At 74.7% G+C, this 228,476-nt stretch carries 205 protein-coding genes and 2 riboswitches (1 of these 207 running past the window's edge); of the genes, 102 read left to right on the top strand and 103 right to left on the bottom strand.

All coding sequences use genetic code 11. The annotated features are described in order from the left end of the window. A protein-coding gene (locus tag O2W14_RS18085; protein ID WP_269177513.1) for a DUF5925 domain-containing protein crosses the window boundary here: on the bottom strand, positions 1 to 562 show its 5' portion. 512 nt of this gene lie to the left of the window's left edge; 562 of the gene's 1,074 nt are visible here — the first part of the coding sequence; its start codon is at positions 560 to 562; the stop codon falls past the left edge of the window. An 84-nt stretch (positions 563 to 646) separates the two neighbouring features. Then, the gene (locus O2W14_RS18080; protein ID WP_269177512.1) at positions 647 to 5,929 is read right to left on the bottom strand and encodes a DUF4011 domain-containing protein; all 5,283 of its coding nucleotides are present in this window, start codon (positions 5,927 to 5,929) and stop codon (positions 647 to 649) included. A gap of 286 nt (positions 5,930 to 6,215) precedes the next feature. On the opposite strand from O2W14_RS18080, the gene O2W14_RS18075 reads away from it, so the two are divergent. Continuing rightward, entirely contained in the window at positions 6,216 to 7,946 is a 1,731-nt protein-coding gene (locus tag O2W14_RS18075) for a putative bifunctional diguanylate cyclase/phosphodiesterase (protein ID WP_269177511.1), read from the top strand. Between the two features lie 63 nt (positions 7,947 to 8,009). Then, positions 8,010 to 10,739 (top strand): MGH1-like glycoside hydrolase domain-containing protein, encoded by a 2,730-nt coding sequence (locus tag O2W14_RS18070; RefSeq protein ID WP_269177510.1) that lies wholly within the window; start codon positions 8,010 to 8,012, stop codon positions 10,737 to 10,739. A gap of 45 nt (positions 10,740 to 10,784) precedes the next feature. Here the strand turns inward: O2W14_RS18070 and O2W14_RS18065 are convergent, their stop codons facing one another. After that, positions 10,785 to 11,576: a MerR family transcriptional regulator gene (locus O2W14_RS18065; protein WP_269177509.1), complete on the bottom strand. Its 792-nt coding sequence runs from the start codon at positions 11,574 to 11,576 to the stop codon at positions 10,785 to 10,787. Between the two features lie 79 nt (positions 11,577 to 11,655). Here O2W14_RS18065 and O2W14_RS18060 point away from each other — a divergent pair, with 79 nt between their 5' ends. Then, complete coding sequence (locus O2W14_RS18060) at positions 11,656 to 12,000, top strand: nuclear transport factor 2 family protein (protein WP_269177508.1); 345 nt, start codon at positions 11,656 to 11,658, stop codon at positions 11,998 to 12,000. A 58-nt stretch (positions 12,001 to 12,058) separates the two neighbouring features. Here O2W14_RS18060 and O2W14_RS18055 read toward each other — a convergent pair whose 3' ends face one another. Then, the gene (locus tag O2W14_RS18055) at positions 12,059 to 12,562 is read right to left on the bottom strand and encodes a C40 family peptidase (protein ID WP_269177507.1); all 504 of its coding nucleotides are present in this window, start codon (positions 12,560 to 12,562) and stop codon (positions 12,059 to 12,061) included. A gap of 24 nt (positions 12,563 to 12,586) precedes the next feature. Beyond that, positions 12,587 to 12,736: riboswitch (cyclic di-AMP (ydaO/yuaA leader) on the bottom strand. A gap of 432 nt (positions 12,737 to 13,168) precedes the next feature. Between O2W14_RS18055 and O2W14_RS18050 the strand changes: the two genes are divergently transcribed. From O2W14_RS18050 to O2W14_RS17990, 13 genes are all read left to right on the top strand, one after another. Continuing rightward, positions 13,169 to 13,744, top strand: coding sequence for a TerD family protein (locus O2W14_RS18050; protein WP_269177506.1), 576 nt, complete (start codon positions 13,169 to 13,171; stop codon positions 13,742 to 13,744). Between the two features lie 94 nt (positions 13,745 to 13,838). Beyond that, positions 13,839 to 14,417, top strand: coding sequence for a TerD family protein (locus O2W14_RS18045; protein ID WP_269177505.1), 579 nt, complete (start codon positions 13,839 to 13,841; stop codon positions 14,415 to 14,417). 112 nt (positions 14,418 to 14,529) lie between these two features. Further along, a complete protein-coding gene (locus tag O2W14_RS18040; protein ID WP_269177504.1) occupies positions 14,530 to 15,195 on the top strand; it encodes a TerD family protein in 666 nt (221 codons plus the stop codon). Between the two features lie 90 nt (positions 15,196 to 15,285). After that, positions 15,286 to 15,864 carry a TerD family protein gene (locus O2W14_RS18035; RefSeq protein WP_269177503.1) on the top strand — a complete coding sequence of 193 codons (579 nt, stop codon included), beginning with the start codon at positions 15,286 to 15,288 and terminating at the stop codon, positions 15,862 to 15,864. A gap of 54 nt (positions 15,865 to 15,918) precedes the next feature. Continuing rightward, complete coding sequence (locus tag O2W14_RS18030) at positions 15,919 to 17,151, top strand: toxic anion resistance protein (protein ID WP_269177502.1); 1,233 nt, start codon at positions 15,919 to 15,921, stop codon at positions 17,149 to 17,151. A gap of 39 nt (positions 17,152 to 17,190) precedes the next feature. After that, positions 17,191 to 17,679 (top strand): hypothetical protein, encoded by a 489-nt coding sequence (locus O2W14_RS18025; protein ID WP_269177501.1) that lies wholly within the window; start codon positions 17,191 to 17,193, stop codon positions 17,677 to 17,679. 24 nt (positions 17,680 to 17,703) lie between these two features. Continuing rightward, positions 17,704 to 18,267 carry a TerD family protein gene (locus tag O2W14_RS18020; RefSeq protein ID WP_269177500.1) on the top strand — a complete coding sequence of 188 codons (564 nt, stop codon included), beginning with the start codon at positions 17,704 to 17,706 and terminating at the stop codon, positions 18,265 to 18,267. A gap of 214 nt (positions 18,268 to 18,481) precedes the next feature. After that, positions 18,482 to 19,453 carry a hypothetical protein gene (locus O2W14_RS18015; RefSeq protein ID WP_269177499.1) on the top strand — a complete coding sequence of 324 codons (972 nt, stop codon included), beginning with the start codon at positions 18,482 to 18,484 and terminating at the stop codon, positions 19,451 to 19,453. A 98-nt stretch (positions 19,454 to 19,551) separates the two neighbouring features. After that, a complete protein-coding gene (locus tag O2W14_RS18010; protein ID WP_269177498.1) occupies positions 19,552 to 20,706 on the top strand; it encodes an HpcH/HpaI aldolase/citrate lyase family protein in 1,155 nt (384 codons plus the stop codon). Continuing rightward, positions 20,703 to 22,088 (top strand): phosphoribosyltransferase domain-containing protein, encoded by a 1,386-nt coding sequence (locus O2W14_RS18005; RefSeq protein ID WP_269177497.1) that lies wholly within the window; start codon positions 20,703 to 20,705, stop codon positions 22,086 to 22,088. The genes O2W14_RS18010 and O2W14_RS18005 overlap by 4 nt, the downstream gene beginning before the upstream one ends. Beyond that, entirely contained in the window at positions 22,085 to 23,221 is a 1,137-nt protein-coding gene (locus O2W14_RS18000; protein ID WP_269177496.1) for a cysteine protease StiP family protein, read from the top strand. Before O2W14_RS18005 ends, O2W14_RS18000 begins: the two co-directional genes overlap by 4 nt. Then, positions 23,218 to 24,069 (top strand): HAD family hydrolase, encoded by an 852-nt coding sequence (locus O2W14_RS17995; RefSeq protein ID WP_269177495.1) that lies wholly within the window; start codon positions 23,218 to 23,220, stop codon positions 24,067 to 24,069. The genes O2W14_RS18000 and O2W14_RS17995 overlap by 4 nt, the downstream gene beginning before the upstream one ends. A gap of 216 nt (positions 24,070 to 24,285) precedes the next feature. Beyond that, complete coding sequence (locus tag O2W14_RS17990) at positions 24,286 to 24,771, top strand: hypothetical protein (protein ID WP_269177494.1); 486 nt, start codon at positions 24,286 to 24,288, stop codon at positions 24,769 to 24,771. Between the two features lie 70 nt (positions 24,772 to 24,841). Here O2W14_RS17990 and O2W14_RS17985 read toward each other — a convergent pair whose 3' ends face one another. Continuing rightward, positions 24,842 to 25,678 carry a hypothetical protein gene (locus O2W14_RS17985; RefSeq protein WP_269177493.1) on the bottom strand — a complete coding sequence of 279 codons (837 nt, stop codon included), beginning with the start codon at positions 25,676 to 25,678 and terminating at the stop codon, positions 24,842 to 24,844. A gap of 196 nt (positions 25,679 to 25,874) precedes the next feature. Here O2W14_RS17985 and O2W14_RS17980 point away from each other — a divergent pair, with 196 nt between their 5' ends. Together O2W14_RS17980 and O2W14_RS17975 are read left to right on the top strand one after the other, a co-directional pair. Beyond that, positions 25,875 to 27,689 (top strand): metallophosphoesterase family protein, encoded by a 1,815-nt coding sequence (locus tag O2W14_RS17980; protein ID WP_269177492.1) that lies wholly within the window; start codon positions 25,875 to 25,877, stop codon positions 27,687 to 27,689. Positions 27,690 to 27,845: 156 nt separating this feature from the next. Then, positions 27,846 to 28,595, top strand: a complete 750-nt coding sequence (locus tag O2W14_RS17975) for a biosynthetic peptidoglycan transglycosylase (RefSeq protein WP_269177491.1) — start codon at positions 27,846 to 27,848, stop codon at positions 28,593 to 28,595. A 79-nt stretch (positions 28,596 to 28,674) separates the two neighbouring features. Here O2W14_RS17975 and O2W14_RS17970 read toward each other — a convergent pair whose 3' ends face one another. Beyond that, positions 28,675 to 29,838: an RtcB family protein gene (locus O2W14_RS17970; RefSeq protein ID WP_269177490.1), complete on the bottom strand. Its 1,164-nt coding sequence runs from the start codon at positions 29,836 to 29,838 to the stop codon at positions 28,675 to 28,677. A gap of 152 nt (positions 29,839 to 29,990) precedes the next feature. Between O2W14_RS17970 and O2W14_RS17965 the strand changes: the two genes are divergently transcribed. The 4 genes from O2W14_RS17965 to O2W14_RS17950 all read left to right on the top strand — a co-directional run bounded on the left by O2W14_RS17965 (position 29,991) and on the right by O2W14_RS17950 (position 32,352). Beyond that, entirely contained in the window at positions 29,991 to 30,470 is a 480-nt protein-coding gene (locus O2W14_RS17965) for an NUDIX domain-containing protein (RefSeq protein ID WP_269177489.1), read from the top strand. After that, entirely contained in the window at positions 30,467 to 31,069 is a 603-nt protein-coding gene (locus O2W14_RS17960) for a L,D-transpeptidase family protein (protein ID WP_269177488.1), read from the top strand. Before O2W14_RS17965 ends, O2W14_RS17960 begins: the two co-directional genes overlap by 4 nt. Positions 31,070 to 31,152: 83 nt before the next feature. Continuing rightward, positions 31,153 to 32,121, top strand: a complete 969-nt coding sequence (locus tag O2W14_RS17955) for a TIGR03557 family F420-dependent LLM class oxidoreductase (RefSeq protein WP_269177487.1) — start codon at positions 31,153 to 31,155, stop codon at positions 32,119 to 32,121. Positions 32,122 to 32,205: 84 nt separating this feature from the next. Continuing rightward, entirely contained in the window at positions 32,206 to 32,352 is a 147-nt protein-coding gene (locus O2W14_RS17950; RefSeq protein WP_269177486.1) for a hypothetical protein, read from the top strand. A 60-nt stretch (positions 32,353 to 32,412) separates the two neighbouring features. Here the strand turns inward: O2W14_RS17950 and O2W14_RS17945 are convergent, their stop codons facing one another. The 5 genes from O2W14_RS17945 to O2W14_RS17925 all read right to left on the bottom strand — a co-directional run bounded on the left by O2W14_RS17945 (position 32,413) and on the right by O2W14_RS17925 (position 44,099). Then, positions 32,413 to 33,417, bottom strand: a complete 1,005-nt coding sequence (locus O2W14_RS17945) for a zinc-binding alcohol dehydrogenase family protein (RefSeq protein ID WP_269177485.1) — start codon at positions 33,415 to 33,417, stop codon at positions 32,413 to 32,415. Between the two features lie 228 nt (positions 33,418 to 33,645). Further along, positions 33,646 to 40,647 carry a DUF4011 domain-containing protein gene (locus O2W14_RS17940; RefSeq protein ID WP_269177484.1) on the bottom strand — a complete coding sequence of 2,334 codons (7,002 nt, stop codon included), beginning with the start codon at positions 40,645 to 40,647 and terminating at the stop codon, positions 33,646 to 33,648. Between the two features lie 379 nt (positions 40,648 to 41,026). Continuing rightward, complete coding sequence (locus O2W14_RS17935) at positions 41,027 to 41,698, bottom strand: hypothetical protein (protein WP_269177483.1); 672 nt, start codon at positions 41,696 to 41,698, stop codon at positions 41,027 to 41,029. A gap of 451 nt (positions 41,699 to 42,149) precedes the next feature. After that, a complete protein-coding gene (locus tag O2W14_RS17930; RefSeq protein WP_269177482.1) occupies positions 42,150 to 43,091 on the bottom strand; it encodes a PRC and DUF2382 domain-containing protein in 942 nt (313 codons plus the stop codon). 207 nt (positions 43,092 to 43,298) lie between these two features. Further along, the gene (locus O2W14_RS17925; protein WP_269177481.1) at positions 43,299 to 44,099 is read right to left on the bottom strand and encodes a TetR/AcrR family transcriptional regulator C-terminal domain-containing protein; all 801 of its coding nucleotides are present in this window, start codon (positions 44,097 to 44,099) and stop codon (positions 43,299 to 43,301) included. Positions 44,100 to 44,305: 206 nt separating this feature from the next. On the opposite strand from O2W14_RS17925, the gene O2W14_RS17920 reads away from it, so the two are divergent. Further along, a complete protein-coding gene (locus O2W14_RS17920) occupies positions 44,306 to 45,304 on the top strand; it encodes a ferritin-like domain-containing protein (RefSeq protein ID WP_269177480.1) in 999 nt (332 codons plus the stop codon). Between the two features lie 126 nt (positions 45,305 to 45,430). After that, positions 45,431 to 45,892 (top strand): hypothetical protein, encoded by a 462-nt coding sequence (locus O2W14_RS17915; RefSeq protein WP_269177479.1) that lies wholly within the window; start codon positions 45,431 to 45,433, stop codon positions 45,890 to 45,892. A gap of 73 nt (positions 45,893 to 45,965) precedes the next feature. Here the strand turns inward: O2W14_RS17915 and O2W14_RS17910 are convergent, their stop codons facing one another. Genes O2W14_RS17910 through O2W14_RS17895 form a run of 4 tightly spaced genes read right to left on the bottom strand, consistent with a single transcriptional unit; the run spans position 45,966 to position 49,778 of the window. Beyond that, a complete protein-coding gene (locus O2W14_RS17910) occupies positions 45,966 to 46,334 on the bottom strand; it encodes a PaaI family thioesterase (protein WP_269177478.1) in 369 nt (122 codons plus the stop codon). A gap of 45 nt (positions 46,335 to 46,379) precedes the next feature. Continuing rightward, positions 46,380 to 46,670: a UBP-type zinc finger domain-containing protein gene (locus O2W14_RS17905; RefSeq protein WP_269177477.1), complete on the bottom strand. Its 291-nt coding sequence runs from the start codon at positions 46,668 to 46,670 to the stop codon at positions 46,380 to 46,382. 1 nt (position 46,671) lies between these two features. After that, positions 46,672 to 48,117 carry a sensor histidine kinase gene (locus tag O2W14_RS17900; protein WP_269177476.1) on the bottom strand — a complete coding sequence of 482 codons (1,446 nt, stop codon included), beginning with the start codon at positions 48,115 to 48,117 and terminating at the stop codon, positions 46,672 to 46,674. Further along, positions 48,114 to 49,778, bottom strand: coding sequence for an FAD-dependent oxidoreductase (locus O2W14_RS17895; protein WP_269177475.1), 1,665 nt, complete (start codon positions 49,776 to 49,778; stop codon positions 48,114 to 48,116). Before O2W14_RS17895 ends, O2W14_RS17900 begins: the two co-directional genes overlap by 4 nt. A 175-nt stretch (positions 49,779 to 49,953) precedes the next feature. Between O2W14_RS17895 and O2W14_RS17890 the strand changes: the two genes are divergently transcribed. Next, a complete protein-coding gene (locus O2W14_RS17890) occupies positions 49,954 to 50,646 on the top strand; it encodes a maleylpyruvate isomerase family mycothiol-dependent enzyme (RefSeq protein ID WP_269177474.1) in 693 nt (230 codons plus the stop codon). A 9-nt stretch (positions 50,647 to 50,655) separates the two neighbouring features. On the opposite strand, the gene O2W14_RS17885 is transcribed toward O2W14_RS17890, so the two are convergent. The 3 genes from O2W14_RS17885 to O2W14_RS17875 all read right to left on the bottom strand — a co-directional run bounded on the left by O2W14_RS17885 (position 50,656) and on the right by O2W14_RS17875 (position 53,256). Continuing rightward, positions 50,656 to 51,906 carry an MFS transporter gene (locus O2W14_RS17885; RefSeq protein ID WP_269177473.1) on the bottom strand — a complete coding sequence of 417 codons (1,251 nt, stop codon included), beginning with the start codon at positions 51,904 to 51,906 and terminating at the stop codon, positions 50,656 to 50,658. Between the two features lie 31 nt (positions 51,907 to 51,937). Beyond that, a complete protein-coding gene (locus O2W14_RS17880) occupies positions 51,938 to 52,948 on the bottom strand; it encodes an alcohol dehydrogenase catalytic domain-containing protein (RefSeq protein WP_269177472.1) in 1,011 nt (336 codons plus the stop codon). A 104-nt stretch (positions 52,949 to 53,052) separates the two neighbouring features. Next, positions 53,053 to 53,256 (bottom strand): hypothetical protein, encoded by a 204-nt coding sequence (locus tag O2W14_RS17875; protein ID WP_269177471.1) that lies wholly within the window; start codon positions 53,254 to 53,256, stop codon positions 53,053 to 53,055. 314 nt (positions 53,257 to 53,570) lie between these two features. Between O2W14_RS17875 and O2W14_RS17870 the strand changes: the two genes are divergently transcribed. After that, positions 53,571 to 54,938 (top strand): HNH endonuclease, encoded by a 1,368-nt coding sequence (locus O2W14_RS17870; protein WP_331253608.1) that lies wholly within the window; start codon positions 53,571 to 53,573, stop codon positions 54,936 to 54,938. A gap of 54 nt (positions 54,939 to 54,992) precedes the next feature. Here O2W14_RS17870 and O2W14_RS17865 read toward each other — a convergent pair whose 3' ends face one another. After that, complete coding sequence (locus O2W14_RS17865; protein WP_269177470.1) at positions 54,993 to 56,204, bottom strand: metal-dependent hydrolase family protein; 1,212 nt, start codon at positions 56,202 to 56,204, stop codon at positions 54,993 to 54,995. Between the two features lie 13 nt (positions 56,205 to 56,217). Then, positions 56,218 to 57,138, bottom strand: a complete 921-nt coding sequence (locus O2W14_RS17860; protein ID WP_269177469.1) for a succinylglutamate desuccinylase/aspartoacylase family protein — start codon at positions 57,136 to 57,138, stop codon at positions 56,218 to 56,220. A 259-nt stretch (positions 57,139 to 57,397) separates the two neighbouring features. Between O2W14_RS17860 and O2W14_RS17855 the strand changes: the two genes are divergently transcribed. From O2W14_RS17855 to O2W14_RS17790, 14 genes are all read left to right on the top strand, one after another. Beyond that, positions 57,398 to 58,969: an ABC transporter substrate-binding protein gene (locus O2W14_RS17855; protein WP_269177468.1), complete on the top strand. Its 1,572-nt coding sequence runs from the start codon at positions 57,398 to 57,400 to the stop codon at positions 58,967 to 58,969. 84 nt (positions 58,970 to 59,053) lie between these two features. Beyond that, positions 59,054 to 60,013, top strand: a complete 960-nt coding sequence (locus O2W14_RS17850) for an ABC transporter permease (RefSeq protein WP_269177467.1) — start codon at positions 59,054 to 59,056, stop codon at positions 60,011 to 60,013. After that, entirely contained in the window at positions 60,010 to 60,891 is an 882-nt protein-coding gene (locus O2W14_RS17845; RefSeq protein ID WP_269177466.1) for an ABC transporter permease, read from the top strand. Before O2W14_RS17850 ends, O2W14_RS17845 begins: the two co-directional genes overlap by 4 nt. Positions 60,892 to 60,893: 2 nt before the next feature. Beyond that, positions 60,894 to 61,931 carry an ABC transporter ATP-binding protein gene (locus O2W14_RS17840; protein ID WP_269177465.1) on the top strand — a complete coding sequence of 346 codons (1,038 nt, stop codon included), beginning with the start codon at positions 60,894 to 60,896 and terminating at the stop codon, positions 61,929 to 61,931. Next, positions 61,928 to 62,971, top strand: a complete 1,044-nt coding sequence (locus O2W14_RS17835) for an ABC transporter ATP-binding protein (RefSeq protein WP_269177464.1) — start codon at positions 61,928 to 61,930, stop codon at positions 62,969 to 62,971. Before O2W14_RS17840 ends, O2W14_RS17835 begins: the two co-directional genes overlap by 4 nt. Then, on the top strand, positions 62,968 to 63,804 hold the full coding sequence (locus O2W14_RS17830; RefSeq protein WP_269177463.1) for a M55 family metallopeptidase: 837 nt from the start codon (positions 62,968 to 62,970) through the stop codon (positions 63,802 to 63,804). Before O2W14_RS17835 ends, O2W14_RS17830 begins: the two co-directional genes overlap by 4 nt. Continuing rightward, on the top strand, positions 63,801 to 64,724 hold the full coding sequence (locus O2W14_RS17825) for an isoaspartyl peptidase/L-asparaginase family protein (RefSeq protein ID WP_269177462.1): 924 nt from the start codon (positions 63,801 to 63,803) through the stop codon (positions 64,722 to 64,724). Before O2W14_RS17830 ends, O2W14_RS17825 begins: the two co-directional genes overlap by 4 nt. Positions 64,725 to 64,755: 31 nt before the next feature. Next, positions 64,756 to 65,658 (top strand): MurR/RpiR family transcriptional regulator, encoded by a 903-nt coding sequence (locus O2W14_RS17820; RefSeq protein WP_269177461.1) that lies wholly within the window; start codon positions 64,756 to 64,758, stop codon positions 65,656 to 65,658. Continuing rightward, positions 65,651 to 66,364 carry an SDR family NAD(P)-dependent oxidoreductase gene (locus O2W14_RS17815; protein WP_269177460.1) on the top strand — a complete coding sequence of 238 codons (714 nt, stop codon included), beginning with the start codon at positions 65,651 to 65,653 and terminating at the stop codon, positions 66,362 to 66,364. Before O2W14_RS17820 ends, O2W14_RS17815 begins: the two co-directional genes overlap by 8 nt. A 19-nt stretch (positions 66,365 to 66,383) precedes the next feature. Further along, the gene (locus tag O2W14_RS17810) at positions 66,384 to 68,087 is read left to right on the top strand and encodes a DUF885 domain-containing protein (RefSeq protein ID WP_269177459.1); all 1,704 of its coding nucleotides are present in this window, start codon (positions 66,384 to 66,386) and stop codon (positions 68,085 to 68,087) included. Continuing rightward, positions 68,078 to 68,917, top strand: a complete 840-nt coding sequence (locus tag O2W14_RS17805; RefSeq protein WP_269177458.1) for an alpha/beta fold hydrolase — start codon at positions 68,078 to 68,080, stop codon at positions 68,915 to 68,917. The genes O2W14_RS17810 and O2W14_RS17805 overlap by 10 nt, the downstream gene beginning before the upstream one ends. Next, complete coding sequence (locus O2W14_RS17800; RefSeq protein ID WP_269177457.1) at positions 68,914 to 69,867, top strand: ketopantoate reductase family protein; 954 nt, start codon at positions 68,914 to 68,916, stop codon at positions 69,865 to 69,867. Before O2W14_RS17805 ends, O2W14_RS17800 begins: the two co-directional genes overlap by 4 nt. A gap of 21 nt (positions 69,868 to 69,888) precedes the next feature. Further along, the gene (locus tag O2W14_RS17795) at positions 69,889 to 70,935 is read left to right on the top strand and encodes a zinc-binding dehydrogenase (RefSeq protein WP_269177456.1); all 1,047 of its coding nucleotides are present in this window, start codon (positions 69,889 to 69,891) and stop codon (positions 70,933 to 70,935) included. A gap of 31 nt (positions 70,936 to 70,966) precedes the next feature. Further along, the gene (locus tag O2W14_RS17790) at positions 70,967 to 71,776 is read left to right on the top strand and encodes an SDR family NAD(P)-dependent oxidoreductase (protein ID WP_269177455.1); all 810 of its coding nucleotides are present in this window, start codon (positions 70,967 to 70,969) and stop codon (positions 71,774 to 71,776) included. A 43-nt stretch (positions 71,777 to 71,819) separates the two neighbouring features. Here the strand turns inward: O2W14_RS17790 and O2W14_RS17785 are convergent, their stop codons facing one another. Further along, positions 71,820 to 72,833 carry a LacI family DNA-binding transcriptional regulator gene (locus O2W14_RS17785; RefSeq protein ID WP_269177454.1) on the bottom strand — a complete coding sequence of 338 codons (1,014 nt, stop codon included), beginning with the start codon at positions 72,831 to 72,833 and terminating at the stop codon, positions 71,820 to 71,822. Positions 72,834 to 73,094: 261 nt separating this feature from the next. On the opposite strand from O2W14_RS17785, the gene O2W14_RS17780 reads away from it, so the two are divergent. Genes O2W14_RS17780 through O2W14_RS17745 form a run of 8 tightly spaced genes read left to right on the top strand, consistent with a single transcriptional unit; the run spans position 73,095 to position 80,818 of the window. After that, positions 73,095 to 76,532: a TM0106 family RecB-like putative nuclease gene (locus tag O2W14_RS17780; protein ID WP_269177453.1), complete on the top strand. Its 3,438-nt coding sequence runs from the start codon at positions 73,095 to 73,097 to the stop codon at positions 76,530 to 76,532. Between the two features lie 25 nt (positions 76,533 to 76,557). Further along, on the top strand, positions 76,558 to 77,019 hold the full coding sequence (locus O2W14_RS17775) for a very short patch repair endonuclease (protein ID WP_269177452.1): 462 nt from the start codon (positions 76,558 to 76,560) through the stop codon (positions 77,017 to 77,019). A 60-nt stretch (positions 77,020 to 77,079) separates the two neighbouring features. After that, on the top strand, positions 77,080 to 78,069 hold the full coding sequence (locus O2W14_RS17770; RefSeq protein ID WP_269177451.1) for a siderophore-interacting protein: 990 nt from the start codon (positions 77,080 to 77,082) through the stop codon (positions 78,067 to 78,069). An 18-nt stretch (positions 78,070 to 78,087) separates the two neighbouring features. Further along, positions 78,088 to 78,243, top strand: a complete 156-nt coding sequence (locus O2W14_RS17765; RefSeq protein WP_269177450.1) for a hypothetical protein — start codon at positions 78,088 to 78,090, stop codon at positions 78,241 to 78,243. Continuing rightward, positions 78,240 to 78,683 carry a hypothetical protein gene (locus O2W14_RS17760; protein WP_269177449.1) on the top strand — a complete coding sequence of 148 codons (444 nt, stop codon included), beginning with the start codon at positions 78,240 to 78,242 and terminating at the stop codon, positions 78,681 to 78,683. The genes O2W14_RS17765 and O2W14_RS17760 overlap by 4 nt, the downstream gene beginning before the upstream one ends. After that, positions 78,680 to 79,687 carry a dihydroxyacetone kinase subunit DhaK gene (locus O2W14_RS17755; protein WP_269177448.1) on the top strand — a complete coding sequence of 336 codons (1,008 nt, stop codon included), beginning with the start codon at positions 78,680 to 78,682 and terminating at the stop codon, positions 79,685 to 79,687. The genes O2W14_RS17760 and O2W14_RS17755 overlap by 4 nt, the downstream gene beginning before the upstream one ends. Then, entirely contained in the window at positions 79,684 to 80,310 is a 627-nt protein-coding gene (gene dhaL, locus O2W14_RS17750) for a dihydroxyacetone kinase subunit DhaL (protein WP_269177447.1), read from the top strand. Before O2W14_RS17755 ends, dhaL begins: the two co-directional genes overlap by 4 nt. Before the next feature lie 22 nt (positions 80,311 to 80,332). Next, positions 80,333 to 80,818 carry a TIGR03086 family metal-binding protein gene (locus tag O2W14_RS17745; RefSeq protein ID WP_269177446.1) on the top strand — a complete coding sequence of 162 codons (486 nt, stop codon included), beginning with the start codon at positions 80,333 to 80,335 and terminating at the stop codon, positions 80,816 to 80,818. A 114-nt stretch (positions 80,819 to 80,932) separates the two neighbouring features. On the opposite strand, the gene O2W14_RS17740 is transcribed toward O2W14_RS17745, so the two are convergent. Next, positions 80,933 to 81,892: a hypothetical protein gene (locus O2W14_RS17740; protein ID WP_269177445.1), complete on the bottom strand. Its 960-nt coding sequence runs from the start codon at positions 81,890 to 81,892 to the stop codon at positions 80,933 to 80,935. Between the two features lie 232 nt (positions 81,893 to 82,124). On the opposite strand from O2W14_RS17740, the gene O2W14_RS17735 reads away from it, so the two are divergent. The 4 genes from O2W14_RS17735 to eutC all read left to right on the top strand — a co-directional run bounded on the left by O2W14_RS17735 (position 82,125) and on the right by eutC (position 86,757). Continuing rightward, positions 82,125 to 83,516 (top strand): MFS transporter, encoded by a 1,392-nt coding sequence (locus tag O2W14_RS17735; protein ID WP_269177444.1) that lies wholly within the window; start codon positions 82,125 to 82,127, stop codon positions 83,514 to 83,516. A 46-nt stretch (positions 83,517 to 83,562) separates the two neighbouring features. Then, positions 83,563 to 84,513, top strand: a complete 951-nt coding sequence (locus O2W14_RS17730) for a D-cysteine desulfhydrase family protein (RefSeq protein ID WP_269177443.1) — start codon at positions 83,563 to 83,565, stop codon at positions 84,511 to 84,513. A 64-nt stretch (positions 84,514 to 84,577) separates the two neighbouring features. Continuing rightward, entirely contained in the window at positions 84,578 to 85,993 is a 1,416-nt protein-coding gene (locus O2W14_RS17725) for an ethanolamine ammonia-lyase subunit EutB (RefSeq protein WP_269177442.1), read from the top strand. 20 nt (positions 85,994 to 86,013) lie between these two features. After that, a complete protein-coding gene (gene eutC, locus O2W14_RS17720; protein ID WP_269177441.1) occupies positions 86,014 to 86,757 on the top strand; it encodes an ethanolamine ammonia-lyase subunit EutC in 744 nt (247 codons plus the stop codon). Between the two features lie 48 nt (positions 86,758 to 86,805). Here the strand turns inward: eutC and O2W14_RS17715 are convergent, their stop codons facing one another. Next, positions 86,806 to 87,687 (bottom strand): NAD-dependent epimerase/dehydratase family protein, encoded by an 882-nt coding sequence (locus tag O2W14_RS17715; protein ID WP_269177440.1) that lies wholly within the window; start codon positions 87,685 to 87,687, stop codon positions 86,806 to 86,808. Positions 87,688 to 87,723: 36 nt separating this feature from the next. Then, positions 87,724 to 87,993, bottom strand: coding sequence for a hypothetical protein (locus O2W14_RS17710; protein ID WP_269177439.1), 270 nt, complete (start codon positions 87,991 to 87,993; stop codon positions 87,724 to 87,726). A 19-nt stretch (positions 87,994 to 88,012) separates the two neighbouring features. On the opposite strand from O2W14_RS17710, the gene O2W14_RS17705 reads away from it, so the two are divergent. After that, positions 88,013 to 88,684, top strand: coding sequence for a hypothetical protein (locus O2W14_RS17705; RefSeq protein WP_269177438.1), 672 nt, complete (start codon positions 88,013 to 88,015; stop codon positions 88,682 to 88,684). On the opposite strand, the gene O2W14_RS17700 is transcribed toward O2W14_RS17705, so the two are convergent. After that, positions 88,579 to 90,216 (bottom strand): MFS transporter, encoded by a 1,638-nt coding sequence (locus tag O2W14_RS17700; RefSeq protein WP_269177437.1) that lies wholly within the window; start codon positions 90,214 to 90,216, stop codon positions 88,579 to 88,581. The genes O2W14_RS17705 and O2W14_RS17700 overlap by 106 nt on opposite strands. A gap of 108 nt (positions 90,217 to 90,324) precedes the next feature. Here O2W14_RS17700 and O2W14_RS17695 point away from each other — a divergent pair, with 108 nt between their 5' ends. Beyond that, positions 90,325 to 90,918 carry a TetR/AcrR family transcriptional regulator gene (locus O2W14_RS17695; RefSeq protein WP_269177436.1) on the top strand — a complete coding sequence of 198 codons (594 nt, stop codon included), beginning with the start codon at positions 90,325 to 90,327 and terminating at the stop codon, positions 90,916 to 90,918. A gap of 12 nt (positions 90,919 to 90,930) precedes the next feature. Here O2W14_RS17695 and O2W14_RS17690 read toward each other — a convergent pair whose 3' ends face one another. The 4 genes from O2W14_RS17690 to O2W14_RS17675 are packed head-to-tail and all read right to left on the bottom strand — an operon-like array spanning position 90,931 to position 97,327. Next, complete coding sequence (locus O2W14_RS17690; RefSeq protein ID WP_269177435.1) at positions 90,931 to 91,305, bottom strand: DUF1801 domain-containing protein; 375 nt, start codon at positions 91,303 to 91,305, stop codon at positions 90,931 to 90,933. Between the two features lie 20 nt (positions 91,306 to 91,325). Then, a complete protein-coding gene (gene cydC / locus O2W14_RS17685) occupies positions 91,326 to 94,748 on the bottom strand; it encodes a thiol reductant ABC exporter subunit CydC (protein ID WP_269177434.1) in 3,423 nt (1,140 codons plus the stop codon). Further along, positions 94,745 to 95,761 carry a cytochrome d ubiquinol oxidase subunit II gene (gene cydB / locus O2W14_RS17680; protein ID WP_269177433.1) on the bottom strand — a complete coding sequence of 339 codons (1,017 nt, stop codon included), beginning with the start codon at positions 95,759 to 95,761 and terminating at the stop codon, positions 94,745 to 94,747. Before cydB ends, cydC begins: the two co-directional genes overlap by 4 nt. Before the next feature lie 12 nt (positions 95,762 to 95,773). Further along, positions 95,774 to 97,327 carry a cytochrome ubiquinol oxidase subunit I gene (locus O2W14_RS17675; RefSeq protein WP_269177432.1) on the bottom strand — a complete coding sequence of 518 codons (1,554 nt, stop codon included), beginning with the start codon at positions 97,325 to 97,327 and terminating at the stop codon, positions 95,774 to 95,776. 113 nt (positions 97,328 to 97,440) lie between these two features. Between O2W14_RS17675 and O2W14_RS17670 the strand changes: the two genes are divergently transcribed. Together O2W14_RS17670 and O2W14_RS17665 are read left to right on the top strand one after the other, a co-directional pair. After that, entirely contained in the window at positions 97,441 to 97,803 is a 363-nt protein-coding gene (locus O2W14_RS17670) for a BlaI/MecI/CopY family transcriptional regulator (protein ID WP_269177431.1), read from the top strand. Positions 97,804 to 97,805: 2 nt separating this feature from the next. After that, positions 97,806 to 98,735, top strand: coding sequence for a M56 family metallopeptidase (locus O2W14_RS17665; protein ID WP_269177430.1), 930 nt, complete (start codon positions 97,806 to 97,808; stop codon positions 98,733 to 98,735). A gap of 158 nt (positions 98,736 to 98,893) precedes the next feature. On the opposite strand, the gene O2W14_RS17660 is transcribed toward O2W14_RS17665, so the two are convergent. The 9 genes from O2W14_RS17660 to O2W14_RS17620 form a co-directional block, all read right to left on the bottom strand. After that, positions 98,894 to 99,241, bottom strand: a complete 348-nt coding sequence (locus tag O2W14_RS17660; protein WP_269177429.1) for a helix-turn-helix domain-containing protein — start codon at positions 99,239 to 99,241, stop codon at positions 98,894 to 98,896. A gap of 73 nt (positions 99,242 to 99,314) precedes the next feature. After that, positions 99,315 to 99,800, bottom strand: a complete 486-nt coding sequence (locus O2W14_RS17655; protein WP_269177428.1) for an Hsp20/alpha crystallin family protein — start codon at positions 99,798 to 99,800, stop codon at positions 99,315 to 99,317. Between the two features lie 120 nt (positions 99,801 to 99,920). Beyond that, a complete protein-coding gene (locus O2W14_RS17650) occupies positions 99,921 to 101,024 on the bottom strand; it encodes a YihY/virulence factor BrkB family protein (RefSeq protein WP_269177427.1) in 1,104 nt (367 codons plus the stop codon). Between the two features lie 54 nt (positions 101,025 to 101,078). Then, positions 101,079 to 101,957, bottom strand: coding sequence for an oxidoreductase (locus O2W14_RS17645; RefSeq protein ID WP_269177426.1), 879 nt, complete (start codon positions 101,955 to 101,957; stop codon positions 101,079 to 101,081). Positions 101,958 to 101,968: 11 nt separating this feature from the next. Next, positions 101,969 to 102,727: a methyltransferase gene (locus tag O2W14_RS17640; protein WP_269177425.1), complete on the bottom strand. Its 759-nt coding sequence runs from the start codon at positions 102,725 to 102,727 to the stop codon at positions 101,969 to 101,971. A gap of 448 nt (positions 102,728 to 103,175) precedes the next feature. Then, entirely contained in the window at positions 103,176 to 103,865 is a 690-nt protein-coding gene (locus O2W14_RS17635; protein WP_269177424.1) for an alpha/beta fold hydrolase, read from the bottom strand. Between the two features lie 192 nt (positions 103,866 to 104,057). After that, positions 104,058 to 105,077 (bottom strand): aldo/keto reductase, encoded by a 1,020-nt coding sequence (locus O2W14_RS17630; protein WP_269177423.1) that lies wholly within the window; start codon positions 105,075 to 105,077, stop codon positions 104,058 to 104,060. Between the two features lie 113 nt (positions 105,078 to 105,190). Next, positions 105,191 to 106,105, bottom strand: coding sequence for an NAD-dependent epimerase/dehydratase family protein (locus O2W14_RS17625; protein WP_269177422.1), 915 nt, complete (start codon positions 106,103 to 106,105; stop codon positions 105,191 to 105,193). Positions 106,106 to 106,217: 112 nt separating this feature from the next. Next, positions 106,218 to 107,069 (bottom strand): patatin-like phospholipase family protein, encoded by an 852-nt coding sequence (locus O2W14_RS17620; protein ID WP_269177421.1) that lies wholly within the window; start codon positions 107,067 to 107,069, stop codon positions 106,218 to 106,220. Between the two features lie 138 nt (positions 107,070 to 107,207). On the opposite strand from O2W14_RS17620, the gene O2W14_RS17615 reads away from it, so the two are divergent. The 3 genes from O2W14_RS17615 to O2W14_RS17605 all read left to right on the top strand — a co-directional run bounded on the left by O2W14_RS17615 (position 107,208) and on the right by O2W14_RS17605 (position 109,812). Beyond that, positions 107,208 to 107,828, top strand: a complete 621-nt coding sequence (locus O2W14_RS17615; RefSeq protein WP_269177420.1) for a TetR/AcrR family transcriptional regulator — start codon at positions 107,208 to 107,210, stop codon at positions 107,826 to 107,828. A gap of 9 nt (positions 107,829 to 107,837) precedes the next feature. Then, the gene (locus tag O2W14_RS17610; RefSeq protein ID WP_269177419.1) at positions 107,838 to 108,644 is read left to right on the top strand and encodes a phosphotransferase; all 807 of its coding nucleotides are present in this window, start codon (positions 107,838 to 107,840) and stop codon (positions 108,642 to 108,644) included. 139 nt (positions 108,645 to 108,783) lie between these two features. Continuing rightward, positions 108,784 to 109,812 (top strand): aldo/keto reductase, encoded by a 1,029-nt coding sequence (locus tag O2W14_RS17605; protein WP_331253607.1) that lies wholly within the window; start codon positions 108,784 to 108,786, stop codon positions 109,810 to 109,812. A gap of 44 nt (positions 109,813 to 109,856) precedes the next feature. Here the strand turns inward: O2W14_RS17605 and O2W14_RS17600 are convergent, their stop codons facing one another. Beyond that, positions 109,857 to 110,474, bottom strand: coding sequence for a class I SAM-dependent DNA methyltransferase (locus O2W14_RS17600; protein WP_269177418.1), 618 nt, complete (start codon positions 110,472 to 110,474; stop codon positions 109,857 to 109,859). A 67-nt stretch (positions 110,475 to 110,541) separates the two neighbouring features. On the opposite strand from O2W14_RS17600, the gene O2W14_RS17595 reads away from it, so the two are divergent. The 4 genes from O2W14_RS17595 to O2W14_RS17580 all read left to right on the top strand — a co-directional run bounded on the left by O2W14_RS17595 (position 110,542) and on the right by O2W14_RS17580 (position 114,301). Beyond that, complete coding sequence (locus O2W14_RS17595) at positions 110,542 to 111,804, top strand: M20 metallopeptidase family protein (RefSeq protein ID WP_269177417.1); 1,263 nt, start codon at positions 110,542 to 110,544, stop codon at positions 111,802 to 111,804. Positions 111,805 to 111,850: 46 nt separating this feature from the next. Further along, positions 111,851 to 113,272, top strand: coding sequence for a YibE/F family protein (locus O2W14_RS17590; RefSeq protein ID WP_269177416.1), 1,422 nt, complete (start codon positions 111,851 to 111,853; stop codon positions 113,270 to 113,272). Then, positions 113,269 to 113,892: a class I SAM-dependent methyltransferase gene (locus tag O2W14_RS17585; RefSeq protein ID WP_269177415.1), complete on the top strand. Its 624-nt coding sequence runs from the start codon at positions 113,269 to 113,271 to the stop codon at positions 113,890 to 113,892. The genes O2W14_RS17590 and O2W14_RS17585 overlap by 4 nt, the downstream gene beginning before the upstream one ends. 61 nt (positions 113,893 to 113,953) lie before the next feature. Further along, positions 113,954 to 114,301, top strand: coding sequence for a TraR/DksA family transcriptional regulator (locus O2W14_RS17580; protein WP_269177414.1), 348 nt, complete (start codon positions 113,954 to 113,956; stop codon positions 114,299 to 114,301). Positions 114,302 to 114,313: 12 nt separating this feature from the next. On the opposite strand, the gene O2W14_RS17575 is transcribed toward O2W14_RS17580, so the two are convergent. From O2W14_RS17575 to O2W14_RS17555, 5 genes are read right to left on the bottom strand one after another with little or no spacing between them, the layout of a single operon-like run. Then, positions 114,314 to 115,222 carry a glycosyltransferase family 2 protein gene (locus tag O2W14_RS17575; RefSeq protein WP_269177413.1) on the bottom strand — a complete coding sequence of 303 codons (909 nt, stop codon included), beginning with the start codon at positions 115,220 to 115,222 and terminating at the stop codon, positions 114,314 to 114,316. Beyond that, complete coding sequence (locus O2W14_RS17570) at positions 115,219 to 116,034, bottom strand: glycosyltransferase family 2 protein (protein WP_269177412.1); 816 nt, start codon at positions 116,032 to 116,034, stop codon at positions 115,219 to 115,221. The genes O2W14_RS17575 and O2W14_RS17570 overlap by 4 nt, the downstream gene beginning before the upstream one ends. A 32-nt stretch (positions 116,035 to 116,066) precedes the next feature. Beyond that, entirely contained in the window at positions 116,067 to 117,134 is a 1,068-nt protein-coding gene (locus tag O2W14_RS17565; protein ID WP_269177411.1) for a prenyltransferase, read from the bottom strand. Next, positions 117,131 to 117,841 carry a class I SAM-dependent methyltransferase gene (locus O2W14_RS17560; protein ID WP_269177410.1) on the bottom strand — a complete coding sequence of 237 codons (711 nt, stop codon included), beginning with the start codon at positions 117,839 to 117,841 and terminating at the stop codon, positions 117,131 to 117,133. Before O2W14_RS17560 ends, O2W14_RS17565 begins: the two co-directional genes overlap by 4 nt. Continuing rightward, complete coding sequence (locus O2W14_RS17555) at positions 117,841 to 119,085, bottom strand: glycosyltransferase family 4 protein (RefSeq protein WP_269177409.1); 1,245 nt, start codon at positions 119,083 to 119,085, stop codon at positions 117,841 to 117,843. Before O2W14_RS17555 ends, O2W14_RS17560 begins: the two co-directional genes overlap by 1 nt. Before the next feature lie 216 nt (positions 119,086 to 119,301). Between O2W14_RS17555 and O2W14_RS17550 the strand changes: the two genes are divergently transcribed. The 3 genes from O2W14_RS17550 to O2W14_RS17540 all read left to right on the top strand — a co-directional run bounded on the left by O2W14_RS17550 (position 119,302) and on the right by O2W14_RS17540 (position 121,655). Next, on the top strand, positions 119,302 to 119,706 hold the full coding sequence (locus O2W14_RS17550; RefSeq protein WP_269177408.1) for a DoxX family protein: 405 nt from the start codon (positions 119,302 to 119,304) through the stop codon (positions 119,704 to 119,706). Positions 119,707 to 119,762: 56 nt separating this feature from the next. Next, positions 119,763 to 120,536: a hypothetical protein gene (locus O2W14_RS17545; RefSeq protein ID WP_269177407.1), complete on the top strand. Its 774-nt coding sequence runs from the start codon at positions 119,763 to 119,765 to the stop codon at positions 120,534 to 120,536. Between the two features lie 87 nt (positions 120,537 to 120,623). After that, positions 120,624 to 121,655, top strand: a complete 1,032-nt coding sequence (locus O2W14_RS17540) for a DUF4192 domain-containing protein (RefSeq protein ID WP_269177406.1) — start codon at positions 120,624 to 120,626, stop codon at positions 121,653 to 121,655. Positions 121,656 to 121,695: 40 nt separating this feature from the next. On the opposite strand, the gene O2W14_RS17535 is transcribed toward O2W14_RS17540, so the two are convergent. Continuing rightward, on the bottom strand, positions 121,696 to 123,759 hold the full coding sequence (locus O2W14_RS17535; RefSeq protein ID WP_269177405.1) for a S9 family peptidase: 2,064 nt from the start codon (positions 123,757 to 123,759) through the stop codon (positions 121,696 to 121,698). 169 nt (positions 123,760 to 123,928) lie between these two features. Beyond that, positions 123,929 to 124,648 carry a metal-dependent transcriptional regulator gene (locus O2W14_RS17530; protein ID WP_269177404.1) on the bottom strand — a complete coding sequence of 240 codons (720 nt, stop codon included), beginning with the start codon at positions 124,646 to 124,648 and terminating at the stop codon, positions 123,929 to 123,931. A 186-nt stretch (positions 124,649 to 124,834) separates the two neighbouring features. Between O2W14_RS17530 and O2W14_RS17525 the strand changes: the two genes are divergently transcribed. Next, positions 124,835 to 126,019 carry an acetoin utilization protein AcuC gene (locus O2W14_RS17525; RefSeq protein ID WP_269177403.1) on the top strand — a complete coding sequence of 395 codons (1,185 nt, stop codon included), beginning with the start codon at positions 124,835 to 124,837 and terminating at the stop codon, positions 126,017 to 126,019. Between the two features lie 71 nt (positions 126,020 to 126,090). Then, positions 126,091 to 128,787 (top strand): bifunctional acetate--CoA ligase family protein/GNAT family N-acetyltransferase, encoded by a 2,697-nt coding sequence (locus tag O2W14_RS17520; protein ID WP_269177402.1) that lies wholly within the window; start codon positions 126,091 to 126,093, stop codon positions 128,785 to 128,787. Positions 128,788 to 128,977: 190 nt separating this feature from the next. Here O2W14_RS17520 and sigB read toward each other — a convergent pair whose 3' ends face one another. Continuing rightward, positions 128,978 to 129,961, bottom strand: a complete 984-nt coding sequence (gene sigB / locus O2W14_RS17515; RefSeq protein ID WP_269177401.1) for an RNA polymerase sigma factor SigB — start codon at positions 129,959 to 129,961, stop codon at positions 128,978 to 128,980. Positions 129,962 to 130,262: 301 nt separating this feature from the next. Further along, on the bottom strand, positions 130,263 to 130,694 hold the full coding sequence (gene dtd, locus O2W14_RS17510) for a D-aminoacyl-tRNA deacylase (RefSeq protein ID WP_269177400.1): 432 nt from the start codon (positions 130,692 to 130,694) through the stop codon (positions 130,263 to 130,265). 95 nt (positions 130,695 to 130,789) lie between these two features. Between dtd and O2W14_RS17505 the strand changes: the two genes are divergently transcribed. Then, complete coding sequence (locus O2W14_RS17505) at positions 130,790 to 131,350, top strand: dihydrofolate reductase family protein (RefSeq protein WP_269177399.1); 561 nt, start codon at positions 130,790 to 130,792, stop codon at positions 131,348 to 131,350. A 1-nt stretch (position 131,351) separates the two neighbouring features. On the opposite strand, the gene O2W14_RS17500 is transcribed toward O2W14_RS17505, so the two are convergent. Beyond that, entirely contained in the window at positions 131,352 to 132,743 is a 1,392-nt protein-coding gene (locus O2W14_RS17500; protein WP_269177398.1) for an RNB domain-containing ribonuclease, read from the bottom strand. 376 nt (positions 132,744 to 133,119) lie between these two features. Here O2W14_RS17500 and O2W14_RS17495 point away from each other — a divergent pair, with 376 nt between their 5' ends. Both O2W14_RS17495 and O2W14_RS17490 read left to right on the top strand, forming a co-directional pair. Continuing rightward, positions 133,120 to 133,464, top strand: a complete 345-nt coding sequence (locus tag O2W14_RS17495; protein WP_269177397.1) for a DUF3099 domain-containing protein — start codon at positions 133,120 to 133,122, stop codon at positions 133,462 to 133,464. 120 nt (positions 133,465 to 133,584) lie between these two features. Then, a complete protein-coding gene (locus tag O2W14_RS17490; RefSeq protein WP_269177396.1) occupies positions 133,585 to 133,812 on the top strand; it encodes a DUF3039 domain-containing protein in 228 nt (75 codons plus the stop codon). 93 nt (positions 133,813 to 133,905) lie between these two features. On the opposite strand, the gene O2W14_RS17485 is transcribed toward O2W14_RS17490, so the two are convergent. From O2W14_RS17485 to ppgK, 5 genes are all read right to left on the bottom strand, one after another. Further along, on the bottom strand, positions 133,906 to 134,955 hold the full coding sequence (locus tag O2W14_RS17485; RefSeq protein WP_269177395.1) for a YihY/virulence factor BrkB family protein: 1,050 nt from the start codon (positions 134,953 to 134,955) through the stop codon (positions 133,906 to 133,908). Between the two features lie 74 nt (positions 134,956 to 135,029). Further along, positions 135,030 to 137,252 carry a VanW family protein gene (locus O2W14_RS17480; RefSeq protein ID WP_269177394.1) on the bottom strand — a complete coding sequence of 741 codons (2,223 nt, stop codon included), beginning with the start codon at positions 137,250 to 137,252 and terminating at the stop codon, positions 135,030 to 135,032. Positions 137,253 to 137,398: 146 nt separating this feature from the next. Beyond that, positions 137,399 to 137,617, bottom strand: a complete 219-nt coding sequence (locus O2W14_RS20015; RefSeq protein WP_442928842.1) for a DUF7455 domain-containing protein — start codon at positions 137,615 to 137,617, stop codon at positions 137,399 to 137,401. Between the two features lie 471 nt (positions 137,618 to 138,088). Further along, complete coding sequence (locus tag O2W14_RS17470) at positions 138,089 to 139,423, bottom strand: RNA polymerase sigma factor (RefSeq protein ID WP_331253606.1); 1,335 nt, start codon at positions 139,421 to 139,423, stop codon at positions 138,089 to 138,091. Positions 139,424 to 139,771: 348 nt separating this feature from the next. After that, positions 139,772 to 140,515 carry a polyphosphate--glucose phosphotransferase gene (gene ppgK / locus O2W14_RS17465; RefSeq protein ID WP_269177391.1) on the bottom strand — a complete coding sequence of 248 codons (744 nt, stop codon included), beginning with the start codon at positions 140,513 to 140,515 and terminating at the stop codon, positions 139,772 to 139,774. A 62-nt stretch (positions 140,516 to 140,577) separates the two neighbouring features. Between ppgK and O2W14_RS17460 the strand changes: the two genes are divergently transcribed. Further along, positions 140,578 to 141,405: an inositol monophosphatase family protein gene (locus O2W14_RS17460; protein ID WP_269177390.1), complete on the top strand. Its 828-nt coding sequence runs from the start codon at positions 140,578 to 140,580 to the stop codon at positions 141,403 to 141,405. Between the two features lie 28 nt (positions 141,406 to 141,433). On the opposite strand, the gene O2W14_RS17455 is transcribed toward O2W14_RS17460, so the two are convergent. Continuing rightward, positions 141,434 to 141,988, bottom strand: a complete 555-nt coding sequence (locus tag O2W14_RS17455) for a LytR C-terminal domain-containing protein (protein WP_269177389.1) — start codon at positions 141,986 to 141,988, stop codon at positions 141,434 to 141,436. 569 nt (positions 141,989 to 142,557) lie between these two features. Here O2W14_RS17455 and O2W14_RS17450 point away from each other — a divergent pair. The 7 genes from O2W14_RS17450 (at position 142,558) to O2W14_RS17420 (ending at position 147,407) form a co-directional block, all read left to right on the top strand. Continuing rightward, on the top strand, positions 142,558 to 142,857 hold the full coding sequence (locus tag O2W14_RS17450) for a DUF4193 domain-containing protein (RefSeq protein ID WP_163609328.1): 300 nt from the start codon (positions 142,558 to 142,560) through the stop codon (positions 142,855 to 142,857). A gap of 294 nt (positions 142,858 to 143,151) precedes the next feature. Beyond that, positions 143,152 to 144,045: a hypothetical protein gene (locus O2W14_RS17445; protein ID WP_269177388.1), complete on the top strand. Its 894-nt coding sequence runs from the start codon at positions 143,152 to 143,154 to the stop codon at positions 144,043 to 144,045. A gap of 68 nt (positions 144,046 to 144,113) precedes the next feature. Continuing rightward, positions 144,114 to 144,638, top strand: coding sequence for a dUTP diphosphatase (gene dut, locus O2W14_RS17440; RefSeq protein WP_269177387.1), 525 nt, complete (start codon positions 144,114 to 144,116; stop codon positions 144,636 to 144,638). A gap of 2 nt (positions 144,639 to 144,640) precedes the next feature. Next, entirely contained in the window at positions 144,641 to 145,366 is a 726-nt protein-coding gene (locus O2W14_RS17435) for a DUF3710 domain-containing protein (protein ID WP_269177386.1), read from the top strand. Further along, positions 145,363 to 146,169 carry an alpha/beta hydrolase family protein gene (locus O2W14_RS17430; RefSeq protein ID WP_269177385.1) on the top strand — a complete coding sequence of 269 codons (807 nt, stop codon included), beginning with the start codon at positions 145,363 to 145,365 and terminating at the stop codon, positions 146,167 to 146,169. The genes O2W14_RS17435 and O2W14_RS17430 overlap by 4 nt, the downstream gene beginning before the upstream one ends. Next, positions 146,166 to 146,567 carry an OB-fold nucleic acid binding domain-containing protein gene (locus O2W14_RS17425; protein WP_269177384.1) on the top strand — a complete coding sequence of 134 codons (402 nt, stop codon included), beginning with the start codon at positions 146,166 to 146,168 and terminating at the stop codon, positions 146,565 to 146,567. Before O2W14_RS17430 ends, O2W14_RS17425 begins: the two co-directional genes overlap by 4 nt. Before the next feature lie 48 nt (positions 146,568 to 146,615). Then, on the top strand, positions 146,616 to 147,407 hold the full coding sequence (locus O2W14_RS17420) for a DUF3159 domain-containing protein (RefSeq protein WP_269177383.1): 792 nt from the start codon (positions 146,616 to 146,618) through the stop codon (positions 147,405 to 147,407). Positions 147,408 to 147,526: 119 nt separating this feature from the next. Here the strand turns inward: O2W14_RS17420 and O2W14_RS17415 are convergent, their stop codons facing one another. Both O2W14_RS17415 and O2W14_RS17410 read right to left on the bottom strand, forming a co-directional pair. Then, positions 147,527 to 148,195: a potassium channel family protein gene (locus tag O2W14_RS17415; protein WP_269177382.1), complete on the bottom strand. Its 669-nt coding sequence runs from the start codon at positions 148,193 to 148,195 to the stop codon at positions 147,527 to 147,529. Further along, positions 148,195 to 148,863: a potassium channel family protein gene (locus O2W14_RS17410; RefSeq protein ID WP_269177381.1), complete on the bottom strand. Its 669-nt coding sequence runs from the start codon at positions 148,861 to 148,863 to the stop codon at positions 148,195 to 148,197. Before O2W14_RS17410 ends, O2W14_RS17415 begins: the two co-directional genes overlap by 1 nt. Before the next feature lie 189 nt (positions 148,864 to 149,052). Between O2W14_RS17410 and O2W14_RS17405 the strand changes: the two genes are divergently transcribed. After that, the gene (locus O2W14_RS17405; RefSeq protein ID WP_269177380.1) at positions 149,053 to 151,083 is read left to right on the top strand and encodes an APC family permease; all 2,031 of its coding nucleotides are present in this window, start codon (positions 149,053 to 149,055) and stop codon (positions 151,081 to 151,083) included. Between the two features lie 82 nt (positions 151,084 to 151,165). Next, entirely contained in the window at positions 151,166 to 152,413 is a 1,248-nt protein-coding gene (locus tag O2W14_RS17400) for a class I SAM-dependent RNA methyltransferase (protein ID WP_269177379.1), read from the top strand. A 10-nt stretch (positions 152,414 to 152,423) separates the two neighbouring features. Here the strand turns inward: O2W14_RS17400 and O2W14_RS17395 are convergent, their stop codons facing one another. Next, complete coding sequence (locus tag O2W14_RS17395) at positions 152,424 to 152,660, bottom strand: hypothetical protein (protein ID WP_269177378.1); 237 nt, start codon at positions 152,658 to 152,660, stop codon at positions 152,424 to 152,426. Between the two features lie 117 nt (positions 152,661 to 152,777). On the opposite strand from O2W14_RS17395, the gene O2W14_RS17390 reads away from it, so the two are divergent. From O2W14_RS17390 to O2W14_RS17380, 3 genes are all read left to right on the top strand, one after another. Further along, the gene (locus tag O2W14_RS17390) at positions 152,778 to 153,146 is read left to right on the top strand and encodes a hypothetical protein (RefSeq protein WP_269177377.1); all 369 of its coding nucleotides are present in this window, start codon (positions 152,778 to 152,780) and stop codon (positions 153,144 to 153,146) included. Positions 153,147 to 153,246: 100 nt separating this feature from the next. Further along, positions 153,247 to 155,160, top strand: coding sequence for a 1-deoxy-D-xylulose-5-phosphate synthase (dxs, locus tag O2W14_RS17385; RefSeq protein ID WP_269177376.1), 1,914 nt, complete (start codon positions 153,247 to 153,249; stop codon positions 155,158 to 155,160). A gap of 83 nt (positions 155,161 to 155,243) precedes the next feature. Further along, entirely contained in the window at positions 155,244 to 155,525 is a 282-nt protein-coding gene (locus O2W14_RS17380; protein WP_269177375.1) for a thiamine-binding protein, read from the top strand. A 141-nt stretch (positions 155,526 to 155,666) separates the two neighbouring features. Here the strand turns inward: O2W14_RS17380 and O2W14_RS17375 are convergent, their stop codons facing one another. Continuing rightward, positions 155,667 to 157,727: a 3-hydroxyacyl-CoA dehydrogenase NAD-binding domain-containing protein gene (locus O2W14_RS17375; RefSeq protein ID WP_269177374.1), complete on the bottom strand. Its 2,061-nt coding sequence runs from the start codon at positions 157,725 to 157,727 to the stop codon at positions 155,667 to 155,669. Next, positions 157,724 to 158,929 (bottom strand): thiolase family protein, encoded by a 1,206-nt coding sequence (locus O2W14_RS17370; RefSeq protein WP_269177373.1) that lies wholly within the window; start codon positions 158,927 to 158,929, stop codon positions 157,724 to 157,726. The genes O2W14_RS17375 and O2W14_RS17370 overlap by 4 nt, the downstream gene beginning before the upstream one ends. Before the next feature lie 227 nt (positions 158,930 to 159,156). On the opposite strand from O2W14_RS17370, the gene O2W14_RS17365 reads away from it, so the two are divergent. The 3 genes from O2W14_RS17365 (at position 159,157) to O2W14_RS17355 (ending at position 162,409) form a co-directional block, all read left to right on the top strand. Further along, positions 159,157 to 160,254, top strand: a complete 1,098-nt coding sequence (locus tag O2W14_RS17365; RefSeq protein ID WP_269177372.1) for a sugar ABC transporter substrate-binding protein — start codon at positions 159,157 to 159,159, stop codon at positions 160,252 to 160,254. 70 nt (positions 160,255 to 160,324) lie between these two features. Then, positions 160,325 to 161,119 (top strand): ATP-binding cassette domain-containing protein, encoded by a 795-nt coding sequence (locus tag O2W14_RS17360; RefSeq protein WP_269177371.1) that lies wholly within the window; start codon positions 160,325 to 160,327, stop codon positions 161,117 to 161,119. Positions 161,120 to 161,122: 3 nt separating this feature from the next. After that, positions 161,123 to 162,409, top strand: a complete 1,287-nt coding sequence (locus O2W14_RS17355) for a sugar ABC transporter permease (RefSeq protein ID WP_269177370.1) — start codon at positions 161,123 to 161,125, stop codon at positions 162,407 to 162,409. 269 nt (positions 162,410 to 162,678) lie between these two features. Here O2W14_RS17355 and O2W14_RS17350 read toward each other — a convergent pair whose 3' ends face one another. From O2W14_RS17350 to O2W14_RS17340, 3 genes are all read right to left on the bottom strand, one after another. Next, positions 162,679 to 163,941: a ribonuclease D gene (locus tag O2W14_RS17350; RefSeq protein WP_269177369.1), complete on the bottom strand. Its 1,263-nt coding sequence runs from the start codon at positions 163,939 to 163,941 to the stop codon at positions 162,679 to 162,681. Between the two features lie 20 nt (positions 163,942 to 163,961). Then, positions 163,962 to 164,672, bottom strand: coding sequence for a LuxR C-terminal-related transcriptional regulator (locus tag O2W14_RS17345; protein ID WP_269177368.1), 711 nt, complete (start codon positions 164,670 to 164,672; stop codon positions 163,962 to 163,964). Between the two features lie 125 nt (positions 164,673 to 164,797). Further along, on the bottom strand, positions 164,798 to 165,418 hold the full coding sequence (locus O2W14_RS17340) for a DUF3000 domain-containing protein (protein ID WP_269177367.1): 621 nt from the start codon (positions 165,416 to 165,418) through the stop codon (positions 164,798 to 164,800). 132 nt (positions 165,419 to 165,550) lie between these two features. Here O2W14_RS17340 and hemE point away from each other — a divergent pair, with 132 nt between their 5' ends. Together hemE and hemG are read left to right on the top strand one after the other, a co-directional pair. Next, positions 165,551 to 166,597: a uroporphyrinogen decarboxylase gene (hemE, locus tag O2W14_RS17335; protein WP_269177366.1), complete on the top strand. Its 1,047-nt coding sequence runs from the start codon at positions 165,551 to 165,553 to the stop codon at positions 166,595 to 166,597. Then, positions 166,594 to 167,976, top strand: a complete 1,383-nt coding sequence (gene hemG, locus O2W14_RS17330; RefSeq protein WP_269177365.1) for a protoporphyrinogen oxidase — start codon at positions 166,594 to 166,596, stop codon at positions 167,974 to 167,976. Before hemE ends, hemG begins: the two co-directional genes overlap by 4 nt. A gap of 1 nt (position 167,977) precedes the next feature. Here the strand turns inward: hemG and O2W14_RS17325 are convergent, their stop codons facing one another. After that, positions 167,978 to 168,361, bottom strand: a complete 384-nt coding sequence (locus O2W14_RS17325) for a hypothetical protein (RefSeq protein ID WP_269177364.1) — start codon at positions 168,359 to 168,361, stop codon at positions 167,978 to 167,980. A 104-nt stretch (positions 168,362 to 168,465) separates the two neighbouring features. On the opposite strand from O2W14_RS17325, the gene hemQ reads away from it, so the two are divergent. Continuing rightward, positions 168,466 to 169,182 (top strand): hydrogen peroxide-dependent heme synthase, encoded by a 717-nt coding sequence (gene hemQ, locus O2W14_RS17320; protein ID WP_269177363.1) that lies wholly within the window; start codon positions 168,466 to 168,468, stop codon positions 169,180 to 169,182. A gap of 59 nt (positions 169,183 to 169,241) precedes the next feature. Here the strand turns inward: hemQ and msrB are convergent, their stop codons facing one another. Further along, on the bottom strand, positions 169,242 to 169,655 hold the full coding sequence (gene msrB / locus O2W14_RS17315; protein ID WP_269177362.1) for a peptide-methionine (R)-S-oxide reductase MsrB: 414 nt from the start codon (positions 169,653 to 169,655) through the stop codon (positions 169,242 to 169,244). A gap of 199 nt (positions 169,656 to 169,854) precedes the next feature. Here msrB and O2W14_RS17310 point away from each other — a divergent pair, with 199 nt between their 5' ends. After that, positions 169,855 to 170,313 (top strand): hypothetical protein, encoded by a 459-nt coding sequence (locus O2W14_RS17310; protein ID WP_269177361.1) that lies wholly within the window; start codon positions 169,855 to 169,857, stop codon positions 170,311 to 170,313. Positions 170,314 to 170,395: 82 nt separating this feature from the next. Here the strand turns inward: O2W14_RS17310 and O2W14_RS17305 are convergent, their stop codons facing one another. The 4 genes from O2W14_RS17305 to O2W14_RS17290 form a co-directional block, all read right to left on the bottom strand. Then, a complete protein-coding gene (locus O2W14_RS17305; RefSeq protein WP_014741881.1) occupies positions 170,396 to 170,599 on the bottom strand; it encodes a cold-shock protein in 204 nt (67 codons plus the stop codon). A gap of 158 nt (positions 170,600 to 170,757) precedes the next feature. Then, entirely contained in the window at positions 170,758 to 171,168 is a 411-nt protein-coding gene (locus O2W14_RS17300; RefSeq protein WP_269177360.1) for a hypothetical protein, read from the bottom strand. A 121-nt stretch (positions 171,169 to 171,289) separates the two neighbouring features. Beyond that, positions 171,290 to 172,504, bottom strand: coding sequence for an MFS transporter (locus O2W14_RS17295; RefSeq protein ID WP_269177359.1), 1,215 nt, complete (start codon positions 172,502 to 172,504; stop codon positions 171,290 to 171,292). A 54-nt stretch (positions 172,505 to 172,558) separates the two neighbouring features. Next, a complete protein-coding gene (locus O2W14_RS17290; protein WP_269177358.1) occupies positions 172,559 to 173,413 on the bottom strand; it encodes a LysR family transcriptional regulator in 855 nt (284 codons plus the stop codon). Between the two features lie 69 nt (positions 173,414 to 173,482). Between O2W14_RS17290 and O2W14_RS17285 the strand changes: the two genes are divergently transcribed. The 3 genes from O2W14_RS17285 (at position 173,483) to O2W14_RS17275 (ending at position 176,186) form a co-directional block, all read left to right on the top strand. Next, a complete protein-coding gene (locus O2W14_RS17285) occupies positions 173,483 to 174,409 on the top strand; it encodes an EamA family transporter (protein WP_269177357.1) in 927 nt (308 codons plus the stop codon). Between the two features lie 102 nt (positions 174,410 to 174,511). Further along, the gene (locus tag O2W14_RS17280) at positions 174,512 to 174,766 is read left to right on the top strand and encodes a hypothetical protein (RefSeq protein WP_269177356.1); all 255 of its coding nucleotides are present in this window, start codon (positions 174,512 to 174,514) and stop codon (positions 174,764 to 174,766) included. 7 nt (positions 174,767 to 174,773) lie between these two features. Continuing rightward, entirely contained in the window at positions 174,774 to 176,186 is a 1,413-nt protein-coding gene (locus O2W14_RS17275; protein WP_269177355.1) for an amidase, read from the top strand. A 42-nt stretch (positions 176,187 to 176,228) separates the two neighbouring features. Here O2W14_RS17275 and nagB read toward each other — a convergent pair whose 3' ends face one another. The 8 genes from nagB to O2W14_RS17235 all read right to left on the bottom strand — a co-directional run bounded on the left by nagB (position 176,229) and on the right by O2W14_RS17235 (position 183,112). Then, a complete protein-coding gene (nagB, locus tag O2W14_RS17270; protein ID WP_269177354.1) occupies positions 176,229 to 177,026 on the bottom strand; it encodes a glucosamine-6-phosphate deaminase in 798 nt (265 codons plus the stop codon). Positions 177,027 to 177,028: 2 nt separating this feature from the next. After that, positions 177,029 to 178,066, bottom strand: a complete 1,038-nt coding sequence (locus O2W14_RS17265; RefSeq protein ID WP_269177353.1) for an ROK family protein — start codon at positions 178,064 to 178,066, stop codon at positions 177,029 to 177,031. After that, entirely contained in the window at positions 178,063 to 178,767 is a 705-nt protein-coding gene (locus O2W14_RS17260) for a copper homeostasis protein CutC (protein WP_269177352.1), read from the bottom strand. Before O2W14_RS17260 ends, O2W14_RS17265 begins: the two co-directional genes overlap by 4 nt. Continuing rightward, on the bottom strand, positions 178,764 to 179,747 hold the full coding sequence (locus tag O2W14_RS17255) for an asparaginase (protein ID WP_269177351.1): 984 nt from the start codon (positions 179,745 to 179,747) through the stop codon (positions 178,764 to 178,766). The genes O2W14_RS17260 and O2W14_RS17255 overlap by 4 nt, the downstream gene beginning before the upstream one ends. Further along, a complete protein-coding gene (locus tag O2W14_RS17250) occupies positions 179,740 to 180,606 on the bottom strand; it encodes an amino acid ABC transporter permease (protein WP_269177350.1) in 867 nt (288 codons plus the stop codon). Before O2W14_RS17250 ends, O2W14_RS17255 begins: the two co-directional genes overlap by 8 nt. Further along, positions 180,603 to 181,247 carry an amino acid ABC transporter permease gene (locus O2W14_RS17245; protein WP_269177349.1) on the bottom strand — a complete coding sequence of 215 codons (645 nt, stop codon included), beginning with the start codon at positions 181,245 to 181,247 and terminating at the stop codon, positions 180,603 to 180,605. The genes O2W14_RS17250 and O2W14_RS17245 overlap by 4 nt, the downstream gene beginning before the upstream one ends. An 84-nt stretch (positions 181,248 to 181,331) precedes the next feature. Continuing rightward, positions 181,332 to 182,294 (bottom strand): glutamate ABC transporter substrate-binding protein, encoded by a 963-nt coding sequence (locus O2W14_RS17240; RefSeq protein ID WP_269177348.1) that lies wholly within the window; start codon positions 182,292 to 182,294, stop codon positions 181,332 to 181,334. 80 nt (positions 182,295 to 182,374) lie between these two features. Next, a complete protein-coding gene (locus O2W14_RS17235; protein WP_269177347.1) occupies positions 182,375 to 183,112 on the bottom strand; it encodes an amino acid ABC transporter ATP-binding protein in 738 nt (245 codons plus the stop codon). A gap of 112 nt (positions 183,113 to 183,224) precedes the next feature. On the opposite strand from O2W14_RS17235, the gene O2W14_RS17230 reads away from it, so the two are divergent. Further along, complete coding sequence (locus O2W14_RS17230) at positions 183,225 to 184,442, top strand: ROK family transcriptional regulator (RefSeq protein ID WP_269177346.1); 1,218 nt, start codon at positions 183,225 to 183,227, stop codon at positions 184,440 to 184,442. 29 nt (positions 184,443 to 184,471) lie between these two features. After that, positions 184,472 to 185,260: an SDR family NAD(P)-dependent oxidoreductase gene (locus O2W14_RS17225; protein ID WP_269177345.1), complete on the top strand. Its 789-nt coding sequence runs from the start codon at positions 184,472 to 184,474 to the stop codon at positions 185,258 to 185,260. 10 nt (positions 185,261 to 185,270) lie between these two features. On the opposite strand, the gene O2W14_RS17220 is transcribed toward O2W14_RS17225, so the two are convergent. From O2W14_RS17220 to glgX, 23 genes are all read right to left on the bottom strand, one after another. Beyond that, entirely contained in the window at positions 185,271 to 186,695 is a 1,425-nt protein-coding gene (locus O2W14_RS17220) for an amidase (RefSeq protein ID WP_269177344.1), read from the bottom strand. 101 nt (positions 186,696 to 186,796) lie between these two features. After that, on the bottom strand, positions 186,797 to 187,312 hold the full coding sequence (locus tag O2W14_RS17215; protein WP_269177343.1) for a MarR family winged helix-turn-helix transcriptional regulator: 516 nt from the start codon (positions 187,310 to 187,312) through the stop codon (positions 186,797 to 186,799). A gap of 53 nt (positions 187,313 to 187,365) precedes the next feature. Then, positions 187,366 to 188,205, bottom strand: coding sequence for an SDR family oxidoreductase (locus tag O2W14_RS17210; protein ID WP_269177342.1), 840 nt, complete (start codon positions 188,203 to 188,205; stop codon positions 187,366 to 187,368). Between the two features lie 4 nt (positions 188,206 to 188,209). Continuing rightward, entirely contained in the window at positions 188,210 to 190,081 is a 1,872-nt protein-coding gene (locus O2W14_RS17205; RefSeq protein WP_269177341.1) for a hydantoinase B/oxoprolinase family protein, read from the bottom strand. After that, positions 190,078 to 192,162 carry a hydantoinase/oxoprolinase family protein gene (locus tag O2W14_RS17200; RefSeq protein ID WP_269177340.1) on the bottom strand — a complete coding sequence of 695 codons (2,085 nt, stop codon included), beginning with the start codon at positions 192,160 to 192,162 and terminating at the stop codon, positions 190,078 to 190,080. Before O2W14_RS17200 ends, O2W14_RS17205 begins: the two co-directional genes overlap by 4 nt. Before the next feature lie 93 nt (positions 192,163 to 192,255). Further along, the gene (locus O2W14_RS17195; RefSeq protein WP_269177339.1) at positions 192,256 to 192,978 is read right to left on the bottom strand and encodes an SRPBCC family protein; all 723 of its coding nucleotides are present in this window, start codon (positions 192,976 to 192,978) and stop codon (positions 192,256 to 192,258) included. Beyond that, positions 192,975 to 195,389 carry an aerobic carbon-monoxide dehydrogenase large subunit gene (gene cutA / locus O2W14_RS17190; RefSeq protein WP_269177338.1) on the bottom strand — a complete coding sequence of 805 codons (2,415 nt, stop codon included), beginning with the start codon at positions 195,387 to 195,389 and terminating at the stop codon, positions 192,975 to 192,977. The genes O2W14_RS17195 and cutA overlap by 4 nt, the downstream gene beginning before the upstream one ends. Continuing rightward, positions 195,386 to 195,910, bottom strand: a complete 525-nt coding sequence (locus tag O2W14_RS17185) for a (2Fe-2S)-binding protein (protein WP_269177337.1) — start codon at positions 195,908 to 195,910, stop codon at positions 195,386 to 195,388. The genes cutA and O2W14_RS17185 overlap by 4 nt, the downstream gene beginning before the upstream one ends. A gap of 61 nt (positions 195,911 to 195,971) precedes the next feature. Further along, entirely contained in the window at positions 195,972 to 196,847 is an 876-nt protein-coding gene (locus O2W14_RS17180; RefSeq protein WP_269177336.1) for an FAD binding domain-containing protein, read from the bottom strand. After that, positions 196,844 to 198,316 (bottom strand): uracil-xanthine permease family protein, encoded by a 1,473-nt coding sequence (locus tag O2W14_RS17175; RefSeq protein WP_269177335.1) that lies wholly within the window; start codon positions 198,314 to 198,316, stop codon positions 196,844 to 196,846. The genes O2W14_RS17180 and O2W14_RS17175 overlap by 4 nt, the downstream gene beginning before the upstream one ends. Positions 198,317 to 198,619: 303 nt before the next feature. Next, positions 198,620 to 199,723: a ring-opening amidohydrolase gene (locus O2W14_RS17170; RefSeq protein WP_269177334.1), complete on the bottom strand. Its 1,104-nt coding sequence runs from the start codon at positions 199,721 to 199,723 to the stop codon at positions 198,620 to 198,622. Positions 199,724 to 199,885: 162 nt separating this feature from the next. Next, positions 199,886 to 201,007, bottom strand: coding sequence for an XdhC family protein (locus O2W14_RS17165; protein ID WP_269177333.1), 1,122 nt, complete (start codon positions 201,005 to 201,007; stop codon positions 199,886 to 199,888). Positions 201,008 to 201,079: 72 nt separating this feature from the next. Next, positions 201,080 to 202,264: a vWA domain-containing protein gene (locus O2W14_RS17160; RefSeq protein ID WP_269177332.1), complete on the bottom strand. Its 1,185-nt coding sequence runs from the start codon at positions 202,262 to 202,264 to the stop codon at positions 201,080 to 201,082. Positions 202,265 to 202,325: 61 nt separating this feature from the next. After that, the gene (locus tag O2W14_RS17155; RefSeq protein WP_269177331.1) at positions 202,326 to 203,207 is read right to left on the bottom strand and encodes an AAA family ATPase; all 882 of its coding nucleotides are present in this window, start codon (positions 203,205 to 203,207) and stop codon (positions 202,326 to 202,328) included. A 249-nt stretch (positions 203,208 to 203,456) separates the two neighbouring features. Beyond that, entirely contained in the window at positions 203,457 to 203,762 is a 306-nt protein-coding gene (locus O2W14_RS17150) for a cupin domain-containing protein (protein ID WP_269177330.1), read from the bottom strand. Between the two features lie 132 nt (positions 203,763 to 203,894). Next, positions 203,895 to 204,962 carry a DNA polymerase domain-containing protein gene (locus O2W14_RS17145; RefSeq protein WP_269177329.1) on the bottom strand — a complete coding sequence of 356 codons (1,068 nt, stop codon included), beginning with the start codon at positions 204,960 to 204,962 and terminating at the stop codon, positions 203,895 to 203,897. 25 nt (positions 204,963 to 204,987) lie between these two features. Continuing rightward, on the bottom strand, positions 204,988 to 206,535 hold the full coding sequence (locus O2W14_RS17140) for an alpha/beta hydrolase (RefSeq protein WP_269177328.1): 1,548 nt from the start codon (positions 206,533 to 206,535) through the stop codon (positions 204,988 to 204,990). A 52-nt stretch (positions 206,536 to 206,587) separates the two neighbouring features. Continuing rightward, positions 206,588 to 207,661, bottom strand: a complete 1,074-nt coding sequence (locus O2W14_RS17135) for an ATP-dependent DNA ligase (RefSeq protein ID WP_269177327.1) — start codon at positions 207,659 to 207,661, stop codon at positions 206,588 to 206,590. A 67-nt stretch (positions 207,662 to 207,728) separates the two neighbouring features. After that, positions 207,729 to 208,457: a dihydrofolate reductase family protein gene (locus O2W14_RS17130; protein ID WP_269177326.1), complete on the bottom strand. Its 729-nt coding sequence runs from the start codon at positions 208,455 to 208,457 to the stop codon at positions 207,729 to 207,731. Between the two features lie 3 nt (positions 208,458 to 208,460). Further along, the gene (treZ, locus tag O2W14_RS17125; RefSeq protein ID WP_269177325.1) at positions 208,461 to 210,218 is read right to left on the bottom strand and encodes a malto-oligosyltrehalose trehalohydrolase; all 1,758 of its coding nucleotides are present in this window, start codon (positions 210,216 to 210,218) and stop codon (positions 208,461 to 208,463) included. 181 nt (positions 210,219 to 210,399) lie between these two features. Continuing rightward, on the bottom strand, positions 210,400 to 211,086 hold the full coding sequence (locus O2W14_RS17120) for a LysM peptidoglycan-binding domain-containing protein (RefSeq protein WP_269177324.1): 687 nt from the start codon (positions 211,084 to 211,086) through the stop codon (positions 210,400 to 210,402). 3 nt (positions 211,087 to 211,089) lie between these two features. Continuing rightward, a riboswitch (cyclic di-AMP (ydaO/yuaA leader) is annotated at positions 211,090 to 211,251 on the bottom strand. Positions 211,252 to 211,576: 325 nt separating this feature from the next. Further along, positions 211,577 to 213,904: a malto-oligosyltrehalose synthase gene (gene treY, locus O2W14_RS17115; RefSeq protein ID WP_269177322.1), complete on the bottom strand. Its 2,328-nt coding sequence runs from the start codon at positions 213,902 to 213,904 to the stop codon at positions 211,577 to 211,579. Beyond that, positions 213,901 to 216,009, bottom strand: a complete 2,109-nt coding sequence (glgX, locus tag O2W14_RS17110) for a glycogen debranching protein GlgX (RefSeq protein WP_269177321.1) — start codon at positions 216,007 to 216,009, stop codon at positions 213,901 to 213,903. The genes treY and glgX overlap by 4 nt, the downstream gene beginning before the upstream one ends. A gap of 458 nt (positions 216,010 to 216,467) precedes the next feature. Here glgX and uvrB point away from each other — a divergent pair, with 458 nt between their 5' ends. From uvrB to O2W14_RS17090, 4 genes are all read left to right on the top strand, one after another. Next, positions 216,468 to 218,585, top strand: coding sequence for an excinuclease ABC subunit UvrB (gene uvrB / locus O2W14_RS17105; protein WP_269177320.1), 2,118 nt, complete (start codon positions 216,468 to 216,470; stop codon positions 218,583 to 218,585). 269 nt (positions 218,586 to 218,854) lie between these two features. Continuing rightward, positions 218,855 to 219,979, top strand: coding sequence for a TerC family protein (locus O2W14_RS17100; RefSeq protein WP_269177319.1), 1,125 nt, complete (start codon positions 218,855 to 218,857; stop codon positions 219,977 to 219,979). A 123-nt stretch (positions 219,980 to 220,102) separates the two neighbouring features. Then, the gene (locus O2W14_RS17095) at positions 220,103 to 221,194 is read left to right on the top strand and encodes a TerC family protein (RefSeq protein ID WP_269177317.1); all 1,092 of its coding nucleotides are present in this window, start codon (positions 220,103 to 220,105) and stop codon (positions 221,192 to 221,194) included. Between the two features lie 55 nt (positions 221,195 to 221,249). Beyond that, on the top strand, positions 221,250 to 222,008 hold the full coding sequence (locus O2W14_RS17090; RefSeq protein WP_269177316.1) for an MIP/aquaporin family protein: 759 nt from the start codon (positions 221,250 to 221,252) through the stop codon (positions 222,006 to 222,008). A gap of 18 nt (positions 222,009 to 222,026) precedes the next feature. Here O2W14_RS17090 and O2W14_RS17085 read toward each other — a convergent pair whose 3' ends face one another. Then, on the bottom strand, positions 222,027 to 223,271 hold the full coding sequence (locus tag O2W14_RS17085; protein ID WP_269177315.1) for a metal-dependent hydrolase family protein: 1,245 nt from the start codon (positions 223,269 to 223,271) through the stop codon (positions 222,027 to 222,029). Between the two features lie 74 nt (positions 223,272 to 223,345). On the opposite strand from O2W14_RS17085, the gene O2W14_RS17080 reads away from it, so the two are divergent. Next, complete coding sequence (locus O2W14_RS17080) at positions 223,346 to 225,376, top strand: S9 family peptidase (protein WP_269177314.1); 2,031 nt, start codon at positions 223,346 to 223,348, stop codon at positions 225,374 to 225,376. Between the two features lie 158 nt (positions 225,377 to 225,534). Next, positions 225,535 to 225,822: a hypothetical protein gene (locus tag O2W14_RS17075; protein WP_163609393.1), complete on the top strand. Its 288-nt coding sequence runs from the start codon at positions 225,535 to 225,537 to the stop codon at positions 225,820 to 225,822. Positions 225,823 to 225,840: 18 nt separating this feature from the next. Here O2W14_RS17075 and O2W14_RS17070 read toward each other — a convergent pair whose 3' ends face one another. Both O2W14_RS17070 and O2W14_RS17065 read right to left on the bottom strand, forming a co-directional pair. Continuing rightward, positions 225,841 to 227,295 carry a LamG domain-containing protein gene (locus tag O2W14_RS17070; protein ID WP_269177313.1) on the bottom strand — a complete coding sequence of 485 codons (1,455 nt, stop codon included), beginning with the start codon at positions 227,293 to 227,295 and terminating at the stop codon, positions 225,841 to 225,843. Between the two features lie 53 nt (positions 227,296 to 227,348). Further along, the gene (locus O2W14_RS17065) at positions 227,349 to 227,951 is read right to left on the bottom strand and encodes a hypothetical protein (RefSeq protein ID WP_269177312.1); all 603 of its coding nucleotides are present in this window, start codon (positions 227,949 to 227,951) and stop codon (positions 227,349 to 227,351) included. Positions 227,952 to 228,476 lie beyond the last annotated feature (525 nt).

The raw sequence follows: 228,476 nt of genomic DNA, 5'->3' as shown, positions 1-228,476 counted from the left end.
TCTTCCCCGTCCCGGGCTCGCCGTGCCACAGCACCAGCCGCCCGGCCCGGCTCTCGACGTCCGGCATGGCCATCAGCGCGCCCAGCGGCGCCGCGGTGCGCGCGGCGTAGTTGCCGGCCACCTCCGACCAGCCCGGTGCGCTCACCTCGCGGGAGGACATCGAGCCGTCGCCGTCCTTGGACGCCGACCAGAACCGCATCCGCACCGTGCCCTCGGGCACCGCCACCGCCGCCCGCGCCGCGGCGACCACCCCGGCGACGACGGCCTCCACCCCGGCGGCCGTCGCACCGGCCGCCCGCACCCGGGTGACCGCCCGCCGCCGCTCCAGCTCCAGAAGCACGCCGGGCAGCTCCACGCACAGCGTCGCGTGGTGGTCGAACCGCTGGTCGACCCGCAGCTCCGCGCCCTCGGGCACCAGCGCCGCCAGGTCCTCGACCCCACCGGGCACCGACTCCGAGCGGTAGTGCGGCAGCGCCCCGCTCCACTGCACCTGCACCATCAGCGCGGTCGCGACGTCCTCCACGAAGTCCAGGGACAGCCGGGGCACGACGGGCAGCGTCACGGGAGGTCTCCTGAGCAGGTCGGGTGGACGAGGCCGGTGGACCGTACGTCGGGCCACCGACAGGAACCAGCGAGATACGCAGCGTCAGGCGGCGATGATGAGCGGGCCCGCGGGCTCGCGGGTCACCCGGCTGGCGCGCACGGCCGTGGCCAGGGCGCGCTCCAGGTGCGGCACCAGCACCGGGTGCCGGCGCGGGTGGCCGAACACCGCCAGCGTGCGGGCGAACAGCTCGTCGCGGGTCATCCCCGCACTCGCCCGGCACAGCGCCACCATCGCGTTGCCCAGCTCCTCGGGCGCCACGTGCTCCAGCGGGCGCTCGTCGAAACCGGCCTGCCGGCGGAAGCCCGTCCACGTCGCCGGGTCCACGCCCTCGGGCCAGCGGAACTCCGCCTCGGGATCGGGCAGCAGCGCCAGCACCTCCGCCGTCCGGGCCGCGTTGACCCGGGCCACCCCGAACGCGGCGGCGGTCAGCTGCACCAGCCGGTCGCGGTGCACCGGGCCCTCGGCCGCGATCCCCGCCACCAGCACCCGCCGCACCTGCGCGGCCACCTCCGGGTCGGCCAGCTCGCGGAACGCCCGCGGGTCCCCCGACGACGACGGCGTCCACGGCACGAACGGCCGCTCGCCGGGCAGCACGGCCGGGCCCACCGACGGGCGCGCCGTCGTCCGCACCGGCTCGGCCGGGGCCGGAGCCTGGGCCGGGACGCGGGCGGGCGGCGGGACGGGCACGTGCGGGGCCTCCGGCCGGGGGGTCTCCTCGACCGGTGCGGGGACGGCCGGGGGCACCGCCTCGACCGCCGCGACCAGCCGGTCGAGCACGGCCTCGCGGTCGGCCAGCCACGCCGGCAGCCACACCCGCGCCACCGCCGGCCACCCCAGCCGCTCGCGCAGCGCCTCGTCGGGCAGCCCGTCGGCGACCGTCGGCTGCGCCGCCCACGCGGGGCCGTCCAGCAGCACGGCCAGCACCGGGCGCTCCGGGGCATCCGCCGCGGCCACGATCAGGTCCAGCCGGGACGACGACAGCCCCACGTCGGTGCGCACCACCAGCCCGCGCGCCCGCAGGCCGGCGGCGACGTCCTCGCGGTGCGGGTCCGGTGCGGCCAGCCCCCGGGGCAGCGCCGCGGCCCCGGTCAGCACGTCCAGCCAGGCGCGCAGGTGCCGCACGCCGGTCAGCGCCGTCGCGTCGTCCCGCAGCTGGACCGGGTCGAAGGAGGCGAAGACGACGACCTCGCGGCTCGCGCGGGCCACCGCCCCGGCCAGCACCCGCTCGCCGCCGGGCCGGCTCAGCGGGCCGAACTCCGCGGGCAGGTGCCCGTCCGCGTCGGGGGCGCAGCCGAGGGAGAACAGCACGACCTCGGCCGCCGGGACGTCGGTGACCGGGGCGACGGTGACCTGCCCGGGCTCGACGTGGTCGCGCAGCAGCTGCTCGACCAGCGCGCGCTGCGGCTCGGTGAGGGTCACCACGGTGACCGACCGGCCCGACTGCCGGCGCACCTCGGCGACCACGGCGTGCGCCTCGGCCGGGTTGGTGCCCTGCAGCTCGCCGGCCGCGCGCAGCACCGCACCGGGCACCCGGCGCAGCGACACGGCCGGGCCGGTGGGGGAGGGGAGCGTGGCCAGCAGCCCGGACAGGTACGTGCGGTTCGCGAAGGCGACCAGCGACTCGTCCCGGCTCGCGTGCTGCACGGTCAGGTCGCGGCGGGGCACACCCGCCGCCAGGCACGCGGTGGTCAGGTCGCCGGGCGATGCGGCCAGCGGGTCGCCGACCACCACCGCCGTCCGGGCGCGGCTGAGCGCACCCAGGCCGGCCACGACCGGGAGCCCGCCGTCGACGACGACCAGGTCGAAGCCGTCCGCACCGGGCGGGAGCAGCCGGGCGACGGCGTCCGGCGAAGCCAGCACCACCTGGCCGTCCCCGGGGACGACGGCGGCGCGCCGGGCGGAGGCAGCGGCGAGGTGGTCGCGCACCGCGGCGTCGAGGTCGGCGCCGGCGTCCGGGCCGGCCGCCGCGGAGCGCTCGGCCAGCGAGGTCACCGCCAGCCCCCGGTCGAAGGCCGCCGCCGCGTCGGCCGCGGCGATCTGGCCGGTGAGCAGGGCGGCGCGCAGCTCACCGAGCCCGGCGGCGTCCAGCAGCCGCAGCTGCTGCAGCAGGTCGCGCCAGCGCCCCAGCGACGGCAGCCCGAACTCCTCCATCGCGCGCTCGTCCCGGGTGGTCTCCCAGCGCGGCACGAACCCGGTGCCGCACCACTGCGCCCACCGCTCCGGCGTGGGGCGCACCACGGCGAGCAGCCCGGCCAGCGCGTCGCGCAGCGCCGCCACCGCCGCGGCCGACGCCGGGTCGTGCGGCGGGTCGGTGTCCAGGTAGCGGCGCAGCGCCGGGGTGAAGGGCCGCGACCGGTCCATCGCCGCCCGCAGCTCCCGCAGCCGGGCCACCTGCCGGTCCACCAGCCCGGGGTCCAGCAGCGGGTTCCACGACCACGGCACGCGCAGTCCGGCGACGTCCCCGGCGTAGGTGGCCAGCTCGCGCATCGCCGTCTGCACCTCCAGCAGCGACGCCGTGAGCTCGGGCAGTTCCGCCGGGTCGACGACCGCGTCCGGCACCAGCACGGGGGCGATCAGCTCGCGGACCGCCGCCAGCCGCTTGGCCCGCCCCATCCGGCCGGACGACGCCGCGGCGCGAGCGGACTCGGCGAGCTCCACCAGCGGCTGGTCCAGCGCCTCGGGCAGGGCGACGTCCAGGCCGGGATGGGGGAGCGCGACGAACGCGGCGACCTCGGCGACCAGCTGCTCGACCGTCTCCGCCCAGTCCGGGAGCCCCGTGCGGTCCAGCTCGACCAGCGGCACCGGGACGCCGGAGAGCACGGTGACCACCGCGTCGAGGTCCTCGGGCTGCACCGCGGCGGCGACGACCCGGGCCAGCGGTCCGGCCGGGGGCAGCAGCGCGAGTGCTGCGTCGACGGCGACGACCGCGTCGGCCAGCACCACCGGGTCCAGCTCCGGGTCGTCGAGGAAGCCCCACGGGTGCCCCGGGCGCGGCCGGGTCGGGTCGGCCACCGCGGGCAGGCCGGCCAGCACCCGGCGGACGGCGGCGGTGGTCCGCACCGACGCGGTGGCCACGAACGTCTCCGGCACCGGCAGCACCGGGGCGTCCGGCGCGCCGTGCAGCAGGGCGCCGTGCGCGCGGTACAGCGACAGCCCGGCGGAGTTCGGCGTGTGCAGCCGGGCGGCGTGCGCGGCCAGGGCGCGGCGGGCGGCACCCAGGTCGGCGGCGCTGGCGGCGGCCGGCCGGGACGGGCCGAGGGGAGCCGCGCCGGAGAGGTCCTGCACCCGCCCGGCCAGGCCGGCGGTCCCGAGCCGGTCGGCGAGGGCGGCCAGCGCAGCCGGGCGTGCGGCGACGACCAGCACCCGCCGGCTCCCGGCGACGGCGGCCGCGGCCAGCGCGGCGACCGTCTGGACCGCACCGGTGCCCGGGGCGGCGGACAGCACGGTCGTCTCCCCGGCCAGCGCCGCGGCGACAGTCCGCAGCTGCGAGCCGTCGGCCGGCAGCGGGAGGGAGTCCGCCAGCGCCTCGAGGTCGGGTGTCCCGGCGGTCGGCGGCTCGGTGTCGCGCGCCCACCCCGGCGCCGGGTGCAGCAACGTGGAGACCAGCGGCGGGCGGCCCGGCCCGGCCACCGCCCGGACGGCGTCCTCCCGGGTGCGCAGCGCCGCGGCGGGCACCAGGGCCAGGTCGGCGGTCGGCTCGACCCGGTGCGGGAGACCCGCCGACGCCAGGGCCGAGCGCAGCGCGCCGAGGTCGGCGGCCAGGTCGGGCACCGCGCCGTCGGCGGGCACGTCGACGCCGAACCGGTCGTGCAGCTCGGCGAGCAGGCAGTCGTTCCAGGCCGGCGCGCTCCCGGGTGCTGCGGACACCCGGTGCGCGTCGCTGCCGGGCACCGGCGTGAGGACGACGGGCACCAGCAGCAGCGGGGACCGCACCGCCCGGCCCTCCCGCTCCCACGCCACCGACCCCAGGGCCAGGTGCAGCTCGGCGGCGCCGGTGCGCGCCACGGCGTCGCGGGCCCGGGCGGTGAGCTCCCGCAGCCGCGGCAGGTAGGCCACCTGCGGCAGGTCGGTGTAGACGCCGGCGTGCCGCTCCAGCAGCTCGGCCAGCTGGTAGGGCGGCAGGTCGCTGCCGGCGCGGATGCCCCGGGCGCGCTGGGCGGCGCCGAGCTGGTCGGCGGGCAGCAGGGTGAGCGCGGTCCCGGCGGCCAGCAGGTCGGCCAGCGCGGGCAGCCGCAGCGACCGCACGCCCAGGGACACGGTCCCGGGGCCGAGCTCCAGCAGTGCGTCGCGGACGCCGTCGGGCAGGGCGAGCGGGTCGGCCGGCGGCGATGGCGTGGTCGGCCGCCGGTCCGGGCCGGGGGTGGGCAGCGGGTGCACGCCGTCGGCGCGGGCGCGGTGCACGTCGGTGACCCCGAGGACCCCGTGCCGGTCCCCGGTCAGCCAGGTGGTGGCCGGGATGCGGTGCAGGTCCCCGAAGGTGGCCGACGCCGAGCGGCTGGTGAGCATCGTGGTCTCGACCAGCTGCACCTCGCCGCGGTGCACCTGGTCGGCCAGCCCGGTCACCTCGGTGGTGGCGGTCGTGTCCGCGTCGCGGTCGGTGCGCCGGTAGCCGAGGAAGGCGTGGTCGGCGCACACCCACAGCAGCGGCCGCAGGCCGGCGTGCTCCAGGGCGGCGGCCAGCACGACGACGGTGTCCAGGCTGCTGCCGATCCGGTCCTCGAGCACCTGCGTCGGCGTGCGCACCGGCTGGGCGAGGGTGGTCCAGTCGGGGGAGGGGGCGGCGGCCCGGATGCCGCGCCGGCGCATCGCCTCCACGATCGCGGCCGCCGTCTGGTCGACCCGCTCCGCGCTGGCCGCGCCGGCGACCGAGGCGTCGCCGGTGCGCCAGTACAGGGTGTCGGTGGCCGCACCGACCAGCGCGGCGACGGCCGGGTCGTCGGGCAGCACGTGCGCGGCCAGCGTCTCCAGCGCCAGCGGGAGGGGGGCGGCCAGCCAGGAACCGGCGGCCAGCACGGTCACCGGGCTGCCCGCCCGGCCGACCAGCTCGCCGTCGCACTCGGCGACCACCTCGACGCTGCCGATCCCGGGGGCGGTGCGCGCGGCGAGCACCCCGGCGTCCAGCAGCAGCGGGACGTCGGTCAGCGCGACCGTGCGGCCCGGCTCCAGGTCGCAGCGCAGCTCGACCGGGGCGCCCAGCGGACCGTCGTCGGTGGTGACCGCGACGGTGACGCGGACGTCGCGCAGCGGACGGTCCCCGCCGGTGAGCGTCAGCCGGGTGACCACCGGGGCACCGAGCCGGGCCAGCGCCTCCCCGACGACGGGCACGGCGGAGACCGTGACGGCCGTGCGGCCGGCTGCCCCGTGCGGGACCGGCGGGGGGCCGGGGTGCGCGCCCATGGTGCCTGTCTACCCGCACCCCGCCGCGCGGACCCGGACCCGGGGGTGCTCCTGTGACCGGTGGGACGGGTGGTCCGCAGCCGCCGTTCCAGGCACTCTGTGTCACGAACCCACCACTCAGGGGGGTGAGCCGGGGAGGCCGTCGGTGACGCGCGATCAAGCTGTCGTCGGGCAGGACGATGATCGGGGGGTGAGCTGGTCGACGGCACCTGCGGTGGCGACTCCCCGCATGATGACGCGCACCCTGGCGACGTTCTACGTCTTCGCCGCGGTCGCGGGCCTGCTGGCCGCCCTCGACCCGGGGTTCCCCGAGCGGTTCCGCTGGGCCATGGTGGCCCTGTCGGCCAGCGTGCTGACCTGCGCCGGCATCGCCGTCCGGTGGGGCCCGCGCTGGCCCCGCAACGCCTTCCACCTGGCCGTCGGCTCGGCGTCGGCGCTGATCGTCGTCGCCATCCTGGTCAGCCCCGACCCGGCCACCGCCGTGGGCGCGGCGACCCTGATGTCGTTCATCGCCGTCGACGCGTGCTTCTTCTTCAGCCTCCCGCTCGCCTGGGCGCACATGGTCTTCGCCGTGGGCGGGATGGTCACCGCGCTGGTGCTGCAGGGCGACGTGCCCACGTTCATCGCCGTGGCCCTGGCCCCGATCATCATCGCGCTGGGCACGGTCACCCGCGGCCTGGTCATCCGCGCCTCCAGCGCCAGCCGCGACCCCCTCACCGGCCTGGCCAACCGGCGCGGGTTCGACGACTCGCTGCAGGAGCTGCTCACCACCACCGCGCGCACCGGCGAGCGGCTGTCGGCGGTGCTGCTCGACCTCGACCACTTCAAGCAGGTCAACGACGCGCGCGGGCACGAGGCCGGGGACCAGGTGCTGTGCCGGGTCGCCGACGTGTGGCAGCACGAGCTCCCGGCCGGTGCGGTCTTCGCCCGGCAGGGCGGGGACGAGTTCGCGCTGCTGCTGCCCGGTCTCCGCGGGGCCGAGGGGCTGGCCCTGGTGCGGCGGATCGTCGCCCTGCACCCGGAGATCTCCATGTCCTGCGGGGTCGCCGAGCACCAGGCCGGCGAGACCGCCGCCCAGCTGATGCGCCGCGCGGACCGCGCGCTCTACGACGCCAAGGCCGCCGGGCGCGGCCGGTGCGAGCTCGACGGCGGCGTCGCCTGCCAGCTGGCCCTCGACCTCGTCGCCGCCCTGACCGCCGGCGACGTCCACGTGCACGTGCAGCCCATCGCCGACACCGCCGACGGCACGGTCGTCGGCGTCGAGGCCCTCGCGCGGTGGACCCACCCCGAGCTGGGCGCGGTGCCGCCCGAGGAGTTCATCGCCGTCGCCGAGCAGAACGGGCTGGTCGCCGCGCTCGACGCCCACGTCGTCCGGACGGCGTGCGCGCAGCTGGCCGGCGTGCGCACCGCCCGGGGCGAGCAGCTCACCGTCGGCGTCAACGTCTCCGGCCGCGAGCTGACCGACCCCCACTACCCGGCCCGGCTGCAGGCGCTGCTGCGCGAGACCGGCTTCCCGGCCGAGCACCTGGTCCTGGAGGTCACCGAGACGCTGGTGGAGGCCGACTCGTCCACCGCGGTCGAGGCGCTGCACCTGCTGCGCGCCACCGGCCTCAAGGTCGCCATCGACGACTTCGGCACCGGCTACTCCTCGCTCAGCCGGCTCGACACCCTGCCCGCCGACGTCATCAAGCTCGACCGCTCGCTGGTGGCCACGATCGACTCCTCGCCGCGCCGCCGGCAGATGGTCGGCAGCCTGGCCGCGATGTGCCGCGCGCTGGGCCTGGACGTCACCGCCGAGGGCGTCGAGACCGCCGGGCAGGCGCAGGTGCTGGCCGCCATCGGCTGCACCTTCTCCCAGGGCTGGTTCCACGGCCGTCCCGTGCCGATCGCCGAGCTGCTCGCCTCGTCCGCCGTCCTCCCCGCCACCGGGGCGCCCGCGCGGTGATGCTCGTCTCCGCCCGCCCGGTCCACCCGGGGGCGGAGGCCGCGCCATGGCAGGCTGGAGGTCGTGTCTGCCGCCACCTACGGGTACGACGAGTCCACGAGCCCTCCCGGTCCGCAGGACGCCGACACCCCTCGCTCCGCCGAGCACGCCCGTCTCGCCGAGTCCTCCGACATGTCCGCGCCCTGGCGCATGTGGGGTCCCTACCTGGCCGGGCGCCAGTGGGGGACCGTCCGCGAGGACTACTCCGCCGACGGTGACGCCTGGGCGTCCTTCCCCTTCGACCACGCCGTGGCCCGCGCCTACCGCTGGGGCGAGGACGGGCTGGGCGGCATCTGCGACCGCTACGGGTTCCTCAACTTCTCCGTCGCGATGTGGAACGGCAAGGACCCCGTCCTCAAGGAGCGGCTCTTCGGGCTGACCAACGCCGAGGGCAACCACGGCGAGGACGCCAAGGAGCACTGGTGGGCCGTCGACGGCACCCCGACGCACTCCTGGATGCAGTGGCTCTACCGCTACCCGCAGGCCGAGTACCCCTACGCGGAGCTGCGCCGGGAGAACGCCGAGCGCACCCGCCTGGAGCGGGAGTACGAGCTCTCCGACACCGGCGTCCTGGACGAGGACCGGTTCTTCGACGTCCAGGTCACCTACGCCAAGAACGCCCCGGACGACGTGTGCATCGTCGTCAGCGCCACCAACCACGGCCCGGACGCCGCCCCGCTGCACCTGCTGCCGCAGGTCTGGTTCCGCAACACCTGGTCCTGGGGCCACGACAAGCGCCAGGGCACGCTGACCCAGCTGCTCGCGCCCACGCTCACGGTCAACGGCGTGGAGGCCGTCGAGGCCGAGCACGGCTACCTGGGCCGGTACGTGCTGACCGCCGAGGGCACCCCCGAGGTGCTGTTCTGCGACAACGAGACCAACGCCGTCTCGCTGTTCGGCGCGCGGCGCAACGCCTCCCGGTACCCCAAGGACGGCATCAACCGCCGCGTCGTCAACGGCGAGAAGTCCGCGGTCAACCCGGCCGACACCGGCACCAAGGCCGCGTTCTGGTACTCCTGGGACGCCGTCGCGCCGGGGGAGACCGTGACGGTGAAGCTGCGGCTGCGCACGGCCGAGCCCGATGCGGAGATGTTCGGCGCCGAGTTCAACCGGGTGCTGCGGGCGCGGTCCTGCGAAGCCGACGACTTCTACGCCAACGTCATCCACCCCGGCCTGTCCGCCGACGACCGGCACGTCGCCCGCCGCGCCTACGCCGGGCTGCTGTGGACCAAGCAGCTGTACCGCTTCGACGTAGCGCAGTGGCTGGACGGCGACCCCGACGTCCCGGCGCCGGAGTCCCGGCGCGGGAAGGGCGGGCGGAACACCACCTGGCGGCACCTGGCGCTGGCCGACGTCATCTCCATGCCCGACGAGTGGGAGTACCCGTGGTTCGCCGCGTGGGACACCGCCTTCCACACCCTGCCGCTGGCGCACGTCGACCCCGACTTCGCCAAGGAACAGCTCGTGCTGATGTGCCGCGAGTGGGCGATGCACCCCAACGGCCAGCTGCCGGCCTACGAGTGGGCCTTCGGTGACGTCAACCCGCCGGTGCACGCCTGGGCCGCCTGGCACGTCTACCGGATCGACGGCTACCGCGACCGCGCGTTCCTCATCCGGGTGTTCACCAAGCTGCTGCTGAACTTCTCCTGGTGGGTCAACCGCAAGGACGCCGACGGGTCCAACGTGTTCGAGGGCGGCTTCCTCGGCATGGACAACATCGCGCTGTTCGACCGGTCCGCGCCGCTGCCGCCGGGCTACCGGCTGGAGCAGTCCGACGCGACGAGCTGGATGGCGTTCTACTGCCAGCAGATGCTCAAGATCGCCCTCGAGCTGTCCCGCGGCAACCAGGCCTGGGACGGCGTCGCCACCAAGTTCTTCGAGCACTTCCTGGCCATCGCCGAGGCGATGAACGCCTTCGGGTCGCAGGAGGTCAAGCTCTGGCACGAGGACGACGGCTTCTTCTACGACGTGCTGGTCGCCCCGGACGGGACGGCGGAGCCGCTGCGGGTGCGCTCGATGGTCGGGCTGCTGCCGATCCTGGGCGCCACCGACGTCCCGGCCTGGGTGAGCACCCAGGTGCCCGACGTCGCCGAGCGGGTGCGGTGGCTGCAGAAGCGCCGTCCGCAGCTGATGGGCCCGCTGCGCAGCCGGTCGGCGGTCGAGGGCCGCAAGATCCTGCTGTCCCTGGTGGACAAGGACCGGCTCGCCCGGATCCTGCAGCGGATGTTCGACACCGAGGAGTTCCTCTCCCCGTTTGGCATCCGCTCGCTGTCGAAGTCCACCGGGCAGGTGATCGCCAAGGTCGGCGGCCGCGACGCCTCCATCGAGTACGAGCCGGGGGAGTCGCGCACCGGCCTGTTCGGCGGCAACTCCAACTGGCGCGGGCCGGTGTGGTTCCCGGTCAACGTGCTGCTGGCCGACAAGCTGCGCACGCTGGGCCGGCACTACGGCGACACGTTCACCATCGAGATCCCCACCGGGTCGGGCAACCACTGCACGCTGGTCGACGCCGCCGACCTCATCGACTCCAGCCTCACCCGGCTGTTCCGCCCCGTCGACGGCAAGCGGCCGGCCGACGGCGACCGGATCGAGGCCAGCGACTCACCGCTGTGGCGCGAGCACCCGACGTTCAGCGAGTTCTTCGACGGCGACACCGGCGAGGGCCTGGGTGCGACCCACCAGACCGGCTGGACGGCGCTGGTCGCCCACCTGCTCAACCCCCGGCTCCCACCCGACCCCCGCTGGGCCGGCTGAGCTGATGGAGTCCCAGCGGTGCGTTCCTGGCGCGCTGGGACTCCGTCAGCCCACGCGGAAGACCGGCCAGCCGATCTCGGTGCGCCAGGCGGCCGGGTCGGGGGTGTCGCGCGGGCCGACCAGGTAGGTCTCGCGCACCGGGCCGGCGACGGCGAGGGTCTGCCCGACCACCCAGGTGCCCAGCTCGCCGTAGGTGACGTCGATGTCGTCGTGGGCGCCGACGTGCGTGGCCACCGCCAGCTCGACCGCGGGCAGGGTCATCGGGCGCACCCGGCCCGCGCGCACCGGCTCCGCCGTCGGGCGGTGCACCACGACGTGCCCGCGGCCGGCGGTGAACAGCGCGTCGTCGTACAGCCCGCCGGGCGGCCCGGTCGGCTCGGGCACGGCGGCGTCCAGTTCGGCCACGGCGCCGGCGTACCAGCTCAGGACGTCGGTCAGCGCGACCTCGGCCGCGACCGCGGCCACCTCGGTCGCCGGCACCCGGCGCAGCTCGACGTCCAGGGCGGCCGGGGCGGGGTCCAGCAGTCGGCGCAGCGAGGCCACCGCCGCCCGGGTGCGGTCCAGCTCGGCCTCCAGCCGGCGCAGGTGCTCGGCGACGAGCCTGCCGCGGGCCTGCGGGTCGGGGGAGTCGAGGATGCGCCGGACGTCGGCGAGCGGGACGTCGAGCTCCCGCAGCCGGTGGATCACCTGCGCGGTCGGGATCTGCTCAACGGTGTAGTACCGGTAGCCGCTGGCGGGGTCGACGCGCGCCGGCTCCAGCAGCCCGGCGTCGTGGTAGCGCCGCAGCGTGCGGACGCTGAGGTGGGTCAGCCGGGCGAACTCGCCGATCGTGAGCACCCCGGCACTGTGCACCCTCTCCCCCGGGGAAGGTCGAGGGCTTGACCTGCTCCCGGCGGGACGGCGCACGGTGCAGGACATGACCGACACCGAGCTCACCGACCTGCCCACGACCGTGCGCACCTACCTGACCGCGCACGAGGCCCGGGACACCGGCGCCGCCCTCGCGGCCTTCACCGCAGACGCGGAGGTGACCGACGAGGGGCTGACCCACCGCGGCACCGACGAGGTCCGCCGCTGGCTGGGGACGTCGTCCGCCGAGTACACCTTCACCACCGAGTTGACCGGCGCCGAGCGTCTGGACGACGAGCACTGGGTGGTCACCAGCCACCTGGAGGGCGACTTCCCCGGCGGCGTCGTCGACCTGCGGTACCGCTTCACGCTGCGGGGCGACCGCATCGCCGTCCTGACCATCGCCCCCTGAGGCGCCGGTGGAGTCCCAGCGCGCCACTCCTGGCGCGCTGGGACCCCGTCAGCGGAGGTCAGGCGATGCGGCGGGCGGTGTTGTAGCCCGACATGCGGTCGACGTCGGCGATCCGCACGACGTCACCGCGCGTCGGGGCGTGCACCATCTTGCCGCCGCCGAGGTAGATGCCCACGTGGCTGACCGGGCTGTAGAAGAACACCAGGTCACCGGGGCGCAGGTCGGCCCGGGAGACGTAGGTGCCCGCGGTCGACTGTGCCCGCGAGGTGCGCGGCACCGAGATGCCGGCGGACGCCGCGGCGTACTTGACGAGCCCGGAGCAGTCGAAGCCCTGCGGGGTGGCGCCGCCCCAGACGTAGGGGGTGCCCTGCATCGACAGGGCGGTGTCGACGATCCGCTGGGCGGCACCGTTGGGCGCGACGACCTGGCTGGGGGCCGACACCACGGGTGCGCCGGGGGGAGCAGCCGCCTGGGCGGCGACGGGGGCGAGCAGGACGCCCGCGCCGGTGAGCAGGGCGAGAGCCGCCCCGCGGGTGGAACGACGGGACGAGGCAGTGCGCATGGTCGTCACGGACGACGTTTCTCCTGGTTCTCCGCAACCGCCTACCGAGTTAGCTGACGGGTTCGGGCGGGGAACTCGCCCGGCGCTGCGGCACCTGCGTGCCGGTCGCGCTTCACCCCAGAACTGCGATGGGTCCCCGGCCCGGGAGGACGCCGACTCAGGCGACCGCCCGGTTCGGCGGTGCCCGCCGGCTCGTCGCCGGGGTCGGCGACAGGTGGAACCGAGCGGGTGCGGCGAACCTAAGTCGCTCCTGCGGTGCTCGCACAGCCGCGGACGGCGGCTGTGGACGGCCGCCGGACGACCACGCCACGCCATGGGCGCACGACTCGCCGTGACTGACCTGGGCCGCTCTCCGCCGGGTTGCCGGCAACCCGGCGGCGCGGCGCCCACACGGGTCGAGAACACACTTTTCTGGTCATCGCGTGCCGGAAACGTACAGTCACCGGTCGTTCACGCTGCTGTGGGTGGTCTGCCCGTGCGCTGTGCGTGTCACCCGGAGCGGGTGAACGCCCAGCTCCCGTACAGCTGGGCTGCCTAGTATCGGGGCGGAGACAGCCGGGTCGGCAGGTGTCGGAGCGGCCCGCGAACCGATCAGAGGAGATCCAGGTGGCAGTCAGCCTCAGCAAGGGCGGGAACGTCTCACTCACCAAGGAGGCCCCCGGGTTGAAGACGGTGATCGTCGGCCTGGGCTGGGACGCCCGGACGACCGACGGCAAGCCCTTCGACCTCGACGCCTCCGCGATCGGCCTGGGCGCCGACGGCAAGGCCCCGGCCGACGAGTACTTCGTCTTCTTCAACAACCTGCGCAGCCCCGACGGCGCCATCGAGCACACCGGCGACAACCTCACCGGTGAGGGCGGCGGCGACGACGAGCAGATCAAGGTCGACCTCGCCGGCGCCCCGGCCACCCTGGACCGGGTCGTCTTCCCGGTCTCGGTCTACGAGGCCGACGAGCGCGGGCAGAGCTTCGGGCAGGTGCGCAACGCCTTCATCCGCGTCATCAACGCCGCCGACAACCGCGAGATCGCCCGCTACGACCTCTCCGAGGACGCCTCCACCGAGACCGCGATGGTCTTCGGCGAGCTCTACCGCAACGGCAGCGACTGGAAGTTCCGCGCCGTGGGCCAGGGCTACTCGGCCGGCCTCGGCGGGATCGCCCGCGACTTCGGCATCAACGTCTGACCTCCCCGGCCGCGCCCGGTGGGGCGTGGGCGGCAGCACGGGCCGGCGGCGGGCACCCGCCGCCGGCTCCCTCCGGCCTGTTAGGAGCCCCGTCATGGGCGTCAGCCTCGCCAAGGGCGGCAACGTCTCGCTGACCAAGGAGGCCCCCGGTCTCACCGCTGTCGTGGTGGGCTTGGGCTGGGACGCCCGGACGACGTCCGGCTCGGCGTTCGACCTGGACGCCTCGGCGCTGCTGGTCACCAGCGTGGGCCGGGTGCTGTCCGACGAGCACTTCGTGTTCTTCAACAACCTGGTCTCGCCCGACGGCTCGGTCGAGCACACCGGGGACAACACCACCGGCCTCGGCGACGGCGACGACGAGGTGATCCGGGTCGGGCTGGCCCAGGTGCCTGCCGAGGTCGACAAGATCGTCTTCGCGGTGTCCGTCTACGAGGCCGACGCCCGGCGGCAGTCCTTCGGTCAGGTGCGCAACGCCTTCATCCGGGTGGTCAACGCCGACGACGGGGTCGAGCTCGCCCGCTACGACCTGTCCGAGGACGCCTCCACCGAGACGGCGATGATCTTCGGCGAGGTGTACCGGCGCGGTGCCGAGTGGAAGTTCCGGGCGGTGGGGCAGGGCTACCAGTCCGGTCTGGCCGGCATCGCCACGGAGTTCGGCGTCAACGTCGGGTGAGCCCCGGCGCCGCACCCGCACAGCGGGGCGCGGTGGTTGGTTGGATGGGCCGCGCGCGCACCGCGCCTGCGGGGAGCGGCGCACCAGCGCCTGGACGGCGGAGGGACACCGAGTGCCGATCGACTACACCAAGCGACCGCAGCAGCAGGCCGCACCCGAGGCGGCGGCACCGCGGAAGGTGACGCTGACCAAGGCCTCACCCACCGTGTCGCTGACCAAGTCCGGCGGTGGCGGCGGGGTGCTGCGGGTCAACCTGAACTGGACGTCGCGGCCGGCGGGCGGCGGGTTCCTGCGCAAGCGCGAGCCGGACGTCGACCTGGACCTGGGCTGCCTGTACGAGCTCACCGACGGGCGCAAGGGCGTCGTCCAGGCGCTGGGCAACGCCTTCTCGGTCACCGCGCCGGGGGCCGGCTCGCCGACCATCTGGCTCGACGGCGACGACCGGTCCGGCGGCAACGCGGCGGGGGAGAACCTGCACGTCGACCTGGCCCAGTCCGCCGCCATCCGGCGGGTGCTCGTGTTCGCCTACATCTACAAGGGCTCGGCCAACTGGGCCGCGGCCGACGGCCTGGTCACCCTCACGCCGGTGTCCGGCCCCTCGATCGAGGTGCACCTCGACGAGCCCCGCGACGGCGCCCGCACCTGCGCCATCGCCCTGCTCACCCCCAGCGGCGGTGACCTCGCCGTCCGCCGCGAGGTCCGCTACGTCGACGGCACCCAGGCCCAGCTCGACGCGGCCTACGACTGGGGCATCCGCTGGGGCGTGGGCCGCAAGTGAGCGGGCCCCGGGAACCCCGGGCGCCCCTCCGTACGTCTGACCGGCCGGACCCCGACCTGCACCGCACACCACCACGAAGGAGTGGCACAGATGAGCGTCAACCTGAGCAAGGGCCAGAAGGTCTCCCTGTCCAAGCGGGACGGCGGCTCGCTGACCCGCGTCCGCATGGGCCTGGGCTGGGACGCGGTCAAGAAGAAGGGCTTCTTCGGCGGCGGGAAGGCCCAGAGCGTCGACCTCGACGCCTCCGCCCTGCTGCTGGACGCCGGCGGCAACCTCGTCGACCAGGTCTGGTTCCGGCAGCTGCGCAGCTCCGACGGCTCGGTCCTGCACACCGGGGACAACCGCACCGGCGCCGGCGACGGTGACGACGAGGCGATCCAGGTCGACCTGTCCCGCGTGCCCGCCTCGGTCACCAACGTCGTGTTCACGGTGAACTCCTTCACCGGGCAGGACTTCTCCTCCATCGCCAACGCCTTCTGCCGGCTGATCGACGAGACCACGGAGACCGAGATCGCCCGCTTCGAGCTCACCGGCTCCGGCTCGCACAACGCGCAGATCATGGCCCGGGTGACCCGTGACGGCGCCGGTTGGTCGATGACCGCGCTCGGTGTGCCGGCGTCCGGGCGCACGTTCCGGGACCTCATGCCCGCCGTGTCCAGCGCGCTCTGACCCGCCCACCCGACCCACCGTTGTAGCCCCCGACCGATCCGCAGGAGGAACCCCGTGTCCGAACTGGACCTCAGCGCGTCGTCGGGCACCCCGACGACCACCCCGGCGGCCGCCCCGGCCGCGGGCGCGCTGGTGCTCGCCCCGCCGGCCCCGGTCGTCGTCGTCGCCCCCGAGGCGGCCGCCGGTGCCGTCCCGATCGAGGACGAAAAGGCGGTCGCGCTGCGCAGCCGGGCCGAGGCCTTCGTCGCCGACCTGGTGTCGCTGGACTCCAGGTCGCCGGCGTTCGCCGAGAAGGTCGCGTCCATCACGAACATGGGCGACAAGGAGATGCGCTCCTCGGCGGCGGTGTCCAACCGCATGCTGGAGCGCCCCGCCGCGGCGATGGGCAAGGGCGCCGTCAAGGGCGCCGACGCCCAGACCCGGGTCTCCAACACCCTGGTCGACCTGCGCACCACGGTCACCGACCTGGACCCCAACCGGGCCGACCTGACCGGGGTCAAGAAGGTGCTCAAGTGGATCCCGGGCGGTGACAAGGTCGACCGGTACTTCGCCAAGTACCAGTCGGCGCAGTCGCACCTGGACTCGATCATCAAGGCGCTGGACAGCGGTCAGGACGAGCTGCGCAAGGACAACGCGGCCATCGAGACCGAGAAGGCCAACATGTGGGCGCTGATGGGCAAGCTGCGGGAGTACAACGAGCTCGCCGCCGCCCTCGACGCCGCCCTCGAGCAGCGGGTCGCCGAGCTCGAGGTCGCCGGCCGCACCGAGGACGCGAACACGGTGCGGTCCGACGCGCTGTTCCCGGTGCGCCAGCGCCGGCAGGACATCCAGACCCAGATGGCGGTCGCGGTGCAGGGGTACATGGCCCTGGACCTCATCCGGCGCAACAACCTGGAGCTCATCCGCGGCGTCGACCGGGCGCAGACCACCACGATCGCCGCACTCCGCACGGCGGTCATCGTGTCCCAGGCGCTGAGCCGGCAGAAGCTGGTGCTCGACCAGATCAACGCGCTGAACACCGTGACGGGGAACCTGATCGAGTCCACGTCGGAACAGCTGCGCATCCAGGGCGGGGCGATCAACCAGCAGGCGGCGTCGTCGACCATCGACGTGGCCAAGCTGCAGGCCGCCTTCGACAACGTCTTCGCCACCATGGACGCCGTGGACACCTTCCGCGCGCAGGCCGTGGACTCGATGGCGGCGACCGTGCAGGCGCTCGAGGGCCAGATCCAGCGGGCGCAGCCCTACCTGGAGCGCACCCGCCGGAACGAGATCACCGGCGGGTGAGCACGGTGTCGGGCGCGGTGACCGGGGGGAGGGGTGGCGGTGGCGTGGTTCAAGCGGCCTGAGGCCGCAGCCCGCGTCGTCGCCGCCCTCGACCCCGAGCCCGAGGACGGCCCAGCGGCGCTGCGGGCGGCGCTCACCACGGTCGACCGGCTGGTCAACTCCTCCGCCGGCCGGCTGCCGCTGTCTGCGGTGGTCACCGCGCGGCGGGTCACCGACGCCCTCCGTGATGTCGTCGACGGCGCCGACGTGCGGCCCCTGGACGTCTACGCGGCGATCTCGGTGAAGGCGACGGCGACGGACTACCTGCCCACCACGGTGCGCAGCTACCTGGCTGTCGACCCCGACCTCGTCGACACCCCGCGGGCCAGCGGCCGCACCCCGGCGGAGTCGCTGCTGGAGCAGCTAGAGGCACTGGAGAGCTCCGCGCTGGCCGTGCGCGACGCCGCCCAGCACTCCGACGTCGACGCGCTGATGACCCAGGGCAGCTTCCTGCGCACCAAGTTCTCCCGATCCGACCTCGACCTGTGAACACCGACCTGTGAAGGACTCCTGATGCCGGCGATGAGCCGCGGCGCCAACGTGGCGCTGACCCGCGAGATCCCGGGGCTGACCCGGATCCTCGTCGGCGTCTCCTGGAACGCCGGGGCCGAGCGGCTGCTGCAGGACAACCTGGTGCTGGCCACCGTGCTCTGCGACGCCGACAGCAAGGCGCTGTCCCCGGAGCACGTCGTGTTCTTCAACCAGCTCGCATCCCCGGAGGAGTCGGTCGCCCAGCTGGAGACCGCCCTGGCCGGCGACGACGAGCAGGTGGAGATCGACCTGGCGGGCGTCCCGGCCGAGGTCAACCGACTGGTCGTGGTGCTGTACCTCAACGACGGGACGGCGCAGCGGCGCACGCTCGGGCAGCTGCGCGAGCTCACCGTCGTGGTGCGCGAGGCGGCAGGCAGCCGGGAGCTGGTGCGCTCGGAGAACCTGGCCGGCGTGCTGTCGGGGGAGACCGCGCTGGTGCTCGGTGAGGTCTACCGGCACCAGCGGGACTGGAAGTTCCGGGTGCTGGGCGCGGGCTACACCAGTGGGATCGCCGGGATCGCCGCCGACTACGGGCTGCCGCTGTGACCGGGGGCCGGCCGTGATCGGCCAGCCGCCGGCGTCCGCCCCGCCGCGGCCGGACCTGGGCTGGCTGCGGCACCGCACCCTGCGTCCGGTCCCGGGGACCGCCGCCGCACCCGAGCCGCCGCGGCCTGCAGCCACCCCCGCTCGGCCACCCGCCCGGTCGAGTGGGCTGGACCTCTCCGAGCCGTCGTCGCCGTCCCGGTCGAGCGGGCTGGACGTGTCCGAGCCGTCGCCGCCCGCGCGGTCGTCGGCGGCAGGGCTGGACCTGTCGGAGCCGTCGTCCGGGCTGGACCTGTCCACGCCCGCCCCTGCCCGCCGCGCCCCGGCACCGTCGCTGGACCTGTCCTCGCCGCTGGACCTCTCCGGCCCGCCGGCCGCAGCCCCGCCGGCGGCAGCCGCGACCCCCGCAGCGCCGCCGGCCGCGGCTCGCCGTCCGTCGTCCTCGCTCGACCTCGGGGACCCGCTGGACCTCTCCGGCCCGGCTGCCGCTCCCGCGCCGGTCGCCGGCCCGCGCGCGTCCGACCCGCTGGACCTCGGCCCCACGCCGGTGAGCCCGCCGGCCGCAGCCCCGGCGCCGGTGCGCACGCCCGCCGCGGCCGCGCCGCCGGCCCGCCGCGCGGTGCCCCGGCTGGCCCCGGGCGGCCGGGTCATCCTCACCCGCCGGGACCCGACGGTGACCCTGAGCCGGGTGCAGTCCGGCATCGGCACGCTGACGGTCGAGGCGATCGTGTCCGCGGCGGTCGGCGACGTCCGGGTCGGGGCGCTGTACGCCCTCGCCGACGGCACCTCCGGCGTCGTCCAGCTGGCCACCGGCCTCGGCACCGCACCGCCACACTCCCGCCGGCCGGTCGTCACCGGGGCCCGCGGCGCCCACGAGAAGCTGACGGTCGACCTCCGCCAGACACGGGTGCTGCGCCGGCTGCTGGTGTACGTCTTCTCCGAGTCCGGCCGCGAGCTCGACTGGGGCGGCACGCTGCGGGTCACCACCTTCGGCGGCGCGCGGGTCGAGGTGCCGCTGGACCTCGGGCGGCACGCCGGGCCGGTCGCGGCGCTGTCGCTGTACGCGATCGACGGCGAGTTCGTGCTGCGCGCCGAGGGCGAGCTGGTGACCGGCGCCGTCCGGGAGGTGGCCGCCGCCTACGGCTACGACCGGATCACCTGGGCCGACGGCGCCACCCCGGTGCTGTGACCCCGCCGGGGGCAGCCTGCTGAGCTCGCGCTGCACCGACGTCCGCTGGCCCGTCCCGTCCGCCACCCAGCAACGGTGGTCTCCCTCCCGAGGTCCTCATGCGCCACTTCGACAACCTGACCGGCGCGGACGAGGCGCGGCTGTTCGCCCTGCCGCCCCAGCCCTTCACCGCCGACGACGACGCGGCCGTGCTGGGCACGGCCCTCGGCGCCACCCTCTACAGCCCGGCCACCCGGCCCGCGCTGGCCAAGGACGTCGCCCGCAACCGGGCCGCCGGTGTGCTCAGCGCCGTGCTGTGCCTGGAGGACGCGATCGCCGACGCCGACGTCCCCGTGGCCGAGCGGAACGTCGTCGCCCAGCTGCACGAGCTCGCCGCCACCGCACCCGACGGGCCGCTGCTGTTCATCCGGGTGCGGTCCCCGGAGCAGGTGCCGGCGATCGTGGCCGGGCTGGGCAGTGACCTCGGCGTCCTCACCGGCTTCGTGCTGCCCAAGTTCACCGCGACCACCGGCCCGGCGTTCCTGGCCGAGGTGGTCGCGGCCAGCGAGCGCACCGGCCGGCTGCTGCGGGTGATGCCGGTGGTGGAGTCACCGGAGGTCGCCCACCTGGAGACCCGGGCGGCGGCGCTGCTGGGCATCCGCGACCTGCTCGCCGCCCACCGGGAGCACGTGCTCGCGGTGCGCATCGGCGCCACCGACCTGTCGGCGACCTACGGCCTGCGGCGCAGCCGCGAGCTCACCGTCTACGACGTCCGGGTGCTGGCCGACACCATCGCCGACATCGTCAACGTCCTCGGCCGGGCCGACGGCACCGGCCACGTGATCACCGGGGCGGTGTGGGAGTACTTCTCCAGCCCCGAGCGGCTGTTCAAGCCCCAGCTCCGGCAGACCCCGTTCGACGAGCACCAGGAGCGCGCGCTGCGCACCGAGATCCTCCGCCGCGACCTCGACGGCCTGATCCGCGAGGTGGTCCTGGACCGGGCCAACGGGCTCAGCGGCAAGACCGTCATCCACCCCTCGCACGTCGCCGCCGTCCACGCGCTGTCGGTGGTCACGCACGAGGAGCACAGCGACGCCGTCGCGGTCCTGGGCACCGGCGCCGCCGGCGGGGTGGCCGCCTCGGCGTTCCGCAACAAGATGAACGAGTCCAAGCCGCACACCGCCTGGGCACAGCGGACCCTGCGGCGGGCCCAGGTCTTCGGCGTCGCGCACCCGACGACCTCCTTCGTCGACCTGCTGGGCGCCGCCCTGTGACGGTCTGGAGCGGGCAGTGGACCGCCGACCGGCTCGGCGCCCGGCTCCGCACCACCGCCGGCGTCGGTGGCCTGGTCGCCGAGGACCTCGTCGGCATGGCGCTGCGCCGCAACCCGCGGCGGGCGCACCTGCTGGTCAGCCGGGTGCTGGGCAAGCACGTGCCGACCGACCCGCGGCTCGTCCACGGCGCCGGCCGGCTGCTCGGCGCCCTCGTCGCCGACCGGCTCACCGGCGTGCCCACCGGCCTCGCCGAGGACGGCGGCGCGCTGGTCGCCGCGGCACTGCGCGGTGACGGCACGGCGTCGTCCCGGCTGCTGGCCGCCCTCGACGTGCACCTGCCCGGCGCGGAAGACGACGCGCTGGTGCTCGGCTACGCCGAGACCGCCACCGGCCTGGGGCACTCGGTGGCCGACCAGCTCCGCGCCCCGTACCTGCACTCCACCCGGCGGCCGGTGCCCGGGGTGACCCCGGTGGGGGCGTTCGAGGAGTCGCACTCCCACGCCACCAGCCACCTGCTGCTGCCCGAGGACGCCGCGCTGCTGGCCGGCCCCCGCCCGCTGGTGCTGGTCGACGACGAGCTGTCCACCGGCGCCACGGTCATGGACACGGTCCGCGCCCTCCAGGCGGTCGCCCCGCGGCAGCGGTACCTCGTCGCCGCGCTCGTCGACCTCCGCACGGCGGCCGACCGTGCCGCGCTGGCCGCCTTCGCCGACCGCACCGGCGTGCAGGTCGAGGTGGTCGCGCTGGTCACCGGGGAGGTCGCGCTGCCCGCCGACGCGCTGGCCCGCGGCGGCGCCCTGGTGGCGCAGCACGGCCGGCCACCGGTGACCGCCGCGACCCGCCCGGTCGAGGGACGGGCGGCGACCGGCTGGCCCGACGGTGTCCGCGACGGCGGGCGGCACGGCTTCACCGACGCCGAGCGCCCCGCCTTCGACGCCGCGGTGGCCGCCGTGGCTCGGCAGCTCCGGCCCGGCCTGCCCCGGACGGCGGGGGAGCGGCTGCTGGTGCTCGGCACCGAGGAGCTCATGTACCTGCCCACCCGGCTGGCCGCCGAGCTCGCCACGCTGCTGGCCGACGACGGCGTGGAGGTGTTGTTCTCCAGCACCACGCGCTCCCCGGTGGTCCCGGTCGACGAGCCCGGCTGCGCGATCCGCACCGCGCTCACCTTCCCCGCGCACGACGCCCCGGCCGACGGGCCGGGGCCGCGGTTCGCCTACAACGTCGCACCGCCCGCCGGCGGCACCCCGTTCGACGCGGCCCTGCTGGTCGTCGACGACGCCAGCACCGGCCGGGACGCCGCGCTGCGGGCCCGGCTGGCCGCGGTCGTCGCGGGGCCGGTCACCGTGTTCACCGTGCCCAGCGCCCGCCCGGGCACCCGGTGACCGCCCCGCTGCCCTCGCCGCTGCACGGGCCGGCGTTCGGCTCCTACCGCGCCGAGGAGGTCAGCTGGCTGCTGACCGACCTCTCCGGGGCCGACCTGGAGGCGCCGGTCGAGGAGCGCGAGGAGGCCGTGCAGTCCGGGGCGGCGCACTACTCGGAGTCGCTGCCGGTCGAGTACCAGCCGGGGCCGGACTACCAGCAGCTGTTCGACCGGGCGCTCACCGCCTCCGCCGGGACCCTCGCGCACGCCGTCGGGCTGGTCACCGAGCTGGTGCTCAGCGAGCGGGCGCGACCGCCGGTGCTGGTGTCGCTGGCCCGGGCCGGCACCCCGGTGGGCATCCTGATGCGCCGCTGGGCCCGGGCCGCCCACGGCCTGGACCTGCCGCACGCGGCGCTCTCGATCCTGCGCGGGCGCGGCATCGACCAGGTCGCGCTGGCCTGGCTGGCCGCCACCCACGACCCGCGGGACGTGGTGTTCGTCGACGGCTGGACCGGCAAGGGCGCGATCACCCGCGAGCTCACCGCCTCGGTGGCCCGGGCCAACGCCGCGCTGCCGGCCGGGCGGGGCTTCCCGGCCGACCTCGCGGTGCTCGCCGACCCCGGGTCCTGCACGCCGCTGTTCGGCACCCGACGGGACTTCCTCATCGCCTCGGCGTGCCTGAACTCCACGGTCTCCGGCCTGGTCTCGCGCACCGTGCTCACCGACCGGCTGATCGCACCCGGCCAGTTCCACGGCGCGAAGTCCTACGCCGACCTCGCCCCGGCCGACGTCTCCGCGCGGTTCCTGGACACCGTCAGCGGCTCCTTCGCCGCGGTCGCGGACCAGGTGGCCGCCGACCTGCCGGGCCTGCGGGCCGCCGACCGCACGCCGACCTGGTCGGGCTGGGCGACCGTGCAGCGCCTGGCCGCCGAGCACGGCGTCCCGGACCTGAACCTGGTCAAGCCGGGCGTGGGGGAGACCACCCGGGTGCTGCTGCGCCGGGTGCCGGAGAAGGTGCTGGTCCGCCGGGACGCCGTGCCCGACCTGGGCCACGTGCTGCTGCTGGCCGAGCAGCGCGGGGCCGCGGTGGAGCTGGTCGAGGACATGGCCTACGCCTGCGTCGGCCTCATCCGCCCCCTCGGGAGGGACACGTGACCGGCACGCTCGTCGCCAGCGACCTGGACCGCACGCTCATCTACTCCGCCGCCGCCGCGCCGTCCGGGGGCCTGGTCGTCGACCCCGACGGGCCGGGCACCGCCGGGTTGGTCGCCGTCGAGCGCCATCGGGACCGGGACATCTCCTTCATGACCCGCCCCGCCGCCGCCGCGCTGGCCGAGCTCGCCCGGGCGCAGGTCGTCGTCCCGGTCACCACCCGCACCCCGGAGCAGCTGGCCCGGGTGCGGCTGCCCGGCCCGCCACCCCGGTACGCGGTCGCCGCGAACGGCGGCGTCCTGCTGGTCGACGGTGTCCCGGACCCCGCCTGGGACCGCCGGGTCGCGCGCGAGGTGGCCGGGGTCGCGCCGCTGGCCGCGGCGCTGGCCGAGCTGACCGACCTCTGCCGCCCGGAGTGGGCCGGGCAGCCCCGGGTCGCGGCCGACCTGTTCTGCTACGTGGTCGTCGACCGGCCGGCCGTCCCCGCCGGCGCCGTCGAGCGGCTCACCGCCTGGGCGGAGGCCGGCGGCTGGTCGGTGTCGCTGCAGGGCCGCAAGGTCTACCTGGTGCCCCAGCCGCTGCGGAAGTCCGCGGCGGCCCTGGAGGTGGCCCGCCGGGTCGACGCCGACGTCGTCCTGGCCGCCGGTGACTCCCTGCTGGACGTCGACCTGCTCGCCGCCGCCGACCGCGGCGTGCACCCCGGGCACGGCGAGATCGCCGCCAGCGGCTGGTCCGCGCCGTGGGTCGAGCCGCTGACCAGCACCGGAGCGGCCGCCGGGGAGGAGATCGTGGCCTGGTTCGCCGCGCACACCGAGGGCGTGGCGCCCCGCGCTCGCACGGCCACCGGGTAGCCCGCGGCCCGGTGCACCGGGCCGCGGACCGCAGAGCCCGGCCGGGACGTGGCACCGTTGTGGCAGTGTCGTGGCCGCCGGTGCCCGCGCCCGCTGCCCGCGGCGCGCCCCGCCGGGCCGGCTCCGGCACGCAGACCCAGCCCCCACGCCACCCAGCACACAGCCCTGCCGCGGACCACGCGGCGTCCGACCACTCCCGAGCGAGGCACGCACCCGATGAGCACCGACGGCAGCACCCACCCCACCGAGCACGGCTCGGCCGGACCCCTCCCGCAGACCCCCGGCGGCGCCACGTCCGTGGGCACCCCGGACGGCACCCAGGCCACCGGCACCACGTTCCCCGACGCGACCGGCCCCGGCACGACCCAGGGCAGCATCGGTGACGGCACCCCCGACGCCGGCGAGCCCGGCTGGGTCGCCCGCAACACCAACGCGCTGATCTCGGCGCTGCTGGTGGTCATCGTGGCCGCCCTGGCCATCGCCGCGGTCGTGCTCTACCGCGACCAGCGGGACGAGGCGAACGCCGACACCGAGGCCGCCGTGACGAGCTTCCTGTCCGGGCAGGACCTGCAGGTCGAGACGATCGACTGCACCGGTGACACCTGCGCGGTCATCGTGGGCGGCCAGGCCGCCACCGTGCTCGTCCAGGAGGACGACAACGGCGACCAGCACTTCGGCGTCAGCGCCTACAGCGGCGACTGACCCACCCGCACCACGACGAACGCCCCGCTCCCGGGTGACCGGGGCGGGGCGTTCGTCGTCGTGCCGGGGATCAGCTGCGGGACAGCACCGGCTGTGTCTTCGCCCACTGCAGGAAGCGGGCGGCCTCCTGCAGGTCGGGCAGCTCGTTGCCGACCAGCGACCGCAGCAGGTCGTTGCTCCAGACCGCCAGCCGCCCGACCGTCCACGCCGACTTCTCCACCGGCGGCAGGTCCAGCTCGAAGACGGCCTTGACCAGCTCCTTCTTGCCACCGGCTGCAGCGGTGTACTTCACGATCGGCAGGAAGCGCTCGGGCTCGACGACGCACAGCACCTTGGTCAGCAGCGACTCCTTGAAGGAGGGGAAGCCCAGCCCCTTCTTGGTGCCGTCGACCAGGTGGGTCATCCGGTCCTCGAGCTTGAGGCTCTCCGGGCCGAACAGCAGGTACTCGATGGTGGCGCGCACCTGGGTCGCGGCCTTGTCCGGGCCGGCGGTCTTCCACGCCCGGTTGAACCCGGAGATGTTGCCCGGGTCGGCCACGGTCGTGGAGTTCGCGAAGTGCAGCAGCTGCTCGGAGGTGGCCGACGACAGGCCCTCACGGGTGAACAGCGCGGCGTAGCGCTCCCGGTAGGGGGCCACGTCGGGGTCGGGCTCGGGCCGCTCCATCAGGAACTCCGACGTCAGCAGCATCACCCGCTCCCGGACCTCGGGGCGCACGTCGGCGGCGGTGGGGAACGTCGCGTGCAGGGACTCCGACGTCTGGACGGCGGGGCGGGCCGGGTCGCGCCGGGCCTCACCGCGCAGCCACTCGTTGCCGCAGTCGTTGCAGTGGATCAGCAGCCGGCTGTCCGGCTGCGGCGTGCCGTTGATGTCCTCGGAATCGCAGGTGGGGCAGGTGATCAGTGCCAAGGGAGACCCGTTCGTCGGCGACGAGTCGGCGAGTGCGTCGTCGTCGGTCACCTCACAGCGTCCCACGGATCGTCACCGGGCCCGAGAGGGCGGACCCACGATCCACCCGGAGGGGCTGCCGCCGGCGGGCGGGTGTCGCCGGGACCACTCCCGTGCCCGGTCCGGCCGGGCGGTCCCGCACGGGATGATGGAGGCGATGGCGCACACCCGGCACGACGCCCCGCAGCTGCCGCTGCCGTTCCCGGCGACCCGCCGGCAGCGGCTGGAGCACGGCGCCCGCCGGGCCGGTGACCTGGCCGCCGCGGCGCTGCACCTGCTGGTGCGCTGGGTGCTGCGGATCGCGCTGCCGCTGGTCTGCGCGGCGGCGGTGCTGCAGGCCTTCCCGTACCACGCGACCGTGCAGGGCGTGCCGTTCGAGGTGCAGGGCTCGCTGTTCTCCCGGCCCGGGTTGAGCGCGGACACGACGCTGGGCAGCTGGGAGTTCCCCACGGTCAGCGGCGTGCCCTTCGGGGTGCACATCAGCCCCGAGGACGTCGACGTCCTGGCGCTGACCAAGCTGGCCGGCGGCGACGTCCCCAGCTTCGTGCAGCGGCTGCAGGCCGACCTGACCGATCAGGCGCCGACGATCATCGGCTGGCTGGTGGCGGAGTTCCTGCTCGGCCTGGCCGTCGGTCTGGCCATCGCGGCAGCGGTGAACATGTCGGTGCGGTACCTGCGCGGGTGGCCGCGCCGGGCCGGCGAGCTGCGGCGGCGGTTCCGCCAGGCCGCCACGGCCGCCCTGGTCGTGCTGGCCGTGGCCGCCTACGGGGCGCTGAGCTACAACCCGAACTGGGTCCGGGAGTCCCGGCTCACCGGCACGCTGGCCGCCGCGCAGCTGTTCCCCAGCGAGCTGAGCGCCTACTACTCCCAGCAGTCCAAGGCCTTCGACGTGCTCGGCTCGGTCGTGGGCATCCAGGCCGCCCTGCAGGCGCAGATCGAGGACGCCCAGACGCCGGAGACGGCGCTGCAGATCATGGTCATCTCCGACATGCACCTGGCCGCGAACTACCCGCTGGTGGCCCGGTACGCGGCCAACTACGGCGTCGACCTGATCGTCAACGCCGGGGACGAGAGCGCGTTCGGCACCGCCGCCGAGCTCACCTCGGCCTACCTGGACGCCGTCGAGGCGCTGACCTCCACCACCCCGATGCTGTGGATCGCCGGCAACCACGACTCGCCGGCGACCGCGCAGGTGATGTCGGGCATCCCCGGGGTCACCGTGCTGGGCACCAAGACGACGCTGGGCGGGGGCGGCTACCAGGTCACCGCCGGGGTGGTCGACGCCTTCGGGCTGACCATCGCCGGGCTGTCCGACCCCCGGGTCTACGGCGCGGCCGGGCCGTGGGGCGCCGACGACGCCTCGGTGGTCGAGCCGCTGCAACGGGAGACGGTGCGCACCGCGGTCGGCCCGCCGGAGGAGGACGCCGCGGCCACGTCGTCCACCCGGTCGTCGGCCGCCTCGGCTGCCCCCTCGTCCTCGGCCGCCGCGCCGACCGGCGACGTGCCGGCCGAGGCGCCCCCGATCGACCTGTTCGCCATCCACGAGCCGGTCGCCGCCGAGGAGCTGCGCGAGGTGCTGCCCGACCGCGTCCGGCAGACCGTCTCCGGCCACGTGCACGCCCAGAACGACAGCGCCGACGTGCAGGCCGGCGACGCCACGATCGACCTGGTCGAGGGGTCCACCGGCGCCGGCGGGCTGGACAACCTCGTGCGCGGCACCGAGCGGCCGCCGATCGAGTTCAGCATCGAGTCGGTGGCGGCGGACTGCCAGTTCACCCGGGTGGTGCGCTTCTCCATCGCGTCGGCCGCACCCACCCTCGGCGGCGCCCCCGAGGACGTGACCACCCCGCAGGCGTTCGGCGACGACGTCACCGCCTCGACGCTGTACTTCCGGCCGCAGGACGTCGCCCCGGACCGGGTGTGCGGCCCGGAGCTCGGGGTCGGCCCCGAGGAGCCCTGGCCGGGCAGCTGACCTGCCTCCCGCCGCGGGATGACCGGCACCCCTCCCCGGGGTGGACCCGCAGCCGCCCCGAAGTCACTCCCCAGGGCGATCACACGATCGACTGCTGCCCTGATCCTGGACGTGTGCCCCGGTCCGGGGCGGTGCGGGACCGGGAAGAGGACGTCGATGGCGCTGGACCTGCTGGACAGCCCGGAGGTGAGCCAGCCGGTGCCGCGCCGGCGCCTGGGGAGGGCGCTCCGCCGGGTGCTCGTCGCCGTGCTCACCCTGCTGGCGCTGGCGCTCGGGGTGGGCTGGGTGACCACCCCCTCGGTCGACGACGCCCAGGAGCGGGTCACCGCCTTCCTCATGGAGCACCAGTCGCCGGCGCTGACCGTCGCGCCGGCGCCGGAGCTGCTCCAGGCGCTGGTCGCCACCGAGGACAGCAGCTTCCACACCAACCCCGGCATCAGCCCGACCGGCGTCGTCCGTTCCTTCCGCGGGCTGGTCACCGGCACCGACGAGGGCGGGTCGACGCTGTCCCAGCAGCTGGCCAAGAACCTCTACCTCGAGGGGCGCAACGGCCCGGCGCAGAAGGCCGAGGCCGTCGTCCTGGCCCTCAAGCTCGACGGGGCGTACAGCAAGACCGAACTGCTCGAGATGTACCTGGACGACGGCTACTACGGTCACGGGTTCCACGGCCTGACCGCCGCCACCCAGGGCTACTTCGGGGTCGACCCCGACGAGCTGACCTGGGCGCAGGCCTCGCTGCTGGCCGGGCTGTTCCAGGCCCCGACCGCCTACGACCCGCTGGTGCACCCCGAGCGCGCCCGCGCGCGCCAGGCGCACGTGCTGGACCGGCTCGTCGACGTCGGCGACCTGACGCGGGGCCAGGCCGACGACGTCGCCGACGACGACTGGGGCCTGGTCGCCGGCTGAGCGCCGGCGGCCTCGTCGCCTGGCCCCGTCGCAGGGGCCCGCCGCGAGCTCGCGAGCGGTGGGGGGCGACGGGGTCCTTTCAGTCGCCCTTGACGTTGACCACCTGGCGCAGGGTGTGCCGGACCTCGACCAGGTCTGCGGCGTCGGCCATGACCTGGTCGATCGGTTTGTACGCGTCGGGGTGCTCGTCGAGGAACGCGTCGGAGTGCCCCCAGGCGATGCCGGTCATCCGCTGCTCCAGGTCGGCCCGGGTGAACAGCCGCCGGGCCGCGTTGCGCGAGTGGTTGCGGCCCGCGCCGTGCGGCGCCGACATCAGCGCCGGGACGTTGCCCCGGCCGGCCACCACGTAGGACGCGGTCCCCATCGAGCCGGGGATGAGCCCGAGCTGCCCGGGCCGGGCGGAGATGGCGCCCTTGCGGGTCAGCCACACCTGCCGCCCGAAGTGCCGCTCCCGCTCGGTGTAGTTGTGGTGGGAGTTGACCGTCTCCAGCCGCTGGACGTCGGCGTGCAGGAACCGCCCGGTCTGCTCGACGACGCGGTCCATCATCTCCTCGCGGTTGAGGAAGGCGAACCGCTGCGCCCAGTTCAGCGCCTCGATGTAGGCGTCGAACTCCGGGTCGCCCTCGACGAGGTAGGCGAGGTCGGGGTCGGAGAGCTCGATGAACCGCTGGCGGCACAGCTCCTGGGCCCGCCGGATGTGCCGCTGGGCCAGCTTGTTGCCCACGCCCCGGGAGCCGGAGTGCAGGAACAGCCACACCTGGTCGGTCTCGTCCAGCGACACCTCGATGAAGTGGTTGCCCGAGCCCAGCGAGCCCAGCTGCTGCGGCCAGTGGCCCACCGCCGAGTCGGCCTGCTCGACCCCGGGCAGGGCGCGCAGCTCCTCGACCCGCGCCGCGGCGGTGTCCCGGACGTGGGAGTTGCGGCCCCCGGCCGACAGCGGGATCGAGCGGGAGATCTGCCCGTGCAGCACGTCGAGCGGGCGGCCGGCGAGGTCGTCTGCGGTGAACTGGGTGCGCACGGCCATCATCCCGCAGCCGATGTCCACCCCGACGGCGGCCGGGATGATCGCGCCCTCGGTCGGGATCACCGACCCGACGGTCGCGCCCTTGCCCAGGTGCGCGTCGGGCATCAGCGCCAGGTGCGGGTACACGAACGGCATCGCCGCCGTGCGCTCGGCCTGCTCCCGGGTGTTCGGCTCGAGGATGGACGCCCAGTTCAGCAGGCGTCCGTTGATCTTCTCCATGGTCCCTTCTCTCGTCGTCCTGACCGGCCGGGACGACGTGCGGACGTCGTCCCGGCCGGTCGGTGCTGGCGCCGCGCGGCCGGTGCAGTCAACGCGCCGCCGTCCGGGACCGCACGTGCATTACCCGGCGGCCGTCGTGGCACGCTGACGGGATGCCGACCAGGAAGGCCGCCGGGATCCTGCTCTACCGGTTCACCGGCGGGGTCCTGGAGGTGCTGGTCGGGCACATGGGCGGGCCGTTCTGGGCCCGCCGGGACGCCGGGGCCTGGTCGATCCCCAAGGGCGAGTCGCTGCCGGGGGAGGAGCTGCTGGACGTCGCCCGGCGCGAGTTCGCCGAGGAGATGGGCTCGCCGGTGCCGGCCGGGGAGCTCCTTGAGCTGGGGGAGTTGCGCACCTCCAGCAGCAAGCTGGTCACCATCTGGGCCGTGCAGGGCGACCTGGACGCCACCGCGACCCGCAGCAACACCTTCCAGCTGGAGTGGCCGCCGCGGTCGGGGCGGGTGCAGGAGTACCCGGAGATCGACCGCTCGGCCTGGCTGCCGGTCGAGCAGGCCCGGGAGAAGCTGGTCAAGGGCCAGGCGCCGTTCCTCGACCGGCTGCTCGCCGCGCTGGCCGCACACCCCGGCAGGTGACCGGGGACGCGGGCCTGCCGTCCGGGGTCGGGACCGCGGGTTCCACGCAGCTGGTCACGGTGGTGGCCCCCGCGGCCACGGCCACCACGGGCCGGCTGACCGCCTGGGAGCGGGGCGACACCGGGTGGACCCCGGTGCTGGGCCCGGTGCCGGCCCGGCTGGGCTCGGCCGGCGTCGGGGCGGTCGTGGAGGGCTCCCGGCGCACGCCGGCGGGCACGTACACCCTCACCGAGGCCTTCGGCCGGCTGCCCGACCCTGGCACCGCGCTGCCCTACCGCGTGCTCGACGACCACGACTGGTGGGTGTCGGACCCCGCCAGCCGGCTGTACAACCGGCACACCCGGTGCGCGCCGGGCACCTGCTCCTTCCGGGAGTCCGCGGGGGAGCACCTGGCGGCCCACGGGGCGGTGTACGACCTCGCCGTCGTCATCGACCACAACCGCGAGGGCGTGCCGGGTGCCGGGTCGGCCTTCTTCCTGCACGTCACGGACGGGGCGCCCACCGCCGGGTGCGTGGCCGTCGACCGGGCCAGCCTGACGGCGCTGCTGCGGTGGCTGCGGCCCGACGCCCGGCCGCTGGTCTTCATCGGGGTCGGCTGACCGTCGGCGGCACCGGACGGTTTCTGCGTGCGACCGGTCGGGCACCGGCCGGGGAGACGCACCGGACGACGAGGGGACCCACCATGCAGGTCGGCTACAAGATCGCCACCGAGGCCTTCGGGCCCAAGGAGGTCGTCGCGCAGGCGGTCGCCGCGGAGGAGGCCGGGTTCGACTTCATCGAGCTGTCCGACCACTTCCACCCGTGGCTGGAGGAGCAGGGCCACAGCGGCTTCACCTGGACCATGCTCGGCGCGATGGCGGCGCAGACCTCGCGCATCGGGCTGGCCACCGGCGTGACCGCGCCGATCATCCGGTACCACCCGGCGGTCATCGCCCAGGCGGCGGCGACCACCCAGATCCTGTCCGACAACCGCTTCACCCTGGGCATCGGCTCGGGTGAGCGGCTCAACGAGCACGTCGTGGGCGCCGCCTGGCCGGCCGTGCGCATCCGGCACCACATGCTCCGCGAGGCGCTGGAGATCATCAACCTGCTCTGGCAGGGCGGCTACCAGTCCTACGAGGGGAAGTACCTCACCCTGGAGGACGCCCGCATCTGGGACCTCCCCGAGCAGCTGCCGGTGATCGCGGTCGCCAGCGGTGGGCCGGGCGCCTCCAAGCTCGCCGCCAAGTACGGCAGCGGGCTGTTCGCCACCGAGCCGAAGAAGGAGCTCGTCGACGCCTTCGCCGAGCACGGCGGCACCGGCCCGAAGTACGCCGAGGTGCCGATGAGCTGGGCGCAGACCGAGGACGCCGCCGTCCAGGCCGCGCTGGAGACCAGCCGCTGGGCGCTCACCGGCTGGCCGGTGATGAGCGAGCTGCCCAACCCGGTGAACTTCGACGCCGCCAGCAGCTCGGTGGACGCCGACGACATCCGCGGCCAGTTCTCGGTGGGCCCGGACCTCGACGTGCACGTGCAGCAGGCACAGCCCTACGTCGACGCCGGCTTCGACCACATCGTCCTGCAGAACACCGGCCCGGACCCCGACGGCTTCCTGGCCGTCTGCCAGAGCGAGCTCATCGAGCGGGTGCGCGGACTGACGCCGTCGTCCTGACCTGAGCCGGTTCACGACCGGTCCGGCTGGGCACTGGTCCGGGAACGGGCCCGGGCCCGGGTCCTCCGAGTGAAGGAGACCACCGTGGGACTGTTCAGCGCGATCACCAAGGGCGCCCTGGCCAAGAAGGCCATCGACGAGGCGCGCAAGCCGCAGAACCAGGCGAAGATCAAGGCCGCCATCGCCTCGATGCGCAACAAGGGCGGAACGGGCACCACCGGCCGCCGCTGATGCGCCGGGGACGCTCGTGCTCTGCCCACCACGGTGGGCAGAGCACGAGCGCGGACCGGGTCAGCCGGCCGCGAGGACGACCTTGCCGATGGTGGCCGAGGACTCCAGCAGCCGGTGCGCCTGCTGGAGGTTCGCGGCGTCGACCGGCGAGAGCCGGGTGGTCAGCGTCGTGCGCAGCGTGCCGGCGTCGACCAGCCGGGCCACCTCGTCGAGCAGCTCCCGGTGCGCGGTGCTCTCCGGGTCGTGGAGGACCCGGGTGAACATGAACTCCCAGTGCCAGCCCTGGCTCTTCCACTTCAGCGGCAGCGTGTCGACGCCCTCGGGCTCGTCGATCGCCACGACAGAGCCGCCCACCGCCATCACCTGCGTGTAGGTCTCGACCATGCCGGCGGAGAACGGGCTGAAGACGTACTCGACCCCACGCGGGGCCAGCGCCGCGACCTCCTCGACCAGTGCGGTGCGGTCGACGACGTGGTGGGCGCCGAGCTCCCGCACCCAGTCACCGGACTCCGGACGGCCGACCGCGGCGATGACGGTGAGGCCGGTGAGCTGCCGGGCGAGCTGCACCAGGATCGATCCGACGCCGCCGGCCGCGCCCATGATCAGCAGGGTGCCCGTGCTGTCGGCGGTCAGCCGCCAGCGTTCGAACAGGGTCTCCCAGGCGGTGATGGTGGTCAGCGGCAGCGCAGCGGCCTCTGCGAAGTCCAGCGAGGACGGCTTGCGCCCGGCGACCCGCTCGTCGACCAACTGGAACTGCTGGTCGGAACCAGGGCGGGAGATGGAGCCGGCGTAGTAGACCTCGTCGCCGACGGCGTACGCGCTCACCTCGTCGCCGACCGCGCGCACGACGCCGGCGCCGTCGTAGCCGAGCACCTGCGGGCCGTCGCCGCCGGGGAGGGCACCGCCGCGCAGCTTCACGTCGACGGGGTTCACCGAGACGGCGCGGACCTCGACCAGGAGGTCACGCGGCCCCGGGGTGGGGACGTCGAGCTCGACGTCGGTGAGGACGTCGACGGGGCCGCTCGCGGTCGCGACGACGGCCCGGTTCGTGGTGGGGATGTCCATGCCCTCGACGGTAGATCGCGGCCTCCGGTGACCCGCGGCACGCCCGGGAGCGGCGCAGGTCAGCAGCGCAGCACGAGCCCGGCGACCTCGGCCGCGCGAGGTGTTGCCACCGGCAGGTCGCGGGCCTCTCGGCGGAGCGGCCGTGCGGCTCCCGGGCCAGCTCGACCGGCACCTCCCATGCGCCGTACCACTCGCCGCCGACCTCGACCCGGGCGCTCGCCGGCCGGCTCAGACGGTGAGGACGCCGTCGGGCTGCTCGGTCAGCCGGCCGCCGGCGAGGCAGCGCGTGAGCGCGACCTCCAGCAGCGGCGTCAGCGCCGAGGGGCGGCGGCGGTACCCGAAGACCTCAGCGGTGCTGGCGAACAGCTCCTCGCGCGGCAGGCCGCCGCCGGCCCGGCACAGGGCCACCATCGCGTTGCCGATCTCCCGCGGGGCGACCTGGTCGAGGGGCCGCTCGGCGCTGGAGGACTGACGGCGGAACCAGGCCCAGGCCTCCCGGTCGGCGCCGGCCGGCCACAGGAAGTCGCCGTCCTGCACGCCGGCCGGCAGCAGGGCCAGCAGCGCGTCCCGCCGGGCCTCGGTGACCCGGGTCAGCCCGAAGGCGTTGGCGGCGATCCGGGCGAGCCGGTCGCGGTGCACCGGGCCCTCGGCCTTGAGCCCGGCGGTGAGCACCCGGCGCACCGTGCGGGCCACGGCCGGGTCGGTGAGCCGGTCGAGCTGGCGCTTCTGGCCGGCGGGCCGCGGCGCCCACGCGATGAACGGCTGCTCCTCGTCCAGCGGCGCCGGCCGCGGGACGCGCGCCCCGGACCGCGTGGGCCGCGGCCGGACGACGGGTGCCGGCGCCACGTCGGGTGCAGACGGCTCAGCGGGTGCAGACGGCTCAGCGGGTGCAGACGGCTCGGTCGCCGCCGACGGGACGTCGGGTGCGGACGGGACGGCGGCCGAGGACGGGACGGCGGCCGAGGACGGGACCGTGGTGGGCTCGGGCTCGCGGGCCGGGTGTGCGGTGGCCCGGGGTGCGTCGACGGCGGACGGCGCCTCCGCGACCGGGGCTGTCCCGGTGACCGGCGAGGTCGGCCGGGGTGCCTCGGCGACGGTCCCAGCTCCGACGGCCGGCTCGGCTCCGGCGAGGGGCTCGGCTCCGACGGCCGGCTCGGCCTCGACGGCGGGTTCGGCCTCGGTGACCGGTTCGGCCGCGACGGCGGACGGGGCCTCGGCAGGAGACGGGACCTCGACGGAGGACGGGGTGTCGACGGGCGACGGGGTCTCGACGGGCGACAAGGTCTCGACGGGCACCGGGATCCCGACGGGCACCGGGATCCCGACGGGCGACGGGACCTCGAGGGGCGACGGGACCTCGAGGGGGGACGGGACCTCGAGGGGGGACGCGGTCTCGACGGGCGACGGGACCTCGGCGGAGGACGCGGTCTCGACGGGGGAGTCGGCGACCGGCTCGGTCCCGGCAGTGGGCTCGGCCTGCTGGGGCGCCGGGGCTCCCGGCTCGACCTCGGCGGCGGCCGGCGGGTCTCCCGCGCCCGGCCCGGCGGTCGGCTCGACGTCGGCGGTCGTGGGTGCCTCGACGGGCTCGGGTGCCGCAGCCGGCTCGACGGCGCGTGTCACCGCGGGCTCGGCGTGGCGCGCCTCGGCGGAGTGCCGCCCCCGGGTGACGGGAGATGCCCCGACGACCGTCCCCGTCCCGACGACGGCCTCAGGCCGGACGGACTCGGGCTCGACGGACCTGGAGACGACGGCCGGGCCGGGCTCCGGGGCGGCCGGGGGCTCGACGACGGGCGCGGGCTCGAAGGCGGGCTCGACGACCGGTTCGGGGGTGGCCCGGCGCAGCTGGATGACCTCGGCGAGCGACCCGTCCCAGGGGCGGTCCTCCGCGACGGACGGCGTCACCCGTGGCAGGACGTGCGCCGGCCACGCCCCACCCACCGGCTGCGGGTCGGGCTGCGGGTCGGGCTCGACGGCAGCGACCTCCGGCTCGGGCTCGGGCTCGGGCTCGGGCTCGGGCAGCGGCTCCGGCTCCGGCTCCGGGGCGGGCGGGGTGGCGGCCTCGACGGCGGCGGCCAGCCGGTCGAGCACGCCGGCGCGGTCGGCCAGCCAGGTGGGCAGCCAGACCCGCTCGACGGCCGGCCAGCCCATCAGCTCGCCGAGCACCTCGACCGGCAGGCCGTCCCGGTCACCGACGGTCGGGCGCCGGGCCCAGCTCGGGCCGTCGAGCAGCACGGCCAGCACCGGGGAGTCCGGGGCGTCGGCCGGTGCGACGGTGAGGTCGATGCGGAAGTCCGAGAGCCCGACGTCGGTCTGCACGGCCAGCCCGCGGGCGCGCAGCTCGGCGGCGACGTCGTCCCGGTGCCGGTCCTCGACCGCGACCCGGTGGGCCGTCCCGGGCAGCGCGGCGGGGCCGTGGGCGGCGAGGTCGAGGTAGGCGCGCAGGTGCTTGACCCCCAGCGAGGGGGTCTCCTCGGCGCGCAGCTGCTCGGGGGTGAAGGAGCTGAACACCACCACCTGGTGCCGGGCCCGGGTGACCGCGACGTTGAGCCGGCGCTCCCCGCCGCGGCGGTTGAGCGGGCCGAAGTTCAGCGGCAGCCGGCCGGCGGCGTCCGGGCTGAAGCCGGTGGAGAACAGCACGACGTCCCGCTCGTCGCCCTGCACGTTCTCCAGGTTCTTCACGAACAGGCCCTCGCCGTCGGTGCGGTCGAGCGCGCCGACGACCCGCTCGTCGCCGGAGTCGCGCAGCAGCTCCTCGATCAGGGTGCGCTGCGCGGCGTTGAAGGTGACCACCCCGATCGAGGGCACCACCGGCAGGCCGATCGAGGGCACCGGCGGGCGGGCGAGGGCGAACCGGCGCAGCACCTCGTCGACCACCGCCTGCGCCTCGACCGGGTTGGTGCGCAGGCCCGGGCCCGAGCGCAGGAACGTGCCCGGCACCCGGACCAGGGAGATGCCGCGCCCGCCGGCGGCCGCCGACCCGCGGCCGTGCGCCGGGGTGGGGAAGGTCGACAGCCGGCCGTCGTAGTACTGGGCGTTGCTGAAGGCGATCAGCGTCTCGTCCTGGCTGCGGTAGTGCCACGACAGCCATCGCCGGGGCACCCCGGCCCGCACGCAGGCGGCCAGGATGCTCTCCTCGTCGGCGTCGCCGGCCCCGTCGGTGTCCGCGCCGCCGGTGTCGCCGATCGAGCTCGGCGGCAGCTGCCGGCTGTCACCGACCACGACCGCGGCCCGCGCCCGGCCCAGCGCGCCGATCGCGTCGGCGACCCGGATCTGGCCGGCCTCGTCGAACACGACCAGGTCGAACAGGTCCGCGGTGGCGGGCAGGAATCGGGCCACGGTGTCCGGGCTGACCAGCACGCACGGCATCAGCGCGGTGATCAGCTCGCCGTGGGTGGCCAGCAGGTCGCGCACGCCCAGGCCGCGGCGCCGCTGGGCCAGCTCCCGCCGGAGCGCGCCGACCGGACCGTCCTCGGCGGTGACGTCGACGGGCCGGGAGGCCAGCAGCCGGGCGGGCACCGCGGCGGTCAGGTGCGACCGGACGGCGCGCGAGGCGGTGGCGAACCGGTCGATGGTCTGCTCGTGCCGGCCGGCCTCGGACTCGTCCAGCCCGGTCGACGCGCGCCGCTCGGCGACCGTGGCCTCGGCCAGCCCGCGGTCGAAGGCGTGCACGGCGTCCTCGGCCCGCACCAGCCCGTGCCGCAGCAGCGTGCGCGCCTCGGTGAGCCCGGCCAGCCGGAGGGGCTCGAGGGTGTCGAGCAGGCTGACCCACCGCCGCAGCGACAGCGGGTGCACGTACTCCACACCGCGTTCGGGGCGGGTCATCGCCCAGCGCAGCACCAGGCCCTCGTCGCCGGTCCAGGTGGCGAGCAGCGCAGGGGTGCTGGAGCAGACCGCCAGCAGGTGGGTGACGGCGTCGCGCAGCCGGGCCACCGGGCCGGCGGCAGCGGCGTCGGCGACCGGGCCGGCGGCCAGGGAGCGGCGCAGCGCACGGGCCAGCCCGGAGTCCCCGGCGACGGCTGCCGCGGCTCGGCGCAGCCAGCGCACCTCGGCGTCGACCAGGAACCGCCCGGAGTCCAGGAACGGGTTCCAGTCGACGGGCACCTGCAGGCCCGGGATGCCCGCGGCGCGGGTCCCGAGGGACCGCACCGCGGCCTGCACCCGCTGCAGCTCGCCGAGCAGGTCGACGACGTCACCGGTCCGCACCGAGGCGCCGGGCTGCAGCACCGGGGTGAGCCGGTCGCGCACCGAGGTCAGCTTGCCGCGCCGGGCCAGCCAGCCGGTGTCGGCGGCGGCACCGGCCTGCTCGGCCAGCTCGGCCAGCGGCAGCGCCAGGGCCTCGGGGGTGACGACGTCCCACGCCGGGTGCGGCGCGGCGACCAGGGCGGCGATCTGGGTGGCGACGTCCGTGGTGGCGGCGTGCCAGCGGGCCGTGCGCACCTCGTCGAGCACCTCGAGCCCGATCCGCGGGCCGGTGAGCAGGTGCACCAGGGTGTCGAGGTCCTCCGTCGTCCCGGCGGCGCGCACGGCGCCGGCCAGGACACCGTCGGCGGGCAGTTCCCGGACGGCGGCGTCGACGGCGGCCGCGGCCTGCTGGACGGCGGTGATGTCCAGCTCGATCGTGTCGATGAAGCCCCAGGCGTGCGTCGACGACGGGCGGGCCAGGCCGGCGATCTCGGGCAGCAGCGCCAGCGCCCGGCGCACGGCCGTCACGACGTCGGCGTCGGCGCGGGCGGCGAAGGACCCGGTCACCGGCAGCGGCGGGGTGCGGGGGTCGGCGGCGAGGGCATCGGTGTGCGCCGAGTACAGCGACGTCCCGGCCGGGTTGGGCGCGTGCAGCAGCTCGGCGTAGTGCTCCAGGCTCGCGGTGGCCGACCGTAGCTCCTCGGCGTCGCGCGCCAGGCCCGGCTCGTCGAGGGAGACGGCGTGCTCGAGCGCGGCCCGCACCTGCGCCCGGACGACGGCCGGGCGGGCGCCCCGGTCGTGCAGGTCGAGGGTGAACTGGCCCATCCCCACGGCGTCCAGCCGGCGGGACACGACGTCCAGGGCGGCCCGCTTCTCGGCCACGAACAGCACGCGCCGCCCCTCGGCCGCGGCCCGGGTCAGCAGGTTGGCGATGGTCTGGGACTTGCCGGTGCCCGGGGCGCCCTCGAGGACGAAGGTGCGCCCGGCCAGGGCCTCGGCCACGGCCCGCAGCTGCGAGGCGTCGGCCGGCAGCGGGCACCGGGCGGCGAGCTCGTCGAGGTCGACGCCGTCCGCGGTGTCGGGGGCCGGGTCGGCGAAGGGGGTGTCGGGACGCTCGACCAGGTGGGCGACCAGCGGGCTGGCGGCCAGCGCGGGCCAGTGCCGGCGCAGGTCCTGCCACATCCGCGTCGTGGAGAACGGGAGGACGGCGAGGTCGGCGGTGGCCTCGACGCGCCAGGGGAGCCCGGCGGCGGTGACCGCCTCCTGCACCGCCCGCAGGGCCGTGGCCAGCTCCAGGCCGCGGCCGTCGCCGGGCGTGGTCATGCCGGGGACGGTCAGGCCGCGGGTCCGGAGGAGCTTCTCCAGCAGGACGGCGTTGGGGGTGCCGGTGCCTGACTCGTCGAGGGTGAGCCGGAAGACCCCGCCAGGGGCGGGGGTCAGCTCGACCGGGACGAGGACGAGCGGCGAGCGCAGCGGGCGGCCCTCGGACTCCCAGTGCAGGCTGCCCAGCGCCAGGTGCAGGGTGTTCGCGCCGGTCTCCTCCACACCGGTGCGTGCCCGGTGGGCCAGGGCGCGCAGCCGGGACAGGTAGGCCGCGCGCGGCACCTCGACGTGCACCGACCGCTGACGGGTGAGCAGCTCGGTGAGCACCTGCGGGGGCAGCTCGGTGGCCAGCCGGAGCCCGCGCTCGCGGTCGGCGTCGTCGAGCTGGTCGCCGGGCAGCAGGGTCAGCGTGGACCCGGTGGCGACGATGTCCTCGAGCACGGTCAGCGCGTCGCCGGGGACCGTGAGCGGCACGCCCGCCCGCTCGACGTTGTTGACCAGGCGGTTGCGGGCGCTGAGGTCCAGCAGCGCGTTGCACCACTGCTGCACCCGGGCCGGCGGCGGCGGGGTGGTGACCGGGGCCGGGGGCGCGGGCAGCACCTCGACGGCGACCGGCTCGGGCTCGGGGACGGCCTCCGGCTCGGGCTCGACCGGCGCGGGCTCCTCCACGGCCGGGGGCAGCAGCACCAGCGGCGCCACGCCCTGCTCGCGGGCACCGATCAGGTCGGTGACCCCCAGGACGCGGGCCCGGTCGCCGGTCAGCCAGGCGCGGTAGGCCGGCCCGTGCAGGTCGGCGCTGGTGTTGCCGCGGTCGGTGAGCAGCCGGGTCTCGACCAGGCCGATCGACCCGGCGTCGACCTCGGCCACCAGCGCGGTGACGTCGGTGGTGGCGGCGTCCTCGGCGCTGCGGTCCTCGCGCCAGTAGCCGAGGAACGCGTGCCCCTCGACGACCCACAGCAGCGGCCGCAGACCGGCCCGCTCGCAGGCGGCCGCCAGGGTGACGACGGTGTCGAGGCCGGTGCCGACCTGACCGTCGAGGACCTCGCCGGGGGTGCGCACCAGCTGTCCGGCGTCCACCCGGCCCTCGGGGGGCTCCTCGGCCCGGATGCCGCGGCGGCGCATCGCCCAGGTCAGCGCCTCGACCACCTCGTCGACCCGCTCGGGGCCCTCGGCGTAGCCGGGCATGCTCGCGCTGTCGGTGCCCTCGAGCAGCAGCTGGGCGGCCTCGGTGAGCAGCGCGGTGACCGCCGGGTCCTCGGGCTGGACGTGCGCGGCCAGCAGCGAGAGGGCCAGCGGCAGGGGAGTGGGAGCCCACTGCGCAGCAGGGAGCACGTGCACCGGCACGCGGCGCTCGGCCAGCAGCGTCCCCCCGGCGTCCAGCTGGACCCGCACCCAGGCCAGCGAGGGCGCCGCGGTGGCCCGCATGACCGCGGGGTCCAGCGCCAGGCGCACGTCCCGGACGACGGTCTCGGCACCGGCCTGCAGGTCCACCACCAGCTCGGCCGGGGACCCGACGGGCCCGTCGGCGTCCTGGACGGCGATCCGGAGCCGCGCGCCGGGGAGGTCGGCGGTGCTGGTCAGCACGAGCCGGGACACGACCGGGGCGCCGGAGGCGGCGAGGGCGGCGGTGAGCGCGGGGGCGACGGTGAGGTCCAGACCGACCGTCACCGACGGCGAGGGCACGGCGCCCCCGGAGCTCGGCTGGCGGTCCGCGACGTTCCCCATGCGTTCTGTCTACCCGCTCGAGCGGGACGTCCCCATACCGGCGGGCAGTCGGATGGGACGGATGTGCCCGGTGGTGCGGGTGTGGTGGCCCGAGCCGGCCCGGGGACGTGCTCCCGGTACCGGTGGGCGCTGGGCCGGCCGAGAGGTGACCGCCCAGGTCAGCGGCCCGTTCGTCACCCGCAGTGACCTCGTCGGGGTGTCCTCTGGGGGCGGGACGTGCGCCGGACGCAGGACGGGGCGGTGAGCGCTGGTGCGCTCACCGCCCCGTCCGGGCGTCCCAGGTGCGCCGGGCCCGCCAGGGGCGGGCCGGGCTCACAGCTGCACCGCCGTCGCCGTCCTTCCCCCTGGTCGACGACGACGGTGCAGGTCTGTGGGGTGATCAGGCGGCGTTGAAGCCGGCCCGGTCCACCTTGCGGTGGAAGCGCTCGCCGAGCTTGCCGCCGAGGATGGCGCCGAGCAGGGTGACCAGCAGGACGGCGACCAGGGCGATGATGCCGGCGGTGGTGGCCGTGCCCTCGTCGATCGGGATGCGGGGGAGGTTCAGCTGCGAGAGCACGTTGTACTGCGCGCCGGCCACGGCGGCCACGATCGCCAGGACGACGACCACGAGCAGGCCGATCACCCACACGGCGACCCCCTGACGGAGACCGTCGAAGCGGGACATGCGGCCGGCGACGTAACCGCCGGCGAGGTAGGCGAGGAAGAGCACGACCAGCAGCGCGATGCCGCCGCCGATGCCGATGCCGCTGGCGTTGGAGGTGGCCTCCTCGGTCGAGGGCACGCCCTGGGTGAGGCCGATGGCCATGCCGGCGGCGGAGATGAGGGCGATGAGGATGACGGCGAGGCCGTTGGCGGACAGCCAGCCGAAGAAGGCCGCCCCCCACTTGATGCCGCCGAAGCGCTCGTGCTGGGCGTCCACGGCGTCGCGGGCGGCGCCCTTGCTGGCGCGGGCGCCGTTGCCGGCCTTGGCTGCCGCGTTGTTGCGGAAGCTCGTCGCCCGCTCGCTGGTCGAGGTGGTCGCGTCGTTCGGGTCGTGCGCGGCGGTGCTCATGCTGTCCTCCTGGGATGGTCGTCGCGATCGGCGGGCGAGCAGCCGCTCGCCGATCGCGACGAGTTCGGGGTGCGGTCGGACGGCGCGGTGGGCCGGCCGACGGCGGGGTGGGCTGAGGTGTGGGGGAGGCCGTCCGGCCTCGGTGCGGACGGTGGCCACCGGGTCGGTGCCCGTGGCCTGACGGTCCGCGCGGGCTCGGCGGAGGGGAGCGCCTGCTCGCGGCGCCCAGATACCGGGAGGGTCGCGGCCGTGGAGGGCGACGAGCCCGGGACCGGTGATCGCGGCGAGTGCTCCCCGGCGAGCGGCGGCAGGGGCTGTGCCGAGCGGGTGGTCGAGGAGGTGGGGCAGGTCGTACGTGTCGTGCCTGTCGTGCGTGCGCCGGCCGGCTGAGCGACTGGGTGGGTCAGCGGGACGGTGACCCGGGGGTCACCGGAGGGGTGACCCGGGAAGATCAGCGACGGTCGTTGTCGCGACCGAGGGCGTCCTTGGCCTTCTCGGTCAGGCTGCGGTCGTCGTTCGAGTGACCGGTGGTGCCGCGGCCGGTGACGCCGTCACCGTCGACCTCGATCTGCTCCTTGCGGACCGTGTCGGTGACCGTCTGCTGCTCGACGACCGTGTCGACGTCGAGGCGGACGCGCTCGACCGGCACGGCCTCCTTGGCGACCACGGGGCGCTCGGCGTGCAGGACGACCTCGTGCTCCTCCTCGGAGATGGCCGGGCCGTCGTAGGCGTCGCCGCGGTTGGCGTCGGTGATCGGCTCGCGCTCGATCCGGACCTCCTCGTGGGAGACCGGCACGGTGGTCGTGACGTTCTCGGTCACGACGTACTTGCGGAGGCGGGCGCGGCCGGCCTCGACGGTCTGCGTGCCGACGCGGAGCTGCTCCTCGGAGCGGGTCATCGCGTCGTCGGTGGTCGGGCCGGAGGTGTCGTGGCCGACGGTGCCGTGGCGGTTGGTGTCGGTGCCGACGCCCGCGGTGCGGTCGCGGTCGGTGTCGATGCCCGCGGTCCCGGCGGCGGCGTAGCCGGCGGTCTCGGTGCCGGTGGTGCGGGTGGTGTCGGTGTCGTAGCCCGCGGTGCCGGTGCCCACGCCGTAGTAGCGGTAGAGCTCAGCCTCCTCCTCGGGGGAGAGGTGGCCCTGGTCGGCGTCGACGCGGGGGGCGTCCTTGATCTTGGCCTTCTGGTACGGCACGGCGAGGGTGCCGCCGGAGACGCTGGCGTCGGTCAGCGGCACGAAGTGCTCCTGGCTGCCGAACAGGCCCATGCTGATGGTGGCCCACTCCGGGCTGCCGGTCTGGTCGTCCAGGTAGACCTGGCCGACCTTGCCCAGCTTGTCGCCGTCGCTGTCGACCGCGTTGCCGCCGATGATGGTGTTGATGTCCTGCTGGGTGATCACAGTGCTCCTCCAGGGGGGATCTGGGTGGTCTGTGGACGGCAGCTGGTCGCTCACCGTCCGACGGACAGCACTGTGCCCGACCGTTTACGGCGTAAACGATCTAGAGGTCACGAATTGTCACGACCGGGCGGGGGCGACTGACCTGGGCCTTCGACCGTGCGGCCGACGGCGTTGGGTCACCGTCGACTCACAGGCAGTGACCGCGGCTCAGGCCAGGTCGCTGACGTCCCCGTCGGAGTTCTTGGCCTCGTGCAGCACACGCTCGAGGCGGTCCAGCAGGTTCTCCAGCGCCTCCTCGAACTCCGCCGCGGACTTGTCCAGCGACAGCAGCGCCTCGGTGCGCAGCAGCGCCGGGAACTGCGTCAGGTCGGTGTTCGCCTGCGCCTCCGGGTCGCCCTCGGGCTGGTCGAGCAGGCTGACCTGTGCGCCGATCTGGGTGACCTCCAGCAGCAGGTGACCCAGCAGGAAGCTGGAGTAGGCGCGGTAGGCGGCGACCGCGGCCTGGTCGGGGAACCCGGCCTCGGTCAGCGTGCCGAGGAAGGACTCGACCATCCGCAGGCTCCGCAGCGGCGGGCGCACCCAGGGGGCGGCCGGCGGGCGGCTGGCGACCAGGGGGAAGACGGAGGGGTGGGCGAGGGCGATCCGGCGCACGCCGTGGGCCAGCCGCATCAGGTAGTCCTGCCACCCGTTGTGGTCCTCGACGTAGATGTCGTCGCCGTCGTCCTTGTCGAACAGGGTCTCCACGACCCGGTCGACGACGCCGTCGAGCAGGTCCTCACGGCCGGGGACGTAGCGGTAGAGCGCCATCGCCTCCACCCCGAGGGTGGCCCCGAGCCGGCGCATGGTGAGCGCGGACAGCCCGTTCTCGTCGATGAACCCGATGGCCGCGGTCAGGATGCGGTCCCGGTCCAGCCCGGCCGGACGGGTCAGCTCGCTGGCGGCCGCATGGCCCTCCTGGACCGCCACCAGGTCCGGGTCCCGGTGGTCGTCGCTCGTCGTCTTGGCCACGATGGCCCTCCTCTGTGTCGACACCACTGTCCTCGCCTGTGCGGGCGTGGGCCGACCTGGTCGGTCGTCCTACCCCGCTGGAGGGTCGCCTGCCCCTCCGCCCGTGACGACCCTCACTGCTAGCCGCGTGCTTGCTCTTGTTAGCACTCGCTCTCCGGTGGGCATGGAGGAGGTGCACCGGTCGCACCCCACCCTTGGAGCCCCCCATGGCCGTCACCACCACCGTCCAGACCGCCACGCTCATCTCCCAGCTCCGTGCCCTGCTGCAGCTCACCCAGACCGAGCAGCAGATCGCCCGGATCCGGATGGGCCAGGCCCGCACCGACGCCGTCCGCCGCGAGCTCGCCGAGAACGCCGAGCACGCGCAGGAGCGCAGCGCCGCCATCGCCGAGCAGCTGCGGGAGCTCGGCGGCATGACCGACGTCGTCACCCCCGTGCTCGGCCGGCTGGCCGCGCTGGTCAAGGGCACCCTGGAGCAGGCCGAGCCCATCGACGAGGCGCTGCTGGGCGACCTCCAGCTCGAGCACCAGCTGCTGGACCGGGCGACCTACCTCAAGGTGCTGGCCCAGGCCGCCGACCAGCCGCAGGTGCACGCGCTGGCCGAGCGGCTGATCACCGCGCACGCCGCGACCGTCGAGTGGCTGACCGTCGTGCTGGCCGAGGAGGCGCTCGGCGGCCCGGCGGCGCTGCGGGCCACCCCGCTGCAGCGGGTCGCAGGTGGCGCGACCCGGCTGGCCAACCTGCCGGTGCGCTTCGCGGCGAACACCGTCAACCGTGCCGTGGACTCCGCCCAGCACGCCGGCGGCCAGGCCGGGGGAGCGGTGACCGGGGTCGTCGACGACGTCACCGGCCGGGCCGGCGCCCTCACCGACGCCGTCCGGGAGACCCTCACCGTCGGCCGGGTCGCCTCGCTGCGTCGCGCCGAGCGGATCGCCCAGCGGCAGGGCGACACGGCGGTGGCCGAGACCGTGGCCGCCACCCGGCGCGAGCTGGGCGACGTGTCCGCCGACGAGCTGCCCATCCCGGGCTACGACTCGATGACCACCGCGCAGATCGCCCGCGCGGTGCGCGCCCTGACCGACCCCCAGGACGTGCGCACGGTCATCCGCTACGAGGAGGCGCACAAGGCCCGGGCGAGCGTCGTCAGCGCCGTCCAGACCCGGCTCGCAGCGCTCGCGAAGCAGGCCGTCGGCGTCCAGGAGTGACCCGGTCGGAGCCGGGTCGGCACGCACCGTCCCGACCCGGCTCCGCAGCGCCAGCACCGGGCCCACCTCCGAGATGAATGTCACGAGGGGGTCACACCCCGTGTGGTCGGGCGCAATACTGTGGTCATGACGACGATTCCTGAGGTCGCCACCACCCCTGAGGTGATGGAGCGCGAGTTCTCCCTCATGACGGCGGTGAGCCGGCTGGACTTCCTCAGCCGGCGCGACAACGTGGTCGTCGACGCGCCGAACGACAGCGCGGACGACGACGACGACTGGGCCAGCTTCAAGGCCGGCACCAACACCCAGCTGGACACCGAGGAGGCGCTCGAGCTGCTCGCCCTCGGCGAGGTCGTGGCCCGCAAGGCCCACGAGAACCGCCAGCTCGGCATCGCCGCCGCCCTGCGCGGTGGCGCCGACTGGACGCAGATCGCCCGCGCCCTGGCGGTCTCCCCGCGGGCCGCGTGGGAGCGGCACGTCTCCTGGCTGGACGCGCAGGCCGCAGCCCGCCGCAACGGCGCTGCCGACGCCCTCACGCCCGACGAGGTCGCCGTGGCCCGCGAGCGCGCCGGGCGCCGCCCGGCCTGACGAAGGACCCCACTGCCCCCCACCACTCGCGAGCTCGCGACGGGCCCCTGCAGCGGGGACGGGGCCGGTGCGGTCAGCGGTGGAGGACGGCGAAGGTCGCCACCGCGTGCACGAGGGTGCGGCCGTCCTGCTCGACGTCGGCCTCGCAGACCGTGAGGTGCTCACCCTGGGTCACCACGCGCCCGGTCACCGCCAGGTGGCCGGGCGCGCCTGCGTGCAGGTAGGTGACGGTGAGCTGGCTGGTCGCCGGGACGTCGTCCTCGCCGGTGCTGCTGCGCACGGCCGCGGCCATCGCGGTGTCGACCAGGGTGGCCAGCACGCCGCCGTGCAGGGTGCCGGCGGCGTTGAGGTGTTCCTCCGTCGCGTCCAGGTGCAGCCGCGCGGTGCCGTCCTCGGCCGTCGTCCCGTGCACGCCGAGGGAGTCCACGAAGGGCTGCGTCATGCCCGGCCCGCTACCCGGCGCGGCCCGGCGCACACCGCCGGCGGGTCAGGTGCGGGGCAGGAGCAGTGCGCGGTCGGGGTGGCACCAGGCCCAGTGCTCGCCCGGCTCGGCCGACGCCATCACCGGGTGCTGCGTCGCGGTGGCGTGCGCGGTCGCGTGCCGGTGCGGCGAGGAGTCGCAGCACCCGACGTGGTCGCAGGTCAGGCAGCGGCGCAGGTGCACCCACTGCCCACCGGTGCGCAGGCAGTCCTCGCAGGCCTCCGCCGGCCCGGGCGCGGGCGGCAGCCCGTCGGCGTGACCGCAGACCGCGCCCCGCTCCACCTGCCAGCCGGTCACGTCACCGCGACCGGTGCAGCGGCAGCCGCACGCAGAACGTCGTCCCCTCCGGGCCGGTCGTGTAGCTGAGCGACCCGCCGTGTCGCCGCTCGACGATCCGCCGGGCGTTCTCCAGGCCCAGGCCGCTGCCCTCGCCGGCGGGCTTGGTGGTCACGAACGGGTCGAACAGCCGGCTGCGCACCTCCTCGGGCACGCCCGGTCCGTCGTCGGCGATCTCGACGAAGACCGCGTCGGCGTCGGCCCGGGTGCGCAGGGTCAGCACGCCCCGGGCGACGCCGTCGCGGGTCATGGCGTCGGCGGCGTTGTCGATGAGGTTCGTCCAGACCTGGTTCAGCTCGGCCGGGTAGCCGGGGACCGCGGGCAGGGCGGCGGTGTACTCGCGCTGCACCCGGATGCCGGTCAGCTTGCGGGCCAGCATCACCAGCGTGCTCTCCAGGCCGGGCTTGACGTCGAGGTCCTGGTGCTGGGCCTGGTCCAGGTGCGAGTACTGCTTCACCGCGCCGACCAGCGAGGAGATCCGGGTCGCGGCCTCCTCGATCTCGCTCATCAGCGTCTCGGTCTCCAGCGTGTAGCGCAGCCAGCCGAACGCCGCCGACCACTCCAGCCCCGAGTCGACCTGCTCGACGACGTCGTCGACCCAGTGCGCGTCCATCCCGGCCGCGGCGAACACCGGCGCGAGGTCGTAGGCCTGGGACTCGTCGACGCCGACCTCGGCCAGCCGCTCGGCGATCGCGTCCTCCAGGTCGCTCTCCTCCAGCGCGGTCAACTCCGGGCGGGGCTTGAGCGAGCGCTCCACCGCGGCGTCCTGGGTGCGGACCAGCCGGGACACCAGCTCCGGGGACAGCCCGCTGTCGGCCAGCAGCGCGAGCTTGTGCCGCATGGCGCTGGTGCGCCCGCGCAGCTGCTCGGTGGCCCGCACCGCCGCGGCCGCGGGGTTGTTCAGCTCGTGCGCCAGGTTCGCCGACAGGTGCCCGAGCTGCACCAGGTGCTCCCGCTGGCGCAGCGCGGACTCCGTCGCCCGCACGCCCTCGTACAGCCCGTCGAGCAGGTGCACGGCCATCGGGCACTGCTCCCGCACCAGGGTGGTGAAGTCGTCGGCGGCGAGCCGGAGGAACCGGCTGGGCCGCGTCGTGCGCATCGTCGTCGGGTACTCCTCCGGGGCGCCGGTGGCGTAGGCCCGGGTCGCGCCGGAGTACGACCCGCGGTGGGTCGTGTCGTTGATGACGACGTCCTCGCCGTCGGCGTGCTTGGTGAGCAGCAGGCCGCCCTCCAGCAGCACGTACAGCGACTCGGCCGGCTGTCCCTCGGAGAAGACGACGACGTCGGCGTCGAACACCCGGATGTCGGCGCGCTCGGCGGTCCACGCCAGCTCCGCCTCGCCCAGGGACTCGAACAGGAACAGCGTGCGCAGCTCGGCGGTGCTGATCTGCGGGGTGGACGTGGTCATCCGATGGCCTCCAGGTAGCGGTGCACGAGCGTGACGGCCATGGCGCCCTCGCCGACGGCGGAGGCGACGCGCTTGACCGACTCGGCGCGGACGTCGCCGGCGACGAACACCCCGGGCACCGAGCACTCCAGGTGGTAGGGCGCGCGGGTCAGCGGCCAGCCCTGCGGCGGGCGGCCCTCGGCGTCCAGCAGCGACGGCCCGGTGCGCAGGAACCCGCGCTCGTCCCGGGCGAAGGCCTCGCCCAGCCAGGCCGTCGGCGGCTGCGCGCCGATGAAGACGAACAGCCGGGACGCCGGGACGGTGGTGGTCTGTCCGTTCGCGGAGTTCGCCAGCACCAGCTGCTCGACGTGGTCGCTGCCCTCGACGGCGACCACCTGCGTGCAGGTGAGCACCTCGATGGCGGAGTTGGCCAGGATCCGGGCGACCAGGTACTCGGACATGCTGGCCCGGATGTCGGTGCCGCGGCACAGCAGCACCACCCGGCTGGCGAACTTGGCGAAGTGCAGCGCGGCCTGCCCGGCGGAGTTGGCCGCGCCGACGACGTACACCTCCTCGCCCTGGCAGTCGGCCGCCTCGTGCGCGGCGGCGCCGTAGTAGACGCCGCGGCCGGCGAAGTCCTCGGCACCCCGGGCAGGCAGCCTGGTCCAGCTCACCCCGGTGGCCAGGACGACGGCGTGTGCGGTGACCTGGCTGCCGTCGGCGAAGCTCAGCGCCCGGCCGTCGCCGTTGGGGGTGATCGCGGTGACCTCGCTGGCGGTGAGCACCTCGACGCCGAAGCGCACCGCCTGGTCCCGGGCCCGCTGCGCGAGCTCGGCGCCGGAGACGCCGTGGGGGAAGCCGAGGTAGTTCTCGATCCGGCTGGACTGCCCGGCCTGCCCGCCGGTGGCGGTGCGCTCGACCAGCAGCGTGCGCAAGCCCTCGCTGGCCGCGTACACCGCCGACCCGAGCCCGGCGGGGCCGGCGCCGACGACCACCACGTCGTAGAACGGGCTGCCGGCGGTGGTGGCCAGCCCGCACCGGGTCGCCACCTCGCGCAGCGACGGGCGGCTGAGCACCGTGCCGTCGGAGAGCACGGTGGCCGGCAGGGCGGCGTCGTCGTCCAGGCCGGCGGCGGTGCGGATCGCCGCGGCGTCCTCGCCCTGCAGGTGCCGGTAGGGCACCTGGTTGCGGGCCAGGAACTCCTTGAGCTCCTGGGTCTCCGGCGACCACTGGTGCCCGAGCAGGGTCAGCCCCTCGAAGGGCGCGGGGGTGGTGCGCGACCAGTCCTCCAGCAGCTCGTCGAGGACCGGGTAGAGCAGCTCCTCCGGCGGGTCCCAGGGCTTGAGCAGGTAGTGGTCGAGGTCGACGTCGTTGATCGCCCTGATGGCGGCGTCGGTGTCGGCGTAGGCGGTGAGCAGCACCCGCTTCGCGCCGGGCACCAGGTCCATCGCCTGCTCGAGGAACTCCACGCCGGTCATGCCGGGCATCCGGTGGTCGGCCAGCAGCAGCGCGGTGAGCTCGCCGCGGGCGGTGAGCTCGCGCAACGCCGCCAGGGCGTCGGCGCCGCTCTCGGCGCGCACCACGCGGTAGCGGTCGCCGTAGTGGCGGCGCAGGTCGCGGGCGACGGCGCGGCTGACCGTGCGGTCGTCGTCGACGGTGAGCAGGACAGGGCGAGCGGGCACGACACCTCCGGGCTGGGGCCGCCGGGACGGGTCGCCCCGGTGGGGGCCGCTCCCGGTGGCACCCACCATCCAACCCCTTCCGCCCGCCCATCGGAAGCCGCACGGACTCCGCTCGCCACGACCGGTCCGACACGGCAGGGTGGGGCGTCCGCGACCCGTGACCCGAGGAGATCCCATGACCGCGCCGACCGAGTACCTGGACTGGTGGCGGCAGGGGGAGGAGCACCTGGGCACGGCGCTGGGCCGGCTCACCGACGAGGAGCTGACCGGCCCGTCGCTGCTGTCCGGCTGGACCCGCGCGCACGTGCTCGCCCACCTGGCCGGCAACGCCGACGCCATGGTCAACCTGCTGACCTGGGCCCGTACCGGGGTCGAGACGCCGGCCTACTCCTCCGACGAGGCCCGTGACGCGCACATCGCGGAGACCGCCGCGTTGTCGCCGCTCGAGCTGCGCGCCGCCGTCCTGGCGGCCACCCAGCGGCTGGCCGGGGCCGTCCGGGACCTGCCCGAGCACGCGTGGGCCGCGCAGGTGCGGACCCGCCAGGGGCACGTGCTGCCGGCCGCGGAGCTGTCGTGGCTGCGGGCCCGCGAGGTGTGGGTGCACACGGTCGACCTCGACGCCGGGATCGGTTTCGCCGACGTCCCGGACGACGTGCTGGCCGCGGTCGTCGACGACGTGTTCCGGCAGTGGGACGCCCGCGACGCCGTCCCGGACGTGGCGCTGTTCGCCGGCGACCGCGAGTGGGGGACCGGCGCACTGGCCGTGGCGGGCACCCTGCCGGAGGTGGCGGCCTGGATCACCGGCCGCAGCGACGGCGCCGGGCTGCAGGCCGACGGCCCGCTGCCCACCCTGGCCCCCTGGGCCTGACGCCGGGGGTCAGGTGGCGGGCGTGATGGTGCGGGGCATCGCCAGCGCGGCGAGGACCCCGAGGCCCAGCACGCCCGCGCTGACGGCGAAGGCCACCTGGAACGAATAGGTGTCGGTGAGCCAGCCGGCGGCCAGCGGGCCCGCGACGGCGCCCAGGTCGGCGACCATCTGGAACACCGCGACCGCCTTGCCGCCCTTGGCCGGGCTCACGTCGCCGACGATCGCGGCGGGCACGCTGGCCAGGAACGAGGCGCCCAGCCCGAACGCGGCCATCGCGAGCAGGAAGGCGGCGGTGGTCGGCGGCAGCACCAGGACGGCGATCGAGGTGGTCGCGAGCCCGCTGCCCACCAGCAGCGAGGGGCGGCGGCCCCAGTTGTCCGACAGCCGCCCGGCGCGCAGCAGCCCGAGCGCCTGGGCCACCGACCCGGCCAGCAGGCCCGCGCCGGCCCAGGCGACCGTCTTGCCCAGCTCCTCGGTCACGTACAGCGGCACCAGGGAGTTGCGCACCCCGAACAGCACCCAGCCCACGCCGAGGTTGGCCACGAGCGCGGCCAGGTAGGCCCGCGACCGCAGCGCCGCGCGCAGCCCGCCGCCGTCCGTGCCGGGTGGCGGCACCGCAGCGGTGGAGGGCTCGCCGCCACCGCCCTGGTCGACGCCCGGGGTCACCGGCGGGTCGACCGGCGGCAGGGCCGCAGGCCGCAGCAGCACCAGCGCGACGCTGCCGGCGACCAGCAGGAACGCCGCGTAGACGAAGAACGGAACCCGCGGGGAGATCTCGGCGAGGAAGCCGCCGGCGGCCGGGCCGGCGATGCCGCCGAGGATGAAGCCGCCCTGGTAGGTCGCCGCGGCCCGGCCGCGGTGGGCCGCCGGGGCGGTGCGCAGCAGCAGCGACAGCGCGGCCACGGTGAACATCGCGCTGCCGATGCCGCCGGCCGCCCGCAGGGCCACGAACAGCGGGAAGTTGCCGGCGAACCCCGCCGCCCCGCTGGTCACCGCGACGATCGCGAGCCCGGCGGCGAGCACCACCCGTTCCCCGAGCCGCTCGACCAGCGCCCCGCCGCCGAAGGCCGACAGGAAGCGGAAGAAGGCGAAGGCGCTGATCGCAAAGCCGACCGCCGTCGTCCCGACGCCGTAGTCGCGGACGAACAGCGGGATGGCCGGGGCCACGACACCGAAGCCGAGGGCGACGACGAAGGCCACGATCGCCAGGACGCCGACCTCGCGGGGGAGGGGGTCGGCCTTGCTGTTGCGTCTGGCCACGGGGGTCGATCCTGGCACGACCCCCGCGGCGTCAGGGGTGCAGGACCAGGCGCCCGGTCACCTCGCCGGCCCGCAGCCGGTCGAGCGCATCGTTGACCTGGGACAACGGCATCGTGGCGGCCACCGGCGGGGTCAGCTGGCCGCTCGCGGCGAGGGAGACGGCGGTCTCCAGCTCGGCCAGCGTATTTCCGACGCTGGCGATCACCCGCTGTTCGGCGACCACCATGCCCAGCGGGCTGACGGTCAGGGAGTCGGCGCTGTAGCCGACCAGCACCAGCCGCCCGCGCCGGCCCAGCACGCTGGTGGCCAGCTCCAGCGTCGCCGTCACCCCGGCCAGCTCGACCACGACGTCGGCGCCCTGGCCACCGGACAGCCGGGTCACCGCCGCGGCGGCGTCGGCGGGGGCGACCGCGGCGGTGGCGCCGGAGCGCAGCGCGGCCTCCCGGCGGGCGGCGTCCCGGCTGACCGCGATCACGGTCGCCCCGCGCCGGTGCGCGTCCTGGACGACGGCCAGCCCGACGCCACCGCTGCCGAGCACCACGACCACCTCACCGGGCTCGACGTCGGCCTCGGTGAGCGCGTGCACCGCGGTCGTCCCGGCACAGCACAGCGGGGCGGCGGCGTCGAAGGACACCTCCTCGGGCAGCCGGACCAGGCAGTGCGCCGGGACGACGAGTTGCTCGGCGAACGCGCCGTCGGCGGCGAAGGCGAGCACGCCGCGCGGGGTCAGGCACAGGTTCTGCCGGCCGCGCAGGCACCAGCGGCAGCTGCCGCAGAACAGGTAGTAGTAGACGGCGACCCGGTCGCCGGGCGCCCAGCCGGTGACAGCCGACCCGACGGCGTCGACCACGCCGGCGGCCTCGTGGCCCAGCGTCATCGGCGTCCTCGCCGGTTCGTACAGGCCGTCGGTGAAGTGCAGCTCGGTGCCGCAGACGCCGGCGGCGTGCACCCGCACGCGCACCTCGTCCGGGGCGGGCTCGGGCACCGGGACGTCGTCCAGGGCGAGCGGCTGGTGGGCTCCGTGAAAGCGCGCCGCGAGCATCGGGCAGCTCCCTCCGCCGGTACTGACCGGATCAGGTGTGGACGGTCGGCGGGGGTCGTCCGCCTTCTCAGCCCGCGCCCGGGCTCCCGTGTGCTCGGGCGAACCTACTCGGGCTGCACCAGGGGGTCGACGCGACGGAGGAAGCCGCGCACGGACAGGTGGTCGGAGAGGGAGTCGCGGTGTTCGGCGCAGGCGGCCCAGACCTTCTCCCGGTCGGGGGTGTGCAGCTTGGGGTTGTTCCAGATCAGCCGGTAGTCCGCCGGTTCGCGGCAGCCCTTCGCCGAGCAGATCACCGGGTCGGTCGTCACCGGGCGATTGTGCCGGGCGGGCTCGGGACGCCGTGGCCGGTCGGGTCGGCGAGCGGCTGTGCAGCACGTCGGACGCCGCCCCGCGTTGGGATCCCTGATCGTGCACCCCTTCGGACGTCGCTCCGCGTGGGGGCTGCCCACGAGGACGGACTCCGGCCCGCGCCTGGGGGCGGCTGGCTGCAGTCCTCTCGGGCACCGGGGGCGGCTGCGCAGCATGTCGGAACAGGTCGCGAGGACGGCTGCTGGCTGCGCGCGCTGATCCGCTGCCGCCCTGCGCCACGGGAGCTGGTGAGTTCGGCACTCGCGTCCACGAGGTGCCGCTGCTGGCCGTCGGGCGGCAGTCGCTGCCAGCTCGCCGTCAAGGCTCTGTCGACATCTGTGGAAAGTCCTCTGACCTGCGCTTTCGTCTTGAGCAGCCTCCCTCCGGCGGTAGGATCCGTACAGGTGTTCGAACGGCGAACGGGGTGTCTGTGAGCGAGTTGCGGTCGGCTCTGGACGCCCTCGGCGCCGAGGACTTGAAGGCGTTGTTCGGCGGTCAGCTGCTGGATCGGCTGGTCCCGTTGCTGCAGGCCCACAACCAGCTGTCGGCGGAGATCGCCCGGACGGTGCGCGAGTGCGAGTTGACCCAAGCGCCGGAACGCGACGGGCTGAAGTCGATGCAGTCCTGGCTCATCGGGCACGGGCTGTTGTCGAAGGGCGACGCGGAGCGGTTCGTGCGGGCCGGCCGGGTGGGGGAGCGCATGCCCCAGGTGGCGGCCGCCGCATCCGAGGGGTCGGTGACGTCGGCGAAGGTGGTCGAGATCGGCCGCAAGCTCACGCCGGCACGGCTGGCAACGGCAGTGGCGCTGGGCCATGACATGGCCGAGGTCGACGGGGCGATGGCGCTGGTGGCAGCGACCCAGACGCACGAGAAGCTGGCCGAGTTCGTTGCCACCTACGCCGCCGGTGTCGACCCTGACGGGCCCGAACCTGATCCGACTGAGGGCCGCCGGTTCTGGATGTCCAAGGGTGAGCACGGCTGGGACTTCGGCGGTCACCTGGACCCAGTGGCTGGGGAGAAGGTCGCGACGGCGGTGGAGTCGATCGTGCAGGCCGACCGGCCGAAGGGTGACGACCGCACCCGCTCGCAGCAGAACGCCGATGCGCTGGTGCAGCTGGCCGACAACCAGCTCGCCTCCGGGAACCTGCCGGTGCTGCGGACGGTCAAGCCGCACGTCGTGGTGACGATCGACGTCGAGGACCTCGTGGACCCGGCGACCGGCCCGGAGGCTGCGCACACCGGGTTCGGCGCGACACTGTCGGCGGCCCGCGCCCGCTGGATCGCGTGTGACTCGACGGTCACCCGGATCGTGCTGGGTCCCGACGGGCTCCCGCTGGACGTCGGGCGGACGCACCGGGTGGTGCCACCGCACCTGCGGAAGGCGGTGGAGAACCGGGACGGGCACTGCGTGTTCGCCGGTTGCGGGGCACCGACGCACTGGTGCGACGTCCACCACCTCGTGGAGTGGATCAACGACGGCGAGACGTCGCTGGACAACTCCGCGCTGCTCTGCGAACGCCACCACACCAAGGTCCACCACGGGTTCCGGGTCGCCCGCGACGACGGTGCGCCACCGGGGCATCGATGGCGCACCTGGAGACCCGACGGCACCGAGATCCTCATCGGACCGCTGCTGGCCTGAGGCTGGGCCACGTGCCCGCACGTCGTCGTGCCGCTGTGTCCGTGGTGCCGTCGGTCAGCCGACGACCACCTGGCCGCGGCTCACGACCATCGCCAGCGTCTCCGCCGGCCGCGACAGCGTCCGCACGTCCAGCGACGGGTCGGTGCGGCAGAGCAGGACGTCGGCGGCCGCACCCGGTGCCAGCACGCCCAGCCGGCCGGTCGCGTCGAGCATCTCGGCGCCCACCAGCGTCGCGCTCTCCAGCACGTCCCACGAGTCCTGCACCGCGGCCCGCAGGGTGAACTCGCGGTTCTGCTCGGCGGCCATCGGGCCGAGCAGGTCGGTGCCCAGGGCTATCCGCACCCCGGCCGCGGCGGCGGTCTCCACCGCCTGAGCTCCCCGGTCGGCGACCGTGGCCAGCTTGGCCGTGCTGTCGGCCGGGAGGCCGAACTCCGGCCCGCGCTCGGCCAGCACCGCGTAGGTGCTCAGGGTCGGCACCAGGAAGGTCCCCGCCTCGGCCATCAGCTCGGCGTCGGCGGCCTCGATCAGGTTGCCGTGCTCGATGGTGCGCACCCCCAGCCGCACCGCCCGCTGCACCGCGGCGCCGGAGTAGGCGTGCCCGGCGCAGTACACGCCCAGCCGGCCGGCCTCCTCGACCGCGGCCCGGACCTCGGCGTCGGAGAACTGCACGCCGTCCACCGAGTCGGTCGGGCTGGTCACCCCGCCGGACAGCATCAGCTTCACGAAGCTCGCCCCACGCCGGACCTGCTCCCGCACCGCCCGCGCCACGTCGTCGGCGCCGTCGACGATGCGGCCGATGCCCGGGACGTCGGGGTGCGGGTCCCACAGCTCACGGCCGCGCGGGCGCAGGTCGGCGTGTCCGCCGGTCTGCGACAGCGCCTTGCCGCAGGTGTACAGCCGCGGACCGGTCAGCACGCCCTCGTCCAGCGCGCGGGCCAGCCCGGCGTCGGCCCCACCGGCGTCCCGGGCGGTGGTGAAGCCCCGTCGCACCATCGCCGCCAGTGCCCGGGTCGCGTGCGCGGCCACGTAGCTGGCCGGGTGCCCGGAGTCGGCCCACTCGTCGGCCGACAGCGACGTCACGTGCACGTGGCAGTCGATGAGCCCGGGCAGCGCGAACAGCCCGCGGCCGTCGACGTCCCCGGCCTCCAGCGGGGCGTCGTCGTCGGGTGCCACGGTGGTGAGCACGTCGCCGTCCCAGGCGATCAGCTGGTCGGGCACCGTCCGGCGGGCGGCGACGTCGACGAGGGACACGTGGCGGATGCGCATGACCGGCACCCTCTCAGGCCCGGGCGAGGCCGAGCAGCAGCCCGTCGGCGTCCACCGCCGGGCTGGAGGTGAGGAACAGCGGGACCCCGTCGGCCGGGGCCACCACCCGGTGCACCTCGGCGCCCCAGGGGTCCAGCAGCACGCCGAGCACGTCGCCGGTGCGCACGGCCCAACCCACCGCCACCGACGCCTGCCAGAAGCCGCGCACCGGGGTGCGCACCCACACCCACCCCTCGTGCTCGACCGGTGCGGGAACGGGGACGGCGACGTCCGCGGGCAGCATCTCCAGCGACGCCAGCACGTTGAGCACGCCCTGCCGGTGGCCGGCGACCGACGCCGCGTCGCAGATGCCGTTCGACCCGATCTCGGCGGTGATCGCCGGGACGCCGATGTCGGCCGCCGCCGCGCTGGTGCTGCCGCCCACGGTGCGTGCGGCCCGGGTCTGCCGGACCACGTGGCCGGTGCCGTAGACGAGCGCGAGCTCGCGAGCCCGCTCCTGCACCGCCGACTCCTCGTACAAGCAGAACGGCTCGAGGGCCTCAGGCAGGTCGCCGGCGTGCAGGTCGACCAGCACGTCGGTGGGCCGGATGAACGCCTCGAACAGTCCGTGCGCCAGCGCGGCCGTGTACTCCCCGGCCGGGTCGCCGGGGAAGCTGCGGTTGAGGTTGACCCCGTCGGCCGGGACGACGAACGGCGTCCGGCTCCAGAACGCGGGCTGGTTGAGCACCGGCACCACGGTGAGCCGGCCCCTCAGCCGCGTGGTGTCCAGTGTGCTGATCAGCCGCAGCAGCGCGGCCATCCCGGTGTACTCCGCGCCGTGCACGCCCGCGACGAGGGTCAGGTGCGGCCCCTCCTCGTGCCCGGTGGCCGCGGCGTACGGCACCTCGACGGGAGGTCCGGGCAGGTCGTCCAGCGTGAGGCTCATCCGCTCCATGACCGCATCGTGCAGGTTGCGATACGGCAACGAAAGCGTGCGCCAGGTCACTTTCCAAACGTAACGACGGGGTAATGTTCGGCTCCTACTGTAACGATCACTACAGCCGAGGGACGCCGCTCGCGACGGCTCCCGCGGCACCTCCCAGCGCCGTCCCGACCGGTCCCGAGCACGCCCGGCCGGACGGCGGAGCGGTGCTCCGCTGTCCCGGAAGTCCCCACCCCACCCCGCTGCGGCGGTCCGAACGATGAGGCAGTCCATGACACGTGCAACCCGATTGAGGTCCGCAGGGATCGCGGTGGCCGCCGCGGTCGCACTCACCGCCTGTGGCGGCGGCAGCACCAGCACCAGCGGCGGCGCAGCGGCCGGCTCCGGACCCGTGGAGGGCGGTGACCTCACGATCGCCCGCGCCGCGGACATCCTGGCGATGGACAAGACCACGACGTTCGACAACAACTCGATCTACGTGATGCAGCAGATCATGGAGCCGCTGTTCACGGTCAGCGCGGACGGCAGCGAGGTGACGCCGCTGCTGGCCACCGACTACACCGTCTCCGACGACAAGCTGACGTACACGATCAAGCTGCGTCAGGGCGTGACGTTCTCCACCGGCGCCCCGATGACCGCTGCGGACGTGAAGTTCTCGATCGACGAGAACACCAAGACCGGCGCCGACGGCTGGGGCTTCGTCAACGCCGCCATCGACACCGTCGAAGCCACCGACGACTCCACCGTCACGATCACGCTCAAGTACGCCTGGGCCCCGCTGCTGGCCGACCTCGCGCTCTTCAGCAACGGCGTCATCCCGGCCGACTACGGCGGCAAGACCGTCGAGGAGTTCTACGAGGCCCCCGTCGGCACCGGCCCCTTCCTGTGGAACGAGTGGAAGAAGGGCCAGTACCTCAAGCTGACCAAGAACCCCGACTACTGGGGCGAGGACGGCCCGTACCTCGACAGCGTCACCTGGACCGTCGTCCCCGACGCCAACACCCGCAAGCTGCAAGTGCAGGGTGGCCAGGTCGACGTCGACGAGTTCCCGGACTGGTCCAGCTTCGAGTCGCTGAAGACCGCCCCCGGCGTCACGGCCACGGCGTTCCCCTCCACGCGCATCGACTACATCGCCTTCAACCAGCAGAAGACGCCCTTCGAGGACGTCCACGTGCGCCGGGCGATCAGCTACGCGATCGACCGCGAGTCCATGGTCAAGACCGTGCTGTACGGCAACGGCCAGGCCGCGGACTCCCTGCTCTCGCCCGGGACGCCGTTCTACGCGGCCAACCCCGACGCCCCGCAGCTGGACCTGGAGAAGGCCAAGGCCGAGCTCGCGGAGTCCTCGCAGCCCAACGGGTTCGCCACCAGCATCCTGATCAACGCCGGTGACCCGAACCAGGCCTCGGTCTCCCAGATCATGCAGGCGCAGCTGAAGGAGATCGGGATCGACCTGGAGATCAAGACCCTCGACCCGACCGCGGTCAAGCAGGCCCGCAACGCCGGTGACTTCGACATGATCATCAGCGGCTGGACGATGGACATCCCGGACCCCGACCAGTGGACGTCGTTCGCGGTGGACCCCGAGGGCGGCTCGCACTCGGCCTACACCTACTACGACAACCCCGACGTCGTGGCGCTGAACAAGCAGGCGCAGGCCGAGACCGACGACGCCAAGCGCGCCGACCTGTACGAGCAGCTGCAGGCGCAGGTCGCGGAGGACAGCTTCGCGGCCTACCTCTACTACTCGCCGTACGCCTACGCCATGAGCACCAAGGTGCAGGGCTTCGCCGTCACGCCGCTCGGCAACTACCCGCTCGCCGGGGTCTACAAGACCTCGTGATCCCCGCCGGGGGTGGCGCCGTCGACCGGCGGCGCCACCCCCGGTCCCGTCCTGAGCGAGATCTCGCAGTGAGGAGGTGCGCGCGTGCTCGACCGGTTCCGGTTCGTCCCGGCCAGGTTGCTCCAGTCGGTCCCGGTGGTCTTCGGGGTGACGCTCCTGGTCTTCTTCATGGTCCACCTGCTGCCCGGCAACCCGGCGCTGACCATCCTCGGCCAGTCGGCGACCCCCGAGCGCGTCGCGGCGCTCAACACCCAGCTCGGCCTGGACGAGCCGCTGTGGGACCAGTACTTCCTGTTCCTGGAGCGCCTGCTCAGCGGTGACCTGGGGACGAGCCTGACCTACCAGGCGCCGGTGTCCGGGCTGGTGCTCGACGCCATCCCGATCACCCTGTCGCTGCTGGCCTTCGCGCTGGTGCTGTCGCTGGTGATCAGCGTGCCGCTCGCGGCGCTGGCGGCCTCGGCCCCCGGCCGGCTGCCGGACATGGTCGTGCGGGTGTTCACCCTGCTCGGCCAGGGGATGCCCCAGTTCTGGGTCGGCATCATGCTCATCCTGCTGCTGGGGGTGAAGGCCCGCGCCTTCCCGGTCGGTGGCTACGGGATGACCGCCGCCGAGCACCCCTACTACTTGTTCCTGCCGGCGCTGACGATGGCCATCGCCATGTGCCCGACCACGATCCGCAGCCTGCGCGCCTCGACGATCAACGTCCTGGGCTCGGACTACGTGGGGACGGCGCGGTCCAAGGGCGCCGCCGGGATCTCCCTCTTCCGCGGCCACGTGCTGCGCAACGCCGCCATCCCGACCGTGTCGATCATCGGCGTGAACCTCGGCTACCTCGTCGGTGGCTCGCTGGTCATCGAGAAGGTGTTCGCCATCCCGGGCCTCGGCTCGCTGATGATCAACGCGATCTTCACCCGCGACTTCCCGACCATCCAGGCGGTGGCCCTCTTCGTGGCCCTGTTCGTCATCGTCGTCGGGATCCTCACCGACGTCGTCTACACCGCCATCGACCCGCGGGTCGACCTCTCCAGCAAGGAGCGCGCATGACCACCGTCGCGGTCGCGACCGCGACCAGGGCGATGCGCCGGCCGGCCCGGTCGCGCTCGCTGCGCGCCTGGTACCGCAACGGCACGCTGATGGCCGGGCTGGTCATCGTGGGCCTGCTGGTCCTGGCGGCCGTGCTCGCGCCCTGGCTGACGCCCTACGACCCGATCCAGCAGGACCTGGCGCACGCGCTGGAGTCACCGAGCTCCGCGCACTGGCTGGGCACCGACAAGTACGGCCGCGACATCCTCACCCGGCTGCTGTACGGCGCCCGCGTCGACCTGCGGATCGGCTTCCTCGCCGTCCTCATCCCGTTCGTCATCGGGTCGGTCCTCGGCGCGCTGGCCGGCTACTTCGGCGGCTGGTTCGACACCCTCGTGATGCGGGTCGTCGACGTCTTCTTCGCCTTCCCGTTCTACGTGCTGGTCATCGCGCTGGTCTTCATCCTGGGCGCCGGCGAGAGCAGCATCTACCTGGCGATCGCCGCGGTCTCCTGGGTCTCCTACGCCAAGATCATGCGCGGCGAGCTGCTGGTGGCGAAGAAGCAGGACTACGTGGTCGCCGCGCGCCTCGGCGGGATGTCGCACACCCGGATCCTGGTCAGGCACATCGGCCCGAACGTGCTCAGCCAGGCCCTCATCTACGCGATGAGCGACATCGTCATGGACATCCTGGCGATCGTCACCCTGGGCTACCTGGGCCTGGGCATCGCCCCGCCGACCGCCGAGTGGGGCTCGATGATCCTCGACGGCCAGGAGTTCATCACCACCCAGTGGCTGCAGGCCACCATCCCGGGTCTCGCCGTCGTGGTCACCAGCCTGGGGCTCTCCCTGCTGGGCGACGGGCTGTCGGACCAGCTGTCCCCGGAGCGGAGGAAGTGACCATGTCGACCGTCCAGACCGGTGCCACCGCCAGCGGGCACCAACCGCTGGCCACCGGCGTCCCGCTGCTACGGGTGCACGACCTGTCCGTCGGTGTCCGCTCCACCGGCCGGCCGGTACGGATCGTCGAGGACGTGTCCTTCGACGTCGACCCCGGGCAGCGAATGGGAATCGTCGGGGAGTCCGGGTCGGGCAAGTCGCTGACCCTGCGCGCCATCGCCGGGCTGCTGCCCAAGCCGGTCGAGGTCTTGTCCGGTGCCGTCGAGTACAACGGCGCCGACCTGCTCGGGATGCCGGCGAAGAAGCGGCGGGCGCTGATGGGCCCGGAGATCGCGATGATCTTCCAGGAGCCGATGACGGCGCTGAACCCGGTGATGCGGGTCGGTGACCAGATCGCCGAGGGGCCGCGCCGGCACCTGGGCCTGTCGGCGAAGGCCGCCGGGGACCTGGCCGTGCAGATGATGGCCCGCACCGGCATCCCGGACCCGGCCCGCCGGGCCCGGGCCTACCCGCACGAGCTCTCCGGCGGGCTGCGGCAGCGGATCATGATCGCGATGGCCGTCTCCTGCGGCCCGCGGCTGCTGCTGTGCGACGAGCCGACCACCGCTCTGGACGTCACTGTCCAGCTGCAGGTGCTCCGGCTGCTGGAGCGGCTGTGCGAGGACACCGGCACCTCGCTGGTCTTCGTCACCCACGACCTGGCCGTGGTGAACCAGACCTGCTCGGAGCTGGCCGTCATGTACGCCGGGCACATCGTGGAGTCCGGCCGGGTCAAGGACACCTTCCGCCAGCCGCGGCACCCCTACACCCGTGGCCTGCTGGAGTCCGCCCCCGACTTCGACCGGCCCGACCGCGCGCTGGTGCCGATCCCCGGCTTCCCGCCCAACGTCTCCGACCGGCCTGCGGGGTGCCCGTTCGCCCCGCGCTGCGGCTACGTCCGCGCCCACTGCACCGAAGCCGTGCCCCCGCTGGCCGAGGTGGCCCCCGGGCGGCTCGCCGCCTGCTTCGAGAGCGACCGGCTGGACGAGGTGCTGGCATGAGCACCGCCGTGCAGGAGCCCACCCTGGAGCCCTCGGTGCTGCGGGTCAGCGCGCTGACCAAGCGCTACGGCGGGCACAGCTCGTGGCTGTCCCGGCTCACGTCGGGGCCGTCGGTGGCGCTCAAGGCCCTGGACGGCATCGACCTGCACCTGCGCCCGGGGGAGGTCCTCGCGCTGGTGGGGGAGTCTGGGTCGGGCAAGTCGACGCTGGCCAAGATCCTGGTCGGCAGCGCCACCCCGACCAGCGGTGAGGTCTCCGTCGCCGGGCAGCCCGCGCCGGCCCGGCGGGACAAGGAGTCCTCCCGGCGGGTGCAGATGGTGTTCCAGGACCCCTACTCCTCGCTCAACCCGCGGATCACCGTCGGGAAGATGCTCAGCGAGCTGCTGCTGCTGCACAGGATCGTGCCCCGGTCGGAGGTGCGGGCGGAGAGCGTGCGGCTGCTGAACCTGGTCGGCCTGGAGGAGGACGTGCTGGGCGCCTACCCCAGCCAGTTCTCCGGCGGCCAGCGGCAGCGGCTGGCCATCGCCCGCGCGCTCGCCGTCCGGCCCGACGTGCTCATCGCCGACGAGCCGGTGTCGGCGCTGGACGTCAGCGTGCAGGCCACCATCCTCGAGCTGTTCGCCACGCTGCGCTCCGAGCTGGGCCTGAGCATCCTGTTCATCGCCCACAACCTGGCCGTCGTGCAGCACCTGGCGGACCGGGTGGCGGTCATGTACCTGGGCCGCATCGTCGAGGTCGCCGAGACCAGTGCGCTGTTCTCCGCGCCGCGGCACCCCTACACCCGGGCGCTGATCGACTCCATCCCGCGGATGACCGAGACCAGCGTCAACGACGGCTTCGAGCTCGACGGCGAGCCGCCGAGCCCTTACGACGTCCCGGCCGGCTGCCGGTTCCACCCTCGCTGCCCGCTGGCCAGCGAGGTCTGCCGTGAGAACGACCCGCCGCTGCTCACCGTCGGCCGCGCGCACGAGAGCGCCTGCCTCAAGGCCGACGAGCTGGCGGACATCCCCGTCCCCAACGCCCCGCAGGAGCACGCATGAAGATCTGGATCAGCTTCGACATGGAGGGCGTCGCCGGCGTCGTCGACTGGGACCAGTGCCGCCCCAGCGGCGGGGCGCGCTACGACCTCGGCTGCCAGCTGATGCTCGCCGAGGTCAACGCCGCCATCGAGGGCGCGATCGCCGGCGGTGCGACCGAGGTCGTGCTCAACGACTCGCACGGCACGATGGCCAATCTCGACCCGCGGGCGGTGGCCGGCAACGCCAGCTACATCGCCGGCCGGCACAAGCCGCTGTACATGATGCAGGGGCTGGACGAGACCGTGGACGCGGCGTTCCTCGTCGGCTACCACGGCTCGATCTCCGGGCAACCCTCCACGCTGAGCCACACCTACAACCCCGAGGTGTTCGCCGCGGCGCGCGTCAACGGCGTCGAGGTGGGCGAGAGCGGGATCAACGCCCTGGTCGCCGAGCACTTCGGCGTGCCGATCGCCTTCCTGTCCGGGGACGCGGTGACCTGGGAGCAGACCGCGGCCTTCGCCCCCGGCGGCGTGCACGTGGTGACCAAGGAGTCGCTGACCCGGTTCAGCTCCGCGAACCTGCATCCCGACGAGTCCTGCCGGCTGATCCGGGAGGGCGCCGAGGAGGCTGCCCGTCGGGTGGCCGGGGGAGCGGTGGGCACACCGGGGATCACCCGGCCGGCGACGTTGGAGCTGGACGTGCAGACCGGCGACATGGCCGAGGTGGCCACCTGGGCCCGCGGCGTCGAGCGCATCGCCGAGCGGACCGTGGCGATGTCCGGGGAGGACCTGCTCGCGGTCTTCCGCTCCTTCGTGGCGGTCAACTACATCACCCGTCAGGCCGGTGGCCGGTGAGCGACGTGCAGCTGTTCGAGGTCGCCCCCGCCGCCAGCGGCTGGGCGCTGGCCCTGCACGGTGGCGCCGGCGGCCGCGTCGAGGAGCTCTCCCTGGAGGAGGCCGGCACCTACACCGAGGGGCTGACCGCCGCGTACCAGGCCGGTGCCGCGGTGCTCGCCGCCGGCGGGAGCGCGCTGGACGCCGTCTGCGCGACCGTCGAGTGCCTGGAGGACGACCCGCTGTTCAACGCCGGCCGCGGCGCCGCCCTCACCTCCGAGGGCACCGCCGAGCTCGACGCCTGCGTGATGACCGGTGAGGGCAGGGCCGGAGCGGTGGCGGCCTCGCAGTTCGCCCGCAACCCCGTCCACGCCGCCCGCAAGGTGCTCGAGGAGACCCCGGCGGTGCTGCTGATGGCGCCCACCGCCGAGCGGATCGCCGGCTGGGACCTACAGACGGTGACCCCCGACCACTTCACGACGCCGGCCCGCCAGCAGCAGCTGCGCCGGGTGCAGGAGGGGCTGCTCGCCGGCTCCCGGCACGGCACCGTGGGCGCGGTCGCCGTCGACGTCCACGGCCGGGTCGCGGCCGCGACCTCCACCGGCGGCATGGTCAACCAGAGCGAGGGCCGGATCGGGGACACCCCGGTCGTCGGGGCCGGCACCTACGCCCGCGACGGGGTGGGTGCGATCTCCTGCACCGGTGAGGGCGAGGCGTTCATCCAGGGCGTGGTCGCCCATGACGTCGCCGCCCGGGTGCGCTACCTCGGTGTGGGCCTGGCCGAGGCGATCACCGGCACGGTGGCCGCCGAGCTCGCCCCGCGGGGGGCGACCGGCGGGCTGATCGTAGTGGGCGCCGACGGCTCGATCGTGGTCGCGCACAACTCCCCGGCGATGTTCGCTGCCTATCACGACGGCGACCGCCTCGTGGTCCGCACCTGAGCGGGCCGGGCGTGCACACGGGGGAGCGGGCATGACACCCATCAGGGACGAGGTCTTCGACCGGATGGACGAGCTGACGCCGGCGGAGAAGAAGGTGGCCCGCTCGCTGCTGGCCAACTACCCGAGCGCCGGGCTGGCCAGCGCGGCGACGCTGGCCCGCACGGCGGGCACCAGCACGCCCACGGTGCTGCGGCTGGTGGCCCGGATCGGCATCGGCAGCTACCCGGAGTTCCAGGAGCGGCTGCGCGAGGAGGTCACCCAGCGGCTGAACTCACCGGTCAGCCGGGCCGCCGACCGGCTCAGCGCCGACGGCGACGGAACGCTGTTCACCCGCTCGGTCACCCAGCGGCTGGGCCTGGTGGAACGGCTGACGACGACCGTCCCGCCGAGCGAGTTCGACGCGGCGGTGGCGCTGCTCGCGGGCCCGGCCCGCAGCATCGTGGTCAGCGGCGGCTACTTCTCCCGCTTCGTCGGGCAGGTCCTGGCCCTGCAGCTGGACCAACTGGTGCCCGGCGTGGAGCTGGCCCACGAGCCGCTGGGTGCTGACATCGGCCGGTACCTGTCGATGGGCCGGGACTCCGTCGCCGTCATCTTCGACCTGCGCCGGCACGAGCTGCCGGCCAAGCGGCTGGCGGCGCTGGCCAAGCAGCAGGGTGCCTCGGTCCTGGTCATCACCGACGAGGAGCTGTCCCCGGCCGCGGACGACGCCGACGTCGTCCTGCCGGTCCCGGTCGACGGCGTGCCCTTCGACTCCTTCGCCGCCCTCGTCGTGCTGGTCGAGGCGCTGGTCGAGGGGGTCTTCCAGAAGGTCGGCACCGCGGGGCTGGACCGCATGCGGCAGTGGGAGGAGTCGGTGGTCATCCACCGCGCCTTCCGGGCCGGACCCGAACCCGACGACGAGGACGACGAGGACGAGGAGGATCGCGATGAGTGAGCTCGACGGGAGGGTCGCCGTGGTCACCGGCACCGCGCAGGGCATCGGGCAGGCCATCGCCCGCACGCTGCGCGACGCCGGGGCCACCGTGCACGAGGTCGACCGGGCTGCGCCAGCTGAGAACAACGTGGACCTGTCGGTGACCGCCGAGGTCGAGGACTTCTTCGCCTCCGTGGGCGACGTCGACGTGCTGGTCAACAACGCCGGCGGCGTGACCGGGCAGACCCACGTGCCGATCGACGAGCTCACCGACGCCGCGTGGGACGCCGTCGTCGACGCCAACCTGCGGACGACGATGAACTGCACCCGCGCCGCGGCCCGCTCGATGAAGCGCCGCGGGTACGGCCGGATCGTGGTCATCTCCTCCGGCGCCGGCCGCAGCGTGAGCCTGACCGGCATCCAGGCCTACGCCTCGGCCAAGGCTGCGCAGATCGGCTTCACCCGGCAGATGGCCCACGAGCTGGGCCCGCACGGCATCACCGTCAACTGCATCGCGCCGGGTTTCGTGCTGTCCAACCCCACCACCCAGGCGCAGTGGGAGAGCTACGGCCCCGACGGGCAGGCCGCGCTGCTGGAGCGGATCGCCGTCCGGGCCACCGGCACGCCGGACGACATCGCCCGCGGGGTGCTGTTCTTCGCCGTCCCCGCGGCCGGGTGGGTCAGCGGCCAGACGCTGTCCATCGACGGCGGCCACTCACTCTTCTAGACCGATCGGGACAGGGACCATGACGCAGGCAGCAGCGAGGCTCGTCGAGCTCGGCGAGCGGTACTTCCGGATCCAGCACACCTACGACCCCTACAACGCCACCCTGCTCGGCATCGCCGAGTTCGACGGCCTGGCCGGCGACCCCAGCCGGGCGGCCAGCGAGGCCGCGGCGGTGGCGTTCGCCGCCCTCGACGCGGAGATCGCCGCGATCGACGCGGGCGAGCTCGACGACGCCGGCCGGGTCGACCTCGGGGTGCTCACCGTGCTCTCCCGCGGCGCCGGCCGGGACGCCCACCACGCGCTGTGGGCGGCCAACGCCTCGGCCAAGGGCTACGTCAGCCGGCAGGGCCTGGTGTTCCAGGCGGTCCCGGCGATGACGATCACCGACGCCGGGTCCGCCGCCCGGTACGAGTCGCGGCTGGCCGGGCTGGGTGCGTTCTTCACCGCGCTGGCCCAGCGGTACGCCGAGGAGGCGGCCGCCGGCCGGGTCTCGACCCGGCTGGGCATCGAGCACGCGATCGGCCAGCTCACCGGCCACCTCGCCCGCGACCTGGACGATGACGCGCTACTCGCCCCCACCGCCGAGGCCGACCCGGCACTGCGCGAGCGCGCCCGGGAGACGATCCGCACGGACGTGCGCCCGGCGATGACGGTGCTGGTCGAGCAGTTGCGCGCGCTGCTGCCCGGCGCCCGGCCCGACGACGACGTCGGGATCAGCCACGTCCCCGGCGGCGAGGCGGCCTACGTCGACGCGGTCGCCCGGCACACCACCACCGACCTGACCCCGGCGCAGGTGCACCAGATCGGCCTGGACACCCTCGCCGAGCTGCGCCCGCGCTGGCTGGAGATCGGCGCCCGGGCGCTGGGCGTGGGCACCTTCGCCGAGATCGCCGAGCGGCTGCGCACCGACCCTGCACTGCGGTTCGAGACCAGCGCGCAGATCGTCCAGGTCGCCGAGCAGGCGCTGCAGCGCGCCCAGGCGGTGCAGGACGACTGGTTCCCGCACTTCGAGATCCCCCCGTGCGTGATCGAGCAGATCGACCCGGTCGACGCGGCGGGCGCGGCGATGGCCTACTACCGGCCGCCCGCCGTCGACGGCAGCCGCCCCGGCGCGCACGTGCTGCTGGCCACCCACCCCACCGAGCGCTTCCGGTTCGAGTACGAGGCGCTGGCCTTTCACGAGTCGGTGCCCGGCCACCACCTGCAGCTGGCCACCGCCCAGACCCTCGACCTGCCCCGCTACCGCCAGCACCTCGACGTCGAGGCGTGCAGCTTCAACGAGGGCTGGGGGCTGTACGCGGAGTCCCTGGCCGAGGAGATGGGGCTCTACAGCGGCGACGTCGCGCTGCTGGGCATGCTGTCGTTCGCCTCGCTGCGGGCCTGCCGGCTGGTCGTCGACACCGGGGTGCACGCCTTCGGCTGGTCCCGCGAGCAGGCCGTGCAGTTCATGCTCGACAACACCGCGACCACCCGCGAGCACGTGGTCAGCGAGGTCGACCGCTACATCTGCTGGCCGGGCCAGGCGCTGGCCTACGTGATCGGCAAGCGCGAGATCGTCCGGCTCCGCGAGCGCGCCACCGCCGCCCTCGGCGACCGCTTCGACCTCGTCGGCTTCCACGGCGCCGTCCTCGGCGGCGGCGCGCTGCCGCTGCCGGTGCTCGACGACGTCATCACCCGCTGGACCGCCGGTCTGGCACCTGCAGAGGAGCACGCATGGACCTGACCGTCAACGGCGCCCGGCTGACCGTCGAGGTGACCGGCCCCGAGGACGGGCCGGTGCTCATCGCCCACCACGGTGGCGGCGGCATCGGCTCCCTCGCCGAGCCCCGGTCCACCTTCGGCACCCTGGCCGACCGGTTCCGGGTCGTCGTCTTCGACGCCCGCGGCTGCGGCACGAGCGAGGGCGTGGAGCCCTACTCCCACGAGCAGTGGGCCGCCGACGTCGAGGGCCTGCGCGAGTGGACGGGTGCCGAGCAGATCGTGGTGGCCGGGGGCTCCTACGGCGGCTTCATCGCCCTCGAGTACGCCGTCCGGTACCCCGGCCGGGTGCAGGCGATGGTCCTGCGCGACACCTCCGCCGACGGCAGCAACCTCGAGCTGGCCTTCGAGAACGCCCGCAACCAGGACCGGGTGGAGATCGACTGGGAGCGGTTCAACCGCTACTGGCACGGCGAGACCCGGGACGACGCCGACCTCAAGCAGCTGTGGAGCGAGCTCATCCCGCTGTACGACAAGGACTACGACGCCGAGAAGTCGGCCGCCGCGGTGGAGGCCGGGTACTACCGGCACGAGGCGCACAACTGGTGCTTCCAGCACAACTGGGGCTCCTACGACGTGAAGGCCGACCTCCCCGCGGTGACCGCGCCGACCCTGGTCACCGTCGGCCGCTACGACTGGGTGACCCCGGTCAGCTCCTCGGAGACCATCGCGTCGCTGCTGCCCAACGCCGAGCTGGTGGTGTTCGAGGAGTCCGGGCACTCGCCGCAGAACGAGGAGCGCGAGCTGTTCCAGTCGACGATGCGCAGCTTCCTCGACCGGGTCGTCCTCGCGTGAGCGGGCCCCTGGTCGTCATCGGCGCCGGCGCCATCGGCGGGACCCTGGGCGCGCACGTGGCGCGGGCCGGCGGCGACGTCCTGCTCTGCGACGTCGACGCGGAGCACGTGGCGGCGATCAACGCCCACGGGCTGTCGATCGAGGGCCCGGTCGCCGAGTTCACGGTGCGGGTCCCGGCCGTGACGCCCGACGGCCTGCCCGACGTCATCGAGCGGGCGGTCGTGGCGGTCAAGAGCCACCACACGCCGGCCGCCGCCGAGCTGCTGCGCGACCGGCTGGCGCCGGACGGGTTCGTGCTCACCGTGCAGAACGGGCTCACCGCCGACGTCCTGGTCGACGTGCTCGGCGCCGAGCGCGTCATCTCCAGCTTCATCAACGTGGGTGCCGACTACCTCGGCCCGGGCCGGATCGTGCAGGGCAACGTCGCCGCGTTCCACGTCGGCGAGCTGGCCGGCGGGGAGATCACCCCACGGGTGCGCGAGCTGGCGGCGCTGCTGCCCTACGCCCAGCCGACCGCCAACGTGCTCGGCTACCTGTGGGGCAAGGAGGCCTACGGCGCGATGCTGTGGGCCGGCGCGGTCTCCGACCTGACCATCGCCGAGAGCCTGGAACGGCCCGCGTACCAGCCGCTTATGGTCGCCCTGGCCCGCGAGGTGCTCGCCCAGGCGCCGGTGCCGGTGGAGAGCTTCGACGGCTTCGACCCCGCCGACCTGGAGGGCTCGCTGGACCGGCTGGCCGCCTTCAACCGGCGCAGCGCCAAGCAGTACAGCGGCATCCACCGCGACCTCGTCGTCCGGAAGCGGAAGACCGAGATCGACAGCATGCTGCGCGACCTGGACGGCCCGATCTTCTCCAAGATCGGCGAGATCGTGCACGACATCGAGCAGGGTCGCCGGGTCAACGAGGTGGCCAACCTCGACGAGCTCGCCGCCTACGCCGCCTCGCTCTGACCCACTCCCGAGAGGAACCCCATGCGTGCTGCCCTCTACCAGGGCGCCGGCGTCGTCGTCGTGGACGACGTCCCCGACGCCAGCATCGCCGAGCCCACGGACGCCGTCGTGCAGGTGCTGCGCTCCTGCATCTGCGGGTCGGACCTGTGGTCCTACCGCGGCATCGTGACCCGCGCCGCCGGTGGCCGGCAGGGCCACGAGTTCCTCGGCGTCGTCACCGACGTGGGCGGGGCGGTGACCACGGTGCGCCCCGGTGACCTGGTGGTCGCCCCGTTCACCTGGTCGGACAACACCTGCCCGGCCTGCGCCGACGGGCTGCAGAGCAAGTGCGACAACGGCGGCACCTTCGGCGCACCCGGCACTGACGGGGGCCAGGGCGAGGCGGTGCGCGTGCCGCAGGCCGACGGCACGCTCGTCGCCGTCCCGGGCGGGGTGGAGGGTGTGGACGACGCCCGGCTGACCGCGCTGCTCACGCTGACCGACGTGATGGCCACCGGCCTGCACGGCGCCGTGCTCGCCGGGGTGACCGAGGGCTCGACCGTCGCGGTCATCGGCGACGGCGCCGTCGGGCTGTGCGCGGTGCTCGGCGCCACGCAGGTGCTGGGTGCGGAGCGGGTGATCTTGATGAGCCGGCACGCCGACCGCACCGCGCTCGGGCGCACGTTCGGCGCCACCGACATCGTCCCCGAGCGCGGCGAGGCCGGCATCGCCGCCGTCCGCGCGCTCACCGGCGGACGCGGCGTGCCCTTCGTCGTCGAGGCCGTGGGCACCCCGGAGTCGTGGGAGATGGCGCTGGGCATGGCCCGGGCCGGCGGACACGTCGGCGCGGTCGGCATCCCGCACACCATGCCGGAGCTGCCGCTCTTCCCGATCGTCCGCTCGCACCTCACCGTGGGGGCCGGCATCGCCCCGGTGCGCAGCTACCTGCCCGACCTGATCGACCGGGTGACCAGCGGCCGGCTCGACCCGGGCGCGGTGTTCGACCTGACCCTGCCGCTGGCCCGGGTCGCCGAGGGCTACGCCGCGATGGACGAGCGCCGCTCCATCAAGACGATGCTGGCCGGGTGACAGACGCGGGGCCGGTGGGTAGGGGACGGTCATGACCCAGAACGTCACCGAGCCCCAGATCAAGCCCCTCGCGCTCGTGACCGGTGCCTCCAGCGGCATCGGCTTCGAGCTGGCCAAGCAGTTCGCCGAGCACGGCTACGACGTCGTGGTCAACGCCGAGGACGCCGGCATCCAGAAGGCCGCGATGCTCATCCAGGCCTCCGGTGCCCAGGTGGTCCCCGTCCAGGCGGACCTGCGCACCGAGCAGGGCGTCGCGCAGCTGTGGGAGGCGGTGCAGGCGCTCGGCCGGCCGCTGGAGGCCGCTGCGCTCAACGCCGGCGTAGGCCAGAGCGGTGCCTTCGTCGACACCGACTGGGCCGACGACCTGTCGATCATGCAGCTCAACATCGTCTCCACCGCCGCGCTGCTCAAGCTCGCCCTGGTCGAGATGACCGCCCGCAACTCCGGGCGCATCCTGGTCACCTCCTCGATCGCCTCGACGATGCCCGGCGCCTACCAGCCGGTCTACAACGCCTCGAAGTCCTTCGTCCAGTCGCTCACCGAGGCCGTGCAGGCCGAGCTGGCGGACAAGGACTCCGCGGTCACCGTCACCTCGCTGATGCCCGGCCCGGTGGACACCGACTTCTTCGACCGGGCCGGCCTCGAGGACACGTCCATGGGCCAGGGCCCCAAGGACGGCGCGGACGCCGTCGCCGCGCAGGGCTTCGAGGCGCTGATGGGCGGCGAGCGCAAGGTCGTCGCCGCGTCCCTGGCGACCAAGGCGCAGGCCGCGGCAGCCGGCGTGCTGCCCGACTCGGTCAAGGCCGCCGTGCACAAGGTGATGGCCAAGCCGCAGGACTGACCGGCCGGACGGCGGCCCGCGTGGCCGCCGTCCCGACCGCAGGTCAGCGCACGGGCGCGGTGGAGGCCCGTTCGACCAGCACCGGGTCGACCAGCTCGGCCCGCTGGACCGGGTGGTCGACGACCATCCCGCTGAGCTGCTCCACCAGCAGCTCGGCGGCCCGCCGGGCCAGCAGCTCGGCGCGGTTGTCGACGGTGGTCAGCGGCGGGGACCACCAGGCGTAGAACGGCTCGTCCTCGGTGCAGATCACCGAGAGCTGAGTGGGCACCTGCAGCGGGCCGTCGCCGATCACCGGCAGCGCGCCGAACGAGGCCTCGTGGTTGCTGATCAGCAGCGCGGTCGGCGGGTCGGGCAGCGCCAGCAGCTCGGTGGCCGCCTGCCGCCCGAAGTCGGGCGTGAAGTCCCCGCGGCGCACCAGGTCCTCGTGCAGCGGCACACCCGCGTCGGCCAGTGCCCCGGCGAACCCGGCGTGGTGCAGCCGGCCGGAGGTGATGTCCGGCGGGCCCTCGATCGCGGCGATCCGCACGTGCCCGAGCTCCAGCAGGTGCCCGGTGGCGACCCGGGCAGCGGTCTCGTAGGCCGACATCACCGACGGCGCCAGCGACCCGGGCACCTCGCGGTTCATGGTGACGACCGCCTGCCCCTCCTGGACCAGGGTGTTCACCAGCTCGCTGTTGGCCCCGCTGCCCGCCACGACCACGCCGTCGAAGCGGTGCTGGCGCACCGTCTGCAGGAACGCCGCCTCGCGGGCCGGGTCGCCACCGGTGGTGCAGACGAGGACCTCGTACTCCTCCTCGGCCGCCCATGCCTGCAGCGTCTCGGCGATCGTGTGGAAGGTGGCCGTGCGCAGGTTGTTGACCACCAGCCCGATCAGGCCGGTGCGCCGGGTGCGCAGGGCGCTGGCCATCCGGTTGGGCTGGTACCGCAGCGCCACCGCGGCGGCCTCGACCCGGGCGCGGGTCGAGGGCAGCACCGCCGGGTGGCCGGACAGGGCCCGGCTCGCCGTGCTGGTGCTCACCCCGGCGGCGACGGCCACGGAGTTCAGGGTCGCCGGCACAGCTCGTTCCTACCTGTGCCCGGCTCGTCCCGCACGGTCACCCCCCTGCGCGGGCCGACGGTGTAGGTGTGCCGTCGGCGAGGACACATGCCGCGATGGGCTGAAGGACACATGCTGCCGTGATCTTGCAGGTGAGGCGGCCGGGAGCCCGGTCCCCGACCCCTCGGCCGAGGGCCCGGGCGGGGGGCCACAGGGACTGTCGTACCCCCGTCGTACGGTCGCCCGAGCTCCTCCACCGGAGGGTCGGCGAGAGGGGGAGACGTGTACGAGGTCGAGGGCGGGCTGGTGGTCAGCGCCAGCGACCTGACCGGCTTCCTGGAGTGCGAGCACCTCACCCGGCTGTCGGTGGAGGTGGCCCGCGGTGAGCGCGGCCGGCCACCGGCGGTCGACCCGATGACCGCGCTGGTCGCCGAGCACGGCATCGCCCACGAGGCCCGGCACGTGCAGCGGCTGCGCGACCGCGGCCTGAGAGTGGTCGAGATCGCCGGTCCGGCCGGGAAGGACGCCGCGGGGCTGCTGCGGGCCCAGGCCGAGACGCTGGCCGCCATGCGCGCCGGCGCCGACGTCGTCTACCAGGCGACCTTCTTCGACGGCACCTGGCGGGGGCACGCCGACTTCCTGCTCAAGCGCACCGACCGGGTCAGCGACCTGGGCCCGTGGGCCTACGACGTCGCCGACACCAAGCTCGCCCGGCGGATCAAGGTGCCCGCCCTGCTGCAGATGGCGCTCTACGGCGACCTCCTCGCCGGCCTGCAGGGCGTGCCGCCCGAGCTGCTGACCGTGGTCACCGGCGACCAGCAGGAGCTGGTCTTCCGGTACTCCGACGCCGAGGCCTACACCCGGGCGGCCCGGACGCGCTTCCTGGCGCGGCTGGCCGACGGCGACCTCGCAGCGCCCTACCCGAACGCGCACTGCGGGGTCTGCCCGTGGCGGGAGACGTGCACCGAGCGGTGGCGGGCGGAGGACTCGCTGTCGCTGGTGGCCACCATGCGCCGCGACCACGCCACCGCACTGGCCGAGGCCGGCATCACCACGGTCGCCGCGCTGGGTGTCCGCCGGGCCGAGGAGCTGCCGGAGTCGATCGGCCGCACGTCGGCGCAGCGGCTGGCCCAGCAGGCCCGCCTCCAGCTCGACGAGCGGACGACCGGCGTGCCCTCCTACGAGTTCCTGCCGCGCGAGCCCGACCGCGGTTTCCAGCTGCTGCCCCCGCCCAGCTCCGGGGACCTCTTCTTCGACATCGAGGGCGACCCGTTCGCCGGTGACGCGGGCCTGGAGTACCTGTGGGGCGTGCTGGACACGGCAGGGGAGTTCACCGCCCACTGGGGCTGCGACCCGGCTGCCGACGACCAGTCCGCCGCCGAGCGGGCCGCCTTCGAGGCCGTCGTCGACCAGCTCACCGCGGCGTACGCCGCCGACCCGACCATGCACGTCTACCACTACGCGCCCTACGAGCCGACCCGGCTCAAGACCCTGTCCGCCCGGCTGGGCACGCGGGAGGCCGAGGTCGACCGGCTGCTGCGGGCCGACGTCCTGGTCGACCTCTACGCCGTCGTCCGGCAGGGGCTGCGGCTGAGCAAGGAGTCCTACTCGATCAAGCAGGTCGAGGACTACTACCGCGGCCACACCCGCGCCCACGGCGAGACGGTGTCCGACGCCGGGGAGAGCATCGTCGCCTTCGAGCGCTGGCTGGCCACCCGCGACCAGCAGCTGCTGGACCAGATCGAGGCCTACAACCGCGACGACTGCGTCTCCACCCACGAGCTGCGCGACTGGCTGGAGGAGCGGCGCACCGAGCTGCTGGCCACCGGCGCGGGGCTCGGCCGGCCCGAGGACGGCGACCCCGAGGGCTCGGCGGAGAACGCCGCCGCCCAGGGCCTGCGCGAGGCCCTGGAGGACCGGCTGCTCGCACGCCTGCCCGAGGTCGGCCGCACCCCCGAGCAGGAGGCGACCTGGCTGCTGGCCCAGCAGCTGGGCTGGGACGCCCGCGAGGCCCGGTCCGCGTGGTGGGAGTACTTCCGGCTGCGGGACTCCGCCGCCGAGGACCTCGAGCGGGAGACCGCGGCGCTGGGCCCGCTGGAGGGCGCGGAGCTGCTCGGGGTGACCGGGCGGTCGGAGCACTGGCGGTACACCTTCCCGCCGCAGGAGACGAAGGTGTCGGCCGGCAACCGCTACGAGCACCTGCTCGCCGCCGCCGACGGCAGCCGTCCGACCAGCTCGGTCGTGGAGATCGACCCGACGGCCGGCTGGGTGGTGGTGGCCCGCCGCGCCGGGCTGGGGGCCGAGCACCCGACCGGGCTGCTGCCCACCTCCCCGCCCAGCGACCGGCTGTTCCGCGCCGCGCTGCACGACCTGGGCGAGCAGGTCGCCGGCAGCGGCATCGACGGTCCCGGTCCCGCCCGGGCCGCCCGCGACCTGCTGCTGCGCCGGCCGCCGCGGCTGCTGCCCGGCACGCCGCAGCGCGAGCCGGGGGAGGGGTCGGCGGCCGCGGTGCAACGGCTGGCCGGCCGGCTCGACGGCGGGGTGCTCGCCGTCCAGGGCCCCCCTGGTGCGGGCAAGACGTACACCGGCGCCCGGGCGGTCGTCGAGCTGGTCCGCGCCGGCCGGCGGGTCGGACTGACCGCGTCCAGCCACAAGGTGATCGGCAACCTGCTCGACGCGGTGATGGTCGCCGCGCGGGAGGCCGGCGTGCCGGTGCGGGCGCTGCAGAAGGCCGACGACGTGCAGCGGTGCAGCGACGCCGACGTGCGCTGCGTGACCAGCAACAACCAGGTGGTCGACGCCCTCGACTCCGGTGACGTCGACCTGGTCGCCGGCACCTCGTGGCTGTTCGTCCGGCCCGAGCTCGCCGGCCGGCTCGACGTGCTCGTGGTCGACGAGGCCGGGCAACTGGCCCTGGCCCGCACCCTGGCGGTGAGCCGCGCCGCGACCAACCTGGTCCTGCTCGGCGACCCGCAGCAGCTGCGCCAGCCCGGCCAGGGCATCCACCCCGAGGGCGCCGACGTGTCCGCGCTGCAGCACGTGCTGGGCGAGGACCCGGTGCTCCCCGCCGAGCGCGGGGTCTTCCTCGACCGCAGCTGGCGGATGGCCCCGGCGCTGTGCCGGGTGGTGTCCGACCTGTCCTACCGCGGGGAGCTGCAGCCGGCGCCGGTCACCGCCGACCACGCCCTCGACGCACCGGCGCGGTGGGCGGCGCCGGCCGGCATCGGCTGGGTCCCCGTGGTGCACGAGGGCAACGGGTCCGCCTCGCCCGAGGAGGCCGCGGTCGTCGCCGCGCTGGTCGGTGACCTGATGGGCCGGCGCTGGCACAGCGGCGGGGTCGACCGGGTGATGGGGCCCGCCGACGTCCTGGTGGTCACGCCGTACAACGCGCAGGTCAACCAGGTCCGCAGCGCGCTGGCCGCAGCTGGCCTCGGCGGGGTGGAGGTGGGCACGGTCGACAAGTTCCAGGGGCGGGAGGCGGCGGTCGCGGTGTTCTCGCTGGCCGCCTCCAGCGGCGCGCACGTGCCGCGCCGGCTGGACTTCCTGCTCGACCGGCACCGGCTCAACGTGGCCCTGTCCCGCGCCAAGACCGTCGCCTACCTGGTCGGCAGCCCGGCGCTGCTCACCTCGCCGGTGCAGACCCCCGACCAGCTGCGGCTGGTCAACGGGCTCTGCCGGCTGGTGGAGGTGGCGACCGGGCGGTCCCCGGCCGGCGCGTGAGCGCCCCGCCGGTCGACCTGCCCACGTGAGCGGCCCGCCGGTCGACCTGCGCCGCGCACCGCCGCCCACCTCCGCGGCGGTGCGCGACCGGTTCCGCCGGCAGGGCCGCCGGGACACGGTTCCGGAGCTCGCAGTGCGCCGGCGTCTGCATGCCCGCGGGGTCCGGTACCGGGTCGACGTCCGGCCCTGCCGTGAGACGCGTGCCCGTGGCGACCTCGTGTGGAAGGGCCGCAAGCTGGTCGTCTTCGTCGACGGGTGCTTCTGGCACGCCTGCCCGAGTTGCGGTCACCTGCCCACCGCCAACGGCGGCTGGTGGGCCGAGAAGCTCGCCGCGAACACCGCGCGCGACCGGCGCACCGATGCCGTCCTCACCGGGCTGGGCTGGCGCGTGCTGCGCTTCTGGGAGCACGAGGACCCCGACGCGGTGGTCGACCGGATCTGCGCGGAACTGGGTCGGGACCAGCCCTCGACCGCGGATGCTGGTTAGGCTAACCTCACCAACATCCGGTGGCGCCGTTGCCGGGACGACGACGTTCGGGAGACAGCGATGACCACCGCGTTGCGCGAGGCCACCGGGACGGCGGTCGCCGAGCCGGCACTGCGCGTGGTCCCCGAGCCCGTCGCCGCCCCCGGGTACCGCTTCTTCGACGTCACCGTCGCCCGCGTGCAGCGGCTGAGCCCGAGCTTCCTGCGGCTCACCCTCGCCGGTCCCGAGCTGGCCCGCTTCGGCGCCGGCCGCGACGACCAGCGGATCAAGCTGGTGCTCTCCCGCGACGGCTCCCCGGTCACCGACCTGCTCACCGACGGCCCGAACTGGTACGCCGAGTACTGCGCGCTGCCCGACGACCGCCGCCCGCACCTGCGCACCTACACCGTGCGCGCCGCCCGCCCCGACCTCGCCGAGCTCGACGTCGACGTCGTCCTGCACGGCGTCGACGGTGGCAACGCGGGCCCGGCCGCCAGCTGGGCGGCCGCCGCCCGGGTCGGCGACCCGATCGTGCTGCTCGGCCCCGACCGGCCCCGTCCGCGCAGCGCCGCCAGCGGCCGCGCCTGGGGCGTCGAGTGGGCCCCGCCGGCCGACGGCACCCTCGTCCTCGCCGGCGACGAGACTGCGGTCCCGGCGATCAGCGCCATCCTCGAGGCGCTGCCCGGCGGCCGCCGCACGGTCGCCGTGCTCGAGGTCCCCGAGGTTGGCGACGTCCTCTCCCTCGACCTCGCCCCGGGCATCGAGGTCCACTGGCTGGTCCGCGGCACGCGTGGGCACGGCGCGGCCCTCGGCCCGGCCGTGCACGCCGCGCTGTGCAGCCTCGGGCTCGCCCGGGCCGGTGCCGGGCAGGAGCCCGAGGACGTCGACCTCGACGGCGGCATGCTGTGGGAGGTGCCCGACGTCCGGCCGACCGGCTGCTACGCCTGGCTGGCCGGGGAGGCGGGCATGGTCAAGGCGCTGCGCCGCCGGCTGGTGCGCGACCTGGGCATCCCGCGCACCTCGGTGGCCTTCATGGGCTACTGGCGCCGGGGCGCCGCCGAGGGCGCCTGAGCTCGTACCGTCGGCCGGGTGCGTCCCTTCCTGCTCGTCCTGCTGGTCCTGTTCGCGGTCTGGGTCGCCCTCACCGTCATCGGTTTCATCGTCAAGGGCCTGCTGTGGCTGGCCGTGATCGGCGTCGTCTGTCTGGTCGTCACCGCCTACGCCGGGGGCTCGCGCCGCCGGTGACGGTGCTGCTGGTCGACGTGGCGAACACCGTCGGCGCCCGGCCCGACGGCTGGTGGCGGGACCGCGCCGGCGCGACCGCCCGGCTGCTCGACCGGCTGGCGCTGCTGCCCGGCTCCGACGTCGTCGGCCCCGACGGGGCGCCGGTACCGGTGACCGCGCTGGTCGCCGTGGTCGAGGGCCGTGCGCGGGACGTCGCCGCCCCGCCCGGGCTGCGGCTGGTGCGTGCCCCCGGCAGCGGGGACGACGCCCTCGCCGCGGTGGCCGCCGACCTGGTCGAGGGCGACGACGACCTCCTGGTGGTCACCGCCGACCGGGAGCTGCGCTCCCGGCTGCCCGCGGCCGCCCGCACCGCCGGCCCGGGCTGGCTGCTCGGGGTGGCCGACGCTGCGGCCGCTGACCGGGCGGCCGACGCCGACGAGGTGCAGGATCGGTCCCCGTGAGCGTCAAGAAGTTCCTCAACGACCCTGACGACCTGGTGGTCGAGGCGCTGGAGGGCCTGGTCACCGCCTCGGCCGGCCGTCTCCGCCTGCACCGCGACCCGCTGTGGCTGGAGTCCGCGGCCGGGGGGACCGACCGCCGGGTCGCGCTGGTGTCCGGTGGCGGGTCGGGGCACGAGCCGCTGCACAGCGGGTTCGTCGGCCCCGGGATGCTCGACGCCGCCGTCCCGGGTGCGGTGTTCGCCAGCCCGACCGCGCTGCAGGTGGTCGCCGCCGTCCGCGGGGTCGACCGGGGTGCCGGCGTGCTGCTGGTCGTGAAGAACTACACCGGCGACGTGCTCAACTTCCGGATCGCGGCCGAGATCGCCGCCGAGGAGGGCATCGAGGTCGAGACCGTGCTGGTCGACGACGACCTGGCCAGCGAGTCCGACGACGGGCCGGGCCGCCGGGGCACCGCGGCCACGGTCGTGGTGGAGAAGGTGTGCGGCGCCGCCGCGGCGCGCGGGCTGCCGCTGGCCGAGGTGGCCGAGCTGGGCCGCCGGGTCGTCGCCGGCGCCCGCAGCATGGCCGTCGCGCTGGAGGGCGCGGTGCACCCGGGCGAGGACGTGCGCTCCTTCGACCTGGCCGCCGACGAGGTCGAGCACGGCGTCGGCATCCACGGCGAGCGCGGCATCGACCGGCGCCCCATGGCCTCGGCGCACGAGCTGGTCGGCGCGCTCACCGAGCCGCTGGTCGCCGCACTCGGGCTGGCCGACGGCGACCGGGCGGTCGTCGTCGTCAACGGCCTGGGTTCCACCCACCTGCTCGAGCTCTACGTCGTCTTCCGTGAGGTCGCCGCGCTGCTGGAGGCCCGCGGCGTCGCCGTCGCGCGCAGCCTGGTCGGCCCCTACGTCACCGCCCTGGACATGGCCGGCGCCTCGGTCACCCTCGTGCGCGCCGACGACGAGCTGCTCGGGCTCTGGGACGACGCCGTCACCACCACCGCGCTGACCTGGGAGACCCGATGACCGCCACGCTGGACCGTGCCTTCGCCCGCCGCTGGGTCGACGCCTTCGCCACCGACTTCGAGCGGGAGCGCGCCCGGCTGACCGAGCTGGACCGTGCCGCCGGGGACGGCGACTTCGGCGCCAACCTGCGCTCGGCGCTGGGCAAGGTGCAGCAGCGGCTGGCCGCCGACCCCCAGACCGCCCGCGCCGTGTTCGCCGCGGTGTCCGACGCGTTCCTGGACACCGGCGGCACCAGCGGCCCGCTGTTCGGCATGTGGTTCCGGGCGCTGTCCCGGGCGCTGCCGGAGACCGACCCGGCCGACGTCACCCAGCTGGCCGAGGGGGTGCGGGAGGGCACGGCCACCGTGCAGCGGCTGGGCGGTGCCGAGGTGGGCGACAAGACGATGGTCGACGCGATGGTCCCCGCCGTCGCGGCGCTCACCGACGCCACGGGCACCGGGCCGCAGCAGGCGCTCACCGCCGCGGCCGAGGCCGCCGAGGCAGGAGCCGCCTCGACCGAGGACCTCGTCGCCCGACGGGGGCGGGCCAGCTACGTCGGTGAGGTCGCCCGCGGGGTCCTCGACCCCGGTGCGCTCGCGGTCGCGCTGTTCTTCCGGGCCGGCGCCCGCGCGCTCGACGGCTGAGGCCGTCGGGCAGGGTGGCGGCATGACCGCGATCCCACCGTCCGCGGTGCGCGCCGCCGCCGACCTCGCCTCGACCGCGCTGGCGGCGGTGACCCCCGAGCTGCTCACCGCACCGACGCCGTGCCGCGACTTCGACGTCCGTGCGCTGCTGGACCACCTGGCGTGGGCCGCGGTGCTGTCCCAGCGGGCCGCGGTGCGGATGCCGCTGGAGCACGACCCGGACAGCCTCACCCCCGCGCCGTTCCTGGACGGGCTGCCGGTGGAGCAGTGGGCGGCCGCGGTGCCCGCCGAGCTCGACACCGCCGCCGACGCGTGGGCCGACCCGGCCGCCTGGGAGGGCGAGACGCTGATGGGCGCCACGCCCATGCCGGCCGCCGTCGTCGGACCGCTGATGCTGGCCGAGTTCGTGCTGCACGGCTGGGACCTCGCCCGCGCGGTCGGGGCGCCCTACGACGTCCCGGCCGCGCTGGGCGAGGCCACGCTGGCCGCGGTGGAGCCGATCGCGTAGCTGGGCCGCGACGGCGGCTGGTACGGCCCCGCGGTGCCCGTGCCGGACGCCGCGCCCGCGGCCGACCGGGCGCTCGGGCTCACCGGCCGCGACCCGCGCTGGACGCCCTGACGCTCAGTCCAGCGGCTTGACCAGGGTGAGCCGGGTCGAGCGGCGACGGCCGGGCAGACAGGCGGCCGCGGCCAGGGCGAGGGCGACGCCGTCCTCGATCAGCCCGGCCCGCAGGTCGGGCATCCGGGTGCTCGCCCACTGCCGCCAGGCCAGCCCGCCGAACGAGCCGGCCGCCGAACCGACCATGCCGGCGACCACCGGCCAGGCGGCGTTCGCGCCCTGCCGCCGGGCCAGGAGCCCCGCCCCGGTGGCGCCGCTGGCCAGCCGGGGCGGCAGGCCGGCACCGCTGGTGCGGTCGGGGGTGCTGGGCTGCTTGTCGCCGTACAGCTCACCGGCCAGCGAGGCGAACGAGGCGACCTTCTTCAGCGCCCCGGTGTCGGCCGCGGTGAGCGTCGGGGCAGCCAGACCCAGCGAGCTGCGGCTGCCGGTGGCGATGCCCAGCAGCAGCGAGCGGCGCACCAGGTCGGCGGAGGCCCCCTGCCGGGGCAGCACCCGCTCCTTCGGCGTCGGCAGGCTCTGCACGACCGCCTGCACGGCCGCGCCGTAGGCCAGGTGCGGCAGGGCGTCGGCGACCCAGTCCTCGCGCGACCAGGTGCGCGGGTCGCTCACGCCGAGCAGGGCGACGGGGACGTCGGTGGTGGCCATCGACGCCGCGCCCTTGACCACCGAGCCCACCGGGAAGGGCATCCGCACGCCGGCGGAGCGGACCAGGCTGGACACCACCCCGACGGTGAGCCCGTTGGCGATGCCCAGCAGCGCACCGAGGCCGGTGGCCCGGCTGGCCCGCTCACCCCCGGACCCGGTCAGCCGCTGGCCGGTGGCCGCGAGCAGGGCCTGGACGGTCTGCTCGGGCACGGTGCTGGCCGGGCGACCGCGCAGGGTCATGTCGAGGTAGGTGGCAGCGGTGAGGGCGGTGGTGCCGGCGGCGCCGGCCAGCAGCCCCCGGGTCAGGGTCCCGGTCATCACCGGAGCCTGTACGTCGCGGGCCCGCCCGGCAACCGCAGTGGACCGGTGGACCGGCTGAGCAGGGTGGGGCGACGGCGTGGTGACACTCACGCCTCCGCGACACGCATCGGTCGCACCCGGCTGGCACGGTGGAAGTCAGCGCCCGAGGTCGTGTGCTCTCCGACCCCCGCCCGCCGCACCCCGGTGCCGCGCGTGCTCCTGCGCCGCGCGTTCTCCCGTGAAGGTCCTCATGTCCGTTCCCGGTCCCTCCCCGTCCCGTACCCGGACCCCGTCCCGACTCCGCGCACCCGGGGTCCGGACGGCACCACCCTCGCTGTCCCGGCTGCGCGTCGCCGTCGCCGTCCTGTTCGGTCTCGACGGCTTCGTCTTCGGCAGCTGGGCGGCCCGCGTCCCCGACGTCAGCGCCGCGACCGGCGCCGGCCACACCGCGCTCGGCGTGGCCCTGCTCTGCCTGTCACTCGGCGCGCTGGCGTGCATGCAGCTCAGTGCCGCGGTGTGCCGCCGGTTCGGCACCGGCAGGACCAGCGCGCTGGCCGGGATCGGCGCGAGTGCCTGTGCAGCCCTCCCCGGCTTCGCCACCTCGGTGCCGGCACTGTGCGCGACCCTGCTCGTCTTCGGCGCCACCACCGGCGCGGTCAACGTGGCCGCCAACAGCGTCGGCGTCCGGGTCGAGGCACGGGCCGGACGGCCGCAGCTCTCCGGCCTGCACGCCGCCTTCAGCGCCGGCGGACTGCTCGGCGCGCTGATCGGCGGGTTGGCCTCCGCCGTCGTCGGCGTCGCGCCGCACCTGGTCGGAGTGGCCCTGGTGGGCCTGGCCGCGATGACCTGGGTGGGGCCGGTCCTCGTCGCCTCCGACGCCGGCCGGCCGGGAGCCGAGCCGCTCGTCGTCCCCGGCGGTGCCGCGCCGGGACGGCGGCCGACCGGTGTCCTGGTGCTGCTGGGTTCCGTGGCCGGGGCGACCGCCTACGGGGAGGGCGCCCTCAGCGACTGGGGTGCCCTGCACCTGCGTGAACAGGTGCACGCTGCCCCGGCGCTCGCCGCGGCGGGCTACGCCGGGTTCTCCTCGGCGATGGCCGTGGGCCGGCTGGCCGGTGGCCGCCTGGTGGTCGCGGTCGGTGAGCGGCGGCTGTTGGTCGGCGGCGCGCTCCTGGCCGCGGCCGGGGCCCTGGCCGCGGTCACGACGTCGTCCCTGCCGGTGGCGCTGGCCGGGTTCGTCCTCGTCGGGCTCGGCCTGGCGAACGTGTTCCCGCTGGCCATCGCCCGGGCCGGTGCGCTCGGCGGCCCCTCCGGCGTGGCCCTGGCCACCACGGTGGGCTACACCGGCCTGCTCGGCGGACCGCCGGTGATCGGTCTCCTCGCCGAGCGTGCCGGGCTGCCCACCGCGCTCGGCACGGTCGCGGTGATGGCCGTGCTCGCCGCTGTCCTGGTGCTGGGCATCGAGGGCTCCGCAGTCCGGCGTCCGGTGCTGCCCGCGATCCCGGGCTGGGCGCAGCCGGTGCTCTTCGGGCGACGCCCGGTCGCGGTCCAGCTCCGCCCGGGCGGTGAAACCGCCCTGGCGTCTCGGGTGCGCAGCGGGGCGGGCAACTACATCCGCGACCTCGAGCTGCTCGAGGTGGGCTGACCCCGCCGCTGGCCGGCGGGTCGTGCAGGGGCGAAGCTGAGTCCCCATGACCACCCCTCCCGTGCACCTGTCGACCTGGCCGACGCCGCTGGACCCCGCGCCCCGGTTGGCCGTCGCCCTCGGGCTGGAGCCCGGCGACCTGTGGCTCAAGCGTGACGACCTGACCTCCTTCGCCGGGGGCAACAAGGTGCGCAAGCTCGAGCACCTGGTCGGCGAGGCGGAGGCGGCCGGGGCCACGGTGCTGGTCACCACCGGGGGCGTGCAGTCCAACCACGCCCGGATGACCGCGGCCGCCGCGGCCGTGCGCGGGCTGTCGTCGGTCCTCGTGCTCACCGGCGCCGCCGACGCCGCCCGGCCGGGCAACCTGGCGCTGGAGGAGCTGTTCGGCGCCCGGGTGGTGCTGGTGCCCCCGGGCGAGGACGCGCAGGCACGGATCGCCGCCGTCACCGTCGAGCTCCGGGACGCCGGCGAGGTGCCCGCCGTCCTGCCGCTGGGCGGCTCCACGCCGACGGGTGCCCGCGGCTACCTGGCCTGCGCCGGGGAGCTGGCCGAGCAGGCGCCGGACCTGGACACCGTCGTCGTCGCCGTCGGCTCCGGCGGCACGATGGCCGGCCTGGTCGCCGGGCTCGGCGCGGAGCGGGTGCTGGGCGTCGACACGGGTGCGGTGCCCGACCCCGCGGAGCGGGTCACCGAGCTGGCCACCGCGCTGGGCGCGACCGTCGGCGGGCTGCGGCTGCGGCGGGACCAGGTGGGGGAGGGCTACGGCGCGCTCACCGAGGCCGGTGCGACCGCGATGCGGACCGCGGCGCGCACCGAGGGCCTGGTGCTGGAGCCGGTCTACACGGGCAAGGCGATGGCCGGGCTGACGGCCGCGGTCGCCGACGGCAGCGTGCGGCCCGGGCGGCGCACGGTGTTCCTGCACAGCGGCGGGCTGCCGGGGCTGTTCGGCCACCCGTACGCCGCCGAGCTGGCGTCCCGGGCGCTGGGGAGTGCGTGAACGCCGTGTTCCGTTCCGTCGCACCCCGTTGACTCCTCGCCCGCGGAGGCGGTGAGGTGGGCCGGTGACCATCCGCCGGACGACGCTGGGCGGGCACACCCACGAGTTCGCCTCGCTGTCGGACCTGCTGGCGAAGGCCACACCCGCCCGCTCCGGTGACGTCCTCGCCGGGATCGCCGCGGAGTCGCAGGCCCAGCGGGTCGCCGCACAGCTGGTGCTCGCCGACGTCCCGCTGGCCACGTTCCTGACCGAGCAGGTGGTCGGCTACGACGAGGACGACGTCACCCGGCTGGTCCTCGACACCCACGACCCGCTGGCCTTCGCCCCGGTCGCCGCGCTGACCGTGGGGGAGTTCCGCGACTGGCTGCTGGCCCGCGCCGCCGAACGTGACGAGACCGCGATCAGCTCGCTGGCCCGCGGCCTCACCCCGGAGATGGTGGCCGCGGTGTCCAAGCTGATGCGCACCGCCGACCTGGTCGCCGTGGCTCGTCGCACCCGCGTCGTCACCGGCTTTCGCAGCACGCTCGGCCTGCCTGGGCGGATGGCGTCGCGGCTGCAGCCCAACCACCCCACCGACGACCCGGTCGGGGTGACCGCCTCGATCCTGGACGGGCTGCTGCACGGCAGCGGGGACGCCGTCATCGGGATCAACCCGGCCACCGACTCCCCGGCGCAGACGGTCGCGCTGCTGGAGCTGGTCGACGCGGTGATCGGCCGCTACGAGATCCCCACCCAGTCCTGCGTGCTGGCCCACGTGACCACCACGCTGCGGGCGCTGGAGGCCGGCGCCCCGGTCGACCTGGTGTTCGCCTCGATCGCCGGCACCCAGGCGGGCAACCGCGGCTTCGGGATCACCCTGGACCAGCTGGCCGAGGCCCGTGCCGGCGCGCTGGCGCTGGGCCGCGGCACGGTGGGGCGGCAGGTCACCTACTTCGAGACCGGGCAGGGCTCGGCGCTGTCGGCCGACGCGCACCGTGGCGTCGACGGCCGGGCGGTCGACCAGCAGACCCTGGAGTGCCGCGCCTACGCCGTCGCCCGGCACTTCGACCCGCTGCTGGTCAACACCGTGGTCGGCTTCATCGGCCCGGAGTACCTCTACGACGGCAAGCAGGTGGTGCGGGCCGGGCTGGAGGACCACTTCTGCGGCAAGCTGCTCGGCCTGCCGATGGGCGTGGACGTCTGCTACACCAACCACACCGACGTCGACGGCGACGACACCGACGCCCTGCTGCTCCTGCTCGGCGCCGCGGGCTGCGCGTTCGTCATCGCCGTCCCCGGCTCGGACGACGTGATGCTGCACTACCAGTCGCTGTCGTTCACCGACGTGCTCACCGCCCGGTCGGTGCTGGACCTGCGCCCCGCCCCGGAGTTCGAGGCGTGGCTGGCGCGGATGGACCTGCTCGACGACACCGGCCGCGTCCGCGACCTGGCGCCGGACTCCGTGCCCGCCCGCGCCCTCCTCGCCGCCGCCCGCCCGTGACCGACCACGACAGGGAGGAAGTGGCCACTTCCGCCCCTGAGGGCGACCCGTGGGCGGTGCTGCGGAGGGCGACGCGGGCGCGGGTGGCGCTGGGGCGGGCCGGGGACGGGCTGCCGACGGCGCGGGAGCTGGAGTTCCGGGCCGCGCACGCCGCCGCCCGGGACGCCGTGCACACCGCCCTGGACGCCGACCGGGTGCGCGCTGCACTGACCGCGGCGGGCGTCGGGCTGGACGTGCTCGAGGTGCACAGCGCGGCACCGGACCGCACCACCTACCTGCAGCGCCCGGACCTGGGACGACGGCTGGCGCCGGGCACGGAACTGCCCGCCGGGGAGCACGACCTGGCGCTGGTGGTCGCTGACGGGCTCTCGCCCCGGGCGGTGCACGAGCACGCCGCGGGCACGGTCGCGGCGGTGCTCGAGCGGCTGCCCGGGTGGTCGGTGGCGCCGGTGGTGCTGGCGCACCAGGGGCGGGTGGCCCTCGGTGACCCGGTCGGGCAGGCGCTGGGCGCGGCGATCGTCGTCGTCCTCGTGGGGGAGCGGCCCGGGCTGAGCTCGGCGGACAGCCTCGGGCTGTACCTGACGCACGGGCCGCGGCCGGGCCGGGCGGACTCCGAGCGCAACTGCATCTCCAACGTCCGGCCGCCGCACGGGCTCGGGTACGCGCAGGCCGCGGACACCCTGGTGGCGCTGCTGCAGGCGTCCCGGCAGCTGGGCGCCTCGGGCGTGGTGCTCAAGGACGAGGGGACGGCGCTCGGGAGCTGAGCCGTCCCCTCGTCCAGGCGTGATCCGGCCCCGCGAAGGGGCCCTGAGTCAGCTGGCGTACGAGCCGGAGCTGAGGTCCTCCAGCAGCGACGGGCCGGTCGGGGCCCAGCCGAGCTCGGCGCGGGCCTTGGCGCCGGTGGCCTGCTGGGAGATGTCCAGCGCGCCGGCCAGCGGACCCAGGCGGGCCTCGGTCTCGGCCTCGGTGGAGGGCACCGTGCGCTCGTCGAGCCCGGCGCCGCGGGACGCCGCCGCACCGATCTCGGCCACCGTCGGGTTCACACCGCTCACGCCCAGGTAGTACGCGCCGGGCGCGGCCTCGGTGAGCGCGGCGACGTAGAGCCGGGCGAGGTCCTCGGTGTGCACCGTGGTCCAGGTCTGCTCGCCGCTGCCGGGCAGCACCAGGGCGCCGTCGTCGGTGCGCGGGCCGTCCTTGACGACGTTCGGCAGGCCGAGGCCCCGGCCGTACACGATGCCGGGGGCGATGACGACCGAGCGCACGCCGTCGTCGGCCGCGGCCCGCACCCGGGCGTCCAGCGGCAGCCGCCAGGCGGTCAGCGCCGGCGGGGCGAGGGGGGTGTCCTCGTCGATCGTGCCCGCGCCGTGCACCCACACACCGCTGGTGTGCACGTAGGGCTTGTTGCTGCCGGACAGCGCGGGCAGGACGGCGTCGAGGAGGGCGGCGTCCCGGTCGGCGTCCTTGCCGTCGGCGGTGGCCGCGGTGTGGACGAAGCCGTCGGCGGCGCGGGCGGCCTCGGCGAGCAGCGCGGTGTCCTCGACCGACCCGCGGACGACGGTCGCGCCCGCGGCCTGCAGTGCCCGCGCGGAGGCGTCGCTGCGGGCCAGCGCGTGCACGTCGTGGCCGTCGGCCAGCAGGGCGGTGAGGAGGGCGGAACCGACGAGCCCGGTGCCACCGGTGAGGAAGACGTCCATGTCCGGTCCAAGAGCGGCGCGGGCGCGCCGATTCCCTCAGTACCGGCGCAGCGGGCCGATCCGCATCACCGCGCTGAGCGCGGCCTCCAGCGGGTGGCGGCGCGGGGGCTCCACCTCGGCCGGCCAGTCCGGTGCCAGGTCCGGGTCGAGGGAGGCGCTGGCCGTCTCGGCCACCCGGCCCTGCAGCCGGGCCCGCACCTCCTCGGCCGAGTAGGCCCGCCGCGACCTCTCGTGGCGGGCCAGCACCGCACCGGTCGCGGCGACTCCGACGATCCCGGCGACTCCGAACAGCTTCGACAGGCGCATGAGGCGGTAGCGTAGTGACGTGGCTCACTCCCGTGTGGTCTCCCGTGCGTCCGTGCCGGCCCTGTCGCTCGCCGAGGCCGTCGACCTGACCCGCACCGGCGACATCTGGGTCTTCCGCGGGGCGTCGCTGGCCGACCGGGCGATCCAGACGGTCACCAACGCCCCGGTCAACCACGTCGGCATGGCCGTCGTCCTCGAGGACCTGCCGCCGCTGCTGTGGCACGCCGAGCTCGGGCACTCGCTGGTCGACGTGTGGTCGGGCCGGCACCAGCGCGGCGTGCAGCTGCACGACCTGTCCGACGCCGTCTGCGTGTGGGCCAAGCGCTACGGCCAGCAGGGCTGGCTGCGCCAGCTGGTCGGCCCGGCCGACGACGGCGGGGTGACCCGGGAGATGGAGGACGGCGCCCTGCGCACCATCGCCCGGCTCGACGGCAAGCCGTTCCCGACCACGCGGCACCTGGCCCGCGGCTGGGTCAACGGCAGGCTGCGCCGGCACCAGAGCAACGACACCGTCTTCTGCGCCGAGCTGGTGGCCGCCACCTACACCGCGATGGGCCTGCTGGCCGCCGGCCGGCCGCTGGCCGCCTACGACCCGGGGAGCTTCTGGTCCGGCGACGACCTGCCGCTGGTGGGTGCGCAGCTGGGCACCGAGATCCGGGTCGACGTCCCGTCCGGCCCGGTCTGCGGCTGAGCGGTCCGGTCGCCTGTGCCGCGGGGTGAGGGCACGAGTCGCCAGGCGACGACGGCCGCAACGACCAGCAGCACGGCGGCGATCGCCGACGTCACCTGCATGGCGGAGCCGAACGCCGTGCGGGCGGCGGTGAGCAGCTCGTCGTCCAGGGCCGCGGCGGAGGCGGTGGCGAGCGACTCCCGCGCGGCGCCGGCCTCGGCCGGCGGCAGGGCGGTGAGGTCGGGCAGGGCTGCCCGGTACACCAGGGTGTGCAGCGTGCCGAGCAGGGCGATGCCCAGCGCGATCCCGAGCTCGTAGGACATCTCCGACAGCGCCGACGCAGCACCGGCCCGGCGCGGCGGCACGGCACCCAGGACGGCGTCCGTGGCGGTGGTGAACGTGACGCCGATGCCCAGGCCGACGATCACCAGGCCGACGGCCAGCCACGCATACCCTGCCGCCCCCTCCGCGACCGCGAGGACCGCCATCCCTGCGGCGGCGACGAGGAGCGCGAGACCGAGGGTGCGGCCCAGGCCGAGCCGGGCGACGAGCGGGGCCACGATGGCGACCACCGCGACCGCGGCGATGGTCAGCGGCAGCTCGCGCAGCCCGGCATGCAGCGGTGACCAGCCCTGCACCAGCTGCAGGTACTGGGAGAAGAAGAACAGCAGCCCGCTGAAGGCGAAGACCGCGATCAGGCTGGCCAGCAGCGTCCCGCTGAACGCCGGCCGAGCGAACAGGGTGACGTCGACCAGGGGGCTGGTGAGCCGGCGCTGCCGGCGCACGAACGTCAGCCCGCTGGCCAACCCCAGGACGACGGTGGCCAGCCCCGCGAGGTCGGCGCCGGACTGCGCGGTGTGCTTCACCGCCCACACCAGCGGGACGATCGACAGCACCGACAGTGCAGCGCTGGGCAGGTCGAACCGCCCGGGCCGGGGGTCGCGGGACTCGGGCACCAGGAGCGCGACGGCCACCAGGACCCCGGCCATGACCGGGAGGTTGATCAGGAACACCGACCCCCACCAGAAGTGCTCGAGCAGCGCGCCGCCGATCAGGGGTCCCAGTGCGGCGCCGCCCGAGCTCCCGGCGGCCCAGACGGCGATGGCCCGGGTCCGCTGCCGGGCGTCGGGGAACAGGTTGCGGATGATCGACAGCGTCGAGGGCATCAACGTCGCGCCGGCCACGCCCAGCAGCACGCGGGCGGCGATGAGCCAGCCGGCGGTGGGGGCGAACGCAGCGAGCAGCGACGCCAGGCCGAAGCCGGTGACCCCGATCAACAGCAGCCGGCGGCGCCCGAGCCGGTCGGCGAGCGTGCCCATGCTGATCAGCAGGCCGGCCAGGGCGAAGGAGTACGCGTCGCCGATCCACAACAGCTGGGTGGCCGACGGTGCGAGGTCGGCGGTGAGGGCGGGGGCGGCCAGGGCCAGGACGGTGCCGTCCACCGCCAGCAGGGTCACCGCGAGCGTGAGCGCACCCACCGCGGCCCACGTCCGGGCGCGCACCGGAGGTGTGCCGGCCGCTGTCTGGTCGGTGCCTGGGATGGAGGACGACATGACGCCACTCTACCGACCATCTGGTCGGTTGTACCGACCAGATGGTCGGGAGGATGATGTGACGTCCACCGCTGCCCGTCCCGGGTGGCGCAGGACGACGGAGAGCCGATGTCAGCTCCTGTGCGGGACACCGCCCGGACCCGTCGCGTCGTGCTCGACGCGGCCGCCGCGGTGGTCACCGAGCACGGCGCCGGGGTCAGCCTCGACGCCATCGCCCGCCGGGCCGGGATCTCCAAGGGCGGGCTGCTGCACCACTTCCGCTCCCGGGAGCAGCTGCTGGTGGCCGTCGCCGAGGACCTGCTGGAGCACTTCGCCGTCGCCGTGCGCGAGGCCACCGAGCCGACCGACCACGCACCGGGCCGGCTGGTCCGCGGCTACGTCCGCGCGTGCTTCGATGAGCTGCGCACCGACCAGCCGGTGCCCGAGCACCTCCTGCTCGGCGCCGCGCTCGTCGGGGTGCCCGGGGTGCGCGAGCTGCTGCGCGCCGACGCGCGCCGCTGGCGTGCGGCGTTCGCCGCCGACGGGCTGGACCCGCAGCGTGTCCTGCTGCTCACCGCCGCCGCCGACGGCGCCGGGCTGGCCGGGGTCTTCGAGGGTGACCTGGACCCCGAGCGACTGCAGCGCGTGCGGGACCTCCTGCTCGCCCTCAGCCGGGAGGACGGGCCACTGGTGGCCGGCGACGTCCCGCCGGACGGGAACTGAGCCCGGAAGGGGTCAGACCCGCACCCAGCGCTCCACCAGCTCGACGATCGCCGCCTCCTTCGCCGCGACGTCCGCGCTGTCGCCGAGGGTGAGCACGGCCCGGTCGGTGTCGGCCCAGCGCAACAACCCCGTGTCGTCGGGGAAGGTGAAGCCCGCGGTGTCCTGCGGCCGGGCGCCGCGGTGGAACACCAGCTGCAGGTGGTCGACGGGGAAGAGCCGGAAGGTCACCCGGTCGACACCGGCGGCGCAGAAGCTGGGCGCCCGCCACTTCACGTGCTCGGTGAGGTCGGCGGCCGAGGCCATGATCGCCGCGCGGAGCCGGCGGACGTCGTCGGCGCGGGGGTGGTCGAGCTCGGCGAGGAACTCCTCGACCGTCTGCTGTGCCATGCACCCAGGGTCCTCTCCGCCTACGCCCGGTGGTGCACCGCGGTCGCTGCGTCACCGCCCAGCACCAGCTCGCCGTCCCGCTCGCCGGCCAGCGCCGGGTCGTGGGTCACGCAGACGACCAGCCGGTCGGCCAGCGCCCGGCGCAGGTCGGCCACCAGGGCGGCGGCCGTCGGCGGGTCCAGGTGCGCGGTCGGCTCGTCGAGCAGGACGACGTCCCGGTCGGCCAGCAGCGCCCGGGCCACGGCGAGCCGGCGGCGCTCCCCGCCGGACAGCGAGGTGCCGCCGGCTCCGACCGGGGTGTCCAGGCCCGCGGGCAGCTCGGCCAGCAGGCCGCCGAGACCGGCGTCGGTCAGCGCCCGGCGCATCGCCTGCTCGCCGTCGGCGCCGGCGAGCTCTCCGCGCGGGCGGGCCAGCGCCAGGTTGGCCCGCAGCGTCGCGTCGAACACGTGCGCGTCCTGCGGGCACCAGGCGACGGCGCCCTGCACGTCGGCGCGGGCCAGCCGGTCGACCGGCACCGGACGGCGGCCGTCGCCCAGCACGTACTCGCCCGACGTGGGCCGCAACGAGGCCATCAGCACCGACAGCAGCGTCGACTTGCCCGACCCCGATGGGCCGGTGACCACCAGCCAGCCGCTGCCCGCGGTGGCCACCAGGTCCAGGTCGGTGAGCACGGCGGGGCGGCCGGGCCAGCCGGCGGTGAGGTGCTCGGTGGCCAGCTCGCGCACCGGCCGCGGGACGGCGAGCCGGTCGGCCGGCGCGGGGTCGGTGGCGACCGGCTCGGCCAGCACGGCCTCCACCCGGGCGCGGGCGTCGCGCCAGGCGAGCCGGTACCGGGCGGCGGCGCCGATCGCGGTCAGCGGCTCCAGCATCGCCAGCGGCGCCAGGGTCAGGACGGCGGCGACCGGGGCGGACAGCTCGCCGGCGCGCACCGCGGCCCCGGCCACGCCGAGCGCCAGGACGGCGGCGGCGCCGGTGGCCAGCACCGCGACCGCGTCGGCGGCGGCGGCCGCGGCGGCACCGGCCTGCGCGGCCCGGCCCTGCCGGCGGCCCAGCGCGTCGAGCCGGTCGACCTCACCGGGGACCAGGCCGTGCACCCGCAGGTCGGCGGCGGCCTCGAGGGTGGCGCTGGTCTCGCGCAGAGTCACCGTCTGCAGCTCCGCGGCGGTGTGGGCGACGCCGCGGTCGGCCCACCGGTGCACCGCGAGGACGGCCAGCACCGCGGCGGCCACGACCGCGCCGACCAGCAGCCCGGCCCGGGCGTCGAGCGCGGTCAGCGCCGCCGTCGCCCCGGTGAGCACCACGGCCGACACCAGCGGCGGGGTGACCACCCGCACCGACAGGTCCTGCAGCAGGCCGACGTCGCCGACCACCCGGGCCAGCGCTCGGCCCGGCGTCCGGTCGGCGGCCGGGCCCTGCGCGATGAGCGCACTCCACAGCCGCAGCCGGGTGCGCGACGCCAGCTGGAACGCCGCGTCGTGGCTGGCCAGCCGCTCCAGCCAGCGCAACACCGCTCGTCCGAGGCCCGAGCCCCGGACGGCGACGATGGCGATCATCAGGGTGAGGATCTGCGGCTGCTCGGCGGCCCGGACGATCAGCCAGCCCGACACCGCGGTCAGCGCGATGCCGAAGCCCGAGGACGCCGCCCCGGCGGCGACCGCCCGCGCCACGGCCCGCCGCGGCCAGGCGAGCCCCGCCGTCCCGACCGCCGTCCCGGCCGTCGTCCCGGCCGTCGCCCCCGGCTCGGCGGCGTCCGGCTCGGTCCCGACGGGGGCGAACGTGGCCACTTTCGCCCCCGGCGTGGTCGCGGCCGGGACGGTGGTGAGGGCCGGGACGCCGGGGCGCGCGGGCAGCTCGACGGTGCGGTCGGCGAGCGCGGCCAGCGCGGGCTCGTGGGTGACCAGGACGGTGCACAGCGAGCCGCGCAGCCCGTGCAGCAGCTCGGCGACCCGGGCGGTGGCGGCGGCGTCGAGGGCCGCGGTGGGCTCGTCGAGCAGCAGCACCCGGGCGCCGCGCTGCACCCGCACCAGCGCACGGGCCAGCGCGACCCGCTGCAGCTCACCGGGGGACAGCGTGCGGCAGGCCCGGTCGCGCAGGTGTGCAGCCCCCACCCAGGCCAGGGCGGTGGCGGCGAGCTCGGGAGCGCGGTCGGCCGGGCCGGCATGCCGGAGCAGCTCCTCGAGCACGGTGTCGGCGACGGTCACCGGGAACTGCGGGACGACGGCGACGTCGGCCGGCCGCAGCACGGTGCCGGTGACCTGCGCGGTGCCGCCGTCGGCCAGCTGACCGGCGAGGACGGCGAGCACCGTGGACTTGCCCGAGCCGCTGGGGCCGCGCAGCGCGACCAGCTCACCGGGGGCGACGGCGAGGTCGACGTCGTCCAGGGCGGGGGTGCCGCGGCCGGGGAAGGTGACGGTGAGGCCGGTGACGGTGACCCCGCGCAGACCACCCTCGGGCAGCGCGCCGACGACCGGCCGGGGCGCGGGGGTGGCCAGGACGGCGCGGGCGGCGGCGGCGGCCTCGGCGGCGTCCTCGGAGGCGTGGTGCGCCGAGCCGAGCGCGCGCAGCGGGGCGAAGGCCTCCGGCGCCAGCAGCAGGGCGAGCAGCCCGACGGAGAGGTCGAGGGTGCCGTGGGTCAGCCGCAGGCCGACGGTGACGGCGACCAGCGCGACGGACAGGGTGGCCAGCACCTCGAGCACCAGCGCGGACAGGAAGGCCACGCGCAGGGTGGCCAGGGTCCGGCGGCGGTGGTCCTCGCCCAGGTCGGCGAGCGCGCCCAGCTGGTCGGCGGCGCGGCCGAGGCCGACCAGCACCGGCAGGCCGCGGACCAGCTCGGCGACGTGCCCGGCGATCCGGTCGAGTGCGCGGGCGGCCTGGGCGGTCTCGTCGCGGGTGTGCAGCCCGACCAGCGCCATGAACAGCGGCACCAGCGGCAGGGTGACCGCGACCAGCACCGCCGACAACCAGTCGGTGATCCCGAGGACGAGCAGCAGCACCGGCGGGACGACGACGGTCTGCGCCAGCGCCGGCAGGTAGGTGGCCAGCGCGGGCCCGAGGTCGTGCAGCCGGGTGGTGGCCAGCACTGCGGCCGGGCCGGTGCCGCCGGCGGTGGTCACCGCCTCGCCCTCGCCGTCCAGCAGCCGGGTGAGCAGCTGCCGGCGCAGGGCGTCCTCGGCGCGGCGGGCGTCGCGGGTGGCGAGCACGGCGCCCAGCCCACCGGCCGCGGCCCGCAGCACGACCCCGCCGAGTGCCACCGCCAGCGCCGTCCCGGGCACCACGCCGTCGAACACGTCGGCGATCGCGCGGGCCAGGCCGGCGGCGAGCAGGACCACGCCGACGGTCTGCACCAGTGCGACCAGTGCGGCCCGGACCAGCGCGCCGGTCAGGCCCGGCACCCCGGCCAGCGCCCCCAGCGGGCCGCGTCCCGCCCCCGGCCGCGCGCTCATGCGTCGATCTTCTCCGCGTGCGGGGTCTCCGGCTCGGCGGACAGGCGCGTGCGGAACACCCAGTAGGTCCACGCCTGGTAGCCGAGCACGACCGGGAGCCCGAAGCCGGCGGCCCAGGTCATGATCGTGAGTGTGTAGTCGCTGACCGAGGCGCCGGTGACGGTGACGTCGAAGGCGCTGCTGATCGTGGAGGGGAGGACGACGGGGAACGCGGCGCCGAAGATCGTCGCGGTCGAGGCCAGGAGCACCACCGACCAGGCGGCGAAGGCCTGGCCCTCGCGGTCGACCCGGATCCGGGCCCAGGTGACCAGCACGGCCAGCGCGGCGACCAGCCAGACGAACGCGGTGATCGCGGTGCCGCCGCGCAGGTGCACCAGACCGGCCCAGGCCAGCAGCGGCAGGGCCGCGACCAGTGCCCAGCGCTGGGCGAAGGCCCGGGCGGCCAGCCGCAGCGGGCCGTCGGTCTTCAGCGCCAGGAACACCGCGCCGTGCACCAGGGAGAACCCGAGGACGGCGACCGCCCCGAGCACCGCCGGCCAGCCGAGCCCGGAGAAGGCCCCGCCGACCCGGGTGCCGTCGGCGTCCAGCGGCAGGCCCAGCGTCGTCGCCCCCAGAGCCGCACCGATGCCCAGCGCGGCGATCAGCGAGCCGGTGGTGATGACCCGGGTCCAGGTGGCGTCCCACTGCTCGGTGTGGTGGCTGTGCCGCCACTCGAAGGCGACCGCGCGGATGATCAGGCCGACCAGCACCAGCACGAAGGGCAGGTACAGCGCCGGCAGCCAGCTGGCGTACCAGCCGGGGAAGGCGGCGAAGACCGCACCGACCGCGGTGACCAGCCAGACCTCGTTGCCGTCCCAGAGCGGGCCGATCGAGCGCAGCATCAGGTGCCGGTCGGCCTTGCTGCGCCCCAGCACCGGCAGCAGGGCGGCGACGCCGAAGTCGAAGCCCTCCAGCAGCAGGAAGCCGGTCCAGAGCACCGCGACGGCGACGAACCAGACGGTCTGCAGGTCCATGGTCAGCACTCCCTAGTACGCGAAGGACAGGACGTCGTCGTCGGTGCGGTCCCGGCCGCCGGGCTGGTCGTCGTCCGGCGTCCCCTCGGGGGTGTGCCCCGGGGTGGGGGCGCCGTCGCCGGTGGTGATGCCGCCGCGGACGAACCGGACCAGCAGCCAGGCCTCGACGACGGCCAGGGCGCCGTAGAGGACGGTCAGCGTGCTCAGCGAGGTGAGCACCTCCGCGGCGCTGACGCCGGGGGAGACGGCCTGGGCGGTGAAGAAGTACACCTGCTCGGCGCGGGGGACGTCGGGGTTGGGGTAGACGACGAAGGGCTGGCGGCCCATCTCGGTGAAGACCCACCCGGCCGCGTTGGCCACGAAGGGCGCGGCGACGGCGGCGAGCGAGCCGTAGACGGCGATCGGGTTGGTGGGCACCCGGCCCTTGCGGGTCGCCCACAGGGCGTAGGCGCCGACGGCCGCGGACACCATGCCCATGCTGATCATCAGCCGGAAGTTCCAGTAGGTGACCGCCAGCAGCGGGGTGTAGTCGATCTCCTCGCCGGCCTTGTCGCCGAAGCTCGGGTCGTCGGGGTAGGTGGCGCCGTAGGCGGCGGCGTACTCCTGCTGCAGCTCGTTGACGCCGGGGACAGCGGTGGAGAAGTCACCGTGCGCCAGGTAGGAGAGCAGGTAGGGGACGGTCCAGGAGTGGACGTCGTCGCACTCGTTGGAGCCGATCTTGCCGATGGCGAAGATCGAGAACGGTGCCGGCGCCTCGGTGGTGCACAGCGCCTCGGCGGAGCTCATCTTCAGCGGCTGCTGCTGGTACATCAGCTTGGCCTGGTAGTCGCCGGTGACCGCGGTGAGGATGAACGCCGCGACGGAGACGTAGCCGCCCAGGCGCACCGAACGGCGCCACACGGAGTGGTCGACGTCGGTGCTGGGGGCGCCGGCGAGCGTCCGCTTGCGCAGGTGCCACAGGCCCACGCCGACCAGCGCGGCGCCGGCGACCATGAGCGCGGCGACGAGGGTGTGGCTGAAGGCGGCCAGTGCGGTGTTGTTGGTCAGCACGGCGAGGAAGTCGACCTGCTCGGGGCGGCCGGTGGCGTCGTCGGTGATGACGCCGACCGGGTGCTGCATCCAGGAGTTGGCCGCGATGATGAAGAACGCGCTGACGATCGAGCCGATGACCGCCGCCCACAGGGTGGCCAGGTGCACCTTCTTCGGGATGCGGCCCCAGCCGAAGATCCACAGGCCCAGGAAGGTGGACTCGAGGAAGAAGGCCAGCAGCGCCTCCATGGCCAGCAGCGAGCCGAAGACGTCGCCGACGAAGCGGCTGTACTCGCTCCACGCCAGGCCGAACTGGAACTCCTGCACGAGGCCGGTGGCCACGCCGAGCACGAAGTTGATCAGGTAGATGCGGCCCCAGAAGCGGGTCATCCGCAGCCACTCGGGCTTGTCGGTGCGCACCCACATGGTGTGCATGACCGCGACCAGGATCCCCAGGCCGATGGTCAGCGGGACCATGAGGAAGTGGTAGACGGTGGTGATGCCGAACTGCCAGCGGGCGATGTCCAACACGTCCACGGCGACCTCCCCGGTTCCTGTCGTACGATCTACACACTCTTTCTTCGCCCAGTAGAAGACCTTTTCTACGCATCGTAGAAGACGCGCCGTGTGACCTGCCTGACAGGAGATCGATGAACACCCTGGGGGACCTGGAGCGCTCCGTGCTGGAGCACCTGTGGGCCGTCGGCGGCCCGCGTACGGCCACCCAGCTCAAGGACGACCTGGCCGACCGCGGCCTGGCGCTGACCACCGTGCACACCGTGCTCACCCGGCTGGAGTCCAAGGGCTTCGTGGCCCACGACGACGCCCGGCCGCGGCAGTTCCGCGCCGTGGGCACCCGTGAGGAGCACGTGGCCGGCTTGATGCACGAGGTGCTCGGGCAGGCCGGTGACCGGCAGGCCGCGCTGGCCCGCTTCGTGGGCGGCGTCGACGCGGCCGAGGTGGCGATGCTGCGCGAGCTGCTCGCCGGCGCCGACCGGGACCGCCTCGGCTGACCGTGCTCCCCGCCACCGCGATCGCTCTCGGCGTGCTCGCGGCCCTGCTGGCCTGGCCGGTGCCCGCCGCGCTGGCCCGCGCCGCCTGGCCGCGCCGCGACCCGCTGGTGGCACTGGTCTGCTGGCAGGCGATCGGCCTGGCCGGTGGTCTGTCGATCATCGGCGCGCTGCTGGTGCACGGGCTCTCGCCGTGGGGCCACTCGCTGCCGGAGGCGTGGTGGCACTGGGTCACCCGGCAGCCGGCGGAGGAGACGGTGCGCGGTGACCACTGGGTCGCCCAGACCCTCGCCGCAGTGCTGGCGCTGGAGCTGCTCGGCGTCCTGCTGCTGTCCTTCGTGCGCACCTCGCGCACCCGGAAGCGGCACCGCGAGCTGCTCGAGCTCGTCGTCCGGTCGGTGCCCGGCGAGGACACCCGGCTGCTGGACCACCCCGCACCGATCGCCTTCTGCATCCCCGGGGCGCGGCCGCTGCTGGTGCTGTCCTCGGGCATCGTCGCCGAGCTCGACGGCCCGCAGCTGGACGCCGTGATCGCCCACGAGCGGGCCCACCTGCGCGAGCACCACCACCTGCTGCTGCTGCCGTTCGTGGCCTGGCGCGCGGCGCTGCCGGTGCTGCCGGCCGCCGACCGGGCGCACGACGCGGTGCGCGACCTGGTGGAGATGCGGGCCGACGACGTCGCGCTGACCTCGTTGGGCTGCTCCGACCCGCGGCACACCCTGGCCGCGGCGATCGTGGCCGCCGCCGGAGGAGCGGGCGGTCAGGTGCCCGAGGGTGCGCTGGCCGTCGCCGGGGGGTCGGTCGCGGTACGGGTCCGCCGGCTGCTCGCCCCCGCCCACCCGCTGCCGCTGGCCGCCCGCGCGGCGGCGCTGCTGTGCGCGCTGGCCCTGCTGCTCGTCCCGCCCCTGCTCCTGGTGCTCCCCGCCGTCGTCTGAGGAAGGACCACCCTTCCCCCCACGCCTCGCAGGCTCGCCGCGGGACCCTGAAGGGCGGCCGAGAGCCAGGAGCCCCGCCCGCGGCGGCGGTGCACGCGTTTCGTCTGCAGTGCACGTGCTGCAGCGCGCGCACTGCGAACGATCGGCGTGCGTTGCGGTCAGCCGGCGTCGCGGTCGCGGAGCTCCTGGCGGGCGGTGTCGCGTTCGGCCCGGGCGGTGTCCCGGTCGGTGGCGGCCTCGGCGAGGTCGTCCTGCAGCTGCACGATCACCTGTGCTGAGCCGAGCAGGTGACCGTCGTCGAGGAGTCCGCGCACCCGGGCGGCGAGCTCCAGCTGGTGGCGGGAGTAGCGGCGGTGGCCGCCGGCGGAGCGGTGCGGGTGCAGCACGCCGGCGGAGTCCAGGCTGCGCAGGAAGGCGGCCTGGACGCCGAGCAGCTCGGCCGCCTGGCTCATGGTGAGCACCGGGTGGTCGGGGTCGTCCAGCGACCGCAGCGGGTCGGTGCTCATCGGGCCTCCGGGCGTACGGACGACGGGAGGGGCGGAGCCGGCCGGCTCCGCCCCTCCCGGGGTGTGGGTGCGGTCAGCTCTCGACCGCGGGCTGCTCGCCCTCGATGGTGTGCGCCTGCACCGCGGCCGGGGTGTCGGCCCGGGTCACGGTGATCGTGCGGGACTTCGCCTTCTCGGCCACCGGGATGCTCACGGTCAGCACCCCGTCGTGGTAGCTGGCCTCGAGCCGGTCGGTGTCCAGGCTGCGGCCGAGCACCAGCTGCCGGGTGTAGCTGCCGAAGGGACGCTCGGCGACCTGCCACTGCGCGCCGTCCAGCTGCGGCACCGAGCGCTCCGCGCTGATCGTCAGCGTGGTGCCCTCCAGCGACATCTCGATCGAGCCCGGGTCGACCCCGGGCAGGTCGAAGTGGGCGACGAAGTTGTCACCGATCCGGTACGCGTCCATCGGCATCCCGGCGACCGGGTGGGCCGTGGTGGTGCCCGCGCGGCCGGCGAGCTGGTCCAGCGCCCGGAACAGCGACGAGGCGTTGGCGAACGGGTCGTGGGAAGTCAGCGCCATGGCTGTGCACCTCCGTGTCGTGCGGTCTCTCTGCGATCGGTGCCGCTTGGTATCTCCAGCGGCGACTACAGATTACCTCACTCGACGACCCGAGCAAACATCTCGTGCGGAGATTTCTCGTCAGCGTGGTGGTGCGGAGCCCTCGTGGGCGGTCGAGCCGTGTGCGGTGGACCCGTGGTCGGCGTCCTGCCGGTCGGCGTCGGGGTGCGGGACGGTCCGGTGGTCGTCGAGGTCGGGTGTCGCGTCGTCGTCCCGGCGGTGCTCGGGCCGGTCGAAGGTGACGTGCACCTGCTCGAAGCCCTTGCTGCGCTGCGCCTTGGCCTGGCCGGTGTAGCTGCGCTTGTCGCCGGCGGTGAGGTCGACGGCGTCGGTGAAGGGAGTCAGCAGGGCGCGCGGGTGCAGCTTGTCGACCCGCACCACGTTGATCTCCACGCACAGCACCCCGATGACCGAGGCCAGGTAGAGGAAGGCGAGCAGTCCGAGGACCAGGGCGAAGACGCCGTTGGTGGCGCTGGCGTTGGAGACCACGTGGCCGACGTAGCCGACGCCGAAGGTCTGCAGCAGCTGCCACAGGACGGCGGCGAGCAGGGCGCCGGGCAGCACCTGCCGGACGGTCAGGTGCCGGGCGGTGGCCAGCCGGAAGGCGAAGACGAAGACCACGGCGTTGACCCCGATGGAGCCGACCAGGGAGACGATCCGCAGTGCGGTGCCCATCGACCCGGCGTTGCCCGCGCCGAGGGTCGACAGCGCCGTCGTCCCGATCACGGCCAGGCCGGCCGTCGCCAGCAGCAGCAGGCTGCGGCCGCGGGCGAGGAAGGGGTTGGGCCGGCTGTTGCGCGGCACCGCCCAGGCGGTGTTCATCATGTGCTGCACGGCCTGGGCCACGCCGAGCCCGCCGTACAGCGCGCCCAGGATGCCGACGACGACGCCGATGACGCCACCGCTGAGCTCCTCGGGGCTGCCCAGCTGGTCACCGACGACGGGGAACTGGCTCAGTGCCGAGTCCAGCAGCCGCTCTTGCAGCTCCGGGTCCCCGGACAGCACCTGCGCCAGGATCGTGGAGAACAGCAGCAGCAGCGGGAAGAGGGAGACGAAGGCGTAGTAGGTGATCAGCGCGGCGAGGTAGGGCCCGGAGTCGTCGACGTACTTGTAGACGACGGCGATCGGGAACCCGGCGGCCTTGTGCCGGCGCTGGAGCCCGTCCAGCCGGTCGGTGAGTGACACCGGCGCAGTGCACCACGACGAACGGTCGTGCACCACGGGAGGGGGGCCCCGCGGTCAGCCCGGCAGGTCGGCCCCGGTGAGCGCCGCCGAGGCGGACCACAGCCGGCGCGCGAGCTCGCCGTCGGAGGCGGCCGGGCTGCGGCCGTCCAGGGTCGGTGCGCCGCGCATCAGCCGGCCGGAGGGGCCGGTGAAGCTGCCGCCGGGCAGGTCGGCGGTGGCGGCCATCAGCACCGGCAGGGCGCCCTGCGCACCGCTGGTCGCGATCACCCGGTTGCCCACGGCCAGCGCGGCGTCCTTGAACCGGTTGCCCGACTGCCCCTGCAGGTTGGTCGCGGCCCAGCCGGGGTGTGCGGCCGTGGCCCGCACCGGCGACCCGGCGGCGGTGAGCCGGCGCTGCAGCTCCAGCGTGAACAGCAGGTTGGCCAGCTTGGACTGGGCGTAGGCGCCCTCGGGGGAGTAGCGGCGCCGCTCCCAGTTGAGGTCGTCGAGTTCGATCCGCCCGCGGTGGTGCAGGAAGGAGGAGACGGTCACCACCCGGTCGGTGACGTGCGGCAGCAGCAGGCAGGTCAGCGCGAAGTGACCGAGGTGGTTGGTGCCGAACTGCAGCTCGAAGCCGTCGGCCGTCCGGCCGGCCGGGACGTGCATGATCCCGGCGTTGTCGACCAGGACGTCGATCGGCCCGGTCCACGCGGCGGCGAACGCGCGCACCGAGGCCAGGTCGGCCAGGTCCAGCTGCCGCACCTCGACGTCGCCGGTCAGCCCAGCAGCGGCACGCTCGCCGCGGGCGGGGTCGCGGACCGCCAGCACCACCCGGGCGCCGGCGGCGGCCAGGGCGCGGGCGGTCTCCAGGCCCAGCCCGCTGTTGGCGCCGGTGACCACCGCGGTGCGCCCGGTCTGCGGCGGGATGTCAACGGTCGTCCACGGGGTGCCCATGACCGGCGACTCTAGGTGCGCCGGGCGACCACCGCGGTGGTCAGGACCTGCTCGACCAGCGGCCCGGTCTGCCGGTCGAGCTCGTCCTCCAGCGCCTGCCGCAGGCCACCGGAGGTCAGCGCGTCGCCGGGCAGGGCGCTGCCGAGGTGGCCGAGGACCCAGGCGGCGTCCACGGGGTGGTCGGCCCGCCAGCTGCTGACCCGCACGGTGAGCCCCTGAGCCTCCAGCAGCCCGACCCGGTCGGCCAGGGCGGCGGCGTCGCTGCCGCAGGTGGCGGTGACCGGGCCGAGGAACTGCTCGAGGACGGCGCGCACCGCCTGCTGCCACGGTGCGCCGCCCAGCCACAGCGGCGGCCCCTGGGTCACCACAGCCAGCCCGCCGCCGGGCCGCAACAGCGCCGCTCCGGCGGCCAGGGCCGAGGCCTCGTCGGTCCAGTGCAGCGCGTTGCCCACCACCAGCGCCCCGAGCGGCGGCAGCACCCGGCCCAGCTGCGGCAGGTCGGTGTCGGCGCCGAGCACGGCCACCACGCCCGGCAGGCCGCGGTCCCGCAGCCCGGTGAGCATCCCGGGCTCCGGGTCGACCGCCACGGCGCCGGCGCAGTGGGGGAGCAGCGGGGCGGTGAGCTGCCCGGTGCCGCAGCCCAGGTCGAGCAGCAGGTCGTCCGCGGTCAACCCGAGCTGCGCGGCGAGCTCGGCGGCCTGGTCGGAGGGGAGGTCGCGGCGGAAACGGGCGTAGAGCCGGGCGGTCTCCCCGGCGAAGTCGGCGCTCATGCGCGCACCGTGCCCTGTGTGCGGTCTATCCGGCCGCGTCGGCGCGGCCGTTCCGCCGCCGGCGCAACACGGGGATCGACGGACGGGTGGTGGTGCTCGATCAGCGCACGTGGACGGCCTGCTCAGGAAGCCGTTGTGATCGCGTGGATGGGTCTCGGCCTCGCAGGCGCGCCCGCGTGATTCCGGCGAGGTCGGTCCGGTCAGGAGATGCCCGGCCGGTGCCCGGTCCTCGCCGCGCCGGCTCCCACTCCGCCCTGCAGAGCACGAGCCGGGTGGGGAGCAGGTCGACCACTCGGCAGGTCGGTCGGTTGCCGGCGCCGGGGATGATGCCCGCTGGTCGGCGGCGCCGCTCGAGTGCGGAGGGGTGGTGGCCGAGCCCGCCGGGGAGCCGGTCCGGGTCGGGCCGGGGGCCACGGCGAGCACCGTGGTCCCCGGCGTCCGGGTCCGCTCAGGAGCCGGCCGCCGCCTTGATGAGGTCGGCGACGGCATCGGGCCGGGAGAGGTAGACGGCGTGGCTGCCTGCCACCTCCGTCACCGTTGCGCCGGCCCGCTCGGACATCGACCGCTGGGCCGGCGGCGGGATCATCTTGTCCTCGGTGGTGACGAGGTACCAGCTGGGCTTGACCCGCCAGGCCGGGTCGGTGACCGCGCCGGCGAGGGCCTCGACGCCCCAGGGCACCTGCGAGGCCGCCATGAAGCGCGCCTGGGCCTCCGGGAGGTCGCCGGCGAAGGACGCGGGGAACGCCTCCCGGTCCAGGAAGAGGAAGCCGTCCACCGGCGGCAGGATCGGCGGGACGGGCGCACCGGGCGGCGGGTCGGCGATCAGGGTGTTCACCGACTCACCCTCGTCCAGGGCGAACGCGGCGATGTAGGCCAGTGACGCGACCTTCTCGTGCGTGCCGGCCTGGCTGATCACCGCGCCGCCGTAGGAGTGCCCGACGAGGACGGCTGGGCCGTCCTGCTGGTCCAGGACGCGGCGGGTGACGGCCACGTCGTCCTCGAGGGACAGCGTCGGGTTCTGGACGACGCTGACCTGGTAGCCGTCGGCGGTCAGCAGGTCGTACACGCCCTGCCAGCCTGAGCCGTCGACGAACCCGCCGTGCACCAGCACGACGTTGCGGATGGGTCCTGTGCTCATCGTTCCTCCTCGTTGTTGCGAACTGGTCTCGCGCCAGGGAAGGCGTGGACGCCTGTGAGCTGCTCGGACGACGTGCCCGGTCGTGCCGCGTTACGGGGCAGCGACGGGACGCGTCGACGGCAGAGAGCGGTGACCGGCCGGGAGCGGTGACCCATCGCCCCGCCGCAGTGGCTGGGGGCAGGTGGGCCCGGTTCAGCGCCGCCGGAGTGAGGGCTCCAGCAGGGCTGGTGGGGTGTCGAGCTTCTCCTCGGGAGCCAGGTCGGTGCCGGGAGCGACGACGGCATCGACGGCATCGAGGACGTCGTCACCCAGGACGGTGTCGGCTGCGGCGAGCTGGGAGGCGAGGTGGTCCAGCGTGCGCGGCCCGATCAGGGCACTCGTGACGCCCGGATGAGCGGTCACGAAGCCGAGCGCCAGTTGGACGAGCGTCAGGCCGGCGTCGTCGGCGACCTGGACGAGCCGTTCGACAGCCGCCATCTTGCGTTGGTTGCTGGGTCGGCTGGGGTCGAAGCGTTGCGCCATGAACGTCGAGCGGTGGGTCGTGGTGCTGCGGCCCTGGCGGACGGCGCCGGACAGCCAGCCGGAGGCCAGCGGGCTCCAGGCGAGCACGCCCATCCCGTGCTCCTGGGTCACGGGCAGCACGTGGCTCTCGATGCCGCGCTGCAGGATCGAGTAGCTCGGCTGCTCGGTGACGTACCGGCCGAGTCGGTGCTCGACGGCGGTCCATTGGGCTCGGACGATGCGGTGGGCCGGGGAGGTCGACGAGCCGAAGTGTCGGATCTTCCCTGCCTGCTGCAGGTCGGTCAGCGCCGACAGCGTCTCCTCGTCGCTGGTCGCCGGGTCCCAGCGGTGCACCTGGTAGAGGTCGACGTGGTCCACGTCCAGTCGGCGCAGACTGTCCTCCAGTGCCATGGTCAGCCAGCGCCGACCGCTGCCTCTGTGGTTGCGGTTCTGCCCCATGGGCAGGCCGGCTTTCGTGGCCAGCACGACGTCGTCCCGGCGGTGGGCGAGGGCACGGCCGACGATCTGCTCCGACTGCCCGCCGCTGTAGACGTCGGCGGTGTCGATGAGGTTGATGCCGGCGTCGAGCGCGCCGTCGATGACCGCAGTGGCCTCCTCGGCCGTCGTGCGGCCGATCGCGCCGAAGTTCATCGCGCCGAGTGCCAGGGTGCTGACCTGCAGGCCGGTGCGGCCCAGGGGGCGGTACTGCACGGGTCCTCCTCGACGGCTGCCGTCGCAGGCAGTCGGTACCTAACACGGCTGCTCGCAGCGTGGAGCTGCGGTCGCTCGTGCGGTGGTCTCTGGTCGGGTGGTCGGGTGGTCGATCAGCTCCCGGGCTGACCCCACTCGCTGAGGACGTCCAGGTGCTCCGGGTCCCAGCCGAGCAGGCGGCGGGCCTTCTCACCCGATATCTGGCTGTTGATGGACCAGTACTGGGCCAGTGGCGCGGAGTGGAGGGCGTCGGCGAGTGCGGTCGCGTCCAACGCGACGGTCTTACCGCCGAGCCCTGCATGGGAGCTGATCGCGGCCGCGAGGTCCCCGGTGCGGATGCCGGTCTGTGCGGAGGCGTGGAAGAGCTCACCGCCGGGCGACTTCTCGATGGCCAGGACGAAGAGGTCGGCCAGGTCGTCCACGTGCACGAGGGACCAGAGGTTGTCCTCCGAGCCCACGGCGTAGGGGACGGCACCCAGGCCGCGGCCGGCTGCTCCGATGGCCCACAACACCGTGCGGCCGCCGTCCCGGCCGTAGACGTTCGGGGGCCGGAGCACGGTGCCGCGTACGTCGCTGGCCGTCGTGACGGCCTTCTCGGTGTCGAAGCGCACCTGGAGAGCCCGGAGGACGGGGGAGTCGGTCTCGGGTGCGGGCGTGTCCTCGTCGAAGACGACCTGCCCGGTGTCGCCCAGGCCCCCGGTGCCGCTGGTGAACACGAGCGGCTTGCCGCTGCCCCGCAGCCCGGCGATCAGGGCGTCCACGGCGTGTGCCTCTCCGGCGCTGGCGGCCGGGAAGTCGGCGGCGAAGTCGAAGGCGTTCTGGATGACGCCGTCGGCTCTCCGGGCAGCGTCCGTGAGCGTCTGCGTGTCCGTGAGGTCGCCTGGCACGGGTTCGATGCCCCGCGCGCGCAGGTTCTCGGCGGTGGCCTCGGAGCGCGCGAGCCCGGTGACCTCGTGCCCGGCCGCGATCAGCTTCTCGGTGATGACGCTGCCGATGTAACCGGTGGCGCCTGTCATGAAGATCTTCATCGTGCTCCTCGTTCGTCGTCGGTCGATGTGCCTGTGGAGCCGCTCGTCGAGACGAGAGCGGTCGGCGTGCTGGTTGTCCGCGGGCAGGAAGGGCCCTGACGTGCGGCGCCGGTCAGGACCAGAAGGCGCTGACGTCTGCAGCGATCCGCTGTCCCTGTTCATGTCCTGCGCGTGCGCAGACGGCGCGGGATGCCGGGTCGAGGAGGTCCTCCAGGCCGACCTGGGACGCCTCGTCCGGCGTGATGGTGAACACCGGGGCGGTCACCCGTGCCACGTCGCTCGTCTCGGGGAGGCCGATGACGTCGAGCACCAGCACCCTGCCGTGACCGTCGGCGACGTCGGTGTTGGTCCCGCTGCGCATGCCACCGTCGAAGAGCCGGCGGCCGTCGACCGTGACCGCCGGCCACACGCGGGGGATGGCGCAACTGGCAGCGACGGCGTCGACCAGATCGACACCCGAGTCGTTGGTGAGGACGACCAGTTCGCCGGTCTCCGCGTCGATGGTCGTGATGGCCAGGCGTTGTCCGGGCCAGACGTGGCTGGGCAGCCGTACCTCGATCAGGGCGCGGCGCTCCGCCTGGGGGACGCGGTCGTGCGCCAGGGACATGGCTCCGATCCGCTGCCGGACGAGTCGCGGGTCCCCTCCGCTCCCGAGGATCTGGCGCACCTCGGCCATCAGTGCCACGAGGTCGACGTCCAGGACCGTGGGCTCGGGCGCGCCGGTCCCGTCGACCTGGTCCTGGTACAGGTCGGCGAGGGACGCCGAACTGGTCACCTGGGCTGCCACGGTGGAGCCCGCTGACGTGCCGACCATGAGGTCGGGGTGGACGACGTCGACTCCCGCGGCGGCCAGCCCGGCGAGGATGCCGGTCTCCCAGGCGATGCCCGCGACGCCGCCGCCACCGAGGACGAGAGCCCTCGTCTCCCTCGCGCGCACAGGTCCTGCGGCACTCGGTGCGCTCATGGGGACAGTCCTTCCTCCGGGGAAACTGGGGTAACGCCCGGTGTACTTAAGGAGTAGCCCATCCACGCGCCAGATGCAAGCTAAGTACACCGAGCGTTACCCGAGAGGCGTAAGTACACCCGCTGTTACCTTGGGCACGTGAGCGACTTGGAGAAGAGCCCACAGGTCCTGGAGAAGGGCCCGCAGGGTCAGCGTCGGGGCCGGGGGGCGCGCGAGCGCATCCTCGATGCCGCGCAGCAGCTGTTCCGGGAGCAGGGCATCCGCGACACGGGGATGGACCAGCTGTGCGCGGTGGCGGGAGTGTCCAAGCGCACCGTCTACCAGCACTTCGGCAGCAAGGGCGACCTCGTCATCGCCCACCTGCGGCGGGTCGATCCCGACGTCATGCCGGAGGTGTTCGACCGCACCGACCTCACACCCCGCGAGCGTCTGCTCGCGGTCTTCCAGGCGCCGCTGTCGACCGCGGATGCCACGAGCGCAGCCCAGTGCGGGCCGCTCATGTCCGCGTTCCTCGAGATCGGGGACCCTGAGCACCCGGCGCGCGTGTTGGCGCGCGAGTACACGCGGGCCCTTACCGTCCGCCTGATCGAGACCGCTCGTGAGGCCGGCGCCGCAGATCCGGAACTGCTCGGTCAGCAGCTGGCCCTCCTGCTCGACGGCGTCACGGCGCGAACGCGGACCCTGGGCGAGGACGCCCTCCCCACTGCGGTCGGCATCGCGGCGGCTCTCATCGACCAGGCGACCGTGCACAGCGCCTGAGCCGCCGGCATGGAGGACGTACGCCGGCAACGGGCCAGGGCGTCGCTGCGCCGGTTCGCCCCGCAGCTCGCCGGAACCGCGATCGTCGAGCTCGGGTCCGGACTGGACAACACCGCGTTCCTCGTCGGGGACCTGGTCCTGCGGGTGGGGGAGGGGCGCAGCGTGGGCCGCGAGGCCCGACTGCTGCGGGTGCTCGCCCCTCGGGTGTCGATCGCAGTGCCGGCTCCCCGCTTCGTCGACGAGGAGGCCGGGGTGCTGGCCCATCCGATGCTCCCCGGCCGGTCACTCCTGGGGCGCCGGCCGCCCGCAGGTGCTGCGCCGGCGTTGGGTCGGTTCCTGCGCGAGCTGCACGACACCGACCTCGACGACGTCGCCGACCTGGTGCCGACCGACGCGGCCGATCCGCACGAGTGGCTCGAGGACCTGGTGGGGCCGCCGGACCTGCTCGCCGTCCTGCGCCGGAGCGTGCCGCCACCGACTCGTCAGCGCGTCCTGGTGCACGCCGACCTGGGCGCCGAGCACGTCCTCGAGCACGACGAGGTGGTGAGTGGCGTCATCGACTGGTCCGATGCGGCCCTCAGCGACCCGGCGTTGGACTTCGCCCGGCTGTACCGCGACTTCGGGCCGGCCTTCCTGGCCAGGGTGGTGGAGGCGTACGGCGGCCTCGACGCACCCGGGTCGGCGATGGCACGGATCACCTTCTTCGCGCGGTGCGCGGCGCTGGAGGACCTCGCCTACGGACGTGACAGCGGGCGGGACGAGTACCGACGCGCCGCCGAGCAGGCCCTCAGGTGGCTGTTCCACCGCTCCCCGTGACGACCGCGCCGGCGCGGGAACGGTGGGGTGTCGGTCCGTCCGCCGACGGGCGGTGCCGGCCGCCGTGGTCGTGCCCGGCGAGTCGGGGGTCTCGCGTCCTCGCGCCGCACGCCGGGCGCCGGGCTGCGACGATGTGCCCGTGATCACCGACGACCGGACCGACCGGTCCTGGGCCCCTGCCGCCGACCGCTACACCACCACCGAGTACCGCCGGGCCGGGCGCAGCGGGCTGCTGCTGCCGCCGGTGTCGCTGGGCCTGTGGCAGAACTTCGGCGCCGACCGACCGCTGGCGACCCCGCGGGCCATCCTGCGGCGGGCCTTCGACCTGGGCGTCACCCACATCGACCTGGCCAACAACTACGGCCCGCCCTACGGCTCGGCGGAGACGACGTTCGGGGCCGTGCTGGCCAGCGACCTGCGCCCCTACCGCGACGAGCTGCTGATCTCCACCAAGGCCGGCTACGACATGTGGCCCGGTCCCTACGGCGACGGCGGCTCGCGCAAGTACCTGGTGGCCAGCCTGGACCAGTCGCTGCGGCGCACCGGGCTGGACTACGTCGACGTCTTCTACTCCCACCGGCGCGACGTCGACACCCCGCTGGAGGAGACGATGGGCGCCCTGGACGCCGTCGTCCGGGCCGGCAAGGCGCTCTACGTCGGCATCTCCAACTACTCGCCCGAGGACACCGCCCGCGCCGCGGAGATCCTGGCCGAGCTGGGGACGCCGCTGACGCTGCACCAGCCGCGCTACTCGATCTTCGACCGGTCGCCCGAGGGCGGCGTGCTCGACGCGGCCGCCGCGGCCGGCGCGGGCGTGGCCGTCTTCTCCCCGCTGGCCCAGGGCCGGCTCACCGACCGGTACCTGGACGGCGTGCCCGAGGGCTCCCGCGCCACCCGCAGCGTCTACCTGTCCGCCGACGACGTCACCGAGGACCTGACGAACCGTGCCCGCGGGCTCAACGGGGTCGCCGCCGGCCGCGGCCAGACGCTGGCCCAGCTCGCACTGCGCTGGGTGCTGCGCGACCCCCGCGTCACCACCGCGATCATCGGGGCCAGCTCGGTGGCCCAGCTGGAGGCCAACCTGCAGGCGCTGCAGGGCCCGGACCTGACCGACGACGAGCTCGCCGCCATCGAGCCGTTCGCGGCCGCACCCGGCGCCAGCCTCTGACGCCCCGCCCGGGGGCCGCGAGGCCCCCGGGCGAGCACCACCGCTCAGGACGCGCGGGCGGCGATCGCGGCGTGCCGGCGGTCCGGTCGGGCAGCGGACACCCGCTGCACCCGCTCGAGCTCGGTGAAGCCGGCTCCCGCCAGCCGCTGCGCCATGACGTCGACCGGCCAGCGGTGGGCCGTGGTGACCGCGTGGTCGAACGGGACCACGCCGTCGTCGTCGCTGCTGAAGAAGCCGAGGACGAGCGCGCCCCCGGGTGCCAGGAGCCGCCGGACAGCGGTGAGCACCCCGTCGAGCTCGGACGGTGGCAGGTGGATCGTCGAGTACCAGGCGAGCACCCCGGCCACCGAGTGCGCCGGCACGTCCAGCCCGGTCATCGAGCCGAGCACGAACCCGGGCCCGGGATGCGCCGCGCGGGCGTGCGCGACGAACTCGGGGACGACGTCCACGCCGGTCACGTCGGCGCCCAGGGCGTGCAGGTGCGCCGTCCACTGGCCCGGTCCGCAGCCGAGGTCCAGGACGGGACCGGGCAGGCCGACCAGGTGCCGCTCGACCAGCGCGACGTCCTCGCCGTCCTCGTGGTCGAGCCCGCTGCGGTCGAACAGCTCGGCGTACCGCCCCGCGACGGCGGCGTACGCGTCGCGCACCACGTCCAGGTCCACCGCGGCAGGCTAGGCGAGGGGCGGGCCGGACATCCGGCTGGAACACGGACCCGGCGAAGATGGGTCGGTGAGCGCCCCTGAGACCACCGTGCCCGTCGCCGTCCCGCACGGGGAGCCGCCGGCCGCGCTGTCGGCCTGGTGGGAGCGGCTGTGCGCCGCGCTGGCCGAGGAGCTGCCGGCCGCCGTCGAGCTGCGGCACGCCCTGCACGCCGACCCGCGGCTGTCCGGGGAGGAGCAGGACACCGCCGACGCCGTGGTCGCCGCCCTCGGCCTGGGGGAGGGCCGGGTCGTGGCGGACACCGGTCGCCTGGTGCGGGTCGTCGACGGCCCGGGCCGCAGCGTCGCGCTGCGCGCCGAGCTCGACGGGCTGGAGGTGGCCGAGCGCACCGGCGCCCCGTGGGCGGCCACGGGTGCGGCGATGCACGCCTGCGGGCACGACACCCACCTGGCCGGGCTGGTCGCGCTGGCCCGCGCGGTCTGCCGGGTCGGTGGACCCGCGCCGCTGGTCCTGCTGCTGCAGCCGCGGGAGGAGCGGGCGCCCTCCGGCGCCGCCGACGTCGTCGCCGAGGGCGTGCTGGCCGAGGAGGGGGTGGACTCGGTGGTCGCCGCCCACGTGCAGCCGCAGCTGCCGGCCGGCGTCGTCAACGCCACCCCCGGCCCGGTCAACGCCTCTAGTGACGAGTTCACGATCACCGTGACCGGCCACGGCGGGCACGGTGGCTACCCGCACACCACCGCTGACCCGGTGCTGGCGCTGTCGGCGATCGTGCTGGCCCTCCAGCAGCTGGTCAGCCGCCGGGTCGACCCGACCGTGAGCGCGGTGCTGGCGGTCACCCAGCTGGACGCCGGCTCGTCGTTCAACGTCGTCCCGGACACCGCCCGGGCCCGGGGTGGGCTGCGGGCGATGCGCGAGGAGGACCGGCTGGCCCTGGTGCAGGCGCTCACCGAGGTCGCCGAGCACACCGCCGCCGCCTACGGCTGCACCGTGCAGGTGGAGAGCGAGAACAACATGCCGGTGCTGGCCAACGACCCCGACCTGGCCCGCGGTGCCGCCGGCTGGCTGGCGCGCAGTGGCACGACGGTCGACGACACGTGGCGCTCCTTCGGCTCCGACGACTTCTCGCACTTCTGCGCGGGCGCCCGCGGGCTGATGTTGTTCCTGGGCGTCGACGGCGGTCCCGCGGGTGCCGACGGCCGCCGTCCGGGGCTGCACTCACCGCGCTTCCTGCCCGGTGACGAGGTGGTCGGGCAGGTGGCCACCGCACTGCTGGCCGGCTACCTCGCCGGCGCCGAGCTGCTCGGCGAGGTCGCGCCCCCGCCGGCCGGCTGAGCCCCGGGTCCCCGGTGCCGGCGCGCGGGCGGCCTAGCCTGACCGCGTGCCGGCCCACACCCACAGCCACGGACCCGTCACCGGACCCGACGGCGAGGTCCTCCCGCCCGACCCGCTGGCGACGGCCAGACGGCGCCGGGCGGTCCGGCTGATGCTCGTCGTGCTCGTCCCGATCGGCATCGCCACGCTCGTCGGCCTGGTCGCTCTGTGGCCGCAGAGCGAGCAGACCGCGGCCCAGCAGGCGGCGGCCTCCTTCCTGCCACCGGGCACGACCTACCCGCAGGGCACGATCGCCTCGCTGGAGCCCTTCGAGTGCGCCGAGGCCACCGGCAACGCCCCGGCCCAGACCTGCGCCCGGGCGGTGATGGTCGTCGCCGAGGGAGAGAGCGCCGGTGAGTACGTCCAGGTCGAACTGCCCCCCGAGGTGGTGACCGAGGGCGTCGAGGTGGGTGACGAACTCGTGCTCAGCCGCGACCCCGGCATCGAGACCGGCTCCCCGAGCTACGCCTTCCGGGACTTCCCGCGCGGCACCCCGATCGTGGTGCTGGCGATCGCCTTCACCGCCATCGTCGGCGCGGTCGCCCGGCTGCGCGGGCTGCTCGCGCTGCTCGGGCTGGGCTTCGCCTTCGCCGTCCTGCTCACCTTCATGCTGCCCGGCCTGCTCGACGGCGGCTCGCCGATCTGGGTCAGCCTGGTCGGCTCCTCGACGATCATGTTCGTCGTCCTCTACCTGGCGCACGGCTTCTCCGCCCGGACGACGACGGCGCTGCTGGGCACCCTCTTCGGGCTCGCCCTGTCGGCGGTGCTGGGCGCCGCGTCGGTGGCCGCGGCCCGGCTCACCGGGTTCTCCAGCGAGGAGGCGGTGACGCTGCTCCAGTTCGACCCGACGCTGGACTTCTCCGGGCTGGTGCTGGCCGCGATGGTGGTCGCCGGGCTGGGCATCCTCAACGACGTCACGATCACCCAGGCCTCGGCGGTCTGGCAGCTGCACGAGGCCTCGCCGCGGGCCGGCTGGCTGGAGCTGTTCCGTCGCGGCATGGCGATCGGCCGCGACCACATCGCCTCGACGGTCTACACGATCGTCTTCGCCTACGCCGGGGCGTCACTGCCGCTGCTGCTGCTGTTCGAGCTGTACCAGCGGCCGTTCTGGACGACGCTCACCGGCACCGAGGTCGGCGAGCAGGTGATCGGCACGCTGGTGGCCGGGATCTCGCTGGTGCTGGCCGTGCCGGTGACCACCCTGATCGGCGCCCTGGTGGCCACCGCCGCCTCCTCTGCCACCCCGGCTGAGGAGCCGGCGCCGGCACCCGCCGCCCGGGCCGCGGCCGCGGCGGCGCCGGGCCCGTCGACCGCGTCGGGTCAGGCGGTCCGCCGTCCCGGTGCCCACCCTGCCGGACGGCGACCGGCCGACCCGCCGCCCCGGGGCGAGCCCAGCGGCGGGGCGCCGCGCCCCCGGGACCCGCGGTGACCGCCGACCTGCTGGCCGCCGCGGCCGCCGCACCCGGCTTCATGCCCCCGGACGAGGGCCGCGCCCTGTACGCCGCGGCACGTGCGGTGACCGTGCCCGGGCCGCTGCTGGAGATCGGCAGCTGGCTGGGCAAGTCCGCCCTCTACCTGGCCGCCGCGGCCCGCGAGTCCGGCCGTCAGGTGGTCACCGTCGACCACCACCGCGGCTCCGAGGAGCACCAGCCCGGCTGGGAGTACCACCAGCCCGAGCTGGTCGACCCGCGGGTGGGGCGGATCGACACCCTGCCCGGCTTCCGCCGCACCATCGCCGACGCCGGCGCGGAGGACGTCGTGGTCGCCGTCGTCGCCCGGTCGGAGGTGCTGGCCCCGCTGTGGTCGACCCCGCTGGCGCTGCTGTTCCTCGACGGCAGCCACACCGAGGAGTCCGCCCGCCGCGACCAGGACGCCTGGGTCGCCAAGGTCGCCGTCGGCGGGACCCTGGCCGTGCACGACGTCTTCCCCGACCCGGCCGACGGCGGCCAGGCCCCGTTCGGCGTCTACTCGCGGGTGCTGGCGTCCGGGGAGTTCACCGAGCTGCCGGGCACCGGCTCGCTGCGGCTGCTGCGCCGCACGTCCCGCTGACGGAGTCCCCGCGCATCGTCCGCCGAGCGGTGGGACTCCCTGAGCGGAGGACGATGGGGGAGTGACCGCCGCTGACGCCCTCGCCCGCACCCGGGCCGAGACCCTGGCGCAGATCGCCGCGCTCACCCGCGAGTTCGACGAGGTCGTGGCCGCGTCGCGGTCCTCCAACGCCGACGACGAGCACGACCCCGAGGGCGCCACCATCGCCTTCGAGCGGCAGCAGGTCGCCGCGCTCATCGCGCAGGCGCAGCAGCGGCTGGCCGACGTCGACGCCGCGCTGGCCCGCGCCGAGGCCGGCGACTACGGCACCTGCGACTCCTGCGGGCAGCCGATCGCCCCCGAGCGGCTGGCCGCCCGCCCCCAGGCCCGCACCTGCATCACCTGCGCCAGCCGCCCCGCCCGCAGGTGACCCCGGCGGGCGTCAGCTGACGTAGCGGCGGGCCGTCGACTTCTTCTGTGCGTCCTCGAGGGCGGCGAACCGGGCCTCGGCGTGCGGGGGCAGCACCTGCCGCTCGCGCAGCACCCAGGGGAGGCCGCGCACTGCACGAGCGATCCCGACGGCGGTGACCTTGTCCCGCGGCACGGTGCGCAGCAGGTGCACGGTGCGGCGCAGCGCGGGCCGCAGCGGACGGCGCAGCCACGTCGTCCAGAGGGTGTTGCGGATGCCGTCGGCCCGGCGCTTGTGCGGGTCGCGGGCGGTGCTGGCCTGGTGGTGGATGGTCAGGTGCTCCAGGTAGCACAGCTCCCAGCCGCGGGCGGCGAGGTCGCCGGCCATCAGCTCCTCCTCGCCCCCCAGCCACAGCCGGGCGCTGAAGCCGCCGACCTCGTCGAACGCCGAGCGGCGCAGCACGCTCGCCCCGGCCAGGAAGCTGCCGAGCGCCGGCCCGGGCAGCCAGTCCGCGCCGACGACGGGGGAGTCGCGCAGCTCGACCACGATCGGGTCCTCGACGCCGCCGGGCTCGACCAGGATGCGGGCGGTGATCACCGCGAGCCGCGGGTGGGCGTCGAGGGCGTCGGCGGCGGCGCGCAGCGAGCCCGGGTCCCACCAGGTGTCGTCGTCGCAGAAGGCCACGTAGGGGGTCGACAGCCGGGCGACGCCGAGGTTGCGGCCGACCGCGCCCAGGTTCTCGTCGCTGGCGATCAGCTCCACCCACGGGTGGTCCCGCAGCACGGCCGCGGCGGTGCCGTCGGCCGAGCCGTTGTCGACGACGACCACGTGCGGCTGCTCGGGCAGCTCGCGCAGCCGGGACAGCGCGAGCAGCAGCTCGTCGCGCCGGTTGTGCGTGATCACCACGACGGCGACCCGCGGATCGGGGGTGTGGTCGGTCATCCCTGCAGCTCCCGGACTCCGGTCATGACGGTGGTGGGCAGGACGCGGCGGGCCCGCAGCGCGGCCGGCACCCGGGGGACGGCGCTGGCCAGCCCCCGGACGCCGGGCCGCCCGGCCCGCGCGGCCCGCAGCAGCTGCCCGGCGAGCGCCGGCAGCGGGTAGCGCATCAGTGCGGTGAGCACCCGGCTGCGCCAGATGCCGGTCTGCCGGACGGTGTTCGCGTCGCGGTGGGTCGAGGGGTGGTGGTGCACGGTGACCTCGTCGACGTAGGCCAGCCCCCAGCCGGCGGCGGCCAGGTCGAGGGCGACCCGCTCCTCCTCGCCGGGGAAGCGCACCACGTCGTCGAAGCCGCCGACGGCGGCGAACGCCTCGACCCGCACCAGCGCGGCGCAGGCGACGAAGCCCAGCAGCGAGGGGCCGGGCAGGTCGGGCTCGCGGCGCAGCGGGCTCTGCGCCATCTCGGTACAGACCGGGTCCAGCCGGTTCTCGGGGCCGACGAGGATCCGCGCGGCGAGCAGCCCGAGGCGGGGGTGCGCGCGCATGACCTCGACCGCGCGGGCCAGGTCGCCGGGCGCCCACCACGAGTCGTCGTCGGTGAAGGCCACGAACGGGGTGCCGGCGTGCTCGACGCCGATGGTGCGGGCGACGGCGCCGACGTTCTCCGGCAGCGGGACGACGGTCACCTCGGGGTGCGCCCGGGCGACGGCGGCGACGGTGTCGTCGGTGGAGGCGTTGTCGACCAGGACGACGGGCGCCTCGTGTCGGGGCAGGCTGGCCAGCAGGTCGTCGCGGCGGTTGCGGCTGGCGATCACGCACGTCACCTCGGCGGGTTCCGGCGGTGGCGTCACCCGGCAATCTTCCCAGGCCGGTCCCGCGCCTCCCGGGCCGGGCGGTCCAGCGCGGCCGGGTCGGCGAACAACCCGGCGGCGGGACCGGTGCCGGCGATCGCGTCGGCGGCCAGGACCACCGCGGCCGCCGTCCAGGTGGTGCGCTCGACCGGCCAGCGGACGCCGTCGGTGAGCACCAGGCCGGTCCAGTACGACCCGTCCTCGGCCCGCAGGTGCTGCATGGCGGCCAACTGTGCGGCCGCGTCGTCCCGGCGGTCGGCGGCGGTCAGCGCCAGGGCGAGCTCGCAGGTCTCCGCGCCCGTCACCCAGGGGCGGTCGGCGACGCAGCGCACGCCCCTCCCCGGGACGACGAAGGTGTCCCAGCCGGCGGCGAGCCGGGCGTCGGCCGCGGTGCCGGTCAGGGCGCCGGCCAGCACCGGGTAGTACCAGTCCATCGACCACCGCGACCGGTCGGCGAAGGCCGCGGGTCGCTCGCGCAGCGCGGTGCCGAGTGAGGTGGCGGCGAGGTCCCAGTCCGGCTGCGGCTCACCGACCAGGCCGGCCAGCGCGATGCCGCAGCGCAGCGCCTGGAGGAGGCTGGCGTTGCCGGTCAGCAGCGCGAGGTCGTCGGGGGTGCCGTCGGGGCGCAGCGCCCAGCTGATCGCGCCGCTGGCCAGCTGCATCGCCGTGACCAGGTCGAGTGCGCGGCGCACGGCGGGCCACAGCCGGTCGACCGCGCCGTCGTCCCCGGTGCACAGCCAGGAGTGCCAGACGCCGACGGCGAGGTAGCCGGCGTGGTTGCTCTCCGCGGCCGGGGCGGTGACGGCGCCGTCCCGGTACTCCGCGGCCCACGAGCCGTCGGGGCGCTGGGAGCGGGCCAGCCAGCCGTAGGCGGCCAGGGCGCGGTCGTGCTCGCCGCCGACGTCCAGGGCCATCGCCGCCTCGACGGAGTCCCAGGCGTCCAGCTGCCCGCCGCGGTGCCAGGGGAGCGCGCCGTCGGCGGCCTGCTCGGCGGCGATCGCGGCCACCGTCGTCCGCAGCTGGTCGGCGCTCAGCACGCCGGGCACCTCGGGGAGGTCGGTCACGCGGGCTTGTCGGCGTAGACGACGAACGACTTGCCCAGCACCGGGTCCAGCAGCCGCTCGGCGGTGCGGGTCGGCCACGGGCGCTTGACCAGGTCCCAGACCAGCACCCGGTGGTAGGCCCGGGTCAGCACGTTCTCCCGGTCGACGCCGACCGCGCACTTGAGCCACCAGTAGGGGGCGTGCAGGGCGTGCGCGTGGTGGGTGTCGGTCGGCCGCAGCCCCGCGGCGGACAGCTTCTCCGACAGCTGGTCGCCGCGGTAGATGCGGATGTGGCCGCCCTCGTTGGCGTGGTAGCCGTCCGACAGCGCCCAGCAGACCGCCTCCGGCCCGTAGCGGGGGACGGTGACCGCGACCCGGCCGCCGGGCCGCAGCACCCGGGCGATCTCGGCGATCGCCGCCGCGTCGTCGACGATGTGCTCGAGCACCTCCGAGGCGATCACCCGGTCGACGCTGGCGTCGGGCACCGGCAGCGCGCGCAGGTCACCACGGGCCACCGCGGCCCGGGCACCCTCGGGTGCCTCGCCGGCGGCGGCGATCGCGCCCAGCCACTGCGCGGTGGTGGCGACCTCGTGCTGCCCCCAGTCGACGGCGAGCACGTCGGCGCCGCGGCGGTAGGCCTCGAAGGCGTGCCGGCCCTCACCGCAGCCCAGGTCCAGCACCCGCATCCCGGGCCGGACGCCGAGCAGGTCGTAGTCGACGGTGAGCATCAGCGGCGCCGGTCCAGCACGTCGGCGTACCACTCGGCGGTGCGCTCGGCGGTGCGCCGCCAGGTGAACTGCGACAGCACCCGCGCGCGCCCGGCGCGGCCCAGCTGCTCGCCGAACGTCGGGTGGTCCAGCACCAGTTGCAGTCCCTCGGCCAGCCGGTCGACGTCCCCGGCCGGCACCGTCACGCCGGCGTGCGTGCCGACCACCTCCGGCAGCGCGCCGCCGTCGGTGGCCACCAGCGGGGTGCCGCAGGCCATCGCCTCGATCGCCGGCAGCGAGAAGCCCTCGTACAGCGACGGGACGGCGGCGACGGTGGCCGTCTGCAGCAGCGACACCAGCTCCTCGGTGGGGATCGGGCCGGTGAACCGCACCGCGTCGGCGATCCCCAGCCGGTCCAGCGCCGTCGCGGCCGGCCCGCCCGGGCGGGCGGTGCCGACGACGGTCAGCCGGACGTCGCGCTCGGTGCGCAGCTTGGCGACGGCCTCCAGCAGGTGCACCAGCCCCTTGAGCGGGACGTCGGCGCTGGTGGTCACCACGACGTGGTCGGCGTCCCGGCGGGCGGTGCCGGGCGGGGGCGTGAAGACCGTCGGGTCGATGCCCACCGGGACCACCCGGACGCCTGCGGCGGGCACGCCCAGGTGGGTCTCGACGTCCCGCCGGGAGCTCTCGGAGACGGTGGTGATGCCGTCCAGCCGCGGGGCGACCCGGGCCTGCATCGTGGTGAAGCCGTACCAGCGGCGCAGCTGCAGCCTCCGGCGGCGGGTGGTCGCGGCGGCCAGCTCGAGGTCGCGGTCGATCTGCACCGGGTGGTGCACGGTGGCGACCGTGGGCAGCCCGCGCCGCTGCAGCTGCAGCAGGCCGTAGCCGAGGGACTGGTTGTCGTGCACCAGGTCGAAGTCGCCCGCGCGGGAGCCCAGCAGCCGGGCCGCGCGGAGGCTGAACGTCAGCGGCTCGGGGAAGCCGGCCGTGCACATCGCGGCCCACTCGGCCACGTCCAGGACGCCGGAGAACTCGCCGGGCCGCGGCGTGCGGAAGGGGTCGGGCTCCCGGTAGAGGTCCAGGCTCTGCACCCGGGTCAGCGGCACCCCGTCGACCAGCTCGGGGTAGGGCTGGCCGCTGAACACCTCGACCCGGTGACCGAGCTCGCGCAGCTCGTGCGACAGCGCCCGGACGTAGACGCCCTGCCCGCCGCCGTGCGGCTTGGAGCGGTAGGACAGCAGCGCGACCCGGAGCGACCGTCCCATGCCGGGGACTCTAACCAGACCGTCCCGCGGCGCCGGAGCGGTCGCCGCGGAGGGACACCTGTCCGGCCACCCGGTGCGCGGCCGGGACGGCACACGGGGCCGGGGTGCGCTGCGACCGGTGCCGGCGCGAGCGCATGGCCCGGAGCGGCGCCGGGCAGGACCAAGGGACCAGGGCCGGCACCCGGTGTCTGGGCCCCTCGACCCCCTGGAGTCCCGATGACCCGCACGGTCAGCCGCACCCGGCTGCGGTCGGTGGCCCGCGTCGTCCTCGGCGGCGTGCTCGTGCTCGCCGGCGCCGGCCACCTGACCTTCGCTCGCGAGGACTTCCGCGCGCAGGTCCCGCCCTGGGTGCCCCTGGACGTCGACGAGGTGGTGCTCATGTCCGGGGTGGTGGAGATCGGGCTGGGGCTGATGCTCGTCCTCCTGCCGCGGGAGCAGCGCCGGATCGGGTTGCTGGCGGCGCTGTTCTTCGTCGCGGTCCTCCCGGGCAACATCGCCCAGCTCACCGAGCACCGGGACGCCTTCGGGCTGGACACCGACGCGAAGCGCGCCCTGCGCCTGCTCGGTCAGCCGGTCCTGGTGGCCTGGGCGTGGTGGTCGACGCGGACGGTCACCCCGTGACCGGGTGGGAGAGCTCGCCCCCGCCCGGGCCGGTGGTCCGGCCGTGGGGTCCGGGCGTGGCCACCGCGCCCCGACACCGCCGGCGCCCCGCCGGGATCCTGGCCGCCGGCCTGCTCGGTGTCGCCGCGCTGGCCGGGTGCAGCTCGGAGGTGGCGGGCACCGCCTCGCCGGTCGCGAGCGTCTCCAGCCCGGTGCCGGCGCCGACCACCGCGAACCCGGGGGCACCCGAGGACCTCTCGGCCGGTCTGCTCCCCGCCGAGGCGTTCGGCCCGGGCACCGAGGTCACGCCGGTCACGGGTGAGCAGCTGCTCGCCCAGCAGGGGCAGCTCGGCGGTGGTCTCGGCGAGCTGGCGGACCTGACCGTCACCCCGCCGGAGTGCGCGCCGGCGGTCGAGGGGGTCCAGCCCCGGCTCGACGACGTCACCGGGCTGGCCGCCCAGACCGCGCAGACCGGCAGCACCGCCGTCGCCGAGGTGCTCGTGGCGGGTCCGTCGGTGGCCGGCTCCCTCGACGACCTCGACCGGAGCCTGGCGGACTGCCCGAGGGCAACGATCACGGCACCGCAGATCGGCACCGCCACGGTCACCTTCACCCCGCTGGAGGTGCCCGACCTCGGGGACGGCTCGGCCGCGCGGACCATGACGCTCTCGCTCACCGCACCGGACGGTTCCCCGCTGACGGTGCCGGTGCAGCTGGGCATGGCGCTGGACGGCGACCGGCTGGTCAGCCTCACCGTCACCGACCCGGCGGGCGGGGGCAGCGAGGACCCGGCGGCCCTGGGCCGGCTGCTGCAGCAGGCACACGACCACCAGCACACCGCGCTGGACTGACGCCCGCCGTCGTCCACATCCGGGGGTCGCTTCCTCGACCACCCCGGTGCCGTTCCCTCCCGGCCGGGCCCGGCCCAGGGTCGGGACATGACCGACCTGGACCCCCGGCCCACCGTCCGCCTCGCCGACCCCGGGGCGCTGGCCGCCGGGCTGCCCCACCTGCTCGGCTTCCGGCCCGAGGAGTCGCTGGTGGTGGTCAGCCTCCGCGGGCCGGAGCCGCTGACCGTCGGGCTCACCGCCCGGGTGGACCTGCCGCCGCCCGGGCACCGGGCGGCGCTGGCGCGGGACCTGGCCCGGTCGGTGGGCACCGACGACCCCACCGCCGTCGCGCTGGTGGTGGTCTCCGAGGACGACGACGGCGCCGAGCTCCCGCACCGCGGGCTGCTGCGCGAGGCCGTGCTCGCCTTCCACGACCACCGGGTGCCGGTGCGCGACGCGCTGCTGGTCCGCCGGGGCCGCTGGTGGTCCTACGACTGCCCCCGCTCCTGCTGCGCACCCGGCGCGGGCACCCCGCTGCCGGGTGGCACCAGCGACCTGGCCGTCGCCGCGGTGGTGCACGGCACGGTCGTCGAGGCCGGCCGGGCGGCCCTGCCCGCTCGCATCGCCCCGGTCGGTTCGGCGGGCATGGACCGGGCCTGTGCCGAGGTGGGTGACGAGCTGGCCGCCGCGACTGCGGAGCGGGGCTGGGACGCCGTGGCCGAGCAGGGCTGGGACGCCGTCCTCGCCGCGGTGCACGAGGCCGGGACGGCGCGGGCGGCGCGCCTGTCGGACCGGCAGGTGGCCCGGCTGGCGTGGGGGCTGCGCGACGCCGACCTGCGGGACCGGGCGCTGACCCTGGCGCTCGGGGAGTCCGCGCCGGGCGCCGAGGTGGTCTGGACCGAGCTCACCCGCCGGGCGCCGGCCCCGCTCGACGCGGCACCGGCGACCCTGCTGGCGGTCAGCGCCTGGCTCCGCGGGGACGGCGCGCTGGCCAACGTCGCCCTGGACCGGGCACTGGGCAGCGAGCCCGGGTACACCCTCGCCGGGCTGCTGCGCACCGCGCTGGACGCCTGCCTGCCCCCGGCGGTGGTGCGGCAGGTCATCCGCGAGGCCGCCGGCCCCTCCGGTGCGGGCCGCTGACGCACCGACCGGCCGGGGCGCGGCCGGTGCGTCGGGTGGGTCAGAGCAGCTCGGGGCGCTGCCAGTCCTCCCCGAGCACGTGCTCACCCAGGAAGGCCAGCACGATCTCGTACCAGACCGCGGCGTTGCCCGGGGTGAGCACCCAGTGGTTCTCGTCGGGGAAGTAGAGGAACTTCGAGGGCACCCCGCGCTTCTGCAGGTCGTACCAGAGCCGCAGGCCCTCGCCGATCGGCACGCGGTAGTCCTTGTCGCCGTGGATCACCAGCATCGGCGTCCGGATGGCGTCGGCGTAGCGGTGCGGAGAGTTCTGGTCGTAGCGGCGCGGCTCGGTCAGCGGGTCACCGAACTCCCGCTCCCAGTAGTACGCGGAGTCGGTGGTGCCGCCGAAGCTGTCCAGGTGCCACAGGCTGGCGTGGGTGACGATCGCGGCGAACCGGTCGGTCTGGGTGGCGATCCAGTTGGCCATGTAGCCACCGAAGGAGCCACCCATCGCCGCCGTCCGGGTCTGGTCGATCTCCGGCAGCGCCTCGGCGGCGTCGACCGCGGCCATCAGGTCGGTGTAGGGGTGCTCGCCCCACTCGCCCCAGCCGCGCCGCACGAAGTCCTGCCCGAAGCCCTGCGACAGCGCCGGGTTGGGCAGCAGCACCGCGTAGCCCCGGGCGGCCAGCACCCACGGCGTCCAGCGCCACGACCAGGAGTTCCAGCTCATCAGCGGGCCGCCGTGCACCCACAGCACCAGCGGCGCCGGGCTCGCCTCACTCGCGCCCTCGGGGAGCACCAGCCAGGACTGCACGCGGGTGCCGTCGGGAGCGGTGGCGTCCAGCTCGCGCAGGGTGCCGGGGAAGGCGGTGATCGTGCCCGGGTTGGGCAGCGCGACGGGGTCCTGGCCGGTGGCCGTCGGGTCCAGCCGCACCGGTGCCGCCGGGAGGTCGTATCCCGAGCGCAGCGCGTACAGCGCGCTGCCGTCCCGGGCCACCTGCAGGTCGCTGTAGGCGCCGGCGTCGGTCAGCCGCACCGGTGCCCCGCCGGCGAGCTCGACCCGGTACAGGGCGTGCCGGCCGTCGTCGTCGGCCAGGAAGAACACCGCGGTGCCCTCGGCGGAGAACTGCGGCGAGCCCGGCCAGCGGTCGAAGCCGGCCGTGAGGTCGCGGGTCCCGGCCGACTCGACGTCGACCAGCAGCAGCGTGTAGTCCGGCGGCTCGGCGTAGGTCGAGGCCGACTCGCGGACGCACACCACCTGGGTCGAGTCCGGGGAGAAGGCCGGGGCGAAGACGTCGGCCTGCGGGTCGTCGACCAGCACCCGGGTCGTGCCCGTCGCCACCTGGGTCAGCACCAGCCGGGAGCGCCGCCCGGCGGGGCCGTCGGGGACGTCCTCGCTGCGCACCACGAAGCGGCCGTCGGGGGAGATCGCCAGGTCGTCCCCGGCCCCGGTGGGCGGGCCCGCGTCGGGGGTCAGGTCACGCCACTCCGGTGCCGGGTCGGACTCGCCGGGGACGTGCCCGACCCAGAACACGTGCGGGAAGGCCGGGCCCAGGTCGTGGTCCCAGAAGCGCACCGGGTAGCTCTCGTGCAGCAGCGCGGTGACCCCGGCGTCGGTGCGCGCCTTGCGGCGCTGCTCGTCGGCCTCCGCGTCGGCCGCGCCGGGCACCACGGAGGCCACGGCCACGACGTCGCCGCTGTCGGCGGCCACCGCCACGCCGGAGACGCCGCTGGACCGGCTGAGCACCAGCCGCGCCTCACCGCCCTCGGGCGACAGCGCCCACAGCGCCGGCTTCGGCTCCCCGGCGTCCTTGCCCGCCGCCGGGTCGGGGCGGGCGGAGGTGAAGAGCAGCTCGCCGCTGGGGGCGAAGACCGGGCTGGACTCCCCGGCCGCACCGCGGGTCAGCCGGCGGGCGGGCCGCTGACCGGCGGGGTCGACCTCCCAGAGCGCGGACTGCCACTTCGTGCCCTCGGGGTCCAGGGTGGCCACCGAGGTGACCAGCCGGCTGCCGTCGGGGGAGAGGGCGAGGCCACCCAGCCGGGGGAGGGCGACGAAGTCGGCCAGCCGGTGGAACGGACTGGGCGGGGTGGTGTCCTGTTCGGTCGGAGCGGGGGAGTCGCTCACCGGGGCCTTCTCTCTCGCGTCGCTGGTCAGGAGGACGGCCCCGAGCCTAGTGACCGGTCGTGAGCCCGGCTCAGCATCTCGCCCCGCAGACGACGAGAGCCGCGGCCCCAGGCGGGGTCGCGGCTCTCGGTCCGCTCCGGCTGCAGGAACGGGGCTGCCGGGTCCTCCCTCAGGAGACGGCGGCGACCGCCTCGGCGGCCTCGGCCGGGCTGAGCTCCTCGTCGACCGCGCTGACGAACACGTGCTGGGCGACCCCGGGCTGCAGGGCGACCCCGTCGACCAGCACGCTGCCGTTGGCCAGCGAGGCGGTCACGGTCGAGCCGGGGCGCACGCCCTGGTCGGCCATGGAGCGCAGCAGGGAGGCGTCCTCCTGCAGCTGCTCGCTGATCCGGCGCACGACGACCCGCGTGCCCTCGGGCGTCGCGCTGGTCGACAGCAGCGTGAGCGCGTCGAGCACGGCTGAGGTGTCACCGCCCAGGGCGTCGAGGCCGGGGATCGGGTTGCCGAAGGGCGACACGGTCGGGTTCTTGAGCAGGCTCAGCAGCTTGCGCTCCACCGCCTCGCTCATCACGTGCTCCCAGCGGCAGGCCTCCTCGTGGACGTCGGCGTAGTCCAGGCCGATCACGTCGACGAGCAGGCACTCGGCCAGCCGGTGCTTGCGCATGACCGCGGTGGCCAGCGCGCGGCCCTCGTCGGACAGCTGCAGGTGCCGGTCGCCCTGCACGGTGAGCAGGCCGTCGCGCTCCATCCGGGCCACCGTCTGGCTCACGGTCGGGCCGCTCTGGTGCAGGCGCTCGGCGATCCGCGCCCGCAGCGGGACGATGCCCTCTTCCTCGAGCTCGAAGATGGTCCGGAGGTACATCTCCGTGGTGTCGATGAGGTCGTTCACACTCACTCCTCCGTCAGGTCCCCCGAGTCTACGAGGCGAGGACCACCGAGCGGGGCCCTCGCCACGACCGAGCACCCCGCGGGGTGGTGCGGCCACCGGTAGCGTCGGTGCGGTGACGCAGCCCGCCTGCTCGACGAGGAGCACCGCGCCGGTCCCGCCCGGCGCCGCGACGGGACCGGGGGAGCGATGAGCGACTCGGTCACCGTCGTCTGGGACGACGCCCTGCTGGCCTACACCTGGGGCGGCGAGCACCCCATGCACCCGGTGCGGCTGGACCTCACCATGCGGCTGGCCGACACCCTCGGGGTGCTGGCGGGGCCGCGCCTGTCGGTCGTCGCCCCGACCGCGGCCGACACCGACCTGCTCACCCTGGTCCACGACCCGGCCTACCTGGAGGCCGTGCGGCGGGCGCCCGAGCACCCCTACGACGCCGGCCACGGTCTCGGCCCGCCGGACAACCCGGTCTTCCCCGGCATGTACGACGCCGCCGCGCTGATCACCGGCGGCAGCGTGCTGGCCGCCGAGCAGGTCTCCTCCGGCCGGGCCCAGCACGCGGTCAACATCGCCGGCGGCATGCACCACGCCATGCGCGGGGCCGCCTCGGGCTTCTGCGTCTTCAACGACGCCGCGGTCGCGATCGCCTGGCTGCTCGGTCAGGGGTGGGAGCGCATCGCCTACGTCGACCTGGACGTGCACCACGGCGACGGCGTCCAGACCGCGTTCTACGACGACCCGCGGGTGCTCACCGTCAGCGTCCACCAGACCCCGCTCACGCTCTTCCCGGGCACCGGCTTCCCCGAGGAGACCGGTGACCCGGAGAAGGCGCTGGGCAGCGCGGTCAACCTGGCGCTGCCCAACGGCACCGACGACTCCGGCTGGCTGCGGGCCTTCCACGCCGTGGTGCCCAGCGTGCTCCGGGCCTTCCGGCCGCAGATCCTGGTCACCCAGTGCGGCTGCGACGCCCACCACGAGGACCCGCTCGCCGACCTCGGGCTCACCGTCGACGGGCAGCGCGCCTCCTACCGGGCGGTGCACGACCTGGCCCACGAGCTGTGCGACGGCCGGTGGGTCGCCCTGGGCGGTGGCGGCTACGGCCTGGTCCGCTGCGTGCCCCGGGCCTGGACCCACCTGATCGCCGAGGCCGGCGGCGACCGGCTGGACCCGCGCACGGAGATCCCGCAGAGCTGGCAGGACGACGTCCGCGGCCGGGGCCTGCGCATCGACCCGCCGGACACCATGACCGAGGGCGGCTACGTGGGCTACTCCCGCTGGGACCCCTTCACCGAGAACCGCGTCGACCAGGCGGTCATGCGCACCCGCAAGGCCTCCTTCCCGTACTTCGGACTCGACCCGGACGACCCCCGTGACTGACAGAAGGACCATCTCGCCCCCCACCACTCGCAGGCTCGTGGCGGGTCCCTACGAGATGGCCGGAGGAAGCCATGACCGCAGCTGAGGAAGCGACCGTGACCCCCGTGGCGCCGCCGCGGTGGGAGGCGGACGTGGTGGCGGCTGACGGCGGGACGGTGCACCTGCGGCCGATCACGCCCGAGGACGCCGACGGCATCGTGGGGCTGATGGAGCGCAGCTCCGACCAGACCCGGTACTACCGGTTCTTCGGGCCGGTCCGGCAGCTGTCGGCCAAGGACCTGTACCGGTTCACCCACGTCGACCACGACGACCGGGTGGCCTTCGTCGTGCTGCTGGGCGACCACCTGATCGGCGTGGGCCGCTACGACCGACTCCCGGGCACCGACGAGGCCGAGGTCGCCTTCCTCATCGAGGACGCCCACCAGCGGCGCGGCCTGGGCTCGGTGCTGCTCGAGCACCTGGCCGCCGCGGCCCGCGAGCGCGGCATCACCCGGTTCGTCGCCGAGGTGCTCAGCCAGAACACCGGGATGGTCCGGGTGTTCCGGGACGCGGGGTACGCGGCGGCCCGGTCCTACGAGGACGGGATCGTGCACCTGACGTTCCCCATCGCCCCGACCGAGCAGTCGCTGGCGGTGGTGCACGAACGGGAGCAGCGCAGCGAGTCCCGCTCCATCGGCCGGCTGCTCAACCCCGGCTCGGTGGCCGTCATCGGGGCCAGCAACGACCCGGCCAAGGTCGGCTACGCCGTGCTGCACAACCTGCTCGGCTACGGGTTCGCCGGCCCGATCTACCCGGTCAACCCGGCGGTGCGGCACGTCCGCGGCGTCCCGGCGTACGCCGACGTCGAGTCGATCCCCGACGACGTCGACCTCGCCGTCCTCGCCGTGCCGGCCGACGAGGTCGCGGCGGTGGTCGAGGCCTGCCGGCGCAAGAACGTGCACGGGCTGGTGGTCATCTCCGGCGGCTTCGGCGAGACCGGCCCCGAGGGGCTGGCCGCCGAGCGGGCGCTGGTCGCCTCCGCCCGGGCCTCGGGCATGCGCGTCGTCGGGCCCAACTGCCTGGGCGTGGTCAACACCGACCCGGGCGTGCACCTCAACGCCAGCCTCGCCCCCGACGTCCCCGGTCGTGGCCGGGTGGGCTTCTTCGCCCAGTCCGGCGCGCTGGGCGTGGCGCTGCTGGAGCGGGCCCGCGGCCGGGGCATCGGGCTGTCCAGCTTCGTCTCCGCCGGCAACCGCGCCGACGTCAGCGGCAACGACCTGCTGCAGTACTGGGCCACCGACCCGGGCACCGAGGTGGTGCTGCTGCACCTGGAGAGCTTCGGCAACCCGCGCAAGTTCGCCCGGCTGGCCCGCGCGGTCGGCCGCACCAAGCCGGTGGTCGCGGTCAAGAGCGGCCGGCACGTCGGGATGACCGCCGGGCTGGCCGGCACCAGCGTCGCGGTCCCCGAGCAGTCGGTGGCCGCGCTGTTCGCCTCGGCCGGGGTGATCCGGGTGGAGACCCTGGCCCAGCTCTTCGACGTCGGCACGCTGCTGGCCCACCAGCCGCTGCCGGCCGGTGACCGGGTCGCCGTCGTCGGCAACTCGACCGCGATGGGGGTGCTGGTCGCCGACTCCGTGCTGGAGCAGGGGCTGGAGCTGGCGCACGAGCGCCCGGTCGACATCGGCACCCAGGCGAGCCCGGAGGACTTCCGCGCCGCGCTGCAGGCCGCGCTGGACGACGACGGCGTCGACGCGGTGGTCGCGGTGTTCCTGCCCCCGCTGCTGCGCGGCGAGCAGCCCTTCGGCCGGGTGCTGCGCGAGGTGTCGGCGGGGTCGGCCAAGCCACTGGTGGCCAACTTCCTGTCCACCGAGGGCATCCCCGACGAGCTGGCCATCCGCGGCGAGGACGGCATGCCCGCGCGCGGGTCGGTGCCCTCGTTCTCCACCCCCGAGCGGGCGGTGATCGCGCTGGCCAAGGTGGCCGAGTACGCCCGCTGGCGGCGCCGTCCGGTCGGGGTGGTGCCAGAGCTGGACGACGTGCAGGAGGCGGCCGGGCGCGCGGTGGTGGAGGCCGCGCTGGCCGGGACGCCGGCGGGCCGGGAGCTCACCGACACCGAGACGATGGAGCTGCTGGGCGCCTACGGCGTGCCGATGCTGGGCACCCGGCGGGTGACCGACGTCGAGGCGGCGGTGACCGCGGCCGAGGAGATCGGCCACCCGGTGGTGCTGAAGTCGACCGCACCCTGGCTGCGTGACCGCCGCGACCTGGGCGGCATGCGCTTCGACCTGACCGACGCCGACGACGTGCGGGCCGCCTACGCCGCGATCCCGTCCGGGGACCCGGTGATCGTGCAGGAGCAGGCCGCGCCGGGGGTGGGCACCGTGGTGCAGGTCGTCGACGACCCGTCCTTCGGCGCGCTGGTGAGCTTCGGGGTCGGCGGGGTGGCCACCGACCTGCTCGGTGACCGCGCGTTCCGCACCCTGCCGTTGACCGACCTGGACGCCGCCGAGCTGGTGCGCAGCCCGCGCGCGTTCCCGCTGCTGGACGGCTACCGGGGCAGCGCGCCGGTGGACACCGCCGCGCTGGAGGACCTGCTGCTGCGAGTGGCCCGGCTGGCCGACGACCTGCCCGAGGTGCTGGCGCTGAACCTCGAGCCGGTCATCGTCGGCCCGGCCGACGCCTGGCACGGCGGCCGCTCCCTGGTCGTCGCCGGTGCCCAGGTCCGCGTCGGTCCGCCCACCGCCCGCGTCGAGCAGGGCCCCCGCCGCATGTTCCGCCCCGGCACATGACGAGGGCCCGCTGACCGGAACGGTCAGCGGGCCCTCGTCATCTCTGCTCGGCCGGGGACGGGTACGGATCCCCGGCCGGGCAGGCCGGTCCGGGATCGCGTCGCGGGGCCGGAGGCTCCCGACGCGATCCCGGGAAACGGCTCAGCGCCGCCCGGGCACGGCACCTGGCCGCGGTGACGTCCGGAGGACGTCAGCCGAGATAGTCCCGGAGGGCGTCGGCGCGCTGCGGGTCGCGCAGCTTGTTCATCGTCTCGCGCTCGATCTGCCGCACGCGCTCGCGGGACAGGCCGAACTGCTTGCCGATCTGCTCCAGCGTGCGCGGCTGGTTGCCGTCCAGGCCGAAGCGCATGATCACGACGTCGCGCTCGCGCTCCTCCAGCGTCTGCAGGACGTTGCGCACGTCGCCCTTCATCATCTGGAAGGCGACCGCGTCCTCGGCGACCGCGGCGTCGGCGTCCTCGATGAAGTCACCGAGCCGGGACTCCTCGTCGGCGCCCACGGTCTGGTCGAGGGACACCAGGTCGCGGGAGTACTCGAGCAGCTCGGTGATCCGCTCCGGGGTCATGTCCAGCTCGAGGCCGAGCTCCTCGGCGGTGGGCTCGCGCTCCAGCTCCTGGTGGATCCGGCGGCGGGTCCGCACGACCTTGTTGACCTGCTCGGCCAGGTGGACGGGCAGCCGGATCGTGCGGCCGGAGTCGGCCATGGCGCGGGTGATGGCCTGGCGGATCCACCACGTCGCGTAGGTCGAGAACTTGAAGCCCTTGGTGTAGTCGAACTTCTCGACCGCGCGGATCAGGCCGACGTTGCCCTCCTGGATCAGGTCCAGGAACGTCATGCCGTGGCCGGTGTAGCGCTTGGCGACCGAGACGACCAGCCGGAGGTTGGCCTCCAGCAGGTGGGCCTTGGCCGCCTTGCCGTCGGCGGCCAGCAGCCCGTAGTCGCGCTTGACCGCCGGGGTCAGCTGCTTCTCGCCCAGCAGCCGTTCGGCGTACAGCCCGGCCTCGATGCGCTTGGCCAGCTCGACCTCCTGCTCGGCGGTCAGCAGCGCGGTCTTGCCGATGGTGTTGAGGTACACGCGCACCAGGTCCGTGGACACCAGGCCACTGGTGTCCGGCGCCCGGCGCGGCGAGCGCACCTCGAGGGTGTCGGTGGGGGAGGACTGCAGCACGGTCACGATGAGTCTTCGTCCTTGCTTCGGGGTCCGGATGCACCGCGTCGTCGATGTGCGGTGCACCCCGGTGGAGGTCGGAGGCTCGACCCGGGATCGCCGGGTGGCTCTCCAGCCGTCTGTCCGGTGTGGTACGTCGTGTACAACGGACCTCGGTGGGCCGGTGTTCCGGTGGTGCACAACTCACAGGCAACGAGCAGGTGTGTCGCTCAGCACCCACCTGACCACTGCTGGTGGTCGAACGACAACGCTGTGATACCCGGACGACGCGGCCGGCGAACATCCCGTCCCGGACGGGCAGCGGCGCTCAGACCTCCAGCTGCAGGGTCATCGGCCCCTCGTTGACCGACGCGACCGACATCCGGGCCCCGAACCGGCCGGTCCGCACCACGGTCCCGCGGCGGACCAGCTCACCGACCACCTCGGCCACCAGCGGCTCGGCCACCCCGCCGGGTGCGGCGTCGGCCCAGGAGGGACGGCGGCCCTTGCGGGTGTCGGCGTAGAGGGTGAACTGGCTGACCACCAGCACCGGCAGGCCCAGGTCACCGACCGAGCGGGCGCCGTCGTCGGTGGGGAAGACCCGCAGCTCGTGCAGCTTGCGGCCCAGCACCCGGGCGCGGTCGGCGTCGTCCTCGCGACCCACCCCGACCAGGGCGAGCAGCCCGGCGCCGATCGCCCCGACCACCTCGCCGTCCACCGTGACCGACGCCTCGCTGACCCGGGTCACCACCGCACGCACCCGCCCATCCTGCCCCGGACCCCGGGCGGGCGATGAGTTCCGGGGCGCTCGGGGGTCCCAGTCGGCGGAGACCGGACGGCACCGGAGGAGACGACATGGCCAAGCTCATCTACTCGATGATCACCTCGCTGGACGGCTGCACCGAGGCGGCCGAGGGCGACCTGGGCTGGGGTGCGGCCGACGACGAGGAGGTGCACACCTACATCGGCGACCTGTTCCGTGACGTCGGCACCTACCTCTACGGCCGGCGGATGTACGACACGATGGTCTTCTGGGAGACCGCGGACGCGCTGCCCGACGCACCGCCGTTCGTCGTCCGGTACGCGCGGGAGTGGCAGGCCGCGGAGAAGGTCGTCTGGTCGACGACGCTGGAGCAGGTGTCGAGCGCGCGGACCCGGATCGAGCGGAGCTTCGACCCCGAGGCGGTCCGCCGGCTCAAGGAGTCCGCCGAGCACGACCTGACCGTCGACGGACCCACCCTCGCCGCCCAGGCGATCGCCGCCGGCCTGGTGGACGAGTACCACCTGTTCCTCACCCCGACCGCGGTCGGCGGCGGCCGGCGGTTCTTCCCCGACGGCGTCCGCGTGGAGCTCGAGCTGATCGGGCAGCGGGCCCTCTCCGGCGGGCTGCTGCACGCCCACTACCGCACCCGCTGAGTCAGTCCCCGGCGGGGGAGAACCGCACGCTGCGGGTGGCCGGGTCGGCTGCGGTCAGCCGCACCCGCACGCGCTCGCCCGGGGTCAGCCGGCCGTCGCAGCGGGCCTGCACGGCCAGCTCGGCGAGCACCACGGTCGACCGCTTCTCGTCCGCGTCCAGTACGACTGCGTCGAAGACGTCGCCGACCCGGCCGGCCAGCACGGTGGCCTCGACCAGGTCGACGACCGCGCGCTCGACCGCGTGCGTGCGCCGGTCGGACGCGGCCATCAGCGCCGGCAGCTCCGGCAGGGCGGCCCGCAGCCCCGCGGCGGGCTGCTCCCCGGCGGCCAGCGCGAGGCACACCTCGGTGCCGAACCGGTCGACCAGCCGGCGCAGCGGTGCTGTCACGTGCGCGTACGGGGAGCCGACGCCGCCGTGCCCCGGCTGGGCCGGGGGCGGGCCGTCGAAGGCGGTGTAGGCAGCACCGCGCAGCAGGGAGGCCGCGGCGTCGAGGAAGGCGGCGTCGCGGGGGCGGGCGGGGTCCAGCGAGGCGACGACCTCACCGGGTCCGGCGCCGGCCGGCCACGCCACGCCCAGGCCCGGGGCCAGCCGGCGCAGCGCCTCGACCGCACCCGGGTCCGCCGGCGGCAGGGTGCGCAGCACGCCGACCCCGCCGTCGAGCATCAGCCGGGCTGCGCAGCGCCCGGTGAGCAGCGAGATCTGGGCGTTCCAGCCCTCGACGTCGGACTGGCCGCGGAAGGCGATCGCCCAGCTGCCGTCCGGCGCGGGCTCCACCTCCTGGGAGGGCATGCCCAGCTCGATGGCGCCGCGGTCGCGGGCCCGGGCCTGCAGCAGTCGGCCGATCTCGGGCAGCAGCTCCAGCTCCGGGGGCACCTGCCCGCCCACGGACTCGTAGTCCAGCTGGGCGCGGCTGCGCACCCGGGCGCGGCGCAGGTCCACCGTGGTGACCTCGCCGTCGGCGTCGAGGTCGATGGTCCACAGCGCGGCCGGCCGCAGCTGCCCGGGCAGCAGGCTGGCCGCCCCCTCCGACAGCTGCGGCGGGTGCAGCGGCGTCCGCCCGTCGGGGCAGTAGACGGTCTGACCGCGGCGGCGCGCCTCGGCGTCGATCGCGCTGCCCAGCGGCACGAAGGCGCCGACGTCGGCGATCGCGTAGGACACCCGGTACCCGGTCGCGGTGCGGGTCAGGTGCACCGCCTGGTCCAGGTCGCGGGCGCCGGGCGGGTCGATGGTGACCAGCGGCAGGTCGGTCTCGTCGTGGTCGGGCAGCGGCGAGGTGGTGGCCACCCGGTCGGCCTCGGCCAGCACGTCGGCCGGGAACTCGGTCGGGACCCCCGCCTCCGCCCTGATCGCGGCGAGGTCGAGCGGTCCGGACACCTTCAGCACGCGAGCCACGGCGTCACCCTGGCACAGCGCGCAGCCCCGGACCGTCCGGTTGCGGGGTGCTCGAGGACCGGCGCCGTGCCGCCCCCTCGGCACCGCCCAGGACGACGCCGCCGACGAGCTGGCCTCCCGTGACCCGCCGGCCTCGCCGACGGGGGTCCGGGCGAGCGAGCAGGCGGCGGCCAGGGCCTCCCGGACGGCGGCGCAGACGGCCGCGGCGGGGTCGGTGGCCGTGGGGGAGTGACGGTGCGGACAGACCCGCCCGGGCACCTGCATGGTGCACGATCGAGTGGCACGATGGGGTACGGAGCCGGGGGCTCCGGGGCCGGTCGAACCACCCAGCCGACCACCGCCGCCCTTCCCCCGGCCCGGTCCAGGAAGGGCGTCCGTGGCCTCCAGCCAGTACACCAGCCGACACGACCGCAGTGAGCCGCTGCTCATCACCGAGGCCGAGCCGAGCCAGGCCGACCAGCACGCAGCTCGCAAGCGTCGCTACTCGATCACCATGGCGATCCGTGGCAGCAGCCTGGTGGTCGCCGCGCTGACCGCGCAGTACTCACTGTGGCTCATGGCCGTCTTCGCCGTCCTCGGCACGATCCTGCCGTGGATCGCCGTCGTCATGGCCAACGACCGGCCCCCGAAGAAGAAGCTCGACGTCAACCGGTACACCCCGCCGGCGCCGGACCGCATCCTGGAGTCCGGCAGCAGCAGGGCCCGCGTCATCGACATGTGAGCCCGGCCGGGCCCGGCGCGGACGCCGGCGCCCGGCCGTGCCCTGTCATCATGGACGGCGGTGCAGCGAGGGCCGGTGCCCTGCCGGCGACCGTCGCGCACCCCGATCCAGGGAGAGCCTGTGAGCAGCAGCGACATCCTCGAGCGTCCCGACGTCCGCGAGTCGGACACCGGCAACGCCAACGAGGTCTTCCACTACGTGAAGAAGAACAAGATCGCCGAGAGCGCCGTCATGGGCAACCTGGTCGAGGCGCTGTGCGGCGAGGTCTTCCCCGTGACCAAGTCCCCGAAGCCCGGCAGCCCCGTCTGCCCGGCCTGCAAAGAGGTCTACAACCAGCTCAAGAAGTGAAGGACCCCCGTGCCCCCCGGCTCCCGCTCCGCGCGGGCCGGGACCCTGCACGGGGGCCGACGGCCTGACCGGCCCCTGTAGGGGCCGGAGCGATCAGCGGAGGCCGAGGGCGCGGGCCTCGTGTTCGATGCGGGCCGCCCGCCGGCGCTGCCGGCGGCGGTCGTGCCGGCGGGGCCCGGCGGGCCAGCGGGCCTCGATGGTGGCGTTGAGCTCCGCGCCGAGGATGAGCGACATGCCCAGCAGGAAGCAGAACAGCAGCGCCGCGATCGGGGCGGCCAGCGCGCCGTAGGGCAGCGCCGTCGTCAGGATGTCGGCGACGTAGCCGCGCAGCACCGTCGCCGCCGCGATGAAGAAGACCACGGCGAACACCGCCCCGGTCAGGTGCCGGTGCCAGGGGATCCGCCGCGGCAGGATCACGTGGTAGAAGCTCGTGATCGCCAGGATCAGCCCGACCACCACCAGCGGCCAGTAGACGGCGTTGACCAGCAGCGTGGCGGTGTCCCGCCAGTCCGCCGGCAGCAGCCCGACCAGCGTCGTGCGTCCCAGCACCAGCAGCGGCAGGGTCAGCACCGCGAGCACCAGGCCCACGATGAACAGCCACAGCGCCATCAGCCGGGTCTTGATCGGGCCGCGCACGTCACGCTGGTCGTAGGCGATCACGACGGTGTTGAGGAACGTCGCCGTCGCCGACGACCCTGCCCACAGCGACACCACGAAGCCCAGGCTGACCACGTCCAGCCGCCCCGAGCCGAGGATGTCCTCCAGCGTCGGGCGCACGAGGGTGTCCACGACGCCGGGCGTCAGCGCCTCGGCCGACGCGCGCACCAGGGTGTCCTCGATCTCGGCGACGGTGTCCGCGCCGATGAAGGAGCCCAGGTAGCCCAGCGACCCGAGCAGACCGATCAGCAGCGGCGGCACCGACAGCACCTGCCAGAAGGCGGCCTCGGCGGACAGCCCCAGGATGCGGTCGTGCCAGGCCTTGGCCGCGCTGCTGCCCAGGACCTGCAGCGGCACGCGCACCGGGGCCGGCCACCGGTCCAGCCGCCCCCGGCGCGGCGCGGGGGAGGTCTCGGCAGCCTCCGGGGTGTCCCCCGGCGGCGGGACGGCGGGCGCCGTCGAGCTGCGGGGAACGGCGGAGGCCACGCTCCCAGTGTGCACGGCCGGTCCGGGCGCGGCGTCGTCCTCCCCGGGCTGCGCCTCCTTGGGGGGAGCTGTCCTCAGCGCCGTCGCCGGTGCGTGCGGGCGTCCGTCGGGACGCGGTGCCCGGGACGACGTCCGGACGGCGTGGCCGGCGCCGGGGCGCTCGTGGTGGCCGGGGGCTGCTCTGCGCCGGGCGCCGGTGCGGGAGCGGGCGGGGCGGGCTCGGGGGCCGGCGGCGGGACGCAGCGGATGACGGCCTCGGCGGCGTAGCGGGTGTCGAAGTCCTCGCGGCGGAGCTCAGCGCCGCTGGTCAGGTCCTTGAACACCCGGGTCACGGTGATGTCGAAACCGGTCGAACCCGACTGCGGGGTGCAGTTGCCGTCGTCGACCTTCTCCTGCACCGCGGGCTCGCGGGCGTTGCGGCGCTCCCCGCTCACCGACTCGACCTCGTAGTACCGGGTGCCCCAGAAGGTGACCGTCAGCGCGCCGGGCACCCACTCGGTCTGCACGTAGATGCCGGTCGGGGTGTCGTTGCGCCACTGGAGGTCGATCTGGCCCTCGTACACCGTGGCCTCGCGGCCGGCGGGGTAGCGGCTGATGTAGAAGCTGTGCGGCTTGTGGAAGACGTCCTCGAGCCCGGCGAAGAAGACCGCGTTGAACATGGTCGTGGCGAACTGGCTGATGCCGCCGCCCACCGCCTGGGACAGCTCGCCGCCGCTGATCACCGCGGCCGGCACGTAGCCCTGGGCGGTGCCGCGCGGGCCGGTGTGGCCGTTGAGGCTGAAGGTCTCCCCGGGTCGCACGAGCGCCCCGTCGACCTCCTCGGCGACCACCCGGATGTTCGTCCCGCTCGCGGCGTTGGTGAACCGGGTGGTGAAGTCGCTGACCTTCTCGCGGATCCCCAGCGCCTGCGCCTGCTCGGTGGTGAAGGCCGCCGGCACCGGGCCCAGGACCGGCGTCACCGACCGCGGTGCCGGGTCGTCGAGGACCGGCAGCAGCTGGGTGGCGAGCTCGGCGGGGTCGATGCCCTGACCGTCGACCGAGGGGACGACGGAGACGGTGTCGCCGGAGACCTCGAAGCCGGCGTCCTGGGCGGGGGAGCCGAACACGGCGAGGTCCTCGCCCATCGCGTCCTGCAGCGCGGCCGGGTCGACCGCGACGGCCAGCGTGCCGTCGTCGGCGGGGGTGAAGGTCAGCGAGGACGCGATCGCGCTCGGCGGCAGCTCGACGGGGGAGCCGACCGGGGAGCCGACGACGGACACCGGGGCGTCCAGCGCGGGCGTGACCACGGCGTCCAGCACGCGCTGGGCCTCCGCTGTGGCGACGCGCGGGGTGGCGACGGCGACGGGCAGCGCGACGGGCGTGGCCGGGTCGGCGCCGGAGGACAGCGCGGCGGTGAGCGCCTGGGCCGCGCCGGACCGGTCCAGGGTCCGCCCGTCGGCGGGCTCGACCAGCCGGGGCGTCGTCCCGTCGATCTCGATGGTGGCGTCGACGGGGGGCCGGTCGACGGTGGTGGCCAGCTGGTCCAGCTGCGCGGTGAACGCCGGCTGGTCGGAGGTGAGCACCGCGTCGGCCTCGCGGTCGCCGAACAGCGACGTCAGCCGGGTGAGGGGGTTCAACGGCTGGTCGTCGACGGCGTCGACGGTGGCCGGGACGTCGAGGGCCAGGCCCGCGCTGGCCGGGTGCAGCGTGGCCTGGACGTCGGCGGCCTGCACGGTGCGGTCGGCGGCGACCCGCGGGGCGAGGTCGCTCTCCAGGCGGGCGGCGGCCGAGGCGGGGGACAGGCCACCGAGCTCCACGCCGGCCACGACCGTGCCGCGGGGGACGTCGTCGCCGGAGGCGAACAGGTCGACGCCGTAGACGGCGGCGAGCGCGAGGACCGCGGCGGCCGGCACGAGCACGGCCCGGCGTCGCCACCAGTTCCCGCTCTCGCCGTGCGCGGCGGACGGCGGTCCGCCGGGACCGTCGACATCCCCGGGGAGCGACGGCGGCCCGCCCGGGACCGGGGTGAGGTGCTGGGTGGCGTCGTGCGGTGCGGCGTCGCGAGCCGGGGGGACGGGGCGGGTCTCGTCGACGACGGGGGTGATGTGCTGGGTGGACTCGTGCCGGGTCGGGTCGTGTGTGGGGACGGCGTCGGCCGGGCCGGCCGCGGGCTCGTCGGCCGGCACCGGGGCGCCGATCGTCCGGGTCTCGTCCGGGGCGGCCGGCGTCCCGCCGGGCACCGGCGGCGGTCCGGGGCGGTTGCCGCCGATCGTGCCGTCCGGCTGGAGACGCACGGTGTCGGAGGGGTCCTGCGGCATCGATCGCTCTCCGGGTCGCTGGTCCGGGGCACCGGGTCCCGGGAACGACGAAGCCGCCGACACCCCGTCCCCGGAGTGCGGGGTCGGGACGTCAGCGGCTTCGTCGGGTGTGGGCTTCATCGCTGGCGCGACGATAGTTCCCGCACTCAGGAGGAGAAGCGCGCCTCGCCGTCGGTCTCGATGATGTCGGCTGCGAGGCCGCGGAGCTTGTCCTCGTACTCACGTGCGTGGTGTCCACAGAAGACCAGGTCGCTACCACTGGGGAGGACCACTCGCACCTTCGCCATGGCGCCGCAACGGTCGCAGTGGAAGGGGAGAACGAGATCTTCGGTGGGCGGGGTCGTCGTCAGCGTCTGGGTCGTCATCTGGCTCATCACTCGCTCTCTACCGCACGGACCCGCGACTGCGGATCGGCCTCCTGCACAGCGCCAGGATGGTCCCTCCTGTTCCCGATCCGACGCCCGAACTCCGTGACTCGCCGAAAGAGATGCGGTCGTGATCGTTCGGACACCTGGGTGGAACGGTTGCAGCAGGGACGTCGCTGGTTCGGAACTGGGTCCGGGTCGTGCACGTACTGGTCGTGCTGGTCACCGGCCCTCAGGCCGGCTGTGTGTCCGCTGCTGTTCTGACGGGGTCCACGCTACGCCGTCTACCCAGGAGGCGCCGCCGTACACCGTCCCGTCACCCGATGGGAGTGCGGGACGGCCCGGCAGCTGGACAGCGCGGCCCGGGCGGACGACGACGGCCGGCGCCCCACAGGGCACCGGCCGTCGTACGGCCCCTCGCAGGGTCCCCGGGCACGCGGAGCGTGTCCTGGGGAGCGAGAAGGTCCTTCCTCAGTCCAGGTAGTCGCGCAGCACCTGGGAGCGGCTGGGGTGGCGCAGCTTGGACATCGTCTTGGACTCGATCTGCCGGATCCGCTCGCGGGTGACCCCGTAGACCTGGCCGATCTCGTCCAGCGTGCGCGGCTGACCGTCGGTGAGGCCGAAGCGCAGCCGGACTACGCCGGCCTCGCGCTCGGACAACGTCTGCAGGACGCTGGTGAGCTGGTCCTGCATCAGCGTGAAGCTCACCGCGTCGACGGCGACGACGGCCTCGGAGTCCTCGATGAAGTCACCGAGCTGGCTGTCGCCCTCGTCGCCGATGGTCTGGTCGAGGCTGATCGGCTCCCGGGCGTACTGCTGGATCTCCAGCACCTTGTCCGGGGTGATGTCCATCTCCTTGGCCAGCTCCTCCGGCGTGGGCTCGCGGCCCAGGTCCTGGAGCAGCTCGCGCTGGATGCGACCGAGCTTGTTGATGACCTCGACCATGTGCACCGGGATGCGGATGGTGCGGGCCTGGTCGGCCATCGCGCGGGTGATCGCCTGGCGGATCCACCAGGTGGCGTAGGTCGAGAACTTGTAGCCCTTGGTGTAGTCGAACTTCTCGACCGCGCGGATGAGCCCCAGGTTGCCCTCCTGGATCAGGTCCAGGAAGGCCATGCCGCGGCCGGTGTAGCGCTTGGCCAGGGAGACCACGAGGCGGAGGTTGGCCTCCAGCAGGTGGTTCTTGGCGCGCTCGCCGTCGCGGACGATCCAGTTGAGGTCCCGGCGCATCTGCGGGGAGAGCTTCTGGCCCTCCTCCTCGACCTGCCGGATGCGCTCGGAGCCGTAGAGCCCGGCCTCGATCCGCTTGGCGAGGTCGACCTCCTCCTCGGCGGTGAGCAGGGCGACCTTGCCGATCTGCTTGAGGTAGGCGCGGACGGAGTCGGCGGAGGCGGTGAGCTCGGCGTCCTTGCGGGCCTGCCGCAGCGCCTCGGACTCCTCCTCGTCGTCCCACTCGAAGTCCGGGCCCTCGCCCTCGGTCTTCTCGTCGGCGGCGTCGGCGACGGCGACGCCGTCCTTGCCGGTCACGACGGCCTCGTCGAGCGTGAGGCCCTCGGCCCCGTCGACGACGGCGACGGCGGCGCCGTCGGAGGCGACCGCGGTGAGGACCGCGCCGGTGCCGGTGCCCGGGGAGGGGGCGATCGTGGGCTTGCGGGCGGCGCTCTTGCGGGCGGTGGTGCCGGCAGCGGACTTCGCGGCGGCCTTCTTGGCCGGGGCCTTCTTGGCTGCCGCGGCGACCGGGGCGGTGGCCTGAGTCGCGGCGGTGGAACGGGCGGCGACCGTCCTGCTGCGGCTCGGGCTGCTCACCGTGTTCGACTCCGGTCCTGGCTGGTCGGCGGGCACTCAGGTTCCTTCCCGTACTACTGCGGTGCGTTCCTCGAGAGCCGTGTGGCCCGCGGGCAGCGGCCTCCGGCGCCGCCCGGTACCAGCCGTCCGCCGGCGTTCCCGGGCGGTGACCCACCGGAGAGGCGTTTCACCGTGCTGGGAGCGGGGGATGACCTGTTGGCTGGGGGAGCGGTGCGCGGGGCTCCTCCATTGTAACGACGGCGCTGCGGCGGTCCACAGGGTTCGCCCTGCGCGGTCGGCCCGGTGACCAGCGCGGTCCTGCGCGCACGTGCCGACGGTGGGCCCCGGGGCGTGCCCGGGGCCCGGCCGTCACTGTCCGATGTGCTGCTCGGCGGCCAGGGCCGCGCCGACGATGCCGGCGTCGTTGAGCAGCTGCGCCGGCACCACGCGGGTGCGCGTCGACAGCAGCGGCACCCACTTCTCGGCCTTCTTGCTCACCCCGCCGCCGACGATGATCAGGTCGGCCCACAGGCTCATCTCGAGGGTGTCCAGGTAACGGTCGACCCGCTTGGCCCAGGCCGGGTAGCTCAGGCCCTCGCGCTCGCGTGCGGCGGCCGAGGCGGCCTTCTCGCCGTCGGCGCCGTCGACCTCGATGTGCCCGAACTCGGTGTTGGGGACCAGCTGGCCGTCGATGAACAGGGCGCTGCCGATGCCGGTGCCGAAGGTGAGCATCAGGACCAGCCCGCGCTCGCCCCGGCCGGCGCCGTAGGCCATCTCGGCGATGCCGGCGGCGTCGGCGTCGTTCAGCGTCTGCACCGTGCCGGGGATGACCTGCTCCAGGCCCACCGCCATGTCGGTGCCGATCCAGGAGTGGTCCATGTTCGCGGCGGTGAACGCCACGCCGTGCTTCATCACCCCGGGATAGGTGACGCCGATGCGCCCCTCCCAGCCGAACTGGCCGACGATGTCGGCCACCACGCCGTAGACCGGGACAGGGAGCGCCGGCTGCGGGGTCGGGATCCGTACCCGCTCACCCACCAGCTCGCCCTTGTCCAGGTCGACGACGCAACCCTTGATACCGCTGCCACCGATGTCCACTCCGAAGCCCTGCACGCGGACAGGCTAGTGACCCACCGCACCGAAGTCGTGCAGGTCCGGCAGGATCCCTCCTCGTGATGACCTCCGGCACCCCTGCACCCGGCCTGTCCACCGAGCTGCTCGAGCTGGCCCGGGCGACGGCCGAGGAGGCCGCGCTGCTCGTCGGTGCCGGGCGCAGCACCGCCGCCGACCAGGTCGACACCAAGTCCTCACCGGTCGACGTCGTCACCGCCGTCGACCGCGCCAGCGAGACGCTGATCGTGCGCCGGCTGCTCGAGGCGCGACCGGACGACGGCGTGCTGGGGGAGGAGGGCGCCTCGACCGAGGGCACCAGCGGCGTGCGCTGGGTCGTCGACCCGATCGACGGCACCGTCAACTTCCTCTACGGGTTGCCGGCGTTCGCCGTCTCCATCGCCGCCGAGGTCGACGGGCGCACCGAGGCCGGGGTGGTGCTCAACGTCGCGACCGGCGAGCTCTACACCGCCGTCCGCGGCGAGGGCGCCTGGCTGACCGCCCCGGGCGCGGCCAGCATGCAGCTGCGCGGAAGCGCGCCGGCGTCGCTGGGCCAGTCGCTGGTGGCCACCGGCTTCAGCTACGGCGCCGAGGAGCGTCGGGCGCAGGGCGCAGTGGTCGCCCAGCTGCTGCCCGAGGTCCGGGACATCCGTCGCTGGGGGTGCGCCTCGCTGGACCTGTGCGCGGCCGCGGCCGGCCGGGTCGACGCCTACTACGAGCAGGGCCTCAAGCCCTGGGACCACGCGGCCGGTGCGCTGGTCGCCACCGAGGCCGGGCTGGTGGTCACCGGCACCGCCGGGCGGCCGTTCGCCGAGCCGATGGCCGTGGCCGCCGCACCGTCGGTGGCCGGCTCGCTGGTGGAGCTGCTGGAGCGCCTGCACGCCGACCGCTGACCCGGGCGGAGCACCCCCGGGCCGGGGCCTACGGGGCCGGGCAGGCCCCGGCGGCGGTCGTCGGCGGCACCAGCGCCGCGGCCACCGCGTCCTGGGTGGCCAGGCCGGCGAACTCCGGCCCGATGACCACGTCGACGGTCGCCTCGGCGCGGCCGTCCTGCCGCTCGCCGGCACCGGGCATCTGCAGGGCCACGAAGCGGGCCAGCCCGTCGCGGCCGGGGCCGAAGCGGACCTCGCCGACGCCGGTCACCTCGTTGCCACTGCGGTCGTTCTCCGTCAGGCCGATGGTGAAGCCGCGCGAGCGCAGCGTCTCGGCGACCTTCCCGGCCTCGCCGGCGATGTCGGAGGCGTTGAGCACGTTGACCGTGAACGTCGCGGGGTCCACCTCGGTCGGGACGGCGGCGGCGCTGCTGCAGGCCGCCGCGCGCTCCTCGTCCCGGCGCTCCTCGTCGCTGAGCACGTTGAACCACACGGCGAGGGCGGCCAGGGCCAGCAGCAGCAGGAAGACCAGACCCGGGATCGGACGCCGGGTGCGGCGGGGCGCGGTACGCCGCACACCGGGCTCGCTGGCGAGGTCGGTCACGGGGTCCTCACAGCGGCGAGCTCTGACACGGGAGTGACCCTAGTGGCGGGCGCGGTTGCTGCGCCGCACCGCGCGGGGACCCGGCGCGTCCCGGCGCCGGTGGCGGCCGGTCAGCACCCGCGCCGCAGGGTCCCCCGGGCCCCGGACCAGGGAGGTCACCGGCCCGGCGCCGCCGCCCGGCGGACGGGTCGCGACGGCGGGTCCGGCGCCTTCCCGGGCCGATCCGGGCGAGGGGTAGCCTCTGGCGCTCCGCCCCCAGGACGACGTCGGCGGGACCCCGGTGTGCCCGGCCGTGAACGGCGGGCACAAACCGGGACCCCACGGCGTTGGGCGGCTGGCCGGAGCGCAGCACGGGGCGCTGGGCCGACCACGCGGACGCGAGTCCGCACCCGGTCGGCCGGATGCCTCCGGTGCACCACCGTGCCACCCGGTCGGCGGCCCACAAGGGGGCCGCAGGCCGACGACCGACCACCGACCGCTCCGGCGGCCGGCACCACCCACCGGCGGCTCCGAGCGCCGGTGGCAGACGAGCGGGCCGAGCGCCCGCGACGAGAGAGAGAGGGCACACCATGGCCCAGGACTACGACGCACCTCGGCGCAACGAGGCCGACGAGCTCGGTGAGGACTCCCTCGAGGAGCTCAAGGCCCGCCGGGCGGAGGCGCAGTCCTCCTCGGTCGACGTCGACGAGACCGACTTCAACGAGGCACTGGAGCTCCCCGGGGCCGACCTGTCCGGCGAGGAGCTCACCGTCCGCGTGCTGCCCAAGCAGGAGGACGAGTTCACCTGCTCGCGCTGCTTCCTGGTGCAGCACCGCAGCCGCCTGGCCGCCACCAAGGGCGACGCGCTCTACTGCCGCGACTGCGCCTGATGAAGGACCCCCTCGCCCCCCACCACTCGTTCCTGGTGGCGGGGCCCTGCGAGGGGGCCTGACCCTCGCCCCCCACCACTCGTTCCTCGTGGCGGGGCCCTGCGACGGCGCCTGACCCTCGCCGGGCCCCGGCTCGACGTGGGCCTCGCGAGGGGGCCGGGGTGGCACGGCTGGTCGGGCACGTTCGTCGCCGGCCGGGTGAGGGCAGTACCTGAGTTCTGCGAGGGAGAGGCACCGATGACACAGCACGGTCAGGGCACAGGGTCACCGCGCGACGTCCCACCGCCGCGTCCCGTGGGCGAGCCGGTCGAGGGCGAGGTCATCGGCGGCGGCACCGGACCCGGCGACGGGCTCGGTGCCGCCGGTCGCGCGCTGGCCGACGCCGTCGCGGGCCTGCTGGGCCGCGACGACAAGGCCGGCCCCGCCGGTGCCCGGCGCCCCTCGGCCGGCGCCCGTGCGGCGGGCAGCGTGCTCACCGAGGTCATCTCCGCCCTCGCCGGGGCCGCGCGGTCCGACGACACCGGCAGCTCCCGGTCCGGCGCTGGCCGTCCCGGGCCGAGCTTTGATCCCAAGGGCGGGGCCAAGGGTGCCGGCATCGGCCCCGGTGGGTTGCTGTCGGACCTGCTGGACGCGGCCGCGCCCCGGCTGCCGATCCGCGACGCGGCCCGGCTGCGGGCGGCCCACCCCGGGGCCTCCGACGGCGAGATCGCCGACGTCCTCGTCGCGCGGGCGGCCCGGCTGACCGCCGGGGTGGGTGCGGCGACCGGTGGCCTGGCCGCCGCGCAGTGGTTCGCCCCGCCCACGCTGGTCGCCGTCCCGCTGGAGCTCGGCGCCCAGACGGTGCTGGTGGCCGCCGTGGAGGTCGTCCTCGTCGGCGAGCTGCACGAGCTGGCCGGCCGGCCGGCGCCCGGCGACGCCCGGGCCCGCGCCGGCGCCTACCTGGCCAGCTGGACGACGCAGCGGGCCGTGGGCACCACCGGCCCCGGCGGGCTGCTGTCCATGCTCGGCACGGCCGGGGCCTCGGCGGTGCGCCGCCGGCTCACCCGGCGGATGGCCCGCAGCACCACCTCGATGGCCCCGCTGCTCGTCGGCGCCAGCCTGGCCGCCCGCAGCAACCGCAAGGCCACCGTCACCCTGGCCGACCGGCTGCGGGCCGACCTGCGCCTGCCGCCCGCCGCGAAGCCCTGAGCACGCCCCCGGTGCACGGCGTCCGGCCCTCCGCGGGTGATGGTGGCGGCGGGGCTAGCCTCGCCGCCGTGCCCGCACCCCACGCCGAGGACCCGGCGGCCGCGGTCGACGTCCCGGTGCTGCTCACCGACCCGGACGCCGTCGTCCCCGGGTACGCCCTGCCCGGGGACGCCGGCGCCGACCTGTGCCTGGCCGAGGACGTCGAGCTGGCCCCGCACCAGCGGGCGCTGGTCGGCACCGGCGTGGCCGTGGCCATCCCGGAGGGGTACGCCGGCTTCGTGCACCCCCGCTCGGGGCTGGCCCACCGGCTGGGCCTGAGCCTGGTCAACGCACCGGGCACCATCGACGCGGGCTACCGCGGCGAGATCAAGGTCAACCTGGTCAACCTGGACCCGTCGACGCCGATCCGGCTGTCCCGCGGCGACCGGGTCGCCCAGCTGGTCGTCCAGCCGGTCGTGCGCGCGCGCTTCGTGCCGGTGGCCGAGCTGCCCACCAGCGAGCGCGGCAGCGGCGGCCACGGCTCGACCGGCGGCGCCGCCGCGCTGGACCCCTCGGTCCCCGCAACCACCTCATCCCTGGAAGGACGGGCCTGACGATGCCCATCGGACGCCGGCGCAACCGGATCGACCGCAGCCTCCGCGAGCGGGGGGTGCCCCCCGAGCCGCAGGTGCGCGAGCGCGAGGAGGTCGGCACCAGCGGACCCTGGGACGCAGCCGACGCCCCGGACGACGGCCAGCTGCGCATCGACCTCGGCGCGCTGCGGCTGCCGGCGCTGGCGGGCATGGAGCTGCGGGTCGACGTCAACGCCCAGCAGCAGGTCGTGGGCGCCAGCCTCCGCTACGGCGACTCCCTGCTGCAGCTGTCGGTCTTCGCCGCGCCCCGGGCCGCCGGGCTCTGGGACGAGGTGCGGGTCGAGCTGGCCCGCGGCGCCGCCGCCCAGGGCGCCCAGCTGACCGAGGTCGACGGCCCCTTCGGCCGCGAGCTGGCCGGCACCGTGGTCCTGCCGACGGCACCCCAGCCGGGGGAGACCGCGCCGACGATGGTCCGGCGGCCGGCCCGGTTCCTCGGTGTGGACGGTCCGCGCTGGTTCCTCCGCGGGATGATCAGCGGCCCGGCCGCGACCGGCCCGGAGGCGGGGCTGCCGCTGGAGCAGGCGTTCCGTGGCGTGGTCGTCGTCCGGGGCACCGGGCCGATGGCGGTGCGCGAGCCGCTGCCGCTGACCCTGCCGGCACAGGCCGCCGAGCAGGTGGCCCGCCAGCAGGCGGCCGGCCGCACCACGGGCCGGGCCGCCTCCCCGATCCCGCCGGACGCCTCGGCGTGAGCCGGGTGCCCGCGCCGGCCGCCCACGCCTACGGGCCGGGGCCCGACCAGTTCCTGGAGGTCACCCTCCCCGGCGGCGACGCCCCGGCACCGGTGGTCGTGGTCGTGCACGGCGGGTTCTGGCGCGCCCCGTACGGCATCGAGCTGGCGCGGCCGCTGGCCGCCGACCTGGCCGCGGCCGGGTGGGCGGCGGTCGCCGTGGAGTACCGCCGGGTCGGCGCCGGCGGGGGCTGGCCGACCACCCTGGCCGACGTCGCGGCGGCGCTGGACGCCCTGCCCGACCTGCCGGTGGCGGCCCGCCTGGACCTCACCGACGTGACCGTGGTCGGGCACTCCGCCGGTGGCCACCTGGCGGCCTGGGCGGCCGGCCGCAGCCGGCTGCCCGACGGTGCGCCCGGCGCCTCCCCGCGGGTGCCGGTCACCGCGCTGGTGTCCCAGGCCGGGGTGCTGGACCTGGACGCGGCCGTCGCCGCCGGCCTCGGCGACGGCGCCACGGTCGACCTCCTCGGCGGGACGCCGGCCGAGGTGCCCGACCGCTACGCCGCCGCCGACCCGGTGCGCCTGCTGCCCACCGGCGTCCCGGCACTGTGCGTGCACGGCGAGGACGACACGACGGTCCCGCCGGAGCAGAGCCGGCGCTACGCCGCGGCCGCCACGGCCGCCGGCGACGTCGTCGAGGTGGCCGTGGTCCCCGGGGACCACATGGCCGCGATCGACCTGGACGGTCCGGCCTGGCGCCGGGTCGTGGAGTGGCTGACAGCACGTCGGACAGCCGCTGCAGACCGCACTACGCTGGAGTCGTGACCGAGACCAGGGTTCCGTCGGCAGCGCAGCCGGGTGCGCGCAGCTGGCTGTCCCGCAAGCTCCAGAAGCTCACCGCCGACGACCGCGTCGTGGACGCCCAGGAGCTCCGCTCCGACGCGGCGATCGCGGGCTGCTCGGCGGTCAGCGCGTGCCGCAAGGGCGAGGTCGTGACCGTGACCGGGCGGATCAAGTCGGTCGTCTACACGCCGCGGGAGACCGTGCCCACGCTGGAGGCCGAGCTGTTCGACGGCTCGGGCTCGGTGACGCTGGTCTGGCTGGGCCGCCGCCGCATCCCGGGCATCGAGCCCGGTCGCCGGCTCACCGCCCGCGGTCGCTTCGCCGCCTTCGAGGGCCGGCAGGTCATCTACAACCCCTGGTACGAGCTGAGCGCCGGGTGACCCCCTCGGGGGTCCGGGCGTGACGGCACGACCCGACCGGGCTAGCCGGTGAGCAGTTCGGCACCGGGCCGCGAGCCCGCGGGCGAGAACGTCACCTTCGACCGGCACATGGTGCTGGACCAGCTGGGCGGCTGGCGCGGCATGGTCGACGCCTCGCTGCCGACCCTGGCCTTCATCGTCGCCAACGGCCTCGGTGGGCTGACCGTCGGCATCTGGGCCGCGGTGGTCGCCGCGGTGCTGGTCTTCGTGCTGCGGCTGGTCCGGCGGGAGAGCATCCAGCAGGCGATCAGCGGCCTGTTCGCCGTCGCCGTGGCCGTGTTCATCGCCGCGCGCACCGGTGAGGCCCGCGACTTCTTCGTCATCGGCATCATCCGCAACCTGGCCATCGGCGTGGTGGTCCTCGGCTCGCTGCTCGTGCGCCGGCCGCTGGTGGGCGTCATCGCCGAGTTCCTGGCTCCCAGCCACCTCGGGTCGCTGGCCGGCCACAAGCTGCCCTCGTTCCGCGACCGGCTGCGCCGCGGTGCGGACCCGGTCGCCCCCGACACCGCGGACACCGCGGCGCGCAGCGGGGCACGCCCGGCCGACCCCGAGCCGGACCGGCCCTGGCGCGAGGACCCGCGGATGCTGCGCGCCTACGGCTGGCTGACCGTGCTGTGGGGCGGGGTCTTCCTGCTCCGCGGCGGGGTGCAGTACGTCCTCTACCGGGCCGACGAGGTGGGCCTGCTCGGCACCTCCAGCGTCGTGCTGGGCCTGCCCGTGACCGCCGTCCAGCTGGTGGTCACCCTCTGGGTCGTCGCCCGTCTGCACCGCCACCGCGCCGCGGAGCAGCCCCCGGCCTGAGCCCGTTCAGACGGCCCCCTCGCAGGGTCCCGCCGCGAGCTCGCTCGTGGTGGGGGCGAGACGGAGGACCCCGTCCTCCTCGTCCCTCGCAGGTTCGCGACGAGCCTCGGGACGGGGCCTCAGCAGCTGCCGTCGGGGCAGAGCATCCGCTGGAGCTCTTCCTCGACCTCGCCGTGGGTGACGAACAGCAGCTCGTCGCCGGCCTCCAGCGGCTCGTCGGGGTCGGGGTTGATCACCCGGTCCCCGCGCAGGATGGTCGTCAGCACGGTCTCCCGGGGCAGCGGCACCTCGCGCACGGGCCGGCCGATCCACGGGGTGTCCTCGGCCAGGGTGATCTCCACCAGGTTGGCCGCGCCCTTGCGGAAGCTCATCAGCCGGACGACGTCGCCGACGGTGACCGCCTCCTCGACCAGGGCGGCCAGCACCCGCGGGGTGGAGACGGCGACGTCGACGCCCCAGGCCTCGGTGTAGAGCCACTCGTTGCGCGGGTCCTTGACCCGGGCGACGACGCGGTTGACCGCGAACTCGGTCTTGGCCAGCAGCGAGACGACCAGGTTGGCCTTGTCGTCACCGGTGGCGGCGATGACCACGTCGCAGGTGGCCAGCTGGGCCTCCTCCAGGGAGGTCACCTCGCAGGCGTCGGCCTGCACCCACTCCGCGCCCGGGACCGACCGGGGCTTGACCCGGGACCCGTTGCGCTCGATGAGCATCACGGCGTGGCCGTTGCCCAGCAGTTCGGTGGCGATGGAGCGGCCGACCGCGCCGGCCCCGACGATGGCGACGCGCATCAGTGCTGCCCTCCACTGGCCGGCTGCTCGACGACGGAGTGCACCCGGTCGGTCAGGTCGTCGGTCACTGCGAGCACGAGGTGGTCGCCGGTCTGCAGCACGGTGCTGGTGGTGGGCAGCTGGGCCTCCCCGAAGCGGACCAGCCACGCCGCGCGGGCGCCGGAGGCGGTCTCGAGCTCGGCCAGCGGCCGGCCGACCCAGTTGTCGGTGACGGTGACCCGCATCAGCAGCACCTTGCCGGTGGGCTCGCGCCAGAGCTCGGTCACCTTCACCGAGAGCAGCTCGCGCATCAGCCGGTTGACCGTCCACGGCACGGTGGCGACGCTGGGGATGCCCATCCGCTCGTAGACCTCGGCCCGCTTGGAGTCGTAGATCCGGGCGACGACGTGCTCGACACCGAAGGTCTCCCGGGCCACCCGGGCGGCGATGATGTTGGAGTTGTCGCCACTGCTGACGGCGGCGAAGGCCCCGGCGGTGTCGATGCCGGCGTCCAGCAGGGTCTGCCGGTCGAAGCCCAGCCCGGTGACCTGCCGACCGCCGAACTCCGGGCCGAGGCGGCGGAAGGCCTCGACGTCCTGGTCGATCACCGCGACGCTGTGACCGACCTGCTCGAGCCGGCGGGCGATCGCCGACCCGACGCGACCGCAGCCCATGACGACCACGTGCACCCGATCCCACCCCGTCCGCTGTCCTCTGCCGGCCCGGTGGGACACCGGGTCGTACAGCGCGCGAACGTACACCCGGAGTCCGACCCGGGACGTGCGCCGGGGACGTCGGTCCACCCGGAGGGGTGCAGCTGTGAGTGACGTCGCCCCGAGCGGGCCCATCGGCGCCGTCGACGTCCGTACGATCACCGCGTGCCGTCCCTGTCCGATCTCGGCCAACTCCCCAAACGCCTCGTCCTGGGCCGGCCGGTCCGCACGGACAAGGCCGGGGAGTCGCTGCTGCCCAAGCACCTCGCCCTGCCGATCTTCGCCAGCGACCCGCTGTCCTCGGTCGCCTACGCGACGCAGGAGATCCTGATCTTCCTGACGCTGGCGGGGACGACGTTCCTCTTCCTCACCCCGTGGCTGGCCGCGGTCGTGGTCCTGCTGCTCACCGTGGTGGTGCTGTCCTACCGCCAGGTGGTGCACGCCTACCCCTCGGGCGGCGGCGACTACGAGGTCGCGATGAAGAACCACGGCCAGTTCGCCGGGCTGGTCGTGGCCAGCGCGCTGCTCACCGACTACGTGCTGACGGTCGCGGTGTCGGTCAGCTCCGGCACCGACAACATCATCTCGGCGTTCCCGTCCCTGGACGAGCACCGGGTGCTGATCTCGGTGTGCCTGGTCGCGCTGCTGGTGGCGATGAACCTGCGCGGGGTCCGCGAGTCGGGCAAGACCTTCGCCGTCCCGACCTACGCGTTCATCGCCTGCATCCTGGTCATGATCGTCACCGGGCTGGTGCGCGAGCTCGTCGTCGACAGCCCGGTGGTCGCCGAGAGCGCGCAGTACGCGATCGAGGCCGAGCCCGGCTACGAGGAGGTCACCGGCCTGGCGCTGGTCTTCTTCGTGCTGCGGGCCTTCGCCTCCGGGTGCACGGCACTGACCGGGGTCGAGGCGATCGCCAACGGCGTCCCGGCGTTCCGGCCCCCCAAGAGCAGGAACGCCGCGACCACGCTGGCCCTGATGGGCGGGATCGCCGCGACCATGTTCGCCGGGGTCACCGCGCTGGCCATCCTTTCCGACGTCAAGTACGTCGAGAACGCCTGCGATCTGGTGGGCTTCGCCGACTGCGAGAACCAGCCACAGCGCACCGTGATCGCGCAGGTCGCCGCGGCGGTGTTCGGCGGTGCCGACTCGGTGGGCTTCTTCCTCGTCCAGGCGGCCACGGCGCTGGTGCTGATCCTGGCCGCGAACACGGCGTTCAACGGCTTCCCGCTGCTGGGGTCGGTGCTCGCCCAGGACCGCTTCATGCCCCGCCAGCTGCACACCCGCGGCGACAAGCTGGTCTACAGCAACGGCATCCTGCTGCTCGCCGGGTTCGCGATCCTGCTCCTGGTGGTCTTCGACGCCGACTCGACGCAGCTGATCCAGATGTACATCGTCGGGGTGTTCACCAGCTTCTCGATCGGCCAGTGGGGCATGGTCCGGCACTGGAACCGGGAGCTGCGTGAGGAGACCGACCCGGCGGCGCGGGGCAGGATGCGGCGGTCCCGGGTGATCAACGCGATCGGCGGGACGCTGACCACCGTCGTCCTGGCCATCGTGGTGGTCACCAAGTTCGCCGGCGGCGCCTGGATCGTCATCGCCGCGATGCCGGTGATCTTCCTGCTCATGCGCTCGATCAACCGGCACTACTCGCACGTGGCCGAGCAGCTGGTGCCCGACAGCGAGACGCGGATGAAGCCCTCCAAGGTGCACGCCGTCGTCCTGGTCTCCAAGGTGCACAAGCCGACGCTGCGGGCGCTGGCCTTCGCCCGGGCCACCCGTCCCGACCAGCTGACCGCGCTGACGGTCAACGTCGACGACGCCGACACCCGGGCGCTGCAGGTGGACTGGGAGCGCTACGACATCCCGGTCCCGCTGACCGTGCTCGACTCGCCCTACCGCGAGATCACCCGGCCCGTCGTCGACTTCGTGCGCGACATCCGCCGGTCGAGCCCGCGCGAGCTGGTTGTGGTGTTCGTGCCGCAGTACGTGGTCGGGCACTGGTGGGAGAACCTGCTGCACAACCAGAGCGCCCTGCGGCTGCGCAGCCGGCTGCAGTTCCAGCCCGGCGTGATGATCACCAGCGTGCCGTGGCAGCTGGAGAGCTCGCTGGACCGCGTGCCCCGTGACGGCACACCCGCGCCCGGCGACCTCCGGCGCGGTCTCACCGAGGACGTGGAGCAGACGCCGTATGGCTGACGAAGGACCACCCTTCCCCCCACGACGAGCAAGCTCGCCGCGGGGCCCTGAAGGGCGGCCGAAGGGCCGGAACCGGGCGCGGGTGTCGGCCGCTGCCGGTGGGGGCTGGGAGGGCCGCCGGTTCGAGGTGACCGTGGGCCCGGTGGCGCACGGTGGGCACTGCGTCGCCCGGCACGAGGGCCGCGTCGTGTTCGTGCGGCACACGCTGCCCGGTGAGCGGGTCGTGGTCGAGGTGACCGAGGACCGGCACGCCGGGTTCTGCCGCGCCGACGCGATCGAGGTGCTCGAGGCCGCCCCCCAGCGGATCGAGCGGCCCTGCCCGTACAGCGGTCCGGGAAAGTGCGGCGGCTGCGACTGGCAGCACGTGAGCCACGCCGGCCAGCTGGAGCTCAAGGCCGCCGTCGTCCGTGAGCAGCTGTCCCGGCTGGCCGGGCTGGAGGTCCCGGTGACGGTCGAGGCGCTGCCCGGCGGTCCGCTGCGCTGGCGGTCGCGGGCCCGGTTCGCCGTCGACCGCGCCGGGGACCCCGGCCTGCGCCGGCACCGCTCGCACGACGTCGTCGCCCTCGACGACTGCCCGATCACCGTCGAGCCGGCCGCGCAGGCCGTGCTGGGACGGCGCTGGCTGGACGCCGGGGCGGTCGACGTCGCCGTCGACTCCGCCGGTGTGGTCACCACGTCCACGCTGGACCACCGTGGGCGGCCGCAGGACGTCCAGGTGCTGCGCCCGGGCGCCGACGTCCCCGAGGAGCCGGCCGGGCGGGCCCAGCGCTCCGCCGGTGGCCGTGACTGGGAGGTCGAGGGCACCGGGTTCTGGCAGGTGCACCCGGCCGCCGCCGACGCGCTGGTCGAGGCCGTGTCCGGCTTCGCCGCGGTGCAGCCGGGGGAGACCGTGCTGGACCTCTACGCCGGCGCCGGTCTGTTCGGCGGCGCCCTCGCCCCGGGCGTGGGGCCCGGCGGCCGGGTCGTCTGCGTGGAGTCCGACGCCGCGGCCTGCGCCGCCGCCGACGCCAACCTCGCCGACCTGCCGCAGGCCGAGATCTGGCAGGGCGACGTCGACGCCCCCGGGCTCACCGAGCTGCTGGTCGACCTCGGCCACCCCGACGTCGTCGTCCTCGACCCGCCGCGGGCCGGGGCCGGCAAGGACGTCAGCCGGGTGATCGCCGCGGCCGCACCCCGCGCGGTGGTCTACGTGGCCTGCGACCCGGCGTCCCTGGCCCGCGACGTCGCCGCGTTCGCCACCGCCGGCTACCGGCTGGCCGACCTGCGCGCCTACGACTGCTTCCCGATGACCGCGCACGTGGAGTGCGTGGCGCTGCTCGTCCCGGCCTGAGCGCGGCAGGTCAGGCCGGACCGGCGAGCTCCATCATCCGGCCGACCGTGACCGCCCAGGCCGCCTGCACCTCGGGCGACTCCGCGGCGACCACGGTGTGCACGTCCGCGACCGTGCCCGGCCCCGTGCCGACGACGGCCTCGAAGGCCAGCCGGACCACCAGCGCCTCGACCCGGTCGACGGTGAGGCCGGCCTCGAGCAGCGGTTCGATGACCCGGTGCACCTGCGCGTGCGCGTGCTGTTCCACGACTGACGTTCGCCCGCCGTCGCCCCCGCGGATGCACCGGGCCACCGGCAGGTCACGCTTCGAACACACGTGCGAGCCGGTGTCCGGTGCCGTCGGGCCCGGTCGCACACTGACCGGGTGGACGCCGCACTGCCACCGGGCTGGCCGGACGAGGTGCGGCCCCCCGGTGCCCCGGACTGGGAGCAGACCGCCGTCGCCTGGCTCTACGACCTGGTGCCGCCGGACTACCGCTCGCACGAGGTGCTGCGCCGCTACCCGGTGCTGCTGGCCCGCTTCGCCGGCGACCACGTCGCGGCCGGGCTGGAGGCGGCCCGGGCCGGCTGGCGCACCGTGCGCGTCGAGCTGGCCGACCAGCTGCCCCCCGACGCGATGGAGGCCGCGATCCGCGCCTACGAGCGCGAGGGCGCCCGGCTGACCCGGGCGGCGCGGGGTGTCGAGGTGGTCGCCGGGGCACTGCGGGGCGAGCGCTGGGTGCCCCGGCTCTAGGTCCCCGCTCAGGCGGCAGGTCCCCGGTTCGCAGTTACAGTGGGAACCCACCGGCCGCGCCCTCCGGACGCGGCCGACGTCGAGAGGACCCTGCCCCGTCGTGTCGCTGCTCAGCTCGTTGACCGGGCCCGCCGACCTCCGGGCGCTGCGTCCCGACCAGCTCCCCGCCCTGGCCGCGGAGATCCGCGACGCACTCGTCGCCGCCGTGGCCAAGACCGGTGGGCACCTGGGGCCCAACCTCGGTGCGGTCGAGCTGACCATCGCCGTCCACCGGGTCTTCGAGTCCCCGCGCGAGCCGATCGTCTTCGACACCGGCCACCAGGCCTACGTGCACAAGCTGCTCACCGGCCGGCTCGAGGGCTTCGCCCAGCTGCGCCAGCGTGGTGGCCTGTCCGGCTACCCCAGCCGCGCGGAGAGCGAGCACGACTGGGTGGAGAACAGCCACGCCTCCACCTCGCTGTCCTACGCCGACGGGCTGGCCAAGGCCTTCGCCGTGCGCGGGGAGAACCGGCCGGTGGTCGCGGTCATCGGCGACGGCGCGCTCACCGGCGGCATGCCGTGGGAGGCGCTGAACAACATCGCCGCTGCCGAGCGCCCCGTCGTCATCGTGGTCAACGACAACGGCCGCTCCTACTCCCCGACGATCGGCGGGGTGGCCGACGCGCTGGCCACGCTGCGGCTGCGACCGGGCTACGAGGACGCGCTGACCGCCGTCCGGCAGGCCCTGCACCGCGCCCCCGTCGTCGGCACCGCGCTCTACGACGCGCTGCACGCGATCAAGAAGGGCCTCAAGGACGTCCTGGCCCCGCAGGGCATGTTCGAGGACCTCGGCATGAAGTACGTCGGCCCCGTCGACGGCCACGACATCGAGATGATGGAGTCCGCGCTCCGCCGGGCGCGCGACTTCGGCGGGCCGGTCATCGTGCACGCGGTCACCACCAAGGGCTTCGGCTACCCGCCGGCCGAGACCGACACCGTCGACGCCTGGCACTCCACCGGCGTCTTCGAGCCCGACAGCGGGCTGTCCTCGGCGGCCAAGGGCCCGGAGTGGACCGACGTCTTCGCCGACGAGATGGTGCGCATCGGCGCCGAGCGCTCCGACGTCGTGGCCATCACGGCCGCGATGCTGCACCCCACCGGCCTGGCGCCCTTCGCCGAGCGCTTCCCCGAGCGCACCTACGACGTCGGCATCGCCGAGCAGCACGCGCTCACCTCGGCCGCGGGCCTGGCCATGGGCGGCATGCACCCGGTCGTCGCGATCTACTCGACGTTCCTCAACCGGGCGTTCGACCAGCTCCTGATGGACGTCGCCCTGCACGGTCAGCCGGTCACCGTCGTGCTGGACCGGGCCGGTGTGACCGGCTCCGACGGCGCCTCGCACAACGGCATGTGGGACATGTCGATCTGCTCGGTGATCCCGGGCCTGCGGCTGGCCGCGCCCCGGGACGAGCCCACGCTGCGCGAGGCGCTGCGCGAGTCGGTCGCGGTCACCGACGGCCCCACCGTCGTGCGCTTCCCCAAGGGCGCGCTGCCGGTCGAGGTCCCGGCGCTGGAGCGGCTCGGCCCGGTCGACGTGCTGCGCCGCGGCGCGACGCCGGAGGTGCTGCTGGTGGCGTGCGGCTCGCTGGTGCCGATGTGCCTGGCGGTCGCCGAGCGCGCCGCCGACCACGGCATCGAGGTCACCGTCGTCGACCCGCGCTGGGTCGTCCCGGTCGCCGACGAGCTGCGCACCCTGGCCACCGAGCACCGCCTCGTGGTGACCGTCGAGGACGGCGGCCGGGCCGGGGGAGTGGGCACGCTGCTCACCCAGGCGCTGCAGGACGTCGACTCCGACGTCCCGGTGCGCACCCTCGGGCTGCCGCAGCAGTTCTTCGACCACGGCAGCCGCGGTCAGGTGCTGGCCGACGTCGGCCTCACCGAGCAGGACGTCGCCCGCCGCATCGTCGAGTGGGCCGCCCGCGTCGCCGACCGCGCGTCCGGGTCGGAGGAGTCCGCCCGGGTGGAGGGCCACTGAAAGGACCACGTCCTCCTCGACCCGAGCAAGCTCGGGTCGAGCCTCGGGACGTGGCCACGGGTCACCTGCGGAACGAGGGAACTGTGGTCATCGCTGAGATCCAGGTGGCGCCGTCGCCGGCGGGGACCGCCGAGGACCCGCACGCGTTCGTCGAGGCGGCGATCGCCGTGGTCAAGGCCTCGGGGCTGCGGTCGGAGGTCGGGGCGCTCGGCACGACGATCGAGGGGGACGCCGACGCGGTGTGGGCGACCCTGCGGGCGGCGCACGAGGCGATGCTCGCCGCCGGCGCGACCAGCGGCATCTCGCACGTCAAGATCGCCACGGTGGACCGCACGATGGACTCGCTGACCCACAAGTTCCGCTGACCGCGGCTTCGCGCTGACAGCGGTGCGCTCCGGCAGCGCCGTCCTACCGCACCAACGTCTGTCCTACCGCATCAACGCTGGTGCGGTAGGACAGACGGTGATCAGGTGACCTGATCACCGTCTGTCCCACTCCAGCTGCGATCAGCCCGGGAGCGACGCCACCCCGCGGGGGAGGAACCGTGACCCGGTGACCGCCTCGGAGACGCCGGTGCGGTCCAGGTACGCCGAGATCCCGCCCAGCCAGAACGGCCAGCCGGCGCCCAGCAGCATGCACAGGTCGACGTCCTGCACGGCCTGGACGACACCTTCGTCGAGCATCAGGCCGATCTCCTGCGCCAGCGCCCGCTCGGCCCGGTCCCGCAGCTCCTCAGCGGTCAACGGTGCGTCGCCGCTGTCGATGCCGGCCAGCTCCGGGTCGAGGACGCCGGGCGCGGAGAAGACGCTCGTCTTCCCCAGCGACACCATCCGCTGCAGCCCAGGGCTCACGCCGTAGCGGTCGGGGAACGCCTCGTGCATCCGCTCGGCCACGTGCAGCGCGACCGCCGGGCCCACCAGGGACAGCAGCTCGAACGGCGTCATCGGCAGCCCGAGCGGCTCCAGCGCCTGCTCCGCGACGGCGACCGGCGTGCCGGCGTCCACGGCGGCGGTGACCTCGCCGAGGAAGCGGGTGAGCAGCCGGTTGACCACGAACGCCGGGGCGTCGGCGACCAGCACACAGGACTTCTTCAGCGCCTTGCCTACGGCGAAGGCGGTGGCCAGCGTGGCGTCGTCGGTGCGCTCGGCCCGCACGACCTCCAGCAGTGGCAGGACGGCGACCGGGTTGAAGAAGTGCAGCCCCACGACCCGCTCGGGGTGCTGCAGCCCGGCGGCCATCTCGGTCACCGACAGCGCGGAGGTGTTGGTGGCCAACACGCACTCGGGCGAGACCACCGCCTCGACCTCGGCGAAGACCTGCTGCTTGACCGACAGCTCCTCGAATACCGCCTCGACGACCAGGTCGGCGTCGGCGAAGGCGTCCTTGGACAGCGAGCCGGTGACCAGGCCGGTGAGCCGGTTGCGCGCGTCGGGGGACAGCCGGCCGCGCTCGGCCAGCTTCGCCAGCTCCGCGTGCACCCAGCCCACGCCCTTGTCCACCCGCGCCTGGTCGACGTCGGTGAGCACGACGGGCACCTCGAGCCGGCGGGCGAACAGCAGCGCCAGCTGGGAGGCCATCAGCCCCGCGCCCACGACGCCGACCTTGGTGACCTTCCTGGCCAGCGCCTTGTCCGGCGCCCCGGCCGGCCGCTTGGCGCGCTTGTTGACCAGGTCGAAGGAGTGCAGGCCGGCCCGCAGCTCGTCGCTCATCAGCAGGTCGGTCAGGGCGTCGTCCTCGGCCGCCGTCCCCGCCGTGAACCCGGCGTCCCCGGCGCGCGCGAGGTCCAGCAGCTCGACCGCGCGCAGTGCGCCGGGGGAGGCGCCCTTCGTGCGGGCGGCGACGATGCCGCGGGCCCGCGTGATCGCGTCGTCCCAGGCCGACTCGTCGGGCTGGGGACGCCGCACGGTCACCTCCCCGGACACCACCCCGGCCGCCCACTCCAGCGACCGCTCCAGGAAGTCGGCCGGCTCGAAGACGGCGTCGGCGATGCCGAGCCGGGCCGCTGTCGGCCCGGGCGTCGTCTTGTTCTGCGCGAGGGCGTTCTCCACGATCACGGTCACCGCGGCGTCGATGCCGGTGAGCGCCGGCAGCAACTGGGTGCCGCCCCAGCCGGGCACCAGGCCGAGGAACACCTCGGGGAAGGCGACGACGGCGGTCGTTGCGATCGTGCGGTGGTGGCAGTGCAGCGCCAGCTCCAGCCCGCCGCCCAGTGCCGCGCCGTTGACGAAGGCGAAGGTCGGGACGGCGGAGTCCCGCAGCCGGCGGAACACCCGGTGCCCGGTCTCGGCGATCTCCCGGGCGTCCGTGGCCGAGGCGATCGTGGGGATGCCGGAGAGGTCGGCGCCGACGGCGAAGACGAACGGCTTGCCGGTGACCGCGATGGCCGCGGGGGAGCGCGCCTCGACCTCGTCGAGCGCGGCGTCCAGCGAGGCCAGCCCGCCCGGGCCGAACGTCGAGGGCCGGGTGTGGTCGTGCCCGTTGTCCAGCGTGATGAGCGCGAGCTCCCCGGTGAGCCCCGGCACCGCCAGGTAGCGCACCAGTGCCCGCGTGACGACCTCGTCGCTCATGCCCCTGCCCCGTCCCAGTTCGGGTTCTCCCAGATCACGGTGCCGCCCATGCCGATGCCGATGCACATCGCGGTCAGCCCGTACCGGACGTCGGGCCGCTGTGCGAACGCCTGCGACAGCTGGGTCATCAGCCGGACGCCGGAGGAGGCCAGCGGGTGCCCGACGGCGATCGCGCCGCCCCAGGGGTTGACGCGCTCGTCGTCGTCGGCGATGCCGAAGTGGTCGAGGAAGGCCAGCACCTGGACGGCGAAGGCCTCGTTGAGCTCGAACAGCCCGATGTCGTCGATCGTCAGGCCGGTGCGGGCCAGCGCCTTCTCCGTGGAGGGGATCGGGCCCACGCCCATCACCTCGGGCTCCACGCCGGCGAAGCCGAAGCCCACCAGCCGCATGCCGGGGGTCAGGCCCAGCTCCGCGGCGACCTCCTCGGCGGCCAGCAGGCAGCCGGTGGCGCCGTCGTTGAGGCCGGCGGCGTTGCCGGCGGTCACGTGCCCGTGCGGGCGGAAGGGCGTGCGCAGCGTCGCGAGCGCCTCGAGCGTGGTCCCCGGCCGGGGTGGCTCGTCCACGGTGGCCAGGCCCCAGCCGGCCGCAGCCGACCGGGTGGCCACCGGCACCAGCTCCGGGCCGATGTGCCCGGCGGCGACGGCGGCGGCGTACTTCTGCTGGCTGGCCACGGCGAAGGCGTCGGCCCGCTCCTTGGTCAGGTGCGGGAACCGGTCGTGCAGGTTCTCCGCCGTCGAGCCCATGACGAGCGCGGAGCCCTCGACGATCCGCTCGCTCACGAACCGGGGGTTGGGGTCGACGCCCTCGCCCATCGGGTGGTGCCCCATGTGCTCGACGCCGCCGGCGATGGCCACGTCGTAGGCGCCGAAGGCGATCCCCGAAGCCGTGGTGGTCACCGCGGTCATCGCGCCGGCGCACATCCGGTCGATCGCGAAGCCCGGGACCGACCGGGGCAGCCCGGCCAGCAGGGCGGCGGTGCGGCCCAGGGTCAGCCCCTGGTCACCGATCTGGGTGGTCGCGGCAACGGCCACCTCGTCGACCCGCTCGGGCGGCAGCGAGGGGTTGCGGCGCAGCAGCTCGCGGATGCAGCGGACCACGAGGTCGTCCGCCCGGGTCTCGGCGTAGATGCCCGTCGGGCCGGCCTTGCCGAACGGGGTGCGCACGCCGTCGACGAAGACGACCTCACGCAAGGGGCGGGACATGGGACCTCCGCGGTGAGTTCCGGTGTCGGCGGCAGCGCCGGCGCGCCGAAGTTACCCGCTGGTAACTCCGGGGCCAACCCCCTCGCCCGGAGGAGCCCGGATAACGGTCCGGCAACGGGCTCAGCATGTGCTTGCGGTCACAACGGACCGGGTTCACGATGCCCACCGAACACTTCCGGATCAACGACGAAACGGCAGGAACTCGCATGGCGCGACAGCGCACCCTGATGACGGCTCTCGCAGCCTCCCTCGTCTTCGGCCTGGCTGCCTGCGGTGGCGGGGACGAGCCCGCGGCCGGCGGCGGTGCAGCCGCCAGCGGCAGCGGCGGCGGCGGCGAGGCGGCCGCGGAGGGCAAGGTCGGCGTCATCCTCCCCGACACCGAGTCCTCCACCCGGTGGGAGTCCTTCGACCGCCCGCTGCTGCTCAAGGCCTTCGAGGACGCCGGCATCGAGGCCGACGTCCAGAACGCCCAGGGCGACGCCCAGCGCATGCAGACCATCGCCGACCAGATGATCACCTCCGGTGTCACGGTCCTGGCGATCGTCAACCTCGACAACGCCTCCGGCGCGCAGATCCAGAGCCAGGCCGAGCAGCAGGGCGTGGCCACCATCGACTACGACCGCCTCACCCTCGGTGGCTCGGCCGAGTACTACGTCTCCTTCGACAACACCGAGGTCGGCCGGCTGCAGGGCCAGGGCCTGGCCGACTGCCTCGGCGACGGCGCGAAGAACATCGTCTTCCTCAACGGCTCGCCCGACGACAGCAACGCCACGTCGTTCGCCAACGGCGCGCACGAGGTGCTCGACAAGATCACCAACTACACCCAGGTGGCCGAGCAGGCCGTCCCGGGCTGGGAGCCGACCGAGGCCGCCACGATCTTCGAGCAGATGTACACCCAGAACGGCGGCAACATCCAGGGCGTCCTGGCGGCCAACGACCAGCTGGGCAACGCGGCCATCCAGACCCTGGTCCGCAACGGCCAGGGCGGGCAGGTCCCGGTCACCGGGCAGGACGCCTCGCTCGAGGGCCTGCAGAACATCCTGGCCGGCCGCCAGTGCATGACGGTCTACAAGTCCGCCGCCGAGGAGGCCAACGCCCTTGCCGAGCTCGCCATCTCGCTCATCAACGGCGAGGAGCAGCCCGACATCGTCAACGGCGAGTCCGAGGACGCCGAGGGTGGCCGCACCGTCCCGTCGGTCCTGCTCGACCCGGTCGCCATCACCCGCGACAACGTGAAGGACGTCGTCGACGACGGTCAGGTGTCCGCTGCGGACCTCTGCACCGGTGAGTACGCCGCCGCCTGCACCGAGCTCGGCATCCAGTAACCACTCGTCCTCGGGGCGTCCTCCTCTCGCGGGGAGGGCGCCCCGAGGGTTGTTCCAGGAAGGGACACGCATGACCGTTCCGCATGCCGAGGGCGGGTCGCCGATCCTCGAGCTCCGCGGCGTCGACAAGAGCTTCGGCGCCGTCCAGGTCCTGCACGGCGTGGACCTGAAGGTCTACCCCGGCAAGGTGACCGCGCTGGTGGGGGACAACGGCGCCGGCAAGTCCACGCTGATCAAGTCCATCGCCGGCATCCACCCGATCGACGGTGGGCAGATCCTGTTCGACGGCCAGCCGGTGTCCATCACCGGGCCGCGCGACTCCGCCGCGCTCGGGCTCGAGGTCGTCTACCAGGACCTCGCGCTGGCCGACAACCTCGACGTCGTCCAGAACATGTTCCTGGGCCGCGAGCGCAAGCACGGCATCGTCCTCGACGAGGCGTCGATGGAGCAGGCCGCCCGCGACACCCTGGCCAAGCTGTCGGTGCGCACGCTGAAGTCGGTGCGCCAGCTGGTCTCCAGCCTCTCCGGTGGCCAGCGGCAGACGGTGGCCATCGCCAAGGCGGTGCTCTGGGAGTCCAAGGTCGTCATCCTCGACGAGCCCACGGCCGCGCTCGGTGTCGCGCAGACCCGGCAGGTCCTGGACCTGGTCCGCCGGCTGGCCGACACCGGCCACGCCGTCGTCTTCATCTCCCACAACATGGTCGACGTGTTCGAGGTCAGCGACCGGATCGCGGCTCTCTACCTGGGCCGGATGGCGGCCGACGTGCCGATCTCGACCGTCGACCGCGGCCAGGTCATCGAGCTCATCACCGCGGGCCGTTCCGGCGACATCGGCCTGGCCCCCGCCGTCTCCGAGGTGGTCTGACCCATGGCGAGCAACATCGTCCCCACCAGCGACCTCGAACCGGGCGGCGCCGCCCCCTCGGGCTTCGAGGGCGACCGCTCCGCCGGCTCGCTCGGCGGCGTGGTGCGCGGGTACGTCGACCGGCTGCGCGGCGGTGACCTCGGTGCGCTGCCGGCGGTGCTGGGCATCGTCGTCCTGACGCTGCTGTTCTACGCCCTGCGCCCCGAGACGTTCCTGACCCCGCTGAACATCACCAACCTGATCATCCAGGCCGCGCCGATCACGCTGCTGGCGATGGGCCTGGTCTGGATCCTGCTGCTGGGCGACATCGACCTGTCGGCCGGTGTGGTCAGCGGTGTCTGCGCAGCGGTCTCGGCCCAGCTGCTGGCCCAGCAGGGCGCGCCCTGGTGGGTCGCGGTCCTCGCGGCGCTGGTCACCGGTGCGGTCATCGGCCTGTTCACCGGCACGCTCGTCGCGCTGATCGGCATCCCGTCGTTCGTGGTCACCCTGGCGCTGTTCCTGGCCTTCCAGGGCGTGACGCTGCGGGTCATCGGCCAGGGCGGCACCGTCCCGATCCGGGACGAGACCATCCGTGGCCTCACCAACAGCTACATCCCGGTCGGGGCCGGCTGGGCGCTCGCGGCGGCGGTCATCGCCGCCTACGCCGTCCTGCAGCTCAACCGCTGGCGCACGCAGCGCAGCAAGGGCCTGGACAGCCAGCCCCTGATCGTGGTGGTCGGCCGGATCGTGCTGATCGCGGTGATCGTGCTGGTGCTCACGGCCATCCTGAACGCCGACCGCGCGCTGTCGCGGGCGGTCGAGCTGCAGGGCATCCCGTACGCCATCCCGGTCGTGGTCGTCCTGCTGCTGGTGCTCACCTTCCTGCTCGGCCGCACGACGTTCGGCCGGCACGTCTACGCCGTCGGGGGCAACTCCGAGGCCGCGCGCCGGGCGGGCATCAGCGTCACCAGGATCCGCATCATGGTGTTCATGCTGTCCTCGTCGATGGCGGCGGTCAGCGGTCTGGTGGCCGCCGCGCGCCTGAGCTCGGTGACCCCGGGCTCGGGTGGCGGCAACACGCTGCTCTACGCGGTGGGCGCGGCCGTCATCGGTGGCACCAGCCTCTTCGGTGGCCGCGGTCGCATCCGGGACGCGGTGCTCGGTGGCCTGGTGATCGCCATCATCGACAACGGCCTCGGGCTGCTGCAGGTGTCGGCGTACCTGAACTACATCATCACCGGCGGCGTGCTCCTGCTCGCCGCCTCCGTCGACGCGCTCGCGCGCCGTCGGGCGGCGGCCGGGAAGAGTTAGCGCCCTCCCCGACCCGACGGGGCGGTCCTGCGGCAACGACGCCGCGGGGCCGCCCCGTCGCACGTCCCGGGTCGTCCCGGTCCGCTACGGTCCGGCTCCGGACGACGGACGGAGCGCTCGATGGCCGGGGACCGCGCGGCGGACGGTGCCCCGGTCGCCGCCGAGCAGGTCACCTCCGCCGACGACCCGCGCGGCACCGTCCGCGAACTGCGGACCCGGACCGCCGCGGGCGCCCGCGACCGAGCCGCCGCCGGCGGCCCGGTCGCAGGTCAGCCGGCGGTGATCGCCTCGGTGAGCAGCTCGCCGGTCAGCCCGACCTGCCACTCCCGTGCGCCACCGGCGCGCAGCGCCTCGGCGACGGTCCCGGCGTCGGCGGGCCGCGGCGGGGTCCACATCAGCCGGCGCACCAGGTCGGGGGAGAGCAGGTTCTCCACCGGCACCGACCACCGCTCCGACACCTCGGCCAGCCCGGCGCGGGCGGCCTTGAGCCGCGCAGCGGCGGCGGCGTCCCGGTCGGCCCAGCGGTTGACCGGTGGCGGCCCGTCACCGGGCCGGCTGTGCAGCGGCAGGTCGTTCTCCGGGAGTTCCCGACCGCGGGTCAGCGCACCGAACCAGGTGGTGACCAGCTTTCGGTTGGCCCGCCCGCGGAACACCGGCAGCTCCAGCAGCGCGCCCTCGTTCTTGGGGTCGGCCTGCACCGCCGAGACCATGGCGGAGTCCGGCAGCACCCGGCCGGGCGCGATGTCGCGGCGCCGGGCCAGGTCGTCGCGGGCCTGCCACAGCGAGCGGAGCATGCCCAGCTGGCGCCGGCTGCGCAGCCCGTGCATGCCCGAGGTCTTGCGCCACGGGTCGACCTTCGCCGCCGGCGGGCCCGCGGCCAGGATCGCCTCGAACTCCTGCCGGGCCCACTCGGTCTTGCCCTGCTCGGCGAGGATGCGGGCCAGTTCGTCGCGCAGCTCGACCAGCACCTCGACGTCGAGGGCGGCGTAGACAAGCCAGTCCTCCGGCAGCGGGCGGGTGCTCCAGTCGGCGGCGGAGTGCCCCTTCTGCAGCGACAGGCCCAGCAGCGACTCGACGACCGCGCCCAGGCCCACCCGCGGCAGACCGGCCAGCCGGGCGGCGAGCTCGGTGTCGAAGAGCCGGGCGGGGACCAGCCCGATCTCGGCCAGGCAGGGGAGGTCCTGGTTGGCCGCGTGCAGCACCCACTCCTCGTCGGCGATCGCGGCCTGCACCACCGACAGGTCCGGCAGCGGCACCGGGTCGATCAGCCCGGTGCCCGCGCCGGCCCGGCGCATCTGCACCAGGTAGGCGCTCTGCCCGTAGCGGTAGCCCGAGGCGCGCTCGGCGTCGACGGCGACCGGCCCGCTGCCGCCGGCGAGGGCGTCGGCGTAGGCGACCAGCGCGGTCGAGGTCTCGATGGTCGGGGTCAGCCCGTCCCGCGGGGCCAGCAGGGGCACCGCGGTCGACTCCGGCTCGGCCGGGGTCTGGTCGGGGCTGGCCTGCTCGGCAGTGTTCTCGCTCGTGGTGTCCACCTCGGTGCTCGGGTCGGTGCTCAGTTGATGACCCCTGAACGGATGCCCAGCGCCACCATGTGCGCCCGGTCGCCGGTGCCCAGCTTGCGCGCGATCCGCGCCAGGTGGCTCTTCACGGTCAGTGCGGACAGGTCCACCTTCTCGCCGATCTCCTTGTTCGTGTACCCGTCGGCCACCAGCCGCAGGATGTCGCGTTCGCGCGCGGACAGCTCACCGACAGCCTCCTCCACGCCTGACTGGGTGAGGCCCTGGGCCAGGCTGCTGGCGATCCCCGGGTCGGCCCAGACCTCACCGGACAGCGCCGCGCGCAGCCCCTCGGTGAGGGTGGCCAGCGGACTGCTCTTGAGCAGGTACCCCTGCACCCCGGCCAGGAACGCCGAGCGCACCACCGCCGGGTCGGTCACCGAGGTGAGCACGACGGTCACCGGCCAGCCCTCGGTGCGCAGCGTGGGCAGCAGCTCCAGGCCACGGCCGGGGTCACCGCCGCGGCCGGCGCTCTCGGGACCGGCCTCGGGGAGGTCGACCTCCAGCACGCACAGCGCCCGCGGGCCGGACACGTGGGCCCGCACCCGGGCCTCCTCCAGTCCGGCGGCCTCCTCCACGTCGCGCGCCCCGAGGGTGCGGAGCCGGTCGGCGAGGGCCTCGCGCAGGAGGGGGGAGGGGTCGACGACCAGGGCACTGGCGTGCGGGCCGAACAGGACGTCGTCCGACCACAACCTGCCCAGCGGCATGCACCCTCCCGTCGTCGGACCGGACCGACGAGGAGGTGGTCAGCAGCTGAACACCCGACGTACGGACCGGCGTGTCCGCGCACCCGGCGCAACGGGCGTTGGGCCGAGTGGAGTACGGCGGGAGTCTATGCGCCGCCGTCGGCCCGCTGCGCGCTCGCACCCAGCAGGTGGACACCGGCGGGTGGGAGGCCCGCAGCGTTGGCCAGGACGTCGAGGAACGCGGTGAGGTGCCGGTCGAGGTCGGTGCCCTCGGCCGTCCAGGATGCCCGGATCTCCACGTCGACGGAGTGCTCGGGGGCGGCGATGGAGCCGAACCGGGTGGAGGCGGTGCGGGTGACGGTGCCCCCGACGGCATGGTGGCCGGCGCCGGCGGTGACCAGGGCCTCGGTCAGCCAGCTCCAGGCCACCTCGGAGAACATGCTGTCGTCGATCATCTCGGAGTCGGTGCGGGCCGAGACGTAGCCGACGCAGCGGGTCGTGCCCTCCCAGGCGTCATGCCCGGCGGGGTCGAACAGCACGATGAAGCGGCCGCTGGCCAGCTCCTCCTCGTCGTCGGAGGGGTCGGCGATGCTCAGGCCGATCGCGTGCGACCACGGGGCGAGCCGCTTGGGCGCCGGGATGGTCTCCAGCGCGACCTCGGCGCGCGGCCGGACGGCGGCCAGCGCCTCGAGGGCGGCCCGGAACTCCGCGGGGACCGGCGCGGTCGGCGCTGTCCCGTCCGCCGGGCCCGTCCGCTGCTGCACCACGTCCGCAGGGTAGGTCGCCCCTCACCGGTAGCCGACCCCGACGCGCCGCCGCCGGTGAGCCGGCGCACAGTCGTGACCCGGCCGCCCGTGGGCCTCAGCCGGCCGCCGGTGCGTCTGGGAGGATCGGCAGCCGTGGGAACAGCTGCAGGACCGGCCGCCGACTCCGACCTCGTCCGCGCCGCCCGCGGGCTCCCCGTGACGCGGACCCCGGTGTGGTTCATGCGCCAGGCCGGCCGCTCGCTGCCGGAGTACCGCGCGCTCCGCCAGGGGACGGCGATGCTGCAGGCCTGCCAAGACCCCGACCTGGTCACCGAGATCACCCTGCAGCCGGTGCGCCGGCACGGGGTGGACGCGGCCATCCTCTTCTCCGACATCGTGCTGCCGCTGGTGGTCGCCGGCGTCGACATCGAGATCAAGGCCGGCGTCGGGCCGGTGATCGCGAACCCGATCCGCAGCGTGGCCGACGTCGACGCGCTGCCCCCGTTGGAGCCCGACCGGCTGGACTTCCTGGCCACCGCCGTCGGCCGGCTGGTCGCCGAGCTCGGTGCGACGCCGCTGATCGGCTTCGCCGGGGCGCCGTTCACCCTGGCCACCTACCTGATCGAGGGCGGCCCCTCCAAGGAGCACGCCCGCACCAAGGCGTTCATGTACGCCGAGCCCGAGGCCTGGCACCGGCTGCTGGACCACCTGGCGGTCTCCGCGGCCACCTTCCTGCGCACCCAGGTCGACGCCGGCGCCAGCGCCGTCCAGCTGTTCGACTCCTGGGCCGGGGTGCTGTCGGCCGCCGACTACGCCGAGCGGGTGCTGCCGCACTCGCGCGCGGTGTTCGACGGGCTCGGTGACCGCGACGTGCCGCGCACCCACTTCGGGGTGGGCACCGGCGAGCTGCTCGCGCTGATCGGTGACGCCGGCGCGGACATGGTCGGTGTCGACTGGCGGGTGCCGCTGGACGAGGCCGCCCGCCGGGTGGGCCCGGGCTACTCGCTGCAGGGCAACCTCGACCCGGCCGTGCTGCTGTCGGACCGGGAGACCATCGACCGCGAGGTCCGCCGCATCGTCGAGCAGGGCAAGGCCGCCCGCGGGCACGTGTTCAACCTCGGTCACGGCGTCCTGCCCGAGACCGACCCGGACGCACTGACCCACGTGGTGGAGCTGGTCCACGAGCTGACCACGCGATGACCCCCCGCCCCACCACCCCGACGAGGCTCGTGGTGGTCGGGGCCGGGATCACCGGCCTCACCGCCGCCTTCGAGTGGCGGCGCACCCACCCCGACGGCGAGGTCGTGGTCCTCGAGGCCGGCGACCGGGTCGGCGGCAAGCTGGACACGGTCGACCTCGCCGGCCTGAGCTACGACACCGGCCCGGAGGCGATGCTCGCCCGGGTGCCCGAGGCCGTGCAGCTGGTCGAGCAGCTCGGGCTGGCCGACCAGCTCGTCGCCCCGGCCACCACCCAGGCCTCCATCGTGCTGCCCGACGGCCGCCACCGGCTGCCCGCCGGCACCCTGCAGGGCGTGCCGACCACGGCCGACGGGCTGGCCGGGGTGCTCACCCCGGCCGGGGTCGAGCGGGTGCGCGCCGAGGTCGACCTGCCCCCGCTGCACCTGGACGGCGACGTCACCGTGGGCGGGCTGCTGCGCGAGCGGCTCGGTGACGAGGTGGTCGACCGGCTGGTCGAGCCGCTGCTCGGCGGGGTCTACGCCGGCCGGCCCGACGACCTGTCCCTCGCCGCGACCATGCCGGCGCTGGCCGCCCAGCTGCCCTCGGCCACCAGCGTGCTCGGTGCCGCCATCGCCGCCCGGGACGCCGGCGCCCGCAGCCGCGGTGACGTCGACGGCCCGGTCTTCGTCACCGTGCGGGACGGCGTCGGCTCGCTGCCCGGCGCGCTGGTGCGGGCCTCCCGCGCCGACGTCCGGCTGCGTACCCGGGTCACCGCGCTGCGCCGCACCACCGCCGGCTTCGAGCTCGACCTGGCCGACAGCGGCACGCTGACCGCCGACGCCGTCGTCCTGGCCACCCCGGCCGGGCCGACCGCCGACCTGCTCGCCGACCTCGCCCCCGACGCCGTCGAGCCGCTGCGGGGCATCCCGTACGCCTCGATGGCCGTGGTCGCGATGGCCTTCCCCGGGCAGCCGGTCGCGGCGGGCTCCGGGCTGCTGGTGCCGCCGGTGACCGGGCGGCTGGTCAAGGGCGTGACGATCTCGTCGTCGAAGTGGCCGCACCTGTCCGGCGACGGGCTGCTGCGGGTGCGGTCCTCGGTGGGCCGGTTCGGCGACGACGCCGCCCTGCAGCGCACCGACGCCGACCTCACCGCGGCGGTCGTGGCCGACGTGGCCGACCTGCTGGACCTCGAGCGGCCCGAGCCGGTGCAGACCCGGCTGGTGCGCTGGGTGGACGGGCTGCCGCAGTACCTGGTCGGGCACCCGCAGCGGGTCGCCACGATCCGCTCCGCGGTGGCCGCCGTCCCGGGGCTGGCCGTGGCCGGGGCCGCCTACGGCGGGGTCGGGGTCCCGTCCTGCATCCGCGACGCCCGCGCCGCCGTCCAGGCGCTGGCCGCCTAGGTCAAGGTCCGCGGCGGCCGCGGACCGGCCGTTCGTCGGTGTCGTCGTGGTAGCGCACCTCGACGTCCTCGCCGAGCTCCTGCTGCAGCCGGTACGCCAGGGTCAGGCCGCGACGCAGCCACGCTGCGGCCGTCACCGGGTCCTCCGGCGCGTCCGGGTCGTGGCTGCTGTGCCGCCCGTACTCGTCGTTCCACTCGTCCATCGCCGCGACCAGACCGGGGGACACGCCGAGCTCGACCGGGTCCACCACGTAGTCGTTCCACCCTCGCTGGTGCCGCGGCGAGCGGTTCCACAGCGGGCCCCCTCCGTGCTCGGCCATGAGGACGACGACGGTGGGCCGACGGGGTGTGCCGTCGTCCTCGGTCGGCGGGCGGCGACGCGGCACCGGCGCAGCCTCCCACGGCGGACGCCCCGCCGGGGTCGGGTGGTGTGACGCAGCGCCCCCGACCCGGCGCCCCCTGCCCGCGCGCACGGGCGACAATGGGGGACATGAGCGAGCAGACCGAAGAGCGCAGCATCGGCAAGCGGGCGAACGAGTTGAACGCCCGGATCCGCTACACGATGTGGTCGGTCTTCAAGCTGGCGCGCCCGCTCGCCGACGACCAGCGCCCGGCCGCCGCCGCCGAGGTCACCGCACTGTTCGAGGAGCTCGCCGGCAAGGACGTCGTCGTCCGCGGGGTCTACGACGTCGCCGGGCTGCGGGCCGACGCCGACCTGATGATCTGGTGGCACGCCGAGGCCCCGGAGGCGCTGCAGGAGGCCTACGGGCGGTTCCGCCGCACCGAGCTCGGCCGCCGGCTGGACCCGGTGTGGTCGCAGATGGCCCTGCACCGCCCGGCGGAGTTCAACCGCAGCCACATCCCGGCCTTCCTGGCCGAGGAGGAGGCGCGCCGCTTCGTCTGCGTCTACCCCTTCGTCCGCTCCTACGAGTGGTACCTGCTGCCCGACGAGGAGCGGCGGGACATGCTCAAGGAGCACGGCATGCAGGCCCGGCCCTACCCCGACGTGCGCGCCAACACCGTGTCCTCGTTCGGCCTGGGCGACTACGAGTGGATGCTCGCCTTCGAGGCCGACGAGCTGTACCGGATCGTCGACCTCATGCGCGACCTGCGCGCCAGCCGCGCCCGCCGGCACGTGCGCGAGGAGGTGCCGTTCTACACCGGCACCCGCAAGGAGGTCATCGAGCTGGTCGCCGACCTGCCGTGACGCCGTGAACGCCAGGAGCCCAGGACCCGACGGGTCCTGGGCTCCTGGCGTTCGGCGCGTCAGGCCTCGTCGAGCCTGATGCTCACCGAGTTGATGCAGTACCGGTCGCCGGTCGGGGTCTGCGGGGCGTCGGCGAAGACGTGGCCGAGGTGGCTGTGGCAGCTGCCGCAGAGGACCTCAGTGCGCAGCATCCCGTACTGGGTGTCGTCGCGGAGGACGACGTTGTCCTGCGCCGACGGCTCGTAGAACGAGGGCCAGCCGCAGTGGGAGTCGAACTTGGTCTCGGAGCGGAACAGCTCGGCGCCGCACGCCCGGCAGGAGTAGGTGCCGACGGTCTTCGTGTCGACGTACTCACCGGTGTACGGGCGCTCGGTGCCGGCCTGGCGGAGGACGGCGTACTCCTCCGGCGACAGCTCGGCGCGCCACTGCTCGTCGCTCTTCACGACCTGGGGCTGGTGGGCGGAAGTGGTCATGACCCCACGGTACGGCGGCCCGCCACCCGGGCCGTCCCCTCACCGGGCGGGCACGGACGCCGTCCGCCCTGGTCAGCGGCGGGTCACCGGCCTGCTGCCCAGGGTGACTTCCACCTCTGCGTGGTGGTCTGCCGGTGCCGGGCTCGTACCGTGGACCCGGCGCCGCGACCGCGGGCGCCGACGTCCACGGTGAGGACCCATGACCACCCCGCTGCCCCTGGCCGACACCTGGTTCACCCGCGACCTGCCCGTCCTGCGGGCCATCGCGCGCCTGATCGACGAACCGCCGCACGGCAGCGCGCCCTACCTCGGTGCCGTCGTGCCGGCCAGCGGCCTGCCCAAGCCGCAGGTCGTGGGCGCGGCGAACGCCCTCGTCACCGCCGGCTACGTCCAGGCGCTGACCAACCACGCCGGGAAGATCGTCCGGTTCACCACGGTCTCCGCCGAGGCCCGCCGGCTCACCGGGCTATGGCCCACCCCGCAGACGGAGTGGGAGCGGCTGCTCGAGCAGCTCGAGGCCCGCGCCACCGGCGCGATGTCGGAGCTGGAGCGGGAGCGCTGGCGGGCCTTCGCCGACGCCGCGGCCGCGGTCGGCCCGGACGCCGGGGCGCTGCTGATGTCCGCGCTCATCGGCGGTTACGTCCCGCGAGCCCGCTGAACGCGACAGTGCCCCCGCCCGGTTCCCCGGGCGAGGGCACTGTCGGTGGTTCAGAGGGCTGCATCCGCAGCCCGGTCCAAGATCAGACCGGGTTGACGTTCGCGGCCTGCGGGCCCTTCTGGCCCTGCTCGATGTCGAACGAGATGCGCTGGCCCTCGTCGAGCGAGCGGTAACCGCTGGTCTGGATGGCCGAGTAGTGGACGAAGACGTCCGGGCCGCCACCATCAGGGGTGGCGAAGCCGAACCCCTTCTCGGCGTTGAACCACTTCACTGTTCCTTCGGGCATTGCGCGCTCCTAGCTGAGGCTGATCGTCGGGGTCCTGCCAGTGCGCAGGGCCTTCCCGACGTGGACGACCCTAGCTGCTCCGGGCCCTCCGTGGGTGATCGGGGCGCAAAGAGTTCCGATGATCCGGGAATCGGTGGTCCGGTCCCGCCCTCCCGGGCTCAGAGCAGGCGACCGGGCGGGGGCGCCGGGCGGGCGTAGGCGTTGTCGGCGTAGGCCTCCTCGCCGGTGCTGCGGCGCCGCCGGCGCGGGGCCGCCGGGAGGGCCAGCTGCGGGGTGACCGGCTCGGCCCGCCAGGACCGGACGTCGAGGGTGCCGGGGTCGGCCCACTCGGCGGTGGCCAGCCGGGCCTCCTCGACCAGCCGCAGCTGCCGGGTCCGGCGCCAGCGGTGACCCAGGACGTCGACGCCCACCAGCACGCCGACCAGGACGGCGACGGTGAGGAAGGCGTTGGTGAGCGCGGTCGCGACGTCCAGCGCGGTGATCGCCGGCCAGCTGACCTGCTCCAGCTGGTACCCGACGACCTCGATGACGACGTACAGCACGCCGTACACCACGATCGCCACCCGCATCGCCCGCGCTCCCGTCTCCTCGACCCGACCAGGTCCCAACGACAGCGGGTGCCCGTGGGTCGAGCCGCGGAGCCGTCTCCCCTGGCTGCGGTCACCCGCAGGGGTGAGCGCGGAGGTGCGCTCAGGCCTGGGTGGTGGCCTCGGGGACCGGCGGCTGCGCCGTCCGCTCGGGCTGCCCGGAGTCGAGGACCCGGCGGGAGCACACCGCGATCGCCAGGCTGGTCAGCACCAGCAGCAGCAGCGCCGCCCGCAGGCCGAAGGCCCCGGCGAGCGCGCCGATCAGCGGGGGTCCGAGCAGGAAGGCCGGCCACTGGGCCAGCGCGGCGACGGCCACCCCCTCGCCGGCCGACAGGTGCGGCTGGTTGCCCGCCAGGCCGTAGACGGTGGGGGCGACGCAGCCGGAGCCGATGCCGAGCAGGGCGAACCCGACGAAGGCGGCGGCCGGGGTGCCGACGCCGACGGCCAGCCCCACCCCGGCCGCCGCGACCAGGGAGGACCAGGTGAGGAAGGCCCGTTGCCCGACCCGCTGGACGACGCGGTCCCCGGCCAGCCGGGACACCAGCATCGCCACGGAGAAGCAGCTGAAGGTGGCCGCGCCCGCTGCGGGACCGGCGTCCAGGGCGTGCGAGGTGTACGTGGCGCTCCACTGGCTCGCCGCGCCCTCGTTGATGCTCACCATCAGCCCGATCGCGGCCAGCAGCAGCAGCTGGGGCGACAGCCGCCGGCGCAGCGGCCGCCCGCCCGCGGCCGTCGGGGCGGCGCCGGCGTCGGGCGGGGCCCACCCCAACGTGGCCAGCAGTGCGGCCGTGAGCAGCAGGCCGGTGCCGGTGAGCTGGACGGCGGGTGAGACCCCGGCGCCGGCGGCGACCGTGCCGAGGACGCCGCCGGCGAGCTGGCCGCCGCTGTAGGTGGCGTGGAAGCCGGACATGATCCGCCGGGCGTAGCCGCGCTCGACCTGCACCGCCTGCGCGTTCATGGCCATGGCCAGGAGGTTGCCGGCGAACCCCTGGGCGACCAGCCCGGCGACCAGGGCGGGGGTGGAGGAGGACGCGGCCAGCAGCGGCGCGTCGACCAGCAGCACCGCCACCCCGATCCGGCTCAGCCGCCGGGCGCCGGTCCGGCGGACGAGGAGGAAGGTCACGGCCAGTGCCAGCAGGGAGCCGGCCGTCATCGACACGGTCAGCACGCCCCACCGGGCGTCGGTCATCCCGGCCAGCTGGTCCCGGACGTCGGGGATGCGGGCGGCCCAGCTGCCCTGGGTGAGCCCGAGGGCGGCGAACAGCAGGCAGACCGAGACCCGGCTGCGCCGGTCACGGGGACGGGGGCGGACCGGCACCGCCCGATCGTCCCTCCCCGAGAGCACCCCGGCCCCGGCGGGGTCAGGACCCGGTCAGCCCCGTCCATAGAGCTCGGTGAGCAGGGCGACCGCGGCGGGCGCGGCCGGGTGCGGGTCGGTGCGCCACCACGCCAGCCGGACCGCGATCGGCTCGGCGTCCCGGATCGGCCGGTAGACCACCTCCGGACGGCGGTACTGGGCCGCCGTGCCCGCCGCGGTCACGCCGACGCAGCGCCCGGTGGCGATCGCGGTCAGCCAGTCGTCGACGTCGTTGGTGTACTCGACCGTCGGGCGGGCGCCGGCGGGCCACATCTCCGGGGTCGTGGTGCCGGTGCGCCGGTCGATGAGCAAGGTGCGCGCGCCGATCGCGGCCATCGGCACCGACCGGCGGCGTGCCCACGGGTCGTCGGCGGCCACGGCGACCAGCCGCCGCTCCAGCCCGACCAGGGCGCTGTCGAAGCGGCGGGCGTCGGGCTCGGTGCGCAGCACGGCGAGGTCGCAGGCGCCCTCCACCAGCCCGGCGGTGGGGGAGTTGGTGCGCACCAGGTGCAGCTCGACGCCCGGGTGCGTGGCGGCCCACCGGCGTTGGAAGTCCAGCGTGTGCCGGCCCATCGCCGACCAGGCGTGCCCGATGCGCAGCCGGCCGGTGCCGCCGGCGGCGTCGGCGACCAGCTGGTCGGCGTCGGCCAGCAGCCGCCGGGCCCGGGGGAGCACCCGGGAGCCGGCCGCGGTCGGGGTCACCTGCCGGGCGGTGCGGTGCAGCAGCCGGACGCCGAGCTCGGTCTCCAGGCCGGCCAGCGTGCGGGACACCGCCGCCTGCGAGACACCCAGCGTGATCGCGGCGTCGGTCAGCGTCCCGGCGTCGACGATCGCCACCAGGCAGCGCAGAGAACGCAGCTCGAGTGCCATGCGTGCAGCGTATGGCTGACGCGTGGATTGCATTGTGTGCATCGCACCCCGGTCCCGCACAGTGCTCCCATGCGCACGGAGCAGCCCCTGGCGGACGGCGTGCAGCAGGCCGCCGAGCGGCCGGTGGCACCGGTGACCCCGCTGGCCGGTGGTGCGTGGGTCGGGGTGGCGATGATGGCCGGCAGCGCGCTGTCCAACCAGGTCGGCGCCGCCGTCGGCGCGCTGGCGTTCCCGGCGATCGGCGCGGTGGGCGTGGTGGCCGTCCGGCAGTGGGTGGCCGGGGCGGTGCTGGTGGCCGTCGCCCGGCCGCGGCCCTGGCGGTTCACCGCGGCGCAGTGGCGGCCGGTGCTGCTGCTGGTCGTCGTCTTCGCCACGATGAACCTCTCGCTCTACACCGCCGTCGACCGGGTCGGGCTCGGTCTGGCGGTGACGCTGGAGTTCCTCGGCCCGCTCGCGCTGGCCCTGCGCGGCGCCCGGGGGCGAGGGCCGCTGCTGTGCGCGCTGGTGGCGGCCGGCGGGGTCGTCGTCCTCACCCGTCCCCAGCCGACCACCGACTACGTGGGCATCGGGCTCGGCCTGCTGGCCGCGGGCTGCTGGGCGGCCTACATCCTGGTCAACCGGGAGCTCGGCGCCCGGGTGCCCGGCGGGGCCGGCCCGGCGACGGCGGCGGGGATCTCCGCGCTGGTGTTCCTGCCGGTCGGGCTGGTCGTGCTCGGCCAGCACCCGCCGTCGGCGGCGACGGCGGCGTGCGCGGTCACCGCCGGGGTGCTGGCCTCCGCGGTGCCGCTGTTCGTCGACCTGCAGGCGCTGCGCCGGGTGGCCACGGGGGCCTACGGGGTGTTCATGAGCATCAACCCGGTGCTCGCCGCGGTGGTCGGGCTGGTCGTGCTGGGGGAGGGCCTGGGCTGGGACGCGTGGGCCGGCATCGTGGCCATCGTCGGCGCCAACGTGGCCAGCCAGCTGCTCGCCCGCCGGGCCACGGTCGCGACGCGGTAGCGACACGGGCGGGTGTCCGGCGCCGCGCCGGGCGCGTGGATACCCTCGCCCCGCCGTGCCCTCCCAGGCGTCGCGTCCCCACCCCTCGCACCGGAGGTACGAGTGACCCAGATGTACGCGACGGCGGCGGTCGAGCTCGCTGCCGAGCTGGCCGCGGAGCTGCCCGCCGAGCCGGGGCCCGACCCCGAGACCGCGGTCCGCGCGCTGCTGGCGATGGCCCACCTGACGCCGGCCGAGGACGAGGTGGCCGGCCTGGTCGACGGCTTCCGCGCAGCCCGGGCCGCGGTGCGGCTGCTCTACGCCGTCCCCGGGGCACGCTACGACGAGCCGGCTGTGCTGTTCAGCGCGCGGGCCTGAACCGGTCGTGGACGCACCGCTCACCGTCACCGCCGCCGCGGCCGCGCTGCGCGCCGGGGAGGTGTCCAGCGTCGAGCTGGTGGAGCAGGCGATCGACGCCGCCGACCGGCTGGACGCCCGGTTCGGCACCTTCCTCGACCGCTACGTGGACCAGGCCCGCGCGGCGGCGGTCGCCGCGGACGCCCGGCTCTCCTCCGGGGACCCGGTCGGCCCGCTCACCGGGGTCCCGCTGGGGGTCAAGGACCTGATCACCACCTCCGAGGGCCCGACCACGGCGCAGAGCCTGGTGCACGACCCGGAGTGGAACGGCCGCCGCGACGCCGTCGTGGTCACCCGGCTGCGCCATGCAGGCGGGATCGTGATGGGCAAGACGACCACCGCCGAGTTCGCCATCGGGGAGTCCGACGAGGGCAGCCCGTTCCCGGTGCTGCGCAACCCCTGGGACGCCGGCCACCACCCCGGCGGGTCCAGCTCCGGGACCGGCAGCGGGGTGGCGACGGGGCAGTTCCTCGCCGGCCTGGGCACCGACACCGGCGGCAGCATCCGCATCCCCGCGGCGTTCTGCGGCATCACCGGGCTGATGCCCACCTACGGCCGGGTGCCCAAGTCCGGGTGCGTGCCGCTGGCCTACAGCATGGACCGCATCGGCCCGATGGCCCGCAGCGCCGCCGACTGCGCCCTGCTGCTGTCGGTGCTCGCCGGCGCCGACGACTCCGACCCCACCTCGGTGCGCGAGCCGGTGGACGACTACCCGGCCGCGCTGACCGGGGACCTGACCGGGCTGCGGATCGGCGTCGACGACATGACGGCGGCCCCGGCCCGGGGCGACGACCCCGCGGTGCCCGGGGTGCTCGCGGCCGCCGTCGAGGTGCTGCGCGCGGCGGGGGCGGAGGTCGTGGACGTGCGGCTGCCGCTGTGGGCGGAGCTGAACCTGGTCAACGTCATGACCATGTTCGTCGAGGCCGCCACCTACCACCAGCCGGACTTCGAGCGGCAGTGGACGCGGTACGGGAAGCTCACGCGCAGCCGGATCGCCGCGGGCCTGTACTACAGCGCGACCGACTTCGTGCAGGCCCAGCGGGTCCGCCGCGTCGGCATGCGCCGGGTCGCCGAGCTGTTCGCCCAGGTCGACCTGGTGGTCACCCCGACCGTGACCGCCGGTGCCCCGCCACTGGTCCAGACCCGGTGGGACCGGCTGGACGGGGGCACGACGGTGCGCGCCGGCTACTGGAACACCACCGGCAACCCGGTCCTGTCGGTCCCGATGGGGTTCACCGGCGGCGGGCTGCCGCTGGGCCTGCAGATCGCCGGGCGGCCCTTCGAGGAGCAGACGGTGCTGCGCGCGGGCGAGGCGTTCCAGCGCCGCACCGACTGGCACCTGCAGGTGCCGCAGCTCGCCGACCCGGCGCAGGCGGCCTGACCGGCAGCCGGTCGCCGGGACGACCGGCTGCCCCGGCCCGGGTCACCAGCCCTGGTCGGCCGGCTTGTGCGTGAGCGCGTGGCGGTGGTGGTCGGCCAGCGCCAGCCGGCTGCCGGCCGCCTCGTCGACCACGACGGTGACGTGCGGGTGCAGCTGGAGGACCGACCCGGGCACCGACGCGGTGAGCGGGCCCTCGAGCGCGGCGGCCACGGGGGCGGCCTTCTGCTCGCCGGTGGCCACCAGCACCAGGTGCTCGGCACGCAGGATGGTGCCCAGCCCCTGGGTCAGCACGTGCCGGGGCACCGCGTCGACGTCGTCGGCGAAGAACCGCGCGTTGTCGGCGCGGGTCTGCTCGGTGAGCGTCTTCACCCGGGTGCGGCTGGACAGCGACGAGCCGGGCTCGTTGAAGCCGACGTGTCCGTTCGTGCCGATCCCCAGCAGCTGCACCACGACCGGGCCGGCCGCCTGCAGCCGCTCCTCGTACGCGAGTGCCGCCGCCAGCGGGTCCGGTGCGGCGCCGTCGGGGCCGTGCACCCGGGCCGGGTCGATCCCCACCGCGTCGGTGAGCTCCCGGCGGATGACCTCCCGGTAGGACTCCGGGTGCCCGGCGGGCAGGCCGACGTACTCGTCGAGCAGGAACGCCTCGACGTCGGCGAAGGACAACCCCTCCTCGGCGTGCCGGCGGACGAGCTCGCGGTAGGCCAGCAGCGGCGAGGACCCGGTGGCCAGGCCGAGCACGGCGGGGGCGCCCCGCACGCGGGCCCGGGCCAGCCCAGCCTGCAGCGCGTCGGCGACCACCCGCCCGCAGTCGGTGGGGGTGGGCAGCAGGACGACCTCCACGGTCAGCTCTCCTCTCGGACCCGGCGGGCAGCCGGGGGGACGGTCGTGGGGCCCGGGGACGTGGCGCGGCGGCCGAGCACGTCGCCGGTGGTCCAGCGCTCGACGACGGCGCCGTGCCCGGCGGCGCGGTAGGCCAGCATCGCCGCGCCCACCCGGCCGGCGTCCTGGCCCAGCTCGGCAGCGGCGAGCCGGGGCGCGGCCCGCCAGGCGAGCAGCCCGGCCAGCTCCCAGCGCAGCGGGGCGAGCAGCCGCTCCCCGGCCCGGCCCAGCCCGCCACCGAAGACCAGCAGCGCCGGGTCCAGGGCCATGGTCAGCGTGCTCGACGCCAGCGCGAGCGCCTGCACCGCCTCCTGCCACGCCCGGTCGGCCGCCGGGTCGGTGCCCAGCGCCGCAGCGACGTCCCCGGCCGTGCTGCCGGGCCGGCCGCCGAGCTCGGCGTAGCGGCGCGCCACGGCGGCGCCGGAGGCGTAGGCCTCCAGGCAGCCGACCTGGCCGCAGGTGCACGGTCGTCCGCCAGGGTGGACGGGCATGTGCCCGATCTCCCCGGCCGCGCGGGTGGCCCCGCTCACCACGGCCCCGCCGGTGACCAGGGCCGCAGCGATGCCGGTGCCCAGTGCGACGAAGGCGAGGTCGCGTGCGCCGCGGCCGGCGCCCAGCAGCGCCTCGGCGGCTCCCGCGGCCCGCACGTCGTGGCCGACGGCCACCGGCACGGCGACCCGCTGCTCCAGGTGGGTGCGCAGGTCGAAGTCCCGCCAGCCCAGGTTGGCCGCGAACCCGACCCGGCCGGTGGTCTCGTCGACGGTGCCCGGGGTGACGACACCGGCACCGACCACGCGCAGCCCCGACGCCGCGGCGCGGCCGGCCAGCCCGGCGAGCACCGCGGTCAGCACGTCGGCGACCGGGGTCCCGTCGGCGGGGGAGGTGGGTGCGGCCAGCTCGTGCAGCGGCCGGCCGGCGGCGTCGACGAGCGCGCCCTTGACCGTCGTCCCGCCCACGTCGACGGCGATAGCGGCCACCTCGGCCGGCGGCGCGCCGGTCACGCGTCGTCCCGGGTGGCCCGGACCGCCGCCACCACGGCCGCGACCTCCGCCGGAGAGGTGCGGGGTCGGCCGCCGGCGGGCCCGGGCGCGCGCAGGTGCACCTCCGGTACGCCGGTGCGCGTGAGCAGCGCGCCCACGTTGTTCGACCGCACCGACCCTCCGGCCAGCACGGTCACCCGTCCGTCGGCGGCCAGGGCCCGCAGCTCCTCGGCGCCGGCCGCGGCCGTGGCGGCGCCGCCGGAGGTGAGCACGCGGTGCACGCCCAGCGCCGCCAGGTCGTCGAGTGCGGCCCGACGATCGGGCACCTCGTCGAAGGCCTTGCTGAAGGTGGTCGGTGCGTCGCCGCACTCCTCGAGCAGCGCGGCGAGCACCGCCCGGTCGACCCGGCCGTCGGCGGTCAGGCCGCTGAGCACGAAGCCGACCGGCACGGTGGCACCGGCGCCCAGGGTGCGGGCGGTGCGGATGTCCGCGCGCATGACCGCGACCTCGTCGGCGTCGTAGCGGAAGTCCCCGCCGCGAGGCCGGACGAGCACCTGCACGCTCACCCGGGTCACTGCGGCCAGCGTGCGCTCGAGCATGCCGGCGCTGGGGGTGATGCCGCCCTCGAGCAGGTCGGCGCACAGCTCGACGCGGTCCGCGCCGGCGGCCTCGGCGCTCCGGGCCCCGGCGACGTCGTCGACGCAGATCTCGACCAGGGTCACGCGGTCGCGTCCCCGAGGGCGGTCCGCAGGTCGGCACCGAGCTGCAGCCGGCCGACCGGGCGGCCGCCACCGAGCACCGGCACCTCGGTGAGCGCCGCGGCCGGGGAGGTGTCGACCCCCAGGTGCCGCAGCGCCGCCAGCGCGAGCACCGTGGTCGCCCGGGGCGAGCCGTCGACGACCTTCATCGCGACCGCCTGGCCGGTGGCCGCCGCGGTCACCAGCACACCCTCGGCGCCGCCCTTGGCGAGCACACCGGGCAGCAGCTGCATGACCTGGGTGTTGACGTGTCCGGTGCCGCCGACGAACTCCGGGGCCGCGCGCATCGCGTCGGCCACCGCGCGGGCGTCGGACCCCCCCGGGCTGAGCACCATCGACCGGACGGCGCGGGCCAGCCCGAGCACGGTGGTGCCGAACAGCGGCGCGCCGCAGCCGTCGACCGCGGTCGCGGTGACCGGCCCGCCGCTGGCCCCGGCGACCGTCTCGGCCACCAGCTGCTGCAGCGGGTGGGCGGGGTCGAGGTAGCCGGCGACGTCCCATCCGTTGTGCACGCTGGCGGCCAGCATCGCGGCGTGCTTGCCCGAGCAGTTCATCCGCACCCGGCTGCGCTGCTCGCCGGCGGCGATCAGCCGCTCGCGGGTGGGTTCGTCCTCGGGCCAGTCGACCGGGCAGCCCAGCGCGGACTCGTCCAGCCCGGCCGCGGCCAGCACCTCCCGGACGACGGCGACGTGCCGGTCCTCGCCGGTGTGGCTGCCGGCCGACAGGGCGGTGGCCTCGGTGGACAGGTGCAGCCCGGCGGTGCGGCAGGCCAGCGCCTGCCACGGCTTGGTCGAGGACCGGGGCAGCACGGCGGTGTCCGCGTCGCCCAGCCGCAGCGCGACGGTGCCGTCGGCGGCCAGGCCGACCAGGGTGCCCAGGTGTCGGCTCTCGGGGAAGCCGTTGCGCTCGAGCACGGCGAGCTCGGCGTACGGGTGCTCAGGCATGGATCTCCTTGGCGGCGAGCAGGGGGACGTCCGGGGTGGTCGGCGTGCGCCGCCGGCTGGCGTCCTGCAGCCGGCTGGCCAGGGCCGACAGCAGCCCGTTGACGACGAGGTACATGAGGGTGACGACCAGGAAGGTCTGCACCAGGAGGCGGTTGTAGGAGGCCAGCACCTGCGCCCGGAACAGCAGCTCGGTGAAGGCGACGACGTAGCCCAGCGAGGTGTCCTTGAGCAGGCTGACCAGCTGGGTGACCACCGAGGGGGTGACCCGGCGGACCGCCTGGGGCAGCACGACCAGCCGCATCGACTGGGCGCCGCTCATGCCCAGGCTGCGGGCGGCCTCGTCCTGCCCGCGGGGCAGGCTGAGGATGCCGGCCCGGAAGATCTCGGCGAAGGCCGCGGAGTTGGCCACGGTCAGCGGGAGGACGAGCTTCCACAGCAGCGGCAGGTCGATGCCGTAGCGGGGCAGGCCGAACAGCGTGACGTAGATGAGCAGCAGCACCGGCAGCGAGCGGGCGACCTCGATGTAGGCGGTGGCCGGCCAGCGCACCAGCCGCGCGCGGCTGAGCCGGCCCAGGGCCAGAAGCACCCCGACCGCGGCCGACAGCACCGCGGTGACGGCGGCCGCCTGCAGGGTGCCGCGCAGCCCGACGAGCAGGTAGGACCAGATCGGCCAGCTGGCGAACGGCGCCCAGCGCTCGGCGTCCAGCTGCCCGTGCGAGGCGAACTCCCGCAGTGCGAGGACCAGGGCGGCACCGACCACGATGACGGTGACGGCGGAGGCGATCGCGATGCGGCGGCGGGTGCGGGGGCCGGGGGCGTCGTAGAGGACGCTCGCGGTCGGGGTGCGGCGCGCGCTCATCGGACGATCGCCACCCGGCGCTCGACCACGCCGCTGAGCAGCCCGATGGTGAGCGCGACCAGCATGTAGAGCACGCCGGCGCCGGCGAAGATCGGGATCGGTTGGGCTTCCACCAGGTTCACCTTGTTCGTGGCCGAGGTCAGCTCCACGACGCCGACCGCCGCGGCCAGCGCCGTGTTCATCACCAGCGCGATCAGCACGTTGCCCAGCGGCTGGACGACGGCGCGCACGGCCTGCGGCAGCACCACCAGCCGCAGGCTCTGCAGGAAGGTCAGGCCCAGCGCGCGGGCGGCCTCTGCCTGGCCCAGGGGGACGGTGTTGACCCCGCTGCGCACCGCCTCGGCGACGTAGGCGGCCTCGTAGACGACCAGCACGACCACGACGGTCGTGGTCAGCGGCATGAGCAGGCCGACGTCGGGCAGGGCGAAGACGAAGAGCACCAGCAGTGCCAGCAGCGGCACGTTGAGGAACAGCTGGACGTAGCCGAAGGCGACGCCTCGCAGCACCGGCACCGGGCTCACCCGGGCGGCGGCGACGAGCACGCCGAGCACCAGGGCGCCGACGCCGGAGACCGCGGCGATCCACAGCGTGGTCAGCAGGCCCTGCAGCAGCGGGCCGGCGTTGTCGAGCAGGGCTTCCACGGGCGGGTGTCCTCAGGGGCGGCGGGATCCGGTGGGGGCACACGCCCGGCCCGGTCGAGTGGACCGGGCCGGGGTGCGCAGGCGTCAGGAGCCGGGGACTGAGCCGATCTCCGGCGGGGTCGGGGCGTCGCCCTGGACGACGGTGCCGAGGGAGTTCTCCCAGATCTCCGTCCAGGTGCCGTCGGCGTAGATCTGTTCGAGCCAGTCGTTGACGAACTGCTTCATCTGCGGGTCGTCGTGCTTCAGGCCGATGCCGTAGGGCTCGGAGGTGAAGGGGCTCCCCACCACGGTGATGTCCTTGTTGCTCACCGCGTTGCTGGCCAGCAGCGTGACGTCCTGGACGTAGGCGTCGCCGCGGCCCTGGGTCAGCGCCTGCACCGCCTGCGGATCGGTGCCGAAGGTGATGATCTCGGCGTTCGGCGCCAGCTCCGGCACGGCGGTGACGGCAGGGGTGTTGGCCCCGACGATGACCTTCTTGCCGTCGAGGTCGTCCACCGTCTTGATGTCGGTGTTCCCGGTCTTGACCGCGATGGACAGCCCGGAGGAGAAGTACGGCCCGGCGAAGTCGACCTGCTCGGCCCGCTCCGGGGTGATCGTGTAGGTGTTGAAGACGACATCGACGGTGCCGTTGGCCAGCAGCGCCTCGCGGGTCTCGGTCGCGGGCGGCACGATCTTCACCTTCGGCTCGCCGAGGATGTAGGTGGCCAGGGCCTTGGCCATGTCGGCGTCGAAGCCGGTGACCTGGTCGGGGTTCGCCGGGTCCTGCTGGCTCAGCAGCGGGGCGTCCAGCGCCTCGGCCACGACCAGCTCGCCGCGCTCCTTGATCCGCTCCATGGTCGAGCCGGGCAGGATCGCGGCGGCCTCGGCCACCGGGGCGTCGGCGAGCACGTCGACCGCGGTGCCCGACGACGGGGCGCCGCCGGGCACCGCGGAGGAGGCCGACTCTGAGCTCCCACCGCACCCGGTGAGTGCCAGGGCGAGCACGGTGGCGCCGATGGTGGGGCCCACCAGCGCACGGGGGCGCAGCCGGGAACGGGTCGTCGACATGAGGTTCCTCCTGTCCCGCCTGCGCGGGGTCGTGGGTCCTGCGGGGGCCGTGCGGTGGTGCGGTGCCGCCGGGTGCGGGCTCAGTGCGCCAGCACCTTGGACAGGAAGGACCGGGCGCGCTCGGTGCGGGCGCCGGCGAAGAACTCCGCGGGCGTCGACTGCTCGACGACCTCTCCGGCGTCCATGAAGACCACGCGGTCGGCGACGCGGCGGGCGAACCCCATCTCGTGGGTCACCACGACCATCGTCATGCCCTCGGCGGCCAGGTCGGCCATGACGTCGAGAACGCCGCTGACCAGCTCGGGGTCCAGGGCCGAGGTGGGCTCGTCGAAGAGCATCACCTTCGGCTCCATGGCCAGCGCCCGGGCGATCGCGGCCCGCTGCTGCTGGCCGCCGGACAGCTGCGCGGGCAGCGCGTCGGCCTTGCCGGCCAGCCCTACCCGGTCGAGCAGCTCCAGCGCGCGGTCGCGGGCGACGGCCTTGGGCACCTTGCGGACGGCGACCGGTGCCATCACCAGGTTCTCCAGCACGGTGCGGTGCCCGAAGAGGTTGAAGGACTGGAACACCATCCCGACCTCGGAACGCAGCCGGGCCAGTTCGCTGCCCTCCTCGGGCAGGGGCCGGCCGTCGATCTCGATGTGACCGGAGTCGATCGTCTCCAGCCGGTTGAGGCACCGGCACAGCGTCGACTTGCCTGAGCCCGAGGGCCCGACGACGACGACGACCTCGCGGGGGGCGATCTCGAGGTCGATGTCGCGTAGCACGTGCAGGTCGCCGAAGTACTTGTTGACCGCGGAGACCGTGATCATCGCTGCCATCGTGTGTCCCTCCTCACCCGTCTCACTCCGATGGGTGCAGAGGTAAGTCCAATTTCTGGAGTATGTCAACGGAAATCTGGGCAAAGCCGGCGGACCTGGTACACACTGAGATGTGGCCCCCGTCTTTCCCTGGACGCCCAGCGGCCTGGTGTCGCCGGACTCGCCCGGGGCGGTGCTCCAGCTGGTCCGCACCGCGCACGCCTCGTCCCGCTCGGAGATCGCCCGGCTGACCGGCATCTCCGCCACGACCGCGGCCACCCGCGTGCAGGCCCTGCTCGACCACGGCTACCTCGAGGAGGCCGGGGAGGGCGTGTCGCTCGGCGGACGCCGGCCGCGGCAGGTGCGGCTGCGCACCACCGGCGGGGTGGTCGCCGCGGCGGACCTGGGTGGCTCACACGCTGCGCTGGCGCTGTTCGACCTCGGGGGCCGGCTGCTGGTCGACCGCTCGGCATCCCTCCGGGTGCAGGACGGCCCCGAGTCGGTGCTGGGCTGGGTGCACGGCCAGCTGGCGGAGATGCTCGACGGGCTGGAAGGGCCCGCGCCGCTGCGCGCGGTGACCGTCGGCGTGCCCGGGCCGGTGGACGCGCAGGCCGGCCGGGTCGTCACCCCGGCCCGGATGCCGGGCTGGCACGGCGTCGACGTCCGCGCGCTGCTGGGACGGCTGGTCGACGTCCCGGTGCTGGTGGAGAACGACGCCAACCTGATGGCGGTGGGGGAGTACGCGGCGACCCCGGAGCCGGGGAGCCACCTGGTGTTCCTCAAGGCGGGGTCGGGCATCGGCTGTGGTGTCGTCATCGACGGGCACCTGCACCGCGGGGCGCGCGGGGCCGCGGGCGACATCAGCCACGCCTCGGTCGGCACCGACTCCGACGTCCCGTGCTCGTGCGGGCGCATCGGCTGCCTGGACGCCGTGGCCAGCGGTGCCGCCGTCACCCGGGACGCAGCCGCCGCCGGCCTGCCGGTCACCGACACCACCGACGTCCTGCGGCTGGCCGCCGACGGTGAGCCGGTCTCCGCCCAGCTGCTGCGCTCCGCCGGGCGGGCCACCGGGGAGGTGCTGGCCAGCGTGCTGAACTTCTTCAACCCCGACACCCTCGTGCTCGGTGGCCGGCTGAGCCAGGCCGAGCCTTACGTCGCGGGCCTGCGCGCCGTCGTCTACGAGCGGTGCCTGCCGTTGGCCACCGACGCCCTGCAGGTCACGGTGACCCGCGCCGGTCCGCTGGCCGGCGTGATCGGCGGGGCGCACCTGGCCCTGGAGCACCTCTTCGAGCCTACCCGGGTCAACGCCACCGTCGGCTCCGGTGCCGCCGGCCCGGCCACCGCGTCCTGACCTGCAGCCGCACGACCACGGAGGCACCGATGACCCAGAGCCCGGACCGGACGCCGGTGCCCGGCTGGTTCGACCTGACCGGCCGCGTGGTCCTGGTCACCGGGGCGACCCGGGGCATCGGCCGGGAGCTGGCGTTCCACCTGGCGCAGGCCGGGGGAGAGGTCGTGGCGACGGCGCGGACGGCGCAGGACGCCGCCGCGATCGAGGCGGAGGCCGCGGACCGGGGGCTGCCGGTGACCTCGGTGCTGCTCGACGTGCGGGACGTGGGCTCGATCGGCACCGCCGTGGCCGAGGTCGTCGCGCGGCACGGCCGGATCGACGTCCTGGTCAACAACGCCGGGCTCGGCACCGCCCACCGCGCGCTCGACGTCACCGAGGACGACTTCGACGACATGATGGCGGTGAACCTGCGGGGCACCTTCTTCGTCAGCCAGGCCGTCGCCCGGGTCATGGTCCCGCGCGGCGGCGGCCGGATCGTGATGATCGGCTCGCAGGGCGGACTGGTCGGGCTGCCCGACGCCGCGGTCTACTGCGCCAGCAAGGGCGGGGTCCACCAGCTCGGCAAGGTGCTGGCCCTGGAGTGGGCCGAGCACGGCATCACCGTCAACACGGTCGCGCCGACGTTCGTGCGCACGCCCGGCACGGCGCCGTTGCTCGACGGCCCGGGGTTGCGGGACGAGGTGCTCGCCCGGATCCCGCTCGGGGTGCTGGGCACGCCCGCCGACGTCGCCGGGGCGGTGGTCTACCTGTCCGCCCCGGCCTCCCGGCTGGTGACCGGGACGGTGCTCGTGGTCGACGGCGGGTGGACCGCCCGCTGACCGGCGGTGCTCACCCCAGCGGGGGGCGGCGTCGTCCGAAGCCGGTGGCCTGCTCGAACGCGTGGCCGACCTCCAGCACCCGCCGGTCGCCCCGCGGCGGGCCGACGACCTGCAGGCCCACGGGCAGGCCGTCGGCGGTGAAGCCGCCGGGCACCGACAGCGCCGGGCAGCCGGTCGGGGTGATGAGCGTGCACGAGCGCATCCACCCCAGGTAGTCCTCCTGCGGCACGCCGGCGACCTCGGTCGGGTACTCCACCTCCACCGGGAAGGGGAGCACCTGCGTGGTGGGGGCGAGCAGGACGTCGTACCGGTCGAACCAGGCGACGACGCGCTCGTACAGCTTCGTGTGCGCGAGCTCGGCGCGGCCCACGTCGGCACCGGTCAGCTTCGCGCCGACCTCGACGTTCCAGCGGATCGACTCCTTGAACGACTCGGGCGTGCGGCGCACCCGCTCGCCGAAGGTGGCCTGGAACTGCCAGCTGCGCAGCACCTCGAACACCTGCTGGGCGTCGGTCAGGTCGGGGCACGCCTCGTCCACCCGGGCGCCGAGGTCCTCGAACACCCGGACCGAGGCGCCCAGGACCTCCAGGATCGCCGGGTCGACCGGGATGCGGCCGCCCAGGTCCGGTGCCCAGCCGATCCGCAGGCCGTCCAGTCGCTCGGGCAGCGCCGCCGCGAAGGAGGCCCCGTCGTCGCCGAGGGAGATGGGGACGCGCGGGTCGGGCCCGGCCAGGGCCGACAGCTGCAGCGCCACGTCGGCCACGGTGCGGCCCAGCGGGCCCTGCACCTGCATCTGCGACCACCCGACCGCCGCGGGATGCGAGGGCACCCGGCCGGGCGTGGGCCGCAGCCCGACGACGTTGTTGAAGGCCGCCGGGTTGCGCAGCGACCCGCCCATGTCGCCGCCCTCGGCCAGGGGCACCAGGCCGGCGGCCAGCGAGGCGGCTGCCCCGCCGGAGGAGCCGCCGGCGGACAGGCCGTGGCGGTAGGGGTTGTGCGTCACGCCGAAGACGGTGTTGAAGGTGTGCGAGCCGGCCGCGAACTCGGGGGTGTTGGTCTTGCCGACCCGGATGGCGCCGGCGGCCCTGAGCCGGGCGACGACGAGCTCGTCGTGGGCGGGCACGGTGTCGGCGTGCAGCGGCGAGCCGAACGTCGTGCGCATCCCGCCGGTGAGGTGGGTGTCCTTGTGGGCCACCGGCAGGCCGTGCAGCGGGCCGACGTCCTCGCCGGCGGCCAGCGCGGCGTCGGCGGCGTCGGCCGCGGCCCGGGCGCCGTCGGCGTCCAGCGTCACGATCGCGTTGAGCCCGGGGTTCAGCTGGTCGATCCGGTCCAGGTGGGCGTCCATCAGCTCACGCGCGGACACCTGCCCGTCCCGGAGGAGGGCGGCCAGCTCGGTCGCCGGTCGGGTGCACAGGTCTTCGTGGACTGGAGTCATCGTCGGCATCCCTGGTCAGTCGGCAGTGCCGGGCCCGGAGCGGGTCGCCCCGACACCTTAGCGCTGAGGTACCTCGCGCGGGGTTCGGGACGCCGACCGGGTCAGGGCGCGGCGGGCGTGCGCCCGAGGGTGACGAGCAGCCGGCGCAGCAGGCCGGCCAGCTGCTGCTGGTCCTCCGCGCTCAGGCCGGCGAGGAGGCGGCGCTCGGTCTCCAGGTGGTCGGGCAGCGCGGCGTCCAGGGCCTGCCCGCCGAGCTCGGTCAGCGTGACCAGGACCGCGCGGCCGTCGTCCTCGCTGGGCTCACGGGAGATGAGGCCCTTCTCCTCGAGCCGGTCCAGCCGCTGCGTGATCGCACCCGAGGTGACCAGCGCGGTGCGCATGAGCGCCGTCGGGGTGAGCTGGTAGGGCCGTCCCGCCCGGCGCAGCGCGGCCAGGACGTCGAAGGCGGCGGCGTCGAGGCCGTGCCGGGCGAAGGTCTCCCGCTGGGCGAGGTAGACCTCGCGCTGGGCCTGGGTGACGCGGGCGATGACGCCCATGGGGGAGCAGTCCAGGTCCGGCCGTTCCCGCCCCCACTGCTCCAGGATCAGGTCCACCGCGTCCGCGTCCGCCTGCGCCATGGCGGTCATGCTAACGACGCGGTGCCCGGGTCCGGCCCGTTCGGCGGGGGTGGTCACCGAGAGATCTGCTGGTCGGCGAGGTGGTCGGCCAGCGTCCGGGCCGGGCGGCCCAGCAGGGCCTCGAGTGCCCAGGGGCTGCCGGCGAACCCGTGCTCCCGGTACCAGTCGAACATCAGCCGGCGGCAGTGCGCGGCGTACTCCGACACCGGGGGCACCGGCCCGGCGGGGACGACGTCCACCGCGGTGACCTCGCGGTCCAGCCGCTCGGCGAGCAGCCGGGCGATCGCCGGGGCGGTGAGCGGTTCAGGGCCGGCCACCTCGACGGTGCCGCCGTCCAGGCCGTCCTCGGTGAGCAGCACGGCGGCCACCTCGGCGACGTCGCGCAGGTCGACCAGCGACTGACCGCGGGTGAGCCCCCAGGGGCTCGGGAAGCGCCCGGTCGCGGCGACGTCGGCCAGCCCCGCGTCGAGGTTGTCGGCGTAGGCGCAGGGCCGCAGGATGCGCCAGGGCACCCCGCCGGCCACGACCGCCTCCTCGACCCGTTCCTTGGCGGCGTGGTGGGGCATGGCCCGGACCTGCGGGTGCAGGACCGAGTGGTGGACCAGCCGGCCCACGCCGGCCCGCCGGGCGGCGGCGAGGACGGCGAGGGAGCCCGACTCCTCCCGGACGTCGAAGTTGGGCCAGACCAGGTGGACCGCCCGTGCCCCGGCCAGCCGCGCCGGCAGGGAGTCGACGTCGGTGAGGTCGGCCTGCACCACCTCCGCGCCCAGTGCCGTCAGCGCCGCCGAGGCGCGCGGGGACGACACCAGGGCGCGGACGGCGCAACCGCGGGCGCGCAGCGCGGCGACCACGGCCAGCCCCGTGCGTCCCCCGGCGGCGGTGACGACGATCATCGGCTCAGAGGAAGTCGTACTCGTTGGCCGAGGCGCCGCCGGACAGCAGCGCGTAGCCGGGGCCGCGGTCGAAGAACGGCTCGACGTCGGTCCGGCCGTCCCGGACCTCGGCCCGCAGCCGGTCGGTGGCCGCCTGGTCGACCGAGCCGTCCTCGGCCACCACCACGCCGTAGTCGCGGCGGGCACCGGCGACGCTGATCTTGCGCCAGGCGATGTCCTGGAGCACCTCGTCGACCGGGCGCTCCAGCGGGTCGCCCCAGCCACCGCCGCCCGTCGTCCGCACCCGCACCACGGTGCCGGCCTTGAGCGGTTCGGCGTCGGCGAGTGCGTCGACCTCGTGCTCGTCGGGCCCGCCGGGGTCGACGGTGATCGAGAACGGCCGGCCCGCCCTGCCGCCGTTGACGCCCCAGCAGGACAGGATCGAGCGGTCGGCGATGGACATGAAGTGCGCGTCGCGCAGCACCCGGATGTCCTTCTCGTAGCCACAACCACCGCGGTACCGGCCCGGCCCGCCGGAGTCCTGCGCCAGCGCGAGCCGCTCGATCCGCAGCGGGAACCGCGACTCGGTGAACTCCGTGGGCAGGTTCCGGGAGTCGGGGACGACGTGGATCGTGTCCTCCCCGTCGGCGTAGTAGCGCCCGCCCGACCCGCCGCCGAGCACCTCGCGCATCAGGTAGGGCTCGCCGTCGGCGTCGGTGCCGTAGACGCCGGTGTAGCGGATCGTCTCCTGGTCGGCCGGCATCCTCCCCCCCGTGGCCTTGGCCAGCACCCCGGCCAGCACCCCGAGCAGGCGCAGGATGACGAAGGTCCTGGCATTGGTGGGTGCCGGGAAGATCGGCGTGAGCAGCGTGCCCTTCTCCGGGAAGCGCATCTCGATCAGCGGGACGACGCCCTCGTTGACGTCCAGCTGCGCCATCCGCTCCGGCGTGGCGGCGAGGTTGCGCAGGATCGGGGCCAGCCACTTCTTCAGGAAGTTGCCGTCGGCGTAGTCGCCGCAGTGGTTGATCGGGCCCTTGGCCTGCGGCCCGGTGCCGGTGAAGTCGATGACCAGCGGGACGTCGGCGGCCGAGTCCATGGTCAGGGTGATCCGCTGCCGGTGCAGCTGCGGTTCGTCGACGCCGTCGTGCTCGGCGTAGTCCTCCCAGACGTAGGTGCCGTCGGGGATCTGGGACAGCACCTCCCGTCGGTAGACCTCCGTCGAACTGGTCAGGCCGGCCTCGAAGCAGGCCTCGATCGCCTCGACGCCGTAGCGGTCGAACAGCTCGCCGAGCCGCCGGGCGCCGGCCAGGCAGGCCGAGCACTCCGCGTCCAGGTCCGCGGCCAGCGAGTCCGGCATCCGCGAGTTGCGGGTCATGATCTTCAGCGCGCTCTCGTTGGGCACCCCGCGGTCCCACAGCTTGATCGGCGGGACCATCAGCCCCTCCTCGAACACGCTGGTCGCCGCCGACGGCATGGAGCCGGGCACCGCGCCGCCGATGTCGTCGTGGTGGCCGAAGGCCTGCACGAACGCCACGACGGTGGGCTCGCCGTCGACGTCGGCGAACACCGGCACCGTGACGCACAGGTCGGGCAGGTGGCCGATCCCGCCCTCGGAGAGGTAGACGTCGTTGTGGAAGTAGACGTCGCCGGGGGCCATCGTCGCGATCGGGTAGTCGCGCACCACCGGCTGCACGAGCGCGGAGTACGACCGCCCGGTGAGCTTGCGCATCTGCCGGTCGTGGATGCCGGCCCGGAAGTCGTGCGCGTCCCGGATCATCGGCGAGCGGGAGGTGCGCCCGATCGACGTCTCCACCTCGCGCTCGATCGCCGCCAGCGTCCCCGCGACGATCTCGACGAGCACCGGGTCGGCCTGGACCTTGCTCGACGTCTCGCTCATCGCACGTCCTCTCGGGTCAGCAGCAGGTTGCCGTGGGCGTCGACGGCGGCGGAGAAGCCGGGGTGCACCGGCACGGTCGAGCCGAACTCCTCGACGATCGCCGGGCCCGGGACCACGTCACCGGGGGCCAGTGCCGTCCGGTCGTAGGTCGGGGTGTCGACCCAGTCGTCGAAGAAGACCGGGCGCCGTCCGGTGACCGCCCGGTCGGGCCCGCCGTCCCGGGCCGGCAGCTCGACGACGTCGGGACGGCGGATCGGGCCGATGCCGGTCACCCGCAGGTTCACCCACTCCACCGCCTGGCGCGGGTCGGCCGAGAAGTCGTAGCCGTACAGCTGGCGGTGCGCGGCGTGGAAGGCCTGCGCCGCCTGCTCGACGGCCGCGGCGTCCAGCACGCCGTCGGCGACGGGCACCCGCACCTCGAAGGCCTGCCCGACGTAGCGCAGGTCGGCGTTGCGCTGTAGCCGCTGGGCGTCGGGCCCGAAGCCCTCCCCGGCGAGGGCGGCGGCCGCCTGCGCCTCGAGGTCGACGTAGATCGACCGCAGCCGGTCGAGGTCCAGGTCGGTGTGCCGGGAGACCATCGTCTGCACGTAGTCGTTGCGGACGTCGACGGTGAGCAGGCCGAAGGCACTGACGTTGCCCGGGTTGGGCGGCACCAGCGTGCGCGGCAGGCCGAGGACGTCCATCAGCCGGCAGGCCAGCAGCGAGCCCGAGCCGCCGAAGGTGGTGAGGGTGAAGTCGCGGACGTCGAGGCCGCGGGCCACGGTCACCTGCCGCAGCGCGTTGGCCTGGTTCCACGCCGAGATCTCCAGGATGCCGGTCGCGGCCTGCTCGACCGTGAGCCCGAGCGTGGCGCCGAGCGCCTCGAGCCCGGTGCGGGCCGCGTCGACCGACAGCGGGATCTCCCCGCCGAGCAGGTGCGGGGGGATCCGGCCCAGGACGACGTGCGCGTCGGTGACGGTGGGCTGGTCGCCGCCGTTGGCGTAGCAGATCGGGCCCGGGTCGGCGCCCGCCGACTTCGGCCCCACCTTGAGCGTGCCCTCCGGCGACAGCCAGGCGATCGACCCGCCACCGGCGCCGACGGTGACGACGTCGATCATCGGGATCTTGCTCGGGTAGTCACCGACCGAGCCCTCGGTGGTGAGCGTGGGCTGGCCGTCGACGACCACCGTGACGTCGGTCGAGGTGCCGCCGCCGTCGCAGGTGAGCACCCGGTCGAAGCCGGCGACCCCGGCGATCAGGGCCGCGCCCAGCGCGCCGGCGGCAGGCCCCGACAGCATCGTGGTGATCGGCTGGTGCACCACCTCTGCGGCCGACAGCACGCCGCCGTTGCTCTTCATCACGTAGAACGGCACGCCCGGCGCGAGCTCGTCCAGCCGGTGCCGGATGTTGCGCACGTAGGCGCCGACCTTCGGCTTCACCGCGGCGTCGACCAGCGTGGTGACCGACCGCTCGTACTCGCGGTACTCGCGCAGCACCTGGCTGGAGATCGACACGACGGCGTCCGGGCACTCCTCGCGCAGCACCTCGAGCATCGCGCGCTCGTGGGCGTCGTCGGCGTAGGAGTGCAGGAAGCAGACGCCGAGGGTGGTGATGCCAGCGTCGCGGAAGAACCGGGCGGCCGCGACGGCGTCCTCGCGGGAGAAGGGGCGCACCTCGGCGCCGGTGACGTCGAGCCGGCCGCGCACCGTGCGCACCAGGTCGGCCGGGACGATCCGCGGCGGCTTGACCCAGAAGTAGCTGTTGCCGTAGCCGTCGGGCACCGACTGCCGGGCGATCTCCAGCACCGACTCGTAGCCCTCGGTGGTGATGAAGCCGATCCGGTCGAGCTTGCCCTCCAGCAGCTGGTTGGTGGCCACCGTCGTCCCGTGGCTGACCGCGGTGACGCTCGAGCCGTCCAGCCCCAGCAGGTCCAGCACCTTGCGGACGCCGGTGAGGAAGCCCTCGGCCGGGTCGGCCGGGGTGGAGGGCGTCTTGGTCGTGGCCGTGCGGCCGGTCTCCTCGTCCACGGCGACGACGTCGGTGAACGTCCCGCCGGTGTCGATGCCGATGCGGATCTGACGTGCGCGGGCGGGTGTCCCCATGGGATTTACCTTAGTGGTGAGATACCTCGGGCGGAAGGGGGCGCGGGGACTGCCGGTCCGGTGCGGCCGCGTGGGCGGCCGCACCGGACCGCGTCAGCGGCTGCGGCCGAGGCGCGAGCCCACCCAGACGCCGAGCAGCGTCAGCAGCCCGCCGCCGGCCGCGCCGACCAGCAGCGGCCGCGCCTCGCCGGGCACCCACCCGCCCGAGGCCGCCACCGGCCGGGCCGACGGCGCGCGCCGGGCCGGGGGAGCGGACGGCGACGACGAGGGCTGGGACGACGGGGGCTGCCCCGCCACGTCGGTCGAGGAGACCGCCGCCGCGCTCGCCACCGCCGACGGCTCCGACCCGCTGTCGGACGCGGCCTCGGCCGCCTGACCCGGGTCCGTGAGCTCCCCGTCGATCGCGGAGAAGAACTGTCCGGCCATCCGCTTGGCGACCCCGGAGATCATCCGCTGGCCGACCCCGGCGACCGCGCCGCCGACGACGGCGTCCGCCGACCAGGTCAGCTCGGTGCCCTCGCCGGCGGGGGCGAGCCCGATCTGCACCGTCGCCCGCACCGACCCCGGTCCGCCGGACCCGCTGGCGTGCATGACGTAGGAGCTGGGCCGCTGCATGTCGGCCAGCCGCACCTCGCCGGCGTAGGTGCCGCGGATGGCGCCCACCCCCGCCGAGACGGTCATCGTGTAGCTGTCCTCGCCGACCTGGTCGAGGGACAGGCAGCCGGGGATGGTGCGGGCCAGCACGGCCGGGTCGGTGATCACCGACCACACGTCCTCGGGTGGGGCACTGAGCACCGCACTGCCGTCGAGGTTCACGCGGGGACTCCTGTCGCAGTGGGGAGGCGGGGCACCTGTTCGCCGTCGGAGCGCATCAGGTCGTAGAGCTCGGTGGGGCTGATCGGCATCGCGGCGATCCGCCGGCCCACGGCGTCCTCGATGGCCGAGGCGATCGCGGCCGAGCCGGGGATCACCCCGGCCTCGCCGGCGCCCTTGATGCCCAGCGGGTTCAGCGGCGAGGGCGTCTCCTGGTGGTCGATGTCGACGTCGGGCACCTCGCTGGCGTAGGGCATGAGGAAGTCCATGAACGAGGCGTTCTGCAGCTGGCCGTCGCGGTCGTAGGCCATCCGCTCGTACAGCGCCCCGCCCACGCCCTGGGCCACCCCGCCCTGCACCTGGCCCTCGACGATCATCGGGTTCACCACGTTGCCGCAGTCGTGCACCACGGCGTACTGGACGACGTCGATCTCCCAGGTCGCCGGGTCGATCTCGACCACCGCCGCGTGGGCGCCGGCGGCGAACGTCGAGCGCAGCGGGGAGTAGTAGTCGGTGTACTCCAGGCCGGGGGAGTCCCCGACCGCGATCGGCGGCTTGGAGTCGTCGCCCGGTCCGGCGAACTGGGTGGCCTGCCGGGCCGCCTCGTCGAAGGCGTACCGCAGCGGGTTGGACAGCACGGCGACGGTGCGCAGCGGGATCGAGGCGCCCGGCGTGCCCTTGACCTGGACCAGGCCCTCGTCGATCTCCAGGTCGCCGGGGTCGGCCTCCAGCAGCTCCGCGGCGATCCGCAGCGCCTTCTCCCGCACGCCCTTGGCCGCCAGTGCGACCGCGTTGCCGCTGACCACCGCGGCCCGGGAGGCGAAGGTGCCCACCGCGTAGCCGAACCGCCGGGTGTCACCGGTGGTCACCTCGACGTCCTCCAGTGGCACGCCGAGCTCGGACGCCGCCAGCTGGGCGAACACGGTCTCGTGGCCCTGGCCCTGCGAGGTGAGCCCGGTGGAGACCAGCACCTTGCCGCTGCCGAGCACCTCCACGTGCGCGCCCTCGTAGGGCCCGGGGCCGGTGCCCTCGACGTACATCGCCATGCCGGCGCCCAGCAGCTTCCCCCGGGTGGCGGCCTCGGCCCGGCGGGTCTCCAGGCCGGGCCAGTCGACCAGCGCCTCGAGCTTGTCGACCAGGCCGGGGTAGTTGCCGGAGTCGTAGACCAGCGGCCGGCCGTCCTGGAACGTCATGCCCCAGTCGTAGGGGAACTGGTCGTTCTGGATGAGGTTGCGCCGCCGCACCTCGAGCCGGTCGAGGCCGCGCTCCTGGGCGATCCGGTCCATGGTGCGTTCCATGACGAAGGTGCCCTGCGGCCGCCCGGCCCCGCGGTAGGGGGTGACCAGCACGGTGTTCGTGTAGACGCTGTTGACCCGTGCCCGGTAGACCGGGACGTCGTAGGGCCCGCACAGCTGGGTCGCGGTGTTGATCGGGACGATGATCCCGTAGTTCGTGTACGCCCCGTTGTCGTGCCAGACCAGCACGTCCAAGGCGGTGATCCGACCGTCGTCGTCGTAGCCGACGGCGACCTCCTGGCGCTGCTGGCGCTCGTGGGCGCTGGAGATGAAGTGCTCCCGGCGGTCCTCGACCCACTTCACCTCGTGGCCGAGCTTGATGGCCGCCATCGGGACCAGCAGCTCCTCGGGCCACGGGTGCATGATCTTGACGCCGAACCCGCCGCCGACGTCGGGGGCGATGACCTCGACCTTCTCCAGCGACAGCTCCAGCTTGGCCGCGATCGCCGCCCGCACCGAGGTCGAGGCCTGGGTGCTGGAGTGCACGCGCAGGGCGGAGTCGTCGGCGTCCCAGCGGGCGTGCACGCCCTTGCCCTCCATCGGCATGGACGCGCTGCGCTCGAAGTACTGGGTGAAGCTCAGCGTGTGCGCCGAGGCGGCCAGCGCGGCCTCGACGTCCCCGCGTTCCTGGTGGTGCCGGGCGGCCACGTTGTCCGGGACGTCGGGGTGGACGGCGTGCACTGCGGCCTCGGCGGCGTCGACGCCGACCACCACGGGCAGCTCCTCCCAGGTGACCTCGATCAGCGCGGCGGCGTCCTCGGCGACGTACCGGTCGACGGCGACCACCATGACCACGGCCTCCCCGACGTGGTGGGCGACGTCGCGGACGAGGGTGTACCCGGTGCGGGCGTGGGTGAGCTGCGGGTGCGGGATGAGCACCGGCAGCGGCTCGGCCATCGGTCCGGTGAGGTCCTCGTAGGTGTAGACCGCCAGCAGCCCGTCGACGTCGAGCGCGGGGGAGACGTCGATGTCGACCACGCGGGCGTGCGCGTACGGGCTGCGGACGAAGGCCGCGGCGTACGCGTCGGCGCCGATGTCGTCGAGGTAGCGGCCCGCACCGACGATCAGCCGGGCGTCCTCGCGCCGGCGGACCGGCTCGCCGAACAGCTTGGTGGTCACCGGGTCGCCTCCGCGGCGGTGCGCATCTGCTCGGCGGCGTGCCGGCAGGCCTTCTTGATGTTGGCGTAGCCGGTGCAGCGGCAGAGGTTGCCGCCGACCAGCTCGTCGACCTCGTCCTCGGTGATCGGGACCGCGGGGTCGCGGGCGTCCAGTCCGGCGGCGAGGGTGGTGAGGAAGCCCGGCGTGCAGTAGCCGCACTGCAGGGCGTGGCACTCGCGGAACGCCTCCTGGATCGGGTGCAGCACCTCACCCCCCTGGTGGTCGGACCGGCTCAGCCCCTCGACCGTGGTCACCGAGGAACCGTCGACCTGCACGGCGAGCACCAGGCAGGACCGCACCGGTGCGCCGTCGACCAGCACGGTGCAGGACCCGCAGACGCCGTGCTCGCAACCGGAGTGGGTGCCGGTCAGGCCCAGGTCGTGGCGCAGCGCGTCCGACAGCAGCCGCCGGACCGGGACGGTGACCTGCTGCGGGACCCCGTTGACCGTCACCGTGACGGTCCGTTCGGTGGTGGTGCTCATGGCCGGCCTCCTGGCTGCTCGAGCGGTGTGGTGCGGTGCAGTGCGGTGGGGGGTGCAGGTGTCACGCGGAGCGCTCCAGCGCCTCGGCCGCCGCCGAGGCCAGGGTGCGGGTGGTGAGGGCGCCGACCAGCAGCCGGCGGTAGTCGGCGCTGGCGTGCAGGTCGCCGTCGGGGTCGACCAGTCCCTGTGCCATCGCCCCTGCGGCGGCCCAGTCGGCGGTGTCCACCGGTCGGCCGGCCACGGCGTCGGTCAGGTCGTGCACCTCGGGCACCAGCCCCACGGAGATGTGGGCGACCCGGGCCGAGGCCACCCGCCGGTCCTCGTCCAGGGTCACCACGACGCCGGTCCCGCAGACGGCGTAGTCGCCCTTGCGCCGCGACACCTCGGCGAACGCCGTGCCCGACCGGGGCGCCAGCGCGGGGAAGAAGGCCGAGGTCACCACGGCCGGGCCGTGCACCGCGGTCTCCAGCGGCCCGAGGAAGAAGTCCGCCCAGTCCACCGACGACGACCCGTCGGGCGTGGCCACGGTCACCGAGCCGCCGGTGAGCGCGAGCACCGCGGTCATCTCCCCGGAGGGGTCCGCGTGCGCGATCGAGCCGACCGTCGTCCCGCGGTTGCGGATGGCGGGGTGCGCGACGTTGGCCGTCGCCCGGGCCAGCAGCGGCTGGACGGCGCTGGCCTCGGCCGACCGCAGCAACGCGGCGTGCCGCACCAGGGCGCCCACCCGGACCCCGGCCTCCCCGGCCTCGATCCGGTCGAGGCCGGGGACCCGGTTGATGTCGACGAGCGTGGTGGGTGCGGCCAGCCGCATGTTGAGCAGCGGCAGCAGTGACTGCCCGCCGGCCAGCACCTTGGCGCCCTCGCCCTCCTCCGACAGGACCGCCAGGGCCTCGTCGAGGGTGCGCGGGTCGGCGTAGGCGAAGGGGGCCGGCTTCACCTGCCGACCGTGCCCTCACCGGGCGTCCGCCGGCGGCCGGTCTGGTCGAGCGAGGAGGGGTCGGGGCTCTCCTGCCGCTCGCCGAACTGGTCGGCCAGCGGCTCACCGCTGCCGTAGGGGCCGGCCTCGGCCAGCAGGGCGGTGCGCATCTCGGCGGGGGCCAGGACCCGGGCCAGGTGCCAGCCGGCGACGGCCACGATCGACCCGAGCGCGATGCCGCCGAGGGAGTAGTTCTCGCTGAACACCAGGTTCACGTTGCCGATCCCGATGATGATCCCGGCGGCCAGCGGCACCAGGTTGATCGGGTTGGCGAAGTCGACCCGGTTCTCCTTCCAGATCTTCACGCCGAGCAGGCCGATCATGCCGTAGAGGATCACCGTGATCCCGCCGAGGACGCCGCCGGGGACGGCGTTGACCAGGGCGCCGAACTTCGGGCACAGCCCCAGCAGGAGCGCGACGACGGCGGCGACGTAGTAGGCCGCGGTCGAGTAGATCCGGGTGGCGGCCATGACGCCGATGTTCTCGGCGTACGTGGTCGTCGGGGAGCCGCCGACCGAGGTGGCGACGACCGTGGCCACGCCGTCGGCGAAGATCGCCCGGCCCATGACCGGGTCGAGGTCGCGCTTGGTCATCGCCGCGACCGCCTTGACGTGGCCGGCGTTCTCCGCGACCAGGGCGATGACCGCCGGCAGCACGAGCAGGGTGAAGTTGAACGAGAAGCTCGGTGCGGTGAAGGTCGGCAGCCCGATCCAGGGCGCCGTCCCGACGCCGGAGAGGTCCAGCCGGTCGTGGGTGGTGGCCTCCGTGGCGCCGCCGAGGACCGAGGTGATCGGCCCGGCCGTGGCGTCCAGCAGCGCGGACAGCAGGTACCCGAAGACCAGGCCCAGCAGGATCGAGATGCGTGCCCAGAACCCGCGCAGCAGCAGGGCCGCGACGATGACGAAGGTCATCGTGGCCAGGCCGACCCACTGGTCCTGGGGCCAGTAGGTGTTCGCCACCACGGGTGCGAGGTTGAAGCCGATGATCAGGACGACCGCGCCGGTGACCGCCGGGGGGAGCACGGCGTTGACCATCCGAGGGCCCAGGGCGCTGATCAGCACACCGACGAGCGCCAGCACGATCCCGGAGACCAGGATCGCGCCCAGCACGTCGCCGGAGTCGCCGCCGCTGGCCCGGATGGCCACGACGCCGCCGACGAAGGCGGCGCTGGTGCCCAGGTAGCTGGGCACCTTCCCCTGCACGACCAGCAGGAAGATGATCGTGGCGACGCCGCTCATCATGATCGCCAGGTTGGCGTCCAGGCCCATGATCAGTGGGAAGACGAACGTCGCGCCGAACATCGACACGACGTGCTGGGCGCCGATGCCGATGGTGCGCGGCCACGACAGCCGCTCGTCCGGTGCGACCGCCCCGTCCACCGGCGGGGTCTTGCCGCCCTCGTAGAGCTTCCAGCCCAGTCCCAACGCCACAGGTCCTCCTCGACAGGTGCGACACCGGACTCGACACCGGGGTCCGGAGCTCGCCGCAGGCAGGTCCTGGGCGCGGGTTCCGGGGCGTCGATCGCCGCACACCGGAAGGTGTCACAGCTCACGTTACGGGGGAAGTACCTCAGTGCTAAATCTTCTCGCAGTTTGCCGCGGTCCGGTCCGGCGAGGACACGTCCCGGACACGGTCGTCCGGACGTGCTGCGCGACCGCCGGCCGGCGGGGTGGGCACGGCCCGGACCCGGCTGCACCGTGCAGCCGGGTCCGGGGCGGGGTCGTGCGGGGTGGTCAGGCCGTGACGATCGCGGCGACCGGGCCGCCACCGGAGGGGCCCTGGTGCACCGCGGCCACCGACACGAACACCGCCGGGTCGCCGGTGACCGCCGCGGCCACCCCACCCACGGTGGCCTTGATCTGCCGGTGCCAGAACACGTCGGAGTCGTCGAGCATCGCGTTGCGCCGGCCGCGCACGTAGCCGGTCGGGTCGGCCTCGCACTTGAGGAAGACGTTGACCAACCGGTCGCCCAGGTCGCTGGTGTGCGGCCGCTCGGGCAGGTCCAGCCCGGCGTTGCGGATGGCGCTCCAGATGCCGTCGGAGTCCAGCGCGTCGGTCATGACCGAGTGGCCGATCCGGTAGGCGCCGCCGTGGCCGCGGGCGTTGCCGACGACGACGATCTGCGCCCGGTCCAGCTCCACGCCCGAGGAGCAGGAGGCGACCGCGCTGAACAGGTCGAAGTCGCGCATGACCTGCTTCTGCTCCGGCATCTCGATCTCGCCCAGCGCCAGCGCGATGCCCAGCGCCGTCGTGCCGTTGGAGAGGTCCATCGAGCCGTGCGGCTCGTCGTAGTAGGTCTCCTGGCCGCGCGACTTCGCCTCACGGATCGTCTCGATGGTCAGCAGCGGCGTCTTGGTCTGCACGTAGTGGACGTCGGCCGGGTCGGTGATGCCCGCCTCGGCCATCGCCCGCCGCACGCCCTCGGCGACCTTCTCGACCATCGTGAGCCGGCCGATGTCCTCCGGCAGCAGCGTCTCGCTCATCGCGAAGCCCACGGTCAGCCGCGGCTCGTCGGTCTTCTCGACCGAGTCCTCGGGCAGGGTCGCGAAGATCGTCGCGTGCGGGCTGATCACGCCGTCGGTGCCACCGGACCACACGATCGGGACCTCCCCGACCTCGGCGGCGGAGCGGGTGCCCTTGGCCAGCAGCACCTCGCGGAACGCGCGGTCGGCGATGATCCGGGTGTAGTCGTTGACGCCGCCGTTGCCCTCGGTCTTGCCGATGACGGCGACCACCCGGTCGGCGTCCATGACGCCGTCGTCGATCAGCTTCGCCAGCTCGGAGGCGTCGCTGACGTTGTGCAGGGGGACCTTGCGGACCTCGATCGGTGCGGGCACGGCGCTCTCCAGGGGGTGAGGTGGGGCTGCGGTCACCGACGGCGCCGACGCCGTCGTCGAGGTGGGCTGCCGCGGTGCTCCCACCGTCGGCGACCTCGTCGGCCACCCTAGCCCCGATTCCCTTAGCAGTGAACTACTTCCGGTCGACGGAGGTGGCCGCGGTCACCTGTCGACGGTGCGGTGGACCGGGCCGTCGCCGCCGGTCAGCCGCTCCCCGGACCCGCCCCAGCGGCCGGCGACGATCTCCGCGGCGATGCTGATCGCGGTCTCCTCCGGTGTGCGGGCGCCCAGGTCCAGCCCGATGGGGGAGGACAGCCGGGCCAGCTCGGTCTCGGTCAGCCCGGCCTCGCGCAGCCGCTCCGTCCGCTCGTCGTGGGTGCGCCGGGAGCCCATCGCGCCGACGTAGGCCACCGGCAGCCGCAACGCGACCTCCAGCAGCGGGACGTCGAACTTCGGGTCGTGGGTGAGCACGCACAGCACGGTGCGCTCGTCGACCCGTCCGGCGTCGGCCTCGGCCTGCAGGTAGCGGTGCGGCCAGTCGACGACCACCTCGTCGGCGTCGGGGAAGCGGCGGGCGGTGGCGAACACCGGCCGGGCGTCGCAGACGGTCACCCGGTGGCCGAGGAAGGACCCCACCCGGGCGACCGCGGCGGCGAAGTCGATGGCGCCGAAGACGATCATCCGGGCCGGCGGGGCGTAGGAGGCGACGAACAGGGTCAGCTCGTCCCCGCGCCGCTCGCCGTCGGAGCCGTAGGCCAGCGTCGCGGTGCGGCCAGCGGCGAGCATGCCCCGGGCGTCGTCGGCCACCGCCTCGTCCAGCCGCGCGCTGCCCAGCGACCCCGCCGTCCGGTCCGGCCACAGCACCAGCCGGTTGCCCAGCCGCCCGGCCGGGCCGCGCACGCAGGTGACCACCGCGACCGGCTCGTGCGCGGCCACCGCGGCGGCCACCTCACCCAGCTCGGGGAAGGTCTGCTGCGACACCGCCTCCACGAACACGTCCAGGATGCCGCCGCAGGTCAGGCCCACGGCGAGGGCGTCGTCGTCGCTCACGCCGTAACGCCGCAGCACCGGCTCCCCGGTGTCGGCGACCTCCTCGGCCTCGGCGTAGACCGCGCCCTCGACGCAGCCGCCGGACACGCTGCCCACCGCCGTCCCGCCCGGGCCGACCAGCATCGCGGCCCCGGCCGGCCGGGGGGCCGAGCGCCAGGTGTCCACCACGGTGCCGACCCCGACGGTCTCCCCGGCCTGCCACCACCCGAGGAGGTCGGACAAGACGTCCCTCATCCGACTGCTCCTCCTCCGGCGCCGTCCAGAGGCTCGTCCCGAGCCAGCGAGGGACGAGGGGGACGGGGTCCTTCAGCACGCATCGCGGTCCTCCTGCAGTGGGCGGCCCTGAGCCGGGACGCGCGGTGGGGGTGCTGCCGGGGTCGGGACGTGCTCGATCACGTCCACCAGCTCCTCGAAGGCGGCCATGCTGTGCCCGGACACGAAGGCGTCCACGCTCGGCAGCGCCGCGACCATCCCGGCCGCGAGCGGCTCGTAGCCGGGCCGCCCCTTGTGCGGGTTGACCCAGACCACCGCGTGGGCCAGCCGCCGCAGGCGGGCCATCTGCTCGCCCAGCAGCTCGGCGCCGCCCCGCTCCCAGCCGTCGCTGCAGACCACGACCACCGCGCCGCGGGCGGTGCCCCGCTGACCCCACCGGTCCAGGAACGCCTTGAGCACCTCGCCGATCCGGGTGCCGCCGGACCAGTCGGGGATCGCCTGCCCACTCGCGGCCAGCGCCCGGTCGGCGTCGCGCAGCCGCAGCTCCCGGGTGACCCGGGTCAGCCGGGTGCCGATGGTGAACACCTCGGTGGAGGTCGGCCGGGCCCGGACGGCGGCGTGCGCGAACCGCAGCAGCGCGTCGGCGTAGGGGGTCATCGAGCCGGAGACGTCGACCAGCAGCACCACCCGGCGCGGTCGCGGGCGGGCCCGGTGGTGCACCAGCCGGGTGACCTCGCCGCCGCTGCGCAGCGCGCCCCGCACGGTGCGCCCGACGTGCACCGAGCCGTGCGGGGCCGGCCGCCGGCGGCGCGAGGGCCGCATCGGGGCGGCCGGGGCGAGCAGGGCGAACAGCCGCCGCAGCTGCGCGCGCTCGGCGGCGGTGAGCTCGCCGACGTCCCGGTGGCGCAGCGCCTCCGCGCCGCTGGCCCGCGTCGCGAGGTCGTCGGGCTCCTCGCCGTCCGGTGTCCCCGCGCCGGTCTCCAGCGGCGCAGAGCGCACCACCCGCGGCCGCACGGCCGGCGCCGAGGCGCGGGCACGTGGGACCTCGCCGCCGAACCAGGCGGGGAAGGCGGCGTCGTAGCGGTCCAGGTCGTCGGGGCCGCCGCACAGGGTCAGCCGGCCGGCCCAGTACACGGCGACGGGGTCGAGCACGTCGAGGTGCGCGACGGCGTCCAGCATCACCGCGACCCGCTCGGGGGAGGCGGCGACCCCGGCGTGCCGCAGCGTGCGGGCGAACCCGAGCACGCTCGTGACCACGTCCCGCGGCGGCTGCGTCATGGTGGCCCCGTCCAGAGGCTCGCCCTGAGCTCGCGAAGGGTGAGGGGGACGGGGTCCTTCATCAGCCGGCACCGAACAGCACCCCGGGTCCTGCGGCGCGCACCCGCTCGCCGTCCTCGCGGTACTTGAGCACCGCGCCTAGCGTGCGGGCCGCGGTGTCGGGGTCGAGCTCGCGGGCGCCGAGGGCGTGCAGTGCGCTGGCCCAGTCCATCGCCTCGGCGACACCGGGGGGCTTGAGCAGGTCCAGCTCGCGCAGCCGGGCGGTGGCGGAGGCGACCTGGCGGGCGAGGGTCTCGGTGACCTCGGGCAGCCGGCGCCGCAGGATGGCCACCTCGCGGGCGAAGTCCGGGTGCTCGAGCCAGTGGTAGAGGCAGCGGCGCTTGAGCGCGTCGTGCACCTCGCGGGTGCGGTTGGAGGTGAGCAGCACCAGCGGCGGGGTCTGTGCCCGCACCGTGCCCAGCTCCGGGATGGTGATGGCGAAGTCGCTGAGCACCTCGAGCAGGAACGCCTCGAACTCGTCGTCGGCCCGGTCCACCTCGTCGATGAGCAGCACCGCCGGGGAGTCCTCCAGCGCCTGGAGCAGGGGGCGGGCCAGCAGGAACCGGCGGTCGTAGAGGCCGGCCTCGAGCTCGGCGGCGTCGGTGGCGGTGCCGGCGGCCTCCGCGGCGCGCAGGTGCAGCAGCTGGCGGCCGAAGTCCCAGTCGTAGAGGGCGGAGCTGGCCTCCAGCCCCTCGTAGCACTGCAGCCGGTACAGCGGGCGGCCGGTGACCTCGGCCAGCGCGTGGGCCAGCGCGGTCTTCCCGACGCCCGCCTCGCCCTCCAGGAACAGCGGCCGGTGCAGGGCCAGCGCCAGGTACGCCGCCGTGGCCAGGCCCTCGTCGGGCAGGTAGCCGGTCGCCTCCAGCGCGGCGGCGACGGCGGCGGGGTCGGTGAGCTGGTCCACAGCGGGAGCATCCCACCGCCGCGCGGCGGTCGACCGGGCGCGTGCCCGGCGACCCGGCCGAGCACCCCGGCCGGCCGTCGGGGGAGCGGGTCGGCGGGTGACCGGCCTGCCCACCGGCGTCACGCCGTCGCCGGCCACCCTCCGGCGACGGCTCGGCCGCACCGGGTGCCGGTCGTCCTCGGAGAGGTCACGTCCACCTCCGGACGACGGCGGTGCCCGGGCTGCTCGCCGGCCGCGGCGTCGGGCCGCTCAGAGCCGGGTCGGTGCGGGCGGTGACGTCGCCTCGACCGCCGTGAGCGCCTCGACCACCCGGTAGCTGTGCTCGGCGCCGCGCGGCACCGTCCAGGAGTCACCCGGGCCGAGGTCGAGCACGGACGTGCCCACCGTGAGCTCGACGCGACCGGACACGACGTAGCCGACGGTCTCGTAGTCGCGGGCGACCGGCGGCTCCGCCTCGCCCGGCTGCCGGGCGTCCCACAGCCGCAGCGCCACGGTGTCCGTGCCGGCCAGGAACCGCTGGCCCATCGGGCCGGTCGGGGCCTCATCCTTGCTCACGGTCTCAGGGGTGTTCTGCTCGGGGTCCATGACCGGGGTCTACCCGCGCAGCGCGCACGACACCTGCGCCGTGCGGGGTCCGTCGACGCGGACCATGCACGCGTGACGGTGCGCGCGTCGTCCGACCACCGGTCAGCCGTCCTCCGCGGTCACCTTCCGCGCCCGGCTGGGCTGCACACGCATCGGCTCGCCGGGCATCTTCGGGTAGTCCGGGGGATAGGGCAGCTCGCCCAGACCGAGGTCGCGCTCCTGCCGGTCGGCCAGCTCGACCAGCGGCGTCAGGTCGTAGGCGTGGTCGGCCAGCCCGGCGTGCTTGTCACCGACGGCGGCGAAGCGGGCGGGCATGGTGAGGACGTCGAAGTCGAACGGGGTGACGTCGGGCAGCTCGTCCCAGTCGACCGGGGCGCTGACCGGGGCGTGCGACCTCGCGCGGATGGAGTACGCCGAGGCGATGGTGCGGTCCCGGGCCATCTGGTTGTAGTCGATGAAGATCTTCTCGCCGCGCTCCTCCTTCCACCAGTTCATCGTCACGCGGTCGGGGATGCGGCGCTCCAGCTCCCGGCCGAAGGCGATCACCGCCCGGCGCACCTCGGGGAAGGTCCAGCGCGGCAGGATCGGCACGTAGACGTGCACGCCCCGACCGCCCGAGGTCTTCGGCCAGCCCTCCATGCCGAACTCGTGCAGCAGCTCGCGCACGTGCGGGGCCACCCACACGGCGTCGGAGAAGTCGGTGCCGGGCTGGGGGTCCAGGTCGATGCGGATCTGGTTCGGCTGCTCGACGTCTGCCTTGGTCACCGGCCAGGGGTGGAAGGTCAGCGTGCCCAGGTTCGCGCACCAGGCCACGACGGCGACCGAGTCCGGTGCGATCTCGTCGGCGGTGCGCCCGCTGGGGAAGGTGATGTGCGCCGTCGGCACCCAGTCGGGGGCGTTCTTGGGCACCCGCTTCTGGTAGAACGCGTCGCCGGTGTTGTCCATCCGGGTCGAGAGCCGGGCGCCCTCGAACACCCCGCCGGGCCAGCGCTCCAGCGTCGTCGGCCGGTCGCGCAGGGCGAACAGGATGCCCTCGCCGACGGAGACGAAGTAGTTGACGACGTCGATCTTGCGCACGCCCTTGTCGCCGAAGTACGGCTTCTCCGGGCTGCTGACCCGCACCTCGTGCCCGTCGAGCTCGAGGACGACGGCGTCCTTGCTGCTGGCCATGCGGCTCCGATCGGGTCTCTCGGGGTCAGGCGGGGCAGACCGTCCCCTCGGCGGGCACGACCAGGTCGATCAGGTAGGCGTTCACCGCCGCCGTCACGCAGTCGGTCTTCGGGTAGGCAGTGTGCCCGTTGCCCGCCCAGGTGAGCAGCGCGCCGCTCGTCAGGTCCGCGGCCATGTCCTGCGCGCCGGGCAGCGGGGTCACCGGGTCGCCCTGGGTGCCCACGACCAGGATCGGGGCACTGCCGGCGGCGTCCCGCGCGGGCAGCGGCGTGCGCGGGGCCTGCCACGGCGAGCAGGTGTAGAGGCCCAGCGCGGCGTCGGCGCCGAACAGCGGGTACTGCGTGCCCCACTCCGTGAGCCGGGTGCGCACCTGGTCGGCGGTGAACCGCTCCTCGGTGTCGGCGCAGGTCACGGCCACGTTGGCGTCGACGACGTTGGTGTAGGTGCCGTCGTCGTTGCGGCCGGTGTAGGTGTCGGCGAGGGTGAGGACGCCGGCGGCGTCGCCGTTGCGGGCCGCGGCCAGCGACTGGGCCAGCTGCGGCCAGGCACTGGGCTGGTACAGCGCCGACCGGATGCCGGTGAGCACCAGGCCGGGGGTCGCCTGCCGGGTCTCGCCGGCCCGGCTGCTGGGCACCGGGGTGGTGGCGGCCTGGGTCAGCAGGTCGGTGACGAAGGTGCGGGGGTCCGCGCCGATCGGGCACCCGGCCAGCAGTGCGGTGCAGTTGGCCGCGAACGCGTCGAAGGCCACCTCAAAGGCCTGCGCCTGCTGCTCGGCGAACTCCTCCGCGGTGGCGTCGGGGTCGACGGCGCCGTCGAGCACCAGCGCGCGCACCCGCTCGGGGAACAGCTCGGCGTAGGTCGAGCCCAGGGTGGTGCCGTAGGAGTACCCGAGGAACGTCAGCTGCTCGTCGCCCAGGGACTGCCGCACCAGGTCCATGTCCCGGGCGCTGTCGACGGTGGCGAAGGCGCCCAGGGCCTCCTTGTACTTCTCCGCGCAGCCCGCGGCCACGGCGTCGACCTGGCCGAAGGCGGTGGTGAGCGCTGCGGCGTCCGCGGTGCGCGGGTCGACGGCGAAGAGTGCGTCCTTCTGCTCGTCGGTGATGCACTCGACCGGGGTCGACAGCCCGGCGCCGCGGGGGTCGAGCCCGACGACGTCGAACCGGCGCAGCACGTCCTCGGGCAGGGTGAGCGCCGACTGGACCGCCGCGTCGGTGGCCGACTGGCCCGGGCCGCCGGGGTTCACCAGCAGCGAGCCGATCCGCTCCGTCTGGCCGGCCAGCGTGGCGCGCACCAGGAACAGCTCCAGCGGGCCGCCGGCGAGGTCGTCGTAGCTGGCCGGCACGCTCGTCGTCCCGCAGGAGAACGCCAGGTCCCGGTCGGCACCGGGGCGCCCGGCGATGATCTGGTCGATGTCGGCGTCGCAGTCGGTCCACTCGATCGGCTGGGCGACCGGGGTGGCCGGCGCCGCCGGGGAGGAGGGCGCGGCCGTCTCGTCGGGCTCGCCGGAGGTGCACCCGGAGAGGGTCACGGCGAGCAGGACGGCGGCAGCGGCCAGGCGGCGGTGTCCGGTCATGATCACCCCAGGGTAGGAGGCGGAGCTGTGCACGTCAGCGCACCCCGGCCCTTCAGCCGCCCAGGACCTCGGCGAGGTCGTAGCGGACCGGGACCTCCAGCTGCTCGTAGGTGCAGGAGCGGGCGTCGCGGTCCGGGCGCCACCGCTGGAACTGGCCGGTGTGCCGCAGCCGGCTGCCCTCCAGCTGGTCGTAGCGGATCTCGACCACCAGCTCCGGGCGCAGCGGCACCCAGGACAGGTCCTTGCCGGCGTTCCAGCGGCTGGTCGCCCCGGGCATCCGGTGCTCGCCGTCCTCGCCGGTGACGGCGTTGGCCCAGTCCTGCCACGGGTGGCCGTCCAGAGCCTCGGCCCGGTAGGGGGCCAGCTCCTCGACCAGCTCGGCCCGCCGCTTCATCGGGAAGGACGCCGCGACGCCGATGTGCTGCAGGGTGCCCGCGTCGTCGTAGAGGCCCAGCAGCAGCGAGCCGACGACCGGCCCGCTCTTGTGCCAGCGGAACCCGGCGACCACGGCGTCCGCCGTCCGGACGTGCTTGACCTTGGCCAGCACCCGCTGGTCGGGGGAGTAGGGCTGGTCGCCGCGCTTGGCGATGACCCCGTCCAGGCCAGCGCCCTCGAACTCGCGGAACCACCGCTGCCCCACGGCGGGGTCGGCGGTGACGGTGCTGACGTACACCGGTGCCCGCACCCCGGCCAGCGCCTCGCGCAGCCGCAGCTGCCGCTGCGCGTAGGGGGTGTCCATCAGCGACTCCTCGCCCAGGGCCAGCAGGTCGAAGGCGACGAAGGACGCCGGGGTCTCCGCGGCCAGCTTCGTCACCCGGGACGCCGCGGGGTGGATGCGCTGCAGCAGCGACTCGAAGTCCAGCCGGTCGCCGCGCGGGACGACGATCTCGCCGTCCACGACGCAGCGCTCGGGCAGGTGCTCCAGCGCCGCGGCGACGACGTCGGGGAAGTAGCGGGTGAGCGGGCGCTCGTTGCGGCTGCCCAGCTCCACCTCGCCGCCGTCGCGGAAGACGATGCAGCGGAACCCGTCCCACTTGGGCTCGTAGAACCAGTCCTCGCCCACCGGCAGCGTCGCCGTGGGCTTGGCGAGCATCGGCTTGACCGGGGGCATCACGGGCAGGTCCATGACCTCAGTCAAGCAGCTGACCGGCCGGTGGACGGGTGCCGCGTGGACCCGATCGGGTGCCGGTGGGTCAGCGCAGCGCCCAACGGGTGAACAGGACGTCGTCCTCGGTCAGCAGCTGCACCAGTTCTCCGCCCGCCGGGGAGGGCAGGACCGCGGGCAGCAGCCCGGCGCCGCCGCCGACCAGCAGCGGGGCGATCGACAGGTCCAGCTCGTCGACCACGCCGGCGGCCAGCGCGGCGGCGAACAGCGCGGGGCCGCCCTCGCAGAGCACCTGCTCGTGGCCGCGCTCGGCCAGGGCGTCGAGCGCGGTCGGCAGGTCGACGTCGTCGTCCCCGCAGACCAGCACCACCACGCCGGCGGCGGCCAGGGCTGCGCGCTGGTCGGGGTCGGCGGCCGCGCAGGTCACCAGCAGGGTCGGGACGACGGCGTCGGTCACCAGCTGGTCGACCGGGGACAGCGACGCCCGCCGGGACACGACCGCGACCGGGGCCACCGGTGGGCGCCCGAGCACGGAACGGAGCCGCCCGACTGCCGAGTCGGGCAGCACCGGCCGGTAGCCCTCCGCCGCCGCGGTGCCCGCGCCGACCAGCACTGCGTCCGACAGGGCGCGGAGGGTCTGGAACACGCGCCGGTCACCGGGGGAGCCCAGCCCGCCACTGCGCCCGTCGACGCTGATCGCGCCGTCGAGGGAGGCCACGAAGTTGACGCGCAGGTGCCGCCCCGCCGGCAGCCGGTAGGCCCCGGCCAGCTCGGTGTCACCATCGAGCGGGCCGGGGTCGGGCAGCAGCCGGTGCACGGGTCAGCGGCGGGTGGACAGCACCGCGGCGCTCTCCGCCGGGAGGGTCACCACACCGCCGTCGAGGGTGGGCATCTCACCGCTGGCGAACAGCACCTCGTCGGCGTCGACGTCCAGATCGATCTCGCGCGGGGAGTCGGACAGGTTGGCGACCACGCGCAGCGAGCCGCGGCGGACCACCAGCCAGCGGTCGGCGTCGTCCCAGCTGACCGCGACGGCGGTCAGGTCGGGGTCGACCAGGTCCGGGTGCGCCCGGCGCAGCGCGATCAGCGCCTTGTGCACGGCGAGGACGTGCGCGTGCGGCTCCTCGGTGAGCTCGGCCCAGTCCAGCTTGGAGCGGGTGAAGGTCTCCGGGTCCTGCGGGTCGGGCACGACCTCGGCGTCCCAGCCGTGCTCGGCGAACTCGCCGATCCGCCCCTCGGCGGTGGCCTTGCCCAGCTCGGGCTCGGGGTGGCTGGTGAAGAACTGCCACGGCGTCGAGGCGCCCCACTCCTCGCCCATGAACAGCATCGGCGTGAACGGGCTGGTCAGCACCAGGGTGGCGCCGACGCCCAGGAGGCCGGGGGAGAGGGTCGCGGAGATCCGGTCGCCGACCGCGCGGTTGCCGATCTGGTCGTGGTCCTGCAGGTACCCCACGAACTTCCAGCCGGGCAGGGCGTTCGTGTCGACCGGGCGGCCGTGGTGCCGGCGCCGGAAGCTGGACCAGTCGCCGGCGTGGAAGTAGGCCCCGGTGAGCACCTTGGCCAGGCCACCCAGGCCGCCGGCGGCGAAGTCGGCGTAGTAGCCCTGCCCCTCACCGGTCAGCTGGGTGTGCAGCGAGTGGTGGAAGTCGTCGCTCCACTGCGCGTCCAGGCCCTTGCCGCCGGCCACCCGCGGGGTGACCATGCCCGGGTCGTTGAGGTCGCTCTCGGCGATCAGCGTCAGCGGGCGGCCCTCGGCGACCGACAGCTTCTCCACCTCCTGCGCCATCTCCTCGAGCACGTGGGTTGCCCGCTCGTCGACCAGCGCGTGGACGGCGTCGAGCCGCAGCCCGTCGACGTGCATGTCCCGCAGCCACATCAGCGCGTTGTCGATGATGTAGCGGCGCACCTCGTCGGAGTCCGGGCCGGCCAGGTTGATCGAGTTGCCCCAGCTGTTCGCCCCGCCCTCGGCGAAGATCGGGAAGAACTCCGGCAGGTAGTTGCCCGAGGGCCCGAGGTGGTTGTAGACGACGTCCTGGATGACGCCGATGCCGCGCTGGTGGCAGGCGTCGACGAGGCGCTGGTAGCCGGCCGGGCCACCGTAGGTCTCCTGCACCGCGTACCAGGCGACGCCGTCGTAGCCCCAGTTGTGCGTGCCGTTGAAGCCGTTGACCGGCAGCAGCTCGATGAAGTCCACGCCCAGGTCGACGAGGTGGTCGAGGTTGCGGACGACCGCGTCGAAGGTGCCCTCGCGGGTGAAGGTGCCCACGTGCAGCTCGTAGACGACGCCGCCGGCGAGCGGGCGCCCCGTCCAGGCGCGGTCGCCCCAGCTGTAGGAGGAGGGGTCGTACCGGCGGGAGAGGCCGTGCACGCCGTCGGGCTGGCGGCGCGACCGCGGGTCCGGGCGCGCCGGCTCGGTGTCGTCGAGCAGGAAGCCGTAGTCGGACTCGGGCTCGGCCGGCGCGGTGACCCGCCACCAGCCGGCGTCGTCCCGCTGCATGTCGTGCACCTGCCCGTCGAGTGAGAGGCGCACCCGCTCGGGGAGCGGGGCCCAGACGGAGAACTCGACGGGCTGGGGCATGGAGGACCTCCGGAGCGGTGGTGCGGGGGTGGGCAGAGCGGACCGATCATGCCCGCCCAGCCGGGTCTGAACCGTCGTCCCGGTCACCCGGTGCCCGGACGACGAACGGCCGGGCACCCCCACGCTGGGGTGCCCGGCCGTTCGTGTCGTGCAGGTGCCGGGGCATGCCCCGGCGGGTGGGTCAGACGGCGAGCAGCTGGCCGACGTAGATCACGTTCGGGTTGCTGACGACGCCGCGGTTCTTGGCGTACAGCGACTGCCACGAGGTGCCGTTGGCCTTCGCGATCTTGCCCAGGGTGTCGCCCGGCTTCACCGTGTAGTTGCCGGCGGCCGGCGCCTGACGGGTGGAGCGGGTGGCGGCCTTGCTGGTGCGCTCGCTGCCGGAGGCCTGGGGGGCGGCCTTCGGGGCAGCGGCCTTCGGGGCGGCCGGAGCGGCCTTGGGGGCCGGGGCCGGGGCCGGGGCCGGGGCGGCCTGCTGCGCTGCGGCGGTCGTGCCACCGGTCAGCCGCTTGCCGCAGGTCGGCCACGCGCCGACACCCTGGCCGACGAGGACCTTCTCGGCGATCTCGATCTGCTGGGCGGGGGTGGCCAGGTCGGCGCGCGGGGCGTAGGACGTGCCGCCGTAGCCGGCCCAGGTGCTCTGGGAGAACTGCAGGCCGCCGTAGTAGCCGTTGCCGGTGTTGATGCTCCAGTTGCCGCCCGACTCGCACTGGGCGACGCCGCTCCAGTCGTGCGTGGCGGCGGATGCCGTCGCGGTGCCGATGCCGACGGAGGCACCGAGACCGAGAGCGGCGGCCCCGACGGTGACCACGCCGCCGCGCAGGGCACGACGGACGAGGGCCTGACGGGACTGAGAGTGCTTGGACATGCGTGTTCCTCCGATCACCGCCTGCGAGGTGAGCTGTCGGGTTCGGGCGATCGGTGCCCGGCCGCAGATCTGCGGCTTCACCCCGTAGACGCGCGGCGCTTGATGGGCGGCGCGTCGGATGTGGGTCCCCCGCCCCCGTCCGGAAGGGTCTGGTTGAGGTCACCGGCGGACGGGGCTGAGCGGTCCGGTGCCGCGTCCGGCCAGGAAGGCCCGAACGCGAGGACGACGGTAGGTGGACAAGTGCCAACTGGCGAGCGGCGTGTCGCGGATCGGCGGCGCGTCGCAGCGAGAATGTGGCGACATGCCTAGTCGTCGACGCGTTCCGAGACTGACTGGTCACGCTCCGTCGACAGATCGACATGTCGACAGGCCTGTCCGGGGTGGAACGCAGACCGGCCCCCCGACCGGTGTGGTCGAGGGGCCGGGCTGGGGACGGCCGGAACCCCTCGCCGGACCCGTCACGAGCTGACGAGCGGCGAGGGGGCTCGCGTCAGTCGCGGACGAGCAGCGCCACGGGCAGTGCGGACAGCAGTTCCGCCAGCTGGACGCCGGATGCGTCGGAGACGACCCGCGCGCCGGTGAGCAGGTCGCGCCACGCACCGGTGGACAGCGGGAGCGCGGTGTCACCCCAGCCGGTGCCGGCCAGCTGCGCGGGCAGGCGGGTCGCGACGGTCACGACGCCGCCGCGGTCAAAGGCCACGACGTGGTCGGCCGCTGCCCCGGTGGCCGTCAGCGGGGTGTACCCGGCGAAGGCCTCGGGGTGGTCGCGCCGGTGCCGCAGCGCCCGGGAGACCACCAGCAGCTTGGCCGCACCGGTCTCGTCGACCCCGGGCACCCAGCCGCCGTCGAGCCGGGCGAGCAGCTCCCGGCGCAGGTCGTAGTCGACCGGACGGCGGTTGTCCGGGTCGACCAGGGAGAAGTCCCACAGCTCGGTGCCCTGGTAGACGTCCGGGACCCCGGCGATGGTCAGCTGCAGCAGCTTCTGCGACAGCGAGTTGACGTACCCCAGCGGTGCGATCCGCTCGACGAACGCGGTGATCTCGGCGTTCGTGGTGGCGTCGTCGAAGGCGGCGTCGACCAGTGCGTGCAGCTGGTCCTCGAACTCCTGCACCGGGTTGGTCCAGGTGGTCGAGGTGCCGGCCTCACGGGCGGCCTTCTCCACGTAGGCGTGCGCCCGCTCCTTGGTCAGTGGCCAGGCGCCCACCAGGTTCTGCCACACCAGGTGCGCCAGCGAGGCGTCGGCCAGCGGGTGCCGGGCGATGAGGCCGCGGACCAGCTGCGCCCACTCCTCGGGCAGCTCGGCCAGCACCGCCAGCCGGCTGCGCACGTCCTCGCTGCGCTTGGTGTCGTGGGTGGACAGCGTCGTCATCGACGCCGGACGGCGCTCCGCGCGACGCTGCTGCGCCTCGTGGAAGTCGGCCACCGGCGTCCCGAACTCGGCCGGGTCGCCGCCCACCTCGTTGAGCATGACGAACCGCGACCACCGGTAGTAGGCGCTGTCCTCCACGCCCTTGGCCATGACCGGGCCCGAGGTCTGCTCGAACCGGGTGGCCAGCTCCGTCCCGGCACTGCCCAGGAGCGGGTGCAGGGCGTCGACGGCGGCGGTCAGCTCCGGACGACGGGCCTTGACCGCAGCCACCGTGTCGTCGAGGTGGGCGCGGCCGTCGGGCAGGTAGCTGCGGTACACCGGGAAGCTGGCGAGCAGCTCGGCCAGGCCCTCGGTCACCTGCTCGGCCGGCACGCCCGACAGGTGGCCGACGATGCGCTGGAGCCGGGCCACCTCCGAGCCGAGCATGCCGTCGGTGACCTCGCGCTTGCACATCCGCACCAGCTCGGCGTAGTCGACCGGGTGCCCGGCCAGCTCGGTGTCCAGCGCGGTGAACGCCGCCTCACCGGCCGGGTCGACCAGCACCTCGTCGACCTCGGACAGCGCGTCGTAGCCCGTCGTCCCAGCGGTCTTCCAGGAGTCGGGCAGCTCCTCGCCCGGCTCCAGGATCTTCTCCACCACGGTCCACCGGTCGCCGGTGGCCTCCGCGAGCCGGTCCAGGTAGCCCTTGGGGTCCGCCAGGCCGTCGGGGTGGTCGATCCGCAGCGCGTCGACCGAGCCGTTCTCGACCAGCTCGACGATCAGCGCGTGGGTGGCCCGGAAGACCTCCGGGTCCTCCACCCGCAGACCGGCGAGGGTGTTGATGGCGAAGAACCGGCGGTAGTTGAGCTGGTCGTCGGCGCGGCGCCAGTCGACCAGTTCGTAGTGCTGGCGGCCGTGCACCTCCTGCGGCGTGCCGCCCTCGGTGCCGGGTGCGATCGGGAAGCGGTTGTCGTAGTAGCGCAGCTCCCCGTCGACGACCTGGAGCTCGGAGACGTCGTCCGCGCTGCCCAGGGTCGGGATGCGGATCTTCCCGCCGCCGAAGTCCCAGTCGATGTCGAACGCGTCGGCGTGCGCGCTGTCCCGGCCGTGCTGGAGCACGTCCCACCACCAGCCGGACTCGTGCGCGTCGGCCACGCCCATGTGGTTGGGGACGAGGTCCAGCACCAGGCCGAGGCCGTACTCGTGCAGCTGGGCCACGAACCGGTCGAAGCCCTCCCGCCCGCCGCGCGGTTCGTCGACGTGCGCGTGATCGGTGGTGTCGTACCCGTGCGTGCTCCCCGCCGCCGACCGCAGCAGCGGCGAGGAGTACGCGTGGGTGACGCCGAGGTCGGCCAGGTAGCCGGCCACCGCCGCGGCGTCGTCGAGGGTGAAGTCGGCGGTCACCTGCAGCCGGTAGGTGCCCGCGGGCACCGAGCGGCGCCGGCTCGAGTCGGTGGCCGGCGCGGTCACGCCTGGGCCTGCAGGACGACGGTGGCGCGGGCGGCGACGGTGAGGGTCTCGCCGGCCTTGACGCTCACCGGCTCGACCTCCTCGAGCTCGGCGGTGTCGACGACGACCGTCCAGCCGGCGGCGTAGTCGTCGCCGGGCATGGTGAACTCGATCGGCTCGTGGTGGGCGTTGAAGGCCAGCACGAAGCAGTCGTCGACCAGGTCCTCGCCGCGCTCGTCGGTCTCGCGGATCCCGTGGCCGTTGAGGTACATGGCCATCGACTTGGCGTAGCCGGCGTCCCAGTCCTCGTCGCTCATCAGCTCACCGGCCGGGGTCAGCCAGGCGATGTCCTGGACCGGGTCGCCCTCCTCGCGGCGCACCGGGCGACCGTGGAAGAACCGCCGGCGGCGGAACGTCGGGTGGTCGGTGCGCAGCTTGGTGACCAGCTTGGTGAACTCGAGCAGGCCCTCGTCGATGTCCTCCCAGTTGATCCAGGTGATCTCGTCGTCCTGGCAGTAGCCGTTGTTGTTGCCGCCCTGGGTGCGGCCCAGCTCGTCGCCGTGCAGCAGCATTGGCACGCCCTGGCTCAGCAGCAGGGTGGCGATGAAGTTGCGCCGCTGCTGCGCGCGGAGCGCGAGGATCTCCGGGTCGTCGGTCTCGCCCTCGACACCGCCGTTCCAGCTGCGGTTGTGGCTCTCGCCGTCGTTGTTGTCCTCGCCGTTGGCCTCGTTGTGCTTCTCGTTGTAGGAGACCAGGTCGTTGAGGGTGAAGCCGTCGTGCGCGGTGACGAAGTTGATGCTCGCGACCGGGCGGCGGCCGGACCCCTGGTACAGGTCGGCCGAGCCGGAGATGCGGGCGGCGAACTCGCCGATCGTGGCGTCCTCACCCCGCCAGAAGTCGCGGACGGTGTCGCGGTACTTGCCGTTCCACTCCGTCCACAGCGCCGGGAAGTTGCCGACCTGGTAGCCGCCGTCGCCGATGTCCCAGGGCTCGGCGATGAGCTTGACCTGGCTGACGATCGGGTCCTGGTGGACGAGGTCGAAGAAGGCCGACAGCCGGTCGACCTCGTGGAACTGGCGGGCCAGGGAGGAGGCGAGGTCGAAGCGGAAGCCGTCGACGTGCATCTCGGTGACCCAGTAGCGCAGCGAGTCCATGATCAGCTGCAGCGACTGCGGCGTCGCGACGTTGAGGGAGTTCCCGGTGCCGGTGGTGTCCATGTAGTACTGCTTGTCGTCCTCGACGAGGCGGTAGTACGCCGCGTTGTCGATGCCGCGGAAGGACAGCGTCGGGCCCATGTGGTTGCCCTCGGCGGTGTGGTTGTAGACCACGTCGAGGATGACCTCGATGCCCGCCTCGTGCAGGGCGCGGACCATCCCCTTGAACTCCTGCACCTGCTGGCCGTCGGTGTTCTGCGCGTACTCGTCGTGCGGCGCGAAGAAGCCGATCGTGTTGTAGCCCCAGTAGTTGCGCAGGCCCTTCTGCAGCAGGGTGTCGTCCTGCACGAACTGGTGCACCGGCATGAGCTCGATGGCCGTGATGCCCAGCTCGGTGAGGTGCTCGATGACGGCCGGGTGCGCGACGCCGGCGTAGGTGCCGCGGAGGTCCTCGGGCACGCGCGGGTGCGTCATCGTCAGGCCCTTGACGTGGGCCTCGTAGATGACGGTCTTGTTGTAGGGCGTGCGCGGGGGGCGGTCGACGCCCCAGTCGAAGAACGGGTTGACCACGACGGACTTCGGCATGTGCGCCGCGGAGTCGTCGTCGTTCGGGGAGCCGTCCTCGAAGTGGTAGCCGAAGACCGACTCGTCCCAGTCGATCTGGCCGTCGATGGCCTTGGCGTAGGGGTCCAGCAGCAGCTTGTTCGGGTTGCAGCGGTGACCCTGCGCAGGGTCGTGCGGGCCGTGCACGCGGAAGCCGTAGCGCTGGCCGGGCTGGATGCCGGGGAGGAACGCGTGCCAGACGTAGGCGTCCATCTCGGGGAGGCGGATGCGCTCCTCGTTGCCCTGCTCGTCGAAGAGGCACAGCTCGACCTTCTCGGCCACCTCGCTGAAGATCGCGAAGTTGGTCCCGGTGCCGTCGTACGTGGCACCGAGGGGGTAAGCGGAACCGGGCCACACCTGGGTGGTCATGGGCTGTGTTTCCTCCTGCGCTGGGTGGCCCCGTGTCCCGGGGCCGGGACCGCTCGGGCGCGGTCCTGTGGGGGTCGGCCACCGCATGCCCGCGCGGGGGCCTCCGCACACCTGGGGTGATCAACGACATGACCGCCGGCCGGCCCCGGACAGCGCGCCGCCCGACGCCGGCGCGAGACGGTCCGGACACGACGACGCCCTCCGTGACACGGTCACGGAGGGCGTCGTACGCAGTGCTCAGGACGTCGGTCCCACTGACCTCGCCCGGGGTCCGGGTGGCGCTGGTGGGCACCGTCGCGTGCGTGCTGCGAGGAGCACGGTAGGCCGCCGGGTGCCCGGTGATCAAGTCGGCCCCGCTGTGTCGCGCCGCGCCGGCACACCACCCGTCCCAGGCGCAGCAGGAGTGCGCGCACGCGACGCGGGACGTTCTGTCGCAGGGTCGTCGTACCGTCGTCCGCGTGACCGCATCAACCGAGCTCCGGCCCACGAAGGGCCGGTTCCGCGTCGTCAGCGAGTTCCAGCCCTCGGGCGACCAGCCCACCGCGATCAAGGCACTCGCGGAGCGGGTCAACTCGGGCGAGACCGACACCGTGCTGCTGGGCGCGACCGGCACCGGCAAGTCGGCCACCACCGCCTGGCTGATCGAGCAGGTGCAGCGGCCCACGCTGGTCATGGCGCCGAACAAGACCCTCGCCGCGCAGCTGGCCAACGAGTTCAAGGAGCTGCTGCCCGACGCCGCCGTCGAGTACTTCGTCTCCTACTACGACTACTACCAGCCCGAGGCCTACGTCCCGCAGACGGACACCTACATCGAGAAGGACTCCTCGGTCAACGAGGAGGTCGAGCGGCTGCGGCACTCGGCGACCAACAGCCTGCTCACCCGGCGTGACGTCATCGTGGTCTCCACGGTGTCCTGCATCTACGGCCTGGGCACGCCGCAGGAGTACGTCGAGCGCGCGCTCAAGGTGAAGGTGGGGGAGCAGCGGTCCCAGGAGGAGCTGCTGCGCACCCTGGTCACCGAGCAGTACACCCGCAACGACCTCGCCTTCACCCGCGGCACCTTCCGGGTGCGGGGCGACACCATCGAGATCTTCCCCGTGTACGAGGAGCTCGCCTGCCGGATCGAGATGTTCGGCGACGAGATCGAGCGGCTGTACTACCTGCACCCGCTGACCGGTGAGGTGGTCCGCGAGGTCGACGAGCTCTTCGTCTTCCCCGCCACCCACTACGTCGCCGGCCCCGAGCGCATGGAGCGGGCGATCGGCAACATCGAGGCCGAGCTGGAGACGCGGCTGGCCGAGCTGGACAAGCAGGGCAAGCTTCTGGAGTCCCAGCGGCTGCGCATGCGCACGACCTACGACATCGAGATGATGCGCCAGGTCGGCTTCTGCTCCGGGATCGAGAACTACTCCCGGCACATCGACGGCCGCGCCCCCGGCAGTGCCGGCGCCTGCCTCATCGACTACTTCCCCGACGACTTCCTGCTCGTCATCGACGAGTCGCACGTGACCGTGCCGCAGATCGGCGGCATGTACGAGGGCGACATGAGCCGCAAGCGCACGCTGGTCGAGCACGGCTTCCGGCTGCCCTCGGCGATGGACAACCGCCCGCTGAAGTGGGAGGAGTTCACCGACCGCATCCACCAGAGCGTCTACCTGTCCGCCACGCCCGGGCACTACGAGCTGGGCAAGGTGCAGGGCGACGTCGTCGAGCAGGTCATCCGCCCCACCGGCCTGGTCGACCCGCAGGTGGTCGTGAAGCCGACGAAGGGCCAGATCGACGACCTGGTGCACGAGATCCGCACCCGCACCGAGAAGGACGAGCGGATCCTGGTCACCACGCTGACCAAGAAGATGTCCGAGGACCTGACGGACTACCTCCTCGAGCTGGGCATCAAGGTGCGCTACCTGCACTCCGAGGTCGACACCCTGCGCCGGGTCGAGCTGCTCCGCGAGCTGCGGCAGGGCGAGTACGACGTGCTGGTCGGGATCAACCTGCTGCGTGAGGGGCTCGACCTGCCCGAGGTCTCGCTCGTGGCGATCCTCGACGCGGACAAGGAGGGCTTCCTCCGCTCGGCCACGTCGCTGATCCAGACCATCGGGCGCGCGGCGCGCAACGTGTCGGGCGAGGTGCACATGTACGCCGACAAGATCACCCCGTCGATGGCGCAGGCCATCGACGAGACGACGCGGCGCCGCGAACGGCAGATCGCCTACAACACCGAGCACGGGATCGACCCCACGCCGCTGCGGAAGAAGATCGTCGACATCCTCGACGGCATCTACCAGGCCTCGGAGGAGGCCGAGGGTGCCACCGAGCTGCTCGGCGGGTCGGGGCGGCAGCAGTCGCGGGGCAAGTCGCCGGTGCCGGGCCTGTCGTCCAAGAGCCGCGCCAAGGCCGGGTCGATCGACGTCCAGGGCCTGCCGCGCAACGAGCTGGCCGACATGATCACCACCATGAACGAGCAGATGCTCGCCGCCGCGCGCGAACTGCAGTTCGAGGTGGCGGCCCGGCTGCGCGACGAGCTCAACGAGCTCAAGCGGGAGCTGCGCCAGTTCGACGCGGCGCACGCCTGACCCGTGGCTCCCGCCCGGCCCCCGGGGTCGGGTGGGAGTTCGTGGGCGGTGCCGGGAACTCAGTCCGCAGCCCGGTCGTTCACCCCCCTGAACCGCCTGGGTGAGGTGTCAGTGACTCGCGCCCAGGAGGCAGTCACGTGGAGGGGAGTATCCCTGCGCGGCAGCGTCGTCAGCACGAGGTCCCATGACCTCCGGCGTTGTCGGTCGACCAGCGACGGTCGGCGGGAGAGACCTCCGGTTCTGACACGCGCCAGCACCGGAGGATGTGCATGAACGTTCCGTTGTGGGTCTGGGGGATCACCGTCGCGGTGATCGTCGGGATGCTCGTCTTCGACTTCATCGGCCACGTGCGCACCCCGCACGCGCCGACCCTGAAGGAATCAGCGACCTGGTCGGCGGTGTACGTCGGCATCGCTCTGCTGTTCGGCCTGCTCGTGCTGTTCTTCGCCGGCGGCACCTACGCCGGTGAGTACTTCGCGGGCTGGGTCACCGAGAAGAGCCTCTCGGTCGACAACCTGTTCGTCTTCGTCCTGATCATGGCCAGCTTCGCGGTGCCCCGGGAGCTGCAGCAGAAGGTGCTGCTGTTCGGCATCGCCTTCGCCCTGGTGCTCCGGACGATCTTCATCTTCGCCGGCGCCGCGTTCATCGCGAACTTCAGCTGGATCTTCTACGTCTTCGGCGGGTTCCTCATCTACACCGCCTGGGCGCAGGCGCGCAGCAGCGGCCACGACGAGGACGAGGAGTTCAAGGAGAACTCCGTCCTGAAGCTCACCCGCAAGGTGATGCCGACGACCAGCGAGTACCACTCCGACCGGCTCACCGCGAAGATCGACGGCAAGCGGCACATCACCCCGCTGGCCATCGCACTGATCGCCATCGGCAGCGCCGACATCCTCTTCGCCGTCGACTCGATCCCGGCGATCTTCGGTCTCACCCAGGAGACCTACCTCGTCTTCGCCGCCAACGCGTTCGCCCTGCTGGGGCTGCGGCAGCTGTTCTTCCTGCTCGACGGGCTGCTGGACAAGCTGGTCTACCTGGCCTACGGCCTGGCGGTGATCCTGGGGTTCATCGGGATCAAGCTGGTCATCCACGCCCTGCACGAGAACGAGCTGCCGTTCATCAACAGCGGTGAGCACGTCACCGTGATCCCCGAGATCCCGACCTGGCTGTCGCTGCTGGTGATCCTGCTCACTCTGGCGGTCACCACGTGGGCCAGTCTGCGGAAGAACAAGAAGGTCGCTGCCGCCGAGCAGCGGACCGGTGCCGGCGACCCCGGTGCCGACAGCGCCGGGCGGCACATCGGGGCCCCCGGAGACCCGGACACCAGGTCAGGCGACGGTCCGCCGCAGCCGCGGGACGTCCCGGTGACCCAGCGCAGGTCCAGCACCGACTGATCACCCGCGGGCCGGGGACGACAGACGTCGTCCCCGGCCCGCGGGCCGTCCTGCGCCGGCAGGCTCGACGCAACGCCAGAGTTGGATCCTGCACCCAACCAGAGCGCAGTACAGTCGCCCCTCGTGGAACTCCCTGTCTGGTTCGAGATCGCGTCGTTCGTGGGGCTGGCCGTCCTGCTGGTCGCCGACCTCGCCCTCGTCGTCCGCCGTCCCCACGAGCCCTCCGTGAAGGAGGCGACGGCGTGGGTCGCCTTCTACGTCGCGTTGGCGCTGGCGTTCGGCCTGATCGTCCTGGCCGTCACGAACGGCCAGTTCGCCACGGAGTTCTACGCGGGCTGGCTGACCGAGTACTCGCTCTCGGTCGACAACCTGTTCGTCTTCGTGATCATCATGGCCCGCTTCCAGGTGCCGCGGAAGCTGCAGCAAGAGGTCCTGATGGTCGGGATCATCATCGCGCTGGTGCTGCGCGGTCTGTTCATCCTGGCCGGCGCCGCGGTGATCGAGCGGTTCATCTGGGTCTTCTTCCTCTTCGGCGCCTTCCTCGTCTACACCGCGATCAACCTGGTGAAGAACCGCGACGAGGACGAGGACTACGAGGAGAACGGCCTCATCCGGCGGATGCGCAAGGTCCTGCCGATGACCCAGGGCTTCCACGAGAACAAGATCCGGGTCGTCCAGGACGGCAAGAAGCTGTGGACGCCGATGATCGTGGTGTTCCTGGCCCTGGGCACGACCGACCTGCTCTTCGCGCTGGACAGCATCCCGGCGATCTTCGGCCTCACCCGCGAGCCGTTCATCGTCTTCACCGCGAACATCTTCGCGCTGATGGGCCTGCGTCAGCTCTACTTCCTGCTCGGTGGCCTGCTCAAGCGGCTGGTCTACCTGTCCCTGGGGCTCGCGGTCATCCTGGCCTTCATCGGCGTCAAGCTGATCCTCGAGGCCCTGCACGAGAACCAGTACCCGTTCATGGGCGAGCGCGAGGCCCTGGACAGCGTGCCCACGATCCCGACCTGGCTGTCACTGACGGTGATCCTCGGTGTCCTCGTGGTCGCCACGGTGGCCAGCCTGCTGAAGACCCGCGGCGAGACCGCAGCGGACGACGAGACGCCGGCGGGCGCCCCCGAGGTGGGCACCGACCGCACCGGGCGCACCACCCCGGTCGGCGGCCGGGTCGAGGACTCGTCGGGCGAACTGATCGGTGACCACCGAGACTGACACGGCCCGCTGAGCAGTGGCGGACACGACGTCACTGAGAGCGAGCACGACGCAGATGGCCGGCCTCTACGGCAGCAGCACCACCCAGAACATCCCGAGGGTCGCCCTCGCCGAGCTCATCGGCACGTACTTCCTGGTCTTCGCCGGCACGTCGGTGGCCGTCTCCGCCTCGCTGGGGCGGCCGATCGCCGGCGGGCCGGCGGACTCGCTGGCGGTGGCCCTGACCTTCGGGCTGGCGCTGGTGGCCCTGGTCAACGCCCTCGGGCACGTCTCCGGGGCGCACTTCAACCCGGCGGTCACCCTCGGGCTGGCCGCCACCGGGACGTTCCCCTGGAGGTACGTCCCGGCGTACCTGGTCGCGCAGCTCCTCGGGGCGGTCCTGGCCGCCCTGACCGTCTGGGCGACCTTCGGGGACGCCGCCCGGGACGGAGCGAACCTGGCGGCCACCCTGCCGGCGCCCGACGCCGCCCCGGCCACCGTGCTGGTGATCGAGGCGCTGGTGACCTTCTTCCTGGTGCTGACCATCGTCTCGGTCGCCACCGACGACCGGGTGCCGCAGTCGGTGGCGGGGCTGTCGGTCGGGTTCACCCTCGCCGTCTGCGTCCTCATCGCCGGCCCGCTGTCCGGCGGCGCCGTCAACCCCGCCCGGGCACTGGGCCCGATGATCGTCTCGGGCCAGTTCAACGGCGCCTGGGCCTACGTGCTCGGGCCGGTACTCGGGGGCGTCGCCGCAGCGTTCTTCTACGCGCGGTTCCTGGCCAAGGGCCAGGAGCCCAGCCAGGCCGAGGAGTCCGAGGGCAGCGCGCGGCGCTGACCGTCCCCGGTGCGGCCGTCAGCGCGGGGCGATGACCCCACGCTCGACGGTCGCGCCGCCGGCGGCGACCAGCTCGCCGTCCCGCCAGACCTCGCGCACCCGCCCGGCGAGCCCGGTCAGGTCACCGGCGTCGCCGTCCAGGACGACGACGTCGGCGCGCTTGCCCGGCTCCAGGCTGCCCAGCTCGCCGGCCACGCCCATCAACTCGGCGGCGGACAGGGTGGTCGCGTGCCAGGCCTGCTCCGGCGTCATGCCGCAGCCGGCCATCAGCCCCAGCTCGACGAGGTTGTCCCCGTGCGGCCCGACCCCGCTGTCGGTGCCCATGGCGACCTTGACGCCGGCGGCGATCGCCCGGGTCACCGCCTCGTCGTGCACCGCCTGGACCGCCCGCGCCTTGTCCACCACCGCGGTGGGCAGCGAGGCGCCGGCGTCCGCGGCGGCGAGCACCGCGCGGGGAGCGGCCAGCGTGGGCACCAGCCAGGTGCCGTGCGCCAGCATCAGCTCGATCCCCTCGTCGTCGAGGAAGATGCCGTGCTCGATCGACCGGATGCCGGCCCGGACGGCGTTCTTGATCCCGTCGGCGCCCTGGGCGTGCGACATCACGGCCACGTGCGCGGCGTCGGCCTCCTCGACCAGTGCCGCCAGCTCGGCCGGGCGGAAGTGGGCGTGCCGTGGGTCGTCCCGGGCGGAGAGGACGCCGCCGCTGGTGGCCACCTTGATCACGTCGGCGCCGGCCCGCAGCAGCTCGCGGACGGTGCGGCGCATCTCGTCGGGTCCGTCGACGACGGTCCGCGGCCGGCCGGGGTGCGGCCCCATCAGCGGGAACTCCGCGCCGCAGACGTGCCAGCCGTCGCCGTGCCCACCGGTCTGGGACAGCATGCTGATCGCGATCTGCATCCGCGGTCCGCTGATCAGGCCCTTCCGCACGGCCTCGGCCACGCCCAGGTCGGCGCCGCCGGCGTCGCGCACCGAGGTGATGCCGAGGGCGAGGGTGCGGCGCAGGTTGTGCAGCGCCTCGTAGAAGCCGTAGCTGAACGGCGTCTGCAGCGTCCGCATCAGGTCGACGCCGCTCATCATCACGTGCACGTGGCAGTCGAACAGCCCCGGCAGCACGGTCGCGCCGGTGCAGTCGACGACCTCGTCGCCGTCCAGCCCGACGCCGACGTCGACGACCCGGCCGTCCTCGACGGCGACGTCACCGCGGGCCGCGGGGGCGCCCGTGCCGTCGAGGACCTGGCCACCGGAGAACACGCGTCGGGTCATGGCGGCAGCCTAGGGCGTCACCCGTTAGCGGTGCTCATCACTTGCGTGCCTGCCGCCTGGGTTAGCGTGCCGTCATGCGGCCCACCGACCTGTCCCTGCTGCGCACCCCCGGCGTCGCGGCGGTGTCCCCGGACGGGACGACGGCCGTCGTCGCCGTCAGCCGGCTGGACCTGGCGGCCGACGAGTACCGCAGCCAGCTGTGGACCGTGCCCACCGACGCTTCCGCGCCGGCCCGGCCGCTCACCCACGGCCACCGCGACTCCGCCCCGGCGTTCTCCCCGGACGGGCGCTGGCTGGCCTACCTCTCCGCCGGGCGGGAGGGCGCGCCGCAGCTGCACGTCCTGGCCACCGCCGGGGGAGCGGCCCGCAGGCTGACCGACCACCACCTGGGTGCCGGGGCCCCGGTCTGGTCCCCGGACTCCCGCCGGATCGCGTACACCGCCCGGGTCCCCGAGGCGGGCCGCTACGGCACCGACCCCGACGTCGCCCCGGCCGCCGAGGCGCCGCGGCTGATCACCACCCTGAAGTACCGCGCCGACGGTGTCGGGTTCACCACCGACCGGCGCCCGCACGTCTTCGTCGTCGACCTGCCGGCCGACACCGCCGAGGACCTCACCGCCCCGGCCGCGCCGTTCCAGGTCACCGGCGGCGACGTCGACGACTCCGACGTCACCTGGAGCCCGGACGGCGCCGAGCTGGCGTTCGTCTCCGCCCGGCACGAGGGGGCCGACACCGACCGGGTCAGCGACGTGTACGCCGTCCGGCCCGACGGCTCGGGGCTGCGCCGGGTCACCGACTCCCGGGCCGCGGTCTCGCACCCGGCCTACGACCCGACCGGCAGCACGATCTACGCGACGGCGGTCCCGGACCTGGGGCCGGCCGGCCGGGACTTCGTCGGCCGCAACTCCACCCTGGTGCGGGTCGACGCCGCCGGGGGACCGCTGGTGCCGCTGCTGGACCCGGAGGACCACGACCGCGGCGACGAGACGCCGGCGACGGTGGTGGCCGACGGGGCGGTGTTCTTCGGCGTCCAGCGCCGCGGCGCCGTCGAGCTGCTGCGGGTGCCGCTGGACGGTGGTGCGCCGGAGGCGCTGGTCGACGGGCCGTACACGGTGCGCGGCATCGGTGCCGGCGGCGGCGTCGTCGTCGCGACCGTGGCGCACGACCGGTCCGCCGGAGAGCTGATCGCGATCACCCCGGGACGCCGCCGGCTGCTCACCGGCTTCGGTGCACCGCTGCAGGCCACCGGCCGGCTGCACCGGATGCGGGAGACCACGGCCACCGCGCCGGACGGCTACCCGGTCCACGGCTGGGTCACCACCCCGCCCGGTCCCGGTCCGCACCCGGTGCTGCTCACCGTGCACGGCGGCCCGTTCGCCCAGTACGGCTGGACGCTGTTCGACGAGACCCAGGCCTACGTGGAGGCCGGCTACGCGGTGCTGATGTGCAACCCGCGGGGCTCCTCGGGCTACGGGCAGGCGCACGGGCGGGCCGTCAAGGAGCGCATGGGGGAGCTGGACGCCGACGACGTCCTCGCCTTCCTCGACGCCGCGCTGGCCGACCCCACGCTCGACGCCACGCGGGTGGGGCTGATGGGCGGCTCGTACGGCGGCTTCATGACCACGCTGCTGCTGGGCCGCACCGACCGCTTCGTCGCCGGGATCAGCGAGCGCGGGTTCAACGACCCGGTCAGCTTCGTGGGGTCCTCCGACATCGGGTTCTTCTTCCCCGACGAGTACGTGGGCACCGACCCCGAGCGGATCGCCGCCCAGTCGCCGATGGCGCACGCGCACCGGATCACCACGCCCACGCTGGTCATCCACTCGGAGGAGGACTGGCGCTGCCCGCTGGAGCAGGGCACCCGGCTCTACGTCGAGCTCAAGCGCCGCGGCGTGCCGACCGAGCTGCTGCTCTTCCCGGGGGAGGGGCACGAGCTGTCGCGGTCGGGGACGCCGGGGCACCGCCGCGCCCGGCTGGAGCACGTGCTGCGCTGGTGGGGCCGGTGGCTGCCGACGTCGCGGAACACCTCCGCGGTGGCCGAGCTGCCGGCGGGGTCCTCGGGCGCCGGGCAGCCGCTGGCGGTCCAGGCCACCCGGCTGTCGTGACCACGCCGGAGCTGGTGGCCGCGGCACGCCCGCCACAGCCCGGCGGCAGCCACCGCACGGTCGAGCACCGGCCGGCCGCCCACGCCCTGCCGCACCTCGACCCGGCGCCCTGGGCGTTCCGTTCGTCGGATGGGCGACCGAGGCCCTAGCGTGCAGGCATGGCGCTCATCTACCCGATCCAGGCCGACGCTCCCGAGCCCGACGAGGACTCGGAGCCCGCGTTCGAGGAGCTCGCGGCCGAGCTGTCCGACACCTGGCTCGTCCAGATCGAGGCCGACGAGGACGACGAGGGCGTGTCCTTCGGCCCGATGTCGGCGCCGGCCGCCTTCGAGCTGGGCGTCGAGCTGGACGACCGGCGGCCGGACTGGACGATCTCGGTCCTCCCGCTGCACGTCCCGGGCACGGCGGACGAGCTGATCGCCGGCTTCGAGGACGACGAGGACTGACCGGCGGGCGCTGGCCGGTCAGCGCCTCAGCAGGTACTGCTCCGCGACCTCGGCGGCGGTGAGCGCGCGACCGAACACCGCCGCCGAGGCCAGGTCGCCGGTGAAGTAGGTGTTCGTCGGCTTCTTCGTCCAGTTGCCCAGCGCCGTCCAGCCGAACCGCCAGGTGGCGTGGTCCATCGGCTCGCCGACCTTCTGCGTGGCGTCGGCGGCGACCTGGGCGCCGTCGACGAAGAGCCGCATGCCCGTGGCCCCGAGCGTGGCGGTGGCCAGGTGCCAGACGCCGTCGGCGTAGTCCTTGCCGAGCGGGCTGACCACCGTGTGCGTCCCGCCGGAGTAGACGCCGAACGCGAGCTGGCCGTCGTCGGTCATGTACACGTGCCGGTCGTGCTGGCCGGTGTCGACCTCGAGGTTGTTCAGCCCGAACAGCACGCCGCCGCGCACCGTCGTCCGGAACCAGACCTGCGTCGTCATGTCGTCGGAGGCGGGGGCCGAGAGGTTCGTGCTGATCCAGCCCGAGGAGCCGTCGAGGGTGACCGCGCCGGTGGCGCCGCGTCCGCAGTCGGGGCCGACCGCGCCCTGCGTGACGCCGCCCCGCAGCCGGGCGTTCCCCTTGAACTGGGCGGTCGGGACGGCCACGGTCCCGGTGTTGTAGAACGTCGTCCCGGTCGTCTCGCGCAGCGACCAGAAGCGGGTGGCGGCGACCGTGGCGGTCTCGTGCACGCACCCCCAGGCGAGCACCTCGTCCATCGTGACGCTGTTGGCCGTGTTGGCGCTCGTGGTCGAGTAGGTCGCCTGGGCGGGCGTCGGCTGCTGCAGCAGCAGCGGGCAGCCGACGACGAGGACGCCCACCGCCGCCGCGCGTCGGACCTGGACGGCGCGGGGCGTGCCTGGCACGGCGTGCCGTCCGCGGCCGAGGAGCCGGCGGGTGCGGCCGGCGGTCGCGGTGCCCGCCGGGCGGTACCACCCGGCGGCCGCGACCAGCGCCACCAGTGCCCCGGCGGTGAGGGCCAGCGGCAGCCAGCGCTGCCCGGCCGCCCAGACCACCGGCAGCCCGACGAAGGGGACGCGCAGGACGCCGGCGCCGTGGACGGCCGACGGCGCGACCAGGGAGCTGTCGGGGTCGGCGTTCGCGTCGCCCTGCAGGCGCAGTCCGCCGTCCTCGACCGCGGTCAACCGGTGCAGCCGCGCCGTGCCGGGCCGGTCGGGGTCGTCGACGAGCAGGACCCGGCCCACCTCCGGGGAGCCGGGGAGGGGGCGGACGACCACCACGTCGCCGGTGACGACGGCGGGGGCCATCGACCCGCTCATCACCACGGTCGTCTCCCAGCCCAGCAGGACCGGGAGCTGCGCCCACATCAGCAGCCCGACCAGCAGCGTCAGGGCGCCGCGGGCCAGGGGGGTGACCGCGGCGGCGACCCAGCTGTCCCGGACGCCGTGACCCGCGGACGGGCCGTCGGCCTGCGGTGCGCTCACGGGGCTCTCCTGGCTCATCGGGTCGGGTCGGGGGCTGGTCAGGGACGCGGCGCTCAGGGCGCCGTGGACCTGACCTCCCAGACGAGGCTCATGGTCGCGGTGGACTCCTGCGTCGCGTTGCCCGTGTTCGGGTCGACCCGGTAGGTGACCCGGTAGGTGCGCTGCTCGCCCACGTCGCCGGCCAGCACCCACGGCGCGCCGCCGGCGCTGTACGTGGTCGGGTACTCGGCGAGGGTGCTGGTGTCGACCGGCGCACCCGTGGCGGCCACGAAGTCGGTGCAGTCGACCGCGGTGCCGGTGCCCTGGACGACGTCGAGCCGCACGCTCTGGGTCAGCAGCAGCGGTCCGGCGAGGTCGGCGCCGTACAGCCGCACCTCGCCGGGCACCGAGCCGCCGGAGGTGACGGTGAGGCAGCGGCTCCCGCTGGCGCCCGGCCACAGCTCGGTGGCCTGGAACAGCGCGCTGGTGCGGCCGGTGTGCAACTCGACGGTGCCGGTGGTCCAGGAGTTGCCGGCGTTGTCCGCCCGGGCGCTGAAGGCGGCGTAGGACGTCGACCAGGTCAGCACACCGGACAGCAGCAGGCCGACGACTGCGGCGACGGCGGCGCCGAGGCGGGCCGGCCGGCGCGAGGTGGGTGCGGCGAGGTGCGAGCTCATGGGACGTCCAGGGGTCGGGGGGATCCGGTGGCAGCTGCCGGGACCGGGTCGTGTGCAGGAGGGATCGGGCGCACGGCCGGTGTTCGTGAGCCGTGGCGTCCTGGACTCACCCCTCGGGGGGACCCGCCCCGGCACGACCGCCGGGACACGACGAGGGGAGGCGGCCGGGTGACCCGGAGGGCGGCCCCACGCCCGTGGTCCCAGCGGGTGCCGGCCTGCCCCGTGGGCGGTCGGCTGGTGGTCGCGGCGGTGGCGGCAGCGGACGGGCAGGGCGACCGGCGGCAGGAGCCCGGTCGCGCGAGGGTCCCCGGGGCTGTGCGCGGGCGTGGACCCGTCGCCGGACGGGCGAGCAGCGGGCTCTGCGGCGGCTGCTCGCGGCCGGTCGGGACGTGCAGGAGGAACGGGTCGTGCTGGTGGGGGACCCGGGCGGGGGACGCCGTTTCGGGGGACCCCGTCCTCGTGGGTGAGGTGGTCGTCGGCCGGGGGGGGGGGGGGGGGGGGGGGGGGCCCCCCCCCCCCCCCCCC

The organism is Modestobacter sp. VKM Ac-2986, from assembly GCF_026967795.1.
Lineage (GTDB): Bacteria > Actinomycetota > Actinomycetes > Mycobacteriales > Geodermatophilaceae > Modestobacter.
Note: the sequence above shows the minus strand (reverse complement) of the source record. Positions and strands in the feature narration are given on the sequence as shown.

What these genes read in the sequence shown, in the direction of transcription:
- O2W14_RS17840 (WP_269177465.1), top strand. Translation starts at nt 60,894, where the DNA reads ATGTCGACCGTCCAGACCGGTGCCACCGCCAGCGGGCACCAACCGCTG.
- O2W14_RS17250 (WP_269177350.1), bottom strand. Translation starts at nt 180,606, where the DNA reads ATGAGCGCGCGCCGCACCCCGACCGCGAGCGTCCTCTACGACGCCCCC.
- O2W14_RS17375 (WP_269177374.1), bottom strand. Translation starts at nt 157,727, where the DNA reads ATGAGCGACGAGGTCGTCACGCGGGCACTGGTGCGCTACCTGGCGGTG.
- O2W14_RS17965 (WP_269177489.1), top strand. Translation starts at nt 29,991, where the DNA reads ATGCCGACCAGGAAGGCCGCCGGGATCCTGCTCTACCGGTTCACCGGC.
- O2W14_RS17550 (WP_269177408.1), top strand. Translation starts at nt 119,302, where the DNA reads ATGACCCGCACGGTCAGCCGCACCCGGCTGCGGTCGGTGGCCCGCGTC.
- O2W14_RS17855 (WP_269177468.1), top strand. Translation starts at nt 57,398, where the DNA reads ATGACACGTGCAACCCGATTGAGGTCCGCAGGGATCGCGGTGGCCGCC.
- O2W14_RS17745 (WP_269177446.1), top strand. Translation starts at nt 80,333, where the DNA reads ATGACCGCGATCCCACCGTCCGCGGTGCGCGCCGCCGCCGACCTCGCC.
- O2W14_RS20015 (WP_442928842.1), bottom strand. Translation starts at nt 137,617, where the DNA reads ATGACGACCCAGACGCTGACGACGACCCCGCCCACCGAAGATCTCGTT.
- O2W14_RS17235 (WP_269177347.1), bottom strand. Translation starts at nt 183,112, where the DNA reads ATGGCAGCGATGATCACGGTCTCCGCGGTCAACAAGTACTTCGGCGAC.
- O2W14_RS17945 (WP_269177485.1), bottom strand. Translation starts at nt 33,417, where the DNA reads ATGGACATCCCCACCACGAACCGGGCCGTCGTCGCGACCGCGAGCGGC.
- O2W14_RS17835 (WP_269177464.1), top strand. Translation starts at nt 61,928, where the DNA reads ATGAGCACCGCCGTGCAGGAGCCCACCCTGGAGCCCTCGGTGCTGCGG.
- O2W14_RS17795 (WP_269177456.1), top strand. Translation starts at nt 69,889, where the DNA reads ATGCGTGCTGCCCTCTACCAGGGCGCCGGCGTCGTCGTCGTGGACGAC.
- O2W14_RS18045 (WP_269177505.1), top strand. Translation starts at nt 13,839, where the DNA reads ATGGGCGTCAGCCTCGCCAAGGGCGGCAACGTCTCGCTGACCAAGGAG.
- O2W14_RS17980 (WP_269177492.1), top strand. Translation starts at nt 25,875, where the DNA reads ATGGCGCACACCCGGCACGACGCCCCGCAGCTGCCGCTGCCGTTCCCG.
- O2W14_RS17975 (WP_269177491.1), top strand. Translation starts at nt 27,846, where the DNA reads ATGGCGCTGGACCTGCTGGACAGCCCGGAGGTGAGCCAGCCGGTGCCG.
- O2W14_RS18055 (WP_269177507.1), bottom strand. Translation starts at nt 12,562, where the DNA reads ATGCGCACTGCCTCGTCCCGTCGTTCCACCCGCGGGGCGGCTCTCGCC.
- O2W14_RS17080 (WP_269177314.1), top strand. Translation starts at nt 223,346, where the DNA reads ATGCGGCCCACCGACCTGTCCCTGCTGCGCACCCCCGGCGTCGCGGCG.
- O2W14_RS17860 (WP_269177469.1), bottom strand. Translation starts at nt 57,138, where the DNA reads ATGGAGCGGATGAGCCTCACGCTGGACGACCTGCCCGGACCTCCCGTC.
- O2W14_RS17505 (WP_269177399.1), top strand. Translation starts at nt 130,790, where the DNA reads ATGGCCAAGCTCATCTACTCGATGATCACCTCGCTGGACGGCTGCACC.
- O2W14_RS17365 (WP_269177372.1), top strand. Translation starts at nt 159,157, where the DNA reads ATGACGGCTCTCGCAGCCTCCCTCGTCTTCGGCCTGGCTGCCTGCGGT.
- O2W14_RS17620 (WP_269177421.1), bottom strand. Translation starts at nt 107,069, where the DNA reads ATGAGCGCACCGAGTGCCGCAGGACCTGTGCGCGCGAGGGAGACGAGG.
- O2W14_RS17415 (WP_269177382.1), bottom strand. Translation starts at nt 148,195, where the DNA reads ATGCGCGTCGCCATCGTCGGGGCCGGCGCGGTCGGCCGCTCCATCGCC.
- O2W14_RS17635 (WP_269177424.1), bottom strand. Translation starts at nt 103,865, where the DNA reads ATGAGCACAGGACCCATCCGCAACGTCGTGCTGGTGCACGGCGGGTTC.
- O2W14_RS17135 (WP_269177327.1), bottom strand. Translation starts at nt 207,661, where the DNA reads ATGGACCTGCCCGTGATGCCCCCGGTCAAGCCGATGCTCGCCAAGCCC.
- O2W14_RS17145 (WP_269177329.1), bottom strand. Translation starts at nt 204,962, where the DNA reads ATGGCCAGCAGCAAGGACGCCGTCGTCCTCGAGCTCGACGGGCACGAG.
- O2W14_RS17830 (WP_269177463.1), top strand. Translation starts at nt 62,968, where the DNA reads ATGAAGATCTGGATCAGCTTCGACATGGAGGGCGTCGCCGGCGTCGTC.
- O2W14_RS17575 (WP_269177413.1), bottom strand. Translation starts at nt 115,222, where the DNA reads ATGACCGACCACACCCCCGATCCGCGGGTCGCCGTCGTGGTGATCACG.
- O2W14_RS17770 (WP_269177451.1), top strand. Translation starts at nt 77,080, where the DNA reads ATGACCACCGCGTTGCGCGAGGCCACCGGGACGGCGGTCGCCGAGCCG.
- O2W14_RS18060 (WP_269177508.1), top strand. Translation starts at nt 11,656, where the DNA reads ATGACCGACACCGAGCTCACCGACCTGCCCACGACCGTGCGCACCTAC.
- O2W14_RS17910 (WP_269177478.1), bottom strand. Translation starts at nt 46,334, where the DNA reads ATGACGCAGCCCTTCGTGGACTCCCTCGGCGTGCACGGGACGACGGCC.
- O2W14_RS17345 (WP_269177368.1), bottom strand. Translation starts at nt 164,672, where the DNA reads ATGCCGCTGGGCAGGTTGTGGTCGGACGACGTCCTGTTCGGCCCGCAC.
- O2W14_RS17185 (WP_269177337.1), bottom strand. Translation starts at nt 195,910, where the DNA reads ATGAGCACCACCACCGAACGGACCGTCACGGTGACGGTCAACGGGGTC.
- O2W14_RS17310 (WP_269177361.1), top strand. Translation starts at nt 169,855, where the DNA reads ATGACCACCCCGCTGCCCCTGGCCGACACCTGGTTCACCCGCGACCTG.
- O2W14_RS17220 (WP_269177344.1), bottom strand. Translation starts at nt 186,695, where the DNA reads ATGACTCCAGTCCACGAAGACCTGTGCACCCGACCGGCGACCGAGCTG.
- O2W14_RS17935 (WP_269177483.1), bottom strand. Translation starts at nt 41,698, where the DNA reads ATGAGCACCGCCGCGCACGACCCGAACGACGCGACCACCTCGACCAGC.
- O2W14_RS17970 (WP_269177490.1), bottom strand. Translation starts at nt 29,838, where the DNA reads ATGGAGAAGATCAACGGACGCCTGCTGAACTGGGCGTCCATCCTCGAG.
- cydB (WP_269177433.1), bottom strand. Translation starts at nt 95,761, where the DNA reads ATGGACCTGCAGACCGTCTGGTTCGTCGCCGTCGCGGTGCTCTGGACC.
- O2W14_RS17300 (WP_269177360.1), bottom strand. Translation starts at nt 171,168, where the DNA reads ATGCGGGTGGCGATCGTGGTGTACGGCGTGCTGTACGTCGTCATCGAG.
- O2W14_RS17555 (WP_269177409.1), bottom strand. Translation starts at nt 119,085, where the DNA reads ATGGGACGGTCGCTCCGGGTCGCGCTGCTGTCCTACCGCTCCAAGCCG.
- O2W14_RS17655 (WP_269177428.1), bottom strand. Translation starts at nt 99,800, where the DNA reads ATGGCGCTGACTTCCCACGACCCGTTCGCCAACGCCTCGTCGCTGTTC.
- O2W14_RS17085 (WP_269177315.1), bottom strand. Translation starts at nt 223,271, where the DNA reads ATGACCCGACGCGTGTTCTCCGGTGGCCAGGTCCTCGACGGCACGGGC.
- O2W14_RS17715 (WP_269177440.1), bottom strand. Translation starts at nt 87,687, where the DNA reads ATGGACGTCTTCCTCACCGGTGGCACCGGGCTCGTCGGTTCCGCCCTC.
- O2W14_RS17735 (WP_269177444.1), top strand. Translation starts at nt 82,125, where the DNA reads ATGTCCGTTCCCGGTCCCTCCCCGTCCCGTACCCGGACCCCGTCCCGA.
- O2W14_RS17730 (WP_269177443.1), top strand. Translation starts at nt 83,563, where the DNA reads ATGACCACCCCTCCCGTGCACCTGTCGACCTGGCCGACGCCGCTGGAC.
- O2W14_RS17820 (WP_269177461.1), top strand. Translation starts at nt 64,756, where the DNA reads ATGACACCCATCAGGGACGAGGTCTTCGACCGGATGGACGAGCTGACG.
- O2W14_RS17810 (WP_269177459.1), top strand. Translation starts at nt 66,384, where the DNA reads ATGACGCAGGCAGCAGCGAGGCTCGTCGAGCTCGGCGAGCGGTACTTC.
- O2W14_RS17645 (WP_269177426.1), bottom strand. Translation starts at nt 101,957, where the DNA reads ATGGGCACCCCGTGGACGACCGTTGACATCCCGCCGCAGACCGGGCGC.
- O2W14_RS17090 (WP_269177316.1), top strand. Translation starts at nt 221,250, where the DNA reads ATGGCCGGCCTCTACGGCAGCAGCACCACCCAGAACATCCCGAGGGTC.
- O2W14_RS17460 (WP_269177390.1), top strand. Translation starts at nt 140,578, where the DNA reads ATGACCTCCGGCACCCCTGCACCCGGCCTGTCCACCGAGCTGCTCGAG.
- O2W14_RS17700 (WP_269177437.1), bottom strand. Translation starts at nt 90,216, where the DNA reads ATGTCGTCCTCCATCCCAGGCACCGACCAGACAGCGGCCGGCACACCT.
- O2W14_RS17880 (WP_269177472.1), bottom strand. Translation starts at nt 52,948, where the DNA reads ATGCTCGCGGCGCGCTTTCACGGAGCCCACCAGCCGCTCGCCCTGGAC.
- O2W14_RS17525 (WP_269177403.1), top strand. Translation starts at nt 124,835, where the DNA reads ATGAGCGACTCGGTCACCGTCGTCTGGGACGACGCCCTGCTGGCCTAC.
- O2W14_RS17955 (WP_269177487.1), top strand. Translation starts at nt 31,153, where the DNA reads ATGCAGGTCGGCTACAAGATCGCCACCGAGGCCTTCGGGCCCAAGGAG.
- O2W14_RS17520 (WP_269177402.1), top strand. Translation starts at nt 126,091, where the DNA reads ATGACCGCAGCTGAGGAAGCGACCGTGACCCCCGTGGCGCCGCCGCGG.
- hemG (WP_269177365.1), top strand. Translation starts at nt 166,594, where the DNA reads ATGACCCCCCGCCCCACCACCCCGACGAGGCTCGTGGTGGTCGGGGCC.
- O2W14_RS17990 (WP_269177494.1), top strand. Translation starts at nt 24,286, where the DNA reads ATGAGCACCGACGGCAGCACCCACCCCACCGAGCACGGCTCGGCCGGA.
- O2W14_RS17560 (WP_269177410.1), bottom strand. Translation starts at nt 117,841, where the DNA reads ATGCTCACCGTCGACTACGACCTGCTCGGCGTCCGGCCCGGGATGCGG.
- hemQ (WP_269177363.1), top strand. Translation starts at nt 168,466, where the DNA reads ATGAGCGAGCAGACCGAAGAGCGCAGCATCGGCAAGCGGGCGAACGAG.
- glgX (WP_269177321.1), bottom strand. Translation starts at nt 216,009, where the DNA reads ATGACCACCCAGGTGTGGCCCGGTTCCGCTTACCCCCTCGGTGCCACG.
- O2W14_RS17065 (WP_269177312.1), bottom strand. Translation starts at nt 227,951, where the DNA reads ATGAGCTCGCACCTCGCCGCACCCACCTCGCGCCGGCCGGCCCGCCTC.
- O2W14_RS18035 (WP_269177503.1), top strand. Translation starts at nt 15,286, where the DNA reads ATGAGCGTCAACCTGAGCAAGGGCCAGAAGGTCTCCCTGTCCAAGCGG.
- O2W14_RS17255 (WP_269177351.1), bottom strand. Translation starts at nt 179,747, where the DNA reads ATGCCTGAGCACCCGTACGCCGAGCTCGCCGTGCTCGAGCGCAACGGC.
- O2W14_RS17710 (WP_269177439.1), bottom strand. Translation starts at nt 87,993, where the DNA reads ATGCGCCTGTCGAAGCTGTTCGGAGTCGCCGGGATCGTCGGAGTCGCC.
- O2W14_RS17450 (WP_163609328.1), top strand. Translation starts at nt 142,558, where the DNA reads ATGGCCCAGGACTACGACGCACCTCGGCGCAACGAGGCCGACGAGCTC.
- O2W14_RS17915 (WP_269177479.1), top strand. Translation starts at nt 45,431, where the DNA reads ATGACGACGATTCCTGAGGTCGCCACCACCCCTGAGGTGATGGAGCGC.
- O2W14_RS17290 (WP_269177358.1), bottom strand. Translation starts at nt 173,413, where the DNA reads ATGGCACTCGAGCTGCGTTCTCTGCGCTGCCTGGTGGCGATCGTCGAC.
- O2W14_RS18020 (WP_269177500.1), top strand. Translation starts at nt 17,704, where the DNA reads ATGCCGGCGATGAGCCGCGGCGCCAACGTGGCGCTGACCCGCGAGATC.
- O2W14_RS17610 (WP_269177419.1), top strand. Translation starts at nt 107,838, where the DNA reads ATGGAGGACGTACGCCGGCAACGGGCCAGGGCGTCGCTGCGCCGGTTC.
- O2W14_RS17540 (WP_269177406.1), top strand. Translation starts at nt 120,624, where the DNA reads ATGACCGACCTGGACCCCCGGCCCACCGTCCGCCTCGCCGACCCCGGG.
- O2W14_RS17370 (WP_269177373.1), bottom strand. Translation starts at nt 158,929, where the DNA reads ATGTCCCGCCCCTTGCGTGAGGTCGTCTTCGTCGACGGCGTGCGCACC.
- O2W14_RS18010 (WP_269177498.1), top strand. Translation starts at nt 19,552, where the DNA reads ATGCGCCACTTCGACAACCTGACCGGCGCGGACGAGGCGCGGCTGTTC.
- O2W14_RS17920 (WP_269177480.1), top strand. Translation starts at nt 44,306, where the DNA reads ATGGCCGTCACCACCACCGTCCAGACCGCCACGCTCATCTCCCAGCTC.
- O2W14_RS17660 (WP_269177429.1), bottom strand. Translation starts at nt 99,241, where the DNA reads ATGAGCACCGACCCGCTGCGGTCGCTGGACGACCCCGACCACCCGGTG.
- treZ (WP_269177325.1), bottom strand. Translation starts at nt 210,218, where the DNA reads ATGCCCCAGCCCGTCGAGTTCTCCGTCTGGGCCCCGCTCCCCGAGCGG.
- O2W14_RS17355 (WP_269177370.1), top strand. Translation starts at nt 161,123, where the DNA reads ATGGCGAGCAACATCGTCCCCACCAGCGACCTCGAACCGGGCGGCGCC.
- dhaL (WP_269177447.1), top strand. Translation starts at nt 79,684, where the DNA reads ATGACCGCCACGCTGGACCGTGCCTTCGCCCGCCGCTGGGTCGACGCC.
- O2W14_RS17165 (WP_269177333.1), bottom strand. Translation starts at nt 201,007, where the DNA reads ATGAGGGACGTCTTGTCCGACCTCCTCGGGTGGTGGCAGGCCGGGGAG.
- O2W14_RS17075 (WP_163609393.1), top strand. Translation starts at nt 225,535, where the DNA reads ATGGCGCTCATCTACCCGATCCAGGCCGACGCTCCCGAGCCCGACGAG.
- O2W14_RS17480 (WP_269177394.1), bottom strand. Translation starts at nt 137,252, where the DNA reads ATGCCGCAGGACCCCTCCGACACCGTGCGTCTCCAGCCGGACGGCACG.
- O2W14_RS17690 (WP_269177435.1), bottom strand. Translation starts at nt 91,305, where the DNA reads ATGGCACAGCAGACGGTCGAGGAGTTCCTCGCCGAGCTCGACCACCCC.
- O2W14_RS17210 (WP_269177342.1), bottom strand. Translation starts at nt 188,205, where the DNA reads ATGATCGTCGTCACCGCCGCCGGGGGACGCACGGGGCTGGCCGTGGTC.
- O2W14_RS17200 (WP_269177340.1), bottom strand. Translation starts at nt 192,162, where the DNA reads ATGGGGACACCCGCCCGCGCACGTCAGATCCGCATCGGCATCGACACC.
- O2W14_RS17805 (WP_269177458.1), top strand. Translation starts at nt 68,078, where the DNA reads ATGGACCTGACCGTCAACGGCGCCCGGCTGACCGTCGAGGTGACCGGC.
- O2W14_RS17940 (WP_269177484.1), bottom strand. Translation starts at nt 40,647, where the DNA reads ATGGGGAACGTCGCGGACCGCCAGCCGAGCTCCGGGGGCGCCGTGCCC.
- O2W14_RS17360 (WP_269177371.1), top strand. Translation starts at nt 160,325, where the DNA reads ATGACCGTTCCGCATGCCGAGGGCGGGTCGCCGATCCTCGAGCTCCGC.
- cydC (WP_269177434.1), bottom strand. Translation starts at nt 94,748, where the DNA reads ATGAGCGCGCGGCCGGGGGCGGGACGCGGCCCGCTGGGGGCGCTGGCC.
- O2W14_RS17625 (WP_269177422.1), bottom strand. Translation starts at nt 106,105, where the DNA reads ATGAAGATCTTCATGACAGGCGCCACCGGTTACATCGGCAGCGTCATC.
- O2W14_RS17435 (WP_269177386.1), top strand. Translation starts at nt 144,641, where the DNA reads ATGCCCATCGGACGCCGGCGCAACCGGATCGACCGCAGCCTCCGCGAG.
- O2W14_RS17305 (WP_014741881.1), bottom strand. Translation starts at nt 170,599, where the DNA reads ATGCCCGAAGGAACAGTGAAGTGGTTCAACGCCGAGAAGGGGTTCGGC.
- msrB (WP_269177362.1), bottom strand. Translation starts at nt 169,655, where the DNA reads ATGACCACTTCCGCCCACCAGCCCCAGGTCGTGAAGAGCGACGAGCAG.
- O2W14_RS17670 (WP_269177431.1), top strand. Translation starts at nt 97,441, where the DNA reads ATGAACACCCTGGGGGACCTGGAGCGCTCCGTGCTGGAGCACCTGTGG.
- O2W14_RS17285 (WP_269177357.1), top strand. Translation starts at nt 173,483, where the DNA reads ATGCGCACGGAGCAGCCCCTGGCGGACGGCGTGCAGCAGGCCGCCGAG.
- O2W14_RS17215 (WP_269177343.1), bottom strand. Translation starts at nt 187,312, where the DNA reads ATGGCGCAGGCGGACGCGGACGCGGTGGACCTGATCCTGGAGCAGTGG.
- O2W14_RS17205 (WP_269177341.1), bottom strand. Translation starts at nt 190,081, where the DNA reads ATGAGCGAGACGTCGAGCAAGGTCCAGGCCGACCCGGTGCTCGTCGAG.
- O2W14_RS17845 (WP_269177466.1), top strand. Translation starts at nt 60,010, where the DNA reads ATGACCACCGTCGCGGTCGCGACCGCGACCAGGGCGATGCGCCGGCCG.
- O2W14_RS17120 (WP_269177324.1), bottom strand. Translation starts at nt 211,086, where the DNA reads ATGTCCAAGCACTCTCAGTCCCGTCAGGCCCTCGTCCGTCGTGCCCTG.
- O2W14_RS17160 (WP_269177332.1), bottom strand. Translation starts at nt 202,264, where the DNA reads ATGACGCAGCCGCCGCGGGACGTGGTCACGAGCGTGCTCGGGTTCGCC.
- O2W14_RS17225 (WP_269177345.1), top strand. Translation starts at nt 184,472, where the DNA reads ATGACCCAGAGCCCGGACCGGACGCCGGTGCCCGGCTGGTTCGACCTG.
- O2W14_RS17240 (WP_269177348.1), bottom strand. Translation starts at nt 182,294, where the DNA reads ATGTCGACGACCCGTTCCCGGCTGCGCCCCCGTGCGCTGGTGGGCCCC.
- O2W14_RS17900 (WP_269177476.1), bottom strand. Translation starts at nt 48,117, where the DNA reads ATGACCACGTCCACCCCGCAGATCAGCACCGCCGAGCTGCGCACGCTG.
- O2W14_RS17740 (WP_269177445.1), bottom strand. Translation starts at nt 81,892, where the DNA reads ATGACCGGGACCCTGACCCGGGGGCTGCTGGCCGGCGCCGCCGGCACC.
- O2W14_RS17140 (WP_269177328.1), bottom strand. Translation starts at nt 206,535, where the DNA reads ATGACCGGACACCGCCGCCTGGCCGCTGCCGCCGTCCTGCTCGCCGTG.
- O2W14_RS17695 (WP_269177436.1), top strand. Translation starts at nt 90,325, where the DNA reads ATGTCAGCTCCTGTGCGGGACACCGCCCGGACCCGTCGCGTCGTGCTC.
- O2W14_RS17100 (WP_269177319.1), top strand. Translation starts at nt 218,855, where the DNA reads ATGAACGTTCCGTTGTGGGTCTGGGGGATCACCGTCGCGGTGATCGTC.
- O2W14_RS17815 (WP_269177460.1), top strand. Translation starts at nt 65,651, where the DNA reads ATGAGTGAGCTCGACGGGAGGGTCGCCGTGGTCACCGGCACCGCGCAG.
- O2W14_RS17865 (WP_269177470.1), bottom strand. Translation starts at nt 56,204, where the DNA reads ATGCGCATCCGCCACGTGTCCCTCGTCGACGTCGCCGCCCGCCGGACG.
- O2W14_RS17790 (WP_269177455.1), top strand. Translation starts at nt 70,967, where the DNA reads ATGACCCAGAACGTCACCGAGCCCCAGATCAAGCCCCTCGCGCTCGTG.
- O2W14_RS17890 (WP_269177474.1), top strand. Translation starts at nt 49,954, where the DNA reads ATGACCGCGCCGACCGAGTACCTGGACTGGTGGCGGCAGGGGGAGGAG.
- O2W14_RS17640 (WP_269177425.1), bottom strand. Translation starts at nt 102,727, where the DNA reads ATGAGCGCCGACTTCGCCGGGGAGACCGCCCGGCTCTACGCCCGTTTC.